Consider the following 224,506-nt stretch of genomic DNA (forward strand, 5'->3'; position numbering starts at 1 on the left):
CCATCACCATGGCCGCCGAGGCCGGACAGCTCCAGCTCAACGCCTTCGAGCCGATCATCCTGCACTCCCTGTCCGAGTCCCTCACCCACCTGCGCGCCGCCTGCCTCACGCTCGCCGAGCGCTGCGTCGACGGCATCACCGCCAACACCGAGGCGCTGCGCGCGACCGTCGAGAACTCCATCGGCCTGGTCACCGCCCTCAACCCGCACATCGGCTACACGGCCGCCACCGACATCGCCAAGGAGGCCCTCGCCACCGGCCGGGGCGTCGCCGAACTCGTCCTGGAGAAGGGCCTGCTGCCCGCCGACACACTCGCCGGCCTGCTCCGCCCCGAGGTCCTGGCGGGCAGCGGCCCGGCCCCGGCCGTCTGACCCGCGCGAGCGCACCGGGACCGGCACGGAGGAGAATGGTGATCATGACGCCGCCGACGACCTTCCAGCCGGTCCTGGAGCGCATCGCCGAGGAGATCGAGCGGACCCCCGGCCGTGGCCGGCCCGCCGACTACATCCCGGCGCTCGCCGCCCGTGACCCGCGCAGCTTCGGCATGGCCGTCGCCGAACCGGACGGCACGGTGTACGGCGTGGGGGACTGGCGGCAGCCGTTCTCCGCGCAGTCCATCACCAAGGTCTTCACCCTCGCCCTGGACCTGGCCCGCGAGGGCGATGCCCTGTGGGAACACGTGGGCCGAGAGCCCTCCGGCAACCCCTTCAACTCCCTGGTCCAGCTGGAGTACGAGAACGGCATCCCGCGCAACCCCTTCATCAATGCAGGCGCCCTCGTCGTCACGGACCGGCTGCACACCCGTACCGGAGACGCGTCCGGCGAACTGCTCGAGTTCCTGCGGGCGGAGAGCGGCAACCGGGAACTGGACTTCGACCACGAGGTCGTCGCCTCCGAGACGGCCCACGGCGACCGCAACGCCGCGCTCAGCCACTTCATGGCCGCCTACGGCAACATCGACAACCCGGTCCCCGTCCTGCTCGACCAGTACTTCCGGCAGTGCTCGATCGCCGCGTCCTGCGCCGACCTCGCCCTCGCCACGACTTTCCTCGCCCGGCACGGCACCCGCGCCGACGGCACCCGCCTGCTCACCCGCAGCCAGGCCAAGCAGATCAACGCGATCATGCTGACCTGCGGGACGTACGACGCGGCGGGCGACTTCGCCTACCGGGTCGGCCTGCCCGGCAAGAGCGGAGTGGGCGGTGGCATCATCGCGGTCGTCCCGGGCCGCTGCACGCTGTGCGTGTGGAGCCCGGGCCTGGACGAACGAGGCAACTCGGTCGCGGGCGTGGCGGCCCTGGACCGATTCACGACACTGACGGGCCTCTCGGTGTTCTGAACGCCCCAAGGGGCGCGGGGAGCTGCGCGACACCCCCCAACCGGCCCGCAGCCTGCACACAACGGCACCAGGCACATGCCGCGCAGGCACTCGATCACCACCCGGTCACACTCCGGCCTCCCACCGGAGGGCCCCGCGTCGCTTGAAAGCCACCGCACATCGACAGCCTGGCCGAGTGTTGGCCATGGCTCCCTTCGTCGATCTCCGCCGCTGCCAGATCCTGGGTCTGGCCGGCACCGCCTTCCTCGCGGCGGGCGGTGAGACGGCCGGAGCCCTGCCCGTACGGGACCTCCTCCACCCCGCCTCCGCCCAGGCCGCGCTCGGGCTGGTCGGGGTCTACTTCGGCCTGGTCCTGCTGATCGCGGCCTGGGCGCTGCTGGGCCGCCTGGTCCGCGGACCGAGACCGCCCGCGCCCCGCGCCCTCCTCGCCGTTCTCGTGGTCTGGGCCGCCCCGCTGCTGGTCGCCCCGCCACTCTTCAGCCGGGACGTCTACAGCTATCTGGCCCAGGGGGCGATGGTCGAGGCACACATGGACGTGTACGCGCACGGCCCGTCCCAGCTCGGCGGCCCGCTGGCCGACGAGGTCGCGCCCCTCTGGCAGCACACCGGCGCCCCGTACGGTCCGGTCTTCCTCGCCGTGGCCGCGGCGCTGTCCGGCCTGACACACGGTGAACTGCCCGCCGGCCTGATCGGGATGCGGCTCGTCGCGCTCGCCGGTGTGGCCTTGATGGCGGCCGCGCTGCCCCGCCTCGCCCGCCACAGCGGCGCCGACCCGTCCGCCGCGCTGTGGCTGGGCGCCCTCAACCCGCTCGTCCTGCTGCACCTGGTCGCGGGCGCCCACAACGACGCCGTCATGCTGGGCCTGCTCGGCGTCGGGCTGGTGGCCGCGCTCGGCCGGTGGCCGGTCCTCGGAGCCGTCCTCGTCACGCTCGCCGCCCTGGTCAAGGCACCCGCCGCGCTCGGACTGGCCGCCGTCGTCGTCCTTCAGGCCCGCGCCGGCCGCGGTGCGGCGAAAGCCGTCCTGACCACCACGGCCGCGGCAGCGGGCACGACCGTCGCGGCCACGGCCGTGGCCGGCACCGGATACGGCTGGATAGCCGCCCTGAACACCCCTGTCTCCCCCCAGAACTGGGCCCTGACCACCCTGCTCGGCCGTGCCACCCGGGCCCTGCTGCACCACCTCGGCAGCGATCTCGCGCCCCTGGCGATCCCCGCCTGGCACACGCTGGGCGTCGCGGCGGCCGTCGTCGCGGTCGCCCTGATCTGGCTCCGGCTGCGCCCGCGGCCGGTCTACGCACTCGGCCTCAGTCTGGCGGCGGTGGCCGCCCTCGGCCCCGCGATCCGTCCCTGGTACGCCCTGTGGGGGCTGTTCCTCATCGCCGCCGCCACGCCCAGCGCCTCCGTACGCCACCGTACGGCGGCCGTGACCGGCGTGCTCGCGCTCTGTGTCCTGCCCAGCGGCGGCCCCGCGGACACCGGGCAACTCCTCCTGGCCGTCTCCGGCGGTGCCCTCGCGGTCGTCGTGCTGTGGCAGGCCCACCAGGCCGAACTGGCCCCGGCGCTGGGACGCACGGCATGACCCCGGCCCTGCCCCGCACCGGCCGGGGGCGGCTGCTGCTGGTGCTCGCCCTCGCCACGGTGGTGACCGTCTTCACGGCGACGGTACCCCTGCTGCGGGACTGGTTCGATCTGCGCGTCTACTACGGAAGCGTCGACAGCTGGGTCCGCCACGGCGGCCGGATCTACGACTACCGCGTGCCGGGCACCACGTACGGCTTCACCTACCCTCCGTTCGCCGCGGTCGTCATGCTGCCGATGGCCCTGCTGGACCTGCGCACCGCCATCGCCGCCGCCCTGCTGCTCAACCTGGCGGCCCTGATCGTGGTGCTGCGGCTGCTCGCCGGTCCGGCCTGGCGGCGCCACGGCTGGTACGGCTGGGCCCTGACCGCCTGCCTGCTCGCCCTGTTCGAACCGCTCCGCGACACCCTCAGCTTCGGCCAGGTGAACCTGTTGCTCCTGGCCCTGGTGCTCACCGACGCGACGCTGCTGGCCGGCGGACGCACGCGCTGGGCGGGCATCGGCATCGGACTCGCGGCCGCGATCAAGCTCACCCCGGCGCTGTTCATCGGTCTGCTGCTGCTGGCCGGACGACGGCGCGCGGCGGCGGTCGCCACGGCCGTCGCGCTCGCGGCCACGGCGGTCGCGGCGCTGGCGGACCCCGATGCCTCGCGCTTCTACTGGACCGAGGCACTGTGGGACACCAACCGGGTGGGCCACTTGGGTTACGTCTCGAACCAGTCGGTGCAGGGCATCCTGGCGCGCCTGGGCGAACCGGGCCGGGCCGTGTGGGCGGCCGTGGTTCTGCTGGTCCTCGCCGTGTGGGCGCTACGAGCCCGCCGGGCGGCCGACGCGGGGGACTGGACGGCGGCGTTCGCCCTGTCCGGCCTCGCCGCCTGTCTCGTCAGTCCGATCACCTGGGTGCACCACCTCGTGTGGCTGCTGCCGTCCTTCGCCGTACTGGTCCGCACCGGGCACGTCCGGATCGCGGGCGCCCTGTACGCGGTGCTGTGCACCAGCGTGGTGTGGCTGTGGTTCGACGACGCGTCCGGCGTCGACGGGTTCCTGGGCAGCAACACCTACGCCTGGATCACCCTGGGAATGCTGTTGTGGCTGCCGGCCGGTCAACTCCGCCCGGACCGGCGGACCGGCAGCCGCAGTACCAGCACCACGATCGTGACGCCCAGACCGGTGGCGCCCGCGATCAGTCCGGCTTCCGTCCAGCCGGCGCCGGCCTCCTCCGGCACCGCGGCCGCGGCCGCCGGTGTCTCCGCCGACGGACTCGGGACGGGCCGCCAGGCGTCGAGCGAACCCACCGCGTCGACCCGCCCGGCGGCTCCGAAGCCCCAGTCGAGCAGCGAGCGGGCCTCCTCGTACACGGCCGACCCGCCGCCCTCCTGAGGGTTCATCACCGTCACGACGAGGGTGCGCCCGTCCCGGCGCGCCGCCGCCACGAGCGTGTTGCCCGCATGGGTGGTGTAGCCGTTCTTGATACCGATCAGCCCTCGGTACGGCTTCACACCGGGGGCGCCGCCCAGCAGCCGGTTGGTGTTGCGGATCGGGTACGACCAACCGCCGCCGCCCGGGAATCTGGCCTCGACCGTGGCGCAGTACCGCGCGAAGTCGCGGTTGCGCAGCCCCACCCGGCCGAAGACCGCCAGATCGAACGCCGAGGAGACCTGACCCGGTGCGTCGTAGCCGTCGGGTGACACCACGCGCGTGTCGAGGGCACCCAGGGAGCGGGCCTTGGCCTGCATGCGCCGGGCCGTGGTCTGCCAGCCGCCGCCCAGTTCGGCCAGGACGTGCACGGCGTCGTTGCCGGAGTTGAGGAAGACACCCCGCCACAGGTCGGCGACCCGGTAGGTACGGCCCTCGGTGATCCCGACCAGGCTGCTGCCGTCACCGATGCCCAGGAGTTCGTCCTCGCGGACCGTGTGCCGGGCGCCCGCCGGCAGTTCGGGCAGCACCGTGACGGCGAACAGGGTCTTCAGGGTGCTGGCCGGGGGGAGCCTGCGGTGCGCGTTGTGCGCGGCGAGCACCGCTCCGGTCCGCGCGTCGGCCACCAGCCAGGACAGTGCGGAGACCCGCGGGACGCGGGGCGCGCCGGTGCGGGGGCGGACCTGGACGCCGGGCCGGTGCAGCAGCAGGGGGTGCGGGGCCGCCGCCAGGGGCCCGGCCGGCGGACTGGGCTCCGCCCGGCCGTGGCCGGCCGCCGCGGCCGGCATGAGGGTCAGCAGCCCCGTCGCACACAGCACACCGGCCGACACGGCCACCCGGGAAGAGAATCCGATGATCATATGATCAACGTAGAAACAGACTTGCTCCGCACCATGACAACCGGGCCGAACGTCAGGCGCTAACACCCGTATGCCACACCCACGGCCCTCTCAGGAAGGCCCCATGCCCGACTTTCCGACCGTCCGCCGCGTCCTCGGCGACCGCCCCTTCGCCGAGATCGGAAGGCCGTCGGCCGTCGCCGTCGGCAAGGAGCGGGGCATCGCCGTGGTGAGCGGCGACCTGGGGCCCCTGAAGTGGGCCGGGAGCTGCACCGCCGGATACGGGTGGCAACGGTTCCGCGTGGGCGTCTACGGCATCGACGATCTGCGCTGCCACCGGCTCGTGGAGTCGCACTGGCCCGTGCACTCCGTCGCCGTCCATCCGACGCTGCCGCTCGTGGCCGTCGGCACCGGCGCCTACGACGGGGGCTACGCCTTCGAGGGCGAACTCCTGCTGATCGATCTGGAGTCGGGGCGGTCGCGCTCGATGATGCGCACCCCGCGCGAGGTCCTGCGGGTGCAGTGGGAGAGCGCCCGCGCGTTGCGGCTCCTGGTGGCCCGGGCCGACGACGACGAATGCGACGAGGCGCACACCCACGCGTACGACGTGGTCGTCGAGCGCCCCGACTGGAGTGCCGCGCCCCGGGGCTCGGTGCAGCAGCGGGAACTGGCCGGGGAGTGGGTCGGGTGCGAGCGGCCGGTGTCCGGCCGGGAGGCCCGTCGGACCGTCGAGGAGCTGGCCGGGGATGCCTCCTGGGAACCCCGCCGACAGGTGTGGGACGTCCACGGACTGCCGGACGGTCGCGTGCTGGCCTGTCTGGAGGAGGTGCTGGCGGAGGCCTGGCGGCCGGACGGGCGTCTGGACTGGCGCGTTCACGACGAGGAGGGCGGACGGCAACTGGTCGTCCGTGGCGCCGAGGCCTGGGTGAACGCGGAGCGGCGGCGGGAATACTGGACGGGCCGGGAGCGGGGTACCGAGCCACCGCTCCTCGCCCGGTTGTCACTCGCCGACGGCAGGACGCTCGGCACCCCGGACCTCGCCTCGTCCGTCACGATCACCACCCGCCAGGACGGCTGGCTGGCGCTGCGCTCGACGGCGCCCGACAGGGAGTACGAGCCCCGGCCTCGGCCGGTCGCCCTGATACCCCCCGACGCGCAGGCCCCGAAGGCGACCGCGGCGCTGGGTGGGTTCGACGCCGGCAACCATTCCTTTCCCGTCCGCCGCAGCAGCCGGCTGCTCTTCCTGCAGGGCGCTGAGCGTGCGCCGCGACGGGACAAGTGGGTGGTGGCGCTCGACCCCGAAGGCGACCGGGAGCCGCGCCGGCTGTTCCCGCTCGACTGGCAGTCACCGGCGAGGCACCTCCTCGGCGGCCCCGGCATCGAACTGGGCCCTGCGGAGAACCGGGACCTGGTGCACGCGGGATCCCATTACGGTTCCGGTATGCGTCTGGCGTACAGCGCCTTCGTCGTACGACGGAGCCTCACGGACGGCGCGGTCCGCTGGGAGTTCGCCACCGACCACCCGGCGACTGCCGTCGACGGGGACGACGACACGGTCTACGTCGCCCTCAATTCCGGTGAACTGGTGGCACTGGACGCCTCGGACGGAACGGTGCGCCGGCGGCAGCGCCTGAGGATCGAAGGCGTGCCCACCGTCCCACTGTCCCTCCACCTCACCGCCCCGGACCGGCTGCTCATCGGGACGGTGGACGGACGCGTCCTCGACTGCTCCGTCGGCCGCACCTCAGTCCGAGGGCAGCGTCGGCTGGATGCGCCTTAGGAACGTCGCGTTGTCCGGGGTCTCGCGCATACGCTCCAGCAGGGTCTCCAGGGCGCCCTGTCCCTCCCGGTTCTGGAGCACCCGGCGCAGGCCGTGTACGGCGGTCAGCTCCGTCGGGGAGAACAGGAGTTCCTCGCGCCGGGTGCCGGAGGTGGTGATGTCGACGGCCGGGAACACGCGGCGGGACGCCGGCTCGCGGCTCAGGCGGAGCTCCATGTTGCCGGTGCTCTTGAGCTCCTCGAAGTAGAAGTCGTCGGCCCGGGAACCGGTCTCCACCAGCGCGGTCGCGAGGATCGTGAGGGAACCGCCCTCCTCGGCCGACCGGGCGGCGCCGAAGAACCGCTTGGGGCCGCTCAGCGCGGACGCGTCGACGCCCCCGGTGAGGATGCGGCCACCGGGACCGGCCGCGTTGTTGTGCGCCCGGCACAGCCGGGTCAGCGAGTCGAGGAGCAGGACGACGTCCTCGCCGGCCTCGACCCGCCGTTTGGCCCGCTCGATCACGAGCTCGGCCAGCGCGATGTGCTGCTTGGCGCTGCGGTCGAAGGTCGAGGCGTACACCTCGCCCCGTACACCGCGCCGCATGTCGGTGACCTCCTCGGGCCGCTCGTCCAGCAGCAGCATCATCAGCCGGCACTCGGGGTGCCGACCGGCGACGGCGGCGGCGAGCTGCTGGAGGAGGACGGTCTTGCCGGTCTTGGGCGGGGCCACCAGGAGCCCGCGCTGGCCCTTTCCGACCGGTGCGATCAGGTCGACGACCCGTCCGGCCAGTCCGGCGGCGGGATGCTCGAGACGGAGGCGCTCGTGCGGATGCAGTGGCGTGAGGTCCCGGAAGTGGCGCCGGCCGCGCAGTTCCTCGGGCGTGCGGCCGTCGACCCGTACGACGTCGCTCAGACCGTGCCGGTCGCCGCGTACGCCCTCCACGAGGTCGCCCTTGCGCAGGCCGTACCGGCGGATCAGGGCGGGGGAGACCGAGAGGTCGGCGGGCGAGGGCAGGCAGTTCTCGCCGCGCAGATGCCCCTTCCCGGACGCGTCGACGTCGAGGACGCCGAGGGCGGTGCGGGTCGTGGGCTGCTGCTGGACGAGTGGGTTTTCGAGTGTGGTGGTCATGGTGGGGTGTGTCCTTTCACGGACGGCAGGCGTGCGACATGCGAAGGGAAGGGGGGAATGAGCCGCGAAAGGAGGGCCTGAAGCACGACTCCGTGCGGCGGGGGACAGCACCTCGGCTACGACGAAGTACGTCGTGGTGCTGTGGTGCTGGAAATGGGAGAGAGTTCCGAGAACTGGCACCGGCGCCCCGGAAGAGGGGGCGTGCACGAGTGCTGTTCGCAATGTACCACCGAACGCGGCGGATGCGCGTCGGTTACCTCAACGAGTGGCCAGCAGCCCGTACAGCAGCGGGATCCGCGGCTCGGGCAGCCGCCACCAACCGGACTCGGTGCGCACCATCCGGGGCCAGCGCGGCCAGGGAAGTTCGTCGCCTTCCCGCAGTCGCCGCACGGCGAGTCCCGCCTCCGTCAACGCGGTGACGACCTCGCCCATTCCGTGCATCCACTCGTAACTGTCCGTGGCGCCCTCGACGGCCGGGCCGTCGGTGTAGGTGTGGGTCCCGTCGCGGTGCACCGGACCGGCGCCGCCCAGGTAGTCGTGGCGCAGCAGCAGCTCGGGGCCCTCGCCCGGGGCGGGTTTCGGGCCGAGCGAGTTCAGCAGGGGGTGGAACTCAACGACGTACAGCCGGCCGCCGGGACGCAGGAGCCGGCCGACGGTCTCCGCCCAGCGGTTCAGGTCCGGCAGGTAGCACAGGGCGCCCTTGCCGGTGTAGACGACGTCGAACCGCCGCCCGTCCAGGGCCTCGACGGCGTCGTACACGTTGGCCCGCACGTACGTCGCGTCCACGCCGGCCCGCGCGGCGATCTCGTTCGCGGCCGCCACGGACGCCTCGGAGAAGTCGAGACCGACGGCCCGGGCCCCGCGTCGCGCGAAGGCGATCGTCTCCGTGCCGAGATGGCACTGGAGGTGCAGCACGTCACGGCCCGTCAGCTCACCGAGGTCCTCCCACTCCCACGGAGCGAACCACCGCTCCGGGTCGAGGCCCTGGTCGAGGCCGTAGAACCGGCTGGCGAGATGGACGGGCGTGCGGGCGTCCCAGTTCGCCTGGTTGGCCCGCATCAGCCGGTCGTGCTCGGCGGACGTCATGGGGACATCCAACCGCGAACGGGCCGCGGACGGCGCAAGAACGGGAAAAAGGATCTCGCGACGTGTCGCTCACACCGAGCGTGCCCGCGCCTCCTCGGCGATCCGCTCGAACTGCTCACCCATGGCCGCCGCGAGTGCCTGCGCCCCCGACAACGGACGCACCATCACGGTGAATTCGTCGATGAGCCCGTCCTCGTCGACGTGGATGAAGTCACACCCCTGGATCTCACGGTCGCCCACCCGGGCGGTGAAGACGAGGGCGTGGTCACGGCCGTGCACGTCGTTGATCTCGCGCACGTAGCGGAAATCCTGGAAGACACCGGAGACGGCACGCAGGATGGCCGCCGTGATCGCCTTTCCCGTGTACGGCTTGAACACGACCGGGCTGGTGAACACGACGTCCGGCGCCAGCAGCGCCTCGGCGGCGTCGAGGTCGAGCGCCTCGACCGCCTCTCGGAATGCACGCATCGAACCCGCCTTATTCAACTAATTGAGTAGGTGCGGAGTAGATTAGTCAACCGCTGCTACCGTGTCCACATGTCCCTGAAGTACGCCGTCCTGGCCGCCCTCCTGGAGGGCGAGGCCTCGGGCTACGAGTTGTCCAAGGTGTTCGACGTGTCGCTCGCGAACTTCTGGGCCGCCACCCCGCAGCAGCTCTACCGGGAGCTGGAGCGCCTGGCGGGGGACGGGCTGATCGAGGCGAGGCTGGTACGTCAGGAACGGCGGCCCGACAAGCGGATGTTCACGCTCACCGAGGCGGGCCGTGAGGACCTGCGCGCCTTCGCCGCCGCGCCGCCCCGGCGGCCCACCGTCATCCGCGACGAACTGCTCATCAAGATCCAGGCCATGGACGGTGCGGACCCCGAGGCGACCCGTGCCCTGGTCGAGGAGCGCGCGGACTGGGCCCGCGGCAAACTCGCCCGCTACGCACGCGTACGCGAGCGCCTCATGGCCGGACGGGACGAGGAGGAGTACCTGCGGCAGGCCGACCGCGTCGGCCCGTACCTCACCCTGATGGCGGGCATCGCCTTCGAGGAGGAGAACCTCCGCTGGTGTGAGCGCGTACTGGCGGTCCTGAAACAGCGAGCTCCTCTAGGCTGAGCCGGTGTTCAGCCCCGAAGGCCCCAGTCTGCGCGAGCTGGCCGTCCAGGCACTCTCGTCAGTCGAACGTGGCTACGACCTCCTCGCGCCGAAGTTCGACCACACCCCCTTCCGGACGCCGGAAGCGGTCCTCGACGCCGTCGGGGCGGCCCTGCGGCGGACGGGGCCCTTCGACGCCGGACTCGACCTGTGCTGCGGCACCGGCGCGGGCGTCGGCGTCCTGGCCGGGGTGTGCCGGGAGCGGGTGACCGGGGTCGACTTCAGCGCGGGCATGCTCGGCGTCGCACGACAGCGGGTCCGGCCGGGCGGTCCGCCGGTCTCCTGGGTGCGTGCGGACGCCCGCGCCCTGCCCTTCGCGCCCGTCTTCGACCTGGTGGTGAGCTTCGGGGCGTTCGGGCACTTCCTGCCTCGCGAACTGCCCGGACTGTTCGCCCAGGTCCGCTCGGTGCTGCGACCGGGCGGTCGCTTCGCCTTTCCGCTGGTGGCCCCGCCCCGCCCGGCCTCGCTCGGCTACTGGATGCTGCTCGGCTTCGACGCGGTGATGCGGGTGCGCAACGCGCTGTGGCGGCCCGCGTTCGTCATGTACTACCGCGCCTTCCGCCTCGGGCACGTACGGCGTGAGCTCGTCCGGGCCGGCTTCGAGGTGGAGCTCCAGGCGCTGCCGGAGTTCGGGCGGCGACGGGACGGCAGCCCCCGGGTGCGGCTCGTCGTGGCCCGGCTGCCGGGTCAGCCGGCCCGGCCCGGCAGCGTGAACTCGTAGATCAGCGCGTCCTGCCGGGCGTCCACGACCAGGTCGGTGATCTCCAGTGGTCGCGCGAACTGGTCGTGCACCCGCCGGGTGACCCGCACCGACGGCGTGCTGGCGAGGCGGGTGATGGCGTCGCGGTGGTGGAGCGTCAGTCCGGCCCGGCGCATCCAGTCGTAAGCCCGTCGCAGCTGTGCGGCGGCGGTTCCGTCGGCGCGGTCCCGATAGCGGCCCAGTTCCTCCACCTCCGCGAGCGCCACGGCGGAGAACGAGGTCACGGCCGTGCGCAGCCCCTGTCCATCGGCGGTCGCGTACCGGTAGCGGTGGATCAGGGTCGGGTGGCCGGGGAGCAGTCCCAGAGCTTCGGCGTGGTCCGGCGGGGGCGCCTCCCAGGCGACGGTGGCGCGTGCCACCGTGCCCGGGGTCGCCGACCGGGCGCCGACCGGGAAGGCGAGCGAGGCGGGGGTCTCCACCGGCCGGCCGGGCAGGGTGGCGTGGCTGCCGCGCCGGTCGGTGGCGACGAGGCCGTCGCGGCGCAGCAGCTCCAGCGCCTGCCGCACGGTCTCCCGGCTGACCCCGAAGTGCCCGGCCAGCCGCCGTTCCCCCGGCAGTCGTTCGCCGGGCGGTACGGTGCCGTCGCGCAGTTCGCCGAGCAACTCCGTCGCGATCCGCCGGTAGAGGGGCTCTCCCTCGGTCGGCGGGTGGTCGTGCGGGGTGGTGCGGGCCATGCCGCGCCTCCTGTTGGTGACGTTCGGTAGCCGTGCGGGCTCGGTGCGCCACCAGGTCTAGCATTGGTCTAAACCAGCAGGGAAGGGCGGTCCGGCGGTTCGGCCGAAACCGGCCCGCCGGCGCCCGCTGTCACAGTGCGCGGTACAGCGCGTCGACCAGTGTCATCTTGCGGGGGTCGTCCGCGATGTGAGGCCCCATGCGGTTCATCACGTACCCCATCGACACCTCCGCCTCCGGGTCGGCGAGGCCGCAGGAGCCGCCGTAGCCGTCATGACCGAAAGCACGCGGGTTGGGTCCGTAGGAGCCGCTGGGTCCGCTGAGCCACAGTCCGAGCCCCGCCTCCGTCTCGCGGTCGAGCCCGGCGCCGAGCACCAGGTCCCGGCAGCTGCCCTGCCCCTCGCGCACCCGCTCGGCCGCCCCGGCGGACAGCACGCGATGGCCCCCGTAGGAGCCGCGCCCGGCGAAGACGCCGTACAGCTCGGCGACCGCTCGCGCGGTGCCGTGCCCGTTCGCCGCGGGGATCTCGGCGGCCCGCCACCCGGGGGTGCCGGCACCGGCGGCGGAGACCGGGGGGTTGGTCAGCGCGGCCACCGCGGCGGGCGCCAACTGCGCGAAGGCGGCCGCCTGTTCACTGCTCTCCGCAGGCGGCGGCTGGACCAGCTCGGCCGCTCGCCCGGACTCCTTCTCCGGCAGGCCGATGGTGAAGTCGATCCCGAGCGGCCCGGTCACCTCCCGCTCCAGGAAGGCCCCCGGCAGCAGCCCGGACACCCGGCGTACCACCTCTCCGACCAGGTGGCCGTAGGTCAGCGCGTGATAGCCGGACCGGGTGCCCGGCTCCCACCAGGGCTCCGTCGCCGCGAGCCGCTGGGTGGTCAGCTCCCAGTCGCAGAGCTGCTCCAGCGTGTGCGGTTCACGCAGCCCGGCCAGGCCGGCGCGGTGCGACAGCAGATGCCGTACGAGGACCTTCTCCTTGCCCGCCGCGGCGAACTCGGGCCAGTATTCGGCGACGGGGGCGTCGAGGTCCAGCAGTTCCCGGTCGACGAGGATGTGCGCGCACAGCGCCACCGGCCCCTTGGTCGTCGACCACACGTTGACCACGGTGTCCCGCTCCCAAGGACGGGTGCGGGCCGCGTCGGACCAGCCGCCCCACAGGTCCACCACCGTCCTGCCGCCGACCGTGACGGCCACGGCGGCGCCCAGCTCGCCGCGCTCCCGGAAGTTCTCCTCGAACGCCTCGCGTACCGCCGTGAACCGCGCGTCGCAGTGACCGCGCACCTGTGCCTCGTTCTCGGACATGTGCCCCTCCCGCCGGCCGTCTCGGGCCCGGGCCGCCGAGGAGCGGCCCGGGCCCGAAGAACGTACCGACTGGTCGGACCGGGCGGAAGTCCGCGGTCCGGGAACGGCCGGATCAGATGTACGAGCGCATCCAGCGCAGCTGGGCCGCCTCCTGGAAGGGGCCGCCGCCCTCGTGGTCGTTGAAGTCGTACACCTCGATCTTCTTGTCGTCGTGTCCCCAGGCGTTGTACGCCGCGAACACGGTCGAGGGCGGGCAGGTCTGGTCCTCCAGGGCGGCCGAGAAGAGCGCCGGGGCCCGGCCGCGGGTGGCGAAGTGCACGCCGTCGAAGTAGGAGAGCGTGCGCAGCGCCTCCTCGGTGCGGCCGCGGTGCGTCTTGAGGTACAGCCCGATCTCCCGGTACGGGTGGCGGTCCGTGAGCGTCGCCGCGCGGGGGTAGTCGCACAGGAACGGCACGTCCGGCGCGATGCCGGCCAGGTCCGGGACCAGGCCGCCCACCGCGATGGTGATGCCGCCGCCCTGGCTCGCGCCCACGGCCACCGTGCGCGCCGGGTCCGTGCGGGGATGCGAACGGGCCGCCTCCACGGCGCGCACGGCGTCCGTGAACACCCGGCGGTAGTAGTAGTTCTCCGGCGCGTCGATACCGCGCGTCATGAAGCCGGGGTACGCGGGTGCGCCGCCCACCGGATCCGCCGTGCCGCCGCCCGCGCCCCAGGCGCTGCCCTGCCCGCGGGTGTCCATCACGAAGTGCGCCCGGCCCGTGGACGCCCAGAGCAGGTGCTGGTGCGGCAGCCCGCGGCCTCCGCCGTAACCGATGAACTCCACGACCAGCGGCAGCGGGCCGTCCACCCCCGTCGGCAGCGTCAGCCAGCCCTTGACCGGGTGACCGCCGAACCCGGCGAACGTCACGTCGAAGACCCGCACGGTGGACAGCCCCGTGTCGACCGGTTCGAAGCGGGCGTCCAGATCGTGCTCACGCGCTTCCTGGAGGGTCTTCGACCAGAACGCGTCGAAGTCCTCGGGCTCGGTGGACGCGCTGCGGTACTCGCGGAGTTCGTCGAGAGGAAGATCGAACAGGGCCATGCAGGACCGCCTTGGGTGAGGAAGAGCTGCGGGGACAGTGCGGACGATCACATTACGTGGGCGGTCCGAGACCTGGCGAGGCGTTTATGAGGCTGGAGCCACGCCTCAGGCGCGGCGGTGCGTCCACTGAGGTTCCGTACGGGCCCACGCCCGTTCCCACTCGGTCAGCCGCCGGCGCAGGGCCACCCTGCGGATCACGCTCTGGACCAGGAGCACCGCGAGCACTACACCGCCCGTGGCGCACGTGCCGATGGTCAGGGTGTGCTGCCAGACGCCCGTTCCGTCCACCGGCGGGGCCACGCTCCTCCCCTGTGCGTCGAACCAGACGTGCACGACCTCACCCGGCCGGGTTCCGGCGGGGACCCGAGCCGTCGCGGTGCGCGTGCCCTCGCCCGGCTCCGTCCAGCGCACCGTCGCCCGGAACGCCTGCTGGCCGCCGGCCTGCACCGACGGCAGGGCGTCGCCCTTCCTGCCGACCACCTCGGCACGGACGCGATGACGCTCCGCGCGCTGCTCCACCGAGACCGCCTGCGCCTCGTCATGAGCCCACCGGGCAGCGGCCACCCCCGACAGAGGTGCCCCCACCAGGACCAGGACGGCGACGACCAGCACCGTCCACGCCTCGACGACGTCGGACCGGCGTCGCAACGGACTGCGCCGCCAACGCCAGCCGCGCACCCGGGTTCGCATGTCGACCTCCTCGGCGTCACCGCGGCCGGCGCGTCCGTCAACGGCCCGGCGCGGCCCGGGTCGCCGCATGCCGTAGCCCTTCGGCCGGAGTGCCCGGGCCAGCCGTGGCGAAACACCGGCCCACGCCCGTGTGGCGAGCCCCACGTCACGCTCGTCGGGACCCCGGGGAGGGGCGTCGTGAGGCCGGCCGAACCGCTCAGCCGAACCGTTCGATACGGATGCGGTCCACGGGCTGACCGGCCGCGACCAGCAGCCGGGAGGCGTGCTCGGCGAAGGAGTTGGACCCGCACACATAGGCCTCCCACCCAAGTCGCGGCCGCTCAGCCAGGAGTGGCGCCATATGCGCGGCCGCCATACGTCCGACCGGCACCCCCTCCGGCGCGCCGCGAGTGAACACGCAGGTCGTCTCCGCGCCGAACTCCCCGGCGTAGATGAGCTCCTCGGGGCTGCGCGCGGACACCAGCAGCCGCAGCGGCACGGTCAGGTTCCGTGCCCGGTGGTGCCGGACCATCGACATCAGCGGCACGACGCCGGAGCCGGCGCCGATCAGCAGCGCGGGCCGGTCGCCCGGCCAGGCGAAGAAGCCGCTCACCGGACCGCGCACCTCGACCTGGTCACCGGGCCGGGCCACGGTGTGGAACCAGCCCGAGACCTCGCCGCCCTCGACATGGTCCAGGGTCAGCTCGATGTGCCCGGAGTCGTCCGGCGCGGACGCGATCGAGTAGTGGCGCTGAGCCACATAGCCGTCCGGGGCGGTCAGCCGCACCATCAGGTGCTGGCCGGGCAGATGACCGGGCCAGCCCGGCACGGCGAACCGGAAGGTGGCGGCCCTCGGGGTCTCCCGGCGGATCTCGGCCAGTGTGGCGGTCCGCCACCCGGAGGCGGCCTGCTCGCTCACGGCGATGCGCCCGGGCACGGCGAACCGCGTGGGCGGAACGAAGGTCTCAGTCACCGGAGTACCTCTGCTCGTCCCAGGGGTTGCCGCGCTCGTGGTAGCCGTTCCGCTCCCAGAAGCCAGGCTCGTCGTGGTCGAGGATCCGCAGGCCGGCTATCCACTTGACGCTCTTCCAGAAGTACAGGTGCGGCACCACCAGCCGAGCCGGGCCGCCGTGCTCCGGGGCCAGCGGCCCGCCGTCGTACTCCCACGCGATCCAGGCGCGCCCGCCGGTCAGGTCGGCGAGCGGGAGGTTCGTGGTGTAGCCGGTGTGCGCATAGGCGACGGCATGGGTCGCCGACCCATGAGGCCGGACCGCGTCCAGGAAGGCGTCCAGCGACACGCCGGCGAACCGCACCCCGAACTTCGACCAGCCCGTCACACAGTGGATGGCGCCCTCGTACGCCGACGACGGCAGGTGGTGCGCCTCGTCCCAGTCCCAGGTACGGGGCTCGGCCACCAGACCGTCGACGCGGAACGTCCAGTCACCGGGTGCCAGGTCGGGAGTGACCTCGGCGGACAGCACGGGCCAGTCGTCGCGCGCGTCGTACTGGCCGGGCGGCAGACCGGGGTCGTCGACGCGTGGGCGCCCGGTGAAGCCTCGGGTGATGTGCATGCGGCGGTGCCTCCGGACCGGGCCGACGGTGCCCCGACGGTCCGGCGTGATCAGTGATTGCGTATTCAACCGTACGTGGAGGTTGTCCTAGCCGTGCGGACCGGACCCGGACTCCGCGTTGTACCGCACGAGGTACTCGGCGAAGCGCGACAGATCCTCGGCCGGCCAGTCCGCCAGCCGCTCCCGGAACGCAGCCCGGCGGCTCTCGGTGACCTGGGCGAGGATGCGCCGGCCGGCCTCGGTCAGATGCAGCACCAGGACACGGTGGTCCGCCGCATCGGGGCGGCGTTCGATGAGACCGGTGCGCTCCAGCGCGGCCACCTGGCGGCTCACGGTGGACTTGTCCAGGGCGTAGTGGGCGGCCAGGTCAGTGGCACGGCACCCACCGCTCTCCTCCAGATGCCCCAGCAGGGTGTACGACACCAGCGACAGCTCCGGATGCAGCCGCCCGGCCGCGGCACGGGCGCGGCGGGCGAACACCGTCATCTCCCGCTGCACGGTCTCCACGGCGTCGGCTGCCCGCACCGGTCCTCCCTCACCACACGGCTGCTCAGGCCTCCATCGTTGCATGACCCAACCACCTACCGACGGGCCGACGGGTCGTCGGACCGCCGTGCCGTACCGGGCGGCCGGCCCGTCGGGTAGTGTTGCCGTCCGGCTGTGGACGAACCCAGCCGTCGCAGGCCGAGGAGGTGGGACCCATTACCGCTGTGTCAGCCCGGGTGCTCCCCTCCTCCCGATGCCGCGCGGATCGCCGGCCGTAGGCGACCGCCGGAGCGCCCTTCGGTTCTCGAAAGGCTCCTGGCTCCCATGCCGTCCGTCTCTTCCGTGCCACCGTCCGCACCGTCGTCCCGTGACGAAGTCGTCGCGGCCCTGCGCACCGCGGGGTGCGTCTTCGCCGAGGACGAGGCCGAGTTGATCCTCGCCACCGCCCGCACACCGGCCGAGGCCGCCGCCATGGTCGAGCGCCGCGTCGCGGGCCTGCCCCTCGAACTCGTCGTCGGCTGGGCGGAGTTCCGGGGACTGCGCGTCACCGTCGCCCCGGGCGTCTTCGTGCCGCGCCGCCGCACCGAGTTCCTGGTGGAACAGGCCCTGGCCCGGGTGCCCGGCGCCACCGTCGTCCTGGACCTGTGCTGCGGCTCGGGCGCCGTCGGCGCGGCGCTGGCCTCCGCACTGGGGCGCGTCGAACTGCACGCCGCCGACATCGACCCGGCCGCCGTGCGCTGCGCCCGCGGCAACGTCGCCGCGCTCGGCGGCCACGTCCACCAGGGCGACCTGTTCGACGCGCTGCCCGTCGCGTTGCGGGGCCGCGTCGACATCCTCGCGGCCAACGTGCCGTACGTACCGAGCGAAGAGATCGGCCTGCTGCCGCTGGAGGCCCGTGACCACGAGCCGCTGGTCGCCCTCGACGGCGGCGCGGACGGCCTCGACGTCCTGCGCCGGGTGGCGGCCGAGGCACCCCGCTGGCTCGCCCCCGGCGGCTGCGTCCTGGTGGAGACGAGCCGACGGCAGACACCGGCCGCCCTCGCCGCCTTCGAACGCAACGGCCTGACGACCCACCTGGCCGTCTCGGAGGAGCTGTACGCCCACGTGGTGATCGGCTCCGGACCGTGACCGCGCCCCCGCTCAGTCCGGAGCCGTCGCCCGCGCGATGAGCAGGGCCACGTCGTCGAAGTTGTCCGGCTCGTGCAGGGTGCGCAGCAGCAGGTCGCAGACCTCCTCCAGCGGCCGGTCGGGTCCGTCGAGCAGGGACAGCAGGGTGTCCAGCCGTTCGTCGAGCGGGTCGCGGCGGGTCTCGACGAGACCGTCGGTGTAGAACACCAGCCGGTCACCCGGCTCCAGGTCGACGGTGGTCGTGGAGAACGCGACCCCACCCACGCCGAGCGGCACACCGGTCGGCAGGTCCAGCAGCTCCGGAGGCCGCCCGGGCCGCACGCGCACCGGTGGCAGATGCCCGGCGTTGGCGATCCGGCACTGCCTCAGATGCGGGTCGTGGACGGCGTAGGCACAGGTGGCGATGGCCTGTTCCAGCCCTGCCGTGATCTTGTCGAGGTGCTCCAGGAGCAGGGCCGGATCCAGGTCGAGGGAGGCCAGCGTGTTGGTGGCCGTACGCAGCCGCCCCATGGTCGCCGCAGCGGGAATGCCGCTGCCCATCACGTCGCCGACGACGAGCGCCGTCTTGCGGTCGTCCAGTTCGATCACGTCGAACCAGTCGCCGCCGACCTCGCTGGTGGCCCCGGCCGGCTGGTAGCGCGAGGCGACCTCCAGCCCGCCCGTCATGGGCGGATGGCTGGGCAGCAGGCTGCGCTGCAGGGTGAGCGCGGTTTCGCGGGCGCTCTGGTACCAGCGGGCGTTGTCGATCTGCACCGCGGCCCGGGCGGCCAGCTCACGCGCCAGCAGCAGGTCGTCCTCGCTGAACGGCAGCGGGTTGCGGGTGCGCTTGAGGTCCAGGGCGCCCAGCACCTCGCCGCGCGCGATCAGCGGCACCGCGAGATAGGAGTGCACCCCGGCCCGGCCCAGCAGCTCGGCCGCCCGCGGGGACCGGGCGATGCGCGGCAGGTCCTCGTCCTTGACCTGCGGCAGCATCACCGGACTGGCCGTACGCACGCACTGGGTGACCAGCCGGTCGGGGGCGTACCGGGCGACCTGCCCGGGCTGGTCGGCCGCCTCCAGTGCCTCGACGGAGTCGTACCCCTGGACCGCCAGCGCCCGGATCACCGCCGACTCGGCCGGGCCGAGGCTGGTGCGCCGGCCCTGCACCACCGCGTCCAGCAGATCGACGGCCGCGATGTCGGCGAGTTCCGGCACGGCCACCTCGGCGAGCTCATGGGCCGTGTGGTCCAGGTCCAGCGTGGTGCCGATCCGCCCCGAGGCGTCGGCGATGAGGGCCAGGCGCCGACGGGCCGCCTCGGCCTCGATGCCCGCCCGGTACTGCTCGGTGACGTCGACGATGGAGACGGCCACGCCGAGCACCGTCCCGAAGGCGTTCTCCAGCCGGTACAGGGAGATCGACCAGGCGTGGTCCTGGTCCGGGTCGGCCGGGGTGCGGCCGATGGTGGACTGGTCGACGACCGGCCGGCCGGTGTCCACGACCCGGCGCGCCGCGGCCTCCAGGGCGTCGACGTCCATCCGCGGCACCACCTCGCGGACCGTCCGGCCCAGGTGTTCCTCCGCGGGCACACCGTTGATCTGCTCCAGGGCCGCGTTGACCGAGACGTACCGCAGCTCGGTGTCCAGCACGGCCAGCCCGATCGGGGACTGCGCGATCATCCGCGTCGACAGCGCCACGTCGCGCTCCAGCCGGTGCACGGTCGACTGGTCGGCGCACAGCCCCAGCGCGTAGACCTCCCCCTGGTCGTCCAGCAGCCGCATGTTGCGGAACTCCACGAGGCGCGTGGTGCCGTCCTTGCGCCGGATGGGGAAGGCCCCGGCCCAGCTCTGCCCGGTGCCCATGACGTCGGCGAACAGCTTGACCACGAGATCCACGTGCTGGTCGTGGACCATGATCCGGGCGGCGAACTGCCCCAGCGCCTCGTGCGCCGCGTAACCGAAAAGCTCCTCGGCCTGCGGACTCCACAGCACGATGCGCCCCTCGGCGTCCAGGACCACCGAGGCCACGCGCAGGACGTCGAGCAGCCCGCTCGGGCGCGCCGACCCGCGCGCCGGTTCGCCGCCCTCGGCCACGGGAGACCCGGCTGCACTCATCCCATGCTCCGCCTTCGCCGATCCTCGCGGCACGCCGTCATGGTGCCGATACCCATGTTCCACCGCGCGGAGCCGTGATGCCGAGGCCCCTTCCGTCACCTTCCACCATCCCCCAACACGGAGCCGCCCGCTCCGCAAACCCGTCGGTACGGCAGGGGCGGCGCCGGTAGTGCTCGCCGGCAGGTGGTGCTTTGCTGGGGTAGGGGCGGAAACGAGGTGACCATGAGAGGAGCGATCACCATGGACCTTGAGCAACCGCACCCCCACTCCGTCTCGGTGGAGATCAGCGGGTGCAGCAAGCACGACGCCCGGATCGTGTTCGACGCGCTGTGCGCCTGCTTCGAGTCCGACCGGTGCGCCGACGACGTCCCCGAGGAACTGCACGCGACCCGCCCGACCGTATGGCTCGGCACCTTCGACGTGGCCGACGAGCACGAGGGCGGCAGCCCGGCCCGGCTGGCGTCCTCGGTCGACGCCGACCTGCACGGCGGGTACTGGGCGATCGAGCACTTCCGGATGCGGCTGGACTCCTTGTTCGCCGTGCGGGACCTGAGCACGGTCTCCGGCGACCAGGAGACTGAACTGCACCTGCGCCTCGAGAGCCGGTGACCGCCCTTCACACCCGCAGCAGGCCGAGCACCGCGCGCCGGTAGACGGCGTGCACCACGGGCAGCTCCGCGAGGCGGACGCGCTCGTCCACGCCGTGCAGTCCCTCATGGGCCAGACCGAAGCCGGCGGTGGCGGGGATGCCCACGGCGGCCAGCAGGTTTCCGATGTTCGACGGCCCCGCCGTCTTCGCCCGCACCCGCAGCCCCTCACCGGCCGCGGCGCGCAGGAGCGCGGCGGCCGGCTGCTCGTCCTCGGCCAGCCGGTACGGCGGCCAGGCCGCCACCTCGGTGACCCGCGTCGGCCGCGGGGCGGGCAGCAGCGCGTCCAGCTCGGTCGCCGCCGCCCTGACCAGGTCCGCCGCGGCGCGGGCGCCGAAGTCCGGCGTGGTACGGATGTCGAGGCCGACCTCGCACAGGTCAGGAACGACGGAGAAGCCCTCACCGCCGTGGCAGGAGGTCACCGTCAGCTTCGGTGGCAGCGGGAAGTCCCCGCCCGCTCCGGGCAGCGGGGCCTCGTCCAGCAGACGGACGAGATGTGCCGCCCGCGACACCGCGCCGACCGTCGTCCGGCGCGACCCGGAGTGTCCTGACGCTGCGTGCACGGCGATCCTGGCCCGCCACAGCCCGCGCCCTCCGACCACGACCTCCTCCAGCCCCGGGTAGCCGATCATCACCCCGGCGGGGCGAGCCGCGTCCGGATCGTCGAGATACGCCCGGGCGCCCCCGAAGCCGCCCGTGTGCTCGTCGGCGTCCAGCAGCACCGCGAGCCCGCCGCGCAGCTCCCCGGCCCGGCCGTGCAACTCGGCCGCGAGGTGGCAGAACAGGGCCGCGGCGAGCTTCGAGTCGGCGGCGCCCCTGCCGCGCAGCCAGCCGTCGACGACGTCCCCGGCGTCGGGCCGGAAGGACCAGGCCGCCTCGTCGCCGTACGGAGCGGTGTCCACGCAGGCGTCCAGCGCCCACCAGGGTCCGGGCCGGCCGGCCTCGATCTCCACCAGCAGCGCGACCGGGCGGCGAGCCAGGTCTCCAGGACGGCCAGGACGGGTTCGTGGTCGTCGACACCGGCCCGGCTGGGCCGGCGGATCAGCTCACCGGCGAGATCCACCACGGAGGAGAGGCCAAGGTCCCTGGTCATGGCCCTACTGTGCCCTCAATCACCTTATGCAACTAGTTGCATAAACGGCCTACGGTCCTCTACAACTACACACACGACACCGCGCACGGAGGGCCCCATGAGCCGTTACCCGCACCTGCTGACCCCCCTCGACCTGGGCTTCACGACCCTGCCCAACCGGGTCCTCATGGGCTCCATGCACGTCGGCCTGGAGGAGGCCGAGGGCGGTTTCGAGCGCATGGCAGCCTTCTACGCCGCCCGCGCCCGCGGCGGAGTGGGCCTGATCGTCACCGGCGGCATCGCGCCCAACGACGAGGGCAGGCCCTACGAGGGCGGGGCGAAGCTCACCACAGAGGCGGAGTCCGAGCAGCACCGCGTCATCACCGACGCCGTGCACCGCGAGGGCGGGCGGATCGCCCTGCAGATCCTGCACTTCGGCCGGTACGCCTACCACAAGGACCTGGTCGCGCCCAGCCCGCTCCAGGCGCCCATCAGCCCCTTCCCGCCCCGCGAGCTCACCGAAGCCGACATCGAGCGGACGATCGACGACTACGCCCGCACCGCCCGCCTCGCCCGCGAGGCGGGCTACGACGGGGTCGAGATCATGGGCTCCGAGGGCTACCTCATCAACGAGTTCATCGCCCGCCAGACCAACCAGCGCACCGACCGCTGGGGCGGCTCGTACGAGAACCGCGTGCGCTTCCCCCTCGAGATCGTGCGCCGGGTGCGCGAGGCCGTCGGCGAGGACTTCATCGTCATCTACCGGCTCTCCATGCTCGACCTCGTCCCCGGCGGCTCGACACTGGACGAGGTGATCACCCTCGCCAAGGCCGTCGAGGAGGCCGGGGCGACCATCATCAACACCGGCATCGGCTGGCACGAGGCCCGCATCCCCACCATCGCGACCTCAGTGCCGCGCGGCGCGTACACCTGGGTGACCAAGCGGCTCATGGGCGAGGTGTCCGTGCCGCTCGTCACCACCAACCGCATCAACACCCCCGAAGTCGCCGAGGAACTGCTCGCCGAGGGGGCGGCCGACATGGTGTCGATGGCCCGCCCGATGCTCGCCGACCCCGACTTCGTCATCAAGGCGGCCGCCGGCCGGCCCGAGGCGATCAACACCTGCATCGGCTGCAACCAGGCCTGCCTCGACCACACCTTCAGCGGCCTGATCACCTCGTGCCTGGTCAACCCGCGCGCCTGTCACGAGACGGAGCTCGTGCTCTCCCCGACGCGGCTGCGCAAGCGCGTCGCGGTCGTCGGCGCCGGACCGGCGGGCCTGGCCTGCGCGGTGTCCGCCGCCGAACGCGGGCACGACGTGACGCTGTTCGACGCCGCGAACGAGATCGGCGGCCAGCTCAACGTGGCCCGTCAGGTCCCCGGCAAGCAGGAGTTCGACGAGACGCTCCGCTACTTCCGCACCCAGCTCGACTGGCACGGCGTCGACGTACGCCTGAACACGTCCGTCACGGCCGCGGACGTCGACGACTACGACGAGGTCGTGGTCGCCACCGGCGTCACCCCGCGCACCCCCGACATCCCCGGCGTCGACCACCCGAGCGTCGTCGGCTACCTCGACGTCCTGCGCGGTGGCGCGTCCGTCGGAGACCGGGTCGCGATCCTCGGCGCGGGCGGCATCGGCTTCGACGTCGCCGAGTACCTCACCGACAGCGGCGACAAGGCCCACGAGGACCCGCAGACGTACTTCCGCCAGTGGGGCGTCGACCTTGACTACCGCGCCGCCGGCGGTCTCGCCGCGCCCGAGCGGCCCGCCCCGCCGCGCACCGTCCACCTGCTCCAGCGCAAGACGTCCAAGGTCGGCGCCGGGCTCGGAAAGACCACGGGCTGGATCCACCGCACCGAACTCAAGCACCGCGGCGTCACCATGGTCCCGGGCGTCCGGTACGACCGGATCGACGACGCCGGACTGCACATCACGGTCGACGGCGAGAGCACGGTGCTGGAGGTCGACACGATCGTGCTGTGCACGGGCCAGGAGCCGAGGCGCGGCCTGTACGAGGAACTGGTCGCCGCCGGGCGCAGCACGCACCTCATCGGCGGTGCCGACGTGGCCGCGGAACTCGACGCCAAGCGCGCCATCAAGCAGGGCACCGAGCTCGCGGCGGCGCTGTAGGGGCCCTGCGGCCCGTCCCTAGGATGGCCGGCATGTCACTCCCGCACGCGATCCTCGTCGCCCTTCTGGAGAAGCCGTCGTCCGGACTGGAGCTGACCCGCCGGTTCGACCGGTCGATCGGCTACTTCTGGTCCGCGACGCACCAGCAGATCTATCGCGAGCTGGGAAAACTGGAGTCCGACGGCCTGATCAGGGCTCTGCCCGCCGAGCAGCCGGCCCGCGGGCAGAAGAAGAGCTACGAGGTCCTGCCGGCGGGCCGCTCCGAACTGGCCCGCTGGACCGCCGCCTCCCAGGACCCCAAGCCGCACCGGGACGCGCTGCTGCTGCGGCTGAGGGCGGCGGCCGTGGTCGGCACGGCGGGTCTGGAGGCAGATCTGCGGCGCCATCTGGAGCTGCACGAGCGGCAGCTGGCGGAGTACCAGGAGATCGAGGAGCGCGACTTCCCGCCCGGGCGGGACGGGACCGAGGACCGGTTGCGGCATCTCGTGCTCCAGGCCGGCATCGACCTGGAGACGTTCTGGACCCAGTGGCTCAGGCGCGCCCTGGCGGACTTCGCCGAACTCCCGAACGACGACCCGGCCCGCCCGGCCTGACCACGCCGAGGCCCCGGATGGCGACGCGGGCTGCCCGGGCTGGCCATGCCGGGGTCCTGGATGGCGGCGCGGGCTGCCCGGGCTGGCCATGCCGGGGTCCTGGACGGCGACCCGGCCCGTCCGGCCTGATCACGCTCTGACGGCGGCCCGCCCGACCGGAGCGCTTCGGGAGGGCGAGCCGCCGTCCGTACCGGGTCAGAGCCGGTACGGCTTGTTGCGACGGCGCAGGTACCAGGCCGTCCCGAGGAGGCCCGCCCCGACCAGCGTGCCACCCGCCACCAGCGTGACGGTGCCGTAGTCCGTCGCGGAACCGCCGACCCCGCCCATGACACCGCGCGACGGCGAGGCGGAGGCCGTGGGGGACGCGGACCTCGAGGGGGTGGGAGCGGCGGACACGATGACGGACTGGGTGCCCGCGGTGGTGCCGTCCGAGCAGATGACGATGACCGTGTACGTGCCCGGGGAGACGTTCGACCAGGCGGCCGACTGGCTGGTGGACGTCCCCGACAGGGGCACCTGGCGCCCTTGGGCGAAGCTGCCCTGGCTGCTGGTGAGGAGCGAGGCGGTGCCCCAGCTGCCGCTGACCTGGGTGCAGGAGCTGGTCGTGACCGACACCGTCGAGCCTGTGGTCCTGACGGAGATGCCGGGGCCGGCGGCAGCGGGCACGGCGGCCAGGGCGAGGGGCAGCGCGGCGGCTGCCACGGTCAGGCCGGAGCGGAGAACTGGCGAAGAGTTGCGCATGTTGGCTGCCCTCCGGCGGCACGGTCGGCGGTGCATCCCTTGCGCCGCCGAGGGTCGGGAACGCCCGTGCTGCCTCGGGGTCAGCCAAGGCGCCCACGGGCCGGGCCGCACGCCGGACGCCCCCGTGCAGGTGACGGGTTCCTTCGCCCGGCCGACGCGGAGCGGATCGCCCTGGCCGGGCTGTCACCTCCCCGTGCCGGTCGTCACGGTCCGCTCCGCCGAGAGGCCGCCCCACGTGCCGTCCGGCAGCATCGCCCGGATCCGGACCCGATGGGTGACGCCGGAGACCTTCCCCGCGTAGAAGCTGTACGTCGCCCGGTCGCGCGGGGCGCGCCCGCCGAAGACGAGGGACGTCGCCGGGTGGCCATCCAGGTGGATGCGGTACTCGGTGATCTCGCCGTCGACGCGCGGCGGTGTCCAGCTCAGGTCGATGAAATAGGCACGGTCCTCGCGGTGGCTGGTCGCCCGGAAGCCGGTGGGGGCGGTGGCGCGCCCGTCGTCCCTGCCCTCAGTGGTGACCCGGACGGCGGCACTGGCCGCGGAGACGTTACCGGCCGCGTCCCGGGCCCGGACGGTGAACGAGTAGGACCTGCCGGGCCGCAGCCCCGTGACCACCGTGGCCGTCTGCCCCCCACCCACACTGTGAATCTTCGTCTCACCCTGGTGGATGTCGTACGACACCACGCCCCGGTCGTCCGTCGAGGCGGACCAGGACAGCTGGACGGCCCGGCTGCCGGCGGCACGCCCGGCAGCCGCCGGCGGGCGGGTGGGGGCGGAGCGGTCGTCCGCGACGGCCGCCGGTGTTCTCGCCCGGACCCCGCGGCTGCGCGGCCCGAGCCGCCCGTCGGCGGCCCGCGCCCGCACGCTGAAGACGTACACCGTGGAAGGCCGGAGCCTGGTGACATCCACCATGTGCTCCGAACCGGGCACTTCTTCGACTTTCCTGGTTCCGCGATACACCTCGTAGACCTCGGCCCGCGGGGTCGCGTTCCACATGACGTGCACGCTCGTCGCGCTGCCCGCCGTGGCTGTGACGCCCGTAGGCGCCCCGGGCACACCACCGCCGTCTTCCTCTCCCGCACCGGCCCAGCCGCAGGAGGCGACCAGCGCGAGTGCTCCGCAGAGCGCGACGAACCGAAGGAGAGAGGCGGTAACGGAAACGAGGACACGTCGCACGACACAGCCTCCCGGGATGGCGCTCGGGAATGGTCCGTTGAGAATGGTCCGGACCAATATGGCCCCGGTGTCGCGATCACATCAAGAGGCGAGGCGTGACCCCCGCTGTGCGTGACCACTCGGAAGAGTTACGTATGCTGAAGTCCGCACGGTCGAACTCCTGGCGTACAGCAGGGAGTTCGAGCCTGTCGCGCGGGTCGCTGTCGTCGCAGATCCCGCGCCGGCGCCGACGGCCGGGCGGCCCGGGTCCTCACGCGGACTCAGGCCCCCGGCCTGTGCCGGGGGTTGGGGACCTTGCGCCGTCCGGCCCCCCAGTGGTGCCTCGGTGATCACCTCGGGAACAGATGGCCTGAGTGCCCGTCAGGTTTCCGAGGAGAGGACCCCGCATCGTGCATGCCCAGTCGCTCGCACTGGCCGTGGCCGGCGCCGCCCTGCTGGCCCCGACGACACCTCCCGCCGGAGCGCACCGGGACCGCCCCCGACCGCACGCCCGGCCAGTGGAGTGGCGTGAGAACCCCGTCCGGGCGGCCGACCTGCTGGCCGAGGTCCGGGACTGCGTGTCCGTCTCCCGCGGCCGGTACCGCAGAGACAACGGCGCACCCGCGAAGATCCCGATCTGCGGCACCCCCCACGCCGTGTTCTGGAAGGCCGACATGGACATCGACTGCGACGGCCGCCCCGGCTCCCGCTGCAACCGGCGCACGGACCCGCACTTCTCCGCCAGTACGTCCTACGCGCAGTCGGACGGGCGCCCGCTGAACGCCGAACGGCTCCCCTTCATCGTCGTGCCCGCCCCGAGCCGCATCTGGGACTACCGGGATTACGGTGTGGGCGGCGGTTCGGTCGTGGCCGTCGTGTACCGCGACCGTGTGCGGTACGCGGTCGTCGGCGACACGGGCCCGCGGAACGTCATCGGAGAGGCGTCCTACGCGACCGCACGGGCACTGGGCATCCGCCCCGACCCGCACGGCGGTGGCACATCGTCCGGCGTCACCTACATCGTCTTCAAGAACGCCCGGGTCTCGCCCATCGAGGACCGCGCGGCAGCGGTGGCGGCGGGGGAGCGGCTGGCGCGGGAGTTCGTCGGCCGCTCCGACGGGTTGACGGGGCGTCAGCGATACGCCGGAAGCCCGGGGATGATGCCCGAGGCCCGGTAATGACACCAGAGGTGATGGCCGGACACACCCCTCTGTGGCGTGCCCGGCCGCGGCCTCACACCTTCCGGTACGTGAACGCCTCCGTCGCGGCCGACTCCACCGCCGCCAGGTCGGCCCCGGTGGCCGCTGTCACGACCGCGGCCACGGCTCCCTCCACGAAGGGTGCGTCCACCAACCGCGTCTGCTCCGGGAGTTCGTCGCCCTCCGCGAGCAGCGCCTTCACGGTGAGCACCGCGCTGCCCAGGTCCGTGAGGACGGCGACGCCGGCACCGCGGTCGACGGCCGCGGCCGCCGCGGCGATCAGCTCGGCGCTGGTACCGAGCCCGCCGCTCTCGGTGCCGCCCGCCGCGGCGACGGGCACCGCCGAACCGCCGCCCGCGAGCCCCTTGGACAGGGCGGCGACCGACGAGGCCACCTCCGCGCTGTGCGACACCAGCACGATCCCCACCAGCCGCTCGTCACTCACCGGAGGCCTCCACGAGTCCCGCCACGAGCAGCGCCGCCGACGTGGCACCCGGGTCCTGATGGCCGATGCTGCGCTCGCCGAGATAGCTCGCCCGGCCCTTGCGCGCCTGCAGCGGCGTCGTCGCCACGGCGCCCTCCTCCGCGGCGGTCCGTGCCGCCGCGAACGAGTCGCCGAGCGCGTCCACCGCCGGCACCAGCGCGTCGATCATGGTCTTGTCGCCCGGTGCCGCACCGCCGAGGGTCATGACCGCGTCCACCCCGGCCCGCAGCGCCTCGGCCAGTTGCTCCGCACTCACCTCGGCGGCGTCGCCGAGCGCCTTGCCGGTACGGCGCAGCAGCGTCCCGTACAGCGGCCCGGAGGCACCGCCGACCGTCGAGATCAGCTGACGGCCGGCCAGTGTCAGAACCCCGCCGGGCGTGTCCGGGGCCTCCTTCTCCAGCGCGGCGGTCACGGCGGTGAAGCCGCGCTGGAGGTTGGTGCCGTGGTCGGCGTCCCCGATGGGGGAGTCGAGGGCGGTGAGCCGTTCCGCCTCGCGGTTCACGGACGCGGCCGTCACCGTCATCCAACGGCGGAAGAAGTCGGCGTCGAGCACTGGATCTCCTTGCCTGGTAGGTACGTGGTGATCGTCTACCCCTTCCGCGTCACATGCCCCAGCGCAGCCCCGGCGCCTTCACCGGCGCGTCCCACAGGCGCAGCAGCTCCTCGTCGGCCTGGCACAGGGTGACGGAGGCGCCCGCCATGTCCAGCGAGGTGACGTAGTTGCCCACCAGGACCCGGGCCACGGGAACACCGCGTGCCTCGAGCACCCGGTGCACCTCGGCGTGGAAGCCGTACAGCTCGAGCAGGGGCGTCGCGCCCATGCCGTTGACGAGGACCAGAACCGGGTTGCGCGGCTGGAGGTCCTCCACCACCGCCTCGACGGCGACCTCGGCGATCTCACCGGCCGTCATCATGGCCCGCCGCTCCCGGCCGGGCTCGCCATGGATGCCGATGCCCAACTCCAGCTCGCCGGACGGCAGGTCGAAGGTGGGGCTGCCCTTGGCCGGCGTGCTGCAGGCGCTCAGTGCGACACCGAAGCTGCGGGAGTTCTCGTTGACCTGCCGGGCGACGGCCTCCACCCGCTCCAGCGGCTGGCCCTCGTCGGCGGCGGCGCCCGCGATCTTCTCCACGAACAGGGTGGCGCCGGTGCCGCGCCGACCGGCCGTGTAGAGGCTGTCGGTCACCGCGACATCATCGTTGACCAGCACCTTCGCGATCTGAATGCCCTCGTCCTCGGCCAGCTCGGCGGCCATGTCGAAGTTGAGCACGTCACCGGTGTAGTTCTTCACGATGAACAGCACCCCGGCGCCGCTGTCCACGGCGGCGGCCGCACGCAGCATCTGGTCGGGCACGGGGGAGGTGAACACCTCGCCGGGGCAGGCCGCCGACAGCATGCCGGGACCCACAAAGCCGCCGTGCAGCGGCTCGTGCCCCGAGCCTCCGCCCGAGACCAGCCCCACCTTTCCGGCCACGGGGGCGTCCCGCCGTATGATCACCCGGTTCTCCACGTCAACGGTCAGCTCCGGGTGGGCAGCCGCCAGACCGCGCAGCGCGTCCGGGACCACGGTCTCCGCGACGTTGATCAGCATCTTCATGGATACCTCCTAGTGAGACTAGCAGATGAGCCTCATACCTCATTTTTGCAGGTCAGGATGGGCTGGGCCAGTTTTCGATCTTGGCGGTCCTCGACGGTCGGCGGCGGGTTGTGGCGGTACTGGTGCTGACCCGCGGCTGACTTTGATGACCGGCCGTCAGTTCCTTGGCGGCTGGTCGGTGGTGGTCGGCCGGCGCGCCGCTGTCGGAAGTATCAACCTTGCGGCAGCGAAGGTCACGTGCGTCCGTTTCAGCCCCCAGAGCCTGTGGGGCATGAATATGGGAGTCTGTATACACAGGGGTGTGCCGATGAGCAGACAGGGAGTTTCATGGCCCGGGCGACTGGCAAGAGCGAAGCGGTTTACGAGCGGCTGAAGAGCGATATCGAGTCGCTGCGGCTGCGGCCGGGGGCCAAGCTCAGTGAGGTTCAGCTGGGTGAGGAACTGGGTGCTTCGCGCACGCCCGTGAGGGAGGCCATCCGGCGGCTGGCCCGTGAGGGGCTGGTCGACTTCGTGCCGGGGGAGGTGGCCCGGGTGGCGGCCATCTCGCTCGGGGGCGTTCGCGCCCTGTTCGAGTTCCGGATGTTGCTGGAGCCCCGGGCCGCGGCGTCGGTCGCCGCGGCAGGCTCGGCCGACGCGAGGGTCCTCGTGCCGTTCCGTGCGCTGCAGGAGCGGCTGGAGGAGTTCGACGAGTCTTTCCGATCGCTGGACGCCGCTGCGCAGGCCCGTTCCTACCAGGAGTTCTACGACATCACCGAGGGCTTCGACCAGGCGGTCATCGCAGCATGCCGCAATCCGTACCTCGCTCGCACGATCCGCGACCTGCGCAGTCAGACCGTACGCCTGCGCCATCTTTCGCACAGTGGCCCGCGCCGCATGCTCACGTCACTGGAAGAGCACCGCGCGATGCTGAAGGCGATCGCTCAGGGAGACGCCCAGGCCGCGGAGGCGGCCAGTCGACATCACTTGGCACAGACCTTGCAAGCTCTCATCGACAGCCTGACGAACCAGGACCTGGCGTTCGGCATGGAGATCCACCTGGACTTCACGGGCTGACGGCGCCCCTGGCCCAGGGGTGCTCGTCATCGCGCGGCTCCGCAGGGTGTGGTCTTGTTGGGTACAGTGCTGTATACAGTAGTGAATACCTTCTGCTTGCTGCGAGAGGCCGTTACATGCCGCATACCCTCGGCGCCGCCGACCTGCTGGAGTTCGCCACCGCCGCCACCGAAGCCCACGGGGTCCCGCCCATGGACGCCCGGCTGCTCGCGGACACGCTGGTGACCGCGGAGCTGTGGGGACACCCGTCTCACGGGATGCTGCGCCTGCCCTGGTACCTCAGCCGTCTCGCGAGCGGCGCGACCGCGCCGGTCGCCGACCCCGAGCTCGTGAGCGACAACGGCGCGGTCCTCGTGGTCGACGGCCGTGACGGGCTCGGCCAGGTGCTCACCGACCGCGCCACCGCCTGGGGGGTGGAGCGTGCTCGCGAGCACGGGATCAGCGCGGTCGCGGTCCGCAACTCGGGTCACTTCGGTACGGCCGCGTACTTCACCCGCAAGGCCGCCGAGCAGGGCTGTGTGGCGCTGCTGGCCACCAACGCCAGTCCGGCGATGGCCCCTTGGGGCGGGCGGGAGAAGCGCATCGGCACCAACCCGTGGTCGATCGCCGCCCCCGGCGGCCGCTATGGCACGGTCGTGATGGACATCGCCAACACGGCCGTGGCGCGGGGCAAGATCTACCACGCCAAGGAGCGCGGCGAGCCCATCCCCGACGGCTGGGCGGCCGACGCCGAGGGTGTGCCGACCACCGATCCGCGGCGCGCCATCGAGGGCCTGATCCTGCCGATGGCCGGCCACAAGGGGTACGCCATCTCCTTCATGTTCGACGTGCTGGCGGGCGTGCTGACCGGCAGCGCCTTCGGCTCGGCAGTCGTCGGCCCCTACCAGCCCACCGGCCGGAGCGGCGTCGGCCATCTGCTGATCTGCGTCGACATCCGGTCGATGGCCGACCCTGCCGAGTTCGAGCGGCGGATGGAAGCCCTGATCGAGGAGACGAAGTCCACTCCCACCGCGCCCGGCACCGCCGAGGTCTTCGTTCCCGGCGAGCCCGAAGTCCACACCGCCGAGCGCCTGCGCGACGAGGGCGTCACCCTCGTCGACGACACCTGGACCTCGCTCGCCCGCATCGCCGAATCCACCGGCGTACCGCTGCCCACCCCCAACACCCAGGAGCTGTCCGCATGATCGCGCTCACCGTGTCCCTCCAGGTCGTCCCCGGACACCGTGACGACTTCCTCAAGGCCATCGAGGAGAACGCCGAGCGATCCTTCACCGACGAGGCCGGCTGTCGCTACTTCGACGTCGTCTGCGACCTGACCGACGACCACCACTTCGTCTTTCACGAGATCTACGACGACGAGGCCGCTGTCGAAGCCCACCGCGCCGCACCCCACTTCAAGGTGTGGCGGGAGGCAGCGGCGAAGTACGTCGTTCCCGGCAGCCAGGTCAACACGCTCTCCCGCCGCCTTTTCCACCACTCCTGAACGGAGCAGTCCTGATGTGCACCAACCGCCCCGCTGAGCCGAACCTGCTCATCCACCCCGACGAGGTCGAACGCTTCGACCGCGGCGGCGGTGTGGCCACCGTCCCCTACGTCGGCAAGTGGAATTCCGAGAAGGCCGTCATCACCACCGGCCAGACCGTGTTCCAGCCCGGCACCGGCCTGCCCCTGCACAGTCACAACGTCGAGGAGTCCGTCCTGATCCTCGAAGGCGAGGCGACCGCCGAGATCGACGGTGAGTACTTCGACCTGGAGCCCGGCCAGGCCACGTGGGTGCCGGCCGGGATACCGCACCGGTTCCTCAACCGGGGCGAGGGCGTCATGCGGATCTACTGGGTCTACGGCGGCCGGGACGTCACCCGCACCATCACCGCCACCGGCGAGACGTTCGAGCACCTCTCCGCGCACGACAAGGGAGGGGCGTCCACTTCATGAGCAACGTCATCCAGACCGTCAACCCGTCGACCGGTGTCCCGATAGCCGCGTATGAAGCCTGGAGCGCGGACCGTGTCGAAGCCGCGGTTTCCCGGGCTCACAGTGTGAGCCGCGCCTGGGCGCTCGTCCCGGTGGCCGAGCGCGCCTCGCGCGCTCACCGTCTTGCTCAGACCCTGCGCGAACACAAGGAACACCTGGCCTCCCTCGCCGTCGCCGAAATGGGCAAGCCGGTGGGGGAAGCCGAGGGCGAGGTCGAGAAGTCGGCGGTCACGGCTGAGTACTACGCCCTGCACGGGCCCGCCATCCTCGGCGACGAACGAGTCGAGGTCGACGGTGCGGAAGCCTGGGTGTCCTATGAGCCGGCAGGGCTCGTGCTGGCCGTGATGCCGTGGAACTTCCCCGTCTGGCAGGTGATGCGTTTCGCGATCCCCTCGCTGGTGGCGGGCAACGGCGTTCTGCTCAAGCACGCGTCCAACGTCACCGGCAGCGCGCTCACCCTCCAGGACGTCTTCGTCGAAGCGGGCTTCCCCGAACATCTGGTGACCACGCTGGTGATCGCCGACACCGACGTGCCTGACGTGACCGCGCACCTCATCGAGGACGACCGCGTCGCGGCTGTCACCCTCACCGGAAGCAACCGGGCCGGGGCGGCCGTCGGTGCGGCGGCCGGGCGGGCGGCGAAGAAGTCCGTGCTGGAACTGGGCGGGTCGGACGCCTTCGTGGTCCTGGACGACGCCGAGGTCGAAGCGGCCGCGGCAGCCGCCGTGAAGGCGCGCTTCACCAACTCCGGTCAGAGCTGCGTGTGCGCGAAGCGGTTCATCGTCAGCGCTTCTGTGGCGGACGAATTCACGACCGCGTTCGTGGCCGGAGTCGACGCCCTGCGTATCGGTGATCCAGCAGACCGGCCAACTCAGGTCGGCCCACTGGCACGGGACGCCCTGCGGGCCGCGATCCAGCGGCAGGTGGAGGAGTCCGTCGCCGCCGGTGCCCGTCTGCTGACCGGAGGGAAACCGCTCCCCGGAGACGGCTACTTCTACCAGCCGACCGTCCTGGCGGACACCGGCCCGGGCATGCCCGCCTTCGACGAGGAGACGTTCGGCCCGCTCGCCGCCCTCACCGTCGCCGACGACGACGAGCACGCCGTGCGGCTGGCCAACGCCACCTCGTACGGACTCGGCCTGAGCGTCTGGACGGCCGACCCGGGCCGGGGAGTGGCTCTTGCCCGCCGGATCACCAGCGGAGCGGCCTTCGTCAACGCCATCGTCGCCTCCGACCCGCGCCTGCCCTTCGGCGGCACCAAACGCAGTGGCTACGGCCGTGAACTGGCCGCCGCCGGTATCCGCGAGTTCACCAACACCCGCACCTACTGGGTCACGACCTGATCGACCGGGCCCCGCCCGAACCCGTACAGGACCTGTCCGTCACCACATGGCAGACAGGTCCTCGCGCTGCCCGCCTCCGGCCCCAGCCGCCGCTCTGAAAGCGTTGCCCATGTCAGCAGTTTCGACCTTGCGGGTGCGCAGGTCACGTGGGTCTCGGTTCACGGTGTGCTACGGCGGGGCGATCGCGAGTGGCGGCCGGCGAATCCTGCTCGGCCCAGATGACCTTTCCTTCCGCGGTGTACCGAGTGCCCCAGCGGCGGGTGAGCTGGGCCACCAGGAAGAGACCGCGGCCGCCCTCGTCGGTGGTGCGCGGGTGCCTCAGTCGCGGGGAGGTGCTGCTGGCGTCGGACACCTCGCAGACCAGGACGGGCTGGCGGAGCAGCCTGAGCCTGATCGGTCCGGACGCGTGGCGGATGGCGTTCGTGACCAGTTCGCTGATGATCAGCTCGGTGGTCGCGGCCAGTTCGCCCATGCCCCAGCTTTCGAGGTGACGGACCGCGAGGGCTCGAGTGGCCGCCACGGCCGCGGGGTCCGGCGGAACGTCCCAGGTCACGACCTGGTCGGAAGTGAGGGGATGGGGACGGGCGAGCAGAAGGGCGACGTCGTCGGGCTGGGGGCCGGGCAGCAGTCGTTCGACCGCCGCCTCGCACAGTTCCTGGAGGCCCAGGCCGGTCTGGGCGAGAGCACGTCCCAGCCGGGACATCCCGACATCGACGTCCCGGTCCGCCGCCTGGACGAGACCGTCGGTGTAGAAGCCGATCAGACTTCCCTCGGGTACTTCCAGATCGGCCGTCTCGAAGGGCAGGCCGCCCAGGCCCAGGGGCGGGCCGACCGGTAGCTCGGGGAAGCTGACCGTGCCGTCGGGCAGGACCACGACGGGAGGCGGATGCCCGGCCCGCGACAGTTCCCAGCGCCGTGTCACCGGGTCGTAGACCGCGTACAGGCAGGTCGCGCCGAGCACGGCGGTGCCGGTGGGCTCTGCGTCCGGGGCCTCGTCGGTGAGGCGGATCACCAGGTCGTCGAGGTGGGCCAGCAGCTCCGCCGGCGGCAGGTCCATGTCCGCGAGGGTGTGCACGGCCGTGCGCAGCCGTCCCATGGCCGCCGCCGCGGTGATGCCGTGCCCGACCACGTCTCCCACGACCAGGGCGACCCGGCCGCCGGACAGGGCGAGGACGTCGAACCAGTCGCCCCCGACGCCGTCCTTCACATCCGCGGGGAGGTAGGCGGAGGCCACCTCCAGGACCGGACTGTCGACGAGGGTCTGCGGGAGCAGGCTCCGCTGCAGCGCGAGGGCCGTGGCATGCTCGCGGCTGTAGCGGCGAGCGTTGTCGATGCACACCGCCGCCCTGGCGACGAGCTCCTGGGCCAGCAGCAGATCGTCCTGCTCGAAGGAGGCCAGGTTCTCCGACCGCATGAACGTCGCCACGCCCAGGACGGTTTCCCTGGCGCGCAGGGGCACCGAGATGAGGGTGTGCAGCCCGAATGCCCGGATGTTCGCCGCTCTCTCCGGTTGTTCGACGGCCCATACCGGGTCGAAGGGGTCGAGGACGGGGATGAACACGGCCTCCCCGTGGAACATGTGGCTGGCGTCGTAGCGGGGCGTGGTGAAACCCACGGGGTCCGCGACCTGGACGACTGCCTCCGGGCAGCCCTCCCGGATCGACTGCATCCCGGCACGGCGCATCTTCGGCTTGTCCCCGGGCGGTGCGGGCGCCGGCAGGTCGGTGCTGAGCACCGACTCCAGCAGGTCGACGATGACGAAGTCGGCGAAGCGTGGCACCGCCAGGTCGGCGAGCTCCTGGGCCGTACGCGTGACGTCCAGCGTGCTGCCGATCCGGGCTCCGGCGTCGTTCATCAGGGCCAGGCGCTGCTGGGCGTTCCAGCGATCGGTGACATCGGTGACCATGTAGCACACGCCGGTGATGGACTCCTCGGCGTCGACCAGGGGGAAGAAGGACGTGGAGTAGGCGTGTCGCCGGTGCGGATCGGCCCAGCTCCAGCCCTGGTACTCGTAGTCGATCACGGGGACACCCGTGTCCAGCACGCTCTGCATCAGTGCCTCGATCGTCTCGCCCTGGAGCCCGGGGACCACCTCGGTGAGCCGGCAGCCCAGCCGCTGCTCACGGGGCACGCCGCCGAAGCTTTCCAGGGTGTCGTTCAACCAGACGTAGCGCAGATCCGTGCTCATGACGGCCATACCGATCGGCGAGCGGGTCAGGAAACCGTCGAGCACGGACTGGCCGACCGTCCACTCGGGCCGCCGCTCCCGGCCGGAGACGAGGAAGCACTCGTGCCCCTCCAGCCGGAACGCCGCGGAGACCCGCAGGGCCACCTCGATGGTTCGGCCGTCCCGGCGCCGGACCGCGATCACGCCGCTCCACCCCGGCCCCGTTCGGCACCGCTCCACGGTCCTGGCGGTCCGCGCGCGGTCCTCGGGCGCGGCGAGCAGGAAGGCGCCGGACCGGCCGACCACCTCCTCCGCCGAATGCCCGAGGAGGTCTTCCGCGCCCGAGGTCCAGCCGATGATCGTGCCCGTGGCGGTGACCACGGCCGTCGCGTCCGCGGGATCCACGGCGCCGGGGCTGCCGCTGATCGCCGAAGCACTCGCTCCGAGCGCACCGTGCTGGTTCGCAGACGACATGTCACTCACCACCGCACTGACGAGATCCGTCCCCTCCAGTGTCCCCGCCGTACCACTGCCAAGGAGATTGATGGGACTGGTATGGGAACATGGTGTCGGATAACGGGCGTAATGCGCCTGCCAAGCATGACATCCATCCCATCAATCATGCGCATGCCTGTTGACATGGGCAGGCCGCATGGTTGACCTTCGTCCGTGGCACCAGAGCGCTCCGGATCCTCCGGGCGCATCCCCCCTCCTTCGTCCCAGGGACGCCCATGTCGAGTCGGACCAACAGACGCCAGTTCCTCGCGGCCGCCACGGGTGTGGCCGCCGCGACCGCCGCGGGCGGCGTGTTGGGTGCTGGTGGCGCCCAGGCGGCGCCCCGCCGCTACACACCCGACTGGAGCTCCGTCGACCGGCATCCGCCGGCCCCGGAATGGTTCAAGGACGCCAAGTTCGGGATCTACTTCCACTGGGGTGCCTTCAGCGTCCCCGCCCATGACAACGAGTGGTACCCGCGCAACATGTACATCGAGGGCAGCGCGGCCAACACCCACCATGTCGCCACCTACGGTCAGCCCTCGGCCTGGCCCTACCGCGGCTTCATCGACGGAGCGAAGGATCTCGCCGGTCGCACCGTGCAGTTCGCGCCGAAGCCGAAGTCGGCGGGCGGCAGCTTCGACCCCGAGGAGTGGGTGCGGCTGTTCGTGGACGCCGGTGCCCGGTTCGCCGGCCCCGTCGCCGAACACCACGACGGCTTCTCGATGTGGGACAGCAAGGTCAGCGAGTGGAACTCGGTCGCCAGGGGCCCGAAGCTCGATCTGCTGGGGCTCTTCACCAGGGCCATCCGCGCCAGGGGCCTCAAGGTGCTGGTGGCCATGCACCACGCGTACCACTTCAACGGCTTCTACGACCATGTGCCGGCGCAGACGGACCCCAGCCTCAAGAAGCTGTACGGGCAGCTCGGTCCGGCGGCGGAGAACCAGCTCTGGTACGACAAGCTCCGCGAGGTCATAGACCGGGCCAGGCCCGACATCCTCTGGCAGGACTTCAAGCTCGACGCCGTCGACGAGAAGCAGCGGCTGAACTTCCTGGCGTACTACTACAACCAGGCCGACGCCTGGGGCAGCGAAGTCGTCGCCACCTACAAGGACGGCTTGAGCGAGCGCGGCCAGGTCTTCGACTACGAGCGCGGCGGTCCGGCCGACCTCACCGCCCCCTACTGGCTCACCGACGACAGCATCTCCAGCTCCAGCTGGTGCTATACGGAGGGCATCGGCTACTACAGCATCCAGCAGATGCTGCACGCTTTCATCGACCGGGTGAGCAAGAACGGCTCCATGCTCCTCAACATCGCGCCGAAGGCCGACGGCACCGTCCCCCAGGCGCAGAAGGACATCCTGCTCGGCATGGGCGATTACCTGAAGCGCTTCGGGGAGTCGCTCTACTCCACCCGCGCCTGGACCGCCTACGGCGAGGGCCCGACGAAGATGGGCGGCGGCTCCTTCACCCACCCGACCGCCGGTACGGCACGAGACATCCGGTTCACCCGGAACAAGTCCAACACCGCGCTGTACGCCACCGTCCTCGGCTGGCCCGGCAGTTCACTGACGATCAGCACCCTCGACGCCGACCGGATCGACCTCACCTCGCTGCGGTCGGTGAAACTCCTCGACGACGAGGCCGGTCACTACATCTCCCTGCCCAAGCCGGCCCAGGACGCGACAGGCCTGCGGGTGGCCCTGCCGGCGTCGGCACCGTTCGACGCCCACGCATACGTCCTGAAACTCGAGTTCTCCGGTCAGATCCCCGGTCTGCGCCCCCTGCACGGCGCCGTGGCCTTCCCGGACTCCGGTTACCGCGGGGCGGGGGCGGTTCTCGCCGTCGGCGACTACGACAGCGACCGGCTCGAACTCGCCGGTCTCGACGCTCGCGACCTCTCCTCGCTGCGACTGGCCCCCGGCTACCAGGTGATCGGCTACTCCGGGGACGACTTCACCGGCACCGCCTGGACGTTCACCACCGACCACCGCGACCTCCGGGGCACCGGCGGCAACGACAAGGTCGCCTCCCTGAAGGTCCAGTTCAGGCCGTCACCGTACTTCCGGGTCAGCAACGTCACAAGCGGTCTGGCCCTGGACTCCAGCGGCGACGTCGATTCCGGTGCCGACCTCAAGCAGTGGACCTGGGACGGCAGCCCCAACCTCCAGTGGCAGATGGTCGAAGTCGGTGACGGCTACTACAAGTTGGTCAACCGCGCCAACGGCATGGTCGCCGACGGCCGGGGCGCCACCACCGACGGCTCCACCGCCCGGCAGGCCGTCTGGAACGGTGGCACCGACCAGCAGTGGCGCATCACCCACCGGGGCGACGGCCGCTACTCGATCGCCAACCGCACCACCGGCCTGGTCCTCGACGGCGGCGGCAAGGTGGCCTCAGGCTCCGTAACCAAGCAGTGGACCTACGACGGCAGCACCAACCTGATGTGGACCTTCACGGCCCTGTGACGCCCGCCGGAGGTCAGTAACTCGTCGCGCCGAGCCGGAAGGTGCCCGTGCGCCCGCCCGGACCTCCCGGTGAGCGATCGCCTCGCCCTTGTGGAGCGCGGGGAAGTCGGGGGTGTCGACCCGTCGAGCCCCCGAGGCGGTCCTCGGGCTGCCCGCGCCGCCGACTTCGCCCCCGGGCGTGTTCCGGAAGACCCATCAGCCGGCCGCCGTGGGGCATGATCGGTGGACAGGCGAGGGGCAGACGGAAGGGGCGCCGCAGTCGTGGACGAGAACGCGGAGATCTCGACGCCGAGGGAGGCCGCGAACAACGCGCTGATCCTGGCCTTCGGGCGCCTGCAGGGGGCCGCCAACCGGCTGGAGTACATCCTCGGCCGCGCTCTGGAGGTCGAGTGCGGCATCAGCCATCTGATGTTCGAGGTGCTGCTCATCCTGGGGCGTGCGGGGGAGCCCGGGCTGTCGATGCGGGCCATCGCCCAGGAGCAGGTGCTGACCACCGGAGGGGCGACCCGTCTGGTGGACCGCATGGAGGCGGCGGGACTGGTCGAGCGGGTCGAGGATCCAGGGGACCGCCGCGGACGCCTGGTGCGTCTCACCTCGCTGGGATCGGAGACGACGGTGGCCGCGTCGCGCATGCACAGGGAGAACATCAGGCGCTACTTCCTCGCACCCCTGCCGGCCGAGGAGCGGGACCGGTTCGCCGAGAACCTCCGCGTCCTGAGCCACTCCGCCCGGGACGTACTGCCCAGGCTTCCCTGAGAGCGGAGGGAGCGAGGGACGATCGATCACACGATCATGGAAATACCTGACTCGTCAGATATTGTTGTATCAGGTGATTCGGTGAACCGACCGGAACCCGCTCTGTCCCCGCCCCTCCCCAAGGAACCGTCATGAGCACCCTTTCCTTCAAGGTCCTCGACCTCGACTTCCCGGCCGGCAGCAAGAACAAGACCGCCACCCTCGTCACCGGTGAGAACGAGGCGCTGCTGGTCGACGCCGCCTTCACCCGCGCCGACGGTCACCGCCTGGCCGCCGAGATCCTCGACTCGGGCAAGAAGCTGACCACGGTCTTCGTCAGCCACGGCGACCCCGACTTCTACTTCGGCGCCGAGGTCCTGGCCGACGCCTTCCCGGAGGCGAGGTTCGTCGCGACCCCGATCGTCATCGAGCACATCCAGCACTCCTACGAAGGCAAGCTGAAGGCATGGGCGGCGCTGGGCACGAACCTGCCCACCCGCCTGGTGGACCTGCAGCCCGTCACCGGCGACCTCACCCTGGAGGGGCACCGCTTCGAGCTCAAGGGCGGCCCGGCCGGACTGCCCGACCGCCACTACCTCTGGCAGGCCGAGCACCGCGCCGTTCTGGGCGGTGTCCTGCTCTTCCAGCGGGAGCACGTCTGGGTCGCCGACACCCCCGCACCGGGCGACCGCGCCGCCTGGATCGACCTGCTGGACGAAATGGCTGCCCTGCAGCCGGAGTTGGTCGTCCCCGGCCACCGCCTGCCCGGTGCGCCCGCCGACGTCTCCGCCATCGCCGCCACCCGTGACTACCTCGTCGCCTTCGAGGAGGAGCTCGGCAAGGCCGCAGACGGCGCCGCACTCACCGACGCCCTCGTCAAGCGCTACCCGGACAACGGCATGCTGATCGCCGCCCAGCTCGGCGCCAAGGTCGCCAAGGGCGAGATGAAGTGGGGCTGACATGACCGACTTCGCGGCCTCCACCGCCCCGGCCGACGTCGTACGCCGCCAGTATCTGGCCTCCGCCGCCGGTGACCTGGAAGCCCTGCGCGCCACCCTCGCCCCCGACGTGGAGTGGACCGAGATGGCCGGCTTCCCCCTCGCCGGCACCTATCGCACCCCGGACGGCGTCACCTCCGGCGTCATGGAGAAGCTCGGCGAGGACTGGGACGACTGGACCGCCCACGACGACACCTACGTCGTCGACGGCGAGAACGTCGTCGTCCTCGCCCGCTACACCGCGACCCACAAAGCCACCGGCAAGCCGGTCGACGTCCGCGTGGCCCACCATTTCGTGGTGCGCGGCGGTCATATCGTCCGCTTCGAACAGTTCACCGACACGGCGCTCGTACGCGACGCCATGACCACCTGAGGCTTCCTGCATCGAGTCCCGCGCCGTGCAATTGCCCAGCAGCAACCCCGACAGCGCAGCCGCGCAAGGTCTGACCGAGGACGTGGCGGTGGTTCGCGCCGCCGTCGAGGCCGTCGAAGGGCCCGTCGTGCCAGCCGCCCATTCCTACGGCGGTGTCCCCGCGACCTGGGCCGCCGCCGAATCCGACCAGGTCACCGAACCTCTCAACTGGCAGGGACTGCGCGCCTTCACCGAGAAGCTGGGCGCCGCGCCGACGGACGTCCCGCTGACGTACGTCGTGGCAACGGAGGACCCGGCGCGGAAGCGGTCGCACGGGCCACCACCGGCGACTGATCTCGACTGGTCCCGGCGCTCGGCCGCGGGACGCAGGACTCCGCGAAGCAGCGAAAGTCACCGGTACAGTTTCGTCAACGGGCTCCGGCGGTGACGGGTGCCAGAATGACGGCTTCACTGGGCGAGGGGACGGGGAAAAGGCGACCGTGCCGGACAACCGAGCAGCGACACCTCCGACGGAAGGGCCGGACGAGCGGGGCGCTCGCGGTGACGGGCCGGCCGCGGTCACCATCGCGTACATCGCCGAGTCCGCCGGCGTCTCGGTCCCCACTGTGTCGAAGGTCCTCAACGGCCGGTCCGGCGTCTCGGACGAGACCCGCGCCCGGATCGAGGAACTGATCCACCGGTACGGCTACCGCAAGCCGCCGAAGAGCCGCAGCAACCTCGTCGAGCTGGTCTTCCGCGAGCTGGAGAGCATGTGGGCCGTGGAGATCATCCGCGGCGTCGAACGGGCGGCCCGCCGGAACAGGGTCGCCGTCCTGGTGTCGGAGTTCGGTCTCCAGGGCAACCCGGCCAGAACCATCGACGACACCGTGGGGCGGCGCCCCCAGTGCGTCCTGTCGGTGGCGCAACTGTCCGAGGAGGAGCGGGACCAGCTGAAGGCGAAAGGCATCCCCTTCGTCGTCTTCGACCCCAACGAGGACCTCCCCGATGACGTGCCGTTCGTCGGCGCCACCAACTGGCGGGGCGGCCAGGCCGCCACCCGGCACCTGATCGAACTGGGACACCGGCGCATCGCCATGATCAGCGGCCCCGATCACCCCTTCTGCCTCGCCCGGCTGGCCGGTTACTCCTCGGCGCTCACCGAAGCCGGACTGACGGTGGAGCCGGACCTCGTGGTGAAGACCCTCCTCACCCGCGAGGACGGTCACAAAGCGGCGCGGGACCTGCTCGACCGGCCCGACCGCCCCACCGCCGTCTTCACCGCCAACGACATGCAGGCGCTCGGCGTCTACCAGGCGGCGCGCGAGTTCGGGCTGAGCATCCCGGAGGACCTGAGCGTGGTGGGTTTCGACGACGTACCGGCCGTGTCCTGGGTCGACCCGCCCCTGACCACGGTTCACCAGCCGCTCGCCGAGATGGCGGTGGCCGCGACCGAGCTGGCACTGGCGCTGGGCCGCGGCGAGGACGTGCCCCAGGTAGGGCTGGAGATCGCGACCACGCTCACCGTCCGGGAGAGCACCGCCCCGCCCAGGAACTGAGCGGGGCGGGAGCGGGAGCCGGTCAGGCGACGGTGCCCGTCACCGAGCCCCCGTTCTTCGTCACGCGGTACGTCACGGTGGCGCCGCTCCAGAAGTGGAAGGTGAGCGTCGCCTGCGCGTTGTCACGCAGTGAGTCGACGAACTTGGACGTGAGCTTGATGCCGTTGCCCGGATAGTCGGGTGAGAAGGCCTCGTTGAACTCCTGGAAGGGAGTCCAGTCGGTCGGTCCGGCGTTGCCGCCGTCGGCGTACTTGGCCTCCATGGTCGCCAGCAGGTCACCGCGGAACTGAGTGGGGACGGTGAGACCGCCGGTGCCGCCGGACGCGTCGGAGAGCACCGGCCGGTCGTACGTGGTCACGTGGATCTTCCAGGGGAGCCCCCGGGAGAACCGGGCCTCGATGGTCGAGTTGATCCCGTAGGCACGGTTCCCCGCCAGTCTCGTGAGCGCCGAGGCCGTCAGCGTGAGCTGGTCGCCGGAGACGGTGTAGTCCCGGCCCCGCACGAGACGCGTGGTGCCCCGCCAGAGCCCCTGGAAGGTGAGGCCGTTGGGGTTCAGCGTGAGCGTCCTGGCCGTGATCGCGCTCGACTTCGCCAGGAAGACCCGGTCCGAGGAAGCGGTTCCCGAGCGGGTGGTCCAGCTCGACTTGATCGCGGCGATCAGTGCGGGGTCGGTCCACTGCAGCGTCGTGCGGCTCAGGAAGGCGAAGGTTCCGGGGTCCCACAGGGCCGTGGTCACGCCGGCGGCGCGGGCCTCATACCCGAACTGCTCGAAGTACTTCAGCGCCTCGCCCGCCTCCACGCGGGACGGATGGTTCTGGTCGGGGTAGTGCAGCAGGCCGTACTCACCCAGGTAGACGGGGATTCCCTTGGAGGTGAGGGTGTCGCGGATCCGGGTGAAGTGGTCGGTCATGTCCTTCTGCGCGGTGGCGTCGAAGCGGGTGCCGCCGGCGATGTTCACGCTGAAGGGGTACCAGCCGTAGTAGTGCACGGTGGCCACGAGGTTGGGATCGTTCAGCGACCTCATCTCGCTGACCAGGGCGTCCAGGAAGTTCTGGCCGGAATTGGTGTGCAGGCTGGGCAGGATGAGCAGACGGGTCGCGTTGTTGCCGCCGGACCGGCGCACCACGGTGTGGAAGGCGGTGTCCAGTTCCCTGAGGTACTGGATGCCCTGCGCGTCGGTGGTGTTGTTGAACTGAGGCTCGTTGATGCTCTCGAAGAGCAGGTTCTGCGAGGAGTCCTTGAACTCGGCGGCGACCTGGGTCCATATGGCCCGGAATCTGGCCACGACGTTGTCGTGGTCGGTGGACATGCCGGCGATCCACTGCCACGAGTCGTGATGGACGTTGATCACGACGCGGAGTCCGTCGGCCAGTGCCCAGTCCACGACCTGCTTGACGCGGTTCATCCAGGCCGCGTCGATCGCGTAGGGGGCGGTGGCGGACTGGTGGTCGGTCCACGTCACGGGGATCCGGACACTGCGGAAGCCCTGGGCCTTGATCGTGTCGAACAGGGCCTTGGTGACCGGCGGATTGCCCCAGGACGTCTCGCCCGGGATGGCGTCCAGCGAGTTGCCCAGGTTCCAGCTGGGCTGCATCGCGGCCACGGTGTCCATCGGGCCGGCGGCGAGCCGGGGGAGCCGTGCTGGAGACGAGTCCCGGTGGCTCGGAACCGCGAGGGCCGTGGTGGCGGTCAGCCCGATCAGGGTGAGCAGCGCGAGCAGGAGACCGAGCACACGACCGGGACCGCCGCTGCGGCGGCCCGTCGGTTGGTGCGTTCCCTTCATCTCTGACCTTTCTCTGTCGGCCGAGCGGGGGATCCGCCCGTGGGGGGGATGGTGCGGAGGTGGCCGAGGCAGGGGAGGGCCGGACCGCGGCGGTGGCGCCCGGCGTTCGTGCCGGTTCAGGTGCCGAGCGGTTCGTAGTCGAACCAGTCGAAGTGGACCGTGCCGGCCGCGGCGTACAGACCGATCACCCGGCCCGTGAAGCCGCCCGCCACCTCCGTCGACAGGTAGCGGCCGTCCAGGGTGCCGAGCGCGGTGAACGTGCCGTCCGGTTCCTCGAGACCGAACGTGAGGGCGTCGGGCCCGGTGCGGGCCTCCCGCGGCTCGGCGTCGGTGATCCGGACACCGAGGACCAGGGGCCCGGCGGGCACCGGCCGGGACGCCACCACGGTGCGCAACGGGCCGACGCGGCCCAGCAGTCGCACCTCCCCGTCCGACGCCTCGATCTCGTAGTGGTGCTCCTCGTCCAGCCGGACGGCCAGGCCGCCGCGGCCCTCCGACGGATCGATAAGGGTGCGGATCCGGCACCGCAGATGCTGCTGGCGGCGGCCGGCGAACACCACGTCCCGCTCGTCCAGCGAGCCGCCGCGGGCCCGGAGCGTCAGCCAGCCGGGCCGCTCCTTGGTGGTGCAGTGCTCCTCCGCGCGGTCACGCACGGAGATCCACCGCGGGCGCAGTTCGCTCAGGTCGAAGTCGTCCCGGTCGGCCTCGACGGGCCCGGGGACGAGCGGCCAGCCGGGAACGGCCCCGACCGGGGACAGCTCACCGACCACGGGCCAGCCATCGACCCACTCCACCGGTGCCAGGAAGGTCTCGCGGCCCAGTACGTGCCAGCCCGGGGTGCCACCGCCCGGCCGGACGCCCAGCAGCACCATCCACCACGAACCGTCGGGCCCCTGCACCAGGTCCGCGTGGCCGGTGTTCTGGATCGGCCGGTCCGAACTGCGGTGCGACAGCACCGGGTTGGCCGGGCACGGCTCGAACGGACCGGTGGGCGCGTGCCCCCGGGCGATCGAGACCCCGTGGCCCCGCTCGGTGCCGCCCTCGGCGATGAGGAGGTACCAGTACGCGCCGATCCGGTACAGGTGCGGCGCTTCCGGGGCCATGGCGCCGGGAGTGCCGGACCAGAGCCTGCGCGGCTCACCGAAGGTCTCCCCGGTGTACGGGTCGATGCGGACCTGCCCGACCCCGGCGACAGTGCACCAGCAGGTGCCGTCCTCGTCCCAGGCGAGGTCCGGGTCGATCCCGGGGACTCCGGGCAGGTGAACCGGGTCGGACCACGGTCCGGCGGGGTCGGTGGCGGTGAACAGCATGTTGCCGCCGCCCTCGGTCACCAGGGTGACGATCAGCCAGAAGCGGCCGTCGTGGTGGCGCAGCGTGGGAGCGTAGATGCCGCCGGAGGAGGGGGTTCCGGCGTCGAGGGGGAGCTGGCTCGGCCGGTCCAGGGCGTTGCCGAGCTGTGTCCAGTGCACCAGGTCGCGGCTGTGGAAGACGGGGATCCCGGGGAAGTACTCGAAACTGGAACAGACGAGGTAGTAGTCGTCGCCCACGCGACAGACACTGGGGTCCGGGTGGAAGCCGGGGATGACGGGGTTGGTCACGGTGGCGTCCGTGTGCTGCTGGCCTGGCACTCGCTCAAGTCCTCTCGGCGGCCTACAAGTTGTCGCGATCCGGTTCGGGGCGAGCGTCGAAGCGCTTCACCTGGCCGCGAACGCTAATGACATGTTTCGCGCGAAACAAGAGGACTGACGGGAAGAAACTTTCGTTGGCCTGTGAAGCGCAAGCGTCGAAACCCGGTACGGGTCGCTCGCGCACGGGCCCACGGCAGGTTGTTGTAGTCACCGCTCGACGAGCAACAGGTACTGGTCACTGCCCTGCGCGTCTCGGCGGCGACCAGGGGTCGAGAACGTCTCGCTCTGACCGGCCACCTCCGCCAGGGGGATCACACCGGCCCGGGTGCCGTCATCCAGCGCCACTGTGTGAACTGCTCCAGGCTGGCGGTGCCGCCGATGCGGGAGGCGTTGCCGGAGACGCCCATGCCGCCGAAGGGTGCGTTGGCGGCATCCTTGGCGGACACGTCGTTGATGTGGATCATGCCGGTGCGCAACCGGCGCGCGAAGGCGGTCGCCCGGGGTGTGGAACGGGAGTGGACGGCGGCGGTCAGGCCGTACGCGGTGTCGTCGGCGATCTCCACGGCCTCGTCCTCGTCATGGAACGGGATGACGGGTGCGACGGGCCCGAAGATCTCCTCGGTGAAGGCGGGCATGGTCCGGTCGACGCGGTCCAGCACCGTGGGCGGGTAGAAGAGCCCGTCGCGGGTGCCTCCGGCCAGCACCCGCGCCCCGCCGGCCACGCTCTCGTCCACGATCCGCTCGATCCGGGCCGCCTGCCGCTCGCTGATGACGGGACCGATCACCACGCCGTCGTCGCGGGGGTCACCGATCGGCAGCGCCTTCGCCTGCCGGACGAGCGTCTCCGTGTACGCCTCGACGACGTCCGCGTGCACCACATGGCGTCCTGCGGCGACGCAGGCCTGGCCCTGATAGCCGAACGAGCTGACGGCCCCTGCCGTGGCAGCCGCCTCGACGTCCGCGTCCGCCAGCACGACGATCGAGTTCTTGCCACCCAGCTCCAGCGACACGCGTTTGAGCCCTTCGCCCGCGACCCGGGCCACTTCCCGCCCGGCTTCGGTCGAGCCGGTGAACGAGATCATCGCGACATGCGGGTCGGCGACGACCGCACGCCCGGCCCCCGCGCCGCCGGGCAGGACATGCAGCACGCCCTCGGGCAACCCGGCCTCCTGGAACAGCCGCGCGACGAGAACACCGCCGGACACCGGGGTGAGGGGGTCGGGCTTGAGCAGTGCGGCGTTCCCGAGGACCAGCGCCGGTGCCAGTGCCCGCATCGCGAACAGCAGCGGCGCGTTCCACGGGGTGATGACCCCCACCACCCCCAGCGGCACCCGCCACGCCAGACTCGTCCCGCCGGGCACCTGCGGCGTGAGGACCTCGCCCGGGGGCAGCGACGCGAGCCCGATCGCGTGCTGCAACTGACCCAGCCCCGCCGCGATCTCGTAGTCGCCCTTGGCGGGGACGCCGCCCGACTCGCGGACGATCCAGTCACGGACGGCCTCGCTGTGCTCACGCAGGGCGCGATCGGCGCGCAGCAGGACGTCGACCCGTTCCGGCACCGTGGCCGCCGCCCATTCCGACCCGGCCCGGGCCGCCCGGGCACCGGCCCGCGCGACTTCCGCCGGGGAGGCCACGCCCACCTCCGCCAGTGGCTCGCCGGTGGCCGGTTCGGCCACCCGGAGGGTGCCGCCCTCTGCGGTCCGCCAGCCCTCGCTGTAGATCCTCCCGGTCCACTCGGCCGCGTTCGGCCAGGTCCGCTCGCCGGTGACAGTCATGGTCACGCCCTCCGCCCTGGTCGATGGATTCGGGCCCCTGCCCTCCCACGCGGCCGTTCAGGGTTCCTGGCCATTCAATCGAGAAAGGGGGTACCTGTCATTCTTGGGGCATATCAGGTCGAAAGGGAAAGAACGCGGCAAGAATGCGGGAAGAACACTGAGCGGCTGAGGCGGTCGATGCTCCATGGCGAGATCAGCGTCCGTTCCGGGTGAGGACCGCGGTGCCTCGCCGGAGGACCTCCTCGACGAGGCGGCCACCGCGAGGGCCGTCGTGGACGAGCGCGGCATCGTCACGGGATGGAGCGAGGGGGCCCGCAGGCTGCTCGGCTACCCGGACTCGGAAATCGTCGGCCGGCCGGGGGCCGCACTGCTCACCGAGGGACTCCCACCGGACGTGCTCGGCTCCCTGCGGACCCTCCCCAGGTGGAGCGGCAGGGCGACGCTGCTGCACCGCGAGGGGCACCCCCTGACCGTGAACCTGCTGGCACACCTCCGGCAGGACGGCGACGGCCACCACGAATGGCTGGTCCTCACCGCGGTCACCGGCCCCGGGGTCAGCCCCGACGACGACGCGTTCCTCAGGAGGAGCTTCACCCAGTCCACGTGCACGACCGCGCTGTACGACACCCGCTTGCGGCTGGTCAGGGCGAACGCCGACATGGAACGGGTGATCGGTCTGCCCGAGGAGGCGATGCGCGGGCTGCGCGTCTCGGAGATCGTGCACGACCCGCAGGCCGACCGCACCGAACAGCACATGCGACGTGCCCTGGAGACCGGCGAGCGGCAGGACCTGCAACTCTCCCTGCAACTCGCGGGCCATGAACGCGCGAGCGTGTGGACGGTGGCCCTCGCTCCGGTGCGGGCGGGCGACGGCCGGACACAAGGTGTGCTCCTCTCGGCACACGACATGACCGAGCAGCACCTGGCCCGGCAGCGGCTGGCCCTGCTGAACGAGGCGAGCCTGCGTATCGGCAGCACGCTCGACCTGGCCCGTACCGCGCAGGAACTCGCCGACGTGGCCGTCCCGCGGCTCGCCGACTTCGTCACCGTCGACCTGCTGCCGTCCATCGAGGAGGCCGCGGACCCCCCGTCGGGTGCCCCGCGCGGTCCTGTGCGGTTGCGTCGGGTCGCCCACCAGTCGGTTCTCGAGGGCTGCCCCGAGACGGTGGTGCCGAACGGAACCGTGGCCGTCTATCCGGACCGCTCGACGGCGGCCGAGTGCCTGGCCGCCGGGCGGCCACTGATCCAGCAGGTCACCGCCGAGGGGATGGAGTACGTACTGCGCCAGACCCCCGAACGGGCCGAACGCATGCAACGGTTCGGGTTCCACTCGGTACTGGCCGTGCCGCTGCGGGCACGTGGCATCACCCTGGGCGTGGCCACCTTCTCCCGCCACCGGACCCCGGAACCCTTCGAACAGGACGACCTGCTGCTCGGCCAGGAGATCACCGAGCGAGCCGCCCTCAGCATCGACAACGCCCGCCGCTTCACCCGCGAGCGCACCACTTCCCTCACCCTGCAGAGCAGCCTCCTGCCGCAACGGCTGCCCGAGCAGTCCGCCCTCGACGTCGCCTCCCGCTATCTGCCCGCCGGCGCACAGGCCGGGGTCGGCGGCGACTGGTTCGACGTCATCCCGCTGTCCGGCGCCCGTGTCGCACTGGTCGTCGGCGATGTCGTCGGTCACGGCATCCAGGCCTCGGCCACCATGGGGCGGCTGCGGACGGCCGTCCGGACCTTGGCCGACGTGGACCTCCCGCCCGACGAGCTGCTGACCCACCTCGACGACCTGGTCACCCACTTGGCCACGGGAGTCGACACCGCGGGTGAGGTCGGGGCCAGGTGCCTGTACGCCGTGTACGACCCGGTGTCCCGCCGATGCTCCCTGGCGCGCGCGGGGCATCCCGTCCCGGCGCTGGCCACACCGGGCGGTGGGGTGGAGTTCCTCGACATGCCTGCGGGGCCTCCCCTGGGTCTGGGCAGCCTGCCCTTCGAGGCCGTCGACCTGGAGCTGCCCGAAGGCAGCGTTCTCGCGCTGTACACCGACGGCCTCGTCGAATCCAGGTTCCGTGACATCGACGAGGGCATGGACGCACTGCTCCGGGTGCTGCGGCAGTCCGGCGCCTCGCTGGAGAACACGTGCGAGGCGGTGCTGCGGACCATGCTTCCGGACCGGCCGGCCGACGACGTGGCCCTGCTCGTGGCCCGCACCCGCGCCCTGGACGCCCTCCACGTGGCCACCTGGGAGGTACCACCCGACACCGCCGCGGTCGCCACGGCACGCAAGAACGCCTGCCGGCAGCTGGCCGACTGGGGTCTCGAGGAGTACGTGTTCGTCACCGAACTCGTGGTCAGCGAGCTGGTCACCAACGCCATCCGGCACGCGCAACCGCCCATCGAACTGAGGCTGATCCACGACCGTGCCCTCATCTGCGAGGTGTCGGACGGCAGCACCACCGCCCCGCACATGCGCCGGGCCCGCACCTACGACGAGGGCGGCCGGGGGCTGCTCCTCGTCGCCCAGCTGTGCCAGGGCTGGGGCGCCCGGCAGACGCCCGACGGCAAGATCATCTGGGCCGAGCAGGCCTTCCCCGAGGTGGCCCGCCCCGACGTGTGAGCGTCCGGCAGACGGTGTCTGCCGGACGCAGGTGCGCTCAAGGCGCGCGATGACGCTACGACCAGGGGAGGACCAGGGCGCCCCAGGCGACGACCGGGCCGAGGGCCACGATGCCGCCGGTGTAGCCGATGATCTGGCGGTAGAAGCGGCGGGTGTCCACCCCGCGGGCGTTGCCCAGGACGAGTGCGCCGTTGGTCGAGAAGGGGGACGTGTCGACGATCGTCGTGGAGACGGCGAGAGCGGCGATCAGACCGGCGGCGCTGAGGTGGCTGGAGAGCAGCAGTGGCACCGCGATGGGGATGATCGCGGTGAGGATCGCGGTGGAGGAGGCGAAGGCCGAGGTGATGGCCACGGTGAAACACAGCAGCAGGGCGACGACGACCGGGGCGCCCAGGCGGGCTGCGTGTTCGGAGATCTCCTCGATGACGCCGGCCTTCTCCAGCATCGCGATGTACGTCATCATGCCCGCGACCAGCAGCAGGGTGGACCAGCTGACGCCGTCCACGGCCTTCTCCTGCCGCTTCATGTCCACCAGGGCCAGCAGAGCGCCGGCCGCGAGGGCCAGGAAACCGATCTCCAGATGGAAGGCGAGCGCCCCGACGACCAGGGCGACGAGAGCCGCGAGGGTGAGCCCCTGCCGCCAGTCGGGCCGGCCCGAGACGGTGACGTCCTCGTCGCCGCTCCGCTCGGCGGCCTCCTCCGCCAACGGGGCGGGGCGCTTGGCGAGCAGCGCGTAGGTGATCACGGACAGCACCACGTTGATCAGGAAGCTGGCGCTGAACAACGCGATGGCGGAGACATGCAGACCGGTCTTGTCGACCAGGCCGAGCACCAGCGCGCCGGAGACGGCGACCGGGGAGAACGCGCCCGCGTGCCCGCCGCTGATCACCATCATGCCGACGACCAAGGGGTTGAGCTTGTAGCGGTAGGCGAAGTTCATGCCGATCGGCGCGAGGATGGCGACGGCGGCCGGGGTGAAGGTGCCGAACGCCGTCAACAGCGCCGCCACCAGGAACAGCACCCACGGGATGAGCGAGACCTTCCCGCGCACCAGGCGTACTCCGGCCGCGACGAGCCAGTCGATGGTGCCGTTGCGGCGGGCCACGGAGAACAGGTAGGTGACGCCGACGATGGTCACGAAGAGCTCGGCCGGGAACCCCTCGAAGATCTCGTCCTCGGTGAGGCCGAGCGAGGCGGTGCCGACCGCGAAGGTGGCGACGAAGGCGAGGATGCCCAGATTGATCGGCAGTACGGTGCCGACCACGAACATCACCAGCAGCGCTGCTACGGATATCACTTCAGCAGACATCATTGTCCTTGGTGCGGTGGGGACGGGTGGTGCGCCCCGGGGGCGCAAGGTATCCCGGGGCGGACGGCTGGGGACCGCGGCCCGAGGTGACGTTCGTCGCGGGTTCAGGCGGCGCGCGGCGCGCCTGTGTCCGGGACGTAGATACGGGCGTCGGCGAGCAGCCGCGCCGCGCGCTGCACGGTGACCCGCTGCGGCAGGCCCTCGCGCACATCGGAACAGCGGACCGCGACCACGCCGGCGGGAGTGCCCAGCCGCAGCCACTCGCCGGCCCGGCCGCTCGCGGCCCGGGACACGACGGAGTCCGCCGCCAGCCCCGCCGCCGCGACCGCGACGGCGGAGGTCAGGCCGATCGCCGGGTGGGGGGCGTTCATGGTGAGCATGCGCACCGAGACGTCGTAGTCCTCGGCCGCCACACGCTCGCCGAGCGTGGTGGTGTACGCGACCGGGGGACCGGCCAGGCCTGCCTTGGGCACCGCGTCTCCCGGTTCCTGACCGGGCTGGAGCAGCCCCATCACAGGTGCGGCGGCATGACGGACGGCGCGCAGCCAGGGCACGTCGGCGCGCAGCCGCTCCGGTGACTCGGCCCCGATCCGCCCCGCGTGGAGGGCGTCGACGAGGACGACCGGGGCTCCGGCGTCCACCATGCTCACCCGCACCGGTTCGGCGGCGTCGACCCGCAGTTCCTGGGCGCTCTCCCCGGTGGGGAACAGCAGACCGGTGGTGCCTCCGGCGGGGTCGCGGAAGGTGAGGCCGACGGCGACACCGCCCGCGCGGGTGCCCGGTACGGTCTGCCGGCCGAAGTGCTGCACCACCCCTCCGGTGGTGTCCACGAGCCCCTCGAGGACCGTGCCGGTGTTGGTGTTGCGCATGACCACGCGCGTCCGGTCGCCGGCGATCGGCACCATGCCCTTCGCCGCCGCGTAGAGGGCGACGCCGGTGGCGCAGTTGCCGCAGTTGCTCGTCCACTCCACCGAGCCGGTGCCGACACCGACCTGGGCGAACAGATAGTCGACGTCGACGCCGGGCTCGGGGGAGGCGCTGACGACCGCCGCCTTCGAGGTGGTGGGGGTCGCCCCGCCCACCCCGTCCAGCTCCACCGGGTCGGCGGCGCCGTACGCGGCGACCAGCAGCTTCTCCAGCTCGCCGCGGTCAGTGGGGACATCGACCTGGTTGAACAGCCAGCACTTGCTGGTGCCGCCACGTACCAGGGTCGCGGGAATGTGCACGTCTGAGGCTCTTCCTTGCTCAACAGGGAGGGGGCCGGGCGGCCACGGACACGTTGCGTGCCGGTGAACCGCTCCGGTGATTGCCGAGACCTTCGCAGAGGCGTGCCTTGCGAACAATCGCAGTTCGCTTCACCTGGGTTTAGCTCAGCTAAAGTCGTCGGCATGCTGAATGTGCGTCGTCTGCTGCTGCTCACCGAGGCCGTCGAACGGGGCTCGCTCACCGCTGCCGCGGAGGCACTGGGCATGACCACCTCCGCCGCCTCCCAGCAGATGTCGCTGCTGGAGCGGGAGGCCGGGCAACCCCTGCTCGAGCGGCTGCCGCGGGGCATCCGTCCCACACCGGCGGGTGCCGCGCTGGCCGGACGCGGACAGGCGATCCGCCGCGAACTGCGCGCAGCCCAGGCCGACCTGGACTCCTTCACCGCCCTCGACCAGGGCACGCTGCGGCTCGGTTCCTTCCCCACGGCGAGCGCGTCCCTGCTGCCGCTCGCCCTCACCCGCTTCCGCCGCCGCCACGCCGGAATCCGCATCGAGGTACGCGCCGGTGTCCTCGCGGAGCTGAGGGAGATGCTGCACACGGGTGAGGCGGACCAGGGACTGCTCTGGGACTACGAGTGGAACCGCCTCGACGATCCGGCGCTCTCCCTCACCCACCTCCTGGACGACCCGACGGTGCTGGTCGTCCCCGCCGACTCACCCCTGCGCACCCATCCCTCCGTGCGTCTCGGTGACCTCGCCGACCAGGAGTGGATCATCCGTGCCGACAACCACCCCGTCGCGGACGTCCTTCGCCGCAGCTGTCGCCAGGCGGGATTCGAGCCGCGGATCGCCTACTCCTCGCACGACTACCAGGAGGCGCAGGCCATGGTCGCCGCCGGGCTCGGCATCGCCCTCGCGCCCCGCCTGGCGCTCACCAGCCGCCGCAGCGACGTCCGGCTGCTGCCTTTCGCCTCCGATGTGCCCGCCCCCACCCGCCGGATCCTCCTCGCCCGCGCCGCGGCACGCCCCGCCACCCCTCCCGCCCAGGCGATGGCCCAGGTCCTGCGCGCGGTGGCCCAGCGGTTCGCCGCCCCCGGCCTGCACCGGGCGCAGCTCGGCGCGGTCCGGCGCAGCTGACTTTTTGCAGAGTCTGCATCTTTGCGTACTATGAAAATATGACGGAGGGGAAGCCGGCCGGCGTCGGGCTGCGTGAACGGAAGAAGCGGGCGACGCGCGCCGCGTTGGTGGCGGCCGCGGTGCGTCTGGCAGCCGAACAGGGGGCGGAGAACGTCACCGTCGACGCGATCAGCGAGGCGGCCGGAGTCTCCGCGCGCACGTTCTTCAACTACTTCGACTCCCGTGACGACGTGTTCGTCATGATCGGTGCCGAGTCGAGTGCGCGGGTCCGGCAGGCCGTACTGGCCGCGCCCCCGGGCCGCTCCCCGCTGCGGGCGCTGCGCGACGCCATGGCGACCGAACTGGCGGAGGTCGAGCAGCACCAGGAACTGTGGCGCCTGCACTCCGAGGTGCTGCGCCGCTCGCCGCACCTCCTCGCGCGCAGTCTCGGTGCCCACATGGCGGACGAACTCGCCCTGGCGGAAACGCTCGCCGAGCGCATCGGCGCCGGTTCCCCGCTCTTCTCCGCGGACCGTACCGAGTTCGCGTCGCCGGACGACGAACGCCGGAGGCGGGCGCTCGGCCTCTACCCGCGCCTGCTCGCCGCGGTCGGCGTCACAGCGGTGCGGGTCGCCGTCGAGCACTGGTGCGTCCGGCAGGACGAACTCGCCTTCGTGGACGTCTTCCGGGAGACGTTCGAGCAGCTGGCCGCCGGACTCCCGGCCCCGTCGGCGGCACAACCGGCCGACCGGTAGCCGCTCATCGCCCTCGCCCTCTCCACACCGTGAAAGAGAACAAGTGAATCCTTCTGCGGCGCCCCTCGAGGCGTCACCGTCCGCCATGTCCAACCGGCAGATACTCCAGGCCATGTCGGGGCTGATGGCGGGCATGTTCGTCGCCATCCTGGCCGGCACCGTGGTCTCCAACGCCCTGCCCCGCATCATCGCCGACCTCGGGGCCAGCCAGTCCTCCTACACCTGGGTCGTCACCGCCGAACTGCTGGCCATGACGGCGACCGTGCCCCTGTGGGGCAAGCTGTCCGACCTCTACAACCAGAAGCTGCTCCTCCAGCTCTCCCTGGGCCTGTTCGTCGTGGGCTCGCTGCTGGCGGGCTTCTCCCATGACGTGGGGCTGCTCATCTTCAGCCGGGTGGCGCAGGGCATCGGTGCCGGCGGTCTCACGGCACTGGCCCAGGTCGTGATGGCCGCGATCATCCCGCCGCGCAGGCTGGGCCGGTACGCCGGGATCTTCGGGGCCGTGTTCGCCGTGGGCACCGTGGCCGGCCCGCTGATCGGAGGCGTCCTGGTGGACACCTCCTGGCTCGGCTGGCGCTGGTGCTTCTTCATCGGGGTGCCCTTCGCCCTGCTCGCCATCGCCCTGCTCCAGCGCACCCTGCACCTGCCCACCGTCCGCCGCGAGGCGAAGATCGACTACCTGGGTGCCTTCCTGATCGTCGCGGGCGTCTGCGCCCTGCTGATCTGGGTCACGCTCGCGGGCAACGAGTTCGACTGGGCATCGTGGCAGACGGCCGCGCTGACCGGCGGGGGAGCGCTGCTGCTGGTCCTCGCGGTCCTCGTGGAGGCGAAGGTCGCCGAACCGGTCATCCCGCTGGGTATCTTCCGCAACCGGACCGTCGCGCTCACCACCGTCGCCAGCCTGTTCGTCGGCGTGGCCATGTTCGGCGGCACGGTCTTCCTGTCGCAGTACTTCCAGGTCTCCCTGGGCAAGTCGCCGACGATCGCGGGCCTGATGAGCCTGCCCATGATCCTGGGTCTGCTGGTCTCCTCCACCGTCGCGGGACAGATCATCAGCTCGACCGGCCGGTGGAAGGTGTACCTCGTCGCGGGTGGCGTCACCATGACCGTCGGGCTCGGACTCCTCTCCACGATCGGGGCCGACACTCCCTTCGGTCTGCTCAGCCTCTACATGGCGATCATGGGCATCGGCGTCGGCATGCTGATGCAGAACCTGGTGCTGGCCGCGCAGAACGACGTCCCAGCGGCCGAACTGGGCGCCGCGACCTCGGTGTTGTCGTTCTTCCGCAGCATGGGCGGCACCATCGGTACCAGTGTGCTCGGCGCGATCCTGGCCAACCGGGTCGCCTCCGAGATGACCAAGAGCCTCGAGAGCACCGGTGCCGCCGGGGGCGGAGGACAGGCCGGGCACGGGGGAGTGCCCGACATGAGCGCGTTGCCGGCGCCGATGCGGGACATCGTGGAGCACGCCTACGGGGTCGCCACGGCCGAACTCTTCCTCGTCGCCACGCCCTTCGCGGCGCTCGCACTGGTCGCCGTGCTGTTCGTCAAGGAGAAGCCGCTGAAGACCACCAGCGGCATGGAGCGGCTCTCCGAGGAGGCCGCGGACGGCGCTCCTGCGCGCGTCGACGCCGGCACCTGACGGGAGGAGATCACGGCAGCCCGCCGACCCACCGGCGGGCGGTCGGTCAGACGGGGAGGACGAACGGAGGATGCGCGCCGTTGAGGAAGTAGTCCCCGACGTCACGGAGGCGGTGGGCGACGGGCTCGTACAGGGTGTGGGTACGGGCGTTGCGCCAGAAGCGGTCGAAGCCCAGCCGCGCGGACGCCGAGCGGGCGCCGATGATGTCGAGGGCGCGGGCGGTGGACTCCTGCGCGGCCCTGGAGGCGGCGGCCTCGGCCATGGCCACGAGGACGGAGATCTCCGCGTACTCCTCATAGCCGAGGTCCTCGCCGCGGGCCAGCCCGTCGAGCACGGCCTGCCGCGCCTGGTCGGCGAGAGCGGATGCGGAGCGGGTCAGCACGGTGAGTTCCCCGTACGCGGTCAGCACCTGAGGGTCCTGAGGCGAGCCGACCGGCCAGTCGGGGTGCCAGTGCGAGAGCCCGGTCCTGCTGTACTCACGGGCCTCGGCGAGCACTCCTTCCGCCATGCCGAGACGAAGCTGCACCGACAGGAGCCGCCCCACCGGTGACACCATCGAGGTCCGGGGCGACAGGACGTCCTCGTCCGCGGCGAGCGAGCCCATGACGGCGTCGGCGGCGACGGGCACGGCGTCGAACTCCACGCTTCCGCCGGCCGCGAGCCGCTGGCCGAACGGATCGGCGTCACCGTCTATGACCACGCCGGGAAGGGCGGGGTCGACCACGACGGCCAGGGGCTCGCCGGTGTCGGCCCGCACCGCCCGCACGGCGAGGCGGTCGGCGACCAGGGCACCGGCGGTGTAGCTCTGCCGACCGTTCAGCGCATACCCCGTCGCCTTCCCGGCCAGCGTCAGAGCCGGTTCCTGCCGTGCCAGACCACCACCCCAGCACCACTGCTCCGCCGCGGACCGCTGCTCCAGCCGGTGGGCGAGAGCGGGCTCCGTGAAGTAGCGGGCACTCCACGACACGAAGTAGTGACAGCCGAGCAGTTGGCCGATCGCGCCGTCGGCCGCCGCGATCTCCCGGACCACCGCGTACGCCGTGGCCCAGTCCGCGCCGCCGCCCCCGAGCCCGGCCGGTACGAGGAGCGTCAGCAGCCCCGACTCGCGCAGCCGCGACACCTCGTCGAACGGGGGCTTGCCCGCCTGGTCCCTGGCGACCGCGTCGGTGGCCAGGTCCTCCGCGGTCTCTCGGGCCACGCGCAGCCAGTGCGCGCTCCCCGGTCCGGTCAGATCGAGCTCCGAGTCGGATCCGGACGGCGCGGGGGCAACGCCCATGGCTGAGGTCTCCTCACATAGTTGCGTGGGGCATGCGCATCATCCTGCGCAGCGGCGCAAGGCCCCGTCAATACTTTCCTAGTAATTCGATAGGGAACGTAGGGAAAGACGATACGCGGCCAGCCGGGCCCTCAACCGCTGCACCGGTGTGGGCGGCAGAGTTCGCGCGGCCCCGCGGGCGTAGTGGCGCTCGACGTAGAACTGCCCCACGCTGAGCACGGTGGTGACGGCGATGTACCAGAGTGTGGCGACTACGAGCAGTGGGATGACCTGGTACGTCTGGTTGTAGACCAGTTGCACCGAATACAGCAGGTCGTGCACGGCCAGCACACTGACGATGCTCGTGCCCTTCAGGGTGCCGATCAGCATGTTGCCGGCGGTCGGCACGATCGAGCGCATCGCCTGCGGCACGACGATCCGGCGCAGGGTGCGCGCCTTGCCGATCCCCAGAGCCTGGGCGGCCTCGGTCTGCCCGGCGTCCACCGAGAGAATGCCGCCGCGCACCACCTCGGCGGCGTAGGCGGCCTCGTGCAGGGTCAGGCCGATGACGGCCGTGAGAGCCGGGCCGAGCAGGTTGACGGTCTTGACGGTGACGAACTGCGGGCCGAACGGGATGCCGAGGCCGAGCGTCGGGTACAGGGCGCCGATGTTGAACCAGAACAGCAGCTGCACCAGCAGGGGAGTGGACCGGAAGATCCACACGAAGCCCCAACTCAGGGTGGCCAGCACCGGGTTGCCGGACAACCGCATCACGGCCAGCGGTATGCCGAGCACGAAGCCGAGCACCATCACCAGCGCGGTCAGCCACAGGGTGAGCAGCAGCCCGTCGAGCACGGCGGCACTGGTGAAGTAGCTGCCGACCACGTCCCACTGGAAGGCGCGGTTGCGGACGACGGAGTTCACCACCATCGCGAAGAGCAACAGCGCGACGGCTGCGGACAGGAGACGTCCGATGCGCCGGCGCGGCACGATCCGCGGGAGATCCTCGCCCGGCGGGGACTCGGGGGCCGGGGCCCGGAAGGAGGTTTTCGCACCGTCCTCGGAGGGCGCGGGCGCGGACTCGTGGACCGGATCGGTGAGGTCGGAAGGCGAGACCATCAGGGGACTCTCCAGGGGAGGGAAGCGCGGCGTGGCGAATACGGGGCCGGAGCCCGGCTTCGGCGTCATCACGCTCACCGCGTCCCTCAACGCGGTGCGGCCGATGGTAAGGGCGGGGCGCCCGGCCGTGTCAACCAGGCACAGGAACCGCTCACCTCACGTCCGGCATCCGAACCGCGGTTGACGAGGAACGAGTTGTCCTGCTCAATTAGTCACATGAATGCCGAGCAGCGCCTGGTCACCCGTGGCCACATCGACTTCGGTCGGGTGTGGTCCGCGGCGTGTTGCGCCTGACGCGGCAGCGGGCCGTCTGACCGGCCCTTCCCTCCCTCGGTGCTCCCGTAGCGGGCCGAGTCCTCTCCCTGACACGCGCTGCCGCCGTTCCACCCCGCCCGGGGCCCGCGCCCCGGCGTCATCACCCCTGCTCTTCACCCGGATCAGCCAGCCCTGAGGCGCCGTCACACCCAACCGCGCCGAGGGCCGCCCCGCCGTGCCCGAGTCCTGAACTCGGCGTGGCGCCAAAGGACTTGAGGAAAGGCCCTGCCCATGCCCGTGGAATTCCTTGGCATCGCCGCCACCCACGACGGTTCCGAGACCACCCCGCGCTCCGGCGCCGCCTTCGACAAGGAGTACACGCTCCGGCTCGCCCGGGCCCACGAGGAGCACGGCTGGGACCGGGTGCTGTTCGCCTACGGCTCGGGATCGCCCGACCCGGCACCGGCCGCCGCCTACATCGCGAGCAGGCTGGACCGCCTCCAGATCCTCCTCGCCCACCGGCCGAACGTCTCGTACCCGACGTTCGCCGCCAAAACCTTCGCGACCCTCGACCAGATCAGCGAGGGCCGTCTGACCGTGCACTTCATCACCGGCGGCAACGACCGTGAACAGGGCCGCGAGGGCGACACCCTCACCAAGGACGAGCGCTACGCCCGCACCCGCGAGTACATCCGGATCGTCAAGAAGATCTGGACCACCCACGAACCCTTCGACCACGAGGGCGAGCACTACCGCTTCCACGACTTCGTCAGCGACGTCTTCCCCGTCCAGCAGCCGCGGCCGAACGTGTCGTTCGGCGGATCGTCGCCCGCCGCCTACGCCGCGGGCGGCGCCGAGGCCGACATCTACTGCCTGTGGGGCGAGCCGCTGGAGAAGACCGCCGAGCAGATCGAGGCCGTGAAGACGGCGGCCCGCGCGGCCGGCCGTACCGACGTGCCGCGCATCCAGGTGGCGTTCCGCCCGATCATCGCCCCGACCGAGGAACTGGCCTGGGAGAAGGCCCACCGCACGGTCGGCGCGATCAAGGCCCGCAAGGAGCGCGGCGAGGCGATCACCAAGCGCCACAACGGGAACGCGCAGCCCCAGAACGCCGGCTCGCAACGGCTCATCGCCATCGCGGAAGCCGGGGAGCGCTACGACCGTGCCCTGTGGACCCCGACGGCCGCCGCGACCGGCGGCGCGGGCAACTCCAACGCCCTGGTCGGCACCCCCGAGACGGTGGCCCAGGCCCTCCTCGACTACTACGACCTCGGCGTCGACATCCTCTCCGCCCGCGGCTACGACCTGCTGGGCGACGCCATCGACTTCGGGCGGTTCGTGATCCCCATCGTCCGCGAGGAGGTCGCCAAGCGCGACGCCGAGCGGGCGGCCCGTGGGACGCAGACCCTGGCGGCGGTGAACGGATGACCTCCGCACCGGAGCTGACGTTCCTGCACGTTCCCGTCTCCGACCCCCGCGTCGCGCCACTTCTGCGTGAACTCGGCGACGAGTACTCCAGACGCTACGGCGGGGACGCGCACGCGGAGATGGCCCGCTACCCGGACGAGGAGTTCACCGCACCGTACGGCGGCCTCCTCCTGCTGCTCCTGGAGCGCGGCGAGCCGGTCGCGGGCGGCGCCTTCCGCCGGTACGACCTCGCCACCGCCGAACTGAAGCGGATCTGGACGCACTCCGCCCACCGGCGGCGCGGACTGGCCCGGCGCGTCGTCGCCGAGCTGGAGAGTGAGGCGGCCCTCCGCGGCTACCGGCGGATCTACCTCACCACCGGTCCGCGCCAGCCCGAGGCCCGCGGCCTCTACCTCACCACCGGCTACACCCCCCTGTTCGACACGGACGCCGACCCGGAGACCATCGGCCCGCTGCCGTTCGAGAAACACCTCGGAGAGGCCCGCACGACGTGAGCATCCACATCACCAGAACCCGTCTGCGCAGCGCCGCCGCCCTGGCGTTGCTGCCCGCCCTGGCGCTCACTGCCTGCGGCTCCGGCGGCACCGCCGGCACCACCACCGCGGCCGCGCAGTCGCCCGCACCGACCGACGATCCGGTCGCCGCCGTCCGCAAGGTGGACTCCGTCGCCGCCCTGCTGCCCGCCGACGTCCGACGGTCGGGCAAGCTCCGGATCGGTAGCTCCGTCGGCTTCCCGCCCGGGGCGTACTACCCGAACGGACCCGGCAAGGCGCCCGCCGGCCAGGACATCGACATCGCCGACGCGGTGGCCAAGGTCCTCGGCGTGAAGGCGGTGCGCCAGGACGCCTCCTTCGAGACGATCCTGCCCGCTCTCGGCAGCGGCAAGTACGACGTGGGCACCGGCAACTTCGGCGTCACCACCCAGCGCCTGAAGACCGTCGACTTCGTCACCTACATCAACGACGGCCAGGGCTTCGCCGTGAAGAAGGGCGGCACCGCCCTGAAGAAGAAGGTCACCGACCTCACCCAGCTGTGCGGCCTGACCATCGGCACCGGCGCCGGCACCTCCTTCGAGACCACCCTCGCCGAGCAGAAGGGCGTGTGCGCGAAGGCCGGCAAGAAGCCGTACGAGGTGAAGGTCTACTCGGAGAACGCCGCGACGCTCACCGCCCTCCAGCAGGGCCGCATCGACGTGATCATGTCGACCATCAACGGCCTGCGCCACCAGGCGGCCCAGCCCGCGGCGCAGACCACCTTCCTCGGCGAGTACCACCGCCTCGACGTCGGCTTCGCCTTCCGGAAGGGCTCCCCGCTCACCCAGGCCTTCCAGGCCGCCGTCAACGAACTGATCGAGGACGGCACATACGCCCGGATCCTCAAGAAGTGGGGAACCTCCGCCTCCGCGATCGACGCATCACGGATCAACCCGCCCGAGCACAGGTGACCCATGAGCAGTGACACCATCACCGAACCGGCCACGCGAACGGTCGAGGACCCGGCCGAGCTGAAGATCGTGCCCATCCGGCACTACGCCCGGTGGGCAGCGGGCGCCGCCGTGGTCGTACTGGTCGCCCAGTTCGTCCACGGCCTCGCCACCAACCCCGTCTGGGAGTGGAACGTCTTCCGCGACTACGTCCTCTCCGAGACGATCGTCCAGGCGGTGTGGGTGACCCTCCAGCTCACCGCCTACGCCACCGTCCTCGGCTTCCTCCTGGGCACCGTGATCGCCTTCATGCGGCTGTCACGCAGCCCGATGCTCGCCACCGTCGCCTGGACCTACATCTGGATCTTCCGCTCGATCCCGATGATCGTCCAGCTGGTGTTCTGGTTCAATCTCAGCGCCCTGTACAAGGAGTTGGGCCTCGGCATCCCCTTCGGCCCGGTGTTCCTGTCCGTCGACAGCAACACCCTCATCGGCACCATCGGTGCCGCCGTCATCGGACTGACCCTGCACCAGGCCGCCTACGCCGCCGAGATCGTCCGCGGCGGTGTCCTCGCCGTCGACCACGGACAGCTCGATGCAGCGGCCGCGCTGGGCATCCCGCGGCTGCGGCAGATCCGCCGGATCGTGCTGCCGCAGGCCATGCGCGCCATCCTGCCCACCGCCGGCAACGAGATCATCGGCCTGCTCAAGGGCACCTCGGTGGTCTACGTGATGTCCATCGGCGAGCTGTTCTACCAGGTGCAGGTGATCTACGGCCGCAACGGCCGGGTCATCCCGCTGCTGCTCGTCGCCACCGCCTGGTACGTCGTCCTGACCTCCCTGCTGTCGGTCGCCCAGTACTACGTGGAACGCCGCTACGCCCGGGGCGCCGACCGCACCCCGCCGCCCACCCCGCTCCAGCGCGCCCGGCGCTTCGTGACGAAGGAGAGCACATGAGTGCCGTCATGGTCGACGTCCACGGCGTCCACAAGAGCTTCGGCGCCCTGGAGGTGCTGCGCGGTGTCGACCTGGAGGTCCGGGCCGGCGAGGTGACCGTGATCCTCGGCCCGTCCGGCTCCGGCAAGTCCACGCTGCTGCGCACCATCAACCACCTGGAGAAGGTCAACCGGGGCTGGATCAGCATCGACGGTGAGATCGTCGGCTACCGCCGCTCCGGCAACAAGCTGCACGAGCTCAAGGAGAAGGACGTTCTGAAGCAGCGGACCGACATCGGGTTCGTCTTCCAGAACTTCAACCTCTTCCCGCACCTGACCGTCCTGGAGAACCTCGTCGAGGCTCCCGTCTCCGCCTTGCGCCGCCCGCGCAAGGAGGCCGAGGCGACCGCACGCCGACTGCTGGAGCGGGTCGGGCTCGCGGACAAGACCGGTGCCTATCCCCGGCAGTTGTCCGGCGGCCAGCAGCAGCGCGTCGCCATCGCCCGCGCACTCGCCCTCGAACCCAAGGTGCTGCTCTTCGACGAGCCCACCTCGGCCCTCGACCCCGAACTGGTCGGCGAGGTCCTCGACGTCATCAAGGACCTCGCCCGCACCGGCACCACCATGATCGTTGTGACCCACGAGATCGGCTTCGCCCGCGAGGTCGCCGACACCGTGGTGTTCATGGACGGCGGAGTCGTCGTGGAACAGGGCCCGCCCGCGGCCGTACTCGACACCCCGCAGCACGAGCGCACCCGCGCCTTCCTCTCCAAGGTCCTCTGACCGCCCGCGCCTTCCGCACGCAAGGAGCACCACCGTGGCCACCCTCGTCGCCCGCCGCACCACCGCGGCCGCGCTCGCAATCGCCGGCGCCCTCGTCCTCGCCGCCTGCGCCAACCCCACCGACGGCACCACCGACGTCTCGGCCACCACCGGCGGCAAGGCGAAGGTCAACACCAGCCCCGACCAGAACCGTGTCACCACCGGCAGGGTCGACTCCATAGCCGCTGAAGTACCCGCGAAGATCCGCAAGAGAGGCACCCTGGAACTCGTCGCCTCGTCCGGCTCCGCCGCACCGCTGACCTTCTACGCCACCGACAACAAGACCGTCATCGGGGTCGAGCCCGATCTCGCGTATCTCGTCGCCGACGTGCTCGGCCTCAAGCCGCACATCAACACGGTGTCCTGGGAGAACATCTTCGTCGGCCTCGACAGCGGCAAGTACGACGCCGGCCTCAGCAACATCACCGTCACCGAGGAACGCAAGGAGAAGTACGACTTCGCCACCTACCGCGAGGACAACCTGGCGTTCGAGGCGAAGAAGGGCAGCGGTTGGAAGGTCACCGGGCCGAAGGACGTGGCGGGCCGGACCGTGGCCGTGGGCAGCGGCACCAACCAGGAGAAGCTGCTGGTCGAGTGGTCGAAGGAGAACAAGAAGGCCGGCCGGAAGCCGGTCGACATCAAGTACTACCAGAACGACAGCGACACCTACCTGGCGCTCCAGTCCGGCCGGATCGACCTGTACCTCGGGCCCAACCCGACCGCCGCCTACCACGCGGCCACCACCGGCAGGACGGAGGTCGTCGGCACCTACTCCGGCGCCGGCGCCCGCCTCCAGGGCCTCATCGCGGCCACCACCAAGAAGGACAGCGGACTGGCGAAGCCGCTCGCCGACGCGCTCGACCACGTCATCGAGAACGGGACGTACGCGAAGGTCCTGAAGCGCTGGGGTCTTTCCAGCGAGGCCGTGAAGACGTCGGAGATCAACCCGCCCGGCCTGCCGAGGACCGGCAGCTGACCGCCCGCCCGAACCCTCCCGTCGCCCGCCTGCTGAGGAGCACCGACCATGTCCGGCATCCCGCTCGGAGTTCTCGACCTCGTCCCGGTTTCGTCCGGTTCCACCGCCGCCGAGGCCCTGCACCACACCATCGACCTCGCGCGCCAGACCGAGCGGTTCGGCTACAGCCGCTACTGGTTCGCCGAGCACCACCTCAACCCGGGCGTCGCCGGAACCTCGCCCGCCGTCGTACTGGCCCTGACCGCCTCCGCCACCTCCACCATCAGGATCGGCTCCGGAGCCGTCCAACTCGGCCACCGCACCGCCCTGTCCACCGTCGAGGAGTTCGGACTCATCGACGCCCTGCACCCCGGGCGACTCGACCTGGGCCTCGGCCGCTCCGGCGGGCGTCCGCCCGGACGGACGGCAAAACCCCGGCCGACCACGATCCCCGTCGTCGACGGGCACACCCCGGGCGGCCTGAAGATCCCGCCCCGGTTCTCGTTCGACCACTTGCGAGGCTCACCCCGCCTGAGGCTCCAGCGGGAGCTGTTGCAGCAACCCGGCGCCACCCACCAGGACTACGGCGAACAGGTCGGTGACATCCTCGCGTTGCTGCGCGGCGACTACCGCTCGGCGGACGGACAAGAGGCGCACGCCGTCCCCGGTGAGGGGGCCGACGTGCAGGTGTGGATCCTCGGCAGCAGCGGCGGGGAGAGCGCCGACGTCGCCGGCCGCAACGGCCTGCGCTTCGCCGCCAACTACCACGTCAGCCCGGCCACCGTACTGGAGGCGGCCGAGGGCTACCGGGCCGCGTTCCAGCCCTCCGACCACCTCGACAAGCCCCATGTCAGCGTCTCCGCCGACGTGGTCGTCGCCGAGGACGACGAGACCGCCCGCGAACTGGCCACCGGCTACGGCCTGTGGGTCCGCAGCATCCGCACCGCCGAGGGCGCGATCCCCTTCCCCACCCCCGAGCAGGCTCGCGCCCACGTCTGGACCGAGGAGGACCGGGCCCTGGTCGCGGACCGTGTCGACACCCAGTTCGTCGGCTCGCCGGGGCGCGTCGCCGACCAGCTCGAACAACTGCAGGAGGCCACCGGCGCCGACGAGCTGATCATCACGACCATCACCCACGACCACGCCGACCGGGTGCGCTCGTACCGGCTCCTCGCGGAGGAGTGGCAACGCCGGTGAGACATGCGCGGTCCCAACGGCCGCCAGGCTCGGCGTGGTGACGCCGGACGCGGACACGAGCTGACCGCATCTCCTGCGACGGTGACCGGGCAAGCCGCCCGGACGTCTCGTACCACGGGTCGGCACACGACTCGAAGGCGGAGGTACCGCGTGACCGTTCTGGACGCCCGGGCGCTCAACCGCGCCACACTCGCACGGCAGTTGCTCCTCGACCGCGCCGGCCTGCCGGTGCCGGCCGCGGTCGGGCACCTGTGCGGTCTCCAGGCGCAGGAACCGCAGGAACCGTTCGTGGGCCTCTGGTCGAGGCTGCGGGCGTTCGAGCCGGCCGGACTGCCGGACCTGCTGACCGGGCGGAGCGTGGTGCGGACCCACCTCATGCGCCGCACCGTCCACCTCGTCACCGCCGCGGACGCCCTGGCCTGGCGGGCGCGTCACGAGGGCATGCTGCGTCAGCGGGTGCTCGGGACCTACCGGCGCGAGCTCACGGAAGTGGACCTCGGCGAACTCGCCGCGGCGGGACGGGAGATCATGGCCGACGGGGAGCCCCGCTCGATGGGCGAACTCGCTCGCGACGTCGTCGGCCGCTGGCCGGCCGCGGGGCCACGGCCCCTGGGCGAGATGCTGGTCGCCGCCCTGCTCCCGACGGCACAGCTGCCACCACGTGGGCTGTGGCGCACGACGGCGGGAGCGCGCTACGCGCTGATCTCGTCCTGGCTGGGGCGGGAGATCGACCCGCCCGAACCGGACGGTTCCGACCTCGTGGGGCAGGCGCTGCTGCGGCGCTACCTGGCGGCGTACGGACCGGCCGCCTCGGCCGACCTGCGCGCCTGGTGCGGACTGGCGGGACTGCCCGCCGCGGTCGCCGCGCTGCGCGCGGAACTGGTCGCCTTCCGGGACGACCGCGGCCGGGAACTCCTGGACCTCCCCGACGCTCCGCGCCCCGACCCCGGCAGCCCCGCCCCGGTGCGCTTCCTCCCGGCCTTCGACAACGCGATCCTCGGCTACCACGACCGGAGCCGGATCATCGACGACGCCCATCGCGGGCTGTCGGTCCAGGGCGCCCGCGTCGTCCTGGTCGACGGGCGTGTCGCCGCGACCTGGACCGTGCAGGCGGACACCGTCCTGGTCACACCGCTGCGTCGCCTCTCCCCGGCCGACCGGGCGGACGTCGCCGAGGAAGGGTGGGCCCTGGCGTCCTTCCTCTCCGGCGGAGAGAGCGACCGGGTACGGGTCGCCGCGGCTCCCGGCTGACAGGCCCGCCAGAGGTGTCGGGCGCACACTGGAAGGGTGCAGCCGGTGCTCAGGAGGGGGTGTCGGCCGATGAGAACGTCAGAGCGTGTGACCGTGCGAGGGTGGCGGTGGCGGCGCAACGCGCTCAAACGGCGTGTGGACGTCGTCGAGGCGTGGGTCGTGCTCGCCGGCTGGGTGCTGGCGCTGGTGGGTGGAGTACTGGCCGGGCTGCTGGCGGCGGGTGCGGTCGAGGCAGCCGTCGAACGGCAACGGGCCGAGCGCCATCAGGTCGCGGCGGTCGTCGTCGAGGACGCGCCCGGCCCGTCCCTGGCCCGTGCGGCGAACGACCACCGGGTGTGGGGCAAGGTGCGGTGGTCCACGCCGGACGGTTCGACACACCAGGAGCAGGCACGGGTGCCGCCCGGGGCTCCGGCCGGGAGCACGACCCCTGTGTGGGTGAACGGGAGCGGTGACCTCACCGCTCCACCGGTGAGCGAGGGCGCGGCCGGGCTGCACACGGCCGTGGGCGGCGGACTGGCCGGGGTCTTCGCGGGCGGAGTCGTGCTGGGCGCCGTCTCGCTGACCCGGCTCTTCCTGGACCGGCGGCGGATGGCGCAGTGGGGCGCGGAGTGGGAGCGGATCGACACGCGCCGGGGGTGGAAGACGGGATGAACCGGGCGACGGCCTGAGGGGTCGCGGTTGCCGCTGCCGCCCCTGGTGCAGGCGTAGGCGAGGCAGTGTCCCACCCCGCGGCAGCCGACGGAGCACCCGGCCGCGGAGAGGCCGAACAAGCGGCGGTCACGCGGCTTCTCACCTGCGCCGCCTCGGCCCGCACCGCCCCTGTCACACGATCAGGTGCGGCCGACCGTGTCCTGGCCCTGGATGGCCTCGGTGTAGCGGGCGGTCAAGGGGCCGAGGGAGGGGCCGATAGCGGACGTGACGGCCAGGCCGGCGATGACGATGGAGAACTCGCCGCGGGCCCCGAGCGCGCCGCCGGCGCGCCAGCGGCCCTTGGGGTGGGACCGTACCCGCCCGTGCTGCGCTACCTGGACTGCTCCGGGAACGGCGTTGCGGACGGGAGGGGAGTGGCCGCGGGCGTCCTCGCGGTGGCCCCTTCGACCTGCCGTACGGTGCCCGTTCCCGGTCTGTCGACCGAGCCCGCGCCGGTGGACAACTGGGACCAGGCGCCCAGGGCCAGGGCGACGGCAGCGGCGGTGGCGGCGACCCGTCCCACGCGCCGGGCCTTGGCACGCCGGTCCAGATCCCGCCAGGACGCCCGGACCCACACCTCGTCCGGCTGCCAAAGGTCGCCGACGGCGTGCGACGGCTGGGGCTGTCGTCCCGCCGCCCGTTCCCGCGCGGAGGGTTCCCTCGGGGCGGAGGCGTTTATGGCGTACTCGCTGTCCGTGAGGAACCTCAGCCACACCTCGTCCGGGATCGGGGTGGCGCCGTCCGGCTCGTCGGGTGTTCCCCGCCCGCTGCCCGCTCCTTCGGTGGTCACGTCCCGTCATCCCCTCTCCGGCCGTCGGTCCGATCATCGCGCACCGCAAGATCAGTATGCCGCCCGGCGTTCGGAGTCTCCCCTCATCCGGTGTCACGCAGCCCGTCCGAGACCGACTTGGAACGTGCCGTACGGCGGGAGCGAACGGGGGCGCTCCCGCCCGACGGGTCAGACAACCGCGGGCAGGACGTGGTCGCCGACCTTGTCGGTGCTCAGGCAGAGGGAGCAGACGACCGCGTCGTGCGTCCGGCAGGCGGTCACGTCCGGCCGCTCGAACCGCTGCCGGCACACATGGCACTCGTAGGTGACGGCACTGGGGTTGCCGTCCTCGTCGAGCATCGGCTCGGCGATGCCGTCGTCGGTGCGGCGCAGGTAGTACCTGCCCTTGGTGACCACCGCCATCAGCGGGGTGAGCACGAACGCGATGACGGCGGCCGCGACGGGGGAGTAGGGCTGAAGGGTGTCGCCCAGCGCGTGGAAGTACATGGCGATGGACAGCCCGGAGGCGGCGGCGAAGGCGACGACCCCGACGGGGTTCACCGCGTAGAGCATGCCGCGGCGGAACTCGGGGGCGTGCGGGGACAACTTCAGCACGTACTTGTTGACGCCGATGTCGGTGGCGACGGTGACCACCCAGGCGATCGCGCAGTTCGAGTAGAAACCCAGGATGCTGTTGAGGAAGCTGAACATGTCGGCCTCCATCAGGGCCAGCGCGAAGCCCAGGTTGACCAGGACGAAGACCATCCGGCCCGGGTAGCGCCGCGTGACCCGGGTGAAGGAGTTGGTCCAGGCGAGCGAGCCGGAGTACGCGTTCGTCACGTTGATCTTGATCTGGCTGATCACGACCAGGGCCACGGCCAGGGGGAGGACGAGCCAGGAGGGCATCATCGCGTCGAAGGCGTGCTTGAACTGCTGGATCGGCTCGGGCGCGGCGGTGGGGCCCACCTCGGCGATGATGTACACCGCGAGGAACACGCCGATGGCCTGCTTGAGCGCGCCCAGCACCACCCAGCCCGGGCCGGCCATCACCACGGCCGTCCACCAACTCCGCTTGTTCGCCTCGGTCTTGGGCGGCATGAAGCGCAGGTAGTCGATCTGCTCGCCGATCTGCGCGATCAGCGACAGGCACACTCCGGCGCCCAGCAGCACGGAGGCGGTGTTGACGCCGCCGTCCCCGTCGGTCCCCGCGTAGGCGAGGAAACGGTCGACCGTCCCCGGGTCGGTGGCGATCAGGTAGACCAGCGGGCCGACCATCAGCAGCAGCCAGATCGGAGTGGTCCACACCTGGAGCTTGCTCAGGGCCGTCATGCCGTAGATGACCAGCGGGATCACCATCAGGGTGGAGACCAGGTAGCCCAGCCACAGCGGCAGTCCGAGGCCCAGCTTCAGGCCCTGGGCCATGATCGAACCTTCGAGGGCGAAGAAGATGAAGGTGAAGCTGGCGAAGATGACGCTGGTGAGGACCGAGCCGAAGTAGCCGAAGCCCGAGCCGCGCGTGATCAGGTCCAGGTCGATGTTGTAGCGGGCCCCGTAGTAGGCCAGCGGGAAGCCGGTCACGAAGATGACGACGGCGGCGACGGCGATCGCGAGCAGCGCGTTCCCGGTGCCGTGCGCCAGGCCGATGCCGGCGCCGATGGAGAAGTCGGCCATGTAGGCGATGCCGCCGAGGGCGGTCGTCGCCACCACCATCGGAGTCCAGCGCCGGTAACTGCGCGGCGCGAAGCGGAGAGTGTAGTCCTCCAGCGTCTCCTTGACGGCCTGGTCGGTACCCGGCGCCGCCTCCCGCCCGGGTTCCGCCTCGGTGACCTCTGCCAGTCGTGGCTCGGTACTCATGCCACGCCTCCTTGCTGCTGCGGGTGTGTGGGGACTGACAAGGCAGGCACGGTAGGCAGCGGTCGTTACCCCTAAATACTTCCTGCGTGAAGGGAATGTTTCGGAGGCATCTCACCAGGTGTCAGGCGCCGCTTCGGAGGTGTCTACGGCACCCCCAGCACGAACAGCACGTACCCCGCGTACGACCCGGAGGCCAGGGCGGCCGTGCCGAGGACCGTGACCAGGGACGGCCACCGCAGCCGGCGCAACGCGAGGGCGAGCGGGACGAACAGGGGGAAGAGCGGGAGCAGATAACGTGAGACGTTGCCGAAGATCTGCTGAGTGGCCATCACCATGAGGTACGACAGGACCGTGTAGACGACCAGGACGGCAGGCGGTCTCAGACGTATCAGCAGCACGGTCAGCACCGGCACCATCAGCACCACGCAGACACCGATGACGTCCTCGAAGGCCCTCGCGAAGAGATAGTCGAAGTGCCCGACCGGAACGGACGTCAGCACTTTGAGCGTGTGGGCCCCCCAGTCGAACTTGTGGGCCCAGGCGCCGTCCTGGAGCTTGGAGTAGCCGTTGATGTCGCCCATGCGGTAGTTGACCCAGGCCAAGTAGCCGAACAGGCCCAGCGGCGCGATCGCCACGGCGGCCAGCGGACGGCACACACCGTCCGCACGCCGGCGCAGGGACAGCACCGCGGCGACGGCGAGGGCGGCCACCAGAGCGGCGGCGGTGGGCCGGCAGAGCCCGGCCGCGCAGGTCAGCAGACCGGCGGTGAGCCACCGGCGGGACATGACGGCGTGACAGGCCCACACGGCGAGTGCCGTGTAGAGGGACTCCGAGTAGCCCGACCACTCGGTGCCCGAGCCGGGCCACACCGCCCAGAGCCCGGCCGCGACCAGCCCCGCCCGGTGCCCGCCCAGTCGCCGCGTCACGGCGTAGATGCCGAGCGCGGCGACGAACGAGGCGAGGATCGAGACCGTCAGGCCGGCGCCGTACAGGCCGAGTCCGGTGCACTCCGAGACGAGCCGCATCAGCGCCGGGTACAGCGGGAAGAACGCCGCCGAGTTGCCCTCGATCGTGATCAGCCCCGTCGCGCCCGGGACCGGCTTCAGCGCGGGGTCGTACCCGTGCGCGGCGACCTGCTGGTACCACCAGCCGTCCCAGCTCGCCAGCACGTCCCACGCGTGCTTGCCGCCGCCGAAGCGGGGGTTGTTCCTCCGGAAGTCTCCGGCTGAGTCCAGCAAGTACATGAAGACGGCGAAGCCGGCCAGTTTCAGCACGCCGTACGTCAGCAGCACGGGCCCGTAGCGCGCCGCGGCCTCGCGCAGCCGCCTCCGGAACTCCCGGTAGTCCCGCAGGCGTTCGGGAGGACGGAGACCGGACGGCGGTCGACGCAGCTCGACGGTGCTCATGAGGATCCTGACGTACGGCGATCGGGCCGGGCCGGGAACACCCAGGCCCGGAAGAGGAGGAAACGCAGCAGCGTCGCGGCCAGGTTGGCCGCCACGAGCGTCACGAGCTCGGTGCGGTGGCCGGCCCCGGGTGCGATGCGGTGCAGGACGGCCAGCGAACCGCTGGTCAGGGCCAGCCCCACCAGGAACGCCGCCAGGCCCTTGAGGTGATGCCGCAGCGCTCCGCCCCGGCCCCGCACCCCGAAGGTGAGCCGCCGGTTGGCGGCGGTGTTGGCGAGCGCGCTGGCGAGCAGGGCGAGCGCGTTGGCGGCCTGCGCTCCCGCCGGGGGCCGGAGCGTGGTGTAGAGCAGCAGGTAGCACAGGGTGCTGGCGGCACCGACGGCGGCGAAGCGCACGAGCTGCCGGGCCAGACCGGACGGCAGCTCTCCGGCGAGGTCGCCGCCGCTGCGGCGCAGCGCGCTCAGCGGCAGCCGCCCGCAGGCGAGGGCCCGGCCGAGCCTGGCCATGCCGCGCAGGTCGGCCAGGGCCGTTTCGAGGATGTGCACCCGACTGTCGGGATCGTCCACCCAGTCCACCGGCACCTCGTGGATCCGCAGCCCGGCGCGCTCGGCGATGACCAGTAACTCGGTGTCGAAGAACCACTCGCGGTCCTCCACCAGCGGCAGCAGCCGCTCGGCGACGTCCCGCCGTACCGCCTTGAACCCGCACTGAGCGTCGGAGAATCCCACCGCGAGCGTGGAGCGCAGAAGCCCGTTGTAGCAGCGGGAGATGATCTCCCGCTTCGGACCCCGCACCACCCGTGAACCCCGGGCGAGACGGGTGCCGATGGCGATGTCCGAGTGGCCCGAGATCAGGGGCGCGACGAGCGGCAGCAGGGCCGCGAGGTCGGTGGACAGGTCCACGTCCAGGTACGCCAGCACCGGCGCACGCGAACGCGACCACGCGGTGTGCAGCGCACGGCCCCGCCCTTTCTCGGCCAGCCGGATCCAGTCCGTCCCGGGCAGTTCGGCGGCGAGCCGTGCGGCGATGAGCGGCGTCCGGTCGGTGCTGGCGTTGTCGGCGATGGTGATCCGGAAGGGGTACGGAAAGGTCTCGCCGAGATGCGCGTGCAGACGCCGGACGCACGGCTCCAGGTCGTTCTCCTCGTTGTGGACGGGGACGACCACGTCGAGGACCGGGTCCGGGTGGTGCGCCGGCAGGGGCGCCCGGCGCGGCAACGCGGACGTCTCGGGCAGGGGGCGGTCGGGGCGGTCGATCAGGGCCGACCGCCGTACGGTTCTCATGGCTGCTTCACGTTCTCTCTCTGGCGCGGGGCATCCGCCTGCGCCGCTCGCGGGCATGCCGAAGGCGCCCTTGACGGGTGGTGCGGTGCTGGGGTGCGGGGCGACTGCGCCCCTGACTCGAAGGGCCGCTCAGGCGGCTACTCGGTGCCGGTCGACGCGGAGGGCTCCTCCGTCTCCGGAGCGGACGGCGGAACCGTCGTCTGTGTCGGGGACGGGGGAAGGGCGGAGAGCGTCGATGCGGTACGGCTCTCCGGGGCCGTGGCGGTGGCGGTCGGGGCGACCGTGGCCGGTGTGGTCGTGCTCCCCGGAGGCCCGCCGCTGCCGGTCGAGGTCGCGGGTGCGGACGACGCGGGCCCTGTGGGGGTCGAGCTCGGGTCCGGGGTGTTGTACGTGGGTGAGCTGTCCTGCGAGGGCGTAGGGCTCGTCGTGGGCTGGGGGCGACGATCGTGGTCGGCGGGCTGCGCCCTGCTGAGCATGTTCGGCAGCAGAGCCAGTCCGACACTCAGCCCGGCCACCGCCACGGCGGAGCCGCCCGCCTTCCACAGCAGCCGCGACCGGCGGCGGGTCCGGATGCCCGCGTGCAACCGCTGCTGGTGTTCGGGCTCGTAGGGGGTGTGCTGCTGGGTGTCGCGCATCAGCCGTGACAGATTTCGCTCGAAGTCGTCCATCGCTTCTCCTTTCACCCCATGGGCCTGACGGCGTCGGACAGAATCTGGCGGAGCCGGGCGACTCCGCGTGACGCGTGGGACCGTGCGGTACCCACCGGGCAGCCCAGTGCCTGGGCGACCTGGGCCTCGGGCAGGTCCTCGTAGTAGCGCAGCACCACCGCGATCCGCTGCTTGGGCGACAGCAGGGCCAACGCCGCCTCCAGCCGCCGGCGTTCGGCCACGGTGGACGACACGTCGCCCGGATCGGCCCGGTCCGGCAGTTGTTCCACCGGGCGCTCACCCCACCAGCGCCGTCGTGCCGAGCGGGCAGCCATCCGCACGAGCACCGTGCGCACGTACGCCTCAGGAGCCTGATCGGCGACCTTCGGCCAGGCGAACCACAGCTTCACCAGGGCTTCCTGCACCAGGTCCTCGGCACGCTGCCGGTCGCCACCCGTCAGCAGACGCGCGACATGGAGCAGCGCCGACCAACGGGCGGCCACGAACTCGTCGAAGCCGTCCGCCCGAACCTGCTCCATCCTCACCGTCCTGCGTCTCAGTAGCTCCCTACACCTTTGGAAAAGACGCTGGACCCCGCTCCACGCTGCACTTGAAACCTGTGATCCAGCTCACCGTGTTCGGGGTCGACCGGGGAGCGGCCGCACAGGAGGGCCCGTGCATGCGGAAGGGCCCGTGCGGTGCACGGGCCCTTCCCTTCGTCTCTTCGATTGTCCGGCTGGTGCCGCCTACGTGCGGTCGCCCTTCGGCTTGCCGCGCTGGTCGGGTGTGCCGTGTGGCGGCGGGCTGAACGGCTGCGGCGATGTGGCGGGTGACACCGGAGAGCCGCCACGGCCCTCGCCCGTCTCGGGACGCAGCGCGCCCGGATCGCCGGAGGACGGCTCAGCGCCCTCGCGCAACTGCTCCAGCCGGGTCCCCAGCAGCTCGGTCACCGGCAGCCGGTCGGCGTGCGACCGTTCGTACGCCAGCAGTTCCTCGACCTCGTCCGCGGACAGCGACCGCACCCGGCTCTCCAGGCCGCCGATCGGCAGATGGTCGTAGTCCGGCAGCGGCAGGGTGTTGCGGGCGGGATCGGCCATGGTTCTCACTTCCCTGTGTACGACGGGTACGACGGGTACGCCGGGTACGCCGTCAGGATCAGTGGCCGCCCGGCCCGCCACCGCCGAACGAGCCGCTGCTGCCCTCGCTCCAGCGGGGACGCTCCTGGGACGCGCTCGTCCGGCTGCCGTGCCTCTTCAGCTCGTGCGGCGTCAGACGGTCCTGGCTTCTCGGTACCTCCTCGGACTCCCGGCGCTCACTCGTCTCGCGGACCGGGCCACCGTCGGGGAGTCGCGGCTGCTCGTCCGGTCGGGGCGTGGGCAGCTCCCTGCGCTTGACGCGGATGCCGAGGACGAAGGCCCCCAGCAGCAGGACAACGACCACCACACCGGCCACGGCCAGCCCGATACCGAGGGCGCCACGGCCCGCGGCCATCTCCATCCATGCGCTGTTCATGGCGCGCGGGTACCCCCGGTCCTCACCATGAACCGGCTCACCTCGACCGCGAGGACCGTGCGGACCGGGTCTTCGACCGGTTCTCCGTGCGGACGGCGTCCAGCAGTTCCGCCTTCGACATCCGCGAGCGCCCCTCGACACCCAGCCGCTTCGCGACGTCGTACAGGTGTTCCTTCGAGGCCTGCTCGTCGACGCCCTCGCCGCTGCGGCCGCCCTGCCGCCGGGACCGGGCCGACCGTGGATCCGACGGGCCCTTGCGGCCACCCTCCTTGCGCTCCCAGTGGTCCCCGACCTTCTCATGGGTGTGCTTCAGCGCCCCGAAGGCCACGCGGTGCGCGCGCTCGCCCTCGCCGTACTGCTCCACGGCCGAGTCATGGGCCTTGATCCAGGTGCGCTGTGCCTCCTCGGCGGACCGCTCCAGGGTCGACGGAAGCTCCTGTCGCCCGGGCATGTGACTCACCTCCGTGCGTCGTCGTTCCGGGGCGTCCGGGTGCCCGGGGGCGGAGCCGGAAAAACCGGACGGAACCCTTGGGGGCACCGGGTTTGACCGGCATCGGCGGGGCTACCCGCGCGGTGTGACTTCGACGACATCCCAGCAGGAGCTGTTCCGGTTCCTGGAGGACCGCTTCGCCTGCGCGCAGGCGTGTACAGAGTGCGCCCGTGCGTGCGCGCTGCGCGCGAGCCTGGTGGATCCCGACGGCACCGAGAACCAGGAACTCGTACGGCGTAAGGGCATCATGTGCGCGGAGGTCTGCGACGCGACCTGCCGTGTGCTGTCCGAGCAGAACCAGGTGGACGAGAGCAGCATCCGTGTGCAGGTGGAGTGGTGCCGGACGGTGTGCCTGGAAGCTGCCCACGTCTTCGACCGGCAGCCGGGGGCGGAGGACTCGGCGACGATGTGCCGTGCGTGCGCTCGGGCGTGTACAGACTTCCTCGCCACGCTGAACTGACACGACGCCGAGGCGGGCCGGTGGCACGTTCGCGCCTCGCCATTCCCAATTTCTGCAACACGTTCTACGGTGTGCGCCGACAGGACCGGCCTTGGGGAGCCTGGAGGCGCCGTGCACCTCGAATACACGCCCGAGCAGCAGCGGTTGCGCACCGAACTGCGCGCCTACTTCGCCGAACTCGTCCCCGGCAACGCCTACGCCCGGCACGGCGACCCGGCCGCGCAGAAGCGGTTCTACCGCGAGACCATCCGGCGGCTCGGCACCGACGGCTGGCTCGGCGTGGGCTGGCCCGAGGAGTACGGCGGGCGCGGTCTGACGGCCATGGAGCAGTTCATCTTCTTCGACGAGGCCGCCCAGGCCGGCGTCCCGCTGCCGCTCATGGCGCTGAACACCGTCGGCCCGACGATCATGCAGTACGGCACCGACGAGCAGAAGGCGTACTTCCTCCCGAGGATCCTCTCGGGCGAGATCGACTTCGCCATCGGCTACAGCGAGCCCGGCGCGGGCACCGACCTGGCGTCGCTGCGCACCCGCGCGGTACGGGAGGGTGACACGTACGTCGTCAACGGCCAGAAGATCTGGACGACCAACGGCGACACGGCGGACTGGGTCTGGCTGGCCGTCCGGACGGATCCCGACGCGCCCCCGCACAAGGGCATCACCATGCTGCTGGTGCCGACCTCCGACCCCGGCTACTCCTGCACCCTGATCAACACCCTCGCCTCGCACGACACCACGGCGAGCTACTACGAGGACGTGCGCGTGCCCGTCTCCCGGCGGGTCGGCGCCGAGAACCAGGGCTGGCGGCTGATCACCAACCAGCTCAACCACGAACGCGTGACCCTGGCCGCCCACGGCACCATGGCGATCCGCGCCCTGCACGACGTACAGCGCTGGTCGACGGAGACCAAGCTCGCCGACGGCCGCCGCGTCGCCGACCTGCCCTGGGTGCGCCGCCTCCTGGCCCGCACCCACGCCCGGCTGGACGCGCTCAAGCTGCTCAACTGGCAGATGGTCAGCGCCGTCCAGGACGGCACCCTCACCCCGCAGGACGCCTCGGCCGTCAAGGTGTACGGCTCCGAGGCCCGGCGCGACGCCTACGCCTGGCTCATGGAGATCGTCGCCGCGCCGGGCACCCTGAAGGAGGGCTCCGCGGGGGCGGTTCTCCACGGCGAACTGGAGCGCGGCTACCGTTCGGCGGTCATCTTCACCTTCGGCGGCGGCAACAACGAGATCCAGCGGGAGATCATCTCCTGGATCGGCCTGGGGATGCCACGGGTGCGGCGCTGACCTCTGTGACGAGGATTTTTAGTTGGCACGAAAGAGGGATAGTTGGCACCAAGATCACTGCCCTCAAGGTGACGATGCAACATTTCGAGCAGAGAGCTCTTGCTGCGTTTATTGGAGCCGGCCCCGCGGTGCGTGGGCTCCTCAACCCGGTCCGCCCAGCATGATCTTCCACACCCGGGTCGCGACCTGCAGGTTGAGGCGGTCCTCCACGCTCGTGAGGTCATGGCCGCTGATCTCACGGATGCGCTGGAGCCGGTAGCGCAGCGTGCTGCGGTGGATCGCCAGGGATTCGGCGGTCTCGGCGTAGTTGCCACCGCAGTCGAAGTACCGGGACAGCGTCTCCACGAGAGCCGTACGGTGCCGGCCGTCGTAGTCGACGAGGGGTCCGAGCCATTCCCGAACGAACGCCTCCAGCTCCTGGTATTCGTTTCCAGGCCCCAGGATGCGATAGAGGCCCAGATCGTCGAAGAACGTCGTGCCGTATCGCCTTCGGGACCGGCGGCGTACCTCCAGGGCGCGCAGTGCTTCCTGGTAGCGGCCGGGGATACCGTCCGGGGTGTCGCAGCGGGCGCTCACCCCGATCGTCCCGTCCGGTGTTCCGGTCTCCCGGGCGAGCGTCTCGTACAAGGCGTGGTCGTGGGGGCTGCCCTCGGCGACCAGGACCACGTGGTCGGAACGCCGAGTCACCAGCGACGGCATGCCCACGGCCGAAGCCGCCCGGCCCACGGTCCCTGCGAAAGCGTCGTCCGCGGCCTGGTTCCTCCACTGCACGACGACCACGTACTGGATGCGGTGCAGGTCGTGTCCGAACGCCTCGGACCGGGCGTAGGCGCTCGCCTGGTCCGTGCCCCCCAGGAGATCGTCGACCAGTTCGCGGCGCAGTCGCAGCTCGACCTCCGCCAGATGGCGCAGGTGCGACAGTTCCACGGCGAGTGACGTGGCGGCGTGCTCCAGCGCGAACACGGTGTACTCGTCGGCGTCGTCCTTGGGATCGACCAGGGCCAGTACTCCGAGGACCTCACCGCGGGGGCGTACCAGGGAGATCAGCCGGTCGTTGATGCGCACGGATCCGCCTCTCCGGGCGACCCCCTGGAGCATCTCCTCATGGCGTGCGGGGTCCGGTTCCGGATAGGGGTCGGGCCGGCCGGGACCGGTCCAGGACCGCAGTCGTCCGAAGCGGTCCTCTACCAGCACGGGAAATCCGGTGAGCTCATGCAGTGCGCTGGTGATGGCCTCCTCGCCGCCGCCCGAGGCCGCGACCTCGGCGAGGGCCTCGTGCACGGCCCGCTGATATCCCAGCTCGACCACGAGAGAGATCAGCCGCCGCTGGAAGGCTGCCCGTTCCCGTCGCAGTCGGTGCAGCTCCAGGGCGTCTTCCCGCTGGCGGCGGTGCGCGACGGCGACGGAGAGGGCCGCGGCGGTGAGGCGTACGAGCGTGGCGAGCCGGAAGTGCTGGGCTTCGGTGGGCCGGGACCGAGACGTCACCACGAGGTAGCCGTGCAGTCCACCGGGTCCGTGCAGGGCCAAGGCCCTGCCCCTGGACCGGCCGGGAACGGTTACGGGGACGTCCCGCCCTGTCAGCTCTCGCACCGCCCGGTCGACGGCTGACGCATGGCCCGGCCCGACCTGCGGGCTGGGAACCATATGGCCGTGCACCCTGAGGTAGCCGGCCTCGGCTCTGTACGGGCCGACAGCCGACACGTGGTTCATGGCCAGGCGCACGATCTCGCTTTCGTCCCGGGTGTCGAACAGGGCGCGAGAGAAGGCCGGCCACTTGCGGGATGCCAGGGTGGAAAGGGGCGGGCGAGCCCCTCGCCGCGAGATCGTGGGGTGCTGTCCCAGACGGCCCGGCGGAAGGCCGCCTTCCCGGTCCGGGCGGCGTCGGTACACGCTCCGGCCCCTGGAGCCGGCCATGGGATTACTCCCTTCCCTGAGCCCCCAGAGAGGTGACAGCGCCTCTTCCTCTACGCCTTCCCCGACCAAGGTACCCGAGATGTCCGACGTGTCCGCTCTCGTGCTCGCGGGGGGACGGGCTCCGTTGTTCTTTGACCTGCCGGGTGCAGGCGCAGAGCTGCTCGGTTCGCGAGTCTGGGGGCGTGCCGGGGCCGCCGTGCACACGGGCAGGAAGGACTGGGCGATGAGCGAGCAGCCTCCTAGGCCCGTTGCCACGTACGAGACGTACCAGGAAGCCGAACGCGCCGTCGACCACCTCTCGGACCAGGGGTTTCCCGTGCAACGGGTGGCCATCATCGGACAGGACGTCAGGCTCGTCGAGCAGGTCGTCGGCCGTATGGACTACGGCAGGGCCGCCCTGCACGGAGCGGCGAGCGGGGCCCTTCCCGGAGCGCTGATCGGCTGGCTCTTCGGCCTGGTCGACTGGGTGGACCCGCTCGTATCCGCCCTGCTCGTCGCCCTCTACGGCCTGATTTTCGGAGCGATCGTGGGCGCGCTGTTCGGCCTGCTGCTGTACGCCCTGCAGGGCGGTCGACGGGACTTCGCCTCCGTCCGCTCGATGCAGCCCAGCCGGTACGACGTCGTCGTGGACGAAGCGGTCGCCGACGAGGCGGTACGGCTGCTCGGCGGGTTGCGGACCGCCGGTGCCGGTGGACGTTCCGCCCCTACCTGAACGATCGGATCCGCAGTGCCGGCGCTTGCCGCCGCACGGGAGGAGTTCCTCATGGCCAAGGCAGTGGGCATCGACCTGGGCACCACGAACTCGGTGATCGCCGTGTGGGAGGGCGGCGAAGCTTCCGTCGTGCCCAACACCGAGGGCAACCGTACGACGCCGTCCGTGGTGGCCTTCACCGACACCGGGGAACGGCTGGTGGGCCAGCTGGCCCGGCGCCAGGCGATCCTCAATCCCAAGGGCACCATCTACTCGGCCAAGCGGTTCATCGGCCGGCACTTCGACGAGATCCCGGACGAGGCCAGGGCGGTGGCGTACGACGTCGTCGAGGGCCCGGGCGGCGTCGCCCGCTTCAAGGTGCGCGACAAGCTCCATGCGCCCGAGGAGATCAGCGCCCAGGTGCTGCGCAAACTTGCCGACGACGCGTCCAAGCAGCTCGGGGAACGGGTCACGGAGGCGGTCATCACCGTGCCCGCCTACTTCAACGACGCCCAGCGCACCGCCACCAAGGACGCCGGGCGGATCGCGGGACTGGAGGTGCTGCGGATCATCAACGAGCCGACCGCGGCCGCCCTCGCGTACGGCATGGACAAGAAGCAGCACGAGACGGTGCTGGTCTTCGACCTCGGCGGCGGCACGTTCGATGTGAGCATCCTCGACGTGGGCGACGGCGTGGTGGAGGTGCGTTCCACGGCGGGCGACAGCCACCTGGGCGGTGACGACTTCGACCGGCGTCTGGTGGATTACCTCGCGGACGACTTCCAGAAGGAGAACGGCATCGATCTGCGCAAGGATCCGCAGGCCCTGCAACGCCTGTTCGAGGCGGCGGAGAAGGCCAAGACCGAGCTGAGTTCGGTGACGCAGACGCAGGTCAGCCTGCCGTTCATCACCGCCGATGCCTCGGGCCCCAAGCACCTCACCGACTCGGTCATGCGGTCCACGTTCGACCAGATCACCAGTGACCTGGTGGAGCGGTGCCTGGGACCGGTCCAGCAGGCCATGGCCGACGCCAAGGTCGGCGAGAGCGACATCGACGAGGTGATCCTCGTCGGCGGTTCCACCCGCATTCCCGCTGTCCAGTCCCTTGTGCGCCGGCTGACCGGCGGCAAGGAACCCAACATGAGTGTCAACCCCGACGAGGTCGTGGCCCTGGGTGCCGCGATCCAGGCCGGGGTGCTCAAGGGCGAGGTCAAGGACGTCCTCCTGCTCGATGTCACGCCCCTGTCGCTGGGTGTCGAGACACGCGGCGGCGTGATGACGAAGATCATCGAGCGGAACACCACCATCCCGGTGCGCCGCAGCGAGACATTCTCCACCGCCGAGGACAACCAGCCCGCCGTCGACATCGTCGTACTCCAGGGCGAGCGCGAACGGGCCGCCGACAACCGGGTGCTCGGCCGCTTCCAGCTCACCGACATCCGTCCGGCGCCGCGCGGCGAACCGCAGGTCGAGGTCACCTTCGACATCGACGCCAACGGCATTCTCAACGTCAAGGCCCGAGACCGGGACACCGGCAAGGAACAGGGCATCACCATCACCGAGAGCTCCAACCTCGACCGGAGCGAGGTCGAGCGCATGGTCCAGGAGGCCGAGCGCAACCAGGGCCAGGACCAGGCCCTGCGCGAGGCCGTCGACGCCCGCAACGAGCTCGATGCCGTCGCATACCAGGTCGACAAGCGCCTCGCCGAGCTGGGCGACGCCGCACCCGCGCACGAGAAGGCACGCGCCGAGATGCTGGTGTCGGATGCCCGGGCGGCGGTCAAGGAGGAGGCAGGCGTGGAGCGGGTCCGGCCTCTGACCTCCGAACTCCAGCAGGTGCTGACGGGGCTGGCGGCGCATCAGGGCGGCGCCACCACGGGCGGTCCCGACCAGGGAGCCACCGGGGACGGTGCGACCGGCGGCGGCCCGAGCGGCGGTGGGGATGACGACGACGTCATCGATGCCGAGTTCGACAAGAACTGAGGAACCGCCATGCCGATCCACCCCAGGGAATCCGACCCGGCCGTGCCGGACCCGGCCGACCCGGCTCCGGAGGGCGCCGTACGCCCTCCCCGAGGGGATCTTCCGCGCTCGGGCCCGCCGACCGGGCCGGGGTCTGACACGGACGAGGAACCCGGCCCCGACGCGGCCGGCGGCCCCGCACCGTCCGAGGACGAGCCCACGGCCGAGCTCAAGGAACTCGAGGACCGCTGGCGGCGCGCGCTCGCCGACCTCGACAACCTCCGCAAGCGCCACGCCAGGGAACTGGAGCGGGAGCGGACGGCCGAGCGGTCCCGCACGGCCGCCGCCTTCCTGCCCGTCCTGGACAACCTCGAACTCGCCCTGACCCATGCGGGATCCGACCCCGGCGCGATCGTGGAGGGCGTCCGGGCGGTCCGAGACCAGGCGGTGAACGTCCTCGAACTGCTCGGCTACCCGAGGCACGCGGAAACCGGCGTCGCCTTCGACCCCGCCCGGCACGAGGTGGTCGGCGTCGTCCAGGACCCCGACGCCCCACCGGGCACGGTCGTCGAGGTGCTGCGCCCGGGCTACGGGGACGGGGAACGGCAGCTCAGGCCCGCCGCCGTGACTGTCGCGAAGCGGGAGTGACCGGTCATGGCACGGGACTTCTACGAGGTGCTGGGCGTGTCACGGACCTCGAGCCAGGACGAGATCCAGCAGGCATATCGCCAACTCGCCCGCAAGTACCACCCGGACGTCAACAAGGACCCGGGGGCGGAGGAACGTTTCAAGGACCTCAACGAGGCATACAGCGTCCTTTCGGACCCCAAGACACGGGCCCGTTACGACCGCTTCGGTGAGGACTTCCGCAAGATCCCCGAGGACTTCGACGAACGGGTCGCGGCCGGAGCGGGCGGCGGCTTCCGCGCTCGGAGGACCGCTGGTGCGGGCGGCCCCGGCGTCCGGTACACCGGCTTCGGCGACGACTTCGCAGCGGAGGGCGTCGACATCGAGGACCTGCTCGGCTCGCTCTTCGGAGCAGGCGCCGCCCCCGGCGGTGTACCAGGGGCCGACCAGGAGGCCGAGCTGCCGCTCACCGTCGAGGAGGCGTACAGGGGCGGCCGCCGCACCGTCACGCTCGCCGGCCCCACCGGGCAGCCGCGGCGGTACGACGTCGACGTACCGCCCGGCGTGACCGACGGGCAGCGCATCCGTCTGGCGGGCGAGGGCGGCCGGGGCAGTGGTGACGCGCCCGCGGGCGACCTGTACCTGCGGGCGCGTATCCAGCCCCACCCCCGGTTCCGGCTGGACGGCCGCGACGTCCACGTACAGCTCCCCGTCACCCCCTGGGAGGCGGCCCTGGGTGCGACCGTGCCGGTGCCCACCCCCGGCGGCGGCACGGCCAAGGTCACGATGCCCGCGGGCTCCTCCAGCGGCCGGCGGCTGCGGCTGCGCGGCGAGGGCATGCCGAACCCGCGCGGCGCGAACGGCGACCTGTACGCCGAACTCCGTGTCATGGTGCCGCCCGCCCTCGGCGACCGGGAGCGCGAGCTGTTCGAGGAGCTCGCCGCCACCTCTTCGTACGACCCCAGGAGGACGTGATGAGCGACCGACCCTCATGGGCGGCGGCCGGCGGTCGGACCGCCCGGGCCGACGCGGGCGGGCGTCCCGCACGGACGAGCGCCGGGTCAACGGCCGTGCGGTACGCGCTCGTCCCCGTCCCCAGGCTTTCCCTGGACACCGTGGCCCGCCGCTCGGGCCTCCACCCCGACCTGGTCCGCCGGTTCGTCGCCCTCGGCCTGGTCGACGCCGAACGCGACGCCGCGGGGCACCTCGTGTTCGACCCCGCGGCCCCGGCGGTCCTCGCCCGCGTCCAGCGGCTGCGCTCCGGACTCTGCCTCAACTACGCATCCATCGGTCTGGTGCTCGACCTGCTCGACCGCATCAGCCTGCTCGAAGCCGCACTGCGCGACCGCGGCAGGAGGAGTGACTCACCCCCATGGACATGAACCGTCTCACCCAGAAGTCACAGGAAGCCCTCCAGGAGGCGCAGACCGCCGCCGTCCGCATGGGCCAGACCGAGGTCGACGGTGAGCACCTGCTGCTCGCGCTCCTTGACCAGGAGGACGGCCTGATCCCTCGGCTGCTGCAACAGGCGGGCAGGGAGCCCGGGGAGCTCAGTGCGGCTGTCCGGGAAGAGCTTTCCCGCCGGCCCAAGGTGACCGGCCCGGGTGCTGCGCCGGGCCAGGTGTTCGTCACCCAGCGCCTGTCCCGGCTGCTTGACGCGGCTGAGCGGGAGGCCAAACGACTCAAGGACGAGTACGTCTCTGTGGAGCACCTCCTGCTCGCCCTGGCCGAGGAGGGCTCGTCCACCGCCGCCGGACGGCTCCTCAAGGAGCACGGCATCACCCGGGACTCGTTCCTGAGCGCGCTCACCCAGATCCGCGGCAACCAGCGCGTGACCTCGGCCAACCCCGAAGTGGCGTACGAGGCCCTGGAGAAGTACGGCCGCGACCTGGTCGCCGAGGCCAGGGACGGCAAACTCGACCCGGTCATCGGCCGGGACGCCGAGATCCGCCGCGTCACCCAGATCCTCAGCCGCAAGTCCAAGAACAACCCGGTCCTCATCGGTGACCCTGGCGTCGGCAAGACCGCCATCGTCGAGGGCCTCGCCCAGCGCATCGTCCGCGGCGACGTGCCCGAAGGACTGCGCGACAAGACCGTGTTCGCACTCGACATGGGCTCACTGGTGGCCGGGGCAAAGTACCGGGGCGAGTTCGAGGAACGACTCAAGGCCGTGCTGTCCGAGGTGAAGGCCGCCCAGGGGCACATCCTGCTCTTCGTCGACGAACTCCACACCGTCGTAGGCGCCGGTGCCGCCGAAGGAGCCATGGACGCGGGCAACATGCTCAAGCCGATGCTCGCCCGCGGCGAACTCCACATGATCGGTGCCACCACCCTCGACGAGTACCGCAAGCACATCGAGAAGGACGCCGCCCTCGAACGCCGCTTCCAGCAGGTCCTGGTCGACGAGCCGAGCGTGGAGGACACCATCTCCATCCTGCGCGGACTGCGCGAACGCCTGGAAATCTTCCACGGCGTGAAGATCCAGGACACCGCGCTGGTATCCGCGGCCGCCCTCAGCCACCGCTACATCACCGATCGGTTCCTGCCCGACAAGGCCATCGACCTCGTCGACGAAGCGTGCGCCCGGCTGCGTACCGAGATCGACTCGATGCCCGCCGAACTCGACGAGATCACCCGCCGCGTCACCCGCCTGGAGATCGAGGAGGCCGCCCTCTCCAAGGAGACCGACCCCGCGAGCAAAACCCGCCTGGAGGAGCTGCGCAGGGAACTGGCCGACCTGCGCGGCGAGGCCGACGCCAAACACGCCCAGTGGGAGGCCGAACGGCAGGCGATCCGCCGCGTGCAGGAGCTGCGCCAGGAACTGGAGCAGGTCCGCCACGAGGCGGAGGAGGCAGAACGCGCCTACGACCTCAACCGCGCCGCCGAACTCCGCTACGGCCGCCTCCAGGATCTGGAGCGCCGGCTCGCCGCAGAGGAGGAGCAACTGGCCGCGAAGCAAGGGGAGAACCGGCTGCTGCGCGAGGTCGTCACCGAGGAGGAGATCGCCGAGATCGTCGCCGCCTGGACCGGCGTTCCCGTCGCCCGCCTCCAGGAGGGCGAACGTGAGAAGCTGCTGCGCCTCGACGAGATCCTGCGCGAGCGCGTCATCGGCCAGGACGAGGCCGTTCAGCTCGTCGCCGACGCCATCATCCGCGCCCGCTCCGGTATCCGCGACCCTCGCCGCCCCATCGGCTCGTTCATCTTCCTCGGGCCCACCGGCGTCGGGAAGACCGAGCTGGCCAAGACCCTCGCCCGGGCTCTGTTCGACTCCGAGGAGAACATGGTCCGCCTCGACATGAGCGAGTACCAGGAGCGGCACACCGTCAGCCGGCTGATGGGGGCCCCGCCCGGGTACGTCGGCTACGAGGAAGGCGGACAGCTCACCGAGGCCGTACGCCGCAAGCCGTACTCGGTGGTGCTCTTCGACGAGATCGAGAAGGCGCACACCGACGTCTTCAACACCCTGCTGCAGATCCTCGACGACGGCCGCATCACCGACGCCCAGGGCCGCACCGTCGACTTCCGCAACAGCGTGATCATCATGACGTCCAACATCGGCTCCGAGCACCTCCTCGACGGCGCCACCGCGGAGGGTGAGATCAAGCCGGACGCCCGCGCCCTGGTGATGGGTGAGCTGCGCGGGCACTTCCGCCCGGAGTTCCTCAACCGTGTCGACGACATCGTGCTGTTCAAGCCGCTCGGTGAGCGGCAGATCGAGCGGATCGTGGAGCTGCAGTTCGACGAGCTGCGACGCCGCCTCGCCGAGCGTCGCATCACCGTTGAACTCACCGAGACAGCCCGAGAGTTGATCGCCCACCAGGGCTACGACCCGGTGTACGGGGCCCGGCCGCTGCGGCGCTACATCTCCCACGAGGTCGAGACGCTGGTCGGGCGCGCCCTGCTGCGCGGCGACGTACAGGACGGCGCGAAGGTCCGCGTCGACGCCGAGCACGGAGAGCTGGTCGTCACCTACGACCAGCCCGAGGACGTGAAGGGAGCAAGGGCGGCATGAGTACCGTGCAAGCCACCAACGTCACCTGCCCGCACTGCGGGCGCACCAACCGGGTACCCGTGGCCGCCGAGGGCCGCCCCATGTGCGGCAACTGCAAACAGCCGCTGCCGTGGATGGCCGACGCGGGCGACGACGACTTCACGGAGGTCGTCGAGCAGGCCACCGTGCCCGTCGTCGTCGACCTGTGGGCCACCTGGTGCGGCCCCTGCCGCATGGTGAGCCCCGCGCTGGAGAAGGTCGCCGCCGATCTCGCGGGAAAGATCAAGCTGGTCAAGGTCGACATCGACAAGAACCCGCGGCTGGCGCAGCGGTTCGAGGTCCAGGCGGTACCGACGCTGTTGGTCCTGGACAAAGGACAGACCATCGCCCGGCAGGCGGGTGCCGCACCTGCCCCTGCCCTGCAGCGGTGGGTGGAGCAGTCGATCGCGGGACGCGAACCGGCCGGGAAAGGATGATCAGCCATGACCGTAGGAACCGACCCCCACCTCGCGCTTGTCCGGCCGGTCCAGCCACTGACCCCCGAAGGGTGTCAAGAGTGTCTGCTGCTCGGCTCCCCGTGGGTCCACCTCAGGCTCTGTCTGAGCTGCGGCCACGTCGGCTGCTGCGATTCCTCGCCGAATCGGCACGCGCGCCGTCACGCCGCCGCCGACGGCCACCCGATCGTGGCGTCACTGGAGCCCGGCGAGGACTGGCGGTGGTGCTTCGCCCACGAGGCGTTCGTGTGATGCCCCGCGACGAGACGCGGCCACGCCCGGCGCCTGTGCCCGACGAGACGGAAGCGAGCGTCCCCTTCGAGACCGCCGACATCTACGGCGCCTATCCCCGCCTGCCGGAGGAACAGATCGACCGCCTGGCGCAGAGTGGCCGGCGGCGCGAAGTTGACGCCGGCGACGTGCTGATCCGGGAGGGGGAGCGGTGCGAGACGTTCTACGTCGTCCTCAGCGGCTCCGTCGCCATCGTCGAGGGCTACGGCACGCCCGACGAACGTCTGCTGCGTGTGCACGGCCCCGGCCGCTTCATCGGCGAACTCGGCCTCCTGAACGGGCAGGTGGCCTTCTACACCGCCCAGGTGAGGGCCCCCGGCGAGGTCCTCGCCCTGTCCATGGACCAGCTGCGTGACCTGGTGACCAGGGACTCCGCCCTGGGCGATCTGGTGCTGCGCGCCTGTCTGGGCCGCCGTGCCCTGCTTGTCGGGCAGGGCGCCGGTTTCCGCATCATCGGCTCGCGCTACTCGCCCGACACCCGGCGGCTGCGCGACTTCGCCGCCCGCAACCGGCTGCCGCACCGCTGGATCGATCTGGAGACCGACGAGGAGGCCGAGGAACTGCTGCGCCGCTTCGGCGTCGGCCCGGAGGAGACTCCGCTCGTCATCTGGCGGGACACCACTCTGTTGCGCAACCCCAGCAACGCGGAACTGGCCCGGCTCATGGGCCTGCCCTCGCTGCCTGCCGGAAACCATTACGGCGATCTCCTGATCGTCGGCTCCGGACCCGCTGGTCTCGCCGCCGCGGTGAACGCCGCCTCGGAGGGCCTGGACACGACTGTGGTCGAGGCCATGGCCAGCGGCGGCCAGGCCGCCACGTCCTCCCGCATCGAGAATCTGCTCGGCTTCCCCTCCGGCATCTCCGGCGCCGAACTCACCGAACGCGCCGTGCTCCAGGCCGACAAGTTCGGCGCCAGGATCAGCGTCCCGGCGGAGGCGGCTCGGCTCGAACCGCGCGACGGGCACTACGCCGTCGGGTTCGCCGACGGCAGCGAGATCACCGCCCGTACCGTCGTCCTGGCCACCGGCGCTCGCTACCGCCGCCTCCAGGTGCCCGGCATCGAACGCCTGGAGGGAACGAGCGTCCACTACTCGGCGACCGTCTACGAGGCCCAGCAGTGCCGCACCGACCCGGTGGCCGTCGTCGGCGGAGGCAACTCCGCGGGCCAGGCCGTGCTCTTCCTGGCCGGATACGCACCGCAGGTGAATCTGCTCGTCCGTGGGCCGAGCCTCGAGGCGCACATGTCCCGCTACCTGATCGATCAGATCGAGCGCCACCCCCGAGTGCGGGTGCTGCTCCACACCGAGGTGACCGAGGCACTGGGCGACAAGACGCTCGAGGCAGTCACCGTGGTCGACCACCGTACGGGCGAGCACCACCACCTCGAGGTGCGGGCCCTGTTCGTCTTCACCGGCGCCGACCCGCACACCGACTGGCTGTCCGGCGCGCTCGCCCTCGACGCGCGCGGCTTCGTGCTCACCGGCGCGGAGGCACAGGCCTGCTCCGTCCCCGGACTGTGGCAGAGCCAGGGCCGCAACTGCCTGACGTTGGAGACCAGCCTGCCTGGCGTCTTCGCCGCCGGTGACGTCCGCAGCGGCTCGGTGAAACGCGTGGCCTCCGCGGTCGGCGAAGGTGCGATGAGCATCCACTTCGTGCATCGCTACCTGGGCCACACGGCCACGCCCGGCGGCACCGACCACTCACCGCACACCCGTCCGAAGGAGTCCGCTTGGCTCGCATGACACCGAGCGGGCGATGAGATCACGAGAAGGAGAAGGAGGCGATGGGAATGGCCACGCCCGTCCGGCGCCACCGCGGTGGCGCAGTGCAGGACAGGCCCATTGGCTGGGCACGCAATCCGTTGACGGAGTTCGACCAACTGCTCAGCGAGATGAGCGGACTGATCGAATCCACGGTGGGAGGCGCGGCGCCCGCAGTCGCGTGGACACCCCTGGCGGATGTCACGGAGGCCGACGACGCCTTCCACATCGAGATCGAACTCCCCGGCGTCAAGAGCAAGGACATCGACGTCGAGGCGAACGGCCAAGAGCTGGTGGTCACCGGAGAGATCAAGGAGAAGGAACGCAAAGGCGTCCTGCGCCGGAGCACCCGCCGCACCGGAGCCTTCGAGTACCGGCTGCGGCTGCCCGGAGAGGTCGACACCGAAAAGATCAATGCGCAGATGTCGGACGGGCTGCTCACCATCACCGTCCCCAAGGCCGAGGTCGCAAAGCCCCGGCACGTCGAGATCAGTGAGACGAGTGAAAGCACCGGGAGCGGCGGCTGAGACGCGACGCCGCGGTTCCGGACACCCGTCCGGAACCGCGGCCGGGCCGGCGAGGCTCGACATCCGGGGTGACTCATGAATGACGTCCCGTATCACACCCCCTCACGGCGGCGGAGGCTCGGCATGTGGCTCGCCACCGGCTCCCTTTCGGCGCCGCAGACGCCAGGCGCGCAGAAGCCGAAGGGGGAGCAGACCCAGCGGGGCTCGTCGGCCCATGTCCGCATGGTCCTCGCGGTCGAATGCCACTGCGTAACGCTCGGCGTCCTGGGCCGTCGGATATCGCTTGCTTCCCTCCGCTCCGCACCCACGTGCGCAGTGCCAGAGCATCGTGTCGCCCTGATGGCGAAAGCGAAAACGGTGTCCCAGAAGGTGGCAGCGCAGCACAGAAGACCACCCTAGGCGGATCGGCCTATTCCGGCCTGTTCTGTCCCTCCAGGCAACGGCCCACGGCCCTGAACGAGGAGGCATGGCATGACCACCACCGCCGAACTCGGCGTCGTCACCACCAAGGTCCCCGCCCGGCTTGACCGGCTGCCGTGGTCCCGATTCCACTGGCGGATCGTCATCGGTCTGGGAACCGTCTGGATTCTGGACGGACTCGAAGTGACGATCGTCGGAGCGGTTGCCGCCCGTATGACCGAGCCGGGCAGCGGCATCAACCTCACCAGCGCCGACGTAGGCACTGCCGCCGCTATCTACGTGGCAGGCGCCTGTGCGGGCGCTCTCCTGTTCGGAAGGCTCACCGACCGCTACGGGCGCAAGAAGCTGTTCCTGCTCACGCTCGGCATCTACATCCTCGCCACCGTCGCGACCGCGTTCGCCCACGACGCCTGGTACCTCTACCTCGCCCGCTTCATCACCGGTATGGGCATCGGCGGAGAGTACGCCGCGATCAACTCGGCCATCGACGAGCTGATTCCGGCCCGCAACCGCGGGCAGGTGGATCTGGCCATCAACGGCAGCTACTGGGTCGGTGCGGCGCTCGGCAGCCTGGTCGCCGTGCTGCTTCTCAACGAGAGTCTGCTGGCAGCCGACCTCGGCTGGCGGCTGGCTTTCGGCCTGGGCGGCATCCTGGGCCTGGGCATCATGCTGGTACGCCGCCATGTGCCGGAGAGTCCGCGCTGGCTGTTCATCCACGGGCATCAAGCCGAGGCTGAACGCATCGTCGACCGGATCGAGGCCGAGGTGCGCCAAGAGACCGGCAGCGAGCTGCCGGAACCGGGCGAGGCGGTCACCGTACGGCAGCGCGACGTCATCCCGTTCAGGGAAATCGCCGGCGCGGCTCTGCGGCGGTACCCCCGTCGCGCCGTTCTCGGTCTGGCGCTCTTCGTCGGACAGGCGTTCCTGTACAACGCGATCGTCTTCGACCTGGGCACGATCCTGAACGGCTTCTTCGACATCGGCTCCGGCTCGATCCCCTACTTCCTGGCCCTCTTCGCCATCGCCAACTTCCTCGGGCCGCTCCTTCTCGGCCGACTGTTCGACACCGTCGGCAGAAAACCGATGATCGCGGGCACCTACTTCGGCTCGGCAGTCGTGGCAGCCGTCCTCGCCGTCCTGCTGGTCAACGGCTCCCTGACGACGTGGCCGTTCTTCCTGCTGGTCTCGCTGACCTTCTTCGTGGCGTCCGCGGGAGCGAGCTCGGCCTACCTGACAGTGAGCGAGGTCTTCCCCATGGAGACCCGAGCCCTGTCCATCTCGCTGTTCTTCGCGATCGGCACGGCCGTGGGCGGAATCACCGGCCCGCTGCTGTTCGGCCACTTGATTCACAGTGGCGATGCGGACCTGGTGGCCATCGGCTTCCTCGTCGGAGCGGCTGCCATGGCGCTGGGCGGGCTGGCCGAGGTCTTCTTCGGTGTCCGGGCCGAACAACAGTCCTTGGAGAACATCGCCCGGCCGCTCACCGCTGAGGAAGCCGAGGCAGCCTGGCGCAACGAGCCCGCGCCACAGGACGCACGAGACCGCCGCCGGCCCGAGCACGTCCGTCAGGCCGCCGACGAGCGGGAACGGCGGATCGCCGACCGCACTGCCCGCCGCCGGGAGCGGGAGCGCGCCGGAGCCCGCCGCTACCGCCCGGGCACCGGACCGGGCAGCCGGATGTACTCGCCGGGGATGGCCGGCACCGCGGGCACAGCAAGCCGTACGTCCGCCATGGCCGAACAACGCCGCGACGACGAGATCGAACAGATCACCCACGCGCTCCGAGAGACCGGCCCGACGAGCCGCGACCAACTCGAACAGGCCGTGGGCGGCCGTTCCTGGGGCCCCGGACGCTTCCACCGTGCCCTGCGTGAGTCCGAGCGGGAGTCCAGGGCCAAGAGCCTTGCCAACGGCAGCTACGCGCCGACGGACGGACGCGGCCAGGCCGACAGCGCACGCGACCCCCATGACCAGCGGTGACCGGCGCAGAAGGAGGCAGAGATGAAATACGACGGATTCCTCGCCCACGTCCGCGAGCGAGGCGAATACAAGGACCAGAGCGAAGCCGCGGACGTCACCAAGGCCGTGCTGGAAGTGCTGGCCCAACGGATCAGCCCGGGAGAGGTCAAGGACCTCGCATCCCAGCTGCCCGGCCCGCTGGGCCAGGTTCTGGACCGTGCCACGCCGCAGCAGGCGCAGAGCTTCGGGATCGAAGAGTTCTACCGCCGGGTCGCCGAGCGCACCGATGCCCGGCCGCGTACGGCGCAGTGGGACGCCAGCGCGGTCCTGACCACCGTTGCCGACGCTGTGACTGGCGGAGAACTGAATCAGATCATCAGCCAACTCCCCTCCAGTTACGCGGTCCTGTTCGGCAAGGCCGACCTCGCGGACTGAGCCCGTGAGGCGCCCAGAACGAAAGGCCCACGAAAATGGTTGATACAGGTTTCTCCTCGTTCGACACCATGGTGGACAAGGCCAATCGGCTCCTCAAAGACGTCGAGGAGGCTTTCGAGTGGCCCAAAGAACGGCGTAAGCAGTCGTACGCGGCACTGCGGGCCGTGCTGCACCCGCTGCGGGATCGTCTCCCGGTCGAGACGGCCGTACAGTTCGGCGCCCAACTGCCGACCATCGTCAGAGGCGTTTACTACGACGGCTGGAGGCCTGCCGACACGCCCGTAAAGATGAGCAACGAGGAGTTCTTCGCACGGGTCCGGAGCGAATTCCCCTACGCCGTCGAAGGCGGCGACGAGAAGCTGGTGCGCACCGTATTGAAAACTCTGGAGCGCCATGTGAGCGCCGGCGAATGGCAGCACCTCAAATCTCGGGTGCCGAACTCGTTTGCCGCGCTCCTGCCGTGACCACCGACTCAGCGTCTGCGCCCGCGGAGTCCGGCGCCACGGCTGCGCCTTGGGGCTCTTGCGGTCAGGGATCAGGGGGCTGCCACTCGAACATCAAGATCGTGGCGTCGTCACTGAGTTCGTTGTGCTGATGCGTGAGGATGGCATGGATGAGCAGGCGCAGCACTTCCGGGGCGCTCTGCCCTGCTGCGGTCGACCGGATGATGTAGTCGGTGAAGCGCTCCAGGCCGAACTCCTCGCCCGCCTCGTCGCGTGACTCCACGACGCCGTCTGAGTAGAGCAGTATTCGGTCACCGGGTTCCAGGCTGACGTCGTGCACCTGACGGGCGGTCCCGGCGAGACTGGCGGGCAGACCCAAAGGAGGCTCAGGTGGCCGCTCCAATGCCTTGTGGAGCAGCCGGTGGTGACGGATGAGCAAGGGAGGCGGGTGACCGCAGTTGCACCACCGCAGCACACCCGTGGGCATGTTCAATTGTGTGAAGACACCCGTGCAGAACTGCTCCGTAAGCCACTTCGCCAGCGCCTCGTCCACGGTGCCCACGAGTTCGTTCAGTTCTGCCCCGCTGCGCCGGGCGTTACGGCAGCCTGCCATGGCTACAGAGGTGGCAAGTCCGGACGCCAGATCGTGCCCCATGCCGTCAAGGATGGTGGCGTGCAGAACGTCCTCGGTGAACGCATGGTCGAAAGCATCGCCGCCCAGTTCGTACGCAGGCTCCAGAACCGCCGTCGACACGACCCGCCCGGTGCCGATCGACCGGGGAGGGAGAAATGCCCTCACCATCTCCGTGGGCAGGTGCATCGGCCTGGTACGCATGCGCTGCGCGATGGTGTCGCTGTAGGTGCGCTTGGACGTGATGATCAGTGCGAGGAGCAGCGCCACCGTTCGGCAGCGCCGTAGCTTGAGCCCGTCCAGGGTGCTCATGTTCAGCTCCACGACGCCCAGCCGCTCCGCTCCGTCGGCCAGGGGCAGCCATACCTTCAGCCCGCCGGAGGGCACTTCTTCCACTCGGAGAGAGTCGGTGCGGTAGGCCCATCCGGCCAGCGAAGTGTCGAGCTCCAGTTCCGGCTCGCCTTCGACTAGCGGCAACAGCAGTCTCTGCTGGATGTCGATCAGGTAGATAACCACGCTGCCCATACCCATGGCCTCGGCATACCGGTTCAGGGCTACGGGCAGTTCCGCAGGTGATGCCAGCTGGGCTGCTCTGACCAGTTCTTCCAGCAGCCGCTCACCGGACCCGACGGACATGTCCCTGTCCATGCCTTCGATGATCCCTTCGAGGACGAGACGTCACAATCTGAGCTCTCCGACGCCCGAGCTGGGGCCGATCAGGTCGCTACGCAGCCGAGGAGGCAGAACGCGCTGACGCTGCTCGGCCGTGGCCTGCACCGCCTGTTCCGGTCGCCACTCACAGCAGGAGGTCGAAGACGGCTCGAGCCTCGTCCCAGTGCTGGGTCTGGGGGTTTTTCAGGTCGGGGTGGAGGATCTTGAAGCTCTGGGCAAGGGCCAGGCTGAGTCCGCCGATGATGTCCGGGTAGGCCGCCTCGGTCTCCTCATCGGGCGTGCGGTCCAGAGCGGGATGGGTGGCGAGCTGTTCCAGGATCGGCTTGAGTTCCATTTCCTGGTCGATCTTCCGGAAGTGGTGAATGCTCTCCTGCAGGCCTTTCGTGATCGGCAGGTCACTGGTCCGGATGATGTCGCGCCCGTTGGCCTTGGCAGTGGCCTGGGCGACGGTCAGCAGATCGTAGAGCTTGACCTCGACGAAGTCGCTGTAGCGCTTGAGATCGTTCTTGTCGACGTTGAGTCCTGCGGCCGCGCGAAAGAACCTCTCGAATCTGGCGATGGACATCACGGTCATGACGGCAACCTCCGGCTGCGGGCGCCGGGTCGCTCCCGGCGCCTGGGGTTCTCAGCCAGCCTGGCCGACGTGGGCGCGCGAACGCATGCGCATGTCGGGCCCAATTAGCCTCCCTGTATTGCCCTGCCAGGCCCAGGCGTCCGAGAGCCCGGGTTGTCGGACGGGCGTGCGGACCCAGCGCAGGGCCGGAGCGCGCTCCGGAGAGGCCGGTGAGCAGCAAGCCAGGGCCGGTTGACTCATCCCTACCACCAGCCGCCCGACCGGACAGGACGTAGCGCTGTGCCTCGCAGGCGTTCTGGATTTCCCGCGTGCCGGCCTCCGGCTCCCGGGCCGGGCACGGAGAGGCGGGGTGGTCGATGGCGCGGCGTGCAGTGCGTGCCGGAGCGGGTGTCCGCGGTGGCACAAGCGATGCCGGCCCGGTGGTGGGAGCAGGCCCTGTGTCGAGAAGACGAGGAGGTCCGGCCGTACTGCCTGCCACCTGCTGGCGGAGGCCAGCGTGTCACGCGGCGTCGACGTTACCTCGGCGGCGTCGGTGGGCACTCGGGACCGCGGGACAGCCGTCTAGGAAGGTCCGCTCATGCGGGTGTCGTCTCAGGGCGTTACGGTCGTGGCTCTCCTGGCTGATCCGGACGCGCCGACGGAGATCGCGCAGCGCATGGCCCGGACACTTCCTGCTCGGCTCGCCGACAAGTCGGGCCAGGGGCGTCGGTTCGACGTCGAGGTCGTCAGTGAGCCCTTCACCTCCGGGACGGAGGACCCGCCCACTTTGATGCGCCGGATCATGGACCGTAGGAGTGCGGAGAACTGGGACATCGTCGTGGCCCTCACCGACCTTCCGCTGCACTCACACGGGCGCAAGCTCGCTGTGAATCTGAACCACGAACACGGCTTGGCGCTGTTCTCTCTTCCTTCACTGGGAGGCCTGCGGCTGCAGACGAGGGCCCGGCGGGCCGTCGAAGAAGCCGTGCTCGGCTTGGCGGGTCCGCGAACTACCGAGGCTGAAGGACCTCCACGAAGTCAGCCGCTTCTGGGGCCCTTCGTCAATCGTCTCGCGCCTGTTCATCCGGGCCGAACCGATGACAAGGAGACCGACGATCTTCGGTACGTCGTCAGCGGGCCGCGCGGTTACCTCCGGGTGCTCGCCGGTATGGTCCGCGCCAACCGGCCGTGGCGGTTGGTGCCGGGCTTGTCGAAAGCCCTGGCGGCCGCACTCGCCACGGGAGCGGTCGCCACCGTAAACTCCACCGTCTGGACCCTGGCCGCGTCCCTCAGCACGCCACGCCTCGTGATTGCCACGGTCGGATCTGTCGCGATCATGATCGGCTGGCTGATCATAGACGCGGAGCTGTGGCATCGATCAACAGAGAGCTCGCCGGAGGCGAGGCAGAGGGCGCGGCTGTACAACGCCTCGACGGTCGTGACCGTGGGTATCGGCGTGCTCGTCTGCTACGTGGGTTTGCTGGTCATCAACTGGGTGTGGGCGCTGTTCATCCTCAACGACCAAGTGTTCGCTTCCGTGACACGAAACCCACTGCACGCCGGGGAGTACTTGACGTTGTCCTGGTTCGTCGCTTCGGTCGCCACCGTCGGCGGCGCGCTGGGATCGGGTTTTGAGAGCGACGAGGCGATCCGGGCAGCCGCCTACTCCAAGCGCGAACAGGAACGTCGCCACACGCTCCAAGACGATCACGGTGACCAGCCCTCGAAGTGAACCGACACCGGCACAACTGGCTCCCGGACACGTGTGCGGCATCGCCGCTCACCGCGGCCCGCGGGCCGGGACTCATGGTCACCTGCGGCGGTCATCCGGACCGATCAACGCCCGCTGAACCAGGGCCGCTCCAGAACAGCCGGTGCTGGGGGTGTGGTCACCGATCGCCCATGTACGCGAGACTGTGCTGATTCACCGGCGGAGGTCGGCTCGGGGGCGCGCGTCCGCCGACCGCGGTGCCGTCAGGAGGCGGCGGCGCGGCCGACGCGGCCCGGCAGGGCGTTCCGGCTGGGCTCACATGGGTGAGGTGGCTGCGGACCTTCGGGGAGGTCGTGCGATCCGGGCTCACGATCGAGGAGGCGCGGCTGGAGCCCCTGCTCGCGCTGCGTACGGCTGCTGGGGTGGCGATTGTCATCGGGTCGGCGCTGTGGCTGGTCTCCCCTGCGTACGCCGCGTCCGCCGCCCTCGGTGCCTACTCCGCGGGTGCGGCCGCCTTCCAGCGCACCTGGCGTCCGCGCAAGGTGATCGCGCTCGGCGCGGGCGCGGGTCTGGCGCTCAGCACCTTCGTGGGCTACCTGGCGGCGGGGCGACTCGTGACGCTCCTCCCGCTGCTGGCCGTATGGGCCTTTGCCGCGGGGATGGCCTGGGCCCTCGGATCGACCGCTGGGATCGTCGCAGCGACGACGGTCGGCAGCATGCTGGTGACCATCACCCTGCCCACGAGCGTCGGACGAGCCCTGGAACACGCCGGGGTCATCGCGCTCGGAGGCATGGCGCAGGCCGTACTGATCTTGCTGTTCCCGATTCGCCGCTGGGGGCGCATCGTGACGCGTTGGCCGACGCTCTGGCCGCCGTGGCTGACTACGCCCGCTGGCTGCGGCACGACCCGACCGCGCCGTTCGACCTGGAGCCGCTGATGACGGCCCGGGACGCGGCCGCCGTGACGCCATCACAGGCCCGCGCCCGGGGCCCCCCGTCCTCCACGGCCCCCGGGGCCTCGCCGAGCGCATCCTGCCGGTCGTCGCCGCGCTCGCCGACCCGGACGTCGGCGCCCCGGCGGAGGGATCCGGGCGGGACCGCGCACGGGAGTTGCTCGATGCGGCCGCCGACGTCCTGGACGCGGCAGCCCACGCGAAGGACATCGGGAGGTGCCAGCGGATGTTCCACGCGCCGCCGAAAGCAGCCTGGACCGGACTGCCGTTGCCACGAAGACACTCGGGGCAGAATCTGGTGGAAGGGTTCACCGCCCAGTTTACTAATGCGCTACGTCCCGTGAACGCTGCATCTGTCTGCACCCGCTGGAGCAGGGGGTAGGTTGAAGCGAACCGTTGCATGGTCATGGAGGCGACTTCCTCCGTCCGCAGTCCAGCCGCCGCTGAGAACTGTGCTGAGACCGCAGCCGGAACAGCGCGCAAGTTGCGGTGGGCGATGGCTGTCTGGAAGGTGCCCAACCCGCACAGCTCACCGATGCGCCAGGGCGAGCGGTCCAGCCGGTAGGCGAGCCGGAGTACATACCCAGGCAGTGACTCTTCGGGGAGCGGGGCGAGACTTCGCGGGAGTACCCTGCGTGTCGGGTGAGTCATCGGTTCGACTCCGCAGCCGGGCTGGTGTCATCGAAGGCCGCAGTACGCTTCTTCTCTGTGCGGAGATGTACACCGTCGGTACAGCACTGCGACTCGCACAGAAGCATCGCGTGTTCGACAGTCCCGCCCGCAGGGAGCGAGGCGAGCCTCAATCGCCGCTTCGTCTTCATGGCGCACAGCATGCTCTTGCCGGAGTGCCCCGACCCTCGAACAGCAGAATTCGAAGTAGAAGTCGCGGATTCAGAGCTTCGATGTGCAGACCGCAGCAGTTGCAGTCCTGATCCGCGGCAACTTCAGCGCGCCATCGATGCAATCTCTCAGCGGATGCTGACGCTGACCGTGCGCCGGCTGGAACGCGACGGGCTGGTAATTCGGACCGTCTACCCAACCGTGCCCGCCCAGGTCGACTACCGACTCACCGAGACCGGCGCAAGCCTGACCCACCTCGTCAAGGCACTGGCCGACTGGTCGCTCGAGCACCGAGACACCATCGCCCATGCCCGCCAGGCTTACGACGCGCAGCATCCCGACAATGAGATCCGATAACCAACGGCGTCAACAACGTCATGACCCGCAACACCTAGCTACGGCGACACGCCCCGTGACCTGCGCTGTACCAAAGTGCCAACTATCTCTCTGATTCCGTATCTCCAGCCGCTGAAGGTAATTGGCATCAGCGCAGGTCACCAACGTTGCCTTGTGTCAACTATCGATCCCGGTCACACCTCCGTCGAACCGATGCGGGCGGTGGTGCGCCCGGACGGCTCGTCCGAGAGCCGGGCCGCCGTCGAACGGGCGGCGAGGCGATCGGGGCCTCCCTCGCGGGCAGTGCCGCGGACCAGCTCGCCAGTTCCTCTCGCGACGTCTCCCTCGTTGTCGTGAGCCGGGGGCGCAGCCGCTTCGGCGCACACATCGGCCCCGTGGCGCACGCCGTCCCGCACCACGGTGGTCAGGCTTCAGGTGTCTGCAGGTCCCTGGCCACCATGGCAGCCCAGGCGCCGATCCGCTCGAAGTCGCGGAAGTCGCCGCCCCTTCCGGAGTTGACGATCATCCGGGCGATGAGTCCCTTGACGTCGCCCTCCAGGCGTCCTCCGAAGGTGACGTGGCCGCGCGGGTCGACGTGGTACATCACCCGTCGAACCCCGGGGGCCGGAGGGATGTTCCGCTCGGACGCCGAGGGGTCGAGGGGTCCGCTGCTGAACAGCCACACCGCCCGCTCGGCCAGGGCTTTGCGATGCCGCCGTGCGAAGCGGCGCGCGTCACGCTGCCAGCGGCCTCCGTAGAGCCCGCCACCGAGGACGACCGCGCCGTACGACGCGAGGTCGGCCACGTCCGAGGCGGGCCGTACGTCGACGTCCAGTCCCTCCTTGGCCAGGATCTCACCGACGTGGTCGGCGATCTCGGCCGTCGAGCCGTTGGTGGAGCCGTAGGCCACCAGCACTTTCCCGTTCATGATCGCTGACCTCCTCACGGTCCCACCCTCAGCCTCGGCCTCGGAAGGCCGCGAGCCGATGGGCCGATCGGGCACGGGGAGGGCCGACGGTCCCGGTCCGTCGCCCCGGCATCCGTCGAGTGGCCGGGGTGGACGGAACGGAGGGAGGCTGGAGGCAGGCGGCGCTCCAGGTGTGCGCGGCGGACGGGAGAAGACCCATGAAGGTCGGAGTACTGACCGGCGGCGGTGACTGCCCCGGCCTCAACGCCGTGATCCGCAGTGTCGTCCGCAAAGGGGTCCAGGAATACGCGTTCGACTTCGTCGGCGTGCGGGACGGCTGGCTCGGTCTGCTCAAGAACGATGTCGTTCCGCTGGACATCTCCAGCGTGCGGGGGATCCTGCCCCGCGGCGGGACCATCCTCGGCTCCTCCCGTACGAACCCGTTCAAGCACGAGGACGGGCTGCGGCGGGTACGGGACACGCTCGCCGCGCACGAGGTGGACGCGCTCGTCGTGATCGGGGGAGAGGACACGCTGGGGGCGGCCACGGAACTCAGCCGGCAGGGGGTCGACCTGGTCGGTGTGCCGAAGACCATCGACAACGACGTCTCGGGCACCGACTACACCTTCGGCTTCAACACCGCCGTCGGGATCGCGACGGAGGCCATCGACCGCCTCCACACCACCGCCGAGTCGCACATGCGCGCCCTGGTCGTCGAGGTGATGGGGCGGCACTCCGGATGGATCGCCCTGCACGCCGGTATCGCCGGCGGCGCCAACGTGATCCTCATCCCGGAGCGGCCGTTCGACATCGACCAGGTCTGTGAACTGGTGAAGCGCCGGTTCGAGATCAACTACGCGCCGATCGTCGTCGTGGCCGAAGGGGCCGTCCCCAAGGAGGGGCAGATGATCCTCAAGGACCGGTCGCTGGACGAGTACGGTCATGTGCGGCTGTCCGGCATCGGCGAGTGGCTGGCCCAGGAGATCTCCGCACGCACCGAGAAGGACGCCCGCACCACGGTCCTGGGCCACATCCAGCGCGGCGGCACCCCGAGCGCCTTCGACCGGTGGCTGGCAACCCGCTTCGGACTGCACGCCATCGACGCGGTCAAGGAAAGGGACTTCGGCCGCATGGTCGCCCTGCGGGGCACGCGGATCGTCCGCCTCCCGCTCGCCGACACCACCGGGAAGAACAAGCTGGTCGATCCGTCGCTGTACGACGAGTTCGACGCGTTCTACGGCTGAACCGTCATGCGCCGTGCGGTACGACCGCCAGCGGGCAGCGGGTGTGGTGCAGTACGGCGTGTGTGACCGGACCCGGCCGGCCTTCGGCCGGCCCGGACCCGGTGCGGCGCCCCACGACGAGCAGGTCCGCGCCCCGCGAGGCGTTCAGGAGCGCTTCCGCGGGGTGCAGCAGCATGACATCGGCGTCGGCCGTCACCTGCGGGTACTTCTCCTGCCACGGACGCAGGGCGTCGGCGAGCCCCAGAACCTCCTGGTCCTCCCAGGTCGCGCGGTCCTCCTCGGTCACCACGAGGGTCCGGGACGAGACGGACTCGGCGGGCAGGGCCCACGCCTGCACCACACGCAGCCGCGCCGCGCGTGCCCCGGCGGCCGAGAAGGCGAAGTCGGCCACTTCACCGGCCGGCCGGTGCGCGTCGAAACCCAGCACGACCTGGCCGGTGCCGTGTGCCGTGGGCGCCCGGTCCGTGAAGGGACCGGTACGCGCAGGGACGAACACGGTGGGGCAAGGGGCCGCCGCCGCCGTCCGCAGGGCCACCGAGCCGACCGCCAGCCCCGCGAAACCGCCGGTCCCGCGGGTGCCGACGACGAGGAGTCCGGCGTCATGCGCCGCGGCGAGGAGAGCCACGGCCGGGGCGTCGTCGGCCTGCGCGCACTCCACCCGGAGGTCCGGGTGGCGATCGGTGAGGTCGGCGACCGTCCGCTGGAGCAGCGCGGCGCCGACGTGCTGCAACCGGTCCAGGGCCGCGCCGGGAACAGTGGCTCCCGGGAGCGGCGGGGACGCGTGGAGCAGCCGTAGCGCAACGCCACGCAGCAGGGCTTCCTGCGCCGCCCAGTCGGCTGCCCCGGCGGCGCACTCGGACCCGTCGATGCCCGCCAGTACAGGGGGACGCATCCTGGCCTCCTTCGTCCGGCCCGCCGTCGCGGGCGCCCGCAGGCCCATGGCTCCTCTCCTCCACTGTTCCATGGCGGTTCCGCTCCGGCGCCCGGACCGCGGCATGGACCGCAGCGGTTCCGGCCGCCCCGGATCAGCGCTCCGCCACGCGCTCCCCAGGGTTGCCCTGACTCGGGTCTGTGCGGCCGGACGACCGGGAGCGCAGGGGGCGGATTCTTCGGCCGTGGCCCTCGCCTCACCCTCGCTCCGGGGACTCCTCCCTGGCCGCGAGGCCCGCCATCAGGGCCAGCCGGCTGGCGCGCACATGGTCGCGCATGACCCGCTCCGCGCTGTCGCCGTCCTTGGCGATGATCAGCTCGACGACGTTGTGGTGCTCGCGGTCGGACTGCAGAGCGCGACCGGGCTGGCTGAGGGACGTGGCCACGAGCCGGGAGTACGCCAGCTGGTTCATGAGGATGCGGTAGTGGGCTTCGAGCTTGTGGTTGTCGGCGCCGGTGATCAGCAGGTCGTGGAACTCGCCGACGAGCTTGGCGTAGCGCTCCTTGTCGTCTGCGGCGACGGCGGCGTCGGCCTCGACGAGGTTCTGCTCGAGGCGGTCCAGCTCCGGGACCCGCCCGCGCCGGGCGAACAGCCGAGCCGCCGCGCCTTCGAGCAGTTCCTTCATCTCGAACAGCTCGGTGATCTCCCGGCGGGAGGGCGCGGTGACAAAGGTCCCGACCCGGGGCCGGATCTCGACGAGCCCCTCGGTCTGGAGCTGCTTGAGCGCCTCCCGCACGGGAGTACGGCTGACCCCGAAGGACTCGGCCAGCGCGATCTCCGACAGGTTGGCCCCCGCCGGGAGGTCACCGCTGATGATGCGGCGGCGCATCTCGGCGATCACACGGCCCTGCATGCTGCCGTTGGCGCCCGCCCGTTCGGATCTGCTCATCTGGCCTTCCCCTGATCGGCTGTGTGGACGGCGTTCAACTTAGAGCGGTGAGCTCGCCGCCGTCGAAAAACCCCCGGCGCCGTGGACCTTCGGCGGAAGCGCTCGCGGATCTCCACCTCCATTGTGGCGCTGCCACGGTCGATCAACGGGCTGCCGGACCGGCCGGGTTGCCGGTCTCTTCGTCGCGGATGCGCAGGGGCGGGGATCAGCCGACCGGTTCGGCATCGGCGGCTTCGCCGCGGTTCTCGGTCATGGCCGACGGGACGTCGGTGCTCCTGTCCTGCGGAGCTCGCGGCGCCGTCGTCGCCCTGCGGTCGGCGGCCAGTTCCTTCCAGAAGGAGACCGCGAGGCCGGCGATGATGACGAGGAAGGGTGCCGAGGTGACGATCACCGTGTTCTGCAGGGCGTTGAGGCCGCCGGCGAGCATCAGGGCGATCGAGGTGACACCGGTGAGCACGCCCCACAGGACGAGGACCGAGCGGCGGGGGTGCAGTGATCCGTCGGAGGTCATCATGCCGAGGACGTAGGTGTTCGCGTCGGCGCCGGAGACGAAGAACATGACGACCAGCAGGATGGCGATCACCGAGGTCACGCTCGCCAGCGGGAAGTGGTCGAGGGTGGCGAAGAACGCGCTGTTGATGTCCGCGGCGGTCTGCTTGGCGATCGTGCCGTCCTCGAACATGTCGACGTGGATGGCGGTCCCGCCGAAGACGGTGAACCAGGTGAAGAAGACCGCGGTGGGGACGACGAGGACGCCCATGATGAAGCCGCGGATGGTGCGCCCCCGGGAGATGCGGGCGAGGAAGACCCCGACGAAGGCTCCCCAGGAGACCCACCAGGCCATCATGAAGTAGGTCCACCACTGCATCCATTCGAGGCCCCCGAAGGCGGTGCCCTGCAGGCTCATCCGGAAGAAGTCGGACGCCCACGTGCCCACGGACTCGATGTACAGGTTGGCCAGGAACACCGCCGGCCCGACGACCAGGACGAAGACGAACAGCGCGATGGCGAGGATCGTGCTGCCCTGGCTGAGCAGCTTGATGCCCTTGCTGACACCGGTCACGGCGGAGAGCGTGAAGACGGTGGTGACGAGGGCGATGATCAGCACCTGGCTGACGGAGTTGACGGGCACGCCGAAGAGTGAGCCGAGCCCGTTGTTGACCTGGAGGGCACCGAGCCCGAGGGACGTGGTCGTGCCGAACAGTGTCGCGAACACCGCGAGGATGTCGATGGTCTTGCCCACCGGCCCGTTCACGCGGTCGCCGAGCAGCGGGTGGAAGAGCTGGCTGACCAGCGCCCGGCGCCCCTTGCGGAAGGTCGAATAGGCGATGCCCAGGCCGAAGACCGCGAAGATCGCCCAGGCGTGCAGTCCCCAGTCGAAGTAGGAGTACTGCATCGCCCGGATCGCGGCCTCGGGCGTGCCCGCCTCGGCAAGGCCGTGCGGCGGTGCGGCGAAGTGCGAGATGGGTTCGGCGACACCGTACGACACGAGGCCGATGCCCATGACCGCGCTGAGGATCATCGCGAACCAGGCGGGGGTGGAGAACTCGGGGCGGTCGTGGTCCTTGCCGAGCCGGATGTCGCCGGCCGGGCTGAAGGCGAGGAAGACCAGGAAGACCAGGAGGGCCAGGGTCACCACGAGGTAGGCCCAGCCGAAGGTCGACGTCACCCAGTTCAGCGATGCGTTCGTCACCTCGGTGAGGTTGTCGGTGAACAGCATGGCCCAGGCGACGAAGAGGGCCGAGACGCCGACCGAGGTCCAGAACACCGAACCGAGCCGGCCCGTCCCGGGGGCTTCGGGTGCGGCGGTCTCCGGGTGCTCCGTGGTGTGACTGGGCATGAGCCGCTCCTTGTGCACGGTGGCAACAGTCAAGCCAGGGCTGCTTGCATGCCAGTGGACGGTATGTATGCCACAAGAGACTGTCAAGGAGTCACGTCGAGTGAATTCAGAACCGGCGGTAGATGCCTATTTTTCCCCTTTGTTCAGTGGCGTGACGGGGCGGAGCTGCCATTTTCCAGGGGTGAAGGTCCGTGGGTTGACGACGCCGCGCGCAGCCATCTACGTTCACTTGCATGCCACAGGGTGGGGCTTGCCCGTGGTGCCGAACCCGGCAGTATCGACCGGCTGTTCGACGTATGCCATCGTGGGCGCCGGGCGGAGGTGAGTCGCATGACCGGCGCGGACCCCGGGCTGTTCGGTCCCGGTTCGGTGACCTGGCAGGTGCACGGAGACCCCATGATGTGGATCGCCGGCATCCGGGCCCTCTACCTCCAGGCCCTGCACCCCCGCGCGGTACGCGGAGTCATGCAGAACTCCGACTTCCGGCGGGACGCCTGGGGCCGACTGATGCGCACCGCGAACTTCGTCGGCACGGCGACCTACGGCACCACCGAAGCCGCGGAGCGGGCGGGCGCCCGCGTCCGGAAGATCCACAGCATGCTGACGGCGACCGACCCGGGCACCGGAGAACGCTACGGCGTCGACGAACCCGGCCTGCTGCTGTGGGTGCACTGCGCCGAGATCGACTCCTACCTGGACGTCCTGCGCCGATCCGGATTCCGCCTCACCGACGCCGAGGCCGACCGCTACATCGGCGAACACCGGCAGAGCGCACGCCTGGTGGGCCTCGACCCCGCCGCCGTCCCGGCGGACCGGGCCGAACTCGCCACGTACTTCGAGAAGGTGCGCCCCGAACTGTCCGCCGGACCCGAGGCACGCGAGGTGGACGACTTCCTGCTCCGCCCGCCGACGCATCCCCTTCTCGTACCGGCGCGCGAGGTGCTGTGGCGGCGCGTGGCACACCTGGCGTACGCCTCTCTGCCGCCGTACGCCCACGAGCTCTACGGCAGGCCGGCCCCCGAACCCGCCACCGTCACCCGGCAACTGCGCCTCACCGGTCTCCTGCTGCGCCGCGTTCCCGCACGTCTGCGGTGGCAACTCCCGCCGAAACACATCCTGCGGGCCATGGCGAGGCTCGGACCCGACGCGCGCCCGGCACCGTACAAACTCGGACGATAGGCCGCCATACTGGGTGGGCCATGGGGTGGGGCGGGCGAACGGCTACCGGGGGGAGCGTCGCGCGACATGGGGGACAGCAGACTCATCCAGGGCCGGTACCGGCTGCTCGACCTGATCGGGCGCGGCGGCATGGGCGAGGTGTTCCGGGCCCGGGACGAGTCCCTGGGCCGGCACGTCGCCGTCAAGTGCCTCAGACCGCCGGGCCCCCAGCACGACCACGCCTTCACCCGCGTACTGCGGGAGCGGTTCCGCCGCGAGGCCCGGGTGGCCGCCGCCCTCCAGCACCGCGGCATCACCGTCGCGCACGACTTCGGCGAGTCCGACGGCGTCCTCTACCTCGTCATGGAGCTCCTGGACGGCCGCAACCTCAGCCAGCTCCTGGAGGACAACAAACAGCACCCGCTGCCCGTCACGGACGTCGTCGAGATCGCCGAGCAGGTCGCCGCCGCCCTCGCCTACTGCCACGAACAGGGCATCGTCCACCGCGACCTGAAGCCCGCCAACATCGTGCGGATCGGCGACGGCACAGTGAAGATCTGCGACTTCGGCATCGCCCGCCTCGGCCACGACATCGGCTTCACCTCCCGGCTGACCGGCACCGGCATCGCCATGGGCACCCCGCACTACATGTCCCCGGAGCAGATCAGCGGCAGCGAGGTCGACCAGCGCAGCGACCTGTACTCGTTCGGCTGCGTGCTGTACGAGATCGCCACCGGCGTACCGCCGTTCGACCTCGACGACGCCTGGGCGATCCTCGTCGGCCACCGCGACACCCCGCCCCGCCCACCGCGCGAACACCGTCCCGAGCTGCCCGAGTTCCTCGAGCACGTCATCCTGGACCTGCTCGCGAAGGAGCCCGCAAAGCGCCCCGGCGACGCCCGCGAGCTGGCCCGTCGCATCAGCGCGCACCGGGCCGCGCCGGGGTACGTGCCGGCCGTGCCGGCGGCCCGGCACGCCCCGGAAGCGATGGCGCACGCGGGACGACTGCCGTCCTGGACCCACGGTATGACCACCGGTCACAAGGCGGCCGGCACCGGGCTGCGCACCACGCCCCCGGACCCGGCGGCCGGACTGTCCGGCGAGTGGATCGCGCGGCCCGCCACCGGCCCCGCCGAGGAACCCGTCCCCGGCCGGCGGCCCGCCCCGTCCCCGGAGGCCCTGACCGCCCTGGCCGCCCGGCACAACGCGGGCCTCAGCCTCGGCCGGCTCGGCCGCTGGGCGGAGGCGGGGGAGGTGCACCGGGCGGTCGCCGCCGAACGCGAGCACCTCCTCGGCCCCGACCACCCCGACACCCTCGCCAGCCGCTACGAGGCGGCCTTCACCCTGAGCCGCACCGGCCGCGCCGCGGACGCCCTGCGCGAGTACAAGCACGTCACCGAGGCGAGGATCCGCATGCTCGGCGCCGACCACCCCGACACCCTGGCCGCACGCCAGGAGATGGCCTACGCGCTCGGCCGGCTGGGCCGCGCTTTCGACGCCCACCGGGTCTACACCTCGGTGCTCACCGCCCGCGAGCGCACCATGGGCCCCGACCACCCCGACACCCTGCGCTGCCGGCACAACCTCGCCTTCAACCTCAGCCGCCTCGGCCGCCTGGAGGACTCCCACCGCATGGCCCGCGAGGTGGCCGCCGCCCGCGCCCGGGTGCTCGGGCCCGACCACCCCGACACCCTCGTCACCCGCTACGAGGTGGCCTACGCGCTCGGCCAGCTGGGCCGCTGGGCCGAGGCCCTGGAGACCTATCAGGAGGTCGCCGAGGCCCGCTCCCGCGCCCTCGGCCCGGACCACCCCGACACCCTCGCCGCCCGGCACGAGATCGGCATCAGTCTGGGTCGCCTCGGCCGCAGCGCGGAAGCCCTGGACGTCTACCGTGACCTGGCCGAGGACCGCGCCCGCGTCCAGGGCCCCGCTCATCCCGAGACCCTGCGCGCCCGCCACGGCCGCTGCGTCAACCTGGGGCGGCTCGGCCGCTGGGAGGAGGCCCTCGCCGAGTCCCGCGACGTCAGCGCGATCCGCGAGCGGGTGCTCGGGCCCGACCACCCCGACACCCTCGTCAGCCGCCGGGAGGTCGCCGTCGGCCTGGGCTGGCTGGGCCGCTGGGCCGACGCGCTCACCGACTACCGGCAGGTGGCCGCGGCCCGCGAACGCGTCCTCGGCCCGGAACACCCCGACACCCTCGCCAGCCGCAACGACGAGGCGCACTGCCTCCAGCAACTGGGCCGGACCACCGAGGCGGCCGCGCTGTACCGCAGGGTGGCCGAACTGCGAGAGCGGCGCGCGCAGGGCGGGCGGTGAGGTGCCGTCGGCGCACCGAGCAACCGGCCGCCCGTCTGGCCGACCCGGATCACCCCGTGTTACGAAGAACCATGACCGCACCCCTGGCATCCCGCGCACACCGGACGTACGACGCCGTCATCGTCGGCGGTGGCCACAACGGCCTGGTCGCCGCCGCCTACCTGGCCCGTGCGGGCCGCTCCGTGCTCGTGCTGGAGCGGCTGGACCACACCGGCGGTGCGGCGGTCTCCACGCGGCCCTTCGCCGGGGTGGACGCCCGGCTGTCCCGCTACTCGTACCTGGTGAGCCTGCTGCCCAGGAAGATCGTGCGGGACCTCGGCCTGGACTTCCGGGTCCGCACCCGCACCGTCTCCTCCTACACGCCCGCCGACCGCGACGGCCGGCCCACCGGGCTCCTCGTCGGCGGCGGCGAACGGCGGACCAGGGAGGCGTTCGCCCGGCTCACCGGCTCCGACCGCGAGTACCGAGCCTGGCAGGACTTCTACGGCATGACCGGTCGCGTCGCCCAGCGGGTCTTCCCGACCCTCACGGAGCCCCTGCCCACCCGAGAGGAACTGCGGCGCCGCCTCGACGACGAGGAGGCCTGGCGCAAGCTGTTCGAGGAGCCGATCGGTGTCGCCGTCGAAGAGCACTTCGCCGACGACCTGGTGCGCGGCGTGGTCCTCACCGACGCGCTCATCGGTACCTTCGCCGACGCCCACGACCCCTCGCTGAAGCAGAACCGCTGTTTCCTCTACCACGTGATCGGCGGCGGGACCGGCGACTGGGACGTGCCGGTCGGCGGCATGGGCGCCCTCACCGACGCCCTCGCCGACGCGGCCCGCGCCGCGGGCGCGGTCCTCGCCACCGGCCATGAGGCACTGCGCGTCGCCACCGACGGCCGTTCCGCCGAGGTCACCTACCGCACGGCGGACGGCGAAGGCACCGTCGCCGCCCGGCACGTCCTGGTGAACGCCTCCCCGCAGGCCCTGGCGGAACTGACCGGCGACACGCCCCCGGCGCCCGCCGCGGGAGCCCAGCTGAAGGTGAACATGCTGCTACGGCGGCTGCCCCGGCTGCGTGACAGCGCCGTCGACCCGCGCGAGGCGTTCGCCGGCACCTTCCACATCGCCGAGGGCTACGACCAGCTGGCAACCGCTCACGCCCAGGCCGCCGCGGGGGACCTGCCCGCCGCGCCGCCCTCGGAGATCTACTGCCACTCGCTCACCGACCCGACCATCCTCGGCCCCGACCTGGCCGACCAGGGCTACCAGACCCTCACGCTCTTCGGTCTGCACACCCCGGCCCGCCTGTTCGAGCGGGACAACGACGCCGTACGCGAGGACCTCCTGAAGTCGACCCTCGCCCAGCTCGACGCCCACCTGGCCGAACCCCTCGCCGACTGTCTGGCCACCGACGCCGACGGACGCCCCTGCATCGAGGCCAGGACCCCGCTCGACCTGGAGCGGGACCTCGGGCTGCCCGGCGGCAACATCTTCCACCGCGAGCTGAGCTGGCCCCACGCCCAGGACGGCACCGGCCGCTGGGGTGTGGAGACCCGGCACGCGAACGTGCTGCTGTGCGGGGCCGGCGCGGTGCGCGGGGGCGGTGTGAGCGGGGTGCCGGGGCACAACGCGGCCATGGCGGTCCTGGAGAAGACCCCCGAGTGACCCCTCAATCGGCCGCTCGTGTCCACCCCACGACCTTCAGACGCGTCGCGTCCGCAGGGCGCTTCTCGTCGAACAGGACGCGCCGGGACGCCTCCACACGCAGCCCGTCCACGTAACAACCGCGCCCGACATAGAGCCGGTCCGTCGCGTACCGCCAGCGCAGGGCGAGTCCGCGCGCGGCGGGGAGGTCGGCGGTGAGCCCGTGCCAGACGCGGCCGGACCAGCCGGTGACCGAGCCCGACGGGTGCTGCCCGGGATCCGCACCGCGGCGGGACGTCGTGAAGGGCACCGGCTGCCAGCTCGTGCCGCCGTCGGCCGAGGCCTCGAGGACCAGGACGTCGGCCTTCGGCTCGGTGTCCCACCACAGGGCGCAGCGCAGCCGTGCCCCGCCGGAGGACGTGTCGAGCGTGGGGAGGGTGAGCGTGGCCGTGGCGGAGACCGCCATCCCGGAGAACCAGGCGGTGTGCCCCCGCTCCGGCCGGACCGGCACGGCCCGCGCGAGGTTGTTCGCCGCCGCGACCCGGGGCGCGGATCCGGAACGCCAGCTCCGCACCGGATGCACCGAGTTGCCGAGGACCACCAGGAACGAGTCGGTCGTCGGGTCGAGCACCAGCGACGTGCCCGTGAAGCCGGTGTGTCCGGCCGTGCGCGGCGTGGCCATCGCGCCCATGTACCAGTGCTGGTAGAGCTCGAAGCCGAGGCCGTGCTCGTCCCCGGGGAACGCGGTGTTGAAGTCGGTGAACATCAGCTCCACCGACTCGGGCGTGAGGATGCGGGCCCGCCCGTAGGCACCTCCGTTGAGCAGCGTCCGGCCGAGGACCGCGAGGTCCCAGGCGTCGGAGAACACGCCCGCGTGGCCCGCGACCCCGCCCAGGCTGAAGGCGTTCTCGTCATGCACCTGGCCCCACACCAGGCCCCGGTCGAGACCCGACCACGGCGGGCGCGCGTCCTCCGTGGCCGCGATCTTGGGGCGCCAGGAGGCGGGCGGGTTGTAGCGGGTGCGGCGCAGACCGAGCGGCGCGGTGATCTCGTCCCGCAGGAGGGTGTCGAGGCTACGGCCCGTGATCCGCTCCAGCACCAGCTGGAGCGAGATGAGGTTCAGGTCCGAGTAGAGGTACGCGGTGCCCGGGGCGCTCACCGGCTTCTCGTCCCAGATGAGCTGGAGCTTCTCCTGGTACGTCGGCGCGCTGTACAGCGGGATCCAGGCGCGGAAGCCCGAGGTGTGGGTGAGGAGCTGACGGATGGTGATGTCCTGCTTGCCTGCGCGTGAGAAGTCCGGCAGGTACGAGGCGACCTTCGCCTCCAGCTCCAGCCCGCCCCGCTCGATCTGCTGCACGGCGAGGATCGAGGTGAACAGCTTCGACACCGATGCCAGGTCGAAGACGGTGTCCTCAGCCATGGGGATCTGCTCGTCCGCGGGGAACTCGACGCCGGTGTCGGTCTTCTCGTCGTAGGCCCGGTAGCGCACCGCCATGCCGATGGGCCGGTGCAGTGCGACGGTGCCGCCGCGTCCGGCGAGCAGGACGGCGCCCGCGTACCAGGGGTGTGCGGGGGAGGGGCCGAGGAAGGCCTCCGCGTCGCTGACCAGCCGGCGCAGATGCGAGCCGAGCAGCCCGGCGCGTGCGGCGGAGCCGTGCCGCAGGGTGGGGCGGTGGCCGGTCGCCGACGGTGCGGCTTCGGCGGGGCCGGCGGGCAACGGCGCGAGGGCGAGCGCACCGCCCAGGGCCATGCCCGCTCTGCCCAGTTGACGTCGGGTCAGTTCAGCGCTCGCCGGTCTGTCGGTCACCGCACGCCCCTTCTCCTCAACCGCATCGCCTGTCCCGTGAAGTATGTCCGTCGCAGGCCTGCGCACATAGACGGCGCACATGAACCGCCGACGAGGCTGAATCCGACTCAGCAAATCTGACGGGGTATCAGAAACCCCTTCCGTCCTCCGCAGGACTCCGGCATCCTGCGCCCATGCAGACGGAGCTGAGCCAGAAACTGGGAGTTGAGCACGCCGTCTTCGGCTTCACGCCGTTTCCCGCCGTCGCCGCGGCCATCAGCAGGGCCGGCGGCTTCGGCGTGCTCGGCGCGGTCCGCTACACCGACCCCGACGAGCTCAAGCGCGACCTGGACTGGGTCGAGGCGCACGTGGACGGCCGGCCGTACGGCCTGGACGTCGTGATGCCGGCGAAGAAGGTGGAAGGTGTCACGGAAGCGGATGTCGAAGCGATGATCCCCGAAGGGCACCGGCAGTTCGTCCGGGACACCCTCGCCGAGCACGGTGTGCCCGGGCTCGCCGAGGGGGAGGCCTCCGGCTGGCGCATCACCGGCTGGATGGAGCAGGTCGCCCGCACCCAGCTCGACGTCGCCTTCGACTATCCGATCCGGCTCCTCGCCAACGCCCTCGGCTCCCCGCCCGCCGACGTCGTGGCCCGCGCCCACGACCAGGACGTCCTCGTCGCGGCCCTCGCGGGCAGCGCCCGGCACGCCCGCAAGCACAGGGACGCCGGGATCGACATCGTCGTGGCGCAGGGCTACGAGGCCGGCGGCCACACCGGCGAGATCGCCTCCATGGTGCTCACACCCGAGGTCGTCGACGCCGTCGCGCCCCTGCCGGTCCTGGCCGCCGGTGGCATCGGCAGCGGACAGCAGGTGGCTGCCGCACTCGCTCTCGGGGCCCAGGGTGTGTGGCTGGGCTCCATATGGCTGACCACCACCGAAGCGGACCTCCACTCACCCGCCCTGACCCGCAAGCTCCTCGCGGCCGGCTCCGGCGACACCGTCCGCTCCCGCGCGCTGACCGGCAAACCCGCACGTCAGCTGCGTACCGAGTGGACCGACGCATGGGACGACCCCGCCGGACCCGGCACCCTGCCCATGCCGCTGCAGGGCCTGCTCGTCGCCGAGGCCGTGTCACGCATCCAGAAGTACGAGGTCGAACCCCTGCTCGGCACGCCGGTCGGGCAGATCGTCGGCCGGATGAACAGCGAACGCAGCGTCCAGGTCGTCTTCGACGACCTCACCCGCGGCTTCGAACAGGCCGTGGACCGCGTCAACCGCATCGCCGGAAGGAGCGGCCAGTCATGAGCACACCGGTGAGCACACCCCCGGCGGGCTTCTGGGCCCAGGCCACACAGGACCCCCGCCGCAGGGTGCTCGTCGCGCCCGACGGCGAGGAGTGGACCGCCGGACGCCTGCACGCCGCCGCCAACCGGCTCGTGCACGGCCTGCGCGCGGCCGGGCTGGAACGCGGCGATACCTTCGCGGTGGTCCTGCCCAATGGGGTCGAGTTCCTCACCGCTTATCTCGCCGCCAGCCAGGCCGGGCTCTACCTCGTCCCCGTCAACCACCACCTGGTCGGGCCGGAGATCGCCTGGATCGTCTCCGACTCCGGCGCGAAGGTCCTGCTCGCCCACGAGCGCTTCGCCGACGCCGCACGTCACGCCGCCGACGAGGCCGGCCTGCCCGTCACTCACCGGTACGCCGTCGGCCCGGTCGAGGGCTTCCGGCCCTTCGCCGAACTCCTCGGCGGACAGCCCGAGTCGGCGCCGTCGGACCGCACTCTCGGCTGGGTCATGAACTACACCTCGGGCACCACAGGCCGCCCCCGCGGCATCCGCCGCCCGCTGCCCGGCAAACCACCGGAGGAGGCCTACCTCGGCGGCTTCCTCGGCATCTTCGGCATCCGGCCGTTCGACGACAACGTGCACCTGGTCTGCTCGCCGCTGTACCACACCGCCGTTCTCCAGTTCGCCGGCGCGTCCCTGCACATCGGCCACGAACTGGTCCTGATGGACAAGTGGACGCCCCAGGAGATGCTCCGCCTCATCGACGGTCATCGCTGCACCCACACCCATATGGTTCCCACCCAGTTCCACCGCCTCCTGGCCCTGCCGGACGAGGTGAAGGACCGCTACGACGTCTCGTCCATGCGGCACGCCATCCACGGCGCCGCCCCCTGCCCCGACCACGTGAAACGGGCCATGCTCGACTGGTGGGGTCCCTGCGTGGAGGAGTACTACGCGGCCAGCGAGGGCGGCGGTGCCTTCGCCACCGCCGAGGACTGGCTGAAGAAGCCCGGCACCGTCGGCAAGGCCTGGCCCATCAGCGAACTCGCGATCTTCGACGACGACGGGAAGCGGCTGCCGCCCGGCGAACTCGGCACCGTCTACATGAAGATGAACACCGGCGGGTTCTCCTACCACAAGGACGACGCCAAGACCCGAAAGAACCGCATCGGCGACTTCTTCACCGTGGGCGACCTCGGCCATCTCGACGAGGACGGCTACCTCTTCCTGCGCGACCGCAAGATCGACCTGATCATCTCCGGCGGCGTCAACATCTACCCCGCCGAGATCGAGTCGGCCCTGCTCGCCCACCCCGCCGTCGCGGACGCCGCCGTCTTCGGCATCCCGCACGACGACTGGGGCGAGGAGGTCAAGGCCGTCGTCGAACCGGCCCCCGGACACCGGCCCGGCCCGGCCCTCGCGGCCGACCTCCTCGACCACTGCGCACACCGGCTCGCCGGGTACAAGCGGCCCAGGAGCGTCGACTTCGTCGCCGAGCTGCCCCGCGACCCCAACGGCAAGCTGTACAAGCGGCGGCTGCGGGAACCGTACTGGGAGGGCCGGACCCGGCCCGTGTGAGGTGGCACCACCGCTGAAGGGGTGCCGCCCCACCCGGACGGCACCCCTCCCGGCACGGTCAGCGGTTGCGGTGCTCGTGCACCCGGACGACCCGCAGCTTCGGCGACGACAGGATGTCCTTCTCGCAGAACCGCGACGACACCCACTTCTCACCGGAGAACAGCCGGGTCTGATCGGCGAAGTGCGGCGACTTCGGGTTCGACGACTGGGAGTACGTCAGCAGAGTACGCGCCACCGGACAGCGACTGTCGTCCCAGCCCACCGCCTGGAGGTGGCTGGAGCCGAACGGCACCTCCGAGTAGCCGCCGGCGGCCGCGTCCCACGTCGGCTCGATGACGTTCCACACGCCGAGCCTCCCCGCGCCGCCCGGCACCGGCAGACGCTCGCCGCCGCGGACGACGAACTGGTGCGCGCCCAGCGGAGCGTCGAGCGCGATGCCCGCAGCACGCAGTTCCGCCACCGCGTCGGCGAGGGCGCCGGTGAAGCCGGGGGCGTCCGTGTTCAGCGTGTTCGGTGTCCGAACCGGATCGGCCGCCGAGAACGGCACCTTCCACAACCGGTCCTGCGGCACGGCCTGTTCCAGCTTCCGCCAGAACCGGTCGAAGAGCAGCGCGCCCCGGCTGCCGGTGTCCATGGTGCGGTCCCAGGCCTTCAGCACCCCGCAGGCCTCCGACACGTCGACGGTCTTGCCGTCGCTGCCCGTGGCGGTGCCCCCGGTGAGCGCGGCGCACGCCCGTGCCACGTCCCCGGCGGCGAGATCGCCCGCGGGCACCCGATTGGCGAACTGCTGCCGTTGCAGGTCGCGTACGGTCAGTCCGCCCCGCTCGGCCATCGCCGCCACGTCCTCGATGCCGCCACGGGTGCGCAGGCCGAGCGGAGTGCCCACCGTGCCGAAGACCCGCTCGTAGCCGGTGATCGGCCGGTCGGCGTTGGTCATCCAGGCGGGGCCGTTCGAGTTCTCCGCGTACGGCGCGTCCTTCAGCGTCGGCATCCTCGCCGGCCCGAAGATGCCCGGCGCCACGGCGTCCGGGTCGCTGCCGAGGGCGCAGTCGCCGCGCGAGCCGTCGAGGACCGCGATCCCGGACGCCGGGTACGTCGTCCGCCCGAGCTCCGTCGAGCAGCGCTCCGCCAGCTCGTCGGTGATGCGGGGGAGTACCTGGGACTGGGTGAACAGCGAGTGTCCCGCGCGGTCGGCGGCGAGGGTGTTCACCCAGGGGATGCCCTGGTGCCGGTCGAGGGAGGCCATGATGTCGCCGGTGCTCCGTGCCTTGCTGAAACCGAGAGAGGTGTCGGCGAAGCGGAGGTTCGCGGCGTTCGGGTCGTGCAGCGCGTACGCCGTCTTGGCGGTCCAGGGAAGCGGGACCTGGGAGTTGAGCGAGGTGACGACGGGGCCGTAGCGGGTCCACCACTGGGTGCGGGTCACCGGTGTGCCGTCCTTCACCGCGACTCTCACCGTCCGCTTCGTCATGCGTTCCGGCTTTCCGTCCACGAGATACGTCGTGGGATCGGCGGGATCCAGTGTCAACTGGTGGAGGTTGGCGGGGACACCGGTCGAGACGGTGTGGCTCCACGCTACATGTGCGTTGAACCCCATGGAGATCGCCGGAGTGCCGAGCAGGGAGCCGCCGGAGACGTTGAGCTCGCCGGGAATGGTCTGCTGCGACTGCCAGAACCGGCGCCCGCCCTGCCACGGGTAGTGCGGATTGCCCAGCAGCAGTCCGCGGCCGTTCGCCGTGGTGTCACCGCGGAACGCGACCGCGTTGGAGCCCATACCGGGATCGCCCCACAGCTCCTCGGCCGCCTTCGCGACGGCCTTCGCGTCGGGCGTGCGGGCGGATCCGGAGGAGCCGGGGGAGCGGGTGCCTGAGGCGGTGGCGGGCCCGGTCGGCGGCTGTGCGGCCGTGATCGTGTCCACGAAGCGCCCCTCGCCGGATATCGAGGCGATGGCCAGACCACGGGCGACCACGTCCAGCGCGGTGACCGGCCGGATCCAGGAGGCCCCCGCGCAGGCGGGATCGGTGATCTTCCGCTGCTGCAGCCAGGCGTTGTACCCGGCCGCCCAGCCGCGCATCATGGCCCGGACCTCACGGCTCGGACCCGTCGGCGCGGGCTCGGCGAGCAGCTTCTCCACCGTGCGGCTCTCGCGGACGCCGCGGAAGTACAGATCGCTGGCGAGGTTGGTGCGGGCCGACGAGAGCTCACCGCCGGCCGCCGCGTCGGCCCCGAAGTACCGCGAGCGCTCACCGCGCAGGGTCACGAACCCGTCCGCGAGCGTGCAGACCTCGTCGGCGGCCTGGGCCCAGCCCGTACCGAAGCCCAGATCGGCGTAGTTCTTCGCGAGGATGTGCGGAATGCCGTACTCGGTGTAACGGATGACGGCGGACATGCCGTCACGGGACGGGTGCTGCTCCGCCCGTCCCTGGTGCGGGGCGGCGACCGCGGGTAACGCGGACGCGGCCGTGAACAGGGCTGTGGCTCCGAGAACGAGTCGTCTCAGGCGGCTGCGCATCGTGCCCTCCAACATCATTGGGGGAAAAGAGGCTTGAGTGTGCGAATGTGCTGCGTTCGTACGTCAGTGCCATTGCATCGGACGCTTCTGCCTGCGGCAGGGTTGAGCCGGTCGGTCCTTGACCTCCTCCGGCGGTCGGCCGAGGATCACTTGTCATGACGACGCCCGGACACGGCAGCACGGTCGACGGCATCCTCCGGCGCAGCGCCCGGCGCACCCCGGCGCGCGTCGCGGTGGAGTACGCCGAGCGGAGCTGGACGTACGACGAACTGGACACCGCCGTCTCCCGCGCGGCGAGCGTCCTCCTCGGCCAGGGGCTGTCCCCGGGTGACCGGGTCGGCGCCTACGGCCACAACTCCGACGCCTACCTGATCGCGTTCCTGGCCTGCGCCCGCGCGGGGCTGGTGCACGTACCCGTCAACCAGAACCTCACCGGCGAGGACCTCGCCTACATCGTCGGCCAGTCCGGCAGCTCCCTGGTCCTGACCGACCCGGATCTCGCCGGCCGGCTCCCCGGCGGCGTACGGGCGTTGCCCCTGCGCGACGCCGACGGCTCACTGCTCGCGCGGCTGGCCGAGGCACCCGCCCACGACGGGCCCGAACCGCACACCGAGGCCCTCGTGCAACTGCTGTACACCTCGGGCACGACCGCCCTGCCCAAGGGCGCGATGATGACGCACCGGGCGCTGGTGCACGAGTACCTGAGCGCGATCACCGCGCTCGACCTCAGCGCGGGCGACCGCCCCGTGCACTCGCTGCCCCTGTACCACTCGGCGCAGATGCACGTCTTCCTGCTGCCCTACCTCGCGGTCGGCGCGACGAACATCATCCTCGACGCACCCGACGGCGACCGGCTCTTCGACCTCGTCGAAGCGGGCCGCGCGGACAGCCTGTTCGCCCCGCCCACCGTCTGGATCGCCCTGTCCAACCGCCCCGACTTCACGACCCGCGACCTGAGCGGTCTGCGCAAGGCGTACTACGGGGCCTCGATCATGCCGGTGCCCGTACTGGAACGGCTGAAGGAACGCCTGCCGGACCTGGCGTTCTACAACTGCTTCGGGCAGAGCGAGATCGGCCCCCTCGCCACGGTCCTCGCCCCGGACGAACACAAGGGCCGCATGGACTCCTGCGGCCGCCCCGTCCTGTTCGTGGACGCGCGGGTGGTCGACGAGGACGGCGAGGACGTACCCGACGGCACCCCCGGCGAGATCGTCTACCGCTCCCCGCAACTGTGCGAGGGCTACTGGGACAAGCCGGAGGAGACCGCCGAAGCCTTCCGCGACGGCTGGTTCCGCTCCGGCGACCTCGCGGTGCGCGACCCGCACGGCTACTACACGATCGTCGACCGGGTGAAGGACGTCATCAACTCCGGTGGCGTACTGGTCGCCTCCCGCCAGGTCGAGGACGCCCTGTACACCCATCCCCGGGTCGCCGAGGCGGCGGTCGTGGGCTTGCCCGACGAACGCTGGATCGAAGCGGTCACGGCCGTCGTCGTCCCGCGCGGCGACGTCACGGAGACCGAACTGATCGACCACGTCCGCGAGAAGCTCACCCCCTTCAAGGCGCCGAAGCGGGTCGTGTTCGTGGACGAGCTCCCGCGCAACGCCAGCGGGAAGATTCTCAAACGGGAGCTCAGGGAAGACCTCGGGGAGGCGCCCGGGTCGGTGGCGTCCCGGTAGTCATGACCTGGCGCCCGACCGGGACCGCGGAATCCCGTTGTGTCCGCAGGATCCGGACAGGAGGATCAGTGGCATGCGGACCTTCCACGCCCCCGACGGGACCGAACTCGCCTTCCACGTGCGCGGTCAGGGCGAGCCGCTCGTCGTACTGCCCGGAGGGCCCATGCGTGCCTCCGCCTACCTGGGGAACCTGGGCGGCCTGGACGCCCACAGGCAGCTGATCCTCCTGGACCTGCGCGGCACCGGCCGCTCCGCGATGCCGGCGGATCCGGAGACGTACCGCTGCGACCGGCTCGTGGCCGACGTCGAGGCGCTGCGCCGCCACCTGGGTCTGGAGCGGATGGATGTCCTCGCACACTCCGCGGGCGGCAGCCTCGCCATGCGCCACGCGGCCCGGCACCCGGACCGGCTGTCACGTCTGGCACTGATCACCACCACCCCATGGGCGCTCGGCCTGCCGGCGAATGCCGAGGACCGGCTGGTGGCGGCCCGGCGGCGGGCGTCGGAACCCTGGTTCGCGGACGCGTTCCCGGCATTTGAGGCCTGGCTGTCCGGGACCGGTGACTTCGACCCGGTCTTCGTCCCGTTCTTCTACGGGCGGTGGGACGACACGGCCCGGGCCCATGCCGACCGCGAGGAGGCGGAGACCAACGACGAGGCGGCGGAGGGGTACGGGGCGGACGGTGCCTACGACCCGGACGTGACACGGGCCGGGCTCGCCCGTGTCACGGCACCGGTACTCGTCCTGGCCGGAGAGCGGGACGGTGGTCCGAGCCCCGCCCTCGCCCGGCGCACCGCCGACGCCTTCCGGGCGGCCGAGTTCGCGGTGCAGCCCGACGCCGGACACTACCCGTGGATCGACGACCCGGAGTGGTTCGTGCGGCGCGTGACCGCCTTCCTCTCCGGACGGTGAAACGGCCGTCTGCCGTCTGCCGTCGGCAGCGCGAGCCCGCCGGACGGGATCACCTCGCTACCGTGCCCGGCATGGACACCGAACCGCGCACCGTACGAGCGAACGGCATCACTCTGGCCTACCGCGTCTGGGGGCCGCAGGACGCGCCGCCCGTGGTGCTGCTGCACGCCCGTGGGGCCGACGGCGCCGACTGGACGGAGACCGCCTCCGCCCTGGCCGCCGGGCCCCGCCGGGTGTACGCCCCCGACCTGCGCGGGCACGGCCGCAGCGACTGGCCCGGTGAATACGCCTATGAGGCGATGCGCGACGACGTGCTCGCCTTCCTCGGCGCGCTCGGCATCGCCCGCACCGACGTCGTGGGCCACTCGCTGGGCGGAGCCGTCGCCTACCTGCTCGCCCAGCACAGCCCGCGGCTCGTACGGCGGCTCGTCCTGGAGGACGTGCCCGCGCCCTTCCCGCTGGACCCGCCGCGTCCGCCGGCCGAACACCCCGGCGGGGACCTGCCGTACGACTGGGCGATGATCCTCGCCACCGACGAACAGCGCAACGCCCCGAATCCCGTGTGGTGGGACCACATGGGTCGGATCACCATGCCCACGCTGCTGATCGGAGGCGGACCGGCCAGCCTGATCCCCCAGGAGCAGATAGCCGTCCTCGCCGAGCTGCTCCCCGACGCCCGGCACATCACCCTGGACGCGGGGCACCTCGTGCACGCGGTCAGGCCCGGGGAGTTCCTCGCAGCCGTGGAGACGTTCCTCAGCCCTGCGGACCGTACGCCGTCATGAAACGGTCGCGGAACTTGTCCATGCCCCACCGGGGTGCGTCCGGGGCCGGCTTGAGGCCGTCGGTCCAGCCCCAGTCGGCGACCCGGTCCAGGACCTTCTTGTCCTTGGCGACGATGGTGATCGGCACGTCCTTGCCGGTGTCCCCGGCGAGGACGGTCGGCACCGGCTGGTGGTCGCCGAGGAAGACGAGCACCGTGTTCTCGTCTCCGTAGCGCTCGAGCCACTCGGTCAGGCTCCGGATCGAGTACTCGATGGCCTTGCGGTACTCGGCGCGCACCTTCTCCGGGTCCTTCCAGACCTCCGTGGGGTCGGTGCCCTCCTTCTTGATCCGGTGGAACACCGAGCCGTCGCCGAGGTCCTTCCAGTCGATCATGTGGGCGATGGGCGACCAGGGGTTGTGGCTGGAGGCCAGGATGATCTCCGCCATGATCGGATCACGGTCCTTCTTGCCGTGCTCCAGGCGCTGGAAGGCCTCCATGCTGAACTGGTCGGGCACCGGCGTCCAGCTGAAGTACGGGCCGTTGTAGCCGAGGTGCTCGGAGTCGTAGATGTGGTCCAGGCCGAAGAACTTGCCCTCCGGCCAGGCCCGGCGCACACCGGGCACGATGCCGACGGTCCGCCAGGCACCCGTCTTCCCGAAATACTTGGTGAGAGTCATGCGGTCGCTGGTGGTCAGGCTGCGGTACCGCTGCTGGTTCTTGATCCACAGGCCCGACAGGAGGGTCGAGTGGGCGAGCCAGCTGCCCGCGCCCGTCACCGGCGACTGCAGCCAGCCGCTGCGCGAGGCGAACCCGGCCGCCTTCAGCCTGCCCGTGCCCTCCGTGAGCACGGCGTCGGTCTGCTTCGCCATCGCCGGGTCGTCGATCGCGACCCGGCCGTAGCTCTCGATGAAGGTGAACAGGACGTCCTTGCCGCGCAGTCCGGTCAGCAACTGGTCGGGCGGCGTCTTGGCGAACGCGTCCACCGAGGCCTGCTTGTCGAAGACCCGCGCGTCCTTCAGCCCCGCCCGGACCTGGTCCACCCGGTTGCCCAGGAACTCCGCGTTGCCCTTGGTGGCGACCGGCACGGTGCCGATCTGCACGCCCAGGGTCATACAGGTGATCCACGCCGTGCCGAGGATCAGGATCGTACGGGCCGCGACGGGACGGTGCCGGACCATCAGTCTCGTCAGCCGCACCACGGCGAGCGTCGTGAGGACGAGCACCGCGACGAGCAGGGCGAGCACGCCGATCACGGCCAGCACCTGGCCGGTCCGGCCGAACGACTCGCGCAGGAAGTCCGTGGCGTCGTCGAGCAGGATCCAGTCCAGCACCAGGTCGAAGGGCCGGGCCAGCACCTGGTAGAAGCCCATGTCGACGAACTTCAGGACCGTGACCAGCCCGAGGAACACGCCCGAGACGACCGCCGCGATCCGCCGGGGCCTCGGCGGCAGCGCCAGCAGCAGACCCGCGAGCAGCACGCCCTCGGCGGGGATCCGGACGAACGAGGCGAACTCGATCTTCTCGATCCGGTTCGGCACGAGCAGCGCGAAGGCGACGAGCACCCCCGCCAGGACGGTCGTCCCCACGGAGACGCCGCGTGCCGTACGGGGCCAGCGACGTCGCCAGCCGAACCAGCCGTGCCGCGAGGTGCCCGAGGCCGGGCCGGATCCGGCGTCAGAAGTGGCTTCGGCCCGGGTGTTCTCGGTACCGGTGTCCGAGGCGGCATCGGCCTGGGTGCCGTCGGATCCGGTCTCCGGGATCGCGTCCTGGTCCTTGCCAGGGCTGGTGTCCGAGTCCGCGTCCGCGTCCGGGGCGTCGCCGGAGCCGGAGGCCGTGGCCGGGCTCGTCTCCGGTTTCGCTTCCTCCCGCTGCTCCGCCTCGGCCGTCCGTTCCTCGCCCGGGTCCTTCTCCGCCGTGTCGTCATCCGGTTCCGCCCCGCTCGCGGTCGAGTCCGGCAGCTGACGGGAGCGAGCGAAGAGCGACACCCGGTGGTCCTTCCGTGCGGTCTTGCTAGGCATGGCAAACAGAGCCCGGTGGAAGGGGCCTGCCACCACCAGTACGTCCGCACGTCACCTTAGGTTCAATCAGCCGGCCGGAGAATCATCGGTCCGCCGCCGTCGCCACCTCACGCGCCCACCGGTAGTCCGCCTTGCCGCTCGGCGACCGCTGAACCGACTCCGTGATCACCAGCTGGCGCGGGATCTTGTAACCGGCCAGCCGGTCACGGCAGTGTGTCCGGATGTCCTCCAGGGACGGCCGCGCCGCACCCTCGCGCAACTGCACCACGGCCGCCACATGATGGCCCCACCGAGGGTCCGGCACCCCGGCCACCAGCGCGTCGTAGACGTCGGGGTGGGACTTGAGGGCCTGCTCGACCTCCTCCGGGTACACCTTCTCCCCACCGGTGTTGATGCACTGCGAACCGCGGCCGAGGACGGTGACCACTCCCTCCTCGTCGACGGTGGCCATGTCGCCCAGCAGCACCCACCGCTCGCCGTCCTTCTCGAAGAAGGTCTCGGCAGTCTTGGCCGGGTCGTTGTAGTAGCCGAGCGGCACATGTCCGCACTGGGCGACGCGGCCCACCTCACCGGGAGCGACCGGCTGGTACGTGGCCGGGTCCACCACCTGGGTGCGGGCGTTGACGCGGACCCTGAAGCCCCGCTCCGGCCCCGAGTCCTCGGTCGCCGTACCGTTGAATCCCGACTCCGAGGAGCCGAAGTTGTTCAGCAGCACGGCGTTCGGCACCAGTTCCTTGAACTGCCGGCGCACGGTGTCCGACATGATCGCGCCGGACGACGACACGCTGAACAGCGACGAGCGGTCGATGTGCCGCAGTGGTCCGCCCAGCGCGTCGACGAGCGGCCGCAGCATCGCGTCGCCGACCAGCGAGATGCTGTTGACCTTCTCCTTCTCCACGGTCCGCAGCACTTCCTCGGGCACGAACTTGCGGTGAATGACGACCCGCTGGCCGAAGTTGAAGCCGATGAACGCCGTGAGGGTGGAGGTGCCGTGCATCAGCGGCGCGGTCGGGAAGAAGGTGATCCCCGCTCCGCCGGCCGCGACCCGCTCGGCCAGCTCCTCCGGCTTCTTCACCGGCTCCCCGGTCGGCGCGCCGCCGCCGAGTCCCGCGAAGAACAGGTCCTCCTGCCGCCACATGACGCCCTTGGGCATCCCGGTCGTGCCGCCGGTGTAGATGATGAACTGGTCGTCGGCCGAGCGCGCCGGAAAGTCACGTGCCGGCGATCCCGCGGCCTCGGCGTCCGTGAACTCCGTGCACGACACCTCGGCGGCACCCGCAGCGGGAGCTCCCACCCGGATCAGCTGCCGCAGCTTCTCCGTCCGCGGCCATGCCGCGGCCACCCGGTCCGTGAACTCCGCGTCGAAGACCAGCGCCGCAAGATCCGCGTCCCGGTAGAGGTACACCAACTCCTCTTCGACATAGCGGTAGTTGACATTGACCGGGACGATCCGTGCCTTCAGGCAGCCCAGTACCGTCTGGAGGTACTCCACGCCGTTGTAGAGGTGGAGACCGAGGTGCTCACCGGGCCGTATCCCGCTGTCGAGCAGATGGTGGCCGACCCGGTCGGCCGCCGCGTCCAGCTCCGCGTACGTCAGGCGGCGCTCCGCGCCCGTGCCGGGAAGGTCGACGTGGACGAGTGCCTCCCGGTCGGGGACGACGTCGACGACCGACTCGAACAGGTCGGCAAGGTTGTACTCCACCGCTCCTCCTGACCCCGGGACGTGCCTGGCATCGGACGGTTCGCCGGTCATCAGAGCAAAGGGCGGTCCAACTGTGAAGGGCCCTCGCCAATAAATCTGACTGACTGTCAGAAAACTCTTGAAGTGCTTCCCGCCCTACTGCAACCTGTTCTCGTTCCACGAGAGGGGAGTAGGCCATGGGTGGGACGGAACACCTCACCGTGCAGCGCGAAGGCGCCACACTGGTGCTCACGCTCAACAGGCCCGAAGCCAGGAACGCGCTCTCACTGCCGATGCTCGTCGGCCTCTACGACGGCTGGCTCGAGGCCGACGCGGACGACTCGGTCCGCTCGATCGTGTTCACCGGCGCGGGTGGCTCGTTCTGCTCGGGCATGGACCTCAAGGCCCTCGCCGGGGACGGCATGACGGGCGAGGAGTACCGGGACCGGCTCAAGGCCGATCCCGACCTGCACTGGAAGGCGATGCTGCGCCACCACCGGCCGCGCAAGCCGGTGATCGCCGCCGTCGAGGGGTACTGCGTCGCGGGCGGCACCGAGATGCTCCAGGGCACCGACATCCGGGTGGCCGGCGAGTCCGCCACCTTCGGCCTGTTCGAGGTGAAACGCGGCCTGTTCCCCATCGGCGGCTCCACGGTCCGGCTGCAACGCCAGATCCCGCGCACCCACGCCCTGGAGATGCTCCTCACCGGCCGGCCCTACAGCGCCCGCGAGGCCGCCGCCGTGGGCCTGGTCGGCCATGTCGTCCCCGACGGCACGGCGCTCGGCAAGGCGCTGGAGATCGCCGAGCAGATCAACGCCTGCGGCCCGCTCGCCGTCGAAGCCGTCAAGGCCTCCGTCTACGCGACCGCCGAGATGACCGAGTCCGACGGTCTCGCCGCCGAACTCACCCGCGGCTGGCCGGTCTTCGACACCGCCGACGCCAAGGAGGGCGCCCGCGCCTTCGCGGAGAAACGACCGCCCGTCTACAAGCGCGCCTGACCGGAGGAGACCAGCGGCATGCCAGAAGTCCTCAAAGCCCCGCTCGTCGTCGAGTTCCCCTTCACCCGCTCCCTCGGCCCCGTCCAGAGCGCCTTCCTGACCGGCCTGCGCGAAGGCGTCGTCCTCGGCGTGCGCACCGCCGAAGGCCGCACCCTCGTCCCGCCCGTCGAATACGACCCCGTCACCGCCGAGGAGATCAGCGACCTGGTCGAGGTCGCCCCCACCGGCACGGTCACCACCTGGGCCTGGAACCACGCCCCCCGCCGGGGCCAGCCCCTCACCACCCCCTTCGCCTGGGTCCTGGTCCGCCTCGACGGAGCCGACACCGCCCTGCTGCACGCCCTCGACGCCCCGGGCCCCGACGCCGTGCACACCGGCCTGCGCGTCCGCGTCCGCTGGGCGCAGGACCGCACCGGAGCCATCACGGACATCGCCTGCTTCGAGCCGTACGAGGGCGATGCGTCACAACCCACGGGACACGCCGGCGCGTTCGAGGACCCCGTCACCGGCATCGTGGCCGCCGCCCGCCTCGACTACACCTACTCACCCGGCCGTGCCCAGACCGCCTACATCAACGCCCTCGCCGGACGGCGGACCGTCGGCGAGCGCTGCCCCTCCTGCCGCAAGGTGTACGTCCCCCCGAGGGGCGCGTGCCCCACCTGTGGCCTGGCCACAGCCGAACAGGTCGAGGTGGGGCCCCGGGGCACGGTCACCACGTTCTGCATCGTCAACATCAAGGCGAAGAACCTCGACATCGAGGTCCCGTACGTCTACGCCCACATCGCCCTCGACGGCGCCGGCCTCGCGCTGCACGGACGCATCGGCGGCATTCCCTACGACGAGGTCCGCATGGGGCTGCGCGTCGAACCGGTGTGGACGGAAGGCGCACGCTATCCCGACCACTACCGGCCCACGGGGGAGCCCGACGCGGACTACGACACCTACAAGGAGATGCTGTGACGAGCGCACCGCGGGACCGCGAGATCGCCGTCGTCGCCTTCGCCCAGACCGCCCATCGGCGCACCAGCGAGGAACTCTCCGAGGTGGAGATGCTCATGCCGGTGCTGCACGAGGTCCTCGACCGGACCGGTCTGAAGACCGCCGACATCGGCTTCACCTGCTCCGGCTCCAGCGACTACCTCGCCGGCCGTGCCTTCTCCTTCACCCTCGCCCTCGACGGCGTCGGCGCCTGGCCGCCGATCTCCGAGTCGCACGTCGAGATGGACGGCGCCTGGGCCCTGTACGAGGCCTGGACCAAACTCCTCACCGGTGACGCCGACACCGCCCTGGTCTACTCGTACGGCAAGTCCTCACCCGGCTCGGTCCGCGACGTCCTGACCCGCCAGCTCGACCCGTACTACGTGGCACCGCTGTGGCCCGACTCCGTGGCCCTCGCGGCGCTCCAGGCGCAGGCCCTCATCGACGCCGGCGACACCGACGAGCCCGCCCTCGCGACCGTCGCCGCCCGCAACCGGGAGGCGGCGTCCACCAACCCGCACGCACAACTCGAGGGGCCCGTGGCACAGGGAGAGTACCTGGTGCGGCCCCTGCGCACCGGCGACTGCCCGCCCATCGGTGACGGGGCCGCCGCGGTGCTCCTCGCGGCGGGCCACCGGGCCCGTGACCTGTGCGCACGCCCCGCCTGGATCCGCGGCATCGACCACCGCATCGAGGCCCACGGCCTCGGCGTGCGCGACCTCACCGACTCGCCGTCCACCCGCCTGGCCGCCGAACGCGCCGGCGCCTTCGAACGACCCGTCGACACCGCCGAGCTGCACGCCCCCTTCACCGCGCAGGAGATCGTCCTGCGCAAGGCCCTCCGACTCGACGACGGCGTACGCGTCAACCCCTCCGGCGGAGCGCTCGCCGCCAACCCGATCATGGCCGCCGGGCTCATCCGCATCGGAGAGGCCGCCGCCCGCATCCACCGCGGTGAGTCCGACCGCGCCCTCGCCCATGCCACGTCCGGCCCCTGCCTGCAGCAGAACCTGGTGGCCGTACTCGAAGGGGAGCCCCGATGAGCAAGGAGCCCGTGGCCGTCGTCGGCATCGGCCAGACCAAGCACGTCGCGGCACGCCGGGACCTGTCGATCGCCGGGCTGGTCCGGGAGGCGGCACGACGCGCCCTCGACGACGCCGAGCTGACGTGGGCCGACGTCGACGCCGTCGTGATCGGCAAGGCGCCCGACTTCTTCGAGGGCGTCATGATGCCGGAGCTCTACCTCGCCGACGCGCTCGGAGCCGTCGGAAAACCGATGCTCCGTGTGCACACCGCAGGCTCGGTCGGCGGATCCACCGCGCTGGTCGCCGCGAACCTAGTCGCCGCCCGCGTCCACGGCACCGTCCTCACCCTCGCCTTCGAAAAACAGTCCGAGTCGAACGCCATGTGGGGACTGTCCCTGCCCATCCCGTTCCAGCAGCCCCTGCTGGCCGGGGCCGGCGGGTTCTTCGCCCCGCACGTACGCGCGTACATGCGGCGCAGCGGCGCGCCCGAGACGGTGGGCGCCCTGGTCGCCTACAAGGACCGGCGCAACGCGCTCAAGAACCCCTACGCCCACCTGCACGAACACGACATCACCCTGGAGCGGGTGACGGCCTCGCCCATGCTGTGGGACCCGATCCGCTACTCGGAGACCTGCCCCTCCTCCGACGGGGCCTGCGCCATGATCCTCACCGACCGCGCGGGAGCCGCCCGGGCGCCCCGACCGCCCGCCTGGATGCTCGGCGGCGCGATGCGCAGCGAACCGACCCTCTTCGCGGGGAAGGACTTCGTCTCCCCGCAGGCCGGCCGGGACTGCGCGGCCGACGTCTACCGGCAGGCCGGGATCACCGACCCCCGCCGCGAGATCGACGGCGCCGAGATCTACGTACCGTTCTCCTGGTACGAGCCGATGTGGCTGGAGAACCTCGGCTTCGCCGCCGAGGGCGAGGGGTGGAAACTCACCGAGTCGGGCGTGACCGAACTGGACGGGGACCTGCCCGTCAACATGTCGGGCGGCGTGCTGTCCACCAATCCCATCGGCGCCTCCGGCATGATCCGCTTCGCGGAGGCGGCCCTCCAGGTACGCGGGCAGGCCGGAGAACACCAGGTGGAGGGCGCCCGCAGGGTTCTCGGCCACGCCTACGGCGGCGGATCGCAGTTCTTCTCGATGTGGCTCGTGGGCGCGCAGCCGCCCGACTCCTGAAAGGTCCCCTTCACGTGCCCTGTTGGCCATGGGGCACGATCGCTAGGCTGGCCGCGTTCGACCAATCGGGAGGAGCACGGACGTGGCCGAGACCACCACCCAGCAGCGCCCGCTCACAGGCTGGGACAAGCCGGAGCTGGACCTCAGCAACGCGGCGTGGCAGTCCAGCAGCCGAGGCTTGGGGGATGTCCAGATCGCCTTCGTGGAGGGCTTCATCGCCATGCGGAACAGTGCCCGCCCGGAGAGCCCTTCCCTGATCTTCACGCCCGCCGAGTGGGGCGCGTTCGTGTCGGGGGCGCGGGAAGGGGAGTTCGACCTCACCTAGGGGTGGAGGCGGGGCAGCCCGGCGGCCGTGATCCGACGGCCGATCCGGGGGGTGTTCCGCCCGCATTTCCGGACACGTGACCGGGGACATCCTCCCGGGCCGGCCATTGAGCCACGCTGGCCCCAGGAGGGACGGTCCGTATCCCGGAGGTGAGGAACACATGCGCACCCTGCCGGTCATCGCGGCGGTCGACGGTTCGGACGACAGCCTGCGCGCCCTGGAGTGGACCCTCGACGCCGCCCGCAGGCGCTCGGCGCCGCTGCGCGTGGTGCACGTACGCCAGTACGCCCACTGGGCACAGCACGCCGGGTCGCCGGACCCGCAGGACGACCCGGTCCTCGAACACGTCCGCACCCGCCTGGAGGGCCGCGCCGACCGGCCGGACACGGAGTATCTGGGGCTGGAGGGCGCGGCCGGCATCGTCCTGCCCGAACTGGGTGCCTCCGCCCAGCTGCTGGTCCTGGGCTCCCGAGGTCGCGGCGGCTTCGCCAGCCTGCTCCTCGGCTCGACCAGCATGGCCGCCGCCCGCGACGCCGAATGCCCCGTGGTCGTGGTGCCCCGGCCCGGACGCGACGTCCACGGCGAGGCCCCGGCCGGACCCGGCGCGCGCGTGGTCGTCGGCCTGAAGGTGGACGGCCCCGACGAGGCCACGCTCGCCTTCGCCTTCGCCGAGGCCGCCCGGCGCGACGCCCGGCTCCAGGCGGTCGCCGCCTACCCGTGGCCGGCGCAGCCCTGGATGATGCCCGGGGAACTGCCGCCGCCGATCGTCGACCAGGACGTGATCGAGGACGAGGCCCGGGTCCTCGCCGAGGGCTTCCTCGCCCCGTACCGCGAACGGCACCCCGACGTCCCCACCGAGACGGTCGCCGCGGCGGGCGACGCCGCCGGCCGGCTCGTCGCGGCCTCCCGGGACGCCGACCTCGTCGTCGTGGGCCGCCACCGACGGCACCTGCTGGCACCCGCTCGCATGATGGGCTCGGTCACCCAGGCCGTCCTGCTGCACGCGGCGAGTCCCGTCGCGGTGGTCCCGCCGACGCCGCCCGAGAGCTGACCCCGGTGTGACGAACACCGGCAGGCCTATCATCAGGCCATGCGGGAACCGATCAGCAGGGACGCCCGGCTCACCCTTGACCTGGCCCTCACCATCCGGCACGACGGCAGCGGCGGTGTCACCGACGACCTGACCGACCCGGCGGGCCTGACCAGCTGGGTCCGGGCCCACCCCGAGGTCCTCCCGCCCACCGCCCCCGACCGAGCCGCCCACCGCGACCCGGCACAGCGAGCCGAGGGCGAGAGCCTGTCCGCTGACGTCGAGGGGCGAGCCGACTGCCCGGGTGCAGTCGCCGATGACGAGGGGCGAGCTGATCGCCGGGGCCCACGCGCCGACGCCGCGCAGTCGGCCGACGGTGATGGCCGCGGGGACGGTTTCCTCGTGGACGCCGCCCAGCTCGCCGCGGTCCGCGAGCTGCGTGCCGCCGTGCGCGCGCTCTTCGCCCGCGCCGTGCGCCCAGGGGAGCCCAGCCCCGCGGACGCGGCCCGGCTGATGCCCGTACCCGAGGCCCTGCGGCTGCTGAACGACGCCGCCGCGCGTACCCCCACGGTGCCGGTCCTGGACTGGCCCGAGGGCACCGGACCAGAGCTACGACGGCAGCCGGTGCACGGCGCGGACGACCTCGCCGCGGCACTCGCCCACGCCGCGATCACCTTCCTGGCCGGCCCCGACCGTGACCGGCTGCGGGCCTGCCACGCGCCGCGCTGCGTGCGGTACTTCCTCAAGGAGCACCCGCGCCAGGAGTGGTGCAAGCCGTCCTGCGGCAACCGGGCCCGGGTGGCCCGCCACCACGAACGGCACAAGGCGACGGCGTAGCCGGATCGGGGTCGCCGCCCGCCCGGCACTTCGCAGGCCGGGGCACGTACCATGGCGACATGTCGTTCCTCCGCCGCCGCAGCGCCACTCCCGCCGGGCCCGACTTCGACGTACTGGCCATGGACCCGGGCGACTGGCCCGGCAACCTCGGTGCGGGACTGCTCCCCGCGCCCGACGGCACCTGCCAGGGCGTCTTCCTGCGCTATGACCTGTTCGGCGGCCGCGGTCCCGCGATGATCATCGGCAACCTGCCGGAGGGCTCCCCGGCCCGCGAGGTCCCCGAGGGGCAGGTCCCCTTCGAGGTGGCCCAGCTGCTGCTGGCACTGGAGAACGACGAGGAGGTCACCGTCGTCAGCACCGAGGACGTGCCGGTGATGCAGGGCGACAACCTGCTGATCGTGCGGCGCGTGAAGCTCTCCGAGAGCCGGATCTCCTGCGTGCAGTTCGACCGCAGCGACAACGTCCTGGTGACCATCGCCGCCTGGGACCGCCCCATCACGGACGACCTGTACGCCCTCCTCAAGCCGCTGCCCGCGGAGCTGTTCCAGCAGGGCTGACCCCAGGCGGCACACGCACACACGAGCACACACGAGGGCCGCCGTGCGCCTCACCCGGCACACGGCGGCCCCTTCGACCCCGTCAGCGAGTACCGACCGCCGCGCGCACCGCCCGCCGGGCCAGCTGACAGTCGTCGTGCAGTCGCCGCAGCAACAGCCGCTGCTCCTCGCCGGACGGCGCGGCACCGGGCTGGGCCGCTCCCGGCGCCGCCGGGTTCGCGTCGTTCATCGAACGCTGCACGGCCGTCTCGTAGGTACGGATCTCACGGGTCAGCACCAGCATCAGGTTCACCAGGAAGGCGTCCCTGGACGCCGGGCCAGCCGACTGCGCGATCTGGCTGATCTGGCGACGGGCCACCGGTGCGTCCCCGAGCACCGACCACAGCGTCGCCAGGTCGTACCCCGGCAGGTACCAGCCCGCGTGCTCCCAGTCCACCAGCACTGGACCGGCCGGTGACAGGAGGATGTTCGACAGCAGTGCGTCGCCGTGGCAGAACTGGCCCATGCCCTGCCGCCCGGCCCCCTGCGCGATACCGTGCAGCAGCTTCTGCAGGTCGCCCAGGTCGCGATCGGTGAGCAGGCCCAGCTCGTGGTACCGCGAGATCCGGGTCGCGTAGTCCAGCGGGGCGTCGAACGTACCCGCCGGCGGCCGCCAGGCGTTCAGCCGGCAGATCGCGCCGAGTGCCGCCCTGATGTCGGCCCGGGGTGGTGCCTCGGCCGGGTGCCGCTGGAGCGCCGCCACCCGCCCGGGCATCCGCTCGATCACCAGTGTGCAGTTGTCCGGGTCCGCCGCGATCAGTCTCGGCACGCGCACCGGAGGGCGGTGCCGGACGAACGAGCGGTACGCCGCTATTTCGTGGCGGATCCGCTCGGACCAGGCGGGGGAGTGGTCCAGTAAACACTTGGCGACGGCCGAGCTGCGACCGGTCGTACCGATCAGGAGCACGGCCCGTCCGCTGCGGCGCAGGACCTGCACCGGGGCGAACTCGGGGCAGATGCGGTGCACGGACGCGATCGCCGTGCGCAACTGCGCGCCCTGCGGGCCGGACAAGTCGAGTCTCCCGCTGAGCGGTTGGGAACCGAGGACCGCGCCGCGCCGTGCCCTGCCCGCACCGAGCACGGGGGCCGCCGGCCGCGCGGGGGCGAGGTAGGGGCCGCTGTCCGTGGGACGCGGGTGCAGCGACCGGGGCGGTGCGGACACGGAGGACGATGCTGCGTACATGGGCGAGACAGATCCCTTCGTGTGCCTGCGACGACAGCGCACCACCCGGCCCGGACGCCCGGGAGCACCCTGGGGAATGTCCCTGCGGCGACCGGGTCGGGGTGGCGCGTTCCTACCTGACACCGGATGGCCGGTGGCACACCATCTGGCGCACCCTGGCGAACCCTGGCGAATAGTCGCCCGGCAAGTCTGGCCGGGCTACTGTCAACTCAGCCGAGAACCTGGGGGCTTGATGTGAGCGGACAACCCAACACCCGGCTCGCGGATCTGTTCGGTCTCGCCGGCTGGTCCAAGGGCGAACTCGCGAGGCTGGTCAACCGGCAGGCGGCGGCCATGGGCCACCCCCAGCTGTCGACCGACACCTCCCGGGTGCGGCGTTGGATCGACACGGGAGAGATCCCGCGCGATCCGGTGCCGCGGGTGCTGGCGGCTCTGTTCACCGAGCGTCTCGGCCGTGTCGTGACCATCGAGGACCTCGGTCTGGTCCGGCACGGGCGTGCGGGGAAACGGCAGGGCGGCGGGAGCGCGGAGCCTCCCGACGGAGTGCCGTGGGCGCCCGAGCGGACCGCCGCGGTCCTCACCGAATTCACGGGAATGGACCTCATGCTCAACCGACGCGGCTTGGTGGGCGCGGGCGCCGCGCTCGCCGCGGGATCCGCACTCAGCAGTGCCATGTACGACTGGCTGCACACCGACCCTGCCCTGGCTGCCGACGCCCCCGTCCCAGACCGTCCCCTGCACGCCGACCCCGCCGGGTTCGACCGCTACGAGGCCGCCCCCATCGGGTCGCAGGAGATCGAGGAACTGGAGCGCTCGGTCGAGGTGTTCCGCGCCTGGGACGCGGCCCGCGGCGGCGGGCTCCAGCGCAAGGCCGTGGTGGGCCAGCTCAACGAGGTGGGCGGCATGCTCGCCTACCGTCACCCGCCCCACCTCCAGCGGCGCCTGTGGGGCGTCGCCGCCAACCTGGCCGTCCTCGCGGGCTGGATGTCGCACGACGTCGGCCTGGAGCCCACGGCCCAGAAGTACTTCGTCATCGCCGCGCACGCGGCCAGAGAAGGCGGGGACCGGCCCCGCGCGGGCGAGGCCCTCTCCCGCGCGGCCCGCCAGATGGTGCACCTGGGCCGGCCCGACGACGCCCTGGACCTGATGAAGCTCGCCACCTCCGGTTCGGGCGACGAAGTGCTGCCCCGCACCCGGGCGATGCTCTACACCATCGAGGCCTGGGCACAGGCCGCCATGGGCAAGGGGCAGGCGATGCGCCGCACCCTCGGGCAGGCCGAGGACCTGTTCGTCTCCGACAAGGCCGACGTACCCCCGCCGGACTGGATGCAGACCTTCAAGGAGGAGGACCTGTACGGCATGCAGGCCCTGGCCTACCGCACGCTCGCCGAGTTCGAGCCGGGCGCGGCCGCGCATGCCCAGCACTACGCGGAGAAGGCGCTGGCCCTGCGGGTCGACGGCCGGCAGCGGTCGAAGATCTTCGACTACCTGTCGATGGCCTCGGCGTGCTTCATCGCCGACGACCCGGAACAGGCGGACCGGTACGCGCGACTGGCCCTGGTGTCGATGGGGTCCAACTCCTCCCACCGCACCTGGGACCGACTGCGCCAGATGTACCGGCTCACGGCCGAGTACTCCGGCTACCCGAGGATCCAGGAGCTCCGGGAGGAGATCAAGCTCGCTCTGCCCAAGACGAAGGGAAGGGGCGGCAACAACGCACCGGCCTGAGTTTCGCCGGACTGAGTTTCCTATGACATGACCTTGGCGACGAGCACACAGGCGTTGTCCTCACGCTCGCTCACGCCGAACTCCTGGACGACCGTCCGCACGCATTCCTCCGCTGTGCGGTTCCCGGCCAGACGCGGGGCCAGGTCGAGCAGGAGGGCCGCGGCCGCCGCGCCGGTGTGCCCGGGGACCAGTCCGTCGGTGTGCAGGAGCAGCAGGTCACCCACTTCGAGGGCTTCTTCGGCCTGCCCGTAGGAGGCACCCGAGGTGGCGCCGAGCAGGACACCGTCCGGTGCGCTCAGCACGCGGCCCGTCCCGTCGCGGAACAGCAGCGGGGCGGGGTGTCCGGCCTGCGCCCACACCAGGGTGCGGGTGGCCGGCCGGTAGCGGCAGCAGACGGCGCTGCCGAGGGCGGGTTGCACGGTGGCGTCGAGTAACTGGTTCAGCAGGGCCATCAGTTGTCCTGGCCGTGCACCCGCCATCGCCATCCCGCGGACGGCACCGAGGAGCATGGTCATGTTCGAGGTGACGCCGACGCCGTGCCCGGTGAGGTCGCCGACGCTGAGGAGGGTGTCGCCGTCGGTCAGTTCGAGCCCGTCGTACCAGTCGCCGCCGATCAGGGCGGTGGTGGACGCCGGCAGCCGGCGGGCCGAGACGTCCAGGACTCCGGGGCCGCGACGCGGGAGCCGCAGGGAGCCGCGCGACGGCGGCAGCACGGCCTCCTGCAGCTCGACCGCGAGCCGGTGCTCGGTCCGCGCGGCCTGCCGCTGGTCGTGGAGCGAGTCACGGGTCTCGCTCACCACCCGCTGACTGCGGCGCAGTTCGCTGACGTCGCGCAGCACGGCCCACATCGAGGCGGTGCTGCCGTCGGCGTCGAGCACCGGTTCGCCCATCATGTGCACGGTCCGAACGTCACCGTCCCGGCGCGCGACACGGAACTCGCCGTCGATGGGCCGGGCGTCGACGAGGCAGCCGGTGACCATCGCGGTCAGCTTCGGCCGGTCCTCGTCGAGTACCACCGACGGCAGCTCGTCGAGGGTGAGCGGGGGAGCGGCGGGGTCACGACCGAGGATCCGGTAGAGCTCCCCGGACCAGCTCGCCTCGTCCGTCAGCAGGTTCCACTCGGCGCTGCCCAGCCGGCTGAGCAGCGAACCGGGTGCGGGTGCGTCGGGTTCAGCGGACGCCGTGGGCAGCGGCCCGTCCCGCAGCTGGGCCAGGTGCTCGTCGAGATCGTTGAGCTGGTGCAGGGCCAGGTCGTACAGGGCCCGTTGCCAGCGCCCCCGCGGGTGGTCCGACCCTTCCCCCTCGGCGTCGCGCCGCACCGCGTCCACATCGCCCTTGAGTCGCCGCGTCTGCGATATGAGCGCGTCGACCGAGCCGCGTCCGGGCGGCTGGGCGGCGGGGCGGTCCGCGGAGAGGTGGGACGGCATGACGCACTCCGATGCGGGGACGGTTCGGCCTAGGGCGGACGGAGGGACCGTTACGACTGTTGCACAGGCCGCCACGGCCTGTAAGGGGTTTGGCAACACACGATACGGTGGTGCTTCTGGCATATGCCACAGTCTCACGGAGTTACTCCGAGGTAGGTGCGGGACGCCCCACCGGTAGGTCCAAGTCGTAGCGTACACAGGGCAGTTGACGACCCGTCGGTAACACGGGGTGTAGTTGCTCCGGGTGTTCGACGGCCGTGCGTTCGACGACTTCAGTACCGCAGCACTCCGGCTATGCCGTCCGCCTCTCCGAGCACGCCGTCCGGTACGAAGCGGACGTCGGCTCCGGTCTCCAGGCACTGCTCGACGATCTCGTCCACGATGTCCTCGCGGGAGCCGAGGTCGTCACCCTCGGTGAGGATCAGATGGTCCCCGGCGTCGTGGACCGTCACACGGTAGTTCTCCTCGACCGCCAGCAGCCGGACGCGGCCGTCCCGGGCGCTCTGCCACAGCTCGTCGACGCCGGCGGCGAACTCCCGCCGTCCACGGGCCTTTTCGAGGGCCCGGGCCACGGCGTCCGTGCTCCTGCGGGCCTCCGTCTCGAGCACCGGCCGCATGGCCTGCCACACCGCCTCGGGCGTACCGTGCGCGAGTCCGCCGTGCGGGACGTGCACCGCGCTCCCGGCGGCGCTGCCGACCTCCTCCAGCAGTGTCAGTGCGGCCGGCTCACCGGTCACGTACAGCCGTCGAGGGTGGTCCCGCAGAACGGCGCTCATCGCGATGTCGGTCTCGCGCAGGAACTGGCGGGTGCGCTCCTCCCGGAAGGCGCTCGGCAGGTCACCGATCCGCTGCTGCCGTTCCGGGTCGAAGTTCTCCACGCGCCGGGTCAGCGGGAAGCCGCCGACGCGCGCCTCGGTGACGCGGCCCACACCGCCGTTCCACAGCGTGACACGGTCGGCGGCGAGCGACAGCACCCAGAACGGCCGCTCGGCCGTCTGCGCGGAGACGAGGTTGCGGGTGAGGAACGTGTCCGAGAGCACCACCCGTTCGGGCACGCTCCGGCTGAGCGACCACACCTGGTGCTCGCCGGTGGCGGCGAAGATCACCAGGCCGTCCTCGGCGTGTGTCAGGTCCACCTCCGACAGGGCCCGGTCGAGGCGCCGGGCGACCTCGGCCCGTCGTTCCCGGCTGACCGCGGGATCGGCCTCCAGCTGCCGTTTGGCCTCGGCCACGACATTGCGCAGCCGGACCTGGTCCTGCGCGTTGTAGGGCTCGCGCCGGTGTGTCGGCGTCAGTACGGAGACCGCCGGATAGGGGCGCGGGCGCCGCAGCTCGGAGAGGGTCGCTGGACTCAGAACGTGCTCCATGACAGCACGATAGAGCCAATCCACCATTGGGGCATTTGGGGTAATCGATCTGCATGCGATAACGGACGCCGGAGTGCGTACGCCCTGCTCAGGAAGGTTCGGGGTCGCGGTCGGGACCGCAGGAACTGCCGTTCGGCGGGAGAGTGCCGTACAGCAGGAACGCGTCGACCTTGCGGTGCACGCACTTGGAGGAGCCGTAGCCGGTGTGCCCTTCACCCCGGTTGTCGAGCACCACGGCCGACGATCCGAGCCGCTCGGCCGTCTCCACCGTCCAGCGGTACGGGGTGGCGGGGTCGCCCCGGGTGCCGACGAGCAGCATCCTCGTAGTGTCGACGTCCTTGACCTCGTCCCGGATGAAGGCGGTGCCCTTGGGGCGGCCGTAGCACATCAGCACCTGGGTGAGCCGGTACCGGCCGAAGACCGGGGACGCCTGTTCGTACCGGGTGCGCAGCCGGCCGAGATCCCTGGCGACCTGGGCGGCGGCCGGGCGGTCGGGATCGTCCGCGCAGTTCACCGCCATCAGCGCCGCCGGCAGGTTGTCCAGGGGCACGTCCTCCGGGTCGACCAGTCCGAGGTGGGGGCGCAGCGGCGGCAGGGTGACGCCCCCGGACGCGAAGACCTCCAGACCGCGGGTGTCGCCGTCCTCCAGCAGCTGCGCGATGGCCCGCTGGAGTGAAGGCCAGAGATCTCTGCTGTAGAGGCCCTGAGCGAGGGCCCCCACGAAGTCCTGCCCGGAGAAGGCCTCGCCGAAGTCCGTCGGCACCGGGTCCTCGTCCAGCGACTCGACGACTCGGACGACGTCCTCCCGGGCCTCCCGTGGGTTCTGCCCGAACGGACAGGCGATGTCCTCCGTGCACCAGGTGAGGAAGTTCTCCAGGGCGGCCTGCTGACTCTGCGCGCTCACCAGACCCTGCTCGGACAGCGGCTCGGTCAGTGTGTCGACGCCGTCCAGCACCATCCTGCCGACCTTGCCGGGGAACTGGGCCGCGTACACCGCGCCCAGCCGGCTCCCGTAGGAGAAGCCCAGGTAGTTGAGCTTGGCATCGCCGAGCGCGTCGCGTATGACGTCCAGGTCGCGGGCGGCGTTCACCGTGCCGATGTGGGGCAGGACGGGGCCCGAATGCTCGGTGCACTCGGCCGCGGCCTCGCGCAGCTTCTCCAGCACGGCCTGCGGCTCGGCCACGGCGGCGTCGCCGTCCGTCTCGTCCAGTGCCCCTCCGGAGGCGTTCCCGCAGCTCACCGGCGAGGAGCGGCCGACGCCGCGGGGATCGAAACCGACCACGTCATAGCCGTTCGTCAGGCCCATGAACTCCTTGCCCGCGACCGCGAGTTGTCCCACGCCCTGACCGCCGGGGCCACCGAAGTTCAGCAGTACCGAGCCCCGGGACTCGCCGGTGGCCCGGAAGCGGGCCACGGCGAGATCGAGGGTCCCTTTCCCGGGTGCGGCGTAGTCGAGCGGGACGGTGACCTTCCCGCACCGGAGGTCCTTCGGCATGTCCGGCCCCGCGCAGGCCGACCAGGTGACCTTCTGGTCGTAGAAGCGCGACAGGCCGGGCGGGGGGTCGTCCGCGGCCGGGAGCCCCGCACCCAGCAGGGCCAGCCCGGCCGCGCCGGTGACGGCGCAGCGCCGGACCGAGGGGCGCGTGGACAGCTTGGCCAGCATCGATGCCTCCAGGGGGCGCCCCACGGCGGACCGGGTACCGGCGCCCTCGCTCACCATATGCGGGCACCGGAAACCCCGCCTCCGGGCGAGCCGGGCGGGCGGGGCGCCCTGCGCCGCGCGGCCGCGTCGCACATACGAAGGGCTTTACCGCTAGTTCGACAACCGGGCCGCTCGATGGAGTGAAAGGCCGATTAGCCACTAACCAGGATCGGGCGTCCGCGTTTTATCCCGTGCGGGTGAGTGCCCGCGACGATGTCTGGAAGGCAGGGACCCTATGAGACGGGTTACCCGAAACGGTGTGATCGCCGTCGCCGCCGCCTCGGGCGCGATGGCCGTGACCGTCCCCGCGTACGCCGGTTCCGGGGCGGACGGCTCGGCGGCCGGTTCGCCCGGGGTGGTCTCCGGCAGCACGGTTCAGCTGCCGGTGCACGTCCCGGTGAACGTGTGCGGGAACACCGTGAACGTGGTGGGACTGCTCAATCCGGCCGCCGGCAACACGTGCGCGAACAAGGACCGGCCCGGCGACCGGCCGGGCAGCAGGTCCGGCGGCGGTGCGGCCGCCGAGGGCGGCGCAGCCCATGCACCGGGCGTGGCCTCCGGCAACGCCGTGCAACTGCCCGTCGACGTGCCGGTCAACGTCACCGGCAACACCGTGAACGTGGTCGGCGTCGGCAACGCGTCGGTGGGCAACGAGTCCTCGAACACCCCCGGCGACCGCCCCGTGCGCCCGGACCGGCCCCACCACCGGAAGCCGACCCCGAAACCGTCCACCCCGCCCCGGGCCCGGACGACCCCCGAACCGGCCCCGCACACCCCGCGGCACACGGAGGCCCTGGCCCACACGGGCGCGGACCACACCCTCCAGACCGTGGCGGCGAGCGCGGCGCTCGTGCTCGGCGGAGTGGTCCTCCGCCGTCGCTTCCGCTCCGGGACGCACGGCTGATCGCACGGCTGGGGCGGCCACGGGAACAGCGCCCCTCGCACCGCCCCAGCCGTCCCCGTCAGCGGTTCAGTCGCGTCCCGCATGGAACCGCGTGTGCAACTCCCGGATCCGGTCCGTCAGTTCCGGCACCGGGCCGTCCACGACCACGCCCGGTGCGACATCGTGGACGGGGAGTGCCCGCACTGGCGGCGCGGGGACTCCCAACTCGCCCAGCCAGGTTGCGAGTTGCTCGGACGAGGCGACGTAGACGATGCGTCCCAGGCCGACCCAGGCGTGCGCGGCCGCGCACATCGGGCAGTGCTCCCCGGACGTGTAGACGGTGGCCGCAGCCCGCTCCTCGGGCGTGAGATGAGCGGCCGACCAGCGCGCCAGTTCGAACTCGGGATGCCGGGTGTGATCGCCCGAGGCCACCCGGTTGTGATCCTCACCGAGGACCGTGCCGTCGCCGCCCACCAGCACCGAACCGAACGGCTCGTCCCCGGCGTCCAGTGCCTCGGCCGCGAGCTCCACGCAGCGGCGCAGGTACGGCAGTTCCGAGTCCTTGACGACCATGGTGCCGGGCCCTTCCTCGTGACGACGCGATCGACAGGACTCTACGGCGGTCGGAGCCCGCGGCGGCACAGGAAAAACCCGTTGCCCGGCTGCCCGGCCGATGGTGGGGTGTGCCCATGCCACATATGGATCACGCCGCGCTGCTCGACCTCTTCGACCGTGAGCTGCGCGAGGGAGCGCGGCCGGACGGCCTCGACGCGCGGGTCGAGCGGTCCGGTGACGTGGTGCGCTGCGTCAGCACCCCGCAGGGCTGGAACGGCGTGGTGTGGTCCGCCCTCGACGAGGCCACGGCGGACGCGGCGATCGCGGAGCAGATCGGTCACTACACCGCGCTCGGCCTGGACTTCGAGTGGAAGCTCTACGGACACGACCGTCCGGCGGACCTGGGGCCCCGGCTCCGCGCGGCCGGGTTCACACCCGGCTCCGAGGAGACGCTGATGATCGGCGAGATCGCGGGTCTGGACCTCGGCGCCACCACGCCGCCGGGTGTCCGCGTCATGCCGGTCACCGATCCCACGGGAGTCGATCTCGTGGCCGACGTCCACGAGAAGGCGTTCGGCGAGGACAGCTCCTGGCTGCGCCACCAGCTGCTCGCCCGGCTCGCAGCCGACCCGGACACCGTGGTCGCCGTGGTGGCGATGGCCGGAGACGAGCCGGTGAGCGCGGCCCGTATGGAACTCGTGCCCGGCACGCGGTTCGCCGGCCTGTGGGGCGGCGGCACCGTCGAGGGCTGGCGCGGGCGCGGCATCTACCGCTCCCTGGTGGCCCATCGCGCCCGCGTCGCCGAGGCTCGCGGCTACCGCTGCCTCCAGGTCGACGCCTCCAGCCAGAGCCGCCCCATCCTGGAACGCCTCGGCTTCGTACCGCTGACCGCGACGACGCCCTACGAGTACACGAATGCAGGCCGTAACCGCACGACGCCGTAGCCGACACAGACCCCGGACGGCTCCCGCCGCCCTGATGTCACATCCCCGCCCGCCCGATCCGTCGCATTCTCATGACGACGAACCAGAAGAACCAGAGCATTCTCCTCGCCGGCGCGAGCGGAGTCCTCGGCCGGCACGTCACCCACGCCCTGACCGAGGCGGGCCACAAGGTCACCGGGCTCGGCCGGGGCCCGGACAACGGCGTCCGCGCCGACCTCACGGACCGCGACGCCCTGCTGCGCGCCGTCGACGGGCACCACTTCGACACCGTGATCCACGCCGCGACGGCCCTGCGCAAGCCCCCCGTGCGCGACCGCGACATGTACGCGACCGACGTGCTGCGCACCGAGGGCACGGCCCACCTCGTCGAGGCCGCCCGGCTCACCGGTGCCCGACGCCTCGTCGTGGAGTCGATGGTCTTCGGCTACGGCTTCGGGGACCACGGCGACCGCCCGCTCACCGAGGACGACCCGTTCGGCCCGCGCGGCAGGACACCGCGGCTGGAGCGGCACATCGCGGCCATGCGGACCAAGGAGCGGCTCGCCTTCGCATCGGAGGGGCTGGAGGGCGTCGCGCTCCGCTTCGGCCTGTTCTACGGCCCCGGCGGTACCGATGCGCTGCTGCCCCTGCTGCGGAAGCGGCAACTGCCCATGCCCGCCGACCACGGGCGGGTGCTGCCGTGGGTGGAGCTCACCGACGCCGCCCGCGCCGTGGTCGCCGCCGTGGAACACGGGCGGCCGGGGCGGGCGTACAACATCGCGGACCGCACACCGCTCGGCTTCCGCGCCCATGTCGAGAGCGTTGCCGTGGCCTTCGGGCTGCCGAAACCGATGACCGTACCCCTGTGGCTGATGAAACCCATGTCGTACGCGCACACGGTGATGGCGTCACGGCTCCGGGTCTCCTGCGCCCGGGCGGAGCACGAACTGGGCTGGACGCCGCGGTACCCGTCCAGCAGAGAGGGGCTGGACGCGATGCTGTCGGCCGGCCGCTGACACACCGGCCCCGCCGGTCGACAAGGCCGACGACAAGACTCCGGTGTGCCGGGCCACCGGGCCACGGCACACCGGATGCTGGATGCTGGGTTTCTCTCCGTCGCGCACGTCCGCGGACGGGTCCTCAGCTCCCTTCCGGCGGAGTTCCTTCAGCGGGGTCTAGGGCCTCGGTGTGGCTTTCGCCGCCGTGCCGGCGCACACCAGCCCCAGGATCACGGCCAGTGCGCCGATGACGACGTTGTTCCACACGACACCGGCGTCCGGGCTGTCGCCGACGATCCAGGGCGCGATGATCATCCACACCCCGAGGGCGCACATGGCCCAGCTCAGGCCGTACATGCGCTCGGGAGCGCGCGTGAACCCGAGCGCCAGCAGGCCGATCGCGATCCCCATGATCAGGTTGTGGGTGACGAGCGGCGGCTGGCTGGTCGTGTAGTGGACTATCCACGGGGAGGCGGCGCAGTACAGACCGAGCAGGAACACCGGTCCGTCCACGAGCGCCACATCACGACCACCGAGCATGCGGGCGTACCGGGCCCGCATTTCGGAGGCATCAGGGTGGCTGGCTATGTCACCACTGGTGGGCGAGACGTTGGCCATGACTCGTCTCCTTCGTCTTACAGGGCGACCGCGTCTGGTGGGGTATGCGGTAAGCGCCGCGTAAGCTCATTCTGCTCTTATTTTCCCTTTATGTGTAGAGGTCGGTGGGGGCTGTGGTGTCATACCGGGCGGTACATGTCCGGGCGGATCGGGGGCAGCCGGATGTGTACGACAGTGACCGATCGGCGCCGCCCCGGCGGGCGGTCCGGGACAGGGAGGGCAGCGGACGTGTCAGCGGCCACGAGCGCGAAGGTGTTGGAGCGGTTTCCGGCGGGAGCGCCGCGGGGATCGTGGCCGGCGGAGGAGTACGCGGCACGCCGCCGCGCGGAGGGCGAGCCCGCCACCGTCGTGATGGACCTGGAATCGGACGCGTTCCTCGTGGTGGTGCCGACGGACGACGACTGAACACAACTGCCGGGGCACCCGGGGGACTCCGGGCACCCCTTCCCGAAATGCCTGGTCCGGGATACGAGATGAGCCGCGGATCGCTTGACGGCCCTCATTCGTCACTGCCACGATCGGTGGCATGACCATGCGACTGGACCTCACGCGGCGACGCCACGTCGACCTCGCACGCGTCTCCAGCGCTTTCTGTCGCGCCGCAGCCTGAGTCTCCCGGCTCGCCGCTTCTCCACACCGCCGTACAGGCCCTCGGTCGAAACCCGCTTCACCGACGAACCGTCAAGTGCGGTGTCTTTCCCTCACGCCTGAATCCGGCGTCGTGTCATGCCCCTCCACCAGCGCCCTCCCGGATTCGGTGCTGCCCCGCGCAGTCGCGCCTCTCCCGGAAAAGAGAACACATGGCCACCGTCCTGTCCGTCTCCGGAAGCCCTTCCGCCTCCTCCCGCACCGGCCGACTGCTGCGCCACCTGGACGAACGACTCGTCGCCCAGGGCCACGACGTGATCCCGCTCGACGTCCGCACCATCCCGGCCGATGCCCTGCTCGGCGCGGACTTCCGGCACCCCGCCATCGTCGAGGCCACCGAGTTGTTCGCGCGTGCCGACGGCGTCGTCATCGGCACCCCCGTCTACAAGGCGTCCTACTCCGGCGTCCTCAAGGCCCTGCTGGATCTGCTCCCGCAGTACGCCCTCACCGGCAAGACCGTGCTGCCCCTCGCCACCGGGGGAAGCATCGCCCACGTCCTGGCCATCGACTACGCCCTGCGTCCCGTGCTCACCTCCATGGGCGCGGCCCACACGGTGCAGGGCTGGTTCACCCTCGACAAGGATCTCACCGTGCACGACGACGGCTCCCTGACCGTCGCACCGTCCGCCGCCGAGGCACTCACCCAGGTCGTGGACCGGTTCTCCACGGCACTCGGCCGCACCCCGCTCCTGGCCGTGGCGAGCTGACGATCAACCGCGGGGCCCGCCTTCGGCGTCCTCGGCACCGGGGGCAGGCGTTGCCCCTCGGTGACCAGGAGGCGCACATCCATGAAGCAGCGGACCGCACGCACTGTCTCGTCAGCACTGGCCATGGCGTTGACCGCCGCCGGAGCCGCACTGGCCCCGGCGGCACAGGCGGCACAGCAGGGACACGGCCATGAGGCGACCAGAGCCGCGCTGCACGACGTCGTCGCCAAGGGCGGACTCCCCGGAGTGGCGGCGAAGGCCCGCGACCGCAGAGGCACTTGGTTCGCGGCGTCCGGCTACGCGGACACCGCCACGAAACGGGAGCGTTCGGCCGCCGACCATTTCCGCGGCGCCAGCATCACCAAGACGTTCGTGGCGACCGTCCTGCTCCAACTGGAGGCGGAGGGCAGACTGAGCCTGGACGACACCGTCGAGACGTGGCTGCCCGGTTTGCTGCGCGGCAACGGCTACGACGGCGACGAGGTCACCCTGCGTCAGCTCCTCAACCACACCAGCGGCATAGCCAACTACACCGACGACCCGGCGTTCCACCACGAGGCCGCAGGCCCCGGCTTCCCGGAACACCGGTACGACACGCACACGCCCGAAGAACTCGTGGCGGTCGCCCTGAAGCACCCGCCACTGCCCGACCCGCGGACGGCACCGTCGTACTCGAACACCAACTTCGTCATCGCCGGCATGGTCATCGAGAAGGCGACGGGCCGCTCGTACGCGCAGGAGATCACCCGCCGTATCGTCCGGCCGCTGAAGCTGCGCGGCACGTCCTTCCCGGGTGCGGCGCCGCGGATGCCGAAGCCGCACCCCGTCGGCTACTCCCGGCTCCACCAGGAGACGCCCGACGCCGAGATCCACGACGCCACCGAACAGAACATGACCTGGCTGGGCGCGGCGGGTGACGTCATCTCCACCAGCGGCGACCTCAACCGCTTCCAGCGGGCCCTGATCAAGGGCGAGTTACTGCCCCGGGCGCAGATGCGGGAGATGCTCGACGAGGTCCCGGCCGGGGGCGGGCTCGGGTACGGACTCGGCGTCGAGTTCGCCGAGCTGTCCTGCGGTGTCCGGGTGGTGGGCAAGAGCGGCCGTACCAACGGCTCCCTGTCCGCCATGGTCGGCACCCCGGACGGGGAACACCAGCTGACGTTCAACATCAACGGCGACTGGCTCCCGGACCCCTCGCTCTACACCGACGTGATCGAAGCCGAGTTCTGCGGAAAGGTCCCGTCCCGCGCCGACCGCCCGGCGCTGCCCCCCATCGACTAGCGGGGACCGCCGGAAGCTCGGCTAACCGGTGGCCAGCGCGTCGAGGTGCGTCCGGCGTGCCTCGGCCGTCTGCCCCTGCACCAGCAGGAACATCCCCTCGCGTGCCAGCCGCTGGGCCCGGCTGTCCAGGGCCATGGACCGGCCGCCCCCGGACACGATCGCCGCGGTCGTGGCAGCGCGCAGCACGTCCTGCGCCCTGGTCTTCACCGCCAGACGGGCCGGCACGGACTCGTGCGGAACGGGATGGTCGGCCAGGGCATAGGCCTCACGCCGGACCTCGTCGAGCCGGGCTCGCAGCGACCGGGCCGGCCCCTCACCGTCAGGGCTCCGCGCCACCAGGTCCAGCGCCGCCTCCGCCACTCCGAACACGGCCGGACTGGCGTTGGCGGCCCTGGGCAGGTCGACCAGGGCGAACTCCTCCCGCGGGGTGCGCAGCACGACGGCCTCCTCCGGCACCCACAGGCCGTCCAGGTGCAGGGAGACCGTCCGGGCGGCGCCGAGGGCCGCGAGCCGCATCGGCGCCGACGGGCGCATCCCCGGCTGCTCACGGGCCTCGGCGACGACGAACACCACCTCGGCCGTGTCCGTCACACCCGCCAGCAGCAACACGTCGTTCAGGCCCCAGCCCGTGTACCACGGCACCCTGCCCTCGAAGCGCCAGCCGCCCCGCTCCGGCACGGCCCGGACGGGAACGCGGGGGAAGGCACGGACATGGGCGTACGCGATACCGGCCAGCGACTCGCCGGTCGCCAGCGGGCGCAACAGCTTCTCCCGGACCGGTGAGTCGTAGGTGGCGATCAGCTTCACCGGTGTGTGGTGCTGTGTCTGCACGAACCACGTGGAGCAGCACGCCCCCGCCAGGATCTCCGCGGTCTCCCGCGCCACGGCGACGGGCGCGTCCGCCCCGCCGTAGTCCCGGGGCGCGCCCACCCCGAGCAGCCCCGACCGCTTCACCGCCTCTAGGTGGCTCGCCGGCACGCCCTCCTGGTCGACGCGCTCGGCGTACGGGACGAGGAGGTCGCGCGCCAGCCGCCGTGCGGAGGTGACGAGGGGATGGGGCGTGGTGGTCATGAGGGAAATTCTCGCGGTCCCGCGGCGCGGGTTGTCGATCCGGGGGCGTGTCGTTCGTGTAGGAGGTGCAAGGACACCCGGACGACCAGAGGCCGAGGAGACCCGTGATGAAGTACTACCTGCTCAGCGTGATGCAACCGGTCGGCGACCCGCCCGCCCCCGAGGCCCTCGAGGAGATCGGCGAGAACCTCGACGCCTTCCACCGGGAACTGCGGGAGGCGGGCGCGTGGGTCTTCGCCGGAGGGCTGCACGGCCCGGAGTCCGCCACCGTGCTGCGGCCCGGCGACGGCGACGTCCTGATCACCGACGGGCCGTACGCCGAGGGCAAGGAGATGCTCGGCGGTATCTGCCTGGTCAAGGCACCCGATCTGGACGCCGCTCTGGAATGGGGGCGCAAGGCGGCCCTGGCCACCACCCTGCCGATCGAGGTGCGCCCCTTCATGGGAGACGCCGACTGATGGATGTGGATGTCGAGGCGGTCTTCCGCGCGGAGTACGGGCGCGCGGTCGCCGTCCTCGTCCGCTTCCTCGGCGACATCGACCTCGCCGAGGAAGCGGTCCAGGACGCCTTCACCACGGCGGTCCGGCGCTGGCCGGAGACCGGCGTGCCCCCGAGCCCGGCCGGGTGGATCATCACCACCGCCCGCAACCGGGCCGTCGACCGCCTGCGCCGCGAGTCGTCCCGGCCCGCCCGGCACGCCGAGGCGGCCCTGCTGCACGCCCCCGACGCACCGCCCGAGGAGGGCCCCGTGCGCGACGACCGGCTCCGCCTGATCTTCACCTGCTGCCACCCCGCGCTCGCCCTCCGGTCCCGGGTCGCCCTGACCCTCAGACTCCTCGGCGGCCTCACCACGGCGCAGATCGCCCGTGCCTTCCTGGTGCCGGAGCCGACGATGGCGCAGCGGCTGGTCCGCGCGAAGGCGAAGATCCGCGACGCCGGCATCCCGTACCGGGTGCCCCGCGACGCCGACCTGCCCGACCGGCTCGGCGGAGTCCTGGCCGTCGTCTACCTGATCTTCAACCAGGGGTACGAGGGCTCGCCCGAGCTGTGCGCGGAAGCACTGCGGCTCGGGCGGCTGCTCACCGCGCTCATGCCGGACGAACCCGAGGCGACCGGCCTGCTCGCGCTGATGCTCCTGGTCGAGTCACGCCGCGACGCCCGCGAGAGCGACCGCGGTGAACTGGTGCCGCTGCCCGAGCAGGACCGGACCCGCTGGGACCGCGATCTGATCGCCGAGGGACAGGCACTCGTCCGCCGCTGCCTGCGCCGGAACCGGCCCGGGCCCTACCAGTGCCAGGCCGCCGTCCAGGCCGTGCACAGCGACGCGCCCAGCGCGGAAGCCACCGACTGGGCCCAGATCCGGCAGCTGTACGACCAGCTCATGGTGATCACCCCCAGCCCGGTCGTGGCGCTGAACCGGGCCGTCGCCGTGGCCGAGACCGACGGCCCGGGGCCGGCCCTCGTCCTGGTGGACGCCCTCGGCCTCGACGGCTACCACGTCTTCCACGCCGTCCGCGCCGATCTGCTGCGCCGCCTGGGCCGGGACACCGAGGCCGTCCGGGCCTACGAGAAGGCTGCCGCGCTCGCCGAGAATCCGGCGGAACGTGCTTTCCTCGACAGCCGCAGGAGGGCGCTCACCCGGCGACGCGGACCGGACGAGCCGGTCAGAGGCGCGGATCCAGCTCCGTGAGCACGTCGAAGTCGAGCCCGTCGGCCCGTGCCAGGTAGATCCGCTGCCGCACATGCGCGTCCCGCAGGTGCAGCAGCCCGCGCGGGCCCTCGTACGAGACCGCGCCCGCCGCTGCCCCGATCGCCGTCACCTCCAGTGTCCCGGCCCTCCTCAACAGTGCGGCCAGCAGCAGCACGCCCTCGTAGCAGGACTCGCCCAGGCTGCCGACGGAGGGCGCCTCGAGGCCGAAGCGGGCCGCGTACCGGCCGTGGAAGTCGAGGGCGTCCCGGTTGGCCAGCGAGGCGAAGAAACCGGCCGTGCTGTAGAGGTCCTCGGTGGCCGCCGGGCCGCTCGCCATCAGCATGTTCTCGTCCATCAGCGTGCTGAGCCGCAGACAGCGCGCGTGCAGGCCGTGCGTGGCGAAGGCCCGGTTGAAGCGCACCGCGTCGCTGCCGACGAGCAGCATCAGCACCCCGTCGGCGTCCGCATGCTCGATGCGCCGCAGCACCGGCTCGAAGTCGTGGGTGCCGAGCGGGAGATAGGCCTCGCCGGCGACGCACCCGCCCGACGCGTGCGCGTACCCGCGGGCCGCCCGGGCCGTACGCCGGGGCCACACGTAGTCGTTGCCCACCACGAACCACCGCCGCACCCGGCGCTCGCGCGCCAGCAGGTCCATCGCGGGCCACAGTTGGTCGCGCGGGGTCTCGCTGGTCAGGAAGACACCCGCGGTGTTCTCACCGCCCTCGTACAGCGCGGTGTACACGTACGGGACTCGGTGCGCGATCCTCGGCGCCACCGCCCGGCGCACCGAGGAGATGTGCCAGCCCGTGACGCCCTGGACGACGCCCAGGTCCACCAGCTCCTCGACGTGGGCGGCGACCTCGTGCGGCGGCCCCGAGCCGTCGACCGGCACCAGCCGCAACTCCCTGCTGAGCACGCCGCCGTCCCGGTTGACCTCCTCGGCGGCCAGCCGCGCGCACAGCTCGCAGGTGGGCCCGAAGATCCCGGCCGGCCCCTGCAGGGGAAAGACGAGCGCCACGCCGAGCACGGAGTCGTCGGCCGTGTACCACTCGGGCGCGGAAAGGTCGTGCCGGAACATGGCGTCATGATTCCGGCTCGCCCGGACGAACTCCAGTGCGTCTCCTACGATGGACACCCCTCTTGAGCTAGGAGCAGGGATGCTTCCCCCAACGCCGCGTCGGCCCGACGACCTCGTGCATCTGCTGACGCGGGCCGAACGGCTCGCGGCGCGGCGGCTGCAAGCCGTGCTGGAGGGGGAGGGCTGCTCGCTCGACGCGTGGCGGGTGCTGTCCCTGCTGTCCGACGGCGAGGGCTACCACATGACGGCGATCGCCGAGGCCGCCCTCCTGCCGCCCCCGACGCTGACCAAGCTCATCGACCAGCTCGTCGACCAGAACCTCGTGCACCGCCGGGTCGACCCGTACGACCGCCGTCGCGTCCTCGCCCATCTCACCCCGCGCGGCCGGGAGTACTGGCAGCGTGTCGACCACGCGGTCCGCGCCGGCCGGCCGGCTCTCGGCGACGGCGACGACCGCCTGTTGCGGTCCCTGCTGGCCCGGCTGGCGGCGGCGCTGGAGGAACAGGCGCACGTCTGAGGCAGCCGTCGTACGGATGACTGGTCTACACCCTTGACTGGTACAGACCAAAGCGGTTGAGTGTGCCTCCACACCCCCACCACGGCCGCCCCCACGTGTGACCGGTCCACCGGTGCGCGCGGTCAAGGCTCTGCTCCGCCCTGCCCTTGTCGGGTGCGGCCGTGCTCCGCGAAGGAGTTGATCCCGTGTCGAGACGCCGTGTCTCCGCCGTCCTGGCCACCCTCGTCCTCGCGGGCACCGCGCCCGTGCTCCTGCCCGCCTCCAGCGCCTCCGCCGCCGCGTGCTCCAGCTACCCGAGCTGGGTGGCGGGGAAGTCGTACGCCGCCGGCGACATCGTCCGCTACACCGACGGCAAGGCGTACATCGCCGAGCACGCCAACCCGGGCTACGACCCGACCATCAGCACCTGGTACTGGGAGCCGTACGCCTGCGACAGCGGTCCGGGCACGCCCAACGGGCGGTTCGTGGTGACCGAGGCGCAGTTCAACCAGATGTTCCCGAACCGGAATTCCTTCTACACCTACAGCGGCCTCACCGCGGCCCTGAGCGCCTACCCCGGCTTCGCGGGCACCGGCAGCGACACGGTGAAGAAGCAGGAGGCCGCGGCCTTCCTCGCCAACGTCGGTCACGAGACCGGCGGTCTGGTGCACGTGGTGGAGCAGAACACCGCCAACTACCCGCACTACTGCGACTGGGGCCGGCCCTACGGCTGTCCGGCCGGCCAGGCCGCCTACTACGGGCGGGGCCCGATCCAGCTCAGCTGGAACTTCAACTACAAGGCCGCGGGCGACGCGCTCGGCATCGACCTGCTCAACAACCCCTGGCTGGTGCAGAACGACGCCGCCGTGGCCTGGAAGACGGCCCTGTGGTACTGGAACACCCAGACCGGTCCCGGCAGCATGACGCCCCACAACGCCATGGTCAACGGTGCCGGCTTCGGCCAGACCATCCGCAGCATCAACGGCTCCCTGGAGTGCGACGGCAAGAACCCGGCGCAGGTGCAGAGCCGCGTCAGCAACTACCAGCGGTTCACACAGATCCTCGGGACGTCCCCCGGCGGCAACCTCTACTGCTGAGGCCGCGGGCGTGGTGTCATGCGGGATGTCATGCACCTGACCTACGTCGGATGAAGGGCACCTCCCATGCGCACCCCCCACGTCCTGCTCGCCACGACCGTCGCGCTGGCCGCCGCGGTCGTGGCACCCCAGCCCGCCGCCGCGGCCGTTCCGGCGCCGGGCACGTACTACGTCCAGAGCGCCACGACCGGGCTCAACGCGGCCGACAGCGGTGGAGCCGTCGAGCAGCACAGACCCCGCGGCAACGAGGACCGCCAGCAGTGGCGGCTGAAGCCGGACGGGGTCTCCCACCTCCTGGAGAACACCGAGGTGCCGGGCCACTGCCTCGGCCGCAGCGGCGACCAGGCCGCGACCGTCGCCTGTACGAGTGCCGACGCCGCCTGGGAGATCACCCCGGCCGGGGACGACCGGTACACGCTCAAGGCCCCGGGCACCACGCGTCACCTGACGGTGGCTCCCCAGCCGTCCGGCTCCACCTACCCGGCCCGGCTCACGGTCGGCGGGGCAGGTGATCTCGCCGCCTGGTACCTCACCCCCGTCGACCCCGCCACCGCCCCCATGCCGCCCGAGGACCGGCGCACCCTGGACCAGGTCACGTTCCTCACCACGCACAACGCGTACGCCAACGGCGTCGACGGCGGCTTCGCCCCGCCCTTCGTCAACCTCGTGCCCAACCAGACCCGCGGCATCGAGCGGCAACTCGCAGACGGTGTCCGCGGATTCATGCTGGACATCCACCAGACCCCGGACGGCGCGATCCTCTGCCACAACAGCTGCACCCTCGTCAGCAGGCCCGTCGCCCTCTGGGTCGACCTCCAGCGCATGGTCGACTTCCTCGAGGCCCACCCCGACCAGTTCGTCACCGTCTTCCTGGAGGACTACGTCGACCCGGGCGTCCTGCGCGCCGAACTCGCCCGCGTCGACGGCCTGTCGGACGTGCTCTACCGGCCCGACCGCACCGGCGTCCGGCAGAACGGCTGGCCGGCCATGGCCGATTTGATCGCCGCGAACGACCGGCTCCTGATCTTCACCGACCACAGCCGCTCGGCCGACCAGGCCGCGGGCCTGACCAGGGACGGCTTCGGCGTCATGTACCAGCGCGAATGGACCGTCGAGAACTACTGGTCCATGGGTTCCGGCATCGGCTCCTCCGACTGGTCCTGCTACAGCCGTTGGTACGACGCCGGTACCAACATCCCGCTGACCCGCACCGAACCCGGATTCCGCCCGCTGTTCGTCATGAACCACTTCCGTGACGTCCCGATCGCCGGAACGGCCGGCACGGACAACAGCAAACTCGCCGACCGGGCCCGGCGGTTCTGCCAGCCAGCCGCCCGGAAGAAGCCCACCTTCCTCGCCGTGGACCACTACGACCTCGGCAGCCCGGCCTCCGCCGTCGCCACCCTCAACTCGTACATGTATCCGTAAAACGGCTACGCCGGTCCGTGCGCCGCGTGTGAGACTCCGCCGATGAGCTCACAGACGATCACCGCGGACACCGCGGGCACCTGGAAACTCGGCGACCTGCCCGTCCACCGCCTCGGCTTCGGCGCGATGCGGCTGACGGGCAGCGCTGCCTTCCACCACGGCACACCAGGTGACCGCGACCGGTCGATCGCCGTCCTGCGCACGGCGATCGACCTCGGCGTGAACCACATCGACACGGCCGCCTTCTACTTCTCGTCGCTGCGCTCCGCCAACGAACTCATCAACAGCGCGCTGGCGCCGTACCCGGACGACCTGGTGATCGTGACCAAGGTGGGCCCGTACCGGGCGTACTCGGGGGAGTGGGGCACCTCGGCCCGCCCCGAGGACCTGCGCGGGCACGTCGAGGAGAACCTGCGGCAGCTCGGCCGGGACCACCTCGATGTGGTCAACCTGCGCCGGATGCCGAAGTACGACTCGATCGCCGAGCACTTCGGTGCCCTCGCGGAACTGCGCGAGGCGGGTCTCATCCGGCACCTGGGCATCTCCAACGTCGAGCCCCGCCACCTGGCCGAGGCGCAGGCCGTCGCTCCGGTGGTCTGTGTGCAGAATCGGTACGCCATCGACCGTCCGGACCCCGCCACCGACGAACTGCTGCGGATCTGCGGTGAACAGGGCATCGCCTTCGTGCCGTTCTACGCGATCGCCGGCGAGAGCGGGGAGCACGGCGCCACCACCGCCCACGACGAGGAGGTACGCGCCGTGGCCAGGGCCCACGGTGCGAGTCCCGCGCAGATCCGCATCGCCTGGACCCTGCACCAGGGCCCACACGTCCTCGCCATACCGGGCACGGGCAACCCGGACCACCTCGTGGAGAACGTGGCGGCGGGTGGGATCCGCCTCACCGGTGAGGAGCTGAGACGGCTGGGTGCGTCGCGGCGCGGCTGAAAGCTGAAAGGCGGCCCCAGCCGGCGGGCAGTGTTCCGAACCGGCCAACCGGTCAACAGCCAACCGTACACGGACCGTTGGGCACGCGGCCGGGTCGTGCGCTCTACTCACGGAGTCAACTGCACCGGGTCGTGTTCGTGGCAGGTGTACGTCAAGGACGGTCTGATCACCTGGGAGACACAGGCGACGGACAACCCCTCGGCCGGCCCGGACCGGCCGGACTACGAGCCACGGGGCTGCCCGCGCGGTGCGTCGTTCTCCTGGTACACGTACTCGCCCACGTGGGTGCGCTGTCCGCATGCGCGGGGTGTGCTCGTGGAAATGTTCCGGGGCGCCAAACGCCGGCTCGGCGGAGATCCGGTCCTGGCATGGGAGGAGATCACCGGAGACCGGATCGCCGGCTTCTCGCCCATCCCGGCGATGTCGATGGCCTCGCACGCGGTCGGGGCGCGCTTCCACTCGCTCATCGGCGCGCCGATGCCGTCGTTCTACGACTGGTACGCGGACCTGCCGGTCGCCTCGCCGCAGGTGTTCGGAGACCAGACGGACGTGCCCGAGTCGGGCCACGGGAACTCGCCGTCATCAGGGGTGAGCATGATGAAGGCTGACCATCCCTCCACGACGTACTTCAATTCACCTCGGCGGGTCCTCGCCTGTGAGCCCGTCGACCAATTCACGGATGAGGTCGGCGTGACCGGCGTGGCGTGCGTACTCCTCGATGAGGTCAAGGAGAATGCGGCGGAGGTTGGGGCGTTCACCCCTACGGGTGACGTAGGCGCCGAGCTGGTCCAGCCCGCCCGTGTTGAGCGCCTTGTCGACGATGACACGGGAACGGGCGACTGATTCCTGCCAGAGAGCGCGCAGTTGCTCGGGGGTGTCCTCCGCAGCGGAGCGGTAGTCCCAGTCGGGGGTGCTGTCCCAGTCGACGCTGTCCCAGGGAGCCCCGACGGGGGAGCCGAGCCACAGCCGGGCGAAGTGACTGTCTTCTACGTGCGCCAGGTGCTTGAGAAGGCCGCCCAGAGTGACGGTGGACGTGCCGAGCGTGGCGCGAAGGCCGGAGGCGTCCAGGCCGGAGCACTTCCAGGCCAGGGTAGCCCGCTGGCGTTCGAGGGCGCCGAGTATGGCTGCTGCCTCGGTGCCGGCGAGTGGAGGTTCCGGCCAAGCTTCGGTTGTGCTCTCAGTCATGGCCGCAGAGATTAGCGAACGGAGTTGACAGTGCAACCGACGGGTGAACCGCAACCAACCGAACAACAAGATCCGCCGGACAGTCCTTAGGTGACTAGCTCTGACAAGACGGCATCGGCGGTGATCGCGTCGGCTACCTGTTCGACGGTATGTCCGTCGGTGTCGATGCGCAGATCACCGATCCCGGCATCTTCCAGGCCGGCGGCCGATGCCACCGCCTGGTCGGCGACATGGAGCAGGCGTGTGACGGACTGCCCCCGCAACGGGTCGCCCGGTTGGGCCCAACTGCCGCCTTGTCCGCGGGACATGATGCGTTCCGTCAGGTGCTGCCGTCCGGCGTGCAGTCGGCACAGCGTGAGCTCGGCTGCAGGCAGCGCCTCAGCGTACGCCTTGACCGTGGCCTCGTCCTCGACCGGGCCGGACATGATCAAGCACTGGGCGCCGGCCGCACGGTAAGTCCGCCATACGGCGGCCAGGTTGCGGGCCTTGAGCCGGTGGTTGGCGGGATCATTCCGAACCGGGCGGCAGAAGCCGAGCTGGTCGAGATCGAGATACGCGGCGGTGGCACCAGTGCCCAGGACTCTTTGGTAGACCTCAAAGCCGACCGTCGACTTGCCGACGCCGGTCGCGCCGCAGAGCCACAGAACCGGAAGATCGGCGGAAGGCTCCGCCTGTGCCGAGGCTGAGCTGCTGCCCGCAGCGGTGACCGCCGACGGCTCGAGCGCGTCAGCTGACCGGCCAAGAGCCGAGGCCGGCCATCCGCCGGTTCGCTCCCCGACGCCCCGCGCCACCTCGTTCACCAGCAATCCGCTGCTGTCGACGCAGGCATCCGCGAAGGTGCTCGCGTCCAGGGCGTCGGCTTCCCGCAGTACCTCGTCGACCAGCTCGGCAGGACCTCCGCGACCGGTGAACCGCTGCCGAAGCACCTCCCGGTCGGCACGCAGGCGGCAGACCGTCACCGCGGCCTGCGGAATCTGGTCGAAATGCACTCCGCAGGCGGGATCGACCACACCCGAAACCATGAGACACCGGGCGCCGGCCGCCCGGAAACCGGCCACCACCGCATCAACGTTGCGTGCCTTCATTCGGTGCCGCCCTGGATCCCCAGCAGGCTCGGGGTAGCAGATCCCCAACTGGTCAATGTCAACGAAACCGCACTCGATCCCGGCTCGTACGAAGTGGGAGTACATCTCCCAGGCGACCGTGGTCTTACCGACTCCTGGCGGACCGCAGAGCCACAGCACGGGGAACACAGCGTCCCTCACCAGCTTGCCGCCAGATCCGGGCGACGCGCCGTGAGCTCCGGAAGCGCGGGTTCGATGGCAGCGACCATGGCCCCGGATTGTCTCCATCGCGCACGTGCTTGTCGACAGATTTTGGCGCGCTGGCGGAACGTGCCCACGAGGATCAGGAACTTCCCAATGCCGTTGTCAAGCCGCTGCGGCAGCGGCAGGTGCCCCTTGGGCGCGTTCGAGTGCGGGGAAGATCTCCAGCAGCTGGGCCCGGAGCCGGTTGATCTGCCGCGTGCGGTCGCAGACCAGGTCGGTGCGGCGGGCGGTGAGGAGGCGTAAGTCGACAGCCACTTCGTCACCGGGCCGGAGGATGCCGAGGTCGCGGCGCATCCGGGCCTGGTCGGCGATGATGTGTGCGTCCTTCGCGTCCGTCTTACCCTGGCCCCGGTAGGCGGCGGAGGCGTGGTGCACGCTCAGGCCCGGCAGGTAGACCATCGGCTGGCCGTGGTTGAGCAGCAGACCGATGACCAAGGCGCCGCCGCCGCGGTTGATATCGACGGCCCAGAGCACGTCCTGGGAGAGGGCCAGGACGTCGGTGATCAGTTCCAGGAGTTGGGCTTCGTCGTTAGGGACCCGCCGGGAGAGAAGCCGCTCGCCCTTCTCGTCGATCACCACGCAGTGGTGGTGTTGCTTGCCGATGTCTAACCCGGACCAGATCTCGGGCACGGTCACCTCCGCCAGCTCGTCGTCACGTTCACCCTGCAGACGACCTCGCCGGCACTGTCCTACGAAGCGATCAAGTCGCGTATCCCAATCAGCGGTCGAGTCGTCGCGGGCTCCGGGCGGCCAAGTTTCTGGAGCCATCCCGCGGCGACAGGCACTGAGCCATACCCGGAGCCCCGGGCCCACCGATCGTACGAATGACCGGCCCGAGCCCGTCCCTGAAACGTAGGACACGCACTGAGCTTGCTCTTCAATGGTCCGAGTGGGACCAAGCGGGCACGCCGGCGTCACAGTGCCTGGAACTGCTTTCAGGACGTGCGGCATTGCCTGCTTGTTCACAGCCAGACAGCCTGCGTTGCGCGTGACCGTTTTCCGCTCTTGCCCAGTGCGTGCGGCCTGCCGGTTGTCAGTGGTGCGTCCTACTGTCCTTTTGCTGGGTCTCACGCAGAGAGGTGGTAGTGGGTGGCCAATATCGTCTGGCACACGAAGTTGCGGATCTTTTTGGACCTGACCCGGGATGATCTGGGGCATTCGGAGTTTCCGGATCTGTGGGAGACCGTCTATCGCACCGACCGGCTGTATGCGGCGCGGGGCGTGCCGGTTGCCGAGCGGGATCTGCAGTGCGGTGGCGTGTGCCAGGAGGCCGGGGTGGAAGCCTGGCTGCACCTGCGGCTGCGTGCGGGACGCCGCGAAGCCGTCCATGAGAAGGCCGAGGACGAGGACCGCCACAACGTGCCCATGAGCGACGAGCACAAGGCGTACCAAGAACGTATTCTGCGGGTCGCGCAGGAGGACGGTTTCCGGGCCGACAGCGAGGTCCGCACCCGTGTGGGCCGCAGCTGGATCCAGACCGACACCCTCGTCGAAGGCGACGGCGGACGCCGCATCGGCTGGGAGGTACAGCTGTCGTCCGCAGGCATGCACGGGCCCCGCAGCGTCCGCGCCCGCGCGGCAAGGGCCGAGAAGAACGGCATCACTCCCGCCTGGCACACCGACCGATCCGACTACGCGCGCCGCAACGACACGCACTGGACCCGCAGCAACAACCTGCCGGCCTACGTCATCGCCAAGAACGGCGACCTGCGCGTCGTCTCCGGCTTCCGTGCCCTGGACTTCTGGCACTGCGACATCCACGCCGTGTATCCCTGCCCCAACGGTGTGCGCCGGTGCGGCCGCTTCCACGCCACACCCAAACCACGCGACGTCCTGTTCGACGACCTGGTGCGCCGGACTGCGGCCGGCACCATCGTGCCGGTGCAGTTCCGTGTCGGTGCTACGACGCACCGCTTCTGGGTCACCGACGCCGACCGTGACCGCCTCGAAGATCTCCGCAGCGACGACACCCAGCTGCCGCCCGCCCAGGAGCCCAACCCGCCTGCTCGCGCCAGCCGTAACCGGCCAACCTGCAAGCCGTCCCTTCCCACCGCGGACACTCCGGCCCCCGGCCCGACGCTCCCCGACGCCCAGATCCCGGCCCAGCCAGCACCCGTAGAGGAGCAGACGGCCTCGGTTCAGCCCGCAGCCGCCACCCGCCCCACGCTGCACTCGAGCGGTCTGCCCACTGAGCTCGTGGAGTTGCAGCAGACAGCCGACGACGCGAGCGCGCAACTGGAACAGCTCACCGACCACCAGGAGCGCGACCGGCAGCGCCGGGTGTGGCGCGCTGCTGCTGTAACGGTCCAGGCTGCCGTGACCCAGTACGCGAGGTCGAAGGGTCTCAATCGATACGAAGTGGAGAAACAGCTTCGCCAGGTCGTTCGGCACCCCCGGACGCAGCAGGGAACACCGTGATCTCCGAGGCCTGACTCGATCCACCCCTGTCGGGCTGGGGACCGCCGCCCCTCGTGACGGTCACTCAACCGTCGCGTTCGGCAGTCACCCACGACGCCCGCGTCCGCGCCTCACCCTCGCAGTACACGGACCCTCGGCCGCGGCCGGGCAGCTGCTCGCCCAACTCCGCGAAGACACCCGCAGCACCTGAGCGCCGGCCTTCGAGGCTCCTCGGGCCGTCGTGCGCCACAGCCGTGTTGAGGCCCGGGGGGCTCGGGCGCAGGGGTCATGCGCGAAGTTCGCCGCCGCTCTGGAGGCCATCTCCTGGGCCGACAGCAGTTCGTCGTCGAAGGGATTTGACGGCGGATGAACTGTGCGAGTCCCAGCGAGCTGCCGCGTGCCCGCAGCGGGACCAGGAGCATGGAGTGCAGGCTCGAGGCGCCCGGGGCGGGTTCATGGCCGTCGACATCGCCGGCGGACGTCGTCGGCGGTGACGCGGCGCCGGAGGGGCTGTCCAGTGGCCCGTGCGCGTGCCGGCTCTGAGCCTTCCGGATAGGTGTGCGGCTGCCCGGTGTCGGGTGCCGGGTCAGGACAGCTGTCCAACTGGTCCTCGCGACAGACGACGCCCGCGTAGGGGGTGGGCGAGGCCGCGTGCAGGCTCCTGGCGTCGAGTGGACACGCCGACGCCGCCCGCGTCCTGCACGCCCGCGGCTGGACCACCACCGACACCACGCCAGCCGTCCAGCACCCCGAGGACGATGAATGCGTCGCCGTGCTCGTCCTGGACAACCCTGAGGCGCCGGCTGCGGCTTTGGTGTGGTCCGAGCGGCACGGCTGGCGCACCGCGCCCTCCCGCCGTCACCCGCTCGGCCGGGGCGCAGCCGGGCCGGCCCCGGCGTGCGACACCTCGCCACCGGCACCACCCCGACACCGCCGACCTCGTGAACGCCCTCGACAGCACTAGCCGACCAGGAGACGCTCCGCCATGCGAACCCAGCTTCCCGACTGCGGCTTTCCCTCGACGGTCCGCCCGACGTCTACGCTTCGTCGATCACCGCCACTCAAAACCTGATCACCTGGACCGACGCAACAGCCCCCTACGTGCCAGACGCCGCGCCACCCAGCGCCAAAAGGCACGGTAAAGAAGCTGTTTCCGATCCTTCAAGCCGTCTGGCGATGACCGGACGCCGCGACATACGGTGCAAATGGGGACGAGATGGCATGATCCACAGCTGCCCGCAGCAGCGCCCATGCCACTTCATCCGGCCCATGGTCGACTACCCGTCATCTGACTCTCAGTGGGTACTGGAGCCTAAGGAGGAGGCCATGGACCGCTTCGTCCTTGGATCGTGGGACCTACGACTGACCATCAACCCGGCGCGCTCCGCCGACGGCGACACCCTGACACTGGCCGTCGCCGGTGAACTCGACGTCGCCAGCGTTGGAGCCCTCTGCGACACCGCGGTCGACTACGTCGAGTCCGGCGTCCGCCGCCTGTTCCTCGACCTGACCAAGGTCACCTTCTGCGACACCGGCAGCCTCTACATGCTTCTCGGCCTCCAGCACGCTCTGCACGCCGCCAACGGGAACCTCACGGTCGCAGCCGTCAGCAACCCCATCGAACAAACCCTCACAACCAACGAACTCAACAACCTGCTAAGGCTCTGAGAGCAACCACATCCAGGCGGCTCGCCGCCTCACAGGCGAGCCACCATCTCCTGGCGCGACCCGACATCGCCGTATCAAATTCGCTGCGATGTGTCGGCTTTATGTCAGTGAGGTTGTGTCAGTCCGTACGGATTCGTTGACAGAAGGGGGCGGTCAGGCGTTGAAGACGGCTTCGGAGCGGTCGCGGTTTTCGTGCAGGTCCCAATAGATGGGGGCGATCTGCTCGGGCGTGGCTCTAGGGAAGCCCTCCGGGCCGCCGTCGCCGATCCAGACGTTGATGGCTACGTGGGCGGCGTGCACCCCGCTGCCGGCCAGCTCCTTGCCCAGGTTGATCACCCAGTTGCGCAGGGCCGCGCCGGCGGCGTTGACGTTGCCGAGCATGGGGATGGGATCCACCGAACCGCCGCCGCTTGTGAACAGCAGGGTGCCGGCGCCCGCCTCGCGCATCGCGGGCAGCACGGTGCGCGCGGCGGCCACGGCGCCGTAGAAGACGTATTCGATCTGCGGCTGAAGATTGTCCGCCGTGACCTCCGAGGGGGCGGCCAGAGTGAGACCGGGCATCGGGGAGTGCGCGGCCGGCGAGTACTCCAGTACGTCGATGCCGCCGAAGCGGGCCTTCACGGCGTCCAGGGCGGCGGTCAGGGAAGGCCGGTCCAGGACATCGGCGGTGAACGCCTCCGCGGTGATGCCTTCCTGGCCGAGTTGGCCGACCAGCGTCTGAAGCTTCTCCTTGGTGCGGGAGATCAGGGCGACACGGAAGCCGCGGCTGCCGAAGGTGCGGGCGATGGCCAGGCCCATACCGGGGCCGGCGCCGACGATGGCGATGGTGGGCACGGTGGTTTCTCTTTCGTTGGACGTGTGTCAGGAGCAGGAGACGGCGATCTTGCCCGGGGTACTGGCGCCGAAGGCGGTGAACGCCTCCGTGGCCTGCTCCAGCGGGTAGGTGGCGGTGACCGGCACGCGCAGTGCTCCAGAGGCGACCTGCGCGGCCAGCGAGGTCAGGATCGGGGCATCGGGGTTGGCCATGATCGAGTGGACGGTGACGTCCTGCCCCTTCACGTCGTCCTGGGTCAGCCCGGTGGCGGAGGCGAGCTGTCCGCCCGGCCGTAGCAGAGCGGCCAGCTGGGCGCCGTCGCCCGCCAGGTGCAGCACCGTGTCGACACCGTCCGGGGCGATCGCACGGACCTGCGCCTCCAGATCGGCGGTGAAGTCGACCACGTGGACCTCCGCGGCGGTCAGGCCGGTGACGAAGTCGGTCTGCGCGCCGGGGCGGGCGGTCGCGATCACCTTCGCGCCGCGGGCCGCGGCGAGCTGCACCGCCAGCGAACCCACCCCGCCGGCGGCCCCGGAGATCAGCACCGTCTCACCCTCGGCCAGGGTCACCGCGTCCAGGCTCACCAGAGCAGTGGCCCCGGCCACGCCCAGCGCGCCCGCGTCTTCCACCTTCAGGCCCGCGGGGATGCGGGCGACTCCGTGTCCGGCGGGCACGGTGACGTACTCGGCCAGCGAACCGGCGCCCAGGTACGGCTTCAGCACGACACCGAAGACCGCGTCGCCGACCGCGAAGCCGTCCACACCCTCGCCGAGCGCCTCGACGGTGCCCGCGAAGTCCTGGCCGAGGACCAGCGGGAACCGGTGCTCCATAAACCCCTGCGTGTAGCCGGCGGCGGTGGCGATGTCGATGCCGTTCAGCGAGGCGGCGGCCACCTTGACCAGCAGTTCCCCGGCCTGCGGGCGAGGAGTGTCCACATCGGTCACGGCAGGGGACGAGGGGACGGATTCGAGCGCGACAGCACGCATGACAACACCCTTTCAAATAAGTGGGCCGGGCTTCCCACTTTCTCTGTCGCCCACCGTACAACAGGAAACGGGCCGCCCGTTCCACTTGGGTAGGGTGGGGACATGACCCTGTCACCTTCCGGCCGGACGCCAGGCCAGCAGCTCGGCACGGGACTGCGCGCCGACGCCGAACGCAACCGCTGCCGCATCCTGGCCGCCGCCCGCCGCCTCTACGCCACCGAGGGACTCGGCGTCTCCATGGCCTCCGTCGCCCGCGAGGCAGGCGTCGGCAAAGCCACGCTCGGCCGGCGCTTCGCCAGCCGGGAGGAACTCGTCAACGCGGTCTTCGCCGACCGCATGGACGCCTACGCCGACGCCGTCGCCGAAGCACTCGCCGACCCCGACCCCTGGCACGGCTTCACCGGCTACCTCCACGCCGTCTGCGCCATGCAGGCCGCCGACCGCGGCTTCGCCGACGTCCTGACCATGACCTTCCCCACCGCCAAGGCGCTGGAAGCCCGTCGCGCCGAGGCGTACAACCGACTGCTCGAACTCATCACCCGCGCCAAGAACACCGGGCACCTGCGCGAGGACTTCACCCACCAGGACGTCGTCATCCTGCTCATCGCCAACGCCGGCGTCGTCACCGCCACCGGCGACGCCGCCCCCGACACCTGGCGCCGCCTCGTCGGCCACATGATCCGCTCCTACGCCACGCCCGGCGCACCGATCCCCCCACTGCCCGAAGCCCCAGCACCCACCGCCCTCTACCGCGCCATGGTCCGCCTCTCACCAACCGGCCCGGGCACCGCCTAGAGCCGACGCCGCCAACCAGCAACGGACACTGAGGACCGAGCGGAGGACCTCGGCCAATCCGTCTTCGGCGCCCTCCTGACGGAACCGGAACACCGATGACGACCGACATGCAGATACGCATCGACGCCGCCGACCTGCCCGGCCTCACCTGTCCCCGGGCGGACCCGCCCACAGCGACGCCCCGGTCTGCCGCAACATCCACGTCGCCGTGCAACGCCGCGACCGCCGCGACGACCTGCTCGACCCGCAGCCCGGCGACGCCCCCTCCGCCACCTGGACGCTGGACCGCACCACCCATGCCACGCCGACAGGCACCGACGTAAAAGGCCCACTACCTACAGGGGCGCCCCGGCGGCCGGTCCATCCACCCCTCGTGGGGCACCGTCGACGAGGTCGGCACCTTCTGCACCAACTCGGAGTGCATCGACAAGGACGGCGGAACACCCCCGCGTCGACAGGTCGTGCCCCTGGTGAGCCGGGTCGCCGCGGTCGTATGGCTCGCCGTGGCCGTCCGTTGCCTGACCGCTCGCGCAGGTCAGGGCCTCAAACCACCCAGGCCCCGTCCCGCATGAGGTGCCGCCGGGGCAGCTCGTGCTGCTCGCACCACGCCTGCACCGCGTGCGGCCGGACCCGGAAGAACGCGTACGAGGCGTGGTCCTCACGCGGGTCCCAGCCCGTCTTCGCGCGGAACGCCTCGGCCGCCGCCGGCGGCACCTCCCGCACGGTGAAGACGTCCGCCTCCCCGTCGACGAGGACGACGTCCCGGGTGTCCCCGAGGGCCAGCCGGGCGTGTCGCCCGTCCCGCAGATTGCGGCCGGTGGGATTGGTCAGCCGAGTGCACAGCCACACGCACGCGTCGTGCCACACGAACCACAGCGGGACCAGGCACGGCACCCCGGCCGAGTCCGACGTGGCGACCCAGATGTCGTTCTCCCGCTCCAGCCGGACCATCAGGTCCGCCTTGCGCCGCTCGGGCGTACGAGGTGGCTCCGTGATCTTCATGAACGCGACGCTAGCGGTCGGACCGGCAGAGCGCCTCGGGCTCGGGCCCTAGGCCGGAGACCTAGGGCTCTCGAGGTACTGCGCCGCCCCCTCTCCGAGTGACCAGTCCGCCGACCCGTTCTCGGTCAGTACGACGAACACGTTCCGCGGCTCGGTCCCCGCGTACGTGTGCGCGAGCTCGGCGACCCTCCGGTACAGCGCCTGCTTCTGCGCGGGCGTGCGACCGGAGCGCAGCGTGATCGCGACGTAGACGATGCCCTCGTCGCGGTGCACACCGAGGTAGTCGCCGTATCGCAGCACTCCGCTCGTGCCGTCGTGATCCACCAGGACCTGGAAGCGGTCGTCGGGCGGGATGCCCATCGTCTCCCCCAGGGCGTCCTGGACGGCGCGGCCGAGTGCGGCGAGGCGCTTGGGACCGGCCCGGAGCGTGTCGATGCGGACGAACGGCATGGAGCCTCCAAGGCGTAGGACTGTGCGTGTGTGTACATACTAGTAGTTACAATCATGAGATGGATGGTGGTTGGCATCCTGTGGGTTTTACGTATAACCTCTCGCGTCAACCCCACCCCCCGAGAGGCCTCGATGAGACGCATCGCCCTGGTCACCCTCGTCGTCGACGACTACGACGAGGCGATCCGCCACTACACCGAGGCCCTCGGATTCCGGCTCGTCGAGGACTCGCCCCGGCCCGACGGATCCCGCTGGGTCGTCGTCGAACCCGGCACTGGAGGGGCGGGCACGGGCCTGCTGCTCGCCCGCGCCAAGGGGGAGAGCCAGGCCGCCCGGGTCGGGGACCAGACCGGCGGGCGGGTCGGGTTCTTCCTGCACACCGACGACTTCGGCCGGGACCACGCCCGGATGGCCGCCGCCGGCGTGACCTTCCTGGAGGAGCCCCGCCACGAGCCCTACGGAACCGTCGCCGTCTTCCAGGACCTGTACGGAAACCGCTGGGACCTGCTCCAGTCCGCCGGCTGACCCTCCGCCCCCGAAACGAAACACCCTGCCCGAGGAAAGACCCGTCATGACTGCTACGCGCGTAGATATCGAAGTGATCCGCCGCCTTCCCAAGGCCGTGCTGCACGACCACCTCGACGGCGGCCTGCGCCCCGCCACCGTGGTGGAGCTCGCCGACGCGGTCGGCCACACCCTGCCGACGACCGACCCCGACGAGCTCGCCGCCTGGTACTACGAGGCCGCCAACTCCGGCGACCTGGTGCGCTACATAGCCACCTTCGAGCACACCCTCGCCGTCATGCAGAACCGCGAGGGGCTGCTGCGCACGGCCGAGGAGTACGTCCTCGACCTCGCCGCGGACGGCGTCGTGTACGGCGAGGTGCGCTATGCCCCCGAGCTGAACACCAGGGGCGGCCTGACCATGGCCGAGGTCGTGGAGACCGTCCAGGAGGGCCTCGCGTCCGGCATGGCCAAGGCGGCTGCCGCGGGCACCCCGGTGCGGGTCGGCACCCTGCTGTGCGGGATGCGGATGTTCGACCGGGTGCGCGAGGCCGCCGACCTGGCCGTGGCGTTCCGGGACGCCGGTGTCGTCGGCTTCGACATCGCCGGCGCCGAGGACGGGTTCCCGCCCGCCGACCACCTCGCGGCATTCGAGCACCTGCGCCGCGAGAACGTGCCCTTCACCATCCACGCGGGTGAGGCGCACGGACTGCCCAGCATTCACCAGGCCCTCCAGGTGTGCGGCGCCCAGCGCATCGGGCACGGTGTGCGCATCACCGACGACATCCCGGACCTCGCGGCCGGCAAGCTCGGCCGGCTCGCCGGGTGGGTCCGGGACCGCCGGATCGCGCTGGAGATGTGCCCGACCTCCAACCTTCAGACGGGAGCCGCGACCTCCATCGCCGAGCACCCGATCACCGCGCTGAAGGACCTCGGCTTCCGCGTCACCCTCAACACCGACAACCGGCTGGTGTCGGGCACGACGATGACCCGCGAGATGTCCCTGCTGGTCGAGCAGGCGGGCTGGACCGTGGAGGATCTGCGCACGGTCACGGTGAACGCGCTGAAGAGCGCGTTCCTCCCGTTCGACGAGCGGAACGCGCTCATCCGGGACGTGGTGCTGCCCGGCTACGCGGCGGGCGTCTGAAGCAGCCCCCGGAGGTAGGCGGCCTGTCCGATGTGCTGGAGATCGTCGGACAGGACGCTGACCAGCCGCACGCCCAGGGTGACCGGCGGCTCCCAGCGGTCGTCCACGACGCGCTCCAGGTCCTTGGCGGCCAGTGACCGCAGGGCGCCGAGGGTCTGCGCGTGCACCGCGTCGTAGTAGCCGGTCAGCAGGTCGCCGGAGTCGACCCGGACCTTGGCGACCTTGGCCGGGCTGTGCCCGTAGCCCGTGTCGTGGCGGGGCAGGCCCAGCCCGAAGCGCTTCTCCCAGTCCTGGGACAGCCACACCTGGTCGAGATCGAAGGCGTCGGCGACGTGGTCGTCCTGGACGCGGGTGAGGTGCCAGACCAGCCAGGCGACGGAATTGGTGTCGGGGGAGGGGCGGGTGCTCAGTTCGTCCGGCCCGAGCCCCTCGACGGTGGCATGGACCTCTTCCTGGATGCGGTTGTAGCCCTCGATGAGGATGTCCTTCGCATGCATGGCTCCACCATCGCGCATCACCGCGTCCCGTGCGTCCCCGTTTACCCGCCCATGGTCTCAAGCAACGCCATCAGCGCCCGGGCCGCCGGGCTGGTGGCCTGCCGGGGCGGCAGCAGCGCCACCGTCTCGTAGACGGCCTCACCGGTGCCCTTCACGGGCAGCGCGGTCAGGGAGGCGCGCTTGTGCGCGAAGTGCCGCGGCACGACGGCGACGCCGAGGTTCTCGTCGACCAGATCGAGCAGCGTGTGCACGTCGTTGACCTCCAGGGCCACGGTCCGCCGTACACCGGCGGCGGCGAACACCGTGTCCGTGGTGCGGCGCGGACCCCAGTCCGGGTGGAAGTCGACGAACACCTCGCCGCCCAGATCCTCCGGTGTGACCGCCGCACCGGCGGCGGCCAGCGGGTGGCTGGAGTGGCACAGCAGCGTCATCGGCTCGCTGGTCAGCGGCACCGACCGCAGCTGGTCGCTGTCCTCCTGCGTCCGCACGGCGAAGGCCAGGTCGAGCCGCCCGGCCTCGACGTCCTCCGCGAGCGCGCCCGAGCCGGCCTGCCGCAGACAGATCTCCACGTCCGGATGACGGTGCCGGAAGGCGGCGAGCAGCCCCGCCACGTGCACCCCGGCGATGCACTGCTCACTGCCCAGCGTGAGCATGCCGCGCAGCACGCCCTGCACCGCCGCCACCGCCTCGTGGGCGGCCCGCACCTGCGCCAGGATCCGCTCCGCCTCGCCGAGCAGCGCCCGCCCGGCCGGGGTGAGCGTCACCCGGCGGGTCGTGCGGACGAACAGGGGCGTCTGGAGCTCCCGCTCCAGGGCCCGGATGGAGGCCGACAGGCCCGACTGGGACACCAGGAGACGCTCCGCCGCCCGGGTGAAGTGCTGGTCCTCGGCGACCGCGACGAAGTGCTGCAGGTGACGCAGTTCCATGACTGAGAAGCGTAGCCGCTGAATTCCATCGGATTCTTCTGTTGGACGCATGGGAGCAGGTCACGCCAGAGTGGACAGCGGTTGTTTCCCGACCGTGCCAACCCCTCTGGAGTCGCGTTGTACACCGCACACCCCGACCGCTACGCGGACATGCCCTACCGGCGCACCGGACGCAGCGGCCTGAAGCTGCCCGCGCTCTCGCTCGGCCTGTGGCACAACTTCGGCCCGGACCGGCCCGTGGAGACCCAGCGCGCCATCCTGCGCCGCGCCTTCGACCTCGGCGTCACCCACTTCGACCTCGCCAACAACTACGGCCCGCCGCCCGGCGCCGCCGAGTCCGCGCTGGGCGAGTTCCTGAAGTCGGACTTCTCGGCCTACCGCGACGAGCTGGTCATCTCCACCAAGGCCGGCTACCTGATGTGGCCCGGCCCGTACGGCGAGTGGGGCTCGCGCAAGTACGTGCTGTCCTCGCTGGACCAGAGCCTGAAGCGGATGGGCCTCGACTACGTCGACATCTTCTACTCGCACCGCCCCGACCCGGACACCCCGCTGGAGGAGACGATGGGGGCCCTGCACTCGGCGGTGCAGCAGGGCAAGGCGCTCTACGTCGGTGTCTCCAACTACTCCGCCGAGCAGACCCGCGAGGCCGCCCGCATCCTGGGCGAGCTGGGCACCCCGCTCCTGATCCACCAGCCGCGCTACTCGATGCTGGACCGCCGTCCCGAGGACGGGGGCCTGCTGGACGCCCTCGACGAGCTCCAGGTCGGTTCCATCGTCTTCTCCCCGCTGGAGCAGGGCCTGCTCTCCGCCCGCTACCTCGACGGCATCCCCGAGGGCTCCCGGGCCGCGAGCGACAGCCCGTTCCTGAACTCCGACGCGGTCACCGAGGACCTGGTGGGCCGGCTGCGCGACCTGAACGACCTCGCCGGGTCGCGCGGCCAGAGCCTGGCCCAGATGGCGCTGGCCTGGGTGCTGCGCGGCGGCCGGGTCACCTCCGCGCTGGTCGGCGCGAGCAGCGCGCGACAGCTCGAGGACAGCGTCGGCGCCATCCGCAACCTGGACTTCGACGCGGACGAGCTGGCCCGGATCGACGCGATCGTCAAGCAGTAGCCCGCCGGGCCTGTCCCGGGGGGCGGGCACTCGCCCCCCGGGGCAGGCCCGACAGCTCTAGGAGCCGATCCGCTCCTCCAGGCGCACGGTCACCGTGTCGCCCTCCTGCTTGCCGATCGCCCTGCGGAGGCCCGCCTTCACCGGCAGCTTGTGCGTACCGTCGCCCAGTGCCATGAACGAGCTGCGGAACGGGTGCCCGTCGATCGTCCCGCGGACCTTGACCAGGCCACGGGTGCCGAAGAACTCGACGGACCGGGGCCAGACCAGATAGGTCCAGCCGCCCTCGGCGGGGCTCTTGCGCAGGGTCGCGGTGAATTCGGTGTCCAGTTTCCCGTGTGTGGTCATGACGTACGTCCTTCGCTCCCGATGGCCTCTCACCGGTCAGACCACCGGGAACCGGAAAACTCATCGCTCCCGGCGGTCTCAGGCCCCGGCAGGCACCCGGTCCAGGAATCCGAGAACGGCCCTGATCCGGTCCTGCCCGTCCAGCGTGATCACATCCGAGCCGGCGACCGGCGCCGAGCCGTCGGCCGCGCTCACCAGCTCCCAGGAGAAGCGCGCGATGTCGTGGTGCCCGTCGACAGTGCCGGAGAGCCGGAACACGAATCCGGGGAACTGCTCGTGGGCCGCGGCGATCACCGCGGCGATCTGCTCGTGGCCGCTGACGTCGGCCAGGGGGTCGGTGTAGCCGCCGTCCTCGGTCCAGGCGGCGGCGACCGCCTTCTCCCGGGCGGCCGGGTCCTCGGCGTTCCAGGCCTCGAAGTAGCGGGCGACGGCGTCCTCGTAACGGCGGGCGGTTGCGGACATGGGCGATCAGCCTCCAGAGAGGTCGGTCTGCTGGTCGGGGACCGGATCGACGCTCGGGGCGAATCCGGCACGGACAACCCTGCCCGGCCCCGGCGGGAGCGTCGATTACCTCCGGAGTCATGCGCCCAAAGGGCCGCCCACCGCGTTTCGGCCAACTCGAGGTGTGAATATGCCAGGAGACTGGCCGGAAAGGCATGGTGACAGTGATTCAGCAGTGAACATACTGACCTGCGAGAGCGTTTTCACATCCAGCGACGACGCCCTCACGCACAGCACGCGAGTCGCGGGACGACTCGGCCGGGCCGGCAGACGGGCGGGCGACGGGGGAGGGTCACGTGCACGACGAGTTTCTGTGCCACGTCACGGCGTACGGAGTCTGCGACGGCCGCCGCATCGGCGTCCCCCTGGGCACCTACCGGGCGCCCACCCTCGCCCTGGCCCTGTGGTGGCTGCGCGACCGCGCCTCCTGGATCGCCCAGCGCCTCGACCCCCGGCCCGACGCCGAGCACTTACCGCCGGGCGCGCTCGTTCCGGTCGCCGAGACCGTGCCCGACGTGCCCACGCTGCTGCGCGCCTGGTGCGCCGATCCCGCCCAGCAGGAGCGGGTCGCCGAGGAGTTGGCGGCCGGACGGCTGGTGCGGATCGCCACCAGCGACGACACCACCGAGTACGAACTGCTCGCCGAGTCCGTGGACGCCCTGCGGATGCAGCGGGCGGCGCCCGTCCTGGGCATACCCGTGGCCTGACCCGCTCACCGAGTCAGATACCAGGCAGATCGGTAGAATCTTGGTCATGGCGCAACCGTCGGTAGCACCAGAACTCGTCCTGGAGACCGAGGCGGGCTCCACGGTGATGATGCCGGGCCACGACTACCACGTGGGGCGCGACCCGTTGAGCGACATCGTCATCGACGACGACCGGGTCTCATGGCATCACGCCGTGCTGCGGCCCGAAGACGGACACTGGACCATCGAGGACGAGAACAGCACCAACGGCACCTATGCCGAGGGGCAGCGCATCCACGAGCGGGACGTCGGCCCCGGCAGCGTCATCCGCTTCGGCAACCCGGCCGACGGGCCGCGCATGGTCCTGCTGGGCCGCCCCCCGCCGGTATCGGAACGCCCCTCCGCCGTCTCCATGCCGGCCATGACCGGCACCTACCGGCGGCCCACCACCGTCCGCCCGCTGCCCACCCGGACCGTCCGGATCGGCCGCGCCGAGGACAACGACCTCGTCATCGACGACCTGGTGGTCTCCCGCCGGCACGCCGAACTGCGCGCCCTGCCCGACGGGACGTACGAGATCACCGACGTCGGCAGCCACAACGGCACGTACCTCAACGGCAGCCCCGTGACCAGCGCACCGGTCCGCCAGGGCGACATCGTCGGCATCGGCCACTCGGCGTTCTGCCTGGTCGGCGACGAACTCCAGGAGTACGTCGACACCGGCGAGATCTCGCTCGACGTGCAGGACCTCGCGGTCACCGTCGACCACGGCCGCAGGACGCTGCTGGACCACGTGTCGTTCCCGGTGGGGGAGAAGTGCCTGCTCGCCGTCGTCGGCCCGAGCGGCGCCGGCAAGTCCACGCTCCTCAACGCCCTCACCGGCCAGCGGCCCGCCGACCACGGCACCGTCCTCTACGACGGCCGCGACCTCTACCGCGACTACGCCGAGCTGCGTCAGCGCATCGGCCTGGTGCCGCAGGACGACATCCTGCACGCCCAGCTGACCGTCCGCAAAGCCCTCTCCTACGCCGCCGAACTGCGCTTCCCGCAGGACACCGCCAAGGCCGAGCGGCGCGCCCGCGTCGACGAGGTGATCCGTGAACTGGGCCTGGAACAGCGCGCCGACCAGCACGTGCACAGCCTCTCCGGCGGCCAGCGCAAACGCGTCAGCGTCGCCCTGGAACTGCTGACCAAGCCGTCGCTGCTCTTCCTCGACGAGCCGACCTCCGGCCTCGACCCCGGCATGGACCGCTCCGTGATGCACATGCTGCGCGGCCTCGCCGACGACGGCCGGACGGTCATCGTCGTCACCCACAGCGTGCTCAGCCTGGACGTGTGCGACCGGCTGCTCGTGCTGGCGCCCGGCGGGAAGATCGCCTACTACGGGCCGCCCGAGGACGCCCTGGCGTACTTCGGCTTCGAGCAGTGGCCGGAGGCCTTCGAGGCGTTCGACCGGGACACGGGCCGGAGCTGGGCGGAGGACTACCGCTCCTCACCCTTCCACGGCCGGTACGTCGCCGACTCCACCGCCCAGCCCCGGCAGCCGCGCTCCGGGCCCGTCGTCATCACCGCCCCGCCCCGGCCGCGCAGCCGGGCCGCCCAGCTGAACACGCTGGTGCGCCGGTACGCCTCCGCGCTCAGCGCCGACCGCACGTTCCTGATCATCATGATCGCCCTGCCGTTCGTGATGGGGGTGATGGCGCGGGCCCTGTCGGGCGGGAAACTGACCGCCGACACGGCGATGAACACGCTGCTCATCCTGTGCGTCGGCGCGGTGCTCACCGGCGCCGCGAACGCCGTGCGCGAGCTCGTCAAGGAACGCGTGATCTACCAGCGGGAGCGGACGGTGGGCCTGTCCAGATCGGCGTACCTGATGTCGAAGGTCGTCGTCCTGGGCGTCATCACCGTGCTGCAGGCCCTGGTGCTCACCGTGGTCGCCCTGCTCGGCGTCGACCTCGGCGCGCCCGGCGACGAAGGCGTGTTGATGCCGCCCCTGGTGGAAATCGCCGTCGCCGTCGCCCTGTTGGCGTTCACGGCGATGATGCTCGGGCTGCTCATCTCGGCGCTGGTGCGCAAGGAAGAGGTGACGATGCCGCTGCTGGTGCTCGTCGCCATCGTCCAGGTCGTCTTCTGCGGTGCGCTGCTGAAACTGGGCGGCGTGCCCGGTCTTGAGCAACTCGGCTGGCTGGTGCCGGCGCGCTGGGCGCTGGCCGCGATGGCCGGCACCGTCGACCTGGCCCGGATCGTGCCCGACGATCTCACCAAGGACCCGCTGTTCGACCACTCCGCGGGCACATGGCTGCTCGACGTCGGGATGCTGGTCGTGCTGTCGGTGCTCTTCGGCTTCCTGGTGTCCCGGCTGCTGCGCCGGCACGAACCGGCCGTGATGCGGAAGTAGGGGGCGCCCGTGACGACTCCCGGCTTCCGGCCCACCCACGTCGTCCCGCAGCACGGGATGCCGGCCTGGGAGGGCCCGGACCCTGCCCGGCCCACCGTGGACCTCGACCCGCTGCTGCCCGTGCAGCTTCTCGAACGGCAGGGCGACTGGGGGCACGTGCTGTGCTTCAACGGCTGGTCGGCCTGGGTCGACGGCCGCCGCCTGGTCGCCGTACCGCAGGACCCGCCCGCGGCGGAGAGCCCGCTGACCCGCACCGCCGACCCGCGTCCGCTCCTGGGCCGCGCGCAGGAGGCTCTTGCGCGCTACCGATCGGCGGTCGAGGATCTCGCGAACGGCCTCGACCGGGAGTCGTTCCACACCCGGACGCGTGGGCTGCGCATCGGTGTCGTCGTCGACGGCGAGTCCGTGTGGCTCTACGACGCCGCGCACGGGCACTGGGTGTACGCCGAGGGCGCCGGCGCCAGCACGTACGCGACGGACGAGACACCCCGGGCCGACGACGCGTCGCCCGGCCCGGCCGAGCCCCCGGCGCGAGCCCCCACGCGGGTGGTGCCCCCCGAGTCCGCCGAGCCCCCCGAGTCCGTGGAGCCGCCGGAGGAGCCCTCTGCGGCCTCCGAGGAGACGCCCCGTCCGGCCGAGCCACCGTCCACCCCGGCCGCACCGCCGGAACCGACACGGGTGGTGTCGCCTGAGGAACAGGAAAAGGAACAGGAACAGGTTGTGCCGTACGAGGCTCCCGAGCCCACGCGTGTGGTGGCCCCCGAGATGCCTGAGCCGACTCGGGTCGTGTCCGCCGACGGTCCAGAACCCACTCGTCTCGTCTCTCCCGAGGAGGCTGGGGAGGGCCAGGAGGCGGAGGAGGGGGAGGGGGAGGGGGGCAACCCCGTCGAGGCACCGCCCACTCGGGTCGTCGGGGCCGAGCCGACCCGGGTCGTATCGCCCGAGGGTGACACCCGTTGAGCCGCGAGACGAGCCTGTTCTCGGGGCGGCCGTCCGAACTGATCGGGCAGCAGATCGCCGGGTACCGGATCGAGCAGGAGATCGGGCGCGGCGGCATGGCAGTCGTCTACCGGGCCCGCGACCTGCGCCTGGAACGCACCGTCGCGCTCAAGCTGCTCGCCCCGGAGCTCGCCCGCAACGACACCTTCCGGCGTCGCTTCACCCACGAGTCCAGAGCCGCCGCCGCGATCGACCACCCGCACATCGTGCCGGTCTTCGAGGCGGGCGAGACGGACGGCGTGCTGTACATCGCCATGCGGTTCGTCGCCGGCAGCGACCTGCGCCATCTCCTGGACCGGGAGGGACCGTTGCCGCCCGCGACCGCCCTGCGCGTCGCCGCCCAGGTCGCCTCCGCGCTCGACGCGGCCCACGAACACGGGCTGGTGCACCGGGACGTCAAACCCGGCAACATCCTGGTGTCCCGAGGCACCGACAGCGACCATCCCGAGCACGTCTACCTCACCGACTTCGGCCTGACGAAGAAGTCGCTGTCGCTGACCGGCTTCACCACGGTCGGCCAGTTCGTCGGCACACTCGACTACGTCGCCCCGGAGCAGATCTCGGGCCGCCCGGTCGACGCCCGCTGCGACGTCTACGGCTTCGCGTGCGTCGTCTACGAGGTCCTCGCCGGCCACCCGCCGTTCCGCCGGGACGACGACATGGCTCTGCTGTGGGCCCACCAGTACGACGATCCGCCGCCGCTGACCGAGGCCCGCCCCGACGTCGCCCCGCAGGCCGACCCGGTCTTCGCCAAGGCCCTCGCCAAGAGCCCCGACGACCGGTATCCGTCCTGCCTCGCCTTCGTCGCCGCCCTGCGCGCCGCGACGAAGGGCGGCGAGCCCGACCCCGGGCGCGGGGCCACCCGGGTGAACCGGCAGCCCCCGGAGAGCCGGCCGAAACCACCGCCGCGCTGGGCCGAACCGGTCTTCGTGGAGCGGAAGTAGGGGCGCCGCCACCGCGCAACCCCGTGGGCCTTCCGTCAGCCCGCCTTCTCGGCGCGCACCTCACCCCGTCGCCGGACGTGCCGCGCCAGCAGCGCCCCGGCGAACCCGGTCACCAGCCCCCAGGGGACCGCCAGACCGACCGCGCCCCACAACTGGGGCTTGAGGAACAGATTGCCCCCGAGGCTGCCGCCCAGGTCACCGATGCCGAGCACCGACAGGCCGAAATGGGCGGAGATACGGCCGAGCAGGCAGACCATGAACACGGTGAGCACGAGGGCGGCCGCCATGTGCACGGCGTGCTGCCAGGCCCGGATCCGGGCCGGTGACCGGGCCGCCATCACGAACGCGGCGCCGACCAGCAGCACCACGTCGACGACCAGCAGCCACCACACCCGGCCGTCGTACTGGGCGAGCGTCCGCAGATTGAGCTCGGCGATGTCCGGGGTGCGCAGCACCTCGTCGAGGACATGCGGCATGGGCAGCCCGAACGGTCCCTCCACCCGGCCGTTCCAGGTGGCGCCGAGGCCGATCGTCAGTGCCAGCCACACCAGGTTGGGCAGGCCGAGCAGGATCACCGCGAACGTCTCCCTCGCGTGCCCCTTGGCGGCCGCGACCACCAGGGCGGCGACCAGGCCGATGGCGACACAGACCAGCAGCAGCGCGACCATCGCGTACGCGGCCGGACGCACCGACGTCTGGAAGCGCAGCAGCCCGCCCGGCAGTGGGGCGCCGCGCGACACCACCAGGGCGAGCACCAGCACACCGGCCAGCCACACCGTGCCGACGAACACGGACAGCGGAACGTCCGTGGTGAAGCCGATCCGTGGCGAAGCGCCGAACAGGTCACCGAGTTCACCCAGTTCGTCGTCCCCGAGGGAGATGTCGAACGTGTGCCGTGCGGCGAAGGCCAGGCCGATCAGTGCGAGCAGCCACAGGACCGCGACCCGGCCGGCCCAGCCGGCCAGCTCCGCAGCCCCGGCGACCGCGCGGTGCCGCAACGGCCGCAGGAATGCCCAGGCGATCACCAGCGCGCCGGTGAGCGTGACGGACAGCGGGATCACGGTCAGGTCCGCCTGGGTGCCGGCGAGGTCGCCGGCGTTCCCGGAGAGTTTCACCGTGCCCCCGACGGCCGTGACCATCGTCGCCGCGACGACCGGCACGAAGGCGCCGTCCGGGAGGTCCGCGGCCCCCGCCGCCCACAGGCCGAGAGCGGCGACCACCGCCATGGCGAGCAACCCGCCGAGCACCGTGACGAGGGCGTGCGCCCAGCCGTGGCGGGCGACCGCCCGCTCGCCGGAGGTGCGTGCCGGTCTGAAGGGGGTGCGCGAACTCACGCTGCCACGCTAAGCAGCACCCGTGCCGGTCGCCCCTCGGGAGGTCCGTCCGCGTCGGCTTGCGGGGCGTACGGGACAGGAGCACACAATGAACCCGTAGTGGACCAAGCGGCATGAAACATGACCAGACGCCTGGAATGTGAAGCCGCATTGAACTCACGTGGGAAGAAGAGCTCGTGAGCGTCGAACCGCCGTCGTCCGGCCGCCCCACAGGGCCTCCCTCGGGCCCGCTGTCCGGCCCGTCCGAGCCGCCCTCCGGGGGTGGCCCGCCCTCCGAACCGCCGACCGGGGGCGGCTCGTCACCGGAGCCCCGCCGCCCGTGGTGGGGTTCCGTGCCCCGGGTCGCGCTGATCGCCGGCGCCGTCGTGGCCGCGGTGATCCTGGCCGTGGTGCTCACCCGGCCCGACGGCGGCACCGGCGCGTCCGACGGCGGAACCAGCACCTCCGGCGGCGAGATCTTCCTCCAGCCCGCGGCCGACACCGGGCCGGACCCGTTCACCGACTCGACGGCAGAGGAGAGCTCCGCCCCGCCGACCACTCCCTCGCCCGCCGGAACGGCGTCGCAGAACACCGTCCGGGGTGTGGACGGCGGATCGCCCGGCCTGTACGGCGGCACCCGCAACGTCTCCAGCTGCGATGTGGAGAAGCAGATCACCTACCTGAAGGGGGCTCCGGACAAGCAGCGCGCGTTCGCCTCGGTCCTGCGCATCGACCCGTCCGACGTTCCCTCCTACCTGCGCTCGCTCACCCCCGTGCAGCTGCGGATGGACACCCGCGTCACCAACCACGGCTACCGGGACGGCCGCGCCACCGCCTACCAGGCCGTCCTCCAGGCCGGCACGGCCGTGCTCGTCGACGACCGCGGCGTGCCCCGGGTGCGCTGCGCGTGCGGCAACCCGCTGAGCCCGCCGGTCGCCCAGCAGACCACGAAGACGACCGGCCGGAAGTGGCCCGGCTACACGTCCTCGGACGTCGTGGTGGTCACACCCGCCGCGGATCCGATCGACGTCTTCGTCATGTGCGAGCCCGACGGCGACTGGTTCAAGCGCGACACGGGCGACACGGGCAAGAAGGATCGCAAGACCCGGCCGCCGCACCAGCCGACCCCGTCGGCGACCGCCACCACGCCGACGTCACCGACCGGCCCGGTCACGCCGAAGCCGCCCACGAGCGAGCCGCCGACCTCGGACAGGGAGACGACGTCCGAACCGCCGACGAACGAGCCGCCGACGTCGGAGAACGTGCAGTCCCCGCCCGGGGACGACACCGGAAGCGGAACCGGGGGCGGCACGACGGAACAGGCCCCCTCCTCCTGACTCAGCCGGCGCGGACCACCAGGGCGTAGTCGCCGAGCCCGAGCAGCTGATCGGCCGGCAGATCGCCCTGGACGGTGCGAACCGCCTCGATACGGCCGGTCTCCGGCTCGAACACGACGTCCTGGACGATGCCGAGCTGGTCACCCGTCTCGGCGAGGATCCTGAGACCGGGCAGCTCGTGATGGGGCGGCACCTCGGCCGGGGCAGTGGCCGAACGGACGAGCACCGCGTCCGGCCCGACGGCGTGCAGGGCACCCCAGGCGAGCACCGTGTCCTTGCGGGCGTGCCTGCCGCGAACCCGGACATGGGTCACCACACCGGACGGCGCGTCGACGGTCAGCGACCTCACGACGCCGATCTCGTCCGCCTCGGTCAGCGTCAGGACCGGCAGACCCCGGGCCTGCGAGAAGAGCATCATGACGGTGTCCCCTCCCGGCCGTCGTGGAAGGCGCCGACCCGGGCCGCGAAGGACGGCAGGTCGTCGGCGACGTAGCGGGTGGCGTCCGCGGGGATGACCAGCGCCCGCCCGGACACGGCGAGCGTCTCGCCGCGCGGTACGTACACCCGGTGACGCCGGCGCCGGGACCCCCGCACCAGGGCCTTGCCGGCGGCGATCCGGAAGCCCACGACCCGGCCGCTGGTACCGCCCTCGACGACCACGTCGAGCACCGTGCCGACCTCGGCGCCCTCGTCGGTCAGCACCCTGGCGTGCAGCACCCGCCCCTGGTGGGCCTCACGGCGCGCCACCACGACGGGCGTTTCCGTCAGGACACCGGCGTCCACGATCATGACCGCTTCGTGGCCCAGTGAGTGCACCGCCGTCCAGGGCAGGCTCTGCTTCAGCGGGCCCGACAGCAGGCCCCGGCCGCTGAGCGTGAAGCCGGTGATGCGCCCGGCCGCCGCGTCGAAGACGGTGTCCTTGATCTGTGCGACGGCCTCGCCGTCCAGGGTGACCACCGGCAGGGTGGTCAGGCTCCGTGCCGCCATCAGCTCGTTCATCGCGGGCCCTTCCCGCCGGGCCGGCGCCGTACCGCGATGACCGTGCCCGACCGCCGGCCGGCCTGCACGGCGAGCGTCACCAGGGCGACGACGGCGAGCGCCGCGATCACCACGACCAGCCATATCCACCAGACCACCGCACACCTCCGGCGATCCGGACCGGCCGCCCTCGACCGGTCCTTATTCTTCTCGGGTGCCCCGCGGAGGGGGGACAATACCCCGGGGGCGGGACGGGCCGAAAACCAGTCAGGACTGCGAAGCCCGGCTCGGGGTACGAGCACTGGTGCAGAGCGTCCGGCCAGTCCGGCTTCCCAGAGAGAAAAGTATGATCGACCACCTGGACGGGGCAGTGATACCGACTGGTTTCGACGTGCCCGTGGAACCGCTGAGGCGGGCGGCACACTACACCGGCGAGCAGGGCTGTATCGCCGAGGCACGGTCCTTCGCCGCGCTCTTTCTCGACCAGCTCAGGACCGAGTGGTGCGCGCGCATCGACGACCGGGCCGACGGCGCGGTGCAGCTCGTGGTGAGCGAGCTGGTCACCAACGCCGACCGGCACAGCAACGGGCCGTACATCCTGGAGCTCGTCGGTACGGACACCTCGGTGGCGGTGTCGGTCTACGACAGCAGCTCCGCACTGCCCCGCATCTTCCCCCGCAACCCCGAGCGCATCGGGCGGCACGGCTTGGAGATCGTCCACGCGCTCGCGGAGCAGGTCAGCGTGGAGCGGGTGCCGGTGGGCAAGCGGGTGCGCGCGGTGCTGCCGCTCAACGGCGAGACCGACGGGTAGGCCGGCCGGACGCATCCGGGCATGACGAGATCCCGGCAGACACGGTTGCGGGTGCCGCCCCACTCCCGCGTGTGGGACGGCACCCGCTGGTTCTTGTGTGAGGGTCGCGTCAGGCGCAGCCCAGCTCGCCCAGCATGCCCTGGCGCAGCCGCGTGATGATCCGCTTGATCAGGCGGGAGACGTGCATCTGGGAGCAGCCGAGCCGCTCGCCGATCTCCGCCTGGGTGGCCTCCTCCACGAACCGCATGTGGATGATCTGCCGGTCGCGCTCGCTGAGCTCCGCCATCAGCGGGGCCAGCGAGTGGAAGTCCTCGACGAGCCGCAGCCCGTCCTCCTCCACGCCGATGAAGTCGGCCAGGACGGCCTCGCCGCCCTCGGGCCCGTCGCCGGTGAGCGCGGCGTCCAGCGATGACGAGTTGTACCCGTTCGCGGCGATCTGCCCCTCGATGACCTGGTTCTCGGAGATGTTCATCAGCGTGGCCAGCTCGGCGACCGTCGGCTCGCGGTCCAGCCGGCTGGCGAGCTCCTCACGGGCCTTGGCCAGTTCCACGCGCAGCTCCTGCAGCCTCCGCGGCACGTGCACCGCCCACGTGGTGTCCCGGAAGAAACGCTTGATCTCGCCGACGATGTACGGCAGCGCGAAGGAGGTGAACTCGACCTCGCGCGACAGCTCGAACCGGTCGATGGCCTTGATCAGGCCGATCATGCCGGTCTGGACGATGTCCTCCATGTCGTCGCCGCGGCCCCGGAACCGGCCGGCCGCGAACCGTACGAGCGACATGTTCATCTCAATCAGGGTGTTGCGCGCGTACTGGTACTCGTGCGTGCCCTCTTCGAGTTCCGTCAGGCGCTGGAAGAACTGGCGGGACAGTTCCCTGGCGTCCCGCGGAGCCACGGACCGGGGGTCCACGACTCCGGGCAGTGCTCCGTCACCCGTGCTGGCCTGGGCGTTCTTCTCCACGACCTGTGCCTTCGACCGGATCACGGCGGTCTCCATTACCTCTCCCACGAAAGTCACGGCTGACATCTGCCTGGGTCACTCCGGGTTTCGGATACCCGGATACGTGCCGCACATGCCCACCGAATCGCCGACCGGCGGAAAATCTGTTACACGCACCGGACAGGGCCGTCCGTTCCGTCCCGATCGTCCCATTCCACTGAGGGCGGAACGCTGATCCCTTCCCCTCACGACCAGGAATTCTAGGCTGGAGCGGTGACCAACCTGCCCAAGGAAGCCCGCGTCATACCCCTGCGTCCGCCCGGCCCCCGCCCCGCGACCGCCCGGCCCGCCACCGCTCCGCCCGACCAGGGGCACCCGGCCCCCGCCGCGAAGGAGCCCCTCTGGCGTGACCTGGTCGGGGACGTCCTGCGCCGCGAACGTCTCGCGCAGGAGCGCACGTTGAAGGACGTCGCCGAAGCGGCCCGGATCTCCATGCCGTATCTCTCGGAGGTGGAGCGCGGCCGCAAGGAAGCCTCCTCGGAGGTCCTCGCGGCCGCCGCCCACGCCCTCGGACTGGGCCTCGGCGACCTGCTGTCGAGGGCTCAGGGCGAACTGACCCGCGTCACCTCGCGGTACGCGGCAGGCAGCCGCCGGGGGGCGTCGCCGTCGTCGTACGACGGACTGTGCCTGGCCGCCTGAACCGGCCCGGCCGGTGCCTCACACCGTCACGAGGCGCCGGCTGAGCACCTCGTCGGCCAGCCCGTACGCCACCGCTTCCTCGGCGGTGAACACCTTGTCCCGGTCCATGTCCGCGCGCAGGGTCGCGAGGTCGTGGTGGGTGTGCCGGGCCAGTACCTCCTCGACCTGGGAGCGGATCCGCACCATCTCCTTGGCCTGCAGGGCGAGATCGGAGATCGCGCCCCGGCTGCCGCCGGCGGCAGGCTGGCCGAGCAGCACACGCGCGTGCTCCAGCACGAACCGGCGCCCGGGATCCCCGCCGGCCAGCAGCACGGCCGCCGTGGAGGCCGCCTGCCCGACACAGCAGGTCGAGATCGGCGCCTTCACGTACGACATCGTGTCGTAGATCGCCATCAGTGAAGTGAACGAGCCGCCGGGGGAGTTGATGTAGACCGAGATCTCGCTCTCCGGGGCCGACGACTCCAGGTGCAGGAGCTGGGCGATCACGACGTTCGCCACGCCGTCGTCGATCTCGGTGCCGAGGAAGATGATCCGTTCGGACAGCAGCCGGCTGAAGACGTCGGAGGAGCGCTCGCCGTGCGCGGTCCGCTCGATGACGTACGGAATGGTGTAGTTGGCCATGTCAGAGCCCCATCCGTCGTTTCTGGGCGGTCGGGCGGATGCCGGCGAGCGACTCCACGACCTGGTCGACGATGCCGTAGTCCCGGGCCTCCTCGGCCGTGAACCAGCGGTCGCGGTCGCCGTCCTGGGAGATGGTCTGCGCGGAGTGGCCCGTGTGCTCGGCGATGAGCCGCTCCATGGTCCGCTTGGAGTGCTCCAGGTTCTCCGCCTGGATCTCGATGTCGGCGGTGGTGCCGCCGATGCCCGCCGACCCCTGGTGCATCATGATCCGCGCGTTCGGCAGGGCGTAGCGCTTGCCGGGCGCGCCGACGCAGAGCAGGAACTGGCCCATGCTGGCCGCGAACCCCATGGCGAGCGTCGAGACGTCGTTGGGGATCAGCTGCATCGTGTCGTAGATGGCGAGCCCCGCGTACACGGAGCCGCCGGGACTGTTGATGTACAGGCTGATGTCGGTGCGCGGATCCTCCGCCGACAGGATCAGAAGCTGAGCGCAGACCCGGTTCGCGGAGACCTCGTCGACCTGGGTGCCGAGCAGCACGATGCGCTGCGCGAGCAACTGCGCTGCGAGGTGGTCGTCGAACCGGGTCGGAGGGGTGTCGCCCTCCTCCGCCCGCGGGGTGAGTGTGGTGAGTGGAGTCATGGGTTCTCCTCGTCGTGGCGGGAGCGCCGCGGATGTGCCGTCGACTCCACTCTTGACCTCGGGCGATATCCTCAGGCCGTTTCTCTGCCGTCGGCAGATTCGCTCCCGGCAGAGCGCGGGCTCGGCCCTTCTCGCGCAACTGGCCGCAGAACGCCCGCACATCACCCACCAGCAGGTCGGGCTCCTCCATCGCCGCGAAGTGCCCCGCCGCGGTCGAACTCCGGCAGCTCCTCCGAGTCCGACCAGTCCCACCCCGGCAGCAGGTTGAGGTGGACGCCGGTGACGCGATCGGGGTGGGCCCGGCCCGGTTCCCGGGTGATCGTCGCACCCCGGTCGCCACCCTGTGCGCCGAACCGTTCGTACCCGGGCCGCCGCATCAGCTCGGCCGATCGGCCGGCGGGCCGGCGTGTCCGGTCGAGACGGTCGGAGAGGTCGTCGAGGTCGCTCTGCGGGATGTCGAGGAGGCAGGGTCTGACGCTGTCCGTGGCGAAGACGTCATGATCCGGATGCCAGCTCCCTTGGGTGTACACACCACCCGTATTCGTGGCCGGAGCGGCCGATGAGTTTCGGGGCCCGGGCCGGTCGACACAGATGACAGCGACCCACACCCCGGGAGGTACTCATGGCATCCGACGGTTTCACCACGTGTCTCTGGTTCGACGGCCAGGCCGAGGAGGCTGCCCACTTCTACGTCTCGATCTTCAAGAACTCCAGCGTCGGCAAGATCGCCCGCTACCCCGAAGGTGCGCCGCAGCCAGCCGGCAGCGTGATGACCGTCGACTTCACGGCCAACGGGCACAGGTTCCTCGGTCTCAACGGTGGACCCATGTTCAAGTTCACCGAGGCGACCTCCTTCATGATCTTCTGCGAGAACCAGGAGGAGATCGACTACTACTGGACCAAACTCACCGAGAACGGTGGCGAGCCCGGCCCGTGCGGCTGGCTCAAGGACCGGTACGGCGTGTCCTGGCAGGTCGTCCCGGACCGGCTCGACGAGATGATCACCGACCCGGATCCGGCGAGGGCGGCCCGCGTGACCCAGGCGTTCATGGCGATGGGCAAGTTCGACATCGCGGCCCTGGACAAGGCGTACGCGGGCGAGTGACATGAGGGCCACGGAAAGCCCTCCGCGGACTCGCCCCGCCCGAGGGGTTCGGGCGCGGCGACGGGCAGCGCCGGGGAAGCCGTCAAAAGGCGCCCGTTCGAGGGGTCAACCGGCCGACTGCCGAACGGTCCTGGTGATCTCCCGGGCGATCCGCAGGATGCCGGGGGAGCGCACCGGGCAGGGTTTCGGTGTGGACGTGGTGGGCGCCAGGCAGAAGTGCAGGTAGTCGTCGTCGCGGTGCAGGGCGGTCCGGTCGCGGCCCGGCTGGGTGCAGTAGTCGGGATGGGCGCGCTCGTAAGGGGTGCAGGGCAGGTACTGCGTCCAGGTGTAGCGGCCGGCGGCCGGACTCACCGCCTTCCCGGCATCGGCCACGAGGCCACCCGACGCGTCGGCCCGCTCCTCGTAGAGCGCGTTGAGGCGCCGGACCCGGTCCGGGGTGATCGGGTCCGGGCCTTGGGACACCCAGACGATGCCGGGGCGTGTGCCGTCCCCGGCCGCCGTGATCTGCTCGGTGAGCCGGCGCGCGTCGGCGGCGTACCGGGTGAAGTACTGGGCTGGAGACCTGTCGTAGGTGACGCCGTCCATGCACGGTGTGTAGCCCCAGGAGTTGCCCCAGAACTGCAGCACCACGAAGTCCGGCCGCAGTCTGCGGACCAGTGCGGCGGCCTTGTCGGCGGCCGGCACCAGGGACCGGTCGGCCGTACCCTCCAGGTAGTCGCAGAGCGTGGTGCCGGAGTACGGCGCGCTCGTGTACTCCGCCCTCAGTGCCCGCCGCAACTCCTGCCCGAGGACCCGCTGGCCCTCCATCGCCAGTGAGTCGCCGAGGTACAGCACCTTGGGCGCCTTCCTCGGCTCCGGGCCGGGGGAGGCGGGGGCGCGCCGGTGGGCGGTGGCCGATGTGCGCGGCGCCGACGGCGGTGGCTCACCGGGCGCGGACGCCGGATCCCCGCACCCACCGAGCAGCACCCCGGCCAGCAGCACCCCCACGACCCACGGTCTCCGCATGCGGCAACTCCCGCCCCCCGGCCACCGAAACGGCACTCAGGCAAACACAGCCGGGCGCCGAGGGGAAGGCGTATGCCGGACACGGTGGCTCAGCCGCGCCCCCCTTCCGGGCGAAGCTCCAGCCGGACGTCACCCGAAGTCGTTCACCAGCACCGCCGCCCCGTCGAAGCGCCCCGCCTTCAAGTCGCCGAGAGCCTCCACGGCCCGGGACAGGGGATACGAGTGCGTCGTCGCCTGTACGCCGTGCCTCGCCGCGAGGGTCAGGAACTCGCGGCCGTCCTCACGGGTGTTGGAGGTGACGCTGCGGAGTTGTTTCTCGTAGAACAGCTCGGTCTCGTAGTGCAGGGGAGGCGTGTCGGTGAGGTGGATGCCGGCGACGGCCAGGGTGCCGCCGCGGTCGAGGGCGCGCAGGGCGACCGGGACCAGGTCGCCGACCGGGGCGAAGAGGATTGCGCTGTCCAGCGCCTCCGGCGGCCTCGCACAGGCGTCCTGTGCGGACGCGGCACCCAGCTCCAGCGCCAGCAGCCGGGCCCGCTCACCGCGCGTCATGACGTGCACCGTGGCCCCCTCGGCGATCGCCACCTGCGCGCACAGATGGGCGCTGCCCCCGAAGCCGTAGAGTCCGAGCCGCCCGCCGGCCGGCAGCGCGGCCCGCCGCAGGGCGCGATGGCCGATGATGCCGGCGCACAGCAGCGGCGCCAGTGCCACGTCGGGGACGTCCTCCGGCAGCCGGTACGCGAACGCGGCCGGCACCGTCGTGTACTGCGCGTAGCCGCCGTCGGCGTGCCAGCCCGTGTACTCGGACCGCGCGCAGAGGTTCTCGGCGCCGCGCCGGCAGTATCCGCAGCCGCCGTCCGTGCGGCGCAGCCAGGCCACGCCGACCCGGTCGCCCACCGGGAAGCCGCGCACCGCCGCACCCGCGCCGGCCACCACACCGACGACCTCGTGACCGGGCGTGACACCCACCCGGCGCACCGGCAGATCGCCCTCGGTGACGTGCAGGTCCGTACGGCACACCCCACAGGCGCGCACCCGCACCAGCAGCTCGTCGTCCTCGGGGACGGGCACCGGCTTCTCGACCAGCCGCAGCGCACCCTTCTCGACCGGCCCCGGCCGCACCACCGACCACGCGCGCATCGTCCCGTCCGTCATGCCGTCGCTCCCCGTCCCGCCGAGGCCTCCTCCCTGCCCAGTCTGCGGCGGAACCTCCCCTTCGGCGCGCGGGCCGGCCCAGGGGTGACTAGCGTGAAGAAACGGACTGATCCACCCATTTCGAGAGGCTCGCAGTCATGGCCGTGCAACCCGAAGGAACCCCGTGCTGGGCCGACGCGATGTTCAGTGACCTCGAGGGAGCCAAGAACTTCTACGGAGACGTCCTCGGCTGGACCTTCGCCGAGACGTCCGCGGAGTACGGCAACTACACCCAGGCCTACGCGAACGGCAAGGCGGTCGCCGCCGTCGTCCCGCCCATGCCCGGCCAGGAGGGCCAGTCGCAGTGGTGCCTGTACTTCGCGGCCGACGACGCCGCCGCCACCGCGGGCCGGATCCGCGACGGCGGCGGCGAGGTGCTGATGGAGCCGATGCAGGTCGGTGACTTCGGCACCATGTGCCTGGCCCGCGACCCCGGCGGTGTCGTCTTCGGAGTCTGGCAGGCGGGCACCCACGAGGGCTTCGACATCACGGGCGAACCGGGCGCCTACACCTGGGCAGAGGTCTTCACCCGCGAGCCCGAGAAGTCCGACGCGTTCTTCCCCGCCGTCTTCTCCTACCGGCAGCGGGACATGGAGGACGGCGAGATGGACTTCCGGATCTACGACCTCGGCGAACGCACCGTGCTGGGCCGGATGAAGATGACGGAGGATTTCCCGCCCGAGGTGCAGCCCTACATCAACGTCTACTTCGGCGTCGAGGACTGCGACGAGGCCGTGGCGAAGGCCGCCAAACTCGGCGGTGTGCTGCGGTTCGGTCCGATGACCACGCCGTTCGGCCGGTTCGCCGCCCTCAGCGATCCGCAGGGCGCCAACTTCTCGGTGATCGACACCACGACGACCGAGGGCGACATGCCGAAGCTGACCGACGTGGAGTAGGCGTCCCACCCTCCCGGACGGGCCACCCGTGGGGCCATGGCATGATCGAGCCCATGCCTGAACGTGTTGTGGCCGCGTGTGACGGGGCTTCGAAGGGAAACCCCGGGCCCGCGGGCTGGGCCTGGGTCGTCGCCGACGCGTCCGAGAACCCGGTGCGCTGGGAGGCGGGGCCGCTCGGCAAGGCCACCAACAACGTCGCGGAACTCACCGCGCTGGAGCGCCTGCTGACGGCCACCGACCCGGACGTGCCGCTCGAGATCCGGATGGACTCGCAGTACGCGATGAAGGCCGTCACCACCTGGCTGCCCGGCTGGAAGCGCAACGGCTGGAAGACGTCCGCCGGGAAGCCGGTAGCCAACCAGGACCTCGTGGTGCGCATCGACGAGCTCCTGGACGGCCGCTCGGTGGAGTTCCGCTACGTGGCCGCACACCAGGTCGACGGCGACCGGCTCAACGACTTCGCCGACCGCGCCGCCAGCCAGGCCGCCACCGTCCAGGAGCCCGCGGGCAGCGAGCACGGTTCCCCCGAGCCGCCGCCCGCCCCGGACGTCCCGGCCAAGGCCCCGCGCTCCCGGTCGCGCGGCGGCGCGGCGCGCACCGCGAAGAAGACCTCGTCCTCGCGCACGATCAAGGCCAAGTTCCCGGGCCGCTGCCAGTGCGGCCGCTCCTACGCGGCGGGCGAGCCCATCGCGAAGAACGACAGCGGCTGGGGCCACCCGGAGTGCCGCGCGGGTTCAGCCGTCTGATCAGCCGGCCCGGTTCCGGTCACGCGTCGAACGTGTAGTGCGCCGTGTGGTCCAGCAGATCCGCCGGACTCGTGTCGTGCCACGGCCGCATGGTCTCGTTGAGGTCGATCACGTTCGGCGTGCCCGAGACCGGCAGATAGCCGGAGCCGGGGTGCCGCCGCTGCCACTCGGCCCACAGCTTGTCGACGTACGCGTGGTGCAGCCAGAACACCGGGTCGTTGGGAGAGGCGCCGGTGGCCATGTGCCCGCCCACCCACACGTGGACACGGTTGTGCAGATTGACGCCCCGCCACCCTTCGAGGTGGTTGCGGAAGCCGTCCGAGGCGCTGTTCCAGGGCGCCATGTCGTAGGTCGGCATCGACAGCACCGACTCGACCTCGGCCGCCGTGGGCAGCGGGCGTCCGCCGGAGCCTAGGGAGCGCCGCAGGAACGTACGGCCGTCGACGCGTACGCTGATCGGCCAGCCGCCGGCGGTCGCGGCGAACGGTCCGTCCGACACGCGTCCGTCGCGCTCGCGTCCGGTGCCCCCGAGGAAGTCGGGTGCCCACAGGGAGGCGCGTGGCGACCGGTCGACGGTCCAGTCCCAGTAGGGCAGCGCCACCGACGCGTCCACCGACTGCAGTGCCCGCTCGAACTCCAGGAGGAATCTTCGGTGCCAGGGCAGGAAGGACGGTGAGCGGTGGCCCGTCCGCTCGCCGTCGTCGGTGTCGGAGACGATGAACTCGTTGTGCGTCTTGACGAACGCGTCGTAGCGGCCGCTGCGCTTCAGCTCCATGAGGGCGGCGACGAAGCGCCGCTTCTCGTCGGCGGTCAGGGCGGACTGGTTCTTTCGGACGGTCATGTGCGGGTGCTCCGGATACCTTTCGAATCGGGTCAGTTGGCGGGGAAGGGCAGCAGCGGCGCGCCCTGCAGCTCGTCCACGGCGGCGCGGGCGGCGGCACGCGGTGTGGCCACCGGGTCGTAGTGGCTGACGACGCTGATCCAGGTGCCGTCGGCGTTGCGCATCACGTGCAGCTCCACGCCGTCGACGAACACCGCGTAGCCGGCGCCGTGGTGGTGGTGACCGGCTCCTTCGGCCGGCCGGCCCTGTATCCGCCGGCCCTTGTAGACCTCGTCGAAGGTCCCGGGGGAGTCGTGGTGGGCGGCGGCGACGGCCGGGGTCGTCCCCGGCAGCGTTCCCGCGGCCGTGGCGAGGACGGCCGCGGCGGTGAGCGCACGGCGACGGCTGAGTTCCGGCATACGGATCTCTCCTGGGTTCGTTCGGGTGATGACCCCGCATGCCTACCGGCGCCTTTGGTACCGGGAGAAATCCCCGCGAGCCGGTTGGCTGCGATCCGGGCAATTCCCCTTATGCCGTGCAACGTTGAACAAAGATGATCTTGCCGTGAAGGGCGTCCGAGCCGGTTGCGGAGGGGGAAGTTCCGCCCGCCGAGGGGGCTGTGGTGGCTGTTTCTCCCTGTGCGGTGAGGTGCTGGTGGTGTGTGTCACGTGGCGAAACTGGCGCGATCCGGCGGTCCGGTCGGCGGCGGCGAACCCGTCCGCAGGGACGCCGAGGCGACCAAGGCGGCCATCCTGAGGGCGGCCCGTCATCTGCTGGCCCGGCACGCGCACGGCGACATCACGCTCAAGGCGGTCGCCGACCGCGCAGGAGTGAGCCCGCCGCTGATCCTCAAGTACTTCGGCAACAAGGACACCCTGTTCGCGCGGGTCATGTCCTTCGAGGCCGACGCCGACGCCCTGCTGGCCGCTCCGCTCGAGGGACTCGGCCCGCACATGGTCCGGCACGTGCTGCTCAGCCAGTCCGAGCAGGGCGCCGACCCGCTGCTGCGGATCGTGTTCGCGCCCCTGCACGGCGAGCAGGGCGACATCCTGCGCGCCAACTTCCGCACCCAGGTGACCGACCGCCTCACCGCCCGCCTCACCGGCCCCGACGCGGGCCTGCGCGCCGAACTGGCCGTCGCGACCCTGCTCGGCCTGGGGGTGATGTACGGCATCGCGCGCGGCACCGAGGTACGGGCGACCGCGATCGACGCCCTGGTGGACCGGTACGCGCCCGCGGTGCAGGCACACCTCGGCCCCTGACACCCGCGCCCGGCCGTGACGGGTGACAGACTGACGCCCATGGACGAGCGCACATTCGACAGGTCGGGTCAGCACGCCTCCGTCGTCGGTCTCGGTACGTGGCAGCTGGGTGCCGACTGGGGCGATGTCGACGACAAGAAAGCCCTCACGGTGCTGGAGGCCGCGGCCGAGTCCGGGGTGACCTTCTTCGACACCGCAGATGTGTACGGAGACGGCCGCAGCGAGCAGACCATCGCCACGTTCCTCAGCGGCAGGCCGGACCTGCACGTCCTGGTCGCTACGAAGATGGGCCGCCGGGTCGACCAGATCCCCGAGAACTACGTGCTCGACAACTTCCGCGCCTGGAACGACCGGTCCCGGCGCAACCTCGGCGTCGACCGCGTCGACCTGGTGCAGCTGCACTGCCCGCCGACGCCCGTGTACTCCACGGACGAGGTGTTCGACGCCCTGGACACCCTGGTCGAGGAGGAGCGCGTCGCCGCGTACGGCGTCAGCGTGGAGACCTGCCAGGAGGCACTGACCGCGATCGCACGGCCCAACGTGGCGAGCGTGCAGATCATTCTGAACCCGTTCCGCATGAAGCCCCTGCGCGAGGTGCTCCCGGCCGCCCGTGCGGCGGGCGTCGGCATCATCGCCCGCGTCCCGCTGGCCTCCGGCCTGCTGTCCGGCAAGTACACGCGGGAGACGGTCTTCCCCGAGAACGACCACCGCACCTACAACCGGCACGGTGAGTCCTTCGACGTGGGCGAGACCTTCTCCGGAGTCGACTACGTCACCGGTGTGGAGGCGGCCGCCGCGTTCGCGGCGCTGGCCCCCGAGGGGTACACCCCGGCCCAGCTGGCCCTGCGCTGGATCATCGAGCAGCCCGGCGTGACCACCGTGATCCCCGGCGCCCGCTCACCCGAGCAGGCGCGCGCCAACGCGTCCGCCGCCCGGCTGCCACAGCTGCCCGGCGCGACGATGACGGCGATCCGCGACCTCTACGACCGGCGGATCAAGGACCAGGTGGAGTCCCGCTGGTAACGACGGTCCCCGCCGTCACGGCACCAGGAGCAGTTGCCTCTCCTGCTCCTGGTCGCCGGACGCGACACCGTCGTCCCGGGCGCTGAAGACCCGGGTGAGCGTGTCGCTCGCCCGCCGCACCGCCTCCGGGGAGCCCTGCACGGTCACGGTCACCGGCGCGGACAGGCGCTCGCCGACCTCCCCGGCGCTCCCGCCGGCACCCGCGTCCGTGTCGCCGTCGAAGGTCGCCATGTGCACCGTCGCCTTCTCGTCGGCGGGAAGCTCGTCCGGTGCCCCGAACGTCCCTTCCAGCGCCCGGACGACCGCGCGTGCGTCGTCGGCGCCCCCGCCGCTGAGCGTCACGGTGAGCTGCGTACCGGACATGCGTCCACGACCTCCTCGGGCTGTGCTTCAGGTCGCCGTCCGTGTAACCGTCCGCCGATCGCTCAAACCGCCCCGCAGGCGGGAGGACGGCCGCTTACGGGGAACTCGCGGGGGTGAAGCACGTCGGGTCTCATACCGGGGAGGAACCGTGGCGGACGCGGAAGAGGGCGCGGTCAGGCGCCGGGGGCGCAACGAGACGGAGGAGGAGAGAGCGGACCGGATGTGGCAGGAGCTCATCCAGGAGGTCCGCGTGGCCCAGATGGGCGTGCAGATCCTGTTCGGATTCCTGCTCACCGTGGTGTTCACCGAGAAGTACGCCGGCCTGACCGACACGGACCAGACGATCTACCTCGTCACGGTCGTCCTCGGCGCGTGTGCGACCGGCGCGCTGATAGGGCCGGTGTCCCTGCACCGCCTGGTCTCGGGGCGGCGCATCAAGCCCCAGGCCGTGCGGGTGGCCTCCCAGCTGACGCTGCTCGGCCTCCTGCTGCTGCTCGCCACGACGACCGCCTCACTGCTGCTGATCCTGCGCGTGGCGACGCACGACGGCTTCGTGCCCTACCTGGTCGCCGGTGTGGTCGGCTGGTACCTGCTCTGCTGGTTCGCCCTGCCCCTGTGGATCCGCTACCGCCACACGTCGAAGTGACAGCTTCACCAGCTGCCGGTCGTGCACCCGGCCGAGCAGCAGCAGCGCCGAGGTCGCCCCGATCAGCGCGCAGAACATGTCCCACTGCGTGTCCCACACGTCCCCCTGGGTGGCCAGGAAGGCGTCCGCCGCATGCCCTCCGGCCACGGCGGCCGCCCACTCGAGCATCTCGAAGACGGCGCTGAAGGCCAGGCACGCGCACCCGGTCAGCGGCGCCAGCCAGCGACTGCCGCGCAGTGGCGAGGTGCGCACCAGCAACTCCCGCACCAGTACGGCGGGGACGAAGCCCTGCATGAGGTGCCCGAACCGGTCGTACGGATTGCGGTCCAGGCCGAAGGCGTCCCGGACCCAGTCGCCGAGCGGCACCTCGGCGTAGGTGTAGTGGCCGCCCACCGCCAGCACCACGGCGTGGGCGGCCAGCAGGCAGCACAACAGGTTCGTCAGCGGGAAGCGCCGCCACACCAGCACGAGCAGCGGCAGCCCCACGACGACCCAGACGGTCTCCAGGAACCAGGTCGTACGGTCGTGCGGGCCCCACGCCGACAGAGCCAGCACCGCGAGCACGCCCCAGGCGAGCGCGGCGGGCAGCGACAGTCGGGGGCCGGGACGACGCACGTCGGATACGGCTGCCATGGCGGGCTCCTCTCGTGGCAGCCCATCGTCGCGGCCGGGGCGAGTCCCCCGCATGAGTACGGCTACTCAGCTCTCCCGAAACTCAGCCACCGGCGATGACGTCCGCCAGGAAGTCGTCGACGTGGACCTCCTCGTGGCCCGGTCGCACGATCTCGTAGGTCTCGCGCAGGAACGCCGCGAACGCCGGGGCCCACGCGAACACCACCGCGTGGTGACGGCCGCCGTCCGGACGGGCGTCACCGAAGAACTCCATGCGCAGTTCCTGCCACATGCCCCGGGACTCCGGCCGCATCCGCACGTCCCCGACCCCGACCGGGCGCCGCAGCGCGTCACCGAGCATCTCCCGGTCCAGCTGCCACCGGGCGAGGACACGGCCGTCGTGGCTGAAGACCACGGTGACGGCGAAGGGGTCCGTGGAGTCGTAGCTCAGGTGGGCGAGCACGGAGAAACGGTCCGTGTCGCCCGCCTGGAGCTGCACCACCAGGGTCTTGTGGACGAAGGAGTTCACGAGGGGGCCTCCGGGAAGAACCGACGTAGAGCCCTCTAGTACCCCCGATCCACGTGAAATGCTCAGCCCTCCGGGTGATTCCCGCGGGCCCCGCGCAAGGACGCGATGCAGACCGCCACGGCCCGCTGGAGTTCCTCCAGACGCTGGACCATGTCGTCCTCGTAGAACTCCCCGGCGTCGTCGAAGGTCAGCTCCTCGAAGACCTTCGTCGCCTTCTGCAGGCTGCTGTAGAACTTCGTGCGCCGCTCCTGCACGCGCAGGCCCGGGTCGGTCTCCACGGCCTCGACGACGAGGGACTTCATGGTGTCGTACGCCTCGGAGGCCCACTCCCCGGAGTCCTCGCCCTCGTCCAGTTCGTCGATGAGCGACAGGTGCCGCTCCGCCTCCTGGCGGAGGTCGGCGGGTGCGTCGACGGTCTGTCCGGCGGGTGTCTTGATCTGCCCCGATTCGGCGATCTGGCGGACGTATCCGATGCGGTCGGAAGTCCTGCTCTCGCCGGCGACCGCCTTCTTCAGCTCGTCGGTGCGCACCACGTCACGGGCCAGCTCGGCCTGCAGCTCCGGGTCCTCCCGGACCCGGTCCAGCAGGGCCTGGCGGGCCGCGCGGGCGGTGGAGGGGTCGGCGAGGATCGCGGCGCGCAGGGCGGTGGGGTTCTCCGCGACCTCCAGCGCCTTGGTCGGCCGGATGCCCTCCGCCTCGGCGGCCTCGGTGATGGCGGTGCCGCGTTCGGAGGTGGCGCTGTTGCGGGAGACGTAGTAGCTCAACCACACGTCGGCGTCCGGCAGGTCGACCTCCTGACCCGGTGCCAGCGCTTCGAACTGCGGGACCAGTCCGTCGTCGGCCGCACGGTCCCATGCCTTGTAGTAGCGCATGACCCGCTCGGGGGAGCACTCGGCGAGCTCCGCGAACTCCTTCGCGGACACCTTGGGCGTCTCGTCCGTGCCCTGCCCGCCCGGCCGCACGCTGCGTGCCACCTTCAGCCCGAAAGCCCACCCTCCGGTCCGGGCGTACGCCCCGAACTCCCGCGCGTCCCGCGCGATCGGGTCGGAGACGGGCGCGGGGGACGTCTCGGGCGGGGTGAGGGCAACGGTCACGGACGACTCTCCTCCAAGGTGCGGATCGGGGCTGCACGAAGTGCGGACGGAAGCCTATCGGCACCCGCTGACCTCGCCGTTCACCGCCCGCGCCGGCCCTGGCCGTAAATCGTTTCCCCCGCCGCGGACGCCTGCGCGAGGATGCGTGGCATGGTGCGACCCGAGGTGGGTGCGGCGCCGCGCCGCTGCGCCCGGTGCGGCGGACTCGAGTACGGCGGTGCCCCCGCCTGTGCCGTCTGCCGCGAACTGGTGGACGGCATCGTCGAGGGGGAGTGGGCCGCCTTCCTGCGCCGATGGGATGTCGCCGGCGCCGGGCAGGAGAGGGATCTGGCCGAGATGGTCGCGGCCGAACCCGACCGCCACGACTGGCGGGTGGTGGATGCCGCCCTCGACCGGCTGGTGTGTCCCGACTGCGGCGACCGGCTCTCCCGCGGTCCGGCCGGCTGCCCGTCCTGCGACCTGGCGCACGGCTTCCGCTATGCCGCGATCGAGACGGACCGTCCGGGTGTCCCGCCGGGAAACGAACACGCGATCCGGGTCAACGTCTCGGTGGTGCGCAGACCGCAGGGCATCTCCGAGACCGAGGTGCTCGTCAGACGCCTGCTGCTGCCACTCCTGCTGACAGGGTTCCTGCCCACCACCGAGGAGGCGCAGCGGATGAGCGCGGTCGTGAAGAAGAGCCCTCCGGGGCGGAGGGCTCAATTCGTCGAACAGGCCGTGGAAGAGCTGGCGGCGGACCTCAGCCGAACGCGTCGTGCAGAGCGGGCAGCAGGGTCTTCTCCGACCAGTCCAGGTACGCCGGCTGCGACTCGCCGCCGATCTGGACGAGGGCGACCTCGGTGAACCCGGCCTCGGCGTACGGGCGGACGGCCTCGACGAACGCCTCCGGGTCGTCACCGCACGGGATGGCGCCGGCGACGTCGTCGGGCCTCACGAACTGGGTCGCCGCCTCGAAGGAATCGGGGTGCGGCAGCTCCGAGTTGACCTTCCAGCCGCTGCCGAACCAGCGGAACTGGGAGTGGGCCCGCTCGACCGCGGCGTCCCGGTCGGGGTCGTAGCACACCGGCAGCTGGCCGACCCGGGGCTTGCCCTCACCGCCGTGCCGGTCGAACGCCTCCAGCAGACCCGCCTTGGGCTCCGTGGCGATCACCAGGTCGCCGAGCCGGCCGGCGAGTTCGCACGACTGCTCCCCGGACACGGCCACACCGATGGGCGGGGCCTCGTCCGGCAGGTCCCACAGCCGGGCCGACTCCACGTCGAAGTGCGTGCCGTGGTGGTTGACGTGACCACCCTCGAAGAGGGCGCGGATGATCTCCACGGCTTCCTCGAACATCTCGTGCCGTACGTCGACGGCCGGCCAGCCGGCGCCCACCACGTGCTCGTTGAGGTTCTCGCCGGAGCCGAGCCCCAGCCGGAATCGGCCCTCGGACAGCAACTGCAGCGTCGCCGCCTTCTGCGCCACCACCGCGGGGTGGTAGCGGAACGTCGGGCACGTCACGTACGTCATCAACGGTATACGTGACGTGGCCTGGGCGGCCGCGCCGAGCACCGTCCACGCGTAGGGCGAATGGCCCTGCGAACGCAGCCAGGGAAAGTAGTGGTCCGAGGTCACCGAGAAGTCGAAGCCCGCCTCCTCGGCCCGCACCACGTGGTCGACGAGCTCACGGGGGCCGGCCTGCTCGGTCATCATTGTGTATCCGATTTGCACCATAACCGTCGAGTCCCCTGACAGCGGGCCGGAAAACTGCTCGATCAAGGTCCGCGGACGGGGGGAGGATGCCTCCATGAGTGCCTTCGCCCTGCCCACCGGCAGTCCCGCCGCCCAGGGTGTCGACGCCTCCGGCGTCCACGCCTTCCTCGACGCCCTCGAAGCGGCTCCGGAGATCGAGCCGCACAGCCTGATGATCATGCGGCACGGACATCTGGTCGCCTCCGGCTGGTGGGCGCCGTACACCCCCGACCGCCCCCACCTGCTGTACTCGCTCAGCAAGAGCTTCACCGGGACCGCCGCCGCCCTGGCCGAAGCCGAGGGACTGCTCGACTTCGACGCGCCGGTGATCTCCTACTTCCCCGAGTTCGAGGCCGACATCACCGACCCGCGCAGCCGGGCCATGCTCGTGCGGCACGTGGCGTCCATGTCGAGCGGCCACGAGAAGGAGACCGTCGACGAGGCCTACCGGACGGACCCGCGGGAGCCGGTCCGCGGGTTCCTGCTGCTGCCGCCCGACCGGGACCCCGGCACCGTCTTCGCCTACAACCAAATGACCACCTACACGCTCGCCGCGATCGTCCAGCGGGTGACCGGGCAGCCGCTCACCGCGTATCTGCGACCCCGGCTGCTGGACCCGCTGGGCATCGGCGAGGTGTCCTGGCGGCGCGACCGCACCGGCCGCGAGATCGGCTTCAGCGGACTGCACGCCACCACCGACGCCGTCGCGCGGCTCGGCCGGCTGTACCTGGGTGACGGTGTCTGGGAAGGCAAGCGGCTGCTGCCCGAGGGGTGGGTGTCCCGGGCCGCGCGGCCGCACATCCCGACCGCCGGGGCGATGGGGGACACGGGCCGGCAGGACTGGGACCAGGGCTACGGCTACCAGTTCTGGATGTCCCGGCACGGGTTCCGGGGCGACGGCGCGTACGGCCAGTTCTGCCTGGTGCTGCCCGAGCACGACGCGGTCATCGCGACGACAGCGGCGACCGAACGGATGCAGGACTTCCTGAACCTCGTCTGGGAGCACCTGCTGCCCGCTTTCGGCCCCGAGCCGCTGCCCGGCCGGGAGGCCGCCGACACGGCACTGCGGGAGCGCCTCACCCGCCTGGCCCTGCCGCCCGCCCCGGGCAGGCCCGCACCCCCGGACCGGGCCGGGGACTGGGCGGCCGCCGAATTCGAGTCGCCCCAGGGGGACGGTCCGGCTCTGGCGGCCGGGCTCGTACCGGACGCCGACGGCTGGACGCTCGGGCTCACGGAGGGCGAGCACCGGCTCGATCTGCGGATCGGGGCGGACGGCTGGACGGTGGCGGAGGAGCCGCTGCCGATCGCGGCGAGCGGCGGCTGGACCGACTCCGGGACGCTGGCCGTGGAGGTGGCGTTCCTGGAGACCCCGCACCGCCTGGCGCTGACCTGTTCCCTCGCGGACCGTACGCTCACCGCGCGCTGGCGCACCCAGCCCCTCCACCCCGGCCCGCTCACCTCACTGCGCGCACCGCGCGACTCAGTCTGAGTCAGGACGGAACGCCTTCAGTACGGTCCGCAGGGCCTCCTGGTTCGCGGTGTCCTTCCAGTCGGCGTCCGGGGCGCTCCAGCGCAGGGAGAAGCTCCGGCCCCCACCCAGCAGGAAGCCCCTGCCGAAGGTGTGCGTGCGGGTGTCGCCGACGTCCGCCGTCCACTCCATGTCGGCGGCCTTGAACCCCTGGTACGTCGTCGCGCGGATCTCACCGATCCGCCGGTAGTCACCGGACTGCTCGAGGTTGGGCTCGACTTCGTCCCGCCACACGGCCACCGGATCCGGTCCCACGCGTTCGCTGTAGGTGACGGCCAGCGTGCGGTCGTCGCCGTCGGCGCCGAAGACGACCCGGTACCGCAGATCGCCCTGGCGGTCGGTGTCCAGCCGCTTCCAGCCCTCGGGCAGCGCGACGGAGAAGCCCTCCGGCGCCTGGTAGCGGTGGAAGCCCGGCGGCAGGGCCGTGTCCGGGGCGGACGGCGTGGGCGTGCGCGTGGGCGAGGGGGATGACGGGGTGGGCGTCGGCGAGGAGGGGCTCTTGGTCGGACTCGGAGCGCCGGACGTACCCGTGCCGTCGCCGCCGGTGGGCTCGCCGGGCGAGGCCGCGGAGGCCGGTGGCCGGGCCGGCGAGTCGGCCGCGTCGCCGCCGGAGTCGCCGCCGGGCAGTCCCTGTGTCGCGGCGAGCACGGCGACCGCGACCGTGACGACGGCCAGGGCGGTGCCGGCCACCATGGTCCGTCTGCTCCACGCCGGGTTCCCCGGCCGGATGGCGGCGTACGCGCCGCGCAGCCGCGGAGCCGGCACCGACGCCAGGCCCGCCTCGGGATCCTCGCTGAGCGCACGGGTCAGCGCCTCACGGACCACCATGCGGGTCAGCCGCTCCCGCGAGTCCTTGCGCAGCAGCCCCTGCACGACCTGCGTCAGCGGCCCGGTGCGCACCGGCGTGCGCAGGGGCAGCCGGTCCACGCCCTTCAGGGTGTTCTCCGGACGCCCCCGGTCCCGGAACGGCGGGCGTCCCTCGACCATCGTGTAGAGGATCGCGCCGAGCGCCCACAGGTCTGCCGCCGGACCGATGCGCTCGTCGCGCGCCTGCTCCGGTGAGGCGTAGGCGGGCGCCGTGAGCCGGGGCGCCAGGGTCGCCCCGGCCAGGCCGAAGCCGGTGACGACGATCGAGTGGTCTTCGCGTACGAAAACCTGGCCGGGGCTGAGCTCGCCATGGGTGATGCCCTCGGCGTGCGCGGCGTCCAGCACGTCGAGCAGTTCCAGGCCGACGCGGGCGGCCCGCACGTAGTTGAACGTGCCCTGCTCCGAGAGGAGTTCCCCGAGGGGGGTGCCGTCGATCCACTCGTTGACGGTCCACAGCGTGCCGGCCTCCTCGACGGCGTCCACGACCGTGGCGATCCGGCCGGGGCACAGCAACGCCATGTTCTCGGACGTGCGCAGCAGACGGGCGGGGGCCCGCCGCTCGGTCTCGTACGCGTTGTCCGGGAGCCCGATCTGCGTGACGAGGCACGGCCGGGAGATATCGCCGGTGCCGGTGTCCTCGGCGTACCAGCAGATGCGGTTGGTCTCCCGCTGGATGATCTCGAGCAGCCGGTACCGGCCGGCGACCAACTGGTGTGTGGAGACGTGCGCCCTGCCCATGGCCATCCCTCGCTGGAAACCTGGCTCTCACCTTTTCCAGAAGTACGGGGCGTGAGGCGTGCTGCGTTCAAACGGATCGCAACTGAGCGGTCATTGCTGTCTTTTATTCAAGAGTTGGAAGCAAGTGTGCGAGAGAAAACGGTCTTTCGCGGGCTCAGGAGCGGCTCACCTCGGCCGCCCCGGGCCGCCGAGGGTGCGGCGAATTCGCCCGCCGAAGCCGGCCGAATCGCAAATCCCGGGCTGGCCAGGTGGTAACCGGCGGTAAATAGGAAGGGGCCCGGCGGCCGAACTCGAACCCCTCCGACGAATTCGGCGGCGGATTCCCGCGGGACGTCGGCTCAGACGTCCCGTCGCACCAGGAAGCCGAGCAGCGCACGCAGTTCGGCGGCGGCCCCGGCCTCCAGCGCAGCCCCGGCGAGTGCCGTGTCGACGACGGCGAGATGCCGCCGGGCTTCCGCCATGGCCGCCGAACGGCCGCCCGCCCGCTCGATCAGCTCCGCCGCCGCACCGGGCGCGTCACCGGTCTCCAGCAGTGCGGCGAGCCGGCCGCCGACGGGGGAGTCCAGTGCGACCAGCACCGGGAACGTCTTCTTCCGCTCCCGCAGGTCGCCGTGGACCGGTTTGCCGGTGACCCGCGGATCACCCCAGATGCCCAGCACGTCGTCGACGATCTGGAAGGCGATCCCGAGGTGCCGGCCCACCCGGTCGAGGGCGGCGACCGTCTCGGGCGCGGCCCCGCCCAGGGTGGCGCCCAGCGCGGCCGCGCAGCCCAGCAGCGCGCCGGTCTTGTGCTCGGCCATCGCCCGGTACTCGTCGGGCCGTACCCGTTCCGGCCCCGTCCAGGGGCGGTCGGTGTACAGCAGGTCGTCCGCCTGCCCGCGCACCAGGTCGCCCAGCGCCACGGACAGGGTCCGCACGGCCGCGGCACCGCCCGGCTGCGCCGCGAGTGTCTCGATGGCCAGTGCGAACAGGGCGTCACCGGCGAGGATCGCCGGGCCCGTGCCGTAGGCCTTCCACACGGCCGGGCGGCGGCGCCGCTCCGCGTCGCCGTCCATGATGTCGTCGTGCAGCAGGGAGAAGGTGTGCACCAGCTCCACCGCGACGGCCGCGGCCACGCCCGCTCGCGCCGGTGCGCCGGCTGCCTCGGCGCCGAGCACCGCGAGGGCCTGCCGGACGCCCTTGCCGCCGGGGACGACGGCCGGGGTGCCGCCCACCTCGCACCAGCCGAAGGAGTAGGCGGCCATCTCGCCGATCCAGGGGTGCAGTCGCCCCACGGCTTCGGCGAGGGCGGGGCGTACGAGCGCGCGGCAGCGGTCGAGGATCCGGTGCGCGTCCGCGGGCCGGCCGGGGGCGGCCGCCCGGTCCTGCCGCTCACCCTGCGGTGACATGCCCAGCCGCGCCGTCCCCACCGCCGTGGAGGACACCGTCATCGGGCCACCTCCGCTGTCCTCGTGTCCGCGAACCCGGCGTCCGGTATGCCGAGCTCCTCGTACGCGCGGGCCACCATCTTGCGGGCGTGCTGCAGGCCGATCCGCTCCAGCGTGCCGGCGAGGTCGGCCAGTTCGGCGGCCGTCTCGGCGTGATCGCGGCCCAGGCGGGCGCGGGACTTGGCGAGACCCAGCCGCGACAGGGCCTCCCCGCGTGGCTCGCTCATGGTGCGGAACTCCTCGAGCGCCTGCTCGTACAGACCGCGCGCCTCGGCGTAACGCCCGGCCCGGTACAGGACGTTGCCGCGCATCTTGTGGTTGTAGGCCAGCGCGCTGGAGAGCCGCATCGCACGGCACGTCGTCTCCGCCTCGCTCAGCAGCTCCAGCGCCCGCTCGGTGTCCCCGTCGCGCACCGACACGACATCGGCCAGACCGCGCAGCGCCCAGGCGTGGCCGCGCCGGTCGTCGGCCCGTGCGGCGATCTCGGCGGCCTCCTCGAAGAGGGCGTACGCGGTGTCGTACCCCCCGGTGTTGCGGTGCATCTGGGCGATGCCCTCCAGCGCCCAGACCGTGTGCCGCGCCTCCCCGCGACGCCGGGCCTCCGCGAGCAACTGCTCGTGCAGCCGGCCGACGGCCTCGTAGTCGCCCTGGATGCGGCCCGTCTCGGCCAGACCGGCCAGCGAGTACCCGCGTACGACGATGTCCCCGCCCCGTTCGCCCAGGTCGGCCGCGAGCTGGAGGAGCCGGCGGGCCAGGGGGAACGCGCCGCGCTGCCGGGCAAGGGTGCCGCCGCTCCACAGCGCCCAGGCCATCGCCCCGACGTCCTCGGCCTGGCGGGCGGCACGGTAGCTCGCCTTCCAGGCGCGGTCCGCGTCCTCGACCCGCCCCAGCCGGCGGTGCGCCTCGGCCACCGCGAGTCCGGAACGCGCCACCTCGCCGGGCCTTCCGGCGCGCTCGGCCGCCCTCAGCTGCTCGGTGCCGGCGGCCAGGACGTCGGTCAGGGAGGAGTTGACGGACAGGGTGGTGAGGGCGCCCTGGTATTCCGGGGCGAAAGCCTTGCCGTACATCGATGCCTTCCGTCGGTGAGCATGTCGGTATGCGCACGATGTATACACAGAACGTATACATGGCGTGTATAGCAGGCTGAAAACCTGCCCCGGCCGCAAGGGCCAGGGCATCACCTGTTGCCGATCAAGACGTTGACGGATCGGACGGGGTTGCCTGTGAGGCGCAGATCACCTCACGGGGTCTCAGTGCTGACCGGCCTTCTGCGGTGCCGCCTCGCTCGGCCGTACGACGACGTATCCCTCGCCCTGGAGCATGAGTTGCACGGCCTCGCCGGAGCCGCCGCGCAGCATCGACCCGATGGACTGGGAACGGTGCAGAGAGGTCTGGAGGTTCGCGGTCCAGCCGACGATCGCGTCGGTGTCGACGTACACCGGGTACTGCGGGGAGACGGGGATGACGAGGGGATTGCCCTCGCAGACCAGGCCCAGCCTGCCGTGCCCGGTGAAGACGCTGTTGAACAGGCCGCCGCCGGTGATGCCGGCGCCCTTCACGGTCGCGATGCGGTACGACAACGTGGCGTCGAAGCACAGCACGTTGCGGCCGTTGACCGTGAACTCGTCGCCGGGTTCGACGTCCACGACGAAGCAGTTCTGCGCCTCGAGGGCGAACCAGGCCTCGCCCTGCCCCCGCACCGCCATCAGCGGGAGACCCTCCCCGGTGACCGCGCGCTTGAGCATGCCGCCCACGCCCTGGCCCTTGCGTTCGAACTGGAGGTTGCCGCGGTAGGCGATCATCGCGCCCTGCCGGGCCAGCATCTCGCCGTTCACCGTGTACCGGACGCACTTGGCGTTCTCGACCGTCATGCCCGCTGCGACGGCCGGCTGCACCATGTGCTCGCTTGAAAAGAGGTCACCCTTCATGCGGGCATCCTCGCCCGGAGCCTTCCCCTCCGCCAAGATCGTGCCAGGGAGCAACGGGTGTCAGCCGCCGAAGAGTTACGTCCAGCAGGTGCCCGAGCTTCTTCTCGACCTGCGCCGACGGCAGGACCAGCCCGCCGAGGACACCCCGCACAGTGTCGACAGACCGCACCGCTACCGTGTGGTACGCCGGGAGAGCACGGCGGATCCGACGCGCTCCCGACGGCCCCGCGACCCTGCGGGACCTCGCCCCCGACACGGCCCGCCCGTGCACACCGGCCGAAGGAGCGCCCTCGTTGCCACGCACCGCACGGCCCCTCCGCCGCACCGCCCTGGCCGCCCTCTCCACGTGCCTCGTACTGGGCTGCGCGTCCGGCGGGATCCCCCGGGGAGAGGAGCCGCCTCCCTCTCCCGGCACCGCGGCGCCGTCCGGGGACGGCGTGGTCACCTGGGCCTCCTCCGCCGACCGCGTCGGCGCGGCGGTCGACGGCCGCGGCTACCGGCTGGTCGTCCGCACCAGCGTCGGGGGCACCGGCCTCCGGGTGCGGCTCTCCAACGCCTTCGGCGACCAGCCGGTGACGTTCGAGAACGTGCACGCGGGTCTCCAGCGCGAGGGAGCCGCACTCGTGCCCGGCAGCAACAGGCGGCTGACCTTCGGCGGCGCCCGGTCCGTCACCGTCCCCGCCGGGGGCATCGTCTACAGCGACCCGCTGCCCGTCCGCCTCCCCGCCGCGAGCGCGCTCGTCGTCAGCATGTTCGTGCCGCGGGCGGGAGGGGTGCTCACCGGACACTGGATGGCGATGCAGACGTCGTACACCACCGACGGCGACCACACGGCGGAGGAGGGCGCGGCCAACTGGACGCAGCGGATCGGCTCCTGGTTCTACCTCGACACCGTCACCGTGCGGCCCCGGCCCGCGGCGGGCGCCGTGGTGGCCCTCGGCGACTCCATCACCGACGGCTGGCACTCCACGACCGACCTCGACCGACGCTGGACCGACCAACTCGCCCGCCGGCTGCGCGCGACCCCCGCGTCGGCCGTCAAGGGCGTGGCCAACGAAGGGATCGCCGGCAACAGGGTCCTGACCGACGGGCCGGGGCAGAGCGCCCTGAACCGTCTCTCGCGGGACGTGCTCTCGCTGCCGGGTGTGCGCACGGTGTTCCTCTTCCAGGGGGTCAACGACATCAAGGCCGAGCCCGGTGCGACCGCCGACGAGCTGATCGCCGGATACCGCAGGCTGACCGACCGGGCACACGCGGCCGGGAAGTGCGTCGTCGCCGCCACGATCGCCCCCTACAAGGGCTGGGGGGAATGGGATCCCGCGGGGGAGTCCGTCCGCCGGCGGGTGAACGAGTTCATCCGCACCGGCGGCACGTTCGACGCGGTCACCGACTTCGACCGTGTCCTGCGCGACCCCCGCGACCCCGAGCGGATCCTGCCGGCCCTGGACGGCGGCGACCACATCCACCCCAACGACAAGGGGATGCGGGCGATGGCCGACGCCGTCGACCTGGAGAGCCTCGACTGCGAAGCCGGGCCACGGGTCGGGGACAGCACGAGACCACCGCGGCCCGCCCGGGAGTCATCCCTTGATCCGGCTCAGCCGGACGCCGATGGCTCCGGAGCGATCAGGCCCTCCCGGTAGGCCACCGCCACCGCCTCGCCACGGCTCGACGCGCCCAGCTTGGCGAGGATGTTGGAGACATGCACGCTCGCCGTCTTGCCGCTGATGAACAGCTCCTCGCCGATTCTCCGGTTGCTGCGGCCGAGCGCGAGCAGCCGCAGCACCTCCTGTTCGCGCGCGGTGAGCACGCCGGCGCGGTCGCCGCCGGCCGGGGTGTCCGCCAGACGGCCGCGCCGGACCAGGGTGTCGACCTGCTCCCGCAGTGGCGTGGCGCCGAGATCGTCCGCGGTCTCCCGGACGGCTCGGGCCTCCGCCACGGCCTCCTCACGACGCCCGGCCGCGACCAGGGCCTCGGCGTACCGCAACCGGCAGCGCGCCCGCTCGTAGACGTCGCCGTAGTCGAACGCCGTGACCACCCGCGCCCATGCCGACGCGTCCGGCCCCGACACGGCCCGCATCCACTCCGCCTCCGCCCGGGCCAGCCATGCCTGCCCTTCGGGCCCCTGGGGAGTGCCGCTCGCGCCGTGGGCGGCGGTGGCCCGCGCCAGTTCCACCAGTTCCGTCGCGGTGGCCGTCCAGCGGTGGACCCCGGCCTCGTCGCCGGTCAGCCGCAGACCGGCGGCCGCGTCGGCCACCGCGGACAGCGCCAGGGTCGCGAGCCGGACCGTGACGTCCGGGCGGGTGCCCGCCTCGTCCGTCAGGGCCGAGACCGTGGACCGCATCCACCGCACCGCGTCCTCGGGATCGCGGCGCTGCCCCGCGGCATCGGTGAGCACGATGCCCGCGACCAGGGTGGCCATCCAGTCGAAGGGCCCCTCCAGCAGCGAGCGCGCCCGGTCGGCGGCCGTGAGATCCCCGCGGGCGAGCGCCACGTACAGCGCGGGACCGACCGTGTGGCCGCCGGCCGCCGGCAGCACCTCCGCATCGGCCGCCGCCGCGCGCACGCACTCGTCCCAGCGGCCCAGCACATGCAGCACCACCAGCCGCAGATACCGCATCTCCAGCGGGTACGGCGAGGACAGCAGCCCCGCGCGCCGCGCCCGGTCCAGGCCCTCGGTCAGCCAGGGCACGCAGTCCGCCAGGTCGCCGGACTCGTAACAGCCCATGGCCAGATTGAACAGGGCGCGCAGCTCCACCGGCGCGTTGCCCGAACTCCGGGCCAGGTCCCGGGCCTTGAGCAGCCGCTCACGGCCCTCCGGGCTGCTCCGCCCGCCGATGTCGAAAACGGCCAGTGAGATCTGCAGATCCGCCTGGGCGTCGGTCACCCGCAGCTGCTCCGCCACCCCGAGGGCCCGGCGGGCGACCCGCCGCGCGGTCTCGTTGTCCCCCACGTGGCGTGCGGTCATGACATGGGTGGCCGCCGCCCACACCCACGTACGCGACGGAGGATCCTCGGGGATCATCCCCAGGGCCTCGCTGCTGTAGGCGAACGCCGCCGTCAGGCTGTCCACACTCAGCAGATTTCCGGCGAGGGTGTAACGAACCCGGGCGGCGAGCTCGGAGCCGGCGTCCTGGCCGAGGTCGGCCAGCGCGGACCGGCTGAGGGAGACCGCGCGGTGCAGTTCCCCGGCGTGCGCCGCGGCCGCCGAGGCGCGCAGCGTCAGCGTCACCCGGTCGACGCCCCCGCCCGAGGGCCGGGCTTCGGCATCCACCGCCTGCCACAGATCGAGCACCGCTTCCAGATGCCGCTGCTCCTCGGCGGGGGCACCTACGCGGTGCGCGTGGTCGGCGGCCTCCAGGGAGGCGGCCAGCGCCTCGGCGAGGTCGTGGTTCTCCCGGTAGTGGTGGGCGCGCTCGGCGGCGCTCTCGGCGGTCCGGCCGCGCCCCGCGAGCAGCCGGGCGAACGCGCCGTGCAGTCGCGCGCGTTCACCGGGGAGCAGATCGGCGTAGACGGCCTCACGGGCGAGAGCGTGCCGGAAGGAGTACGTGTCGTCGTCCCCGGCCACGAGGAGCTGCCTGCCCACCGCCTCGCGCAGCGCCGACTCCAACTCCTCCTCGGGCAGCCCGACCGCCTCCCGCAGCACCTCGTGCTCCACCCGGCGCCCGGCCACCGCGGCGGTCCGCAGCACCTGCTGCGCCGTGTCGGAGAGCTGCTCGAAGCGGATCAGCAGCACGTCGGCGAGTCCGCTGGGCACCCCGCCGGACTCGGAGTCGGTGGCCGCGAGCAACTCCTCCGCGTAGAAGGCGTTCCCCTCGGCCCGCTCCACGATCCGCCGCACCGTGGCGTCCGGCAGCGGGCCCGGTCCGAGAGCCCGTACCAGCAGTGCCACGTCGGAGTCGGCCAGCGGCCGCAGCTCCAGCCGCTCCACGGCGGGCAGCCGTACCAACTCCGCCAGCAGCGGCCGCAGCGGATGGCGGCGGTGCACGTCGTCGGCCCGGTACGAGGCGAACACCGCCAGCCGGTGCCGGAGCACACCCCGGCCGAGCAGGAACCGCAGCAGATCCCGCGACGACTGGTCGGCCCAGTGCAGGTCCTCCAGCACCAGCAGCAACGGGGCGACCTCCGCCGCATCGGCCAGCAGCCCCGCCATGCCCTCGAACAGCCGCAACCGCCCGTCCACGTCCCGCACGGCATCGGTCCCGGCCCCCAGCAGCCGCTCGGCCACGGGATGAGCGGCCAGAACGGAAGCGAACCGCTCGTCGGCGGCGAGCACGCCGAGCACTTCGGTGAACGGCAGATAAGGCAACCCGACGTCCCCGAGATCCACACAGTGCCCGGTGACCACGGTCATCCCGTCGGCTCCGGCCCGCGCGGAGACCTCGTTCAACAGCCGTGTCTTGCCGACGCCGGCGTCCCCGGCGATCAGCACGGCCCGCGCCTCCCCGTCACGCGCACGATCCAGCATCGAGGAAAGCCGGGCGAGTTCGGCATCCCGCCCTACAACGGGCGTGACCATGGAGCCCTGCGGCACGAACCCACCTTCTTTGTCTTGGGGGCGCGGGGAACTACGCGATCAACCACATCCGGCCCGCGGCCGCCACTGAACAGCAAAGCTCCGAGCTCCTAGGCCCGCAAGACCTTCGCCCAGTCCACCGGCACCCGCCCCGCGGGCCCCGGCGCCGGCTGATCCGCAGGACGACTCACCGGCGGAGCCAACTCCGGCCCCGACTCGTACAACTCGTTCGTCCCGTAGTCCCAGTACCAGTTCTCACCCGGCTCGTAGCTCTGCACCAGAGGATGCCCGGTCTCCCGGAAATGCCCCGTGGCGTGCTGCGCCGGCGAACTGTCACAACACCCCACGTGCCCGCACTGCGCACAGCGCCGCAGATGGAACCACCATCCCCCGGCCTGCTCGCACTCGGCACACCCGCTCCCGCTCGGCGGGACGCTCGGGTCGATTCCGTTCTCACCACTCATGAAGGCTCCTCCTCGACCGCGGTGAGCGGCAGCAGCACCTGGAACCGGGTGTCCCCCGGCTCCGACTCCACCTGAATGGTCCCGTGATGCTTGTTCACCACGATCCGCCAGGAGATGTCGAGCCCGAGCCCGGTCCCCTCGCCCACCGGCTTCGTGGTGAAGAACGGATCGAAGATCCGCCCCCGGTCCTCCGGTGGGATACCGACCCCCGTGTCCCGGAACTCCACCAGCAGCCGGTCGTGATCCGGAGCCGTCCGCACGGTCAACGTCCCTTCGCCGCCCGCGCTGTTGATGGCCGAGACCGCGTTGTCGATCAGGTTCGTCCAGACCTGGTTGAGCTCCGCCGGGTACGCCGGGATCCTCGGCAGCGTACGGTCGTAGTCCTTGACGACCTCGATCCGCTTGCCGATCTTGCCCGACAGCATCAGCAGGGTGCTGTCGAGCAGTTCGTGCACGTCGGCGTTCTGGAACGGCGCGCGGTCGAGCTGGGAGTACTGCTTGGCGGCGTCGACGAGATGCGAGATGCGGGTGGTCGAGTCGTTGATCTCGTCCATCAGCAGCTCGGTCTCGACGGTGTAGTTGAGCCATCCGATCGCGCTGGTCAGCATCTCCTCGTCCACCGCCGCCGCGACCTGGTCCAGCCAGTCCACGTCGAGACCGGCCTGGACGAAGGTGGGCGCGATCCGCCAGCCCTCCGGGATGCCGTGGTCGTCGAGCCAGTCGGTGACCGTGTCCTCCCGGTCGGAGGCCTCCAGCGGACTGAGCGTGGGGGCCTTGGCGACGCGCTCGGCGGTCCGCTCCTGGATGTCGATGAGGCGGGACATCACCTCGGGGGAGTACGACCCCTGCGCGATGACCGCCAGCTTGTGACGCATCTTGCCCACCCGTTCCCGCAGCGTCGCGGTCGCCCGTACGGCCGCCGCGGCGGGGTTGTTCAGCTCGTGCGTGAGCCCCGCGGACAACGATCCCAGCGCCAGCAGCCGTTCACGCTGCCCGATGGCCCGCTGGGTGCTCTTGGCACCGAAGAAGAGCCCCTCCAGCAGATGCACCGCCATCGGGAACCAGTCCTGCATGATCTCCGCGAAGGTGTCGGCGGGCAGCACGAAGAACCGCGTCGGCTCGGTGACGCGCATGGAGTTGTTGTAGACCTGCCGCACCCGGTCGCCCAGGTACGCCTGCATGGACCCGGCGTACACCCCGCGCTGCGAGGTCCGGGTCACCTCCACGTCGTCCCCGCCGACCCGGCGGTACAGCACGACGGTGCCCTCGACCATCACGTAGAAGCAGGTGGCGGGCTCGCCCTCGGTGTACACGGGGCCGGGCTCGAACCGCTCCACACGTCCGGCGGCGCACAGCCTGCCGAGCTGTTCCGGGGTGAGCTTCTCGAACAGGAACAGCGACCCGATCTCCGCGGGGCTGCAGGGCATCGGCTGCCCGCTCACGACTGCTCCAGGTACCGGTGGACGAGCATCACGGCCATGGCTCCCTCTCCGACGGCGGACGCGACCCGCTTGGCGGACTCGGAGCGGGCGTCGCCCGCCACGAACACACCGGGCACGTTGGTCTCCAGGTGGTACGGCGGCCGGTCCAGCTCCCAGTCCTCGGGCGGGCGGCCGTCGGCGGTCAGATCGGGGCCGGCGAGGATGAACCCGCGCTCGTCCCGCAGCACCGTGCCGTCCAGCCAGCCGGTCAGCGGGGCCGCGCCGATGAACACGAACACCCACTGCGCGTCGACCCGTTCGGTCGTGCCGCTGTCCACGTCCCGCAGGGTCAGGTGCTCCAGGTGGCCGTCGCCGTGCGCCTCCTCGACGACCGTGCGGCACCGCACCCGGATGTTGGGCGACTCCTCGATCTGCTGGATCAGGTAGTGCGACATCGACGCCGACAGCGACGCGCCGCGTACCAGCAGGGTCACCGACTTGGCGCCCCGGGAGAGGTACATCGCCGCCTGCCCGGCGGAGTTGGCGCCGCCGACGATGTACACGTCCTGCCCCTGGCAGGAGGGCGCCTCCGTCAGGGCCGACCCGTAGAACACCCCGCAGCCGGTCAGGTCCTCGCAGCCGGGCGCCGCGAGCTGACGGTAGGACACACCGGTCGCCAGGATCACGCTGTGCGCGGCGACCGCCGAGCCGTCCGAGAACCGTACGATCCGGGCGGCACCGTTGACCTCCAGTGCCGTCACCTCGCGCGCGGTGAGGATCTCGGCGCCGAACTTCGCCGCCTGCCGCCGCGCCCGGTCGGTGAGCTGCGCGCCCGACACACCGTCGGGGAAGCCGAGGTAGTTCTCGATGCGTGAGCTCTGACCCGCCTGACCGCCCGTCGCCGACCGCTCCACCAGCACGGTACGCAGCCCCTCGGAGGCGCCGTAGACCGCAGCGCCGAGTCCGGCCGGGCCACCGCCGATCACGACCAGGTCGTAGAAGTCGGCCGTCGGGGTCGTGGCCAGACCGACCCGGGCCGCGAGGTCGACGGCCTCCGGCTCGACCAGTGGTGTCCCGTCCGGGGTGATCACCACCGGCAGCCGCATCCCGTCCTCACCGGCCGCGGCCAGCAGACGCCGCCCCTCCGGTTCGTCGGAGGAGTACCAGCGGTACGGCACCTGGTTGCGGGCCAGGAACTCCCGGACGTCCGAGGAGCGTGAGGACCAACGGTGCCCGACGACCTTCGTGCTGGGCACCGGCCGGTAGTCGCTGGACCGCCAGGCCTGGAGCAGATCGTCCAGGACCGGATACAGCTTCTCCTCGGGCGGGTCCCAGGGCTTGAGCAGGTAGTGGTCGAGGTCCACGACGTTGATCGCGTCGATCGCCGCGTTCGTGTCCGCGTACGCGGTCAGCAGCACCCGCCGCGCGCCCGGGTACACGTCCAGAGCCTGTTCGAGGAACTCGATGCCGTTCATCTGCGGCATCCGGTAGTCGGCCAGGATCACCGCCACGAGATCGCCGCGCAGCTTCAGCTCCCGCAGCGCGTCGAGGGCCGACGCGCCGGACTCCGCGCGCACGATCCGGTACGACGCGCCGTAGCGCCGCCTCAGGTCCCGGGCCACGGCCCGGGAGACACCCGGGTCGTCGTCCACGGTCATGATGACGGTCCGCGCCGTATCGGCGGCCTGTGCCATTCGTCCCCCACACCGGGCGGTCGATTCACGACACGGCGTCCCGGGGCACCGCGCCGACCTCCGCCCATCGTATGTTCGATCGCCGCCCCGCGCTCCGATACGGAGATCGGCTCCGGCCGGGACCCGGCACGCGGAACGCGTCGCCCCGGTGGTGGAGACTGAGCGGCACGCAGGGACCTTTCACAGGGAGGCAGCCGAATGACACGCCCGATCACCGCAGGGGTCGACGCATCGCAGGAGAGCCTCGCCGGCCTGGCCTGGGCGGCGCGGGAGGCGGTGCGACGTGATCTGCCGTTGCGGGTGGTGCACGCCTGGCACATCCAGCCGCAGGAGGTGCTGGAAGCCGGGATCGAAGGCGACGCGGACAGCCAGGCCGAGTGGGTGCACAGCGCGGTGACCGAGGCCGTCCGGACCGTCACCGAGCAGCACCCCGACCTCGACGTGACCACCGACGTCGTGGAGGGCCCGGTCGTCGACACGCTGGTCGCCGCCGCTGCCGGGGCCGAGCTGCTGGTGCTCGGCTCGCGCGGTCACGGGCGGATCGCCGGCTTCCTGCTCGGCTCGGTCGGCCAGCAGGTCATCGCCGCCGCCGCGCGGCCCGTGGTGCTCGTCCGGGCCGGCGCCCAGCCCTCGGGCGAGGCCGCGGGGCGCGAGATCGTCGTGGGCCAGCAGGGCGACCCGGAGGACGGCGCCGACGCACTGCGCCTCGCCTTCGAGACGGCCGCCGCGCGCGGCGCGACCGTGCGGGTCGTACGGGCCTGGACCTTGCCGCCCGTGTTCGCCTACAGCCCGGGCTCGCTGAAGCTCGCCGACGAGGCCGGGGGACTGGAGCCGTACGAGAAGAGGGCACTGGCCGACGCCGTCCGGCCGTGGCGGGAACGCTTCCCCCGCGTGCCGGTGGAGGAGCACGTGGAGATGGGCAGCGCCGCCCAGGTACTGCTGTCGGTGGCCGGCACGGCCCAGCTGATGGTCGTCGGCCGCCGGACACGCCGCACGGCCGTCGGCGCCCGGATCGGCTCGGTGGCGCACGGGATGCTGCACCACGCGGACTGCCCGGTGGCCGTGGTGCCGCACACCTGACGCCGGCCGTCCCTCAGTCCGCCGTCGGCTGCAGCGTCTTGCGGGCCTTGGGGAGGATGTTCGTGATGTAGTCCTCGACCACCGTCTCGATTGCGATGTCCTGCTGGGCCCGCTCGGACATGTACCAGCGGTGTTCGAGGAGCTGGTGGTAGATCTCGGCCGGGTCCATGGCGCCGCGCAGCTCCGGCGGCACGGCCCGCACGGTCGGCCGGAACACCTCCCGCACCCAGCGGTGGGCCAGCACCTCGGGGCGCGCGCCCAGGGGGTCGCCCGGGGCGTAGTCGTCCTGGGTGGCCATCCAGCTCTCCAAGTCGTTCAGCAGCCGCCGGGCCTGGTTCTCCTCCGTGTCGAGACCGGTCAGGCGCAGCAGTTGCCGCTGGTGGTGACCGGCGTCGACGACCTTGGGCACGAAGCTGACCGTGTCACCGTTCGAGGCGTGCTCGATCTGCATCTCGGCGACGTCGAAGCCGAGGTCGTTCAGGCGGCGGATGCGGTGTTCTATGTAGTGGTACTTGCCGGCCGGATACACGGAGGTGCGGGTGAGCTCGTCCCACAGGCTGCGATAGCGCGCGCAGATCTCCATGCCGAACTCGATCGGGTCCACCGACGGGTGCAGCGCCCCGGACGCCTCCAGGTCCAGCAGCTCCCCACTGATGTTGACCCGGGCGAGGTCCAGGTCGTACTCGCGCTGCCCGTCGCTGAGCCGCGGATGGAGATCACCGGTCTCGGCGTCCACCAGGTACGCCGCGTAGGCGCCGGCGTCACGCCGGAAGAGGGTGTTGGACAGCGAGCAGTCACCCCACGCGAACCCGGCCAGGTGCAGCCGCACCAGGAGCACGGCGAGCGCGTCCATCAGCCGGTGCATGGTGGCCGGCCGCATGGTCGTCTCGAACATCGAGCGGTACGGCATGGAGCCGCCGAGGTGCCGGGTCACCAGAACGCACTCCAGCGGGACGCCGTTCGCGTCGAGGCGGCCGGTGACCACGGCAAGCGGGTCCACCGCCGGGATGCCGATCCGGTCCAGGTCCCGCAGCAGCTGGTACTCGCGCAGGGCGGGCCGCTCGGCCAGCTCCTTGACGGCGATCACCTCGTCCCCGGCCCGCGAGTAGCGCACCACGTGCCGGGAGATACCGCGCGGCAGCGGCACGAGGTACTCCTCCGGCCACTCCTCCAGGGGCAGGTCCCACGGCAGCTCCAGCAGGAGCGCGGGATGCTCCGGGTTGGTCGCGCTGATGTGCAGTGCCATGAGCCGGGTGTCCTAGTCTCGCCGCCGATCGTCACATCAGATTAGAGGGCGCGTTCCCGGGCCCGGTGCGCGGCGTCCCGCACCGCACCGCGGTGGGCGGGGCCGTGCCCCGGCAGCAGCAGTTCGCCGTCCAGCTCCGCCAGGACGTCCAGGGAGGCGACGGCCCGCGGGCGTTCGTGGTGGAACATGTCCGGCAGCAGCTGCGGCCCCTCGATCCGCGAGGTCGAATGCCCGCTGACCAGGGCGTCGCCGGAGATCAGCACACCGGTGCCGGGCACGTGGTAGGCGCAGTGCCCGTCGGTGTGGCCGGGTGTGTGCACCGGCACGGGCCGCCCCGGCAGGTCCAGGGCGCCGGCCGTCGGGAACGGCTCGGGGGCCGTGACCGGGTTGTGCATCGTGCCGCCGGAACGCAGGGCGTGCACGACCCACGGCAGCACGCCGGGACGCCAGCCGTTCCGCAGCACCGTCCCGACGGACACCTGGTGGAGGAACTCCCGCCGCGCGTGCGGCACTTCGGCCTCGTGCAGGTACACGGGCGTGCCGTACGTGGCGCGCAGGTACTCGGCGGAGCCGAGGTGGTCGTTGTGCGCATGCGTGATCAGCACGGCCGCGACCGCCTCCGGGGAGCTTCCCACCTCCGCGAGCGAGGCGAGGACCTGCTCCCGGTCGCCGGGGTACCCGGTGTCGACGAGGGTGACGGCGTCCCCCTCGGTGAGGATCACCCAGTTCGTGTTGGAGCCGTGCACCAGAAAGGTGCCGTCCGCGACGTGGTGTACGTCAGCCCGCATGTTCGCCCGCCTCGTGTTGTCCCGGCCCGACGGGAAAAGGAAAGCAGAACCCCCGGCCGGCGGAATCGCCGGGTCCGCCCCCAACCTTCGAACGAGGGAAGGGTGTTCGGTGGCTCAGTGCACGCCGTGCGGACGGAACTGGATGCTGATGCGCGGTCCCGTGGCGCGCGTGCTCTTGGGAACGGAGTGTTCCCAGGTGCGCTGGCAGGAGCCGCCCATCACGACGAGGTCGCCGTGGCCCAGCGGGCGGCGCACGGTGTCGCGACCGCCCCGCATCGGGCGCAGCAGCAGATCCCGGGGCGCTCCCAAGGACAGGATCGCGACCATCGTGTCCTCGCGCGCTCCGCGCCCGATGCGGTCACCGTGCCAGGCGACACTGTCCCGGCCGTCGCGGTAGTAGCACAGCCCCGCCGTGGTGAAGGGCTCGCCCAGTTCCTCGCCGTAGTGGGCGCTCAGCGCGTCCCGGGCCTCGGTCAGCACCGGGTGCGGCAGGCGGTCCTCGGCGGCGTAGAACGCGAGCAGCCGGGGCACGTCGACGACGTTGTCGTACATCTTGCGCCGCTCGGCCCGCCACGGCACCTCCGAGGCGAGCTGTTCGAACAGGGCGTCGGAACCGCTGAGCCACCCGGGCAGGACATCGAGCCAGGCGCCGAAGCCGAGGTGGGTCCGGTCGCTCCCGTCGAGGGGGCCGAGGCGCAGCTCGTCGGTCTGGTCGAAGAGAGAGCCCTGGAGGTGCATGCCGCCAGCGTACCCCTGAATCGAAAATGTGTTCCATGGGAGAGGCGAGGGCGGCGCCGGGGCCTTTCGATACACCGATGTATCGAATACAGTCCTGTATCGAAAAGGGGGCAGCGCATGGCCGTCGAGGGAACCACCGGGCGTATGACAAGGCGCCGTGCCCGCACTCGCGCCAATCTCCTCCGGGCGGCGTTCTCCGTGTTCGCCGCCAAAGGCTTCGGGCACGTCTCGATCGAAGAGGTCTGCGAGGCGGCCGGCTACAGCAGGGGCGCCTTCTACTCCAACTTCTCCAGCCTCGACGAGCTGTTCTTCGCCCTGTACCGCGAGCGGGCCGACGTGATCGCCGAACAGGTGTCCGGCGCCCTCGCCCTCGACGGACCCGGCCTGGACGTGCCGGCCGCCGTCGACCGGGTCACCGACGTGCTGCTCCTGGACCGGGACTGGCTCCTGGTGAAGACGGACTTCCTCGTGCACGCGGCGCGCGACCCGGAGGTGGCCCGGAGCCTGCTGGAACACCGCGCGCGGCTGCGGCAGGCCATCGCCGACCGGCTGGCCCGGGCCCGCGGCCACACCTCGCTGCCCGCCGTGCTGGGCGGCACGGACGGCGCCGCCCACGCCGTGGTCGCGGCCTATGACGGCGTCACCACCCAACTGCTGCTGGACCGGGACGTGGAGCACGCCCGCATCTGGCTGAAGCAACTGCTCACGGCCCTGCTGACCGACGGCAGCGGCTTCCCCGACCCCACGCGGAACTGAAGAAGGGAACGGTCGCATGGACGCCGATGCCATCGTCGTCGGAGCGGGCCTGGCCGGCCTGGTCGCGGCACACGAGCTGACCAGCAGGGGCAGAAGGGTCGCCCTTGTAGAACAGGAGAACGCCGCGAACCTCGGCGGCCAGGCCTTCTGGTCCTTCGGCGGGCTGTTCCTCGTCGGCTCCCCGGAGCAGCGGCGCCTGGGCATCAAGGACTCCTTCGACCTCGCCTGGAGCGACTGGCGGGGCAGCGCCGGCTTCGACCGGCTCGACGACGAGGACTCCTGGGCGGTGCGCTGGGCTCGCGCCTATGTCGAGTTCGCCGCGGGGGAGAAGCGGTCCTGGCTGGACCGGCACGGCATCACGTTCCTGCCCACCGTCGGCTGGGCCGAGCGCGGCGACCTCACGGCACACGGGCACGGCAACACCGTGCCCCGCTTCCACATCGCCTGGGGCACCGGCACCGGCGTCGTCGAACCGTTCGTCCGGTACGCCAGGCAGGCCGCCCGCGACGGCCTGCTCACCTTCCACCACCGGCACCGCGTCGACGCACTCGTCGTCGAGAACGGCACGGCCAAGGGCGTGCGCGGCACGGTCCTCGCCGAGGACACCTCACCCCGCGGCGTCGCCTCCAACCGCGATGCGATCGGCGAGTTCGAACTCACCGCCCAGGCCGTGATCGTGACCAGCGGCGGCATCGGCGGCGACCACGACATCGTCCGCCGCCACTGGCCCGAGCGCCTCGGCACTCCGCCGCGGGAGATGGTCACCGGCGTCCCCGCCTACGTCGACGGCAGAATGCTCGACATCAGTGCCGAGGCCGGCGCCCGGCTGGTCAACCGCGACCGGATGTGGCACTACACCGAGGGCCTGCGGAACTGGGACCCCATCTGGCCCGGCCACGGCATCCGCATCCTGCCCGGACCGTCCTCGATGTGGTTCGACGCCCTCGGCCGCCGGCTGCCCGGCCCGTACCTGCCCGGCTACGACACCCTCGGCACCCTGAAGCACCTGCGCACCACCGAGGACGTCGCCGGGCACGACCACTCCTGGTTCATCCTCACCCAGAAGATCATCGAGAAGGAGTTCGCCCTGTCGGGCTCCGAGCAGAACCCCGACATCACCGCCAAGGACCGCGCCGGGTTCCTGAAGGAACGCATCCTCGGCAAGGGCGCGCCAGGACCGGTCGACGCGTTCCTGCGCAAGGGCGCCGACTTCGTGACCGCGAACACTGTGGAGCAACTCGTCGCGAAGATGAACGAGCTCACCGACGAGCCACTCCTCGACGCGGCCGGGATCAAGCGCCAGATCGAGGCCCGCGACCTGCAGATCGCCAACCCCTACGCCAAGGACGCCCAGGTGCAGGGCATCCGCAACGCCCGCCGCTACGTCGGCGACCGCCTCGGCCGGGTCGCGACCCCGCACCGCATCCTCGACCCCGCGGCCGGCCCCCTCATCGGGGTCAAGCTGCACATCCTCACCCGCAAGACCCTGGGCGGCATCCAGACCGACCTCGACTCCCGCGCGCTGGGGAGCGACGGCAAGCCGGTGGAGGGACTGTACGCGGCCGGCGAGGTGGCGGGTTTCGGCGGCGGCGGTGTCCACGGCTACAACGCGCTGGAGGGCACCTTCCTCGGCGGCTGCCTCTTCTCGGGCCGGGCGGCGGGCCGCGCGGCGGCGAGGCAGACCGCCTGAGGACCGCACGGGAGAGCCCGTCTCAGCCGTCCAGGAGGCGGGCCAGCACCGTGGCGTGGCTTCGCTCGGGTGTCTTCGACGCGGTCAGCAGCGTCACGTCGCCCTCGCGGACCAGGTCGCGCACGTGGTCGAGGAGCTCGGCGGCCTCGCCGGCCGCGAGCTCCGCCTCGTACCGCTCGGCGAACTCCTCGTAGGAACGCTCGTCCGCGTGGTACCAGCGGCGCAGCTCCGTCGACGGGGTGAGCGCCTTCGGCCACTCGTCCACCCGCGCCGCGTCCTTCGCCAGACCTCGCGGCCACAGCCGGTCGACCAGCACCCGCACGCCGTCGTCCGGCTCGGGCGGTTCGTAGACGCGGCGCACGCGAACGCTCATGGTCGGCCCCTTCGGCGACGGACGAGTGTGCCGCGAGCCTAACCCCGCGCCGGTGCGGCGGCGCGCCGTGCCGAACGGCCGGTTCCGCTCGCGCCGGGCGGGTACTCCGTCCGCCTGACGGCGTCATGGGAGGAGGTCACGCCATGAGTGGATCGGACGACCTGCCGGTGGTGCGCACACTCGACGAACTCGCAGAGCTCGTCGAACGGCATCAGGGTCTGTACGTCCGCTGGTCGCGGGGCCCCCGGACCGATCTCCGCGACGTGTCCAGCACCGACGATCTGACGGGCGTGGCGATGCCGGGCCTGTCCGCCAACCCGCTCGACGTCGAGGAGTGGTGGGAGGACCGGCCCGTCCGGGTGTGGGTGGCCCGCCGTCTGTACGACTACGCCCATCTGCCGCACGAGAAGAGCCCCGGCGTCCGCCCATGGGTGCTCGCGGGCAGGGAGACGGGCCGCGGACCCGACAACGAACCGCTGGTCATCGACGCCCGGCCGATGAGCTGGATCCACCAGCACGTGATCGACGAAGCGAAGGCCGAGGTGTCCCGGCAGGAGAACCCCTGGGGGCCGCTGCGTCGCAGCTGAACCCCCAGGGGTGACGGGCGCACGTCAGCCGGAGCGGCGCCGGGCCGCCGCGCGCCGCTTCAGCGCACGCCGTTCCGTCTCGCTGGTTCCGCCCCACACGCCGATGGACTGCCCGGTGTCCATCGCCCACTCCAGGCACCGGTCCTGCACGGGGCAGCGCCGGCACACCGCCTTGGCCTGCTCCGTCTGCAACAGGGCCGGGCCGGAGGTGCCGATCGGGAAGAAGAGCTCGGGGTCCTCGTGCCGACAGGCAGCGTGGTCTCGCCAGTTGTCCATCGAAGTCACCTGCATCACAGTAGAAACGTGCCCGTTCGGATGCTTACTCCTTTTCGGGTCACCTGTCGATGCCTGGTGAAACAGCGCCGCGCCGGACTACCGTTCACATCTCGCGCATGCCCCAGGGCGAGCCGTAGGCCGCCAGCAGGTCGAGGAACGGTTGTGCCGGGAAGGCCTCCGGGCCGAGCACGCCCGCGCCGGACCAGGCGCCCGTGGCGAGGAGTTCGAGCGCGACGACGGGGTTGACGGCGGTCTGCCACACCACGGCCTGGGAGCCGTACTCAGCCATCGACCACTGGTTGTCGACCACGTGGTACAGGTACACCTCGCGCGGCTTCCCGTCCTTGAGGCCCCGCACCCAGGTGCCCGCACACGTCTTGCCGTGCATCCGCTCGCCCAGTGTCGCGGGGTCGGGCAGGCAGGCCGCGACCACGTCCCGGGGCGAGACCGCCACCGGACCGTCCGGCCCCGGCACGGTCACCGGGCCGGTGCGGTCAAGGCCCAGCAGGTGCAGCGTCTTCAGCGTCTCGACGAATTCCCGTCCCAGCCCGTACTTGAAGGTGACCCGGCGCGCGTCGACCCAGCGCGGGACGAGCAGCACCTCCTCGTGCTCCACGTTCACACACTCGACCGGGCCGATGCCCTCGGGGAAGTCGAAGACCTCGGGCTCACTGAAGGGTTCGGTGGTGAACCAGCCCCGGCCCCTCTCGTAGACGACCGGAGGGTTGAGGCACTCCTCGATGGTGGTCCAGATGCTGAACGAAGGCGCGAAGTCGTAGCCATCGACGGTCAGGTTCGCCCCGTCGCGGACGCCGATCTCCTCGATCTCGTCGAAGAGTTCGTCGGCGGCGTAGCGCGCGAACACGTCCGACAGGCCCGGCTCCACACCCATGCCGACGAGGGCCAGCACGCCCTCCTTCTCCCAGTCGGCCGCCTGCTCGAACTGCTCGTCACCGAGCTTGACCCCGCATTCCGCGTACGGCCGCTCGGCGTGCGGGCGGGACAGTGACATCGCCATGTCGAGGTAGCCGGCGCCCGCGGCGCGGGCCGCGCGGAACAGGGGCATCACGAAACGCGGGTCCGTGGCGTTGAGGAGGACGTCGCAGCGGTGCCGCGCGAGCAGCCGGGCCACGGCCTCCTCGTCGCTCGCGTCCACCTGCTCGGCGGTGAACCGCGCGTCGCCGCCCAGCGCCGCGACCGCCGCCCCGGCCCGGCCCGGGTCGTAGTCGGCCACCACCATCGCCTCGAAGAACGGCCGCCGGGCGGCGATCCGGGTGATCGCGCCGCCCACACCACCGGCACCCACGAGCAGTACACGCATGACGGAAACTCCCTTTTTGTGAAGAACGTGGCGCGCCCTTGGGGAGATACAACGCCGCCCTGTGTCCTAAGGTCAATGGCGTTGGCATAAGGAAGGAGCCGTCGTGCCCAAGCCCGTGGTGCCCGAGGAGAAACGCCGCCGGCGCAGGCCCACCAAGAGCGGCACCGTGCTGTCCGAAGAGCTGATCGTCGAGACCGCGTTGCGGATGCTGCAGGAGCACGGCAGCGCGGGGCTGTCCGCCCGCAGGCTCGGCCTGGCCCTGGACGCCGACCCGAGCACCCTCTACCGGTACTTCCGCGGCATGGACGACCTGACGCTCGCCATCGGCGACGCGCTGATCGGCCAGGCGCTCGGCGGCTGGGCACCGACGGGGGAGTGGCGGGCGGACCTGCGGGCCGTCGGGCTGCGCATCCACGCCGCGTACGTGGCGCATCCGCAGGCGGCGGTGCTCACCGCGAGCCGGGTCTCGGGCCGGGCCAACGAACTCGCCGCCGACGAGGCCGTCCTCGGCATCCTGCGTACGGCGGGCTTCCCGGTGGCCGAGGCGGTGCGCGTGTACCACGCCTTCATCGACACCACCCTGGGCATCGCCGCCCTCGACGCCGCCTCTCTGGCCCTGCCGAGCGTCTCGCTCCACGCCGACGAGGAGATGTGGCGTTCGACGTACGCCCGTCTGCCCGCCGCCACCCACCCCCGCATCGCGGAGGCCGCACCCCTGCTCGCCACCCGCATGGTCACCAGCGCCTATCCGACGGCCCTGGAGATGCTGCTGGACAGCGCGGCGGCCCGCCTGGACGGCACTCGGAACTAGGGCGTCACGCCCGCAGTGCCTCCGCGGCGGTCGCCGTCACCGTCTCCGCCACCTGCGCCAGCGCCGGCGAGTCGAGCTTCCACTGCTGCCAGTACAGCGGCACGTCGACCGTCCGGCCCGGGGCGAGCGCGACGAGCCGGCCGGTACGCAGCAGCGGGGCCGCCTGCGCCTCGGGCACCAGGCCCCAGCCCAGTCCGGCGGCGACGGCCTCGACGAACCCCTCCGAGGTCGGCACGTAGTGCCGCAGCGCGCTCGCGTTGCTCCGCCCCCGGGTCAGCCGGCGGACGAAGCCGTCCTGGAAGTCGTCCCGCCGGTCGAAGGCCACCACGGGCACCTCGAGGAGCGCCCGCTCAAGAGGGGCGTCGAGGTGCCGTGCGACGAAGTCCGGCGCGGCCACGGGGATGTAGCGCATCCGCCCGAGGGACCGCACGGAACAGCCGGGCACCGGATCGGGCGACGACGTCACCGCGGCCATCACCACGCCCTCCCGCAGCAGCGCCGCCGTGTGGTCCTCGTCCTCGCGGCGCAGTTCGAAGAAGAGCCGCAGGTCCTCCGGTACGCGGGTGAGCACCGGGAGGAACCAGGTGGCCAGCGAGTCCGCGTTCACCGCCACCGACACCCGGGTCGGCTCCCCGGCCCCGCTCAGCCCGAGCTCCGCGTACGCGTCGTGTTCCAGGCGCGCCACCTGACGGGCCAGCCGCACCAGCACTGCGCCCGACTCGGTCGGCCGCACGGGCTTGGTCCTCAGCAGCAGTACCCGGCCCGTGCGCTGCTCCAGCGCCTTGACGCGCTGGCTGATCGCCGACGGCGTCACATGCAGCGCGGCCGCCGCCGCGTCGAACGTCCCCTCGTCCACGACGGCGAGCAGGGTCCGCACCTGGTCCAGCGGGAGATCTGTCATCATCACGTGTGCTAATGATACGTAAGAATCTTTAGCTGGATCGGCCCGGCCCCCGTCCGTAGCGTCGTGGCCATGACCAACACCCTCACCGCCGCCGCCGCGGGTTTCGGCACCGGCCTGTCCCTCATCGTCGCCATCGGCGCCCAGAACGCCTTCGTCCTGCGCCAGGGGATCCGCCGTGACGCCGTCCTCGCCGTCGTCGGCATCTGTGCCCTGTCCGACGCCGCTCTCATAGCACTCGGGGTCGGCGGGGTCGGCGCGGTGGTGGTGGCGTGGCCGGGCGCGCTGACGGCGGTCGGCTGGATCGGCGGCGCGTTCCTGCTGTGCTACGGCGCCCTGGCCGCCCGCCGGGCGTTCCGGCCGGACGCCGCCGGTCTGCGGGCGGAGGGAGAGGCGGCCGGGTCGCGCCGCCGGGCCGTGCTCACCTGCCTGGCGATGACCTGGCTCAACCCGCACGTCTATCTCGACACCGTGTTCCTGCTGGGCTCCGTCGCCGCCGACCACGGCACACTGCGCTGGACGTTCGGCCTGGGGGCCGTGCTGGCCAGTCTGTGCTGGTTCACCGCCCTCGGCTTCGGCGCCCGGATGCTCGGCCGCTTCCTCGCCAAGCCGGCCGCCTGGCGCGTCATGGACGGCCTGGTCGCCGCCACCATGATCGTGCTCGGTGCGACGCTCATCGCCGGAAGCTGAGACTCGGTCGCGGTGCGCCCGGCGGCTGGTGCGATAGTGATCCCCGCCCGGAAAGATGTAGCGAGCATCGAGGAAGCGGCGAGTGGACACCAGCGAGAGCACGACGGAAGAGCACGATCGGACACCGGAGCCACCCCGCCGACGCGGCTGGCGGCGCTGGGCCATGGACACCCGCCCCCTGCGCCGCCCGGCCTACCGCCGCCTGTGGATCTCGACCATCGTCACGGCCGTCGGCAGCCAGCTCACCGCCGTCGCGGTGCCCAAGCAGATCTACGACATCACCGGCTCCTCGGCCTGGGTCGGCGCGGCGAGCCTGGCCGGCCTGGTGCCCCTGATCGTGTTCGCGCTGTGGGGCGGCGCGGTCGCCGACACCATGGACCGGCGCAGACTGCTGCTCATCACCAACAGCGGTATCGCCGTCACCTCACTGCTGTTCTGGCTCCAGGCCTTCGCCGGCCTGGAGTCGGTGCCCGCGCTGATGCTGCTGCTCGCGATGCAGCAGGCCTTCTGGGGCCTCAACGCACCGGCCCGCAACGCCTCCATCGCCCGCCTGGTGCCCGAGCAGGAACTGCCCGCCGCGAACGCCCTGGGCTCGACGGTGATGCAGACCGGCCAGGTGGCCGGGCCCCTGCTCGCCGGTGCCCTCATCCCCGTGATCGGCCTGCCCGAGCTCTACCTGATCGACGCCCTGGCCCTGTGCGTGACGGTCTGGGCGGTGTACCGGCTGCCGTCGCTGCCGCCCCTGTCCGGTACGGCGACGCGGCGTGCGGGAGTCCGGGAGATCGCCGCCGGATTCCGCTACATCTCCGGGCACACCGTGCTGCTGCTGTCGTTCCTCGCCGACATCGTCGCCATGGTCCTCGGCATGCCCCGGGCGCTGTTCCCGCAGCTCGCCGCCCAGACCTATGCGCCCTACGGCGAGGGGCTGGCGCTGGGGCTGCTGTTCGCGGCGATCCCCATCGGCGCGGTGCTCGGCGGACTGTTCTCCGGCACCTTCTCCCGGGCCCGGCGGCACGGCTGGATGGTCATCGGCGCGGTCGTCGCCTGGGGCGTGGCCATCGCGGGCTTCGGGCTGAGCCGCAACCTGTGGGTCGCGGTGGCGTTCCTGGCCGTGGCCGGGGTGGCCGACATGGTCTCGATGGTCTTCCGCGGGGCGATCCTGCTGTCCGCCGCCACCGACGAGATGCGCGGGCGCATGCAGGGCGTCTTCACCGTCGTCGTGGCGGGCGGGCCACGCCTCGCCGACGTGCTGCACGGCACCGCGGGCTCCGCCTTCGGCCCCAGGACGGCCGTCGCCGCCGGCGGGATGCTGGTCGTCGCCGTGATGCTGGCGCTGGCCGCGTCGGTCCCGGCGCTGCGGCGCTACCGGGTCTGACGCCTCACAGGGCCCCTCTGCGGTGCAGGGTGTACTGCTCCATCAGCTTGCCCCGGGTCATCTCCAGCCGGTGCGCGAGCACCTCGGCGACCGATCGCACCAGTGTCACCCCGAGTTGGGGATCCTCCTCGCACAACGCCAGCACGGCCCCGGCGTCGAACTCGTAGGCGCGCACCGGACTGAACGCCACCGCGCCGAAGTCCCAGGTGTGCGGGGGGAACAGCCAGGACCAGCCGAGCAGGTCGCCCGCGCCGAGGCTGGCCACGGTCACCCGTTGCAGGGAGTTCACCTGCTGGTCCAGGGAGACCGCACCGGAGCGGATGACCCAGAAGCGGTCGGCCGTGCCGCCCGCTTCGAAGATCCGGGTGTCCTCACGGAAGGACACCTCCCGGGCGAGCGCCATCAGACGGTGCCGCTGGGGCGGGGGCAGGGCGTTCAGGAGTTTGATCGCTTTGGTCATGCGGAGCTCCTCGCCGTGCGGTCGACTGCCGGTGCTTTCCCTACGCCCATTTCAGCCGCTGGCGGGGCCCCGGGCACCTCGGCGGACGCAACTTTCTCGGAGCATGAAAAAGCCCTGGCTGGACGGGGGAGACCAGCCAGGGCCGACAGAGGTGATGCACGGAGGACGAGGGGTCGACTCCGTCACCACGTATGAGTGAACCGTAAACCATTCACCGGGCCAGAGCGTACCCGAGACCGGGCCGCGTGACCCGTTTCACTTCGTTTCCGTCTCCTCGGCGAGGACCCGGACCGTCCCCAGTTCCGGATCCGCGGGGTCCGGAAGGTGCATGCCCGCGGCCAGCCCGGTCCGCAGATAGGCCAGCACCGGCTCGGTGAGGCGCTCGCCCGGAAGCACGGCCGGAATGCCCGGCGGATACGGAGTGATCATCTCCGCCGCGACCCGCCCGGCCGCCCGGTCCACCGGCACGTCCTCGGCCGGGCCGAAGAACGCGTCGCGGGGCAGCACCGCCTGTTCCATCCGCAACTCCGTGGGCGACGGCACCTCCACGCCCGGGGCCCGCGGCAGGTCCTGCGCCGCCGCCGCGAGGTCCCGCAGCGCCTCGAGCAACTGCCCGGTCGTCTCCCGGTCGTCGCCGTGGGTGATCTGCGCGCCGATACGGCGGTGGTCCACCAGATGCGCGTCGATGTGCCGGTGCTCGCGCAGCCAGTCCGCCGCCTGGAAGCCCGTGATCCCGAGCCCGCCGAGGTCGATGACGCCGGGCAGCGGGTCGAGGTCGTCGGACAGGCCCGGACCGCAGAAGTCGCCCCGGTCGTTGACGTGCAGCCCGTCGATCTCCTCGATGGCCGCCCGGACCTCGGCCGCGAGCTCCAGCGCAGCGCCCATCAGCTCCTTGCCGTGCAGCGCCATCTGCCGCCGCCAGCCGTCGAGACCCGCGAAGATCAGCACCGAGGGGCTGGTCGTGCCCAGCAGGTCCGCACGCATCCCCAGCAACGCCGGCGGCACCAGATCGCCCTGGAGGTGGAAGACGGAACCCTGTTCCAGACCGCTGCCCATCTTGTGGATGCTGGTCACGCAGATGTCCGCGCCCGCGTCCATCGCCCAGGACGGCAAGTCGGGGTGGAAGGGCAGATGGGCACCCCAGGCCTCGTCCACGATCAGCGGCCGCGAGCGCCGGTGGCACACGTCGGCGATCGCCCGCAGGTCCGCACAGCCGCCGTACGGCGTGGGGCTCGTGACCAGGGCGCCCCGTGCGTCGGGATGGGCGTCGAAAGCCCGGTCGAACTCCTCCGCGGAGGGGGGATGGGCCAGGTGCCGCTCGGCGTCCCAGCGGGGCTCGACCCAGACCGGCTCGATACCGGAGATGATCAGCCCCGACACCACCGACTTGTGGGCGTCCCGCCCGACCAGCAGTTTCTCGTGCGGCCCGGCGACCGACAGCATCGCCGCCTTGACCGACAGGGAGCTGCCGCAGGTGCTGAAGAACGTGTGCTCGGCGTGCACCGCGTCGGCCATCAGCTCCTGCGCCCGCTCGAGCACCCGGCCCCGGGTGAGCCGGTCGTCCAGGCCGCCCGAGGCCAGCACATCGCCGTGGAACACGGCGTCACCGAGGATCTCCCGGACCGCCGGGTCGGCACCGCGGGCCTGCTTGTGTCCCGGGGGTGTGAACGACAGCCGCCCCTTGCGGCGGTACTCGTCCAGGGCTTGCAGAACCGGTGCGCCGGTGTGGTCGACTGTCATGCGCACCGGGTTCCCGGCACGTGCTCGCACAATCCGCCCGTGCCCGGCCCCGGGCACCGGCTCACCCGATCAGCCCTCGGCGGCGTGTTTGCCCGGGGTCAGGATCTCGTCCAGCACCCTGAGCACCGCCTCGTAGGACATCCGCCGTACGGTCGCGTCCCGGGCGCCCTGCGGGTCGGTCGCGCCCAGCTCCTCGCTCCTCGTCCGCCATGCCCGCTCCTCGCGCACCGCGCAGGCCCTCGCACGCTGGATGCGTCGCAGGAGTTCGTCCGAATCCACCACATCGGTCATGCGGACCGCGTACCCCCGCAACGCCTGGGGATGACCCCGACTCGCAACCGTCCGGGCCGTCCGGGGCCTTCCGGCGTCGTCGAGGGGGGCTTTTCGGGCGAACCGGAGGTTTGCAGGTGCGGGGAGAGGTGAGCCGAAGAGTAAGAACTGCGGCGCTCGCGCGGTGCGCGCCTCGAACGTCGCGGGCGGTGGAACCAGTCAGCGGGTCCGTGAGCCCGGGGTGCGCCCGTACGGCGGCCACGGTACGCGGCCCGGACCCGGCTTCGTCCTGACCGACCAGGGAGCTGAAGGATGTGCGAGGAGCACATGATCGAATCCGTATTCGAGCCGTCCGGTGCGAGCCGGGCCCGGCCGTGCAAACCCGCCGAGGCACGCCGGGCCGTGGAGCGCGCGGTCGCCGAACGCTGCCGGGCCACCCGTACCCCGTGTGACGTGGACGCCCTGTCCGACGCGCTGCTGGTCGCCTCGGAGCTGACGACCAACGCGATCCTGCACGGTGGCGGAGTCACCGACTTCCAGGTCGACATCGACGGCCCCGGCGTGCGCGTGTCGGTGAGCGACGGCAGTGACGAACTGCCCGTGGCGGCCCCGCCCGTCGACCCGCACGGACGGCTGCGGCACGGCGGCCACGGCTGGCCCATCGTCTGCCGGCTCGCGCGTGACGTCCGGGTGTCGGACCTGCCCGCCGGCGGCAAGTGCATCACCGCGGTCGTGCCCCTCTCCTGAAGGCCGTGTGTGGGCTCTCGGAAGATTGCATCGCAAAGCGGAGTTTGTTCCACCGGGTGCAGGGCAGTCGCAGTCTCGTGCTTCGGACCGGAGGCGCGCCAGCGGGAGCGGTATGACTGCCCCGGAGGCCCTCCAGGCGATCCGGGCAGCGACCTTCCCGCGGTAAGTCCCTGAAACCCCTGTTGGTCAGGAGCGAATCCGCATGCTCATCGATACGCCCACGAA

At 71.4% G+C, this 224,506-nt stretch carries 210 protein-coding genes and 11 pseudogenes (1 of these 221 cut by a window edge); 119 read left to right on the top strand and 102 right to left on the bottom strand.

Going from position 1 to position 224,506, the window contains the following annotated elements; translation table 11 throughout:
- The 4 genes and pseudogenes from aspA to ABZ016_RS17570 all read left to right on the top strand — a co-directional run.
- Positions 1-371 (top strand): annotated as a pseudogene (gene aspA, locus ABZ016_RS17555) (aspartate ammonia-lyase); the annotation flags it as partial.
- Positions 372-406: 35 nt separating this feature from the next.
- Positions 407-1,339, top strand: coding sequence for a glutaminase (locus tag ABZ016_RS17560; protein WP_356917519.1), 933 nt, complete (start codon positions 407-409; stop codon positions 1,337-1,339).
- Between the two features lie 52 nt (positions 1,340-1,391).
- A complete protein-coding gene (mptB, locus tag ABZ016_RS17565; RefSeq protein ID WP_356917712.1) occupies positions 1,392-2,918 on the top strand; it encodes a polyprenol phosphomannose-dependent alpha 1,6 mannosyltransferase MptB in 1,527 nt (508 codons plus the stop codon).
- A complete protein-coding gene (locus ABZ016_RS17570) occupies positions 2,915-4,297 on the top strand; it encodes a glycosyltransferase 87 family protein (protein WP_356917520.1) in 1,383 nt (460 codons plus the stop codon). Before mptB ends, ABZ016_RS17570 begins: the two co-directional genes overlap by 4 nt.
- An 11-nt stretch (positions 4,298-4,308) precedes the next feature.
- On the opposite strand, the pseudogene ABZ016_RS17575 reads toward ABZ016_RS17570, so the two are convergent.
- Positions 4,309-5,193, bottom strand: a pseudogene (locus ABZ016_RS17575) (serine hydrolase); the annotation flags it as partial.
- 103 nt (positions 5,194-5,296) lie between these two features.
- Between ABZ016_RS17575 and ABZ016_RS17580 the strand changes: the two are divergent.
- Positions 5,297-6,952, top strand: coding sequence for a PQQ-binding-like beta-propeller repeat protein (locus tag ABZ016_RS17580; protein ID WP_356917521.1), 1,656 nt, complete (start codon positions 5,297-5,299; stop codon positions 6,950-6,952).
- Here the strand turns inward: ABZ016_RS17580 and rho are convergent.
- The 3 genes from rho to ABZ016_RS17595 all read right to left on the bottom strand — a co-directional run bounded on the left by rho (position 6,917) and on the right by ABZ016_RS17595 (position 9,613).
- Complete coding sequence (gene rho, locus ABZ016_RS17585; RefSeq protein WP_356917522.1) at positions 6,917-8,059, bottom strand: transcription termination factor Rho; 1,143 nt, start codon at positions 8,057-8,059, stop codon at positions 6,917-6,919. The genes ABZ016_RS17580 and rho overlap by 36 nt on opposite strands.
- A 258-nt stretch (positions 8,060-8,317) precedes the next feature.
- Positions 8,318-9,145 carry a class I SAM-dependent methyltransferase gene (locus ABZ016_RS17590; protein WP_356917523.1) on the bottom strand — a complete coding sequence of 276 codons (828 nt, stop codon included), beginning with the start codon at positions 9,143-9,145 and terminating at the stop codon, positions 8,318-8,320.
- Between the two features lie 69 nt (positions 9,146-9,214).
- On the bottom strand, positions 9,215-9,613 hold the full coding sequence (locus ABZ016_RS17595) for a nuclear transport factor 2 family protein (protein WP_356917524.1): 399 nt from the start codon (positions 9,611-9,613) through the stop codon (positions 9,215-9,217).
- Positions 9,614-9,682: 69 nt separating this feature from the next.
- Here ABZ016_RS17595 and ABZ016_RS17600 point away from each other — a divergent pair, with 69 nt between their 5' ends.
- Positions 9,683-10,246 carry a PadR family transcriptional regulator gene (locus ABZ016_RS17600; protein ID WP_356917525.1) on the top strand — a complete coding sequence of 188 codons (564 nt, stop codon included), beginning with the start codon at positions 9,683-9,685 and terminating at the stop codon, positions 10,244-10,246.
- 4 nt (positions 10,247-10,250) lie between these two features.
- Entirely contained in the window at positions 10,251-11,006 is a 756-nt protein-coding gene (locus ABZ016_RS17605; RefSeq protein ID WP_356917526.1) for a class I SAM-dependent methyltransferase, read from the top strand.
- On the opposite strand, the gene ABZ016_RS17610 is transcribed toward ABZ016_RS17605, so the two are convergent.
- The 7 genes from ABZ016_RS17610 to ABZ016_RS17640 all read right to left on the bottom strand — a co-directional run bounded on the left by ABZ016_RS17610 (position 10,973) and on the right by ABZ016_RS17640 (position 16,862).
- Positions 10,973-11,719: a GntR family transcriptional regulator gene (locus ABZ016_RS17610; protein ID WP_356917527.1), complete on the bottom strand. Its 747-nt coding sequence runs from the start codon at positions 11,717-11,719 to the stop codon at positions 10,973-10,975. The two genes, ABZ016_RS17605 and ABZ016_RS17610, sit on opposite strands and share 34 nt — an antisense overlap.
- Positions 11,720-11,849: 130 nt before the next feature.
- Positions 11,850-13,016, bottom strand: coding sequence for a serine hydrolase domain-containing protein (locus ABZ016_RS17615; RefSeq protein ID WP_356917528.1), 1,167 nt, complete (start codon positions 13,014-13,016; stop codon positions 11,850-11,852).
- A gap of 112 nt (positions 13,017-13,128) precedes the next feature.
- A complete protein-coding gene (locus ABZ016_RS17620; RefSeq protein WP_356917529.1) occupies positions 13,129-14,097 on the bottom strand; it encodes an acetylxylan esterase in 969 nt (322 codons plus the stop codon).
- 105 nt (positions 14,098-14,202) lie between these two features.
- Positions 14,203-14,787 (bottom strand): hypothetical protein, encoded by a 585-nt coding sequence (locus ABZ016_RS17625; protein ID WP_356917530.1) that lies wholly within the window; start codon positions 14,785-14,787, stop codon positions 14,203-14,205.
- A gap of 196 nt (positions 14,788-14,983) precedes the next feature.
- The gene (locus ABZ016_RS17630) at positions 14,984-15,739 is read right to left on the bottom strand and encodes a ferredoxin reductase (protein WP_356917531.1); all 756 of its coding nucleotides are present in this window, start codon (positions 15,737-15,739) and stop codon (positions 14,984-14,986) included.
- Positions 15,732-16,337 (bottom strand): sulfite oxidase-like oxidoreductase, encoded by a 606-nt coding sequence (locus ABZ016_RS17635; RefSeq protein ID WP_356917532.1) that lies wholly within the window; start codon positions 16,335-16,337, stop codon positions 15,732-15,734. The genes ABZ016_RS17630 and ABZ016_RS17635 overlap by 8 nt, the downstream gene beginning before the upstream one ends.
- An 87-nt stretch (positions 16,338-16,424) precedes the next feature.
- Positions 16,425-16,862, bottom strand: a complete 438-nt coding sequence (locus ABZ016_RS17640) for a MarR family transcriptional regulator (protein ID WP_356917533.1) — start codon at positions 16,860-16,862, stop codon at positions 16,425-16,427.
- A 285-nt stretch (positions 16,863-17,147) separates the two neighbouring features.
- Here ABZ016_RS17640 and ABZ016_RS17645 point away from each other — a divergent pair, with 285 nt between their 5' ends.
- Entirely contained in the window at positions 17,148-17,951 is an 804-nt protein-coding gene (locus tag ABZ016_RS17645; protein WP_356917534.1) for a putative protein N(5)-glutamine methyltransferase, read from the top strand.
- A 12-nt stretch (positions 17,952-17,963) separates the two neighbouring features.
- Here the strand turns inward: ABZ016_RS17645 and ABZ016_RS17650 are convergent, their stop codons facing one another.
- Positions 17,964-20,042, bottom strand: coding sequence for a SpoIIE family protein phosphatase (locus tag ABZ016_RS17650; RefSeq protein WP_356917535.1), 2,079 nt, complete (start codon positions 20,040-20,042; stop codon positions 17,964-17,966).
- A 240-nt stretch (positions 20,043-20,282) separates the two neighbouring features.
- Here ABZ016_RS17650 and ABZ016_RS17655 point away from each other — a divergent pair, with 240 nt between their 5' ends.
- Positions 20,283-20,651, top strand: a complete 369-nt coding sequence (locus ABZ016_RS17655; RefSeq protein WP_356917536.1) for a hypothetical protein — start codon at positions 20,283-20,285, stop codon at positions 20,649-20,651.
- A 7-nt stretch (positions 20,652-20,658) separates the two neighbouring features.
- On the opposite strand, the gene ABZ016_RS17660 is transcribed toward ABZ016_RS17655, so the two are convergent.
- Complete coding sequence (locus tag ABZ016_RS17660) at positions 20,659-21,642, bottom strand: M20/M25/M40 family metallo-hydrolase (RefSeq protein WP_356917537.1); 984 nt, start codon at positions 21,640-21,642, stop codon at positions 20,659-20,661.
- A gap of 237 nt (positions 21,643-21,879) precedes the next feature.
- On the opposite strand from ABZ016_RS17660, the gene ABZ016_RS17665 reads away from it, so the two are divergent.
- Both ABZ016_RS17665 and ABZ016_RS17670 read left to right on the top strand, forming a co-directional pair.
- Entirely contained in the window at positions 21,880-23,895 is a 2,016-nt protein-coding gene (locus ABZ016_RS17665; protein WP_356917538.1) for an NADPH-dependent 2,4-dienoyl-CoA reductase, read from the top strand.
- A 32-nt stretch (positions 23,896-23,927) separates the two neighbouring features.
- The gene (locus tag ABZ016_RS17670) at positions 23,928-24,488 is read left to right on the top strand and encodes a PadR family transcriptional regulator (RefSeq protein ID WP_356917539.1); all 561 of its coding nucleotides are present in this window, start codon (positions 23,928-23,930) and stop codon (positions 24,486-24,488) included.
- A 195-nt stretch (positions 24,489-24,683) separates the two neighbouring features.
- On the opposite strand, the gene ABZ016_RS17675 is transcribed toward ABZ016_RS17670, so the two are convergent.
- Positions 24,684-25,229 carry a hypothetical protein gene (locus tag ABZ016_RS17675; RefSeq protein WP_356917540.1) on the bottom strand — a complete coding sequence of 182 codons (546 nt, stop codon included), beginning with the start codon at positions 25,227-25,229 and terminating at the stop codon, positions 24,684-24,686.
- Between the two features lie 183 nt (positions 25,230-25,412).
- Positions 25,413-26,405 (bottom strand): fibronectin type III domain-containing protein, encoded by a 993-nt coding sequence (locus ABZ016_RS17680; RefSeq protein ID WP_356917541.1) that lies wholly within the window; start codon positions 26,403-26,405, stop codon positions 25,413-25,415.
- Positions 26,406-26,794: 389 nt separating this feature from the next.
- On the opposite strand from ABZ016_RS17680, the gene ABZ016_RS17685 reads away from it, so the two are divergent.
- Positions 26,795-27,562, top strand: coding sequence for a glycoside hydrolase family 75 protein (locus ABZ016_RS17685; RefSeq protein WP_356917542.1), 768 nt, complete (start codon positions 26,795-26,797; stop codon positions 27,560-27,562).
- Positions 27,563-27,617: 55 nt separating this feature from the next.
- Here ABZ016_RS17685 and ABZ016_RS17690 read toward each other — a convergent pair whose 3' ends face one another.
- Genes ABZ016_RS17690 through dhaK form a run of 3 tightly spaced genes read right to left on the bottom strand, consistent with a single transcriptional unit; the run spans position 27,618 to position 29,662 of the window.
- Complete coding sequence (locus ABZ016_RS17690; RefSeq protein ID WP_356917543.1) at positions 27,618-28,028, bottom strand: PTS fructose transporter subunit IIA; 411 nt, start codon at positions 28,026-28,028, stop codon at positions 27,618-27,620.
- The gene (gene dhaL / locus ABZ016_RS17695; RefSeq protein ID WP_356917544.1) at positions 28,021-28,620 is read right to left on the bottom strand and encodes a dihydroxyacetone kinase subunit DhaL; all 600 of its coding nucleotides are present in this window, start codon (positions 28,618-28,620) and stop codon (positions 28,021-28,023) included. Before dhaL ends, ABZ016_RS17690 begins: the two co-directional genes overlap by 8 nt.
- Before the next feature lie 49 nt (positions 28,621-28,669).
- Entirely contained in the window at positions 28,670-29,662 is a 993-nt protein-coding gene (gene dhaK, locus ABZ016_RS17700) for a dihydroxyacetone kinase subunit DhaK (RefSeq protein ID WP_356917545.1), read from the bottom strand.
- Positions 29,663-29,989: 327 nt separating this feature from the next.
- Here dhaK and ABZ016_RS17705 point away from each other — a divergent pair, with 327 nt between their 5' ends.
- From ABZ016_RS17705 to ABZ016_RS17725, 5 genes are all read left to right on the top strand, one after another.
- Positions 29,990-30,715 carry a GntR family transcriptional regulator gene (locus tag ABZ016_RS17705; protein ID WP_356917546.1) on the top strand — a complete coding sequence of 242 codons (726 nt, stop codon included), beginning with the start codon at positions 29,990-29,992 and terminating at the stop codon, positions 30,713-30,715.
- Between the two features lie 116 nt (positions 30,716-30,831).
- The gene (locus ABZ016_RS17710) at positions 30,832-31,899 is read left to right on the top strand and encodes an Ldh family oxidoreductase (RefSeq protein ID WP_356917547.1); all 1,068 of its coding nucleotides are present in this window, start codon (positions 30,832-30,834) and stop codon (positions 31,897-31,899) included.
- Entirely contained in the window at positions 31,896-32,198 is a 303-nt protein-coding gene (locus ABZ016_RS17715; RefSeq protein ID WP_356917548.1) for a putative quinol monooxygenase, read from the top strand. The genes ABZ016_RS17710 and ABZ016_RS17715 overlap by 4 nt, the downstream gene beginning before the upstream one ends.
- Before the next feature lie 14 nt (positions 32,199-32,212).
- Positions 32,213-32,650, top strand: coding sequence for a cupin domain-containing protein (locus ABZ016_RS17720; protein ID WP_356917549.1), 438 nt, complete (start codon positions 32,213-32,215; stop codon positions 32,648-32,650).
- Complete coding sequence (locus ABZ016_RS17725; protein WP_356917550.1) at positions 32,647-34,032, top strand: NAD-dependent succinate-semialdehyde dehydrogenase; 1,386 nt, start codon at positions 32,647-32,649, stop codon at positions 34,030-34,032. Before ABZ016_RS17720 ends, ABZ016_RS17725 begins: the two co-directional genes overlap by 4 nt.
- A gap of 142 nt (positions 34,033-34,174) precedes the next feature.
- Here the strand turns inward: ABZ016_RS17725 and ABZ016_RS17730 are convergent, their stop codons facing one another.
- Positions 34,175-36,673, bottom strand: coding sequence for a SpoIIE family protein phosphatase (locus ABZ016_RS17730; RefSeq protein WP_356917551.1), 2,499 nt, complete (start codon positions 36,671-36,673; stop codon positions 34,175-34,177).
- Between the two features lie 257 nt (positions 36,674-36,930).
- On the opposite strand from ABZ016_RS17730, the gene ABZ016_RS17735 reads away from it, so the two are divergent.
- From ABZ016_RS17735 to ABZ016_RS17760, 6 genes are all read left to right on the top strand, one after another.
- Positions 36,931-39,162 (top strand): alpha-L-fucosidase, encoded by a 2,232-nt coding sequence (locus ABZ016_RS17735; protein WP_356917552.1) that lies wholly within the window; start codon positions 36,931-36,933, stop codon positions 39,160-39,162.
- A 261-nt stretch (positions 39,163-39,423) separates the two neighbouring features.
- A complete protein-coding gene (locus ABZ016_RS17740) occupies positions 39,424-39,918 on the top strand; it encodes a MarR family transcriptional regulator (protein WP_356917553.1) in 495 nt (164 codons plus the stop codon).
- A gap of 131 nt (positions 39,919-40,049) precedes the next feature.
- Positions 40,050-40,856, top strand: coding sequence for an MBL fold metallo-hydrolase (locus ABZ016_RS17745; RefSeq protein ID WP_356917554.1), 807 nt, complete (start codon positions 40,050-40,052; stop codon positions 40,854-40,856).
- Position 40,857: 1 nt separating this feature from the next.
- Positions 40,858-41,268, top strand: a complete 411-nt coding sequence (locus ABZ016_RS17750) for a nuclear transport factor 2 family protein (RefSeq protein WP_356917555.1) — start codon at positions 40,858-40,860, stop codon at positions 41,266-41,268.
- 25 nt (positions 41,269-41,293) lie between these two features.
- On the top strand, positions 41,294-41,695 hold the full coding sequence (locus ABZ016_RS17755) for a hypothetical protein (protein WP_356917556.1): 402 nt from the start codon (positions 41,294-41,296) through the stop codon (positions 41,693-41,695).
- A gap of 52 nt (positions 41,696-41,747) precedes the next feature.
- Positions 41,748-42,803, top strand: coding sequence for a LacI family DNA-binding transcriptional regulator (locus tag ABZ016_RS17760; RefSeq protein ID WP_356917557.1), 1,056 nt, complete (start codon positions 41,748-41,750; stop codon positions 42,801-42,803).
- A gap of 22 nt (positions 42,804-42,825) precedes the next feature.
- Here the strand turns inward: ABZ016_RS17760 and ABZ016_RS17765 are convergent, their stop codons facing one another.
- The 4 genes from ABZ016_RS17765 to ABZ016_RS17780 form a co-directional block, all read right to left on the bottom strand.
- Positions 42,826-44,586 carry a cellulase family glycosylhydrolase gene (locus ABZ016_RS17765; protein ID WP_356917558.1) on the bottom strand — a complete coding sequence of 587 codons (1,761 nt, stop codon included), beginning with the start codon at positions 44,584-44,586 and terminating at the stop codon, positions 42,826-42,828.
- A 116-nt stretch (positions 44,587-44,702) separates the two neighbouring features.
- On the bottom strand, positions 44,703-46,214 hold the full coding sequence (locus ABZ016_RS17770; protein ID WP_356917559.1) for a glycoside hydrolase family 43 protein: 1,512 nt from the start codon (positions 46,212-46,214) through the stop codon (positions 44,703-44,705).
- 207 nt (positions 46,215-46,421) lie between these two features.
- A complete protein-coding gene (locus ABZ016_RS17775) occupies positions 46,422-46,559 on the bottom strand; it encodes a hypothetical protein (protein WP_356917724.1) in 138 nt (45 codons plus the stop codon).
- On the bottom strand, positions 46,526-47,989 hold the full coding sequence (locus tag ABZ016_RS17780) for a benzaldehyde dehydrogenase (protein WP_356917560.1): 1,464 nt from the start codon (positions 47,987-47,989) through the stop codon (positions 46,526-46,528). Before ABZ016_RS17780 ends, ABZ016_RS17775 begins: the two co-directional genes overlap by 34 nt.
- Positions 47,990-48,173: 184 nt before the next feature.
- Between ABZ016_RS17780 and ABZ016_RS17785 the strand changes: the two genes are divergently transcribed.
- Positions 48,174-50,603, top strand: coding sequence for a SpoIIE family protein phosphatase (locus ABZ016_RS17785; protein ID WP_356917561.1), 2,430 nt, complete (start codon positions 48,174-48,176; stop codon positions 50,601-50,603).
- Positions 50,604-50,658: 55 nt separating this feature from the next.
- Here ABZ016_RS17785 and ABZ016_RS17790 read toward each other — a convergent pair whose 3' ends face one another.
- Together ABZ016_RS17790 and ABZ016_RS17795 are read right to left on the bottom strand one after the other, a co-directional pair.
- Positions 50,659-51,912: an SLC13 family permease gene (locus ABZ016_RS17790; RefSeq protein ID WP_356917562.1), complete on the bottom strand. Its 1,254-nt coding sequence runs from the start codon at positions 51,910-51,912 to the stop codon at positions 50,659-50,661.
- A 104-nt stretch (positions 51,913-52,016) separates the two neighbouring features.
- Positions 52,017-53,138 carry a PrpF domain-containing protein gene (locus tag ABZ016_RS17795; RefSeq protein WP_356917563.1) on the bottom strand — a complete coding sequence of 374 codons (1,122 nt, stop codon included), beginning with the start codon at positions 53,136-53,138 and terminating at the stop codon, positions 52,017-52,019.
- A 162-nt stretch (positions 53,139-53,300) separates the two neighbouring features.
- Here ABZ016_RS17795 and ABZ016_RS17800 point away from each other — a divergent pair, with 162 nt between their 5' ends.
- From ABZ016_RS17800 to ABZ016_RS17810, 3 genes are all read left to right on the top strand, one after another.
- Entirely contained in the window at positions 53,301-54,254 is a 954-nt protein-coding gene (locus tag ABZ016_RS17800) for a LysR family transcriptional regulator (RefSeq protein ID WP_356917564.1), read from the top strand.
- A gap of 38 nt (positions 54,255-54,292) precedes the next feature.
- A complete protein-coding gene (locus ABZ016_RS17805) occupies positions 54,293-54,988 on the top strand; it encodes a TetR family transcriptional regulator (protein ID WP_356917565.1) in 696 nt (231 codons plus the stop codon).
- Positions 54,989-55,073: 85 nt separating this feature from the next.
- A complete protein-coding gene (locus ABZ016_RS17810) occupies positions 55,074-56,630 on the top strand; it encodes an MDR family MFS transporter (protein ID WP_356917713.1) in 1,557 nt (518 codons plus the stop codon).
- 46 nt (positions 56,631-56,676) lie between these two features.
- Here the strand turns inward: ABZ016_RS17810 and ABZ016_RS17815 are convergent, their stop codons facing one another.
- Together ABZ016_RS17815 and ABZ016_RS17820 are read right to left on the bottom strand one after the other, a co-directional pair.
- A complete protein-coding gene (locus tag ABZ016_RS17815) occupies positions 56,677-57,906 on the bottom strand; it encodes an acyl-CoA dehydrogenase family protein (protein ID WP_356917566.1) in 1,230 nt (409 codons plus the stop codon).
- Between the two features lie 78 nt (positions 57,907-57,984).
- Complete coding sequence (locus ABZ016_RS17820) at positions 57,985-59,004, bottom strand: amino acid ABC transporter permease (protein ID WP_356917567.1); 1,020 nt, start codon at positions 59,002-59,004, stop codon at positions 57,985-57,987.
- A 546-nt stretch (positions 59,005-59,550) separates the two neighbouring features.
- On the opposite strand from ABZ016_RS17820, the gene ABZ016_RS17825 reads away from it, so the two are divergent.
- From ABZ016_RS17825 to ABZ016_RS17865, 9 genes are all read left to right on the top strand, one after another.
- On the top strand, positions 59,551-60,687 hold the full coding sequence (locus ABZ016_RS17825; RefSeq protein WP_356917568.1) for an LLM class flavin-dependent oxidoreductase: 1,137 nt from the start codon (positions 59,551-59,553) through the stop codon (positions 60,685-60,687).
- Positions 60,684-61,181, top strand: coding sequence for a GNAT family N-acetyltransferase (locus ABZ016_RS17830; protein WP_356917569.1), 498 nt, complete (start codon positions 60,684-60,686; stop codon positions 61,179-61,181). Before ABZ016_RS17825 ends, ABZ016_RS17830 begins: the two co-directional genes overlap by 4 nt.
- Complete coding sequence (locus ABZ016_RS17835; protein WP_356917570.1) at positions 61,178-62,131, top strand: ABC transporter substrate-binding protein; 954 nt, start codon at positions 61,178-61,180, stop codon at positions 62,129-62,131. The genes ABZ016_RS17830 and ABZ016_RS17835 overlap by 4 nt, the downstream gene beginning before the upstream one ends.
- Before the next feature lie 3 nt (positions 62,132-62,134).
- A complete protein-coding gene (locus ABZ016_RS17840) occupies positions 62,135-63,067 on the top strand; it encodes an amino acid ABC transporter permease (protein WP_356917571.1) in 933 nt (310 codons plus the stop codon).
- Positions 63,064-63,828 (top strand): amino acid ABC transporter ATP-binding protein, encoded by a 765-nt coding sequence (locus ABZ016_RS17845; protein WP_356917572.1) that lies wholly within the window; start codon positions 63,064-63,066, stop codon positions 63,826-63,828. The genes ABZ016_RS17840 and ABZ016_RS17845 overlap by 4 nt, the downstream gene beginning before the upstream one ends.
- Before the next feature lie 34 nt (positions 63,829-63,862).
- Entirely contained in the window at positions 63,863-64,843 is a 981-nt protein-coding gene (locus ABZ016_RS17850; protein WP_356917573.1) for an ABC transporter substrate-binding protein, read from the top strand.
- Positions 64,844-64,891: 48 nt separating this feature from the next.
- Complete coding sequence (locus ABZ016_RS17855) at positions 64,892-66,019, top strand: MsnO8 family LLM class oxidoreductase (RefSeq protein WP_356917574.1); 1,128 nt, start codon at positions 64,892-64,894, stop codon at positions 66,017-66,019.
- 150 nt (positions 66,020-66,169) lie between these two features.
- A complete protein-coding gene (locus ABZ016_RS17860) occupies positions 66,170-67,270 on the top strand; it encodes a winged helix DNA-binding domain-containing protein (RefSeq protein WP_356917575.1) in 1,101 nt (366 codons plus the stop codon).
- Between the two features lie 87 nt (positions 67,271-67,357).
- Positions 67,358-67,921, top strand: a complete 564-nt coding sequence (locus ABZ016_RS17865; protein ID WP_356917576.1) for a hypothetical protein — start codon at positions 67,358-67,360, stop codon at positions 67,919-67,921.
- 370 nt (positions 67,922-68,291) lie between these two features.
- On the opposite strand, the gene ABZ016_RS17870 is transcribed toward ABZ016_RS17865, so the two are convergent.
- From ABZ016_RS17870 to ABZ016_RS17910, 9 genes are all read right to left on the bottom strand, one after another.
- Positions 68,292-68,750 carry a hypothetical protein gene (locus ABZ016_RS17870; RefSeq protein WP_356917577.1) on the bottom strand — a complete coding sequence of 153 codons (459 nt, stop codon included), beginning with the start codon at positions 68,748-68,750 and terminating at the stop codon, positions 68,292-68,294.
- Positions 68,751-68,918: 168 nt separating this feature from the next.
- On the bottom strand, positions 68,919-70,583 hold the full coding sequence (locus ABZ016_RS17875; RefSeq protein ID WP_356917578.1) for an allantoin permease: 1,665 nt from the start codon (positions 70,581-70,583) through the stop codon (positions 68,919-68,921).
- A 143-nt stretch (positions 70,584-70,726) separates the two neighbouring features.
- A complete protein-coding gene (locus ABZ016_RS17880) occupies positions 70,727-71,989 on the bottom strand; it encodes a glycosyltransferase family 39 protein (protein ID WP_356917579.1) in 1,263 nt (420 codons plus the stop codon).
- Complete coding sequence (locus ABZ016_RS17885) at positions 71,986-73,272, bottom strand: bifunctional glycosyltransferase family 2/GtrA family protein (protein WP_356917580.1); 1,287 nt, start codon at positions 73,270-73,272, stop codon at positions 71,986-71,988. Before ABZ016_RS17885 ends, ABZ016_RS17880 begins: the two co-directional genes overlap by 4 nt.
- Positions 73,273-73,409: 137 nt before the next feature.
- The gene (locus ABZ016_RS17890) at positions 73,410-73,940 is read right to left on the bottom strand and encodes a cellulase (RefSeq protein ID WP_356917581.1); all 531 of its coding nucleotides are present in this window, start codon (positions 73,938-73,940) and stop codon (positions 73,410-73,412) included.
- 11 nt (positions 73,941-73,951) lie between these two features.
- Entirely contained in the window at positions 73,952-74,458 is a 507-nt protein-coding gene (locus ABZ016_RS17895) for a SigE family RNA polymerase sigma factor (RefSeq protein WP_356917582.1), read from the bottom strand.
- 207 nt (positions 74,459-74,665) lie between these two features.
- A complete protein-coding gene (locus ABZ016_RS17900) occupies positions 74,666-75,016 on the bottom strand; it encodes a hypothetical protein (RefSeq protein WP_356917583.1) in 351 nt (116 codons plus the stop codon).
- A gap of 58 nt (positions 75,017-75,074) precedes the next feature.
- Positions 75,075-75,431 carry a DUF6479 family protein gene (locus ABZ016_RS17905; protein ID WP_356917584.1) on the bottom strand — a complete coding sequence of 119 codons (357 nt, stop codon included), beginning with the start codon at positions 75,429-75,431 and terminating at the stop codon, positions 75,075-75,077.
- A 37-nt stretch (positions 75,432-75,468) separates the two neighbouring features.
- Positions 75,469-75,882 (bottom strand): ChaB family protein, encoded by a 414-nt coding sequence (locus ABZ016_RS17910; RefSeq protein WP_356917585.1) that lies wholly within the window; start codon positions 75,880-75,882, stop codon positions 75,469-75,471.
- Between the two features lie 124 nt (positions 75,883-76,006).
- Between ABZ016_RS17910 and ABZ016_RS17915 the strand changes: the two genes are divergently transcribed.
- Together ABZ016_RS17915 and ABZ016_RS17920 are read left to right on the top strand one after the other, a co-directional pair.
- A complete protein-coding gene (locus tag ABZ016_RS17915; protein ID WP_356917586.1) occupies positions 76,007-76,381 on the top strand; it encodes a ferredoxin in 375 nt (124 codons plus the stop codon).
- A 111-nt stretch (positions 76,382-76,492) separates the two neighbouring features.
- Entirely contained in the window at positions 76,493-77,671 is a 1,179-nt protein-coding gene (locus ABZ016_RS17920; RefSeq protein ID WP_356917587.1) for an acyl-CoA dehydrogenase family protein, read from the top strand.
- Between the two features lie 141 nt (positions 77,672-77,812).
- Here ABZ016_RS17920 and ABZ016_RS17925 read toward each other — a convergent pair whose 3' ends face one another.
- Entirely contained in the window at positions 77,813-79,585 is a 1,773-nt protein-coding gene (locus tag ABZ016_RS17925) for a helix-turn-helix domain-containing protein (RefSeq protein WP_356917588.1), read from the bottom strand.
- A gap of 223 nt (positions 79,586-79,808) precedes the next feature.
- Here ABZ016_RS17925 and ABZ016_RS17930 point away from each other — a divergent pair, with 223 nt between their 5' ends.
- From ABZ016_RS17930 to ABZ016_RS17990, 13 genes are all read left to right on the top strand, one after another.
- A complete protein-coding gene (locus ABZ016_RS17930) occupies positions 79,809-80,297 on the top strand; it encodes a general stress protein (RefSeq protein WP_356917589.1) in 489 nt (162 codons plus the stop codon).
- A gap of 51 nt (positions 80,298-80,348) precedes the next feature.
- Positions 80,349-82,259, top strand: a complete 1,911-nt coding sequence (gene dnaK, locus ABZ016_RS17935; RefSeq protein ID WP_356917590.1) for a molecular chaperone DnaK — start codon at positions 80,349-80,351, stop codon at positions 82,257-82,259.
- A 9-nt stretch (positions 82,260-82,268) separates the two neighbouring features.
- Positions 82,269-82,886, top strand: coding sequence for a nucleotide exchange factor GrpE (gene grpE / locus ABZ016_RS17940; protein WP_356917591.1), 618 nt, complete (start codon positions 82,269-82,271; stop codon positions 82,884-82,886).
- 6 nt (positions 82,887-82,892) lie between these two features.
- Positions 82,893-83,840 (top strand): J domain-containing protein, encoded by a 948-nt coding sequence (locus ABZ016_RS17945; RefSeq protein WP_356917592.1) that lies wholly within the window; start codon positions 82,893-82,895, stop codon positions 83,838-83,840.
- The gene (locus tag ABZ016_RS17950) at positions 83,840-84,247 is read left to right on the top strand and encodes a chaperone modulator CbpM (protein ID WP_356917593.1); all 408 of its coding nucleotides are present in this window, start codon (positions 83,840-83,842) and stop codon (positions 84,245-84,247) included. Before ABZ016_RS17945 ends, ABZ016_RS17950 begins: the two co-directional genes overlap by 1 nt.
- Positions 84,238-86,877, top strand: coding sequence for an ATP-dependent chaperone ClpB (gene clpB / locus ABZ016_RS17955; RefSeq protein WP_356917594.1), 2,640 nt, complete (start codon positions 84,238-84,240; stop codon positions 86,875-86,877). The genes ABZ016_RS17950 and clpB overlap by 10 nt, the downstream gene beginning before the upstream one ends.
- Positions 86,874-87,332 (top strand): thioredoxin, encoded by a 459-nt coding sequence (trxA, locus tag ABZ016_RS17960; RefSeq protein ID WP_356917595.1) that lies wholly within the window; start codon positions 86,874-86,876, stop codon positions 87,330-87,332. Before clpB ends, trxA begins: the two co-directional genes overlap by 4 nt.
- 6 nt (positions 87,333-87,338) lie before the next feature.
- Positions 87,339-87,602 carry a UBP-type zinc finger domain-containing protein gene (locus tag ABZ016_RS17965; protein ID WP_356917596.1) on the top strand — a complete coding sequence of 88 codons (264 nt, stop codon included), beginning with the start codon at positions 87,339-87,341 and terminating at the stop codon, positions 87,600-87,602.
- Positions 87,602-89,383, top strand: coding sequence for an FAD-dependent oxidoreductase (locus ABZ016_RS17970; RefSeq protein ID WP_356917597.1), 1,782 nt, complete (start codon positions 87,602-87,604; stop codon positions 89,381-89,383). Before ABZ016_RS17965 ends, ABZ016_RS17970 begins: the two co-directional genes overlap by 1 nt.
- Positions 89,384-89,430: 47 nt before the next feature.
- Positions 89,431-89,928, top strand: coding sequence for an Hsp20/alpha crystallin family protein (locus ABZ016_RS17975; protein WP_356917598.1), 498 nt, complete (start codon positions 89,431-89,433; stop codon positions 89,926-89,928).
- 471 nt (positions 89,929-90,399) lie between these two features.
- Positions 90,400-92,328 (top strand): MFS transporter, encoded by a 1,929-nt coding sequence (locus ABZ016_RS17980; RefSeq protein WP_356917599.1) that lies wholly within the window; start codon positions 90,400-90,402, stop codon positions 92,326-92,328.
- 21 nt (positions 92,329-92,349) lie between these two features.
- Positions 92,350-92,742 carry a DUF2267 domain-containing protein gene (locus tag ABZ016_RS17985; RefSeq protein WP_356917600.1) on the top strand — a complete coding sequence of 131 codons (393 nt, stop codon included), beginning with the start codon at positions 92,350-92,352 and terminating at the stop codon, positions 92,740-92,742.
- A 35-nt stretch (positions 92,743-92,777) separates the two neighbouring features.
- A complete protein-coding gene (locus tag ABZ016_RS17990) occupies positions 92,778-93,206 on the top strand; it encodes a DUF2267 domain-containing protein (protein WP_356917601.1) in 429 nt (142 codons plus the stop codon).
- Positions 93,207-93,270: 64 nt separating this feature from the next.
- Here ABZ016_RS17990 and ABZ016_RS17995 read toward each other — a convergent pair whose 3' ends face one another.
- Positions 93,271-94,464, bottom strand: a complete 1,194-nt coding sequence (locus ABZ016_RS17995) for a PP2C family protein-serine/threonine phosphatase (RefSeq protein WP_356917602.1) — start codon at positions 94,462-94,464, stop codon at positions 93,271-93,273.
- 148 nt (positions 94,465-94,612) lie between these two features.
- Positions 94,613-95,062 carry a DUF1931 family protein gene (locus ABZ016_RS18000; RefSeq protein ID WP_356917603.1) on the bottom strand — a complete coding sequence of 150 codons (450 nt, stop codon included), beginning with the start codon at positions 95,060-95,062 and terminating at the stop codon, positions 94,613-94,615.
- A 607-nt stretch (positions 95,063-95,669) separates the two neighbouring features.
- Between ABZ016_RS18000 and ABZ016_RS18005 the strand changes: the two genes are divergently transcribed.
- Entirely contained in the window at positions 95,670-96,773 is a 1,104-nt protein-coding gene (locus ABZ016_RS18005) for a hypothetical protein (RefSeq protein WP_356917604.1), read from the top strand.
- A gap of 302 nt (positions 96,774-97,075) precedes the next feature.
- Positions 97,076-97,901, top strand: a pseudogene (locus ABZ016_RS18010) (FUSC family membrane protein); the annotation flags it as partial.
- A gap of 65 nt (positions 97,902-97,966) precedes the next feature.
- Here the strand turns inward: ABZ016_RS18010 and ABZ016_RS18015 are convergent.
- Positions 97,967-98,356 (bottom strand): annotated as a pseudogene (locus tag ABZ016_RS18015) (TniQ family protein); the annotation flags it as partial.
- A 285-nt stretch (positions 98,357-98,641) separates the two neighbouring features.
- Between ABZ016_RS18015 and ABZ016_RS18020 the strand changes: the two are divergent.
- Positions 98,642-98,902, top strand: a pseudogene (locus tag ABZ016_RS18020) (helix-turn-helix domain-containing protein); the annotation flags it as partial.
- A 278-nt stretch (positions 98,903-99,180) separates the two neighbouring features.
- Positions 99,181-99,300: pseudogene (locus tag ABZ016_RS18025) on the top strand (universal stress protein); the annotation flags it as partial.
- Positions 99,301-99,305: 5 nt separating this feature from the next.
- On the opposite strand, the gene ABZ016_RS18030 reads toward ABZ016_RS18025, so the two are convergent.
- A complete protein-coding gene (locus ABZ016_RS18030; protein WP_356917605.1) occupies positions 99,306-99,809 on the bottom strand; it encodes a flavodoxin domain-containing protein in 504 nt (167 codons plus the stop codon).
- Between the two features lie 197 nt (positions 99,810-100,006).
- On the opposite strand from ABZ016_RS18030, the gene ABZ016_RS18035 reads away from it, so the two are divergent.
- Positions 100,007-101,032 (top strand): 6-phosphofructokinase, encoded by a 1,026-nt coding sequence (locus ABZ016_RS18035; protein ID WP_356917606.1) that lies wholly within the window; start codon positions 100,007-100,009, stop codon positions 101,030-101,032.
- Positions 101,033-101,036: 4 nt separating this feature from the next.
- Here ABZ016_RS18035 and ABZ016_RS18040 read toward each other — a convergent pair whose 3' ends face one another.
- The 3 genes from ABZ016_RS18040 to ABZ016_RS18050 form a co-directional block, all read right to left on the bottom strand.
- The gene (locus tag ABZ016_RS18040) at positions 101,037-101,924 is read right to left on the bottom strand and encodes a universal stress protein (protein ID WP_356917607.1); all 888 of its coding nucleotides are present in this window, start codon (positions 101,922-101,924) and stop codon (positions 101,037-101,039) included.
- A 235-nt stretch (positions 101,925-102,159) separates the two neighbouring features.
- Positions 102,160-102,852, bottom strand: a complete 693-nt coding sequence (locus ABZ016_RS18045) for a GntR family transcriptional regulator (protein ID WP_356917608.1) — start codon at positions 102,850-102,852, stop codon at positions 102,160-102,162.
- Positions 102,853-103,057: 205 nt separating this feature from the next.
- Positions 103,058-104,692 (bottom strand): BCCT family transporter, encoded by a 1,635-nt coding sequence (locus tag ABZ016_RS18050; RefSeq protein WP_356917609.1) that lies wholly within the window; start codon positions 104,690-104,692, stop codon positions 103,058-103,060.
- A gap of 330 nt (positions 104,693-105,022) precedes the next feature.
- On the opposite strand from ABZ016_RS18050, the gene ABZ016_RS18055 reads away from it, so the two are divergent.
- The 3 genes from ABZ016_RS18055 to ABZ016_RS18065 all read left to right on the top strand — a co-directional run bounded on the left by ABZ016_RS18055 (position 105,023) and on the right by ABZ016_RS18065 (position 109,815).
- Entirely contained in the window at positions 105,023-105,871 is an 849-nt protein-coding gene (locus ABZ016_RS18055; RefSeq protein WP_356917610.1) for an oxygenase MpaB family protein, read from the top strand.
- Between the two features lie 66 nt (positions 105,872-105,937).
- Positions 105,938-108,166 (top strand): tetratricopeptide repeat protein, encoded by a 2,229-nt coding sequence (locus ABZ016_RS18060; RefSeq protein WP_356917611.1) that lies wholly within the window; start codon positions 105,938-105,940, stop codon positions 108,164-108,166.
- A gap of 71 nt (positions 108,167-108,237) precedes the next feature.
- The gene (locus ABZ016_RS18065) at positions 108,238-109,815 is read left to right on the top strand and encodes an NAD(P)/FAD-dependent oxidoreductase (RefSeq protein ID WP_356917612.1); all 1,578 of its coding nucleotides are present in this window, start codon (positions 108,238-108,240) and stop codon (positions 109,813-109,815) included.
- A 4-nt stretch (positions 109,816-109,819) separates the two neighbouring features.
- On the opposite strand, the gene ABZ016_RS18070 is transcribed toward ABZ016_RS18065, so the two are convergent.
- Positions 109,820-111,544: a serine hydrolase gene (locus ABZ016_RS18070; RefSeq protein WP_356917714.1), complete on the bottom strand. Its 1,725-nt coding sequence runs from the start codon at positions 111,542-111,544 to the stop codon at positions 109,820-109,822.
- 230 nt (positions 111,545-111,774) lie between these two features.
- Between ABZ016_RS18070 and ABZ016_RS18075 the strand changes: the two genes are divergently transcribed.
- Positions 111,775-112,887, top strand: a complete 1,113-nt coding sequence (locus ABZ016_RS18075) for a nitronate monooxygenase family protein (RefSeq protein WP_356917613.1) — start codon at positions 111,775-111,777, stop codon at positions 112,885-112,887.
- The gene (locus tag ABZ016_RS18080) at positions 112,884-114,446 is read left to right on the top strand and encodes an acyl-CoA synthetase (RefSeq protein WP_356917614.1); all 1,563 of its coding nucleotides are present in this window, start codon (positions 112,884-112,886) and stop codon (positions 114,444-114,446) included. The genes ABZ016_RS18075 and ABZ016_RS18080 overlap by 4 nt, the downstream gene beginning before the upstream one ends.
- A 58-nt stretch (positions 114,447-114,504) precedes the next feature.
- Here the strand turns inward: ABZ016_RS18080 and ABZ016_RS18085 are convergent, their stop codons facing one another.
- Complete coding sequence (locus ABZ016_RS18085) at positions 114,505-116,955, bottom strand: penicillin acylase family protein (protein WP_356917615.1); 2,451 nt, start codon at positions 116,953-116,955, stop codon at positions 114,505-114,507.
- Positions 116,956-117,110: 155 nt separating this feature from the next.
- Here ABZ016_RS18085 and ABZ016_RS18090 point away from each other — a divergent pair, with 155 nt between their 5' ends.
- The 3 genes from ABZ016_RS18090 (at position 117,111) to ABZ016_RS18100 (ending at position 120,332) form a co-directional block, all read left to right on the top strand.
- Complete coding sequence (locus ABZ016_RS18090; RefSeq protein ID WP_356917616.1) at positions 117,111-118,634, top strand: acyl-CoA synthetase; 1,524 nt, start codon at positions 117,111-117,113, stop codon at positions 118,632-118,634.
- A 73-nt stretch (positions 118,635-118,707) separates the two neighbouring features.
- Positions 118,708-119,547: an alpha/beta hydrolase gene (locus ABZ016_RS18095; RefSeq protein WP_356917617.1), complete on the top strand. Its 840-nt coding sequence runs from the start codon at positions 118,708-118,710 to the stop codon at positions 119,545-119,547.
- A gap of 71 nt (positions 119,548-119,618) precedes the next feature.
- Entirely contained in the window at positions 119,619-120,332 is a 714-nt protein-coding gene (locus ABZ016_RS18100; protein ID WP_356917618.1) for an alpha/beta fold hydrolase, read from the top strand.
- On the opposite strand, the gene ABZ016_RS18105 is transcribed toward ABZ016_RS18100, so the two are convergent.
- Both ABZ016_RS18105 and ABZ016_RS18110 read right to left on the bottom strand, forming a co-directional pair.
- On the bottom strand, positions 120,304-122,298 hold the full coding sequence (locus tag ABZ016_RS18105; protein ID WP_356917619.1) for a sulfatase: 1,995 nt from the start codon (positions 122,296-122,298) through the stop codon (positions 120,304-120,306). The genes ABZ016_RS18100 and ABZ016_RS18105 overlap by 29 nt on opposite strands.
- A 115-nt stretch (positions 122,299-122,413) precedes the next feature.
- A complete protein-coding gene (locus tag ABZ016_RS18110; RefSeq protein WP_356917620.1) occupies positions 122,414-124,033 on the bottom strand; it encodes an acyl-CoA synthetase in 1,620 nt (539 codons plus the stop codon).
- 176 nt (positions 124,034-124,209) lie between these two features.
- On the opposite strand from ABZ016_RS18110, the gene ABZ016_RS18115 reads away from it, so the two are divergent.
- From ABZ016_RS18115 to ABZ016_RS18150, 8 genes are all read left to right on the top strand, one after another.
- Positions 124,210-125,010 carry a crotonase/enoyl-CoA hydratase family protein gene (locus ABZ016_RS18115; protein WP_356917621.1) on the top strand — a complete coding sequence of 267 codons (801 nt, stop codon included), beginning with the start codon at positions 124,210-124,212 and terminating at the stop codon, positions 125,008-125,010.
- A gap of 18 nt (positions 125,011-125,028) precedes the next feature.
- Positions 125,029-125,970: an OB-fold domain-containing protein gene (locus tag ABZ016_RS18120; RefSeq protein ID WP_356917622.1), complete on the top strand. Its 942-nt coding sequence runs from the start codon at positions 125,029-125,031 to the stop codon at positions 125,968-125,970.
- Positions 125,967-127,031 carry a thiolase domain-containing protein gene (locus ABZ016_RS18125; protein ID WP_356917623.1) on the top strand — a complete coding sequence of 355 codons (1,065 nt, stop codon included), beginning with the start codon at positions 125,967-125,969 and terminating at the stop codon, positions 127,029-127,031. Before ABZ016_RS18120 ends, ABZ016_RS18125 begins: the two co-directional genes overlap by 4 nt.
- A complete protein-coding gene (locus tag ABZ016_RS18130; RefSeq protein WP_356917624.1) occupies positions 127,028-128,194 on the top strand; it encodes a thiolase domain-containing protein in 1,167 nt (388 codons plus the stop codon). Before ABZ016_RS18125 ends, ABZ016_RS18130 begins: the two co-directional genes overlap by 4 nt.
- An 82-nt stretch (positions 128,195-128,276) precedes the next feature.
- Positions 128,277-128,519 (top strand): DUF397 domain-containing protein, encoded by a 243-nt coding sequence (locus ABZ016_RS18135; RefSeq protein ID WP_345661827.1) that lies wholly within the window; start codon positions 128,277-128,279, stop codon positions 128,517-128,519.
- Positions 128,520-128,679: 160 nt separating this feature from the next.
- Complete coding sequence (locus ABZ016_RS18140; protein ID WP_356917625.1) at positions 128,680-129,570, top strand: universal stress protein; 891 nt, start codon at positions 128,680-128,682, stop codon at positions 129,568-129,570.
- Positions 129,571-129,609: 39 nt separating this feature from the next.
- Complete coding sequence (locus ABZ016_RS18145) at positions 129,610-130,386, top strand: CGNR zinc finger domain-containing protein (RefSeq protein WP_356917626.1); 777 nt, start codon at positions 129,610-129,612, stop codon at positions 130,384-130,386.
- Between the two features lie 59 nt (positions 130,387-130,445).
- The gene (locus ABZ016_RS18150; RefSeq protein ID WP_031141380.1) at positions 130,446-130,943 is read left to right on the top strand and encodes a hypothetical protein; all 498 of its coding nucleotides are present in this window, start codon (positions 130,446-130,448) and stop codon (positions 130,941-130,943) included.
- A gap of 82 nt (positions 130,944-131,025) precedes the next feature.
- Here the strand turns inward: ABZ016_RS18150 and ABZ016_RS18155 are convergent, their stop codons facing one another.
- Positions 131,026-132,165, bottom strand: coding sequence for an aminoglycoside phosphotransferase family protein (locus ABZ016_RS18155; protein ID WP_356917627.1), 1,140 nt, complete (start codon positions 132,163-132,165; stop codon positions 131,026-131,028).
- Positions 132,166-132,399: 234 nt separating this feature from the next.
- On the opposite strand from ABZ016_RS18155, the gene ABZ016_RS18160 reads away from it, so the two are divergent.
- Positions 132,400-133,893, top strand: a complete 1,494-nt coding sequence (locus ABZ016_RS18160) for a hypothetical protein (RefSeq protein WP_356917628.1) — start codon at positions 132,400-132,402, stop codon at positions 133,891-133,893.
- 20 nt (positions 133,894-133,913) lie between these two features.
- On the opposite strand, the gene ABZ016_RS18165 is transcribed toward ABZ016_RS18160, so the two are convergent.
- From ABZ016_RS18165 to ABZ016_RS18175, 3 genes are all read right to left on the bottom strand, one after another.
- Entirely contained in the window at positions 133,914-135,320 is a 1,407-nt protein-coding gene (locus ABZ016_RS18165; RefSeq protein ID WP_356917629.1) for a SpoIIE family protein phosphatase, read from the bottom strand.
- Positions 135,321-135,592: 272 nt separating this feature from the next.
- Complete coding sequence (locus ABZ016_RS18170) at positions 135,593-136,687, bottom strand: chemotaxis protein (RefSeq protein WP_356917630.1); 1,095 nt, start codon at positions 136,685-136,687, stop codon at positions 135,593-135,595.
- Positions 136,688-136,775: 88 nt separating this feature from the next.
- The gene (locus ABZ016_RS18175; protein ID WP_356917715.1) at positions 136,776-138,350 is read right to left on the bottom strand and encodes an alpha/beta hydrolase; all 1,575 of its coding nucleotides are present in this window, start codon (positions 138,348-138,350) and stop codon (positions 136,776-136,778) included.
- A 274-nt stretch (positions 138,351-138,624) separates the two neighbouring features.
- On the opposite strand from ABZ016_RS18175, the gene ABZ016_RS18180 reads away from it, so the two are divergent.
- Positions 138,625-139,293, top strand: a complete 669-nt coding sequence (locus tag ABZ016_RS18180) for a chaplin (RefSeq protein ID WP_356917631.1) — start codon at positions 138,625-138,627, stop codon at positions 139,291-139,293.
- Between the two features lie 66 nt (positions 139,294-139,359).
- On the opposite strand, the gene ABZ016_RS18185 is transcribed toward ABZ016_RS18180, so the two are convergent.
- Positions 139,360-139,845 carry a nucleoside deaminase gene (locus ABZ016_RS18185; RefSeq protein ID WP_356917632.1) on the bottom strand — a complete coding sequence of 162 codons (486 nt, stop codon included), beginning with the start codon at positions 139,843-139,845 and terminating at the stop codon, positions 139,360-139,362.
- A 125-nt stretch (positions 139,846-139,970) separates the two neighbouring features.
- Here ABZ016_RS18185 and ABZ016_RS18190 point away from each other — a divergent pair, with 125 nt between their 5' ends.
- The gene (locus ABZ016_RS18190) at positions 139,971-140,771 is read left to right on the top strand and encodes a GNAT family N-acetyltransferase (RefSeq protein WP_356917716.1); all 801 of its coding nucleotides are present in this window, start codon (positions 139,971-139,973) and stop codon (positions 140,769-140,771) included.
- A gap of 71 nt (positions 140,772-140,842) precedes the next feature.
- Positions 140,843-141,766, top strand: coding sequence for an NAD(P)-dependent oxidoreductase (locus tag ABZ016_RS18195; protein WP_356917633.1), 924 nt, complete (start codon positions 140,843-140,845; stop codon positions 141,764-141,766).
- Between the two features lie 159 nt (positions 141,767-141,925).
- Here the strand turns inward: ABZ016_RS18195 and ABZ016_RS18200 are convergent, their stop codons facing one another.
- Positions 141,926-142,366, bottom strand: a complete 441-nt coding sequence (locus ABZ016_RS18200; protein ID WP_356917634.1) for an SPW repeat protein — start codon at positions 142,364-142,366, stop codon at positions 141,926-141,928.
- Between the two features lie 228 nt (positions 142,367-142,594).
- Between ABZ016_RS18200 and ABZ016_RS18205 the strand changes: the two genes are divergently transcribed.
- The 4 genes from ABZ016_RS18205 (at position 142,595) to ABZ016_RS18220 (ending at position 145,002) form a co-directional block, all read left to right on the top strand.
- Positions 142,595-142,771, top strand: coding sequence for a hypothetical protein (locus ABZ016_RS18205; protein WP_356917635.1), 177 nt, complete (start codon positions 142,595-142,597; stop codon positions 142,769-142,771).
- A gap of 127 nt (positions 142,772-142,898) precedes the next feature.
- Complete coding sequence (locus ABZ016_RS18210; RefSeq protein WP_356917717.1) at positions 142,899-142,976, top strand: putative leader peptide; 78 nt, start codon at positions 142,899-142,901, stop codon at positions 142,974-142,976.
- A gap of 190 nt (positions 142,977-143,166) precedes the next feature.
- Entirely contained in the window at positions 143,167-143,721 is a 555-nt protein-coding gene (gene ssuE / locus ABZ016_RS18215) for an NADPH-dependent FMN reductase (RefSeq protein WP_356917636.1), read from the top strand.
- A gap of 81 nt (positions 143,722-143,802) precedes the next feature.
- Positions 143,803-145,002, top strand: a complete 1,200-nt coding sequence (locus tag ABZ016_RS18220; protein ID WP_356917637.1) for a serine hydrolase domain-containing protein — start codon at positions 143,803-143,805, stop codon at positions 145,000-145,002.
- A gap of 21 nt (positions 145,003-145,023) precedes the next feature.
- Here the strand turns inward: ABZ016_RS18220 and ABZ016_RS18225 are convergent, their stop codons facing one another.
- Positions 145,024-146,073 (bottom strand): acyl-CoA dehydrogenase family protein, encoded by a 1,050-nt coding sequence (locus tag ABZ016_RS18225; RefSeq protein ID WP_356917638.1) that lies wholly within the window; start codon positions 146,071-146,073, stop codon positions 145,024-145,026.
- A 107-nt stretch (positions 146,074-146,180) separates the two neighbouring features.
- On the opposite strand from ABZ016_RS18225, the gene ABZ016_RS18230 reads away from it, so the two are divergent.
- Both ABZ016_RS18230 and ABZ016_RS18235 read left to right on the top strand, forming a co-directional pair.
- Positions 146,181-146,531: a YciI family protein gene (locus ABZ016_RS18230; RefSeq protein ID WP_356917639.1), complete on the top strand. Its 351-nt coding sequence runs from the start codon at positions 146,181-146,183 to the stop codon at positions 146,529-146,531.
- Entirely contained in the window at positions 146,531-147,763 is a 1,233-nt protein-coding gene (locus tag ABZ016_RS18235) for an RNA polymerase sigma factor (protein WP_356917640.1), read from the top strand. The genes ABZ016_RS18230 and ABZ016_RS18235 overlap by 1 nt, the downstream gene beginning before the upstream one ends.
- Here the strand turns inward: ABZ016_RS18235 and ABZ016_RS18240 are convergent.
- Entirely contained in the window at positions 147,738-148,841 is a 1,104-nt protein-coding gene (locus ABZ016_RS18240; protein WP_356917718.1) for a substrate-binding domain-containing protein, read from the bottom strand. The two genes, ABZ016_RS18235 and ABZ016_RS18240, sit on opposite strands and share 26 nt — an antisense overlap.
- Positions 148,842-148,920: 79 nt before the next feature.
- Between ABZ016_RS18240 and ABZ016_RS18245 the strand changes: the two genes are divergently transcribed.
- From ABZ016_RS18245 to ABZ016_RS18265, 5 genes and pseudogenes are all read left to right on the top strand, one after another.
- Entirely contained in the window at positions 148,921-149,358 is a 438-nt protein-coding gene (locus ABZ016_RS18245; RefSeq protein ID WP_356917641.1) for a MarR family transcriptional regulator, read from the top strand.
- 185 nt (positions 149,359-149,543) lie between these two features.
- The gene (locus ABZ016_RS18250) at positions 149,544-150,434 is read left to right on the top strand and encodes a glycoside hydrolase family 19 protein (RefSeq protein WP_356917642.1); all 891 of its coding nucleotides are present in this window, start codon (positions 149,544-149,546) and stop codon (positions 150,432-150,434) included.
- A 66-nt stretch (positions 150,435-150,500) separates the two neighbouring features.
- Positions 150,501-151,862: a PI-PLC domain-containing protein gene (locus ABZ016_RS18255; protein WP_356917643.1), complete on the top strand. Its 1,362-nt coding sequence runs from the start codon at positions 150,501-150,503 to the stop codon at positions 151,860-151,862.
- A 42-nt stretch (positions 151,863-151,904) separates the two neighbouring features.
- The gene (locus tag ABZ016_RS18260) at positions 151,905-152,807 is read left to right on the top strand and encodes an aldo/keto reductase (protein ID WP_356917644.1); all 903 of its coding nucleotides are present in this window, start codon (positions 151,905-151,907) and stop codon (positions 152,805-152,807) included.
- Between the two features lie 24 nt (positions 152,808-152,831).
- Positions 152,832-153,371: pseudogene (locus tag ABZ016_RS18265) on the top strand (nitrate reductase subunit alpha); the annotation flags it as partial.
- Positions 153,372-153,440: 69 nt separating this feature from the next.
- On the opposite strand, the gene ABZ016_RS18270 reads toward ABZ016_RS18265, so the two are convergent.
- The 3 genes and pseudogenes from ABZ016_RS18270 to ABZ016_RS18280 all read right to left on the bottom strand — a co-directional run.
- Positions 153,441-153,992: a DinB family protein gene (locus tag ABZ016_RS18270; RefSeq protein ID WP_356917645.1), complete on the bottom strand. Its 552-nt coding sequence runs from the start codon at positions 153,990-153,992 to the stop codon at positions 153,441-153,443.
- 86 nt (positions 153,993-154,078) lie between these two features.
- Positions 154,079-155,257, bottom strand: coding sequence for an AAA family ATPase (locus tag ABZ016_RS18275; protein WP_356917646.1), 1,179 nt, complete (start codon positions 155,255-155,257; stop codon positions 154,079-154,081).
- 201 nt (positions 155,258-155,458) lie between these two features.
- Positions 155,459-155,950, bottom strand: a pseudogene (locus ABZ016_RS18280) (IS110 family transposase); the annotation flags it as partial.
- Positions 155,951-156,409: 459 nt separating this feature from the next.
- Between ABZ016_RS18280 and ABZ016_RS18285 the strand changes: the two are divergent.
- Positions 156,410-157,738: a hypothetical protein gene (locus ABZ016_RS18285; protein WP_356917647.1), complete on the top strand. Its 1,329-nt coding sequence runs from the start codon at positions 156,410-156,412 to the stop codon at positions 157,736-157,738.
- A gap of 1,305 nt (positions 157,739-159,043) precedes the next feature.
- The gene (locus ABZ016_RS18290; RefSeq protein ID WP_356917648.1) at positions 159,044-159,385 is read left to right on the top strand and encodes an STAS domain-containing protein; all 342 of its coding nucleotides are present in this window, start codon (positions 159,044-159,046) and stop codon (positions 159,383-159,385) included.
- Between the two features lie 153 nt (positions 159,386-159,538).
- On the opposite strand, the gene ABZ016_RS18295 is transcribed toward ABZ016_RS18290, so the two are convergent.
- Positions 159,539-160,219, bottom strand: a complete 681-nt coding sequence (locus ABZ016_RS18295; RefSeq protein WP_356917649.1) for an SDR family NAD(P)-dependent oxidoreductase — start codon at positions 160,217-160,219, stop codon at positions 159,539-159,541.
- Positions 160,220-160,246: 27 nt separating this feature from the next.
- Entirely contained in the window at positions 160,247-161,185 is a 939-nt protein-coding gene (locus ABZ016_RS18300) for an NADP-dependent oxidoreductase (protein ID WP_356917650.1), read from the bottom strand.
- Positions 161,186-161,287: 102 nt separating this feature from the next.
- Between ABZ016_RS18300 and ABZ016_RS18305 the strand changes: the two genes are divergently transcribed.
- Together ABZ016_RS18305 and ABZ016_RS18310 are read left to right on the top strand one after the other, a co-directional pair.
- Positions 161,288-161,980: a helix-turn-helix domain-containing protein gene (locus tag ABZ016_RS18305; RefSeq protein ID WP_356917651.1), complete on the top strand. Its 693-nt coding sequence runs from the start codon at positions 161,288-161,290 to the stop codon at positions 161,978-161,980.
- A gap of 208 nt (positions 161,981-162,188) precedes the next feature.
- Positions 162,189-162,269 (top strand): annotated as a pseudogene (locus ABZ016_RS18310) (monooxygenase); the annotation flags it as partial.
- A gap of 254 nt (positions 162,270-162,523) precedes the next feature.
- Here ABZ016_RS18310 and ABZ016_RS18315 read toward each other — a convergent pair.
- The gene (locus tag ABZ016_RS18315) at positions 162,524-162,982 is read right to left on the bottom strand and encodes a pyridoxamine 5'-phosphate oxidase family protein (RefSeq protein ID WP_356917652.1); all 459 of its coding nucleotides are present in this window, start codon (positions 162,980-162,982) and stop codon (positions 162,524-162,526) included.
- Between the two features lie 48 nt (positions 162,983-163,030).
- Positions 163,031-163,432 (bottom strand): tautomerase family protein, encoded by a 402-nt coding sequence (locus ABZ016_RS18320; protein ID WP_356917653.1) that lies wholly within the window; start codon positions 163,430-163,432, stop codon positions 163,031-163,033.
- 132 nt (positions 163,433-163,564) lie between these two features.
- Between ABZ016_RS18320 and ABZ016_RS18325 the strand changes: the two genes are divergently transcribed.
- Complete coding sequence (locus ABZ016_RS18325; protein WP_356917654.1) at positions 163,565-163,957, top strand: VOC family protein; 393 nt, start codon at positions 163,565-163,567, stop codon at positions 163,955-163,957.
- A gap of 46 nt (positions 163,958-164,003) precedes the next feature.
- Positions 164,004-165,083, top strand: a complete 1,080-nt coding sequence (locus ABZ016_RS18330; RefSeq protein ID WP_356917655.1) for an adenosine deaminase — start codon at positions 164,004-164,006, stop codon at positions 165,081-165,083.
- Here ABZ016_RS18330 and ABZ016_RS18335 read toward each other — a convergent pair.
- Both ABZ016_RS18335 and ABZ016_RS18340 read right to left on the bottom strand, forming a co-directional pair.
- On the bottom strand, positions 165,065-165,580 hold the full coding sequence (locus ABZ016_RS18335) for a DUF664 domain-containing protein (protein ID WP_356917656.1): 516 nt from the start codon (positions 165,578-165,580) through the stop codon (positions 165,065-165,067). The two genes, ABZ016_RS18330 and ABZ016_RS18335, sit on opposite strands and share 19 nt — an antisense overlap.
- A gap of 41 nt (positions 165,581-165,621) precedes the next feature.
- The gene (locus ABZ016_RS18340; RefSeq protein WP_356917657.1) at positions 165,622-166,506 is read right to left on the bottom strand and encodes a LysR substrate-binding domain-containing protein; all 885 of its coding nucleotides are present in this window, start codon (positions 166,504-166,506) and stop codon (positions 165,622-165,624) included.
- 117 nt (positions 166,507-166,623) lie between these two features.
- Between ABZ016_RS18340 and mgrA the strand changes: the two genes are divergently transcribed.
- The gene (gene mgrA, locus ABZ016_RS18345) at positions 166,624-167,616 is read left to right on the top strand and encodes an L-glyceraldehyde 3-phosphate reductase (RefSeq protein WP_356917658.1); all 993 of its coding nucleotides are present in this window, start codon (positions 166,624-166,626) and stop codon (positions 167,614-167,616) included.
- Positions 167,617-167,673: 57 nt separating this feature from the next.
- Here mgrA and ABZ016_RS18350 read toward each other — a convergent pair whose 3' ends face one another.
- The gene (locus ABZ016_RS18350) at positions 167,674-167,961 is read right to left on the bottom strand and encodes a DUF1905 domain-containing protein (protein ID WP_356917659.1); all 288 of its coding nucleotides are present in this window, start codon (positions 167,959-167,961) and stop codon (positions 167,674-167,676) included.
- Positions 167,962-168,039: 78 nt separating this feature from the next.
- Positions 168,040-168,423 (bottom strand): nuclear transport factor 2 family protein, encoded by a 384-nt coding sequence (locus ABZ016_RS18355; RefSeq protein ID WP_356917660.1) that lies wholly within the window; start codon positions 168,421-168,423, stop codon positions 168,040-168,042.
- 335 nt (positions 168,424-168,758) lie between these two features.
- Here ABZ016_RS18355 and ABZ016_RS18360 point away from each other — a divergent pair, with 335 nt between their 5' ends.
- From ABZ016_RS18360 to ABZ016_RS18375, 4 genes and pseudogenes are all read left to right on the top strand, one after another.
- A complete protein-coding gene (locus tag ABZ016_RS18360) occupies positions 168,759-169,169 on the top strand; it encodes a hypothetical protein (RefSeq protein WP_003987947.1) in 411 nt (136 codons plus the stop codon).
- Positions 169,170-169,215: 46 nt separating this feature from the next.
- Positions 169,216-171,546, top strand: a complete 2,331-nt coding sequence (locus ABZ016_RS18365) for an FHA domain-containing protein (protein WP_356917661.1) — start codon at positions 169,216-169,218, stop codon at positions 171,544-171,546.
- Positions 171,547-171,555: 9 nt separating this feature from the next.
- A pseudogene (locus tag ABZ016_RS18370) lies at positions 171,556-172,107 on the top strand (hypothetical protein); the annotation flags it as partial.
- Between the two features lie 395 nt (positions 172,108-172,502).
- Positions 172,503-173,489: a serine/threonine-protein kinase gene (locus ABZ016_RS18375; RefSeq protein ID WP_356917662.1), complete on the top strand. Its 987-nt coding sequence runs from the start codon at positions 172,503-172,505 to the stop codon at positions 173,487-173,489.
- A gap of 35 nt (positions 173,490-173,524) precedes the next feature.
- Here the strand turns inward: ABZ016_RS18375 and ABZ016_RS18380 are convergent, their stop codons facing one another.
- On the bottom strand, positions 173,525-174,823 hold the full coding sequence (locus ABZ016_RS18380; protein WP_356917663.1) for a streptophobe family protein: 1,299 nt from the start codon (positions 174,821-174,823) through the stop codon (positions 173,525-173,527).
- A gap of 176 nt (positions 174,824-174,999) precedes the next feature.
- On the opposite strand from ABZ016_RS18380, the gene ABZ016_RS18385 reads away from it, so the two are divergent.
- On the top strand, positions 175,000-176,139 hold the full coding sequence (locus ABZ016_RS18385) for a DUF6777 domain-containing protein (RefSeq protein ID WP_356917664.1): 1,140 nt from the start codon (positions 175,000-175,002) through the stop codon (positions 176,137-176,139).
- A 1-nt stretch (position 176,140) separates the two neighbouring features.
- Here ABZ016_RS18385 and ABZ016_RS18390 read toward each other — a convergent pair whose 3' ends face one another.
- From ABZ016_RS18390 to ABZ016_RS18400, 3 genes are read right to left on the bottom strand one after another with little or no spacing between them, the layout of a single operon-like run.
- Positions 176,141-176,557: a PRC-barrel domain-containing protein gene (locus ABZ016_RS18390; RefSeq protein ID WP_356917665.1), complete on the bottom strand. Its 417-nt coding sequence runs from the start codon at positions 176,555-176,557 to the stop codon at positions 176,141-176,143.
- The gene (locus ABZ016_RS18395) at positions 176,554-177,138 is read right to left on the bottom strand and encodes a PRC-barrel domain-containing protein (RefSeq protein ID WP_356917666.1); all 585 of its coding nucleotides are present in this window, start codon (positions 177,136-177,138) and stop codon (positions 176,554-176,556) included. Before ABZ016_RS18395 ends, ABZ016_RS18390 begins: the two co-directional genes overlap by 4 nt.
- Positions 177,135-177,275, bottom strand: a complete 141-nt coding sequence (locus ABZ016_RS18400; RefSeq protein ID WP_356917667.1) for a hypothetical protein — start codon at positions 177,273-177,275, stop codon at positions 177,135-177,137. The genes ABZ016_RS18395 and ABZ016_RS18400 overlap by 4 nt, the downstream gene beginning before the upstream one ends.
- 188 nt (positions 177,276-177,463) lie before the next feature.
- Here ABZ016_RS18400 and ABZ016_RS18405 point away from each other — a divergent pair, with 188 nt between their 5' ends.
- Positions 177,464-177,928 (top strand): ATP-binding protein, encoded by a 465-nt coding sequence (locus ABZ016_RS18405; RefSeq protein WP_356917668.1) that lies wholly within the window; start codon positions 177,464-177,466, stop codon positions 177,926-177,928.
- A 109-nt stretch (positions 177,929-178,037) separates the two neighbouring features.
- Here ABZ016_RS18405 and ABZ016_RS18410 read toward each other — a convergent pair whose 3' ends face one another.
- The gene (locus tag ABZ016_RS18410) at positions 178,038-178,925 is read right to left on the bottom strand and encodes an RNA polymerase sigma factor SigF (protein WP_356917669.1); all 888 of its coding nucleotides are present in this window, start codon (positions 178,923-178,925) and stop codon (positions 178,038-178,040) included.
- 216 nt (positions 178,926-179,141) lie between these two features.
- On the opposite strand from ABZ016_RS18410, the gene ABZ016_RS18415 reads away from it, so the two are divergent.
- Positions 179,142-179,567 carry a helix-turn-helix transcriptional regulator gene (locus ABZ016_RS18415; protein ID WP_356917670.1) on the top strand — a complete coding sequence of 142 codons (426 nt, stop codon included), beginning with the start codon at positions 179,142-179,144 and terminating at the stop codon, positions 179,565-179,567.
- An 18-nt stretch (positions 179,568-179,585) separates the two neighbouring features.
- Here ABZ016_RS18415 and ABZ016_RS18420 read toward each other — a convergent pair whose 3' ends face one another.
- From ABZ016_RS18420 to ABZ016_RS18430, 3 genes are all read right to left on the bottom strand, one after another.
- The gene (locus tag ABZ016_RS18420) at positions 179,586-180,188 is read right to left on the bottom strand and encodes an ATP-dependent Clp protease proteolytic subunit (RefSeq protein ID WP_345661791.1); all 603 of its coding nucleotides are present in this window, start codon (positions 180,186-180,188) and stop codon (positions 179,586-179,588) included.
- A 1-nt stretch (position 180,189) separates the two neighbouring features.
- The gene (locus ABZ016_RS18425) at positions 180,190-180,828 is read right to left on the bottom strand and encodes an ATP-dependent Clp protease proteolytic subunit (protein WP_356917671.1); all 639 of its coding nucleotides are present in this window, start codon (positions 180,826-180,828) and stop codon (positions 180,190-180,192) included.
- A gap of 161 nt (positions 180,829-180,989) precedes the next feature.
- Positions 180,990-181,358, bottom strand: coding sequence for a hypothetical protein (locus ABZ016_RS18430; protein ID WP_356917672.1), 369 nt, complete (start codon positions 181,356-181,358; stop codon positions 180,990-180,992).
- Between the two features lie 92 nt (positions 181,359-181,450).
- Between ABZ016_RS18430 and ABZ016_RS18435 the strand changes: the two genes are divergently transcribed.
- The gene (locus tag ABZ016_RS18435) at positions 181,451-181,933 is read left to right on the top strand and encodes a VOC family protein (protein ID WP_356917673.1); all 483 of its coding nucleotides are present in this window, start codon (positions 181,451-181,453) and stop codon (positions 181,931-181,933) included.
- Positions 181,934-182,038: 105 nt separating this feature from the next.
- Here the strand turns inward: ABZ016_RS18435 and ABZ016_RS18440 are convergent, their stop codons facing one another.
- Both ABZ016_RS18440 and ABZ016_RS18445 read right to left on the bottom strand, forming a co-directional pair.
- On the bottom strand, positions 182,039-182,938 hold the full coding sequence (locus ABZ016_RS18440; protein WP_356917674.1) for an SGNH/GDSL hydrolase family protein: 900 nt from the start codon (positions 182,936-182,938) through the stop codon (positions 182,039-182,041).
- Positions 182,939-183,067: 129 nt separating this feature from the next.
- Complete coding sequence (locus ABZ016_RS18445) at positions 183,068-184,075, bottom strand: zinc-binding alcohol dehydrogenase family protein (protein ID WP_356917719.1); 1,008 nt, start codon at positions 184,073-184,075, stop codon at positions 183,068-183,070.
- Positions 184,076-184,227: 152 nt separating this feature from the next.
- On the opposite strand from ABZ016_RS18445, the gene ABZ016_RS18450 reads away from it, so the two are divergent.
- Positions 184,228-185,025, top strand: coding sequence for a VOC family protein (locus ABZ016_RS18450; protein WP_356917675.1), 798 nt, complete (start codon positions 184,228-184,230; stop codon positions 185,023-185,025).
- A 41-nt stretch (positions 185,026-185,066) separates the two neighbouring features.
- A complete protein-coding gene (locus ABZ016_RS18455) occupies positions 185,067-185,771 on the top strand; it encodes a ribonuclease H (RefSeq protein ID WP_356917676.1) in 705 nt (234 codons plus the stop codon).
- Between the two features lie 19 nt (positions 185,772-185,790).
- Here the strand turns inward: ABZ016_RS18455 and ABZ016_RS18460 are convergent, their stop codons facing one another.
- Entirely contained in the window at positions 185,791-186,612 is an 822-nt protein-coding gene (locus ABZ016_RS18460; protein WP_356917677.1) for a tyrosinase family protein, read from the bottom strand.
- A gap of 32 nt (positions 186,613-186,644) precedes the next feature.
- Entirely contained in the window at positions 186,645-187,010 is a 366-nt protein-coding gene (locus ABZ016_RS18465; protein WP_356917678.1) for a tyrosinase cofactor, read from the bottom strand.
- Between the two features lie 258 nt (positions 187,011-187,268).
- Here ABZ016_RS18465 and ABZ016_RS18470 point away from each other — a divergent pair, with 258 nt between their 5' ends.
- Positions 187,269-187,853, top strand: a complete 585-nt coding sequence (locus tag ABZ016_RS18470; protein ID WP_356917720.1) for a TetR family transcriptional regulator — start codon at positions 187,269-187,271, stop codon at positions 187,851-187,853.
- A gap of 39 nt (positions 187,854-187,892) precedes the next feature.
- Complete coding sequence (locus tag ABZ016_RS18475) at positions 187,893-188,876, top strand: aldo/keto reductase (RefSeq protein ID WP_356917679.1); 984 nt, start codon at positions 187,893-187,895, stop codon at positions 188,874-188,876.
- A 15-nt stretch (positions 188,877-188,891) separates the two neighbouring features.
- Here the strand turns inward: ABZ016_RS18475 and ABZ016_RS18480 are convergent, their stop codons facing one another.
- Positions 188,892-189,239, bottom strand: coding sequence for a hypothetical protein (locus ABZ016_RS18480; protein WP_356917680.1), 348 nt, complete (start codon positions 189,237-189,239; stop codon positions 188,892-188,894).
- A gap of 148 nt (positions 189,240-189,387) precedes the next feature.
- On the opposite strand from ABZ016_RS18480, the gene ABZ016_RS18485 reads away from it, so the two are divergent.
- The gene (locus ABZ016_RS18485) at positions 189,388-189,885 is read left to right on the top strand and encodes a DUF6328 family protein (protein WP_356917681.1); all 498 of its coding nucleotides are present in this window, start codon (positions 189,388-189,390) and stop codon (positions 189,883-189,885) included.
- Positions 189,886-189,894: 9 nt separating this feature from the next.
- Here ABZ016_RS18485 and ABZ016_RS18490 read toward each other — a convergent pair.
- The 3 genes and pseudogenes from ABZ016_RS18490 to ABZ016_RS18500 all read right to left on the bottom strand — a co-directional run.
- Positions 189,895-190,518, bottom strand: a pseudogene (locus ABZ016_RS18490) (DUF2238 domain-containing protein); the annotation flags it as partial.
- 82 nt (positions 190,519-190,600) lie between these two features.
- A complete protein-coding gene (locus ABZ016_RS18495; RefSeq protein ID WP_356917682.1) occupies positions 190,601-191,026 on the bottom strand; it encodes an SsgA family sporulation/cell division regulator in 426 nt (141 codons plus the stop codon).
- Between the two features lie 62 nt (positions 191,027-191,088).
- A complete protein-coding gene (locus ABZ016_RS18500; RefSeq protein ID WP_356917683.1) occupies positions 191,089-192,120 on the bottom strand; it encodes a hypothetical protein in 1,032 nt (343 codons plus the stop codon).
- A gap of 150 nt (positions 192,121-192,270) precedes the next feature.
- Here ABZ016_RS18500 and ABZ016_RS18505 point away from each other — a divergent pair, with 150 nt between their 5' ends.
- Positions 192,271-192,963, top strand: coding sequence for a hypothetical protein (locus tag ABZ016_RS18505; RefSeq protein WP_356917684.1), 693 nt, complete (start codon positions 192,271-192,273; stop codon positions 192,961-192,963).
- On the opposite strand, the gene ABZ016_RS18510 is transcribed toward ABZ016_RS18505, so the two are convergent.
- A complete protein-coding gene (locus tag ABZ016_RS18510; RefSeq protein ID WP_356917685.1) occupies positions 192,860-193,831 on the bottom strand; it encodes an LLM class F420-dependent oxidoreductase in 972 nt (323 codons plus the stop codon). The two genes, ABZ016_RS18505 and ABZ016_RS18510, sit on opposite strands and share 104 nt — an antisense overlap.
- Before the next feature lie 73 nt (positions 193,832-193,904).
- Here ABZ016_RS18510 and ABZ016_RS18515 point away from each other — a divergent pair, with 73 nt between their 5' ends.
- Positions 193,905-195,338 (top strand): serine hydrolase domain-containing protein, encoded by a 1,434-nt coding sequence (locus ABZ016_RS18515; protein ID WP_356917686.1) that lies wholly within the window; start codon positions 193,905-193,907, stop codon positions 195,336-195,338.
- On the opposite strand, the gene ABZ016_RS18520 is transcribed toward ABZ016_RS18515, so the two are convergent.
- The 4 genes from ABZ016_RS18520 to ABZ016_RS18535 form a co-directional block, all read right to left on the bottom strand.
- On the bottom strand, positions 195,330-196,982 hold the full coding sequence (locus ABZ016_RS18520; protein ID WP_356917687.1) for a serine/threonine-protein kinase: 1,653 nt from the start codon (positions 196,980-196,982) through the stop codon (positions 195,330-195,332). The two genes, ABZ016_RS18515 and ABZ016_RS18520, sit on opposite strands and share 9 nt — an antisense overlap.
- 338 nt (positions 196,983-197,320) lie before the next feature.
- The gene (locus ABZ016_RS18525) at positions 197,321-198,370 is read right to left on the bottom strand and encodes a polyprenyl synthetase family protein (protein ID WP_356917721.1); all 1,050 of its coding nucleotides are present in this window, start codon (positions 198,368-198,370) and stop codon (positions 197,321-197,323) included.
- A gap of 38 nt (positions 198,371-198,408) precedes the next feature.
- Positions 198,409-199,476, bottom strand: a complete 1,068-nt coding sequence (locus ABZ016_RS18530) for a tetratricopeptide repeat protein (RefSeq protein ID WP_356917688.1) — start codon at positions 199,474-199,476, stop codon at positions 198,409-198,411.
- 183 nt (positions 199,477-199,659) lie between these two features.
- A complete protein-coding gene (locus ABZ016_RS18535) occupies positions 199,660-200,337 on the bottom strand; it encodes an AIM24 family protein (RefSeq protein ID WP_356917689.1) in 678 nt (225 codons plus the stop codon).
- Between the two features lie 293 nt (positions 200,338-200,630).
- On the opposite strand from ABZ016_RS18535, the gene ABZ016_RS18540 reads away from it, so the two are divergent.
- Complete coding sequence (locus tag ABZ016_RS18540) at positions 200,631-201,980, top strand: SGNH/GDSL hydrolase family protein (RefSeq protein ID WP_356917690.1); 1,350 nt, start codon at positions 200,631-200,633, stop codon at positions 201,978-201,980.
- Here the strand turns inward: ABZ016_RS18540 and ABZ016_RS18545 are convergent.
- From ABZ016_RS18545 to ABZ016_RS18560, 4 genes are all read right to left on the bottom strand, one after another.
- Complete coding sequence (locus tag ABZ016_RS18545; RefSeq protein ID WP_356917691.1) at positions 201,935-204,871, bottom strand: AAA family ATPase; 2,937 nt, start codon at positions 204,869-204,871, stop codon at positions 201,935-201,937. The genes ABZ016_RS18540 and ABZ016_RS18545 overlap by 46 nt on opposite strands.
- Positions 204,872-204,963: 92 nt before the next feature.
- A complete protein-coding gene (locus ABZ016_RS18550) occupies positions 204,964-205,317 on the bottom strand; it encodes a UBP-type zinc finger domain-containing protein (protein WP_356917692.1) in 354 nt (117 codons plus the stop codon).
- Positions 205,314-206,744 carry an ATP-binding protein gene (locus ABZ016_RS18555; RefSeq protein ID WP_356917722.1) on the bottom strand — a complete coding sequence of 477 codons (1,431 nt, stop codon included), beginning with the start codon at positions 206,742-206,744 and terminating at the stop codon, positions 205,314-205,316. The genes ABZ016_RS18550 and ABZ016_RS18555 overlap by 4 nt, the downstream gene beginning before the upstream one ends.
- 11 nt (positions 206,745-206,755) lie before the next feature.
- The gene (locus ABZ016_RS18560) at positions 206,756-208,432 is read right to left on the bottom strand and encodes an FAD-dependent oxidoreductase (RefSeq protein WP_356917693.1); all 1,677 of its coding nucleotides are present in this window, start codon (positions 208,430-208,432) and stop codon (positions 206,756-206,758) included.
- 198 nt (positions 208,433-208,630) lie between these two features.
- Between ABZ016_RS18560 and ABZ016_RS18565 the strand changes: the two genes are divergently transcribed.
- A complete protein-coding gene (locus tag ABZ016_RS18565) occupies positions 208,631-209,512 on the top strand; it encodes a universal stress protein (RefSeq protein WP_356917694.1) in 882 nt (293 codons plus the stop codon).
- Between the two features lie 13 nt (positions 209,513-209,525).
- On the opposite strand, the gene ABZ016_RS18570 is transcribed toward ABZ016_RS18565, so the two are convergent.
- The 3 genes from ABZ016_RS18570 to ABZ016_RS18580 form a co-directional block, all read right to left on the bottom strand.
- Positions 209,526-210,758 carry a DUF4032 domain-containing protein gene (locus ABZ016_RS18570; protein WP_356917695.1) on the bottom strand — a complete coding sequence of 411 codons (1,233 nt, stop codon included), beginning with the start codon at positions 210,756-210,758 and terminating at the stop codon, positions 209,526-209,528.
- Positions 210,759-210,799: 41 nt separating this feature from the next.
- On the bottom strand, positions 210,800-211,546 hold the full coding sequence (locus ABZ016_RS18575) for an MBL fold metallo-hydrolase (protein ID WP_356917696.1): 747 nt from the start codon (positions 211,544-211,546) through the stop codon (positions 210,800-210,802).
- Between the two features lie 114 nt (positions 211,547-211,660).
- A complete protein-coding gene (locus ABZ016_RS18580; protein WP_356917697.1) occupies positions 211,661-212,284 on the bottom strand; it encodes an alpha-ketoglutarate-dependent dioxygenase AlkB in 624 nt (207 codons plus the stop codon).
- Positions 212,285-212,401: 117 nt separating this feature from the next.
- Here ABZ016_RS18580 and ABZ016_RS18585 point away from each other — a divergent pair, with 117 nt between their 5' ends.
- Positions 212,402-213,040 (top strand): TetR/AcrR family transcriptional regulator, encoded by a 639-nt coding sequence (locus ABZ016_RS18585; protein ID WP_356917698.1) that lies wholly within the window; start codon positions 212,402-212,404, stop codon positions 213,038-213,040.
- Between the two features lie 16 nt (positions 213,041-213,056).
- Entirely contained in the window at positions 213,057-214,730 is a 1,674-nt protein-coding gene (locus ABZ016_RS18590) for an FAD-binding dehydrogenase (protein ID WP_356917699.1), read from the top strand.
- 22 nt (positions 214,731-214,752) lie between these two features.
- Here ABZ016_RS18590 and ABZ016_RS18595 read toward each other — a convergent pair whose 3' ends face one another.
- Positions 214,753-215,103: a DUF488 family protein gene (locus tag ABZ016_RS18595; RefSeq protein WP_356917700.1), complete on the bottom strand. Its 351-nt coding sequence runs from the start codon at positions 215,101-215,103 to the stop codon at positions 214,753-214,755.
- Between the two features lie 143 nt (positions 215,104-215,246).
- On the opposite strand from ABZ016_RS18595, the gene ABZ016_RS18600 reads away from it, so the two are divergent.
- Positions 215,247-215,690: a DUF6098 family protein gene (locus tag ABZ016_RS18600; RefSeq protein WP_356917701.1), complete on the top strand. Its 444-nt coding sequence runs from the start codon at positions 215,247-215,249 to the stop codon at positions 215,688-215,690.
- Positions 215,691-215,714: 24 nt separating this feature from the next.
- Here ABZ016_RS18600 and ABZ016_RS18605 read toward each other — a convergent pair whose 3' ends face one another.
- Both ABZ016_RS18605 and ABZ016_RS18610 read right to left on the bottom strand, forming a co-directional pair.
- Positions 215,715-215,966: a WhiB family transcriptional regulator gene (locus tag ABZ016_RS18605; RefSeq protein ID WP_356917702.1), complete on the bottom strand. Its 252-nt coding sequence runs from the start codon at positions 215,964-215,966 to the stop codon at positions 215,715-215,717.
- 103 nt (positions 215,967-216,069) lie between these two features.
- On the bottom strand, positions 216,070-217,287 hold the full coding sequence (locus ABZ016_RS18610) for a saccharopine dehydrogenase C-terminal domain-containing protein (protein ID WP_356917703.1): 1,218 nt from the start codon (positions 217,285-217,287) through the stop codon (positions 216,070-216,072).
- 103 nt (positions 217,288-217,390) lie between these two features.
- Between ABZ016_RS18610 and ABZ016_RS18615 the strand changes: the two genes are divergently transcribed.
- Positions 217,391-218,098, top strand: a complete 708-nt coding sequence (locus ABZ016_RS18615) for a TetR/AcrR family transcriptional regulator (RefSeq protein WP_356917704.1) — start codon at positions 217,391-217,393, stop codon at positions 218,096-218,098.
- Between the two features lie 4 nt (positions 218,099-218,102).
- Here ABZ016_RS18615 and ABZ016_RS18620 read toward each other — a convergent pair whose 3' ends face one another.
- Positions 218,103-219,002: a LysR family transcriptional regulator ArgP gene (locus ABZ016_RS18620; protein ID WP_356917723.1), complete on the bottom strand. Its 900-nt coding sequence runs from the start codon at positions 219,000-219,002 to the stop codon at positions 218,103-218,105.
- Positions 219,003-219,071: 69 nt separating this feature from the next.
- On the opposite strand from ABZ016_RS18620, the gene ABZ016_RS18625 reads away from it, so the two are divergent.
- Positions 219,072-219,689 (top strand): LysE/ArgO family amino acid transporter, encoded by a 618-nt coding sequence (locus ABZ016_RS18625; RefSeq protein WP_356917705.1) that lies wholly within the window; start codon positions 219,072-219,074, stop codon positions 219,687-219,689.
- Positions 219,690-219,771: 82 nt separating this feature from the next.
- A complete protein-coding gene (locus ABZ016_RS18630; RefSeq protein WP_356917706.1) occupies positions 219,772-221,064 on the top strand; it encodes an MFS transporter in 1,293 nt (430 codons plus the stop codon).
- Between the two features lie 4 nt (positions 221,065-221,068).
- Here ABZ016_RS18630 and ABZ016_RS18635 read toward each other — a convergent pair whose 3' ends face one another.
- The 3 genes from ABZ016_RS18635 to ABZ016_RS18645 form a co-directional block, all read right to left on the bottom strand.
- Entirely contained in the window at positions 221,069-221,524 is a 456-nt protein-coding gene (locus ABZ016_RS18635) for a cyclic nucleotide-binding domain-containing protein (protein WP_356917707.1), read from the bottom strand.
- A 255-nt stretch (positions 221,525-221,779) separates the two neighbouring features.
- Positions 221,780-223,264, bottom strand: coding sequence for an ornithine decarboxylase (locus ABZ016_RS18640; RefSeq protein ID WP_356917708.1), 1,485 nt, complete (start codon positions 223,262-223,264; stop codon positions 221,780-221,782).
- A gap of 69 nt (positions 223,265-223,333) precedes the next feature.
- Positions 223,334-223,555: a hypothetical protein gene (locus tag ABZ016_RS18645; protein ID WP_039934613.1), complete on the bottom strand. Its 222-nt coding sequence runs from the start codon at positions 223,553-223,555 to the stop codon at positions 223,334-223,336.
- 291 nt (positions 223,556-223,846) lie between these two features.
- Between ABZ016_RS18645 and ABZ016_RS18650 the strand changes: the two genes are divergently transcribed.
- Complete coding sequence (locus ABZ016_RS18650; protein WP_356917709.1) at positions 223,847-224,281, top strand: ATP-binding protein; 435 nt, start codon at positions 223,847-223,849, stop codon at positions 224,279-224,281.
- A 202-nt stretch (positions 224,282-224,483) separates the two neighbouring features.
- Positions 224,484-224,506 carry the start of a SigB/SigF/SigG family RNA polymerase sigma factor gene (locus ABZ016_RS18655; RefSeq protein ID WP_356917710.1) on the top strand. It continues 841 nt past the right edge of the window, so only the first 23 of its 864 coding nucleotides appear in the window; its start codon is at positions 224,484-224,486; its stop codon lies off the right edge, out of view.

The organism is Streptomyces sp. NPDC006372, assembly GCF_040612515.1.
In the GTDB taxonomy this organism is placed as follows: Bacteria; Actinomycetota; Actinomycetes; order Streptomycetales; family Streptomycetaceae; genus Streptomyces.

Bases quoted from the DNA above. Each gene is read 5' to 3' on its own strand.
- ABZ016_RS17560 (WP_356917519.1), top strand. From the start codon at position 407: ATGGTGATCATGACGCCGCCGACGACCTTCCAGCCGGTCCTGGAGCGC.
- ABZ016_RS17570 (WP_356917520.1), top strand. From the start codon at position 2,915: ATGACCCCGGCCCTGCCCCGCACCGGCCGGGGGCGGCTGCTGCTGGTG.
- ABZ016_RS17580 (WP_356917521.1), top strand. From the start codon at position 5,297: ATGCCCGACTTTCCGACCGTCCGCCGCGTCCTCGGCGACCGCCCCTTC.
- rho (WP_356917522.1), bottom strand. From the start codon at position 8,059: ATGACCACCACACTCGAAAACCCACTCGTCCAGCAGCAGCCCACGACC.
- ABZ016_RS17590 (WP_356917523.1), bottom strand. From the start codon at position 9,145: ATGACGTCCGCCGAGCACGACCGGCTGATGCGGGCCAACCAGGCGAAC.
- ABZ016_RS17595 (WP_356917524.1), bottom strand. From the start codon at position 9,613: ATGCGTGCATTCCGAGAGGCGGTCGAGGCGCTCGACCTCGACGCCGCC.
- ABZ016_RS17600 (WP_356917525.1), top strand. From the start codon at position 9,683: ATGTCCCTGAAGTACGCCGTCCTGGCCGCCCTCCTGGAGGGCGAGGCC.
- ABZ016_RS17610 (WP_356917527.1), bottom strand. From the start codon at position 11,719: ATGGCCCGCACCACCCCGCACGACCACCCGCCGACCGAGGGAGAGCCC.
- ABZ016_RS17615 (WP_356917528.1), bottom strand. From the start codon at position 13,016: ATGTCCGAGAACGAGGCACAGGTGCGCGGTCACTGCGACGCGCGGTTC.
- ABZ016_RS17620 (WP_356917529.1), bottom strand. From the start codon at position 14,097: ATGGCCCTGTTCGATCTTCCTCTCGACGAACTCCGCGAGTACCGCAGC.
- ABZ016_RS17625 (WP_356917530.1), bottom strand. From the start codon at position 14,787: ATGCGAACCCGGGTGCGCGGCTGGCGTTGGCGGCGCAGTCCGTTGCGA.
- ABZ016_RS17635 (WP_356917532.1), bottom strand. From the start codon at position 16,337: ATGCACATCACCCGAGGCTTCACCGGGCGCCCACGCGTCGACGACCCC.
- ABZ016_RS17645 (WP_356917534.1), top strand. From the start codon at position 17,148: ATGCCGTCCGTCTCTTCCGTGCCACCGTCCGCACCGTCGTCCCGTGAC.
- ABZ016_RS17650 (WP_356917535.1), bottom strand. From the start codon at position 20,042: ATGAGTGCAGCCGGGTCTCCCGTGGCCGAGGGCGGCGAACCGGCGCGC.
- ABZ016_RS17655 (WP_356917536.1), top strand. From the start codon at position 20,283: ATGGACCTTGAGCAACCGCACCCCCACTCCGTCTCGGTGGAGATCAGC.
- ABZ016_RS17665 (WP_356917538.1), top strand. From the start codon at position 21,880: ATGAGCCGTTACCCGCACCTGCTGACCCCCCTCGACCTGGGCTTCACG.
- ABZ016_RS17670 (WP_356917539.1), top strand. From the start codon at position 23,928: ATGTCACTCCCGCACGCGATCCTCGTCGCCCTTCTGGAGAAGCCGTCG.
- ABZ016_RS17675 (WP_356917540.1), bottom strand. From the start codon at position 25,229: ATGCGCAACTCTTCGCCAGTTCTCCGCTCCGGCCTGACCGTGGCAGCC.
- dhaK (WP_356917545.1), bottom strand. From the start codon at position 29,662: ATGAAGATGCTGATCAACGTCGCGGAGACCGTGGTCCCGGACGCGCTG.
- ABZ016_RS17705 (WP_356917546.1), top strand. From the start codon at position 29,990: ATGGCCCGGGCGACTGGCAAGAGCGAAGCGGTTTACGAGCGGCTGAAG.
- ABZ016_RS17710 (WP_356917547.1), top strand. From the start codon at position 30,832: ATGCCGCATACCCTCGGCGCCGCCGACCTGCTGGAGTTCGCCACCGCC.
- ABZ016_RS17715 (WP_356917548.1), top strand. From the start codon at position 31,896: ATGATCGCGCTCACCGTGTCCCTCCAGGTCGTCCCCGGACACCGTGAC.
- ABZ016_RS17720 (WP_356917549.1), top strand. From the start codon at position 32,213: ATGTGCACCAACCGCCCCGCTGAGCCGAACCTGCTCATCCACCCCGAC.
- ABZ016_RS17725 (WP_356917550.1), top strand. From the start codon at position 32,647: ATGAGCAACGTCATCCAGACCGTCAACCCGTCGACCGGTGTCCCGATA.
- ABZ016_RS17730 (WP_356917551.1), bottom strand. From the start codon at position 36,673: ATGTCGTCTGCGAACCAGCACGGTGCGCTCGGAGCGAGTGCTTCGGCG.
- ABZ016_RS17735 (WP_356917552.1), top strand. From the start codon at position 36,931: ATGTCGAGTCGGACCAACAGACGCCAGTTCCTCGCGGCCGCCACGGGT.
- ABZ016_RS17745 (WP_356917554.1), top strand. From the start codon at position 40,050: ATGAGCACCCTTTCCTTCAAGGTCCTCGACCTCGACTTCCCGGCCGGC.
- ABZ016_RS17750 (WP_356917555.1), top strand. From the start codon at position 40,858: ATGACCGACTTCGCGGCCTCCACCGCCCCGGCCGACGTCGTACGCCGC.
- ABZ016_RS17765 (WP_356917558.1), bottom strand. From the start codon at position 44,586: ATGAAGGGAACGCACCAACCGACGGGCCGCCGCAGCGGCGGTCCCGGT.
- ABZ016_RS17780 (WP_356917560.1), bottom strand. From the start codon at position 47,989: ATGACTGTCACCGGCGAGCGGACCTGGCCGAACGCGGCCGAGTGGACC.
- ABZ016_RS17785 (WP_356917561.1), top strand. From the start codon at position 48,174: ATGGCGAGATCAGCGTCCGTTCCGGGTGAGGACCGCGGTGCCTCGCCG.
- ABZ016_RS17790 (WP_356917562.1), bottom strand. From the start codon at position 51,912: ATGTCTGCTGAAGTGATATCCGTAGCAGCGCTGCTGGTGATGTTCGTG.
- ABZ016_RS17800 (WP_356917564.1), top strand. From the start codon at position 53,301: ATGCTGAATGTGCGTCGTCTGCTGCTGCTCACCGAGGCCGTCGAACGG.
- ABZ016_RS17805 (WP_356917565.1), top strand. From the start codon at position 54,293: ATGACGGAGGGGAAGCCGGCCGGCGTCGGGCTGCGTGAACGGAAGAAG.
- ABZ016_RS17810 (WP_356917713.1), top strand. From the start codon at position 55,074: ATGTCCAACCGGCAGATACTCCAGGCCATGTCGGGGCTGATGGCGGGC.
- ABZ016_RS17815 (WP_356917566.1), bottom strand. From the start codon at position 57,906: ATGGGCGTTGCCCCCGCGCCGTCCGGATCCGACTCGGAGCTCGATCTG.
- ABZ016_RS17820 (WP_356917567.1), bottom strand. From the start codon at position 59,004: ATGGTCTCGCCTTCCGACCTCACCGATCCGGTCCACGAGTCCGCGCCC.
- ABZ016_RS17825 (WP_356917568.1), top strand. From the start codon at position 59,551: ATGCCCGTGGAATTCCTTGGCATCGCCGCCACCCACGACGGTTCCGAG.
- ABZ016_RS17830 (WP_356917569.1), top strand. From the start codon at position 60,684: ATGACCTCCGCACCGGAGCTGACGTTCCTGCACGTTCCCGTCTCCGAC.
- ABZ016_RS17840 (WP_356917571.1), top strand. From the start codon at position 62,135: ATGAGCAGTGACACCATCACCGAACCGGCCACGCGAACGGTCGAGGAC.
- ABZ016_RS17845 (WP_356917572.1), top strand. From the start codon at position 63,064: ATGAGTGCCGTCATGGTCGACGTCCACGGCGTCCACAAGAGCTTCGGC.
- ABZ016_RS17855 (WP_356917574.1), top strand. From the start codon at position 64,892: ATGTCCGGCATCCCGCTCGGAGTTCTCGACCTCGTCCCGGTTTCGTCC.
- ABZ016_RS17875 (WP_356917578.1), bottom strand. From the start codon at position 70,583: ATGAGTACCGAGCCACGACTGGCAGAGGTCACCGAGGCGGAACCCGGG.
- ABZ016_RS17880 (WP_356917579.1), bottom strand. From the start codon at position 71,989: ATGAGCACCGTCGAGCTGCGTCGACCGCCGTCCGGTCTCCGTCCTCCC.
- ABZ016_RS17885 (WP_356917580.1), bottom strand. From the start codon at position 73,272: ATGAGAACCGTACGGCGGTCGGCCCTGATCGACCGCCCCGACCGCCCC.
- ABZ016_RS17890 (WP_356917581.1), bottom strand. From the start codon at position 73,940: ATGGACGACTTCGAGCGAAATCTGTCACGGCTGATGCGCGACACCCAG.
- ABZ016_RS17895 (WP_356917582.1), bottom strand. From the start codon at position 74,458: ATGGAGCAGGTTCGGGCGGACGGCTTCGACGAGTTCGTGGCCGCCCGT.
- ABZ016_RS17900 (WP_356917583.1), bottom strand. From the start codon at position 75,016: ATGGCCGATCCCGCCCGCAACACCCTGCCGCTGCCGGACTACGACCAT.
- ABZ016_RS17905 (WP_356917584.1), bottom strand. From the start codon at position 75,431: ATGAACAGCGCATGGATGGAGATGGCCGCGGGCCGTGGCGCCCTCGGT.
- ABZ016_RS17910 (WP_356917585.1), bottom strand. From the start codon at position 75,882: ATGCCCGGGCGACAGGAGCTTCCGTCGACCCTGGAGCGGTCCGCCGAG.
- ABZ016_RS17925 (WP_356917588.1), bottom strand. From the start codon at position 79,585: ATGGCCGGCTCCAGGGGCCGGAGCGTGTACCGACGCCGCCCGGACCGG.
- ABZ016_RS17930 (WP_356917589.1), top strand. From the start codon at position 79,809: ATGAGCGAGCAGCCTCCTAGGCCCGTTGCCACGTACGAGACGTACCAG.
- dnaK (WP_356917590.1), top strand. From the start codon at position 80,349: ATGGCCAAGGCAGTGGGCATCGACCTGGGCACCACGAACTCGGTGATC.
- grpE (WP_356917591.1), top strand. From the start codon at position 82,269: ATGCCGATCCACCCCAGGGAATCCGACCCGGCCGTGCCGGACCCGGCC.
- ABZ016_RS17945 (WP_356917592.1), top strand. From the start codon at position 82,893: ATGGCACGGGACTTCTACGAGGTGCTGGGCGTGTCACGGACCTCGAGC.
- ABZ016_RS17950 (WP_356917593.1), top strand. From the start codon at position 83,840: ATGAGCGACCGACCCTCATGGGCGGCGGCCGGCGGTCGGACCGCCCGG.
- clpB (WP_356917594.1), top strand. From the start codon at position 84,238: ATGGACATGAACCGTCTCACCCAGAAGTCACAGGAAGCCCTCCAGGAG.
- trxA (WP_356917595.1), top strand. From the start codon at position 86,874: ATGAGTACCGTGCAAGCCACCAACGTCACCTGCCCGCACTGCGGGCGC.
- ABZ016_RS17965 (WP_356917596.1), top strand. From the start codon at position 87,339: ATGACCGTAGGAACCGACCCCCACCTCGCGCTTGTCCGGCCGGTCCAG.
- ABZ016_RS17970 (WP_356917597.1), top strand. From the start codon at position 87,602: ATGCCCCGCGACGAGACGCGGCCACGCCCGGCGCCTGTGCCCGACGAG.
- ABZ016_RS17975 (WP_356917598.1), top strand. From the start codon at position 89,431: ATGGCCACGCCCGTCCGGCGCCACCGCGGTGGCGCAGTGCAGGACAGG.
- ABZ016_RS17980 (WP_356917599.1), top strand. From the start codon at position 90,400: ATGACCACCACCGCCGAACTCGGCGTCGTCACCACCAAGGTCCCCGCC.
- ABZ016_RS17985 (WP_356917600.1), top strand. From the start codon at position 92,350: ATGAAATACGACGGATTCCTCGCCCACGTCCGCGAGCGAGGCGAATAC.
- ABZ016_RS17990 (WP_356917601.1), top strand. From the start codon at position 92,778: ATGGTTGATACAGGTTTCTCCTCGTTCGACACCATGGTGGACAAGGCC.
- ABZ016_RS17995 (WP_356917602.1), bottom strand. From the start codon at position 94,464: ATGGACAGGGACATGTCCGTCGGGTCCGGTGAGCGGCTGCTGGAAGAA.
- ABZ016_RS18000 (WP_356917603.1), bottom strand. From the start codon at position 95,062: ATGACCGTGATGTCCATCGCCAGATTCGAGAGGTTCTTTCGCGCGGCC.
- ABZ016_RS18030 (WP_356917605.1), bottom strand. From the start codon at position 99,809: ATGAACGGGAAAGTGCTGGTGGCCTACGGCTCCACCAACGGCTCGACG.
- ABZ016_RS18035 (WP_356917606.1), top strand. From the start codon at position 100,007: ATGAAGGTCGGAGTACTGACCGGCGGCGGTGACTGCCCCGGCCTCAAC.
- ABZ016_RS18040 (WP_356917607.1), bottom strand. From the start codon at position 101,924: ATGCGTCCCCCTGTACTGGCGGGCATCGACGGGTCCGAGTGCGCCGCC.
- ABZ016_RS18045 (WP_356917608.1), bottom strand. From the start codon at position 102,852: ATGAGCAGATCCGAACGGGCGGGCGCCAACGGCAGCATGCAGGGCCGT.
- ABZ016_RS18050 (WP_356917609.1), bottom strand. From the start codon at position 104,692: ATGCCCAGTCACACCACGGAGCACCCGGAGACCGCCGCACCCGAAGCC.
- ABZ016_RS18055 (WP_356917610.1), top strand. From the start codon at position 105,023: ATGACCGGCGCGGACCCCGGGCTGTTCGGTCCCGGTTCGGTGACCTGG.
- ABZ016_RS18060 (WP_356917611.1), top strand. From the start codon at position 105,938: ATGGGGGACAGCAGACTCATCCAGGGCCGGTACCGGCTGCTCGACCTG.
- ABZ016_RS18065 (WP_356917612.1), top strand. From the start codon at position 108,238: ATGACCGCACCCCTGGCATCCCGCGCACACCGGACGTACGACGCCGTC.
- ABZ016_RS18070 (WP_356917714.1), bottom strand. From the start codon at position 111,544: ATGGCCCTGGGCGGTGCGCTCGCCCTCGCGCCGTTGCCCGCCGGCCCC.
- ABZ016_RS18075 (WP_356917613.1), top strand. From the start codon at position 111,775: ATGCAGACGGAGCTGAGCCAGAAACTGGGAGTTGAGCACGCCGTCTTC.
- ABZ016_RS18080 (WP_356917614.1), top strand. From the start codon at position 112,884: ATGAGCACACCGGTGAGCACACCCCCGGCGGGCTTCTGGGCCCAGGCC.
- ABZ016_RS18085 (WP_356917615.1), bottom strand. From the start codon at position 116,955: ATGCGCAGCCGCCTGAGACGACTCGTTCTCGGAGCCACAGCCCTGTTC.
- ABZ016_RS18090 (WP_356917616.1), top strand. From the start codon at position 117,111: ATGACGACGCCCGGACACGGCAGCACGGTCGACGGCATCCTCCGGCGC.
- ABZ016_RS18095 (WP_356917617.1), top strand. From the start codon at position 118,708: ATGCGGACCTTCCACGCCCCCGACGGGACCGAACTCGCCTTCCACGTG.
- ABZ016_RS18100 (WP_356917618.1), top strand. From the start codon at position 119,619: ATGGACACCGAACCGCGCACCGTACGAGCGAACGGCATCACTCTGGCC.
- ABZ016_RS18115 (WP_356917621.1), top strand. From the start codon at position 124,210: ATGGGTGGGACGGAACACCTCACCGTGCAGCGCGAAGGCGCCACACTG.
- ABZ016_RS18120 (WP_356917622.1), top strand. From the start codon at position 125,029: ATGCCAGAAGTCCTCAAAGCCCCGCTCGTCGTCGAGTTCCCCTTCACC.
- ABZ016_RS18130 (WP_356917624.1), top strand. From the start codon at position 127,028: ATGAGCAAGGAGCCCGTGGCCGTCGTCGGCATCGGCCAGACCAAGCAC.
- ABZ016_RS18140 (WP_356917625.1), top strand. From the start codon at position 128,680: ATGCGCACCCTGCCGGTCATCGCGGCGGTCGACGGTTCGGACGACAGC.
- ABZ016_RS18145 (WP_356917626.1), top strand. From the start codon at position 129,610: ATGCGGGAACCGATCAGCAGGGACGCCCGGCTCACCCTTGACCTGGCC.
- ABZ016_RS18150 (WP_031141380.1), top strand. From the start codon at position 130,446: ATGTCGTTCCTCCGCCGCCGCAGCGCCACTCCCGCCGGGCCCGACTTC.
- ABZ016_RS18155 (WP_356917627.1), bottom strand. From the start codon at position 132,165: ATGTACGCAGCATCGTCCTCCGTGTCCGCACCGCCCCGGTCGCTGCAC.
- ABZ016_RS18165 (WP_356917629.1), bottom strand. From the start codon at position 135,320: ATGCCGTCCCACCTCTCCGCGGACCGCCCCGCCGCCCAGCCGCCCGGA.
- ABZ016_RS18170 (WP_356917630.1), bottom strand. From the start codon at position 136,687: ATGGAGCACGTTCTGAGTCCAGCGACCCTCTCCGAGCTGCGGCGCCCG.
- ABZ016_RS18175 (WP_356917715.1), bottom strand. From the start codon at position 138,350: ATGCTGGCCAAGCTGTCCACGCGCCCCTCGGTCCGGCGCTGCGCCGTC.
- ABZ016_RS18180 (WP_356917631.1), top strand. From the start codon at position 138,625: ATGAGACGGGTTACCCGAAACGGTGTGATCGCCGTCGCCGCCGCCTCG.
- ABZ016_RS18185 (WP_356917632.1), bottom strand. From the start codon at position 139,845: ATGGTCGTCAAGGACTCGGAACTGCCGTACCTGCGCCGCTGCGTGGAG.
- ABZ016_RS18190 (WP_356917716.1), top strand. From the start codon at position 139,971: ATGGATCACGCCGCGCTGCTCGACCTCTTCGACCGTGAGCTGCGCGAG.
- ABZ016_RS18195 (WP_356917633.1), top strand. From the start codon at position 140,843: ATGACGACGAACCAGAAGAACCAGAGCATTCTCCTCGCCGGCGCGAGC.
- ABZ016_RS18200 (WP_356917634.1), bottom strand. From the start codon at position 142,366: ATGGCCAACGTCTCGCCCACCAGTGGTGACATAGCCAGCCACCCTGAT.
- ABZ016_RS18210 (WP_356917717.1), top strand. From the start codon at position 142,899: ATGCGACTGGACCTCACGCGGCGACGCCACGTCGACCTCGCACGCGTC.
- ssuE (WP_356917636.1), top strand. From the start codon at position 143,167: ATGGCCACCGTCCTGTCCGTCTCCGGAAGCCCTTCCGCCTCCTCCCGC.
- ABZ016_RS18220 (WP_356917637.1), top strand. From the start codon at position 143,803: ATGAAGCAGCGGACCGCACGCACTGTCTCGTCAGCACTGGCCATGGCG.
- ABZ016_RS18225 (WP_356917638.1), bottom strand. From the start codon at position 146,073: ATGACCACCACGCCCCATCCCCTCGTCACCTCCGCACGGCGGCTGGCG.
- ABZ016_RS18230 (WP_356917639.1), top strand. From the start codon at position 146,181: ATGAAGTACTACCTGCTCAGCGTGATGCAACCGGTCGGCGACCCGCCC.
- ABZ016_RS18235 (WP_356917640.1), top strand. From the start codon at position 146,531: ATGGATGTGGATGTCGAGGCGGTCTTCCGCGCGGAGTACGGGCGCGCG.
- ABZ016_RS18240 (WP_356917718.1), bottom strand. From the start codon at position 148,841: ATGTTCCGGCACGACCTTTCCGCGCCCGAGTGGTACACGGCCGACGAC.
- ABZ016_RS18245 (WP_356917641.1), top strand. From the start codon at position 148,921: ATGCTTCCCCCAACGCCGCGTCGGCCCGACGACCTCGTGCATCTGCTG.
- ABZ016_RS18255 (WP_356917643.1), top strand. From the start codon at position 150,501: ATGCGCACCCCCCACGTCCTGCTCGCCACGACCGTCGCGCTGGCCGCC.
- ABZ016_RS18260 (WP_356917644.1), top strand. From the start codon at position 151,905: ATGAGCTCACAGACGATCACCGCGGACACCGCGGGCACCTGGAAACTC.
- ABZ016_RS18270 (WP_356917645.1), bottom strand. From the start codon at position 153,992: ATGACTGAGAGCACAACCGAAGCTTGGCCGGAACCTCCACTCGCCGGC.
- ABZ016_RS18290 (WP_356917648.1), top strand. From the start codon at position 159,044: ATGGACCGCTTCGTCCTTGGATCGTGGGACCTACGACTGACCATCAAC.
- ABZ016_RS18300 (WP_356917650.1), bottom strand. From the start codon at position 161,185: ATGCGTGCTGTCGCGCTCGAATCCGTCCCCTCGTCCCCTGCCGTGACC.
- ABZ016_RS18305 (WP_356917651.1), top strand. From the start codon at position 161,288: ATGACCCTGTCACCTTCCGGCCGGACGCCAGGCCAGCAGCTCGGCACG.
- ABZ016_RS18315 (WP_356917652.1), bottom strand. From the start codon at position 162,982: ATGAAGATCACGGAGCCACCTCGTACGCCCGAGCGGCGCAAGGCGGAC.
- ABZ016_RS18320 (WP_356917653.1), bottom strand. From the start codon at position 163,432: ATGCCGTTCGTCCGCATCGACACGCTCCGGGCCGGTCCCAAGCGCCTC.
- ABZ016_RS18325 (WP_356917654.1), top strand. From the start codon at position 163,565: ATGAGACGCATCGCCCTGGTCACCCTCGTCGTCGACGACTACGACGAG.
- ABZ016_RS18330 (WP_356917655.1), top strand. From the start codon at position 164,004: ATGACTGCTACGCGCGTAGATATCGAAGTGATCCGCCGCCTTCCCAAG.
- ABZ016_RS18335 (WP_356917656.1), bottom strand. From the start codon at position 165,580: ATGCATGCGAAGGACATCCTCATCGAGGGCTACAACCGCATCCAGGAA.
- ABZ016_RS18340 (WP_356917657.1), bottom strand. From the start codon at position 166,506: ATGGAACTGCGTCACCTGCAGCACTTCGTCGCGGTCGCCGAGGACCAG.
- ABZ016_RS18350 (WP_356917659.1), bottom strand. From the start codon at position 167,961: ATGACCACACACGGGAAACTGGACACCGAATTCACCGCGACCCTGCGC.
- ABZ016_RS18355 (WP_356917660.1), bottom strand. From the start codon at position 168,423: ATGTCCGCAACCGCCCGCCGTTACGAGGACGCCGTCGCCCGCTACTTC.
- ABZ016_RS18365 (WP_356917661.1), top strand. From the start codon at position 169,216: ATGGCGCAACCGTCGGTAGCACCAGAACTCGTCCTGGAGACCGAGGCG.
- ABZ016_RS18390 (WP_356917665.1), bottom strand. From the start codon at position 176,557: ATGATGCTCTTCTCGCAGGCCCGGGGTCTGCCGGTCCTGACGCTGACC.
- ABZ016_RS18395 (WP_356917666.1), bottom strand. From the start codon at position 177,138: ATGAACGAGCTGATGGCGGCACGGAGCCTGACCACCCTGCCGGTGGTC.
- ABZ016_RS18405 (WP_356917668.1), top strand. From the start codon at position 177,464: ATGATCGACCACCTGGACGGGGCAGTGATACCGACTGGTTTCGACGTG.
- ABZ016_RS18410 (WP_356917669.1), bottom strand. From the start codon at position 178,925: ATGGAGACCGCCGTGATCCGGTCGAAGGCACAGGTCGTGGAGAAGAAC.
- ABZ016_RS18420 (WP_345661791.1), bottom strand. From the start codon at position 180,188: ATGGCCAACTACACCATTCCGTACGTCATCGAGCGGACCGCGCACGGC.
- ABZ016_RS18425 (WP_356917671.1), bottom strand. From the start codon at position 180,828: ATGACTCCACTCACCACACTCACCCCGCGGGCGGAGGAGGGCGACACC.
- ABZ016_RS18435 (WP_356917673.1), top strand. From the start codon at position 181,451: ATGGCATCCGACGGTTTCACCACGTGTCTCTGGTTCGACGGCCAGGCC.
- ABZ016_RS18440 (WP_356917674.1), bottom strand. From the start codon at position 182,938: ATGCGGAGACCGTGGGTCGTGGGGGTGCTGCTGGCCGGGGTGCTGCTC.
- ABZ016_RS18445 (WP_356917719.1), bottom strand. From the start codon at position 184,075: ATGCGCGCGTGGTCGGTGGTGCGGCCGGGGCCGGTCGAGAAGGGTGCG.
- ABZ016_RS18450 (WP_356917675.1), top strand. From the start codon at position 184,228: ATGGCCGTGCAACCCGAAGGAACCCCGTGCTGGGCCGACGCGATGTTC.
- ABZ016_RS18455 (WP_356917676.1), top strand. From the start codon at position 185,067: ATGATCGAGCCCATGCCTGAACGTGTTGTGGCCGCGTGTGACGGGGCT.
- ABZ016_RS18460 (WP_356917677.1), bottom strand. From the start codon at position 186,612: ATGACCGTCCGAAAGAACCAGTCCGCCCTGACCGCCGACGAGAAGCGG.
- ABZ016_RS18465 (WP_356917678.1), bottom strand. From the start codon at position 187,010: ATGCCGGAACTCAGCCGTCGCCGTGCGCTCACCGCCGCGGCCGTCCTC.
- ABZ016_RS18475 (WP_356917679.1), top strand. From the start codon at position 187,893: ATGGACGAGCGCACATTCGACAGGTCGGGTCAGCACGCCTCCGTCGTC.
- ABZ016_RS18480 (WP_356917680.1), bottom strand. From the start codon at position 189,239: ATGTCCGGTACGCAGCTCACCGTGACGCTCAGCGGCGGGGGCGCCGAC.
- ABZ016_RS18505 (WP_356917684.1), top strand. From the start codon at position 192,271: ATGGTGCGACCCGAGGTGGGTGCGGCGCCGCGCCGCTGCGCCCGGTGC.
- ABZ016_RS18510 (WP_356917685.1), bottom strand. From the start codon at position 193,831: ATGGTGCAAATCGGATACACAATGATGACCGAGCAGGCCGGCCCCCGT.
- ABZ016_RS18515 (WP_356917686.1), top strand. From the start codon at position 193,905: ATGAGTGCCTTCGCCCTGCCCACCGGCAGTCCCGCCGCCCAGGGTGTC.
- ABZ016_RS18520 (WP_356917687.1), bottom strand. From the start codon at position 196,982: ATGGGCAGGGCGCACGTCTCCACACACCAGTTGGTCGCCGGCCGGTAC.
- ABZ016_RS18525 (WP_356917721.1), bottom strand. From the start codon at position 198,370: ATGTCACCGCAGGGTGAGCGGCAGGACCGGGCGGCCGCCCCCGGCCGG.
- ABZ016_RS18530 (WP_356917688.1), bottom strand. From the start codon at position 199,476: ATGTACGGCAAGGCTTTCGCCCCGGAATACCAGGGCGCCCTCACCACC.
- ABZ016_RS18535 (WP_356917689.1), bottom strand. From the start codon at position 200,337: ATGAAGGGTGACCTCTTTTCAAGCGAGCACATGGTGCAGCCGGCCGTC.
- ABZ016_RS18550 (WP_356917692.1), bottom strand. From the start codon at position 205,317: ATGAGTGGTGAGAACGGAATCGACCCGAGCGTCCCGCCGAGCGGGAGC.
- ABZ016_RS18555 (WP_356917722.1), bottom strand. From the start codon at position 206,744: ATGCCCTGCAGCCCCGCGGAGATCGGGTCGCTGTTCCTGTTCGAGAAG.
- ABZ016_RS18560 (WP_356917693.1), bottom strand. From the start codon at position 208,432: ATGGCACAGGCCGCCGATACGGCGCGGACCGTCATCATGACCGTGGAC.
- ABZ016_RS18565 (WP_356917694.1), top strand. From the start codon at position 208,631: ATGACACGCCCGATCACCGCAGGGGTCGACGCATCGCAGGAGAGCCTC.
- ABZ016_RS18570 (WP_356917695.1), bottom strand. From the start codon at position 210,758: ATGGCACTGCACATCAGCGCGACCAACCCGGAGCATCCCGCGCTCCTG.
- ABZ016_RS18575 (WP_356917696.1), bottom strand. From the start codon at position 211,546: ATGCGGGCTGACGTACACCACGTCGCGGACGGCACCTTTCTGGTGCAC.
- ABZ016_RS18580 (WP_356917697.1), bottom strand. From the start codon at position 212,284: ATGCACCTCCAGGGCTCTCTCTTCGACCAGACCGACGAGCTGCGCCTC.
- ABZ016_RS18585 (WP_356917698.1), top strand. From the start codon at position 212,402: ATGGCCGTCGAGGGAACCACCGGGCGTATGACAAGGCGCCGTGCCCGC.
- ABZ016_RS18590 (WP_356917699.1), top strand. From the start codon at position 213,057: ATGGACGCCGATGCCATCGTCGTCGGAGCGGGCCTGGCCGGCCTGGTC.
- ABZ016_RS18595 (WP_356917700.1), bottom strand. From the start codon at position 215,103: ATGAGCGTTCGCGTGCGCCGCGTCTACGAACCGCCCGAGCCGGACGAC.
- ABZ016_RS18600 (WP_356917701.1), top strand. From the start codon at position 215,247: ATGAGTGGATCGGACGACCTGCCGGTGGTGCGCACACTCGACGAACTC.
- ABZ016_RS18605 (WP_356917702.1), bottom strand. From the start codon at position 215,966: ATGGACAACTGGCGAGACCACGCTGCCTGTCGGCACGAGGACCCCGAG.
- ABZ016_RS18610 (WP_356917703.1), bottom strand. From the start codon at position 217,287: ATGCGTGTACTGCTCGTGGGTGCCGGTGGTGTGGGCGGCGCGATCACC.
- ABZ016_RS18620 (WP_356917723.1), bottom strand. From the start codon at position 219,002: ATGATGACAGATCTCCCGCTGGACCAGGTGCGGACCCTGCTCGCCGTC.
- ABZ016_RS18625 (WP_356917705.1), top strand. From the start codon at position 219,072: ATGACCAACACCCTCACCGCCGCCGCCGCGGGTTTCGGCACCGGCCTG.
- ABZ016_RS18635 (WP_356917707.1), bottom strand. From the start codon at position 221,524: ATGACCAAAGCGATCAAACTCCTGAACGCCCTGCCCCCGCCCCAGCGG.
- ABZ016_RS18640 (WP_356917708.1), bottom strand. From the start codon at position 223,264: ATGACAGTCGACCACACCGGCGCACCGGTTCTGCAAGCCCTGGACGAG.
- ABZ016_RS18645 (WP_039934613.1), bottom strand. From the start codon at position 223,555: ATGACCGATGTGGTGGATTCGGACGAACTCCTGCGACGCATCCAGCGT.
- ABZ016_RS18650 (WP_356917709.1), top strand. From the start codon at position 223,847: ATGTGCGAGGAGCACATGATCGAATCCGTATTCGAGCCGTCCGGTGCG.